Genomic DNA, 230,686 nt, shown 5'->3' on the forward strand with positions numbered 1-230,686 from the left:
AGCAATTCCAATCGCTGCTATCAAACGCGTATCATAGGTTGTCATACAAGCAATCGATACCAAAACAAAGAAAATTAATTTGCTGGCACCTGACAATTGATAAAGGAAACCACGACCACTCTGATAACCAATAAGATGACTAGCCATGAATACCTCCCTCTTTTTCAATGTAATAATGCGTCAGGGCAATTGGGTCAACTGCTAATTTTTCTGCTAATTCAAACAAGCTAGTCTTTTTCAAGTTAGCTTTTTCTAGGATAGCATTTTGATTGAATAATGCCACTGGCGAACAATCCGCAATGATTTCACCGTTGCTCACTACAATACTGCGATCAGAATACTCCAACATCAACTGCATATCATGCGTTATCATGATAATAGTGTGCCCTGCCTTATTGAGCTGATTAAGGAAATTCATGATTTCAGTATAATTTCGCTTATCTTGACCTGCTGTCGGTTCATCTAAAAGAATGATTTCAGGATTCATTACCAGAACCGAAGCAATTGTCACTCGTTTTTTCTGACCAAAAGACAGCGCAGAAATAGGCCATTTTCGGAATTCATACAAACCACAAACTTTTAACGTTTCCAACACGCGTTTTTCAACGTCTTGCTCATCTACTTCACGCAAACGAAGCCCAAGCGCCACCTCATCAAAAATCATCGTCTGACTAATCATCTGATTTGGATTTTGAAGAACATAACCGATTTTTTCAGCACGCTCTTTGATAGAATCCGTCATAATCGATTGTCCTCGATAACGAATATCGCCTTCTGGCGTGATAAATTGGCAGATAGCTTTTGCCAAAGTTGACTTGCCAGCACCATTTTTTCCAACAATGGCAATCCGTTCGCCTTGATTAATCTCAAAATTGATATTTTTCAAAATAGGACGATTCTCTTGATAAGCAAAATGCAGTTGTTCAACCGTTAAGAGCTTATCTTGCGGCGCTTCTTCTTGAAATGAGCTAGGCGCCGTCACGGCAATATTTGTCAAATCAACTTGACTTAGGTCTGATAGATGTTCCATTGATGTCACATCAACACCCAAATCTTTCAAAGCCGTTACGTAAAGTGGCTCGCGAATGCCATTTTGAATCAAAAGCTCTGTCCGTAATAGCTCATCTGGATGACCATCAAATAAAATCTGACCATCATTCACCAAAACGACTTTATCCACATGACGATAGAGCACATCTTCCAAACGATGTTCAATGATAATCGTCGTCGCCTTTTCTTCATGATGAATACGGTCAATCAAATCAATCGTTTCTTGACCTGATTTTGGGTCTAGATTGGCAAGCGGCTCATCAAAAAGTAAAATCGGACTCTCATCAATCAGAACCCCTGCTAAACTAACACGTTGTTTTTGTCCACCTGATAAATCTTGTGGACGATTGTCTAAAAACTCTGTTAAATCAAGCCTTTTTGCCCAATGAGCAACTTTTTCTTGCATTTCTTCCAAAGAAACACAGTCATTTTCAAGCGCAAAAGCCAAGTCCTCTGCCACGGTTAACCCAATAAATTGACCATCTGGGTCTTGTAAAACCGTAGAAACCAAATGAGACTTGTCGTAAATAGACAAGCCAAATGCTTCTTTACCATCAATCGTAAACTGCCCAGATTTCTCCCCATGGTAAATATTAGGGATAATCCCATTAAGACAGTGACCAATTGTTGATTTTCCAGAACCTGATGGACCTATGATGAGTACCTTTTGTCCTTTTTCAATCGTTAAATTGAGAGATTTTAAGGTTGGTTCTGCTTGAATATCATATTTAAAAGTGAAATCCTTAAATTGAATAAAGGGCTTCATGACTATTCTCCTAAAAAATGATTAAGAGCAGGGAATCCCTGCTTCTACTTCTGTATTAATCTTTGGTTAGGCTGCCTGATTGCGTGCGTGTTTTAGAATACACGGCAAGCAAAAGCGAGCCACCAATAGCGATTGTCAAACTGTTGATAACTGCTGATAAAATACCTTGAGCGAAAACTTTGCTTGCTGGTTCGCTGTAAATCAAAATGTCACCGTAAGGGGCAATCAAAGCCCAGCCAACAACATTAGCAATAATCTGTACGGCATTAAACCAAACATAATCTTTTGCAGTTAAAGGACTTTTTTCAATATTGATTTTCTTAGCTAATAAGCCAATAGCCAAGCCAATCAAGCCACTAACAAGCACCCATGTCCACCAAGGTGAACCATATTGAAGGGCATCTTTTAGAGCATGTCCAATAAAACCAGAAAAGAAACCAACCGTCGGACCATAAATCACAGCAAAAAGAGCAATTACGGCATATTGTAATTGAATATTGGTATTTGGGATGGGCGTTGGAATGTTAATCAAAGTTCCAATGATAATGAACAAGGCTGCGCCAATCCCTGTCGCAACAACGGTTTTTATCGAATTATTTTTCATAATGATACTCCTAATTTTTTAATCTCAATGCGCCAGTTAGACCCAACTCCAACATTATAAGCCTTGGCAAACGACCCTTGGTTGATAGCAAGCCCAACACGATAAAGTGAATTAATATAGATAATTGGCTGACCAATCCGCACATCAGCAAACGATTTTCCGTAAGTCACTTGATTTTGGTAAACCAACATATCGTTATTAAAAATGGTCACTTCAAAACGGTCACCAAATTCAGGCGATAACGTATAAAACTCCTCACGTTTAATTGACGTCCACAATGACCCAAAACGAACATCTAAAATATCAACTGCCCCACGCACAGCATTCTCCAGAATTTCTGTCTCAACGACAGGCAATTCCAAAACGGCTTCAACAGGTAATTCTGGTCCCACTTCTTCAAATGAAATATGACCGCTAGCTAGTTTTGCTCCTGTATAAGCATAAACATCACGTCCGTGGAATGTATAAGAATACTCTGTATTCTTGCGTCTATTTTTAACCTCTGAAATTTCTCGAACTGCCTTGATACCAACATGTGTTTTGATATAGGTTAAAGTGCCATTATCAGGTGTCACGATAAACTGGTTATTCTCTGTTAAAGCAACAACACTTTTTCGCTTTGAACCAACTCCTGGATCAACCACTGAAACAAAAGTGGTTCCTTCTGGCCAATATTCCACCGTTTGAAAAAGGCGATAAGAGGCCTCAAAGATATTATAAGGAGTAATATCATGAGTTAAATTGTGAATTTTTAAAGTTGGCTCTTCCTGCAAGGCAACTCCAACCATGGCAGCAACTGCCCCGTCAACCAAACCAAAATCCGATTGTAAAACAAGTAAATGATTGCTCAAAATGATATTTCCTCCTTTTTGATGTTGTTTTATTTTATCATAAATAAGGTTCAATTTAAAGAAGCTTATTTCTTGAACTAGTTATAAATACAGGTTATAGCAAGGGGTTTAATATAAAAAATAGCTGAGCAATTTGCCCAGCTACGGTGATTAGCTATGTTTTGCTTTTTTGTTTTTACCCCAGACAGATTTTTCAGCTACCGCTGTAAAAAGAACGTCCGTTGATGAGTTAAGCGCTGTTTCACAAGAATCTTGGACAACACCAACAATAAACCCAACACCAACAACTTGCATAGCAATATCATTTGAAATGCCAAATAAACTACATGCAACTGGAATCAATAGGAGAGACCCCCCTGCCACACCAGAAGCACCACAAGCAGATACCGCTGAAATCACACTCAATAAGAAAGCTGTTGGAAAATCAACACTAATTCCAAGAGTGTTAACCGCAGCAAGTGTTAGGACGTTAATCGTAATCGCTGCGCCAGCCATATTGATTGTCGCTCCGAGAGGAATAGATACCGAATAAGTGTCTTTATTCAAACCTAAATCTTCACAGAGTTTCATATTGACAGGGATATTTGCCGCTGAACTACGCGTAAAGAAGGCTGTCAAACCAGATTCTTTCAAGCAACGAAGAACAAGTGGATAAGGATTTTGACGAATCATCACAAATGCAATTAATGGATTGACCACCAGAGCCACAAAAAGCATTGTTCCAACTAGAGTTACAATCAAGAAACCATAATTAGCCAGAATTCCAATACCATTATCAGAAATGGTGTTAAAGACCAAACCTAAAATACCAAATGGTGCTAAATTAATAATCCAACGCACAACCTGCGACGTTACTTCTGCCATGGTTTGTAGTAAGTCTTTCGTTTGTTGGCTAGCATTACGCATTGCAAGCCCAAAGACAACCGCCCACGCTAGCACTCCGATATAGTTAGCAGATGCGATGGCATTAACAGGGTTATCCACAACTTTGAGCAAGAGGTCTTTGAAAACTTCTGCTACCCCTTCTGGTGCTGATAAATCCGATTCTGCTACATTGTCTAATGTCAATTTCAACGGGAAAATGTAGTTAACTAATACTGCCACTAACGCCGCAGCCAATGTCCCAACAAGGTAAAGACCGACAACTGTTGACATATTGGTCTTTTGCCCTTTTTCATGTTGTGATAAAGCATTGGCAACCAAAACAAAAACCAATAATGGTGCAACAGCTTTAAGGCCACCTACAAATAAATCTCCCAAAATGCCGATTCCTGATAATTTTGGAAAGGCTACTCCCAGAATTAAACCAAGGATAACTCCGATAATGATGCGTTTGATTAGGCTAGTTCTATTCCAAACGCCAATAAAATGTCTCATAGTAACTCCTCATATAGTAATAACTTTTTTATAATAATACAAAACTGCCACTTCGTCAAACATCCTCTCACAAGATTTGTTAAATGACAGCGCTTAAATACACTATTTTCCAAATTTTTTCACAATTTAAATTTTTTGATGATACTTTTTATGACATTATTTAGCGCATTTTATAGCTTTAGGACACGGCTTGTCAGTTTTTTATGAGAATTTGTTTATAATTTTTGAACTTTTCTTCTATTGACGACAGCTTCTCTGTTCGCTATAATAATTGTCATACAATTTTACTCAATTGAAAAGTAATTGTAAGCATTTTTCATTATTAGGAGGACATATGAAACCATTTAAAAATATTTATGTCATTATCGGTTTCATGTTATTTGCTCTATTTTTTGGAGCGGGTAACCTTATTTACCCTGCCTTTTTAGGCATATATTCTGGAAGTAACTTAGCCTTGGCTATTCTTGGCTTCTGCTTGACAGGCGTCACCCTGCCATTGCTTGGAGTCGTTGCTGTTGCTTATTCTGGTGCTAGCGACGTCGAGGATTTTGCACGCCCTGTTTCACGCCATTATGCCTTGTTATTTTCAATTGCCCTCTATTTGTCAATTGGACCTTTCTTTGCGATTCCAAGGACAGGTGCTACGTCATTTTCGATTGGGATCCAACCAATTTTAGGTGATAGCATTGGCGTAAAAATTGCTTACGGTTTGCTCTTTTTTGGTCTTTCTTACATTTTAGCCATTAAACCAAGCAAGATTGCTGACCGTATTGGGAAATATTTGACACCTGCGCTTCTTATCATTCTTGCGATCTTGGTGATTGCTTCCTTTATCAAACCAGCTGGTAACATTGGTACTGCTTATAACGCCGCTAATGATATTAGTAATGCCTTTAAAGATGTGCCTTTTGTTGCGGGGCTCATTCAAGGATATGGTACAATGGACGCTCTTGCTTCCCTTGCTTTTGCCATTATCGTTATCGATGCTAGTAAACAACACGGTGCCAAAAATCAGTCAGAAGTCGCTCTTTTGACCTTCAAATCTGGTATCATTGCAACCGTATTGCTTGCGCTTATTTACATTTTTGTGGCTCGTATCGGCGCAACATCACAAAGCTTATTTACATTTACTAACGGACAATTTACATTTAATGGCGCTGCTATCGATGGCGGAAATGTTCTGGGACAAGCAGCTTATTTCTATCTTGGAAGCATTGGACGAGCAGTTCTTGCGGCAGCGATTTTCCTTGCTTGTTTAACAACAGCAACAGGGCTAATCACAGCCTGCGCGGAATATTTCCACAAACTACAACCAAAACTATCTCACGTTGCTTGGGCAAGTATCTTTACCTTGATTGCCTTATTCTTCTACTTTGGTGGTCTTTCTGAGTTGATTAAATGGTCATTGCCAGTTCTTTACCTTCTTTATCCACTTACAGTCGTGATTGTACTTTTGGTACTCCTTGCTAAATTCTTCAATAATAGTCCAATTGTTTATCGCTTAACCATTGGTTTCACCGCCATTCCAGCACTTTATGATGCCTTTTCAACATTATCTACAATGACTGGCTTATTCACACTTCCAACAAGCCTCGTTGAATTCTTCACAACAATTGTTCCATTTGGACAATTCTCAATGGGTTGGATTAGCTTTGCCCTCGTCGGCTTCATTCTTAGCATATTTATCACAAAAGTCAAAAAAGCATAGATTAGTCATATGCCTAATATCTAATGGGCCGCAGACTGAATGAAAGTGAAGCGACCGAAATTTAAAAATAACAAAACAAGGTTAGAAATACTTATTATAAGAATTTTCTAACCTTGTTTTTAATTATTACAGTTCTTTAACAGATTTAAGAAATTAATGAAAACACTTTCAAAAAAATGATATAATAAGACCTATTAGGAGGTGGTCAACTTATGAGAAGAAAGCTTTACTATGGTTTTATCTGTTTACTTGCGTTAATTTGCTTAACAGCCTGCGGGACAAGTGATAGACAGACAAAACAAACGAAAGAATCCAGTTCCCAGCAGGAGCTGACAGTCAAGCAGCTATTAAAAAAGGCCAAGAAAGCAAATAATAAGGTAACTTCGGTAGCAGTTGGTATGTAGATGGATCTCAAATCGGGCTCTAAAAACACTCATCAGGATTTTCTGGCGCAGGTGCAGTATGATAATGGTGAATTAACCAAAGTGAATTCACAACTTGAAGAAACATCTGGTAGCCAGACTTCATATGATGAAGTGATTGCCATTCAAACCGATAATAATTCCTTTACCTATTATCAGCGGTCAGATAAGAACGGTCAGTGGCGAAATGGGGAATGGGAAACGATTGATTTGGATCCTGACTATTTTTCTTTCTTAGATATTATCTATAAAATGTCAGACGATCTGACGATTGAAGAGGATGATGATGACTATGTTCTGAGCCTGCGTAGTCAGAATATTGACTTGATCTCGCTTTTCAGCGATGAATTAAATCTGAGTTTGACAGGTGTAGATCAAACGGAAATGGAGAAAGATTTCGAAATCCGATTTGTAAAAAAAACATTTTACCTAAAAGGATTTGACATGGATTTGAATTATAGTAGTGATAAAGGTAGTTTAAGCATAAATATTGGCGGGACTTACTCAGATTGGAATAAGGTCAAAGATTCTGTTTTTGATATACCGTCAACTGGCAATGCTTGATAACAGCACTGTTCACAATAGTTTTTACAAATTTTAACGGACAAACGAGGCTGAGGTGCGTTCTTGCCTTATCTCGTAAAAAAACAAAAATGCTCGGTCTTCATCTTGAGAATAACTAGCACCACGAGTGTAGATAATATGATTACTAACAAAACCCACCAAGCTCAAATGAGTTTGGTGGGTTTATTCTATCTTATTTTCCAAGTAAACTGATGCGTTCTTTGATGTGTTTGCTATTTTCAATTTCATCAACAAAGCCAATAGCATCATAGTCTGCATAGCTGATAATACTTTCACCCTTATCGTTTGTGGTTAATTCTTCACCAGCAAGAATATATTGCCCTGTACGCTTACCGTCAGCTTGGAAATCTGCTGCTGGGCTAACAAATGTCCATTTGACATCATTGCGTTCACGAATTTCTGCCAATGATTGACGTTGCGCATTAGCCAATGGTTTGAAAACAGCAGGAAATTCTGGTGTGTCAACCAATTGCATGGTATGTTCAGGATTGACATAAAGACTTCCTGCACCACCAACAATCATCAAGCGTGTATCTGTTCCTGACAACAAATCTGCTAAATGCTTTTGTGAATCGCTGTGAAGATGAAGTTGGTCTTCTGTCCAAGCCCCAAAAGCATCCACAACCACATCAAAGCCAGCCAAATCTTTTTTTGTTAAGTCAAATAAGTCTTTTTCAATAACTTTCTGAGCTTTTGATTTATTAGAACTACGAACAACTGCTGTGACATCATGTCCGCGATTAAGCGCTTCTTCAACGATTAATTGACCTGCTTTACCATTTGCGGCAACTACTGCAATTTTCATAATGATTCCTCCAAAATATAAATAATTTCTTTTCGTTGTAATATATTTTGTTACAACTACATCTATAGTATATTCCTCTTTAGATGTAATGTCAACAGTTACAACTGAAAAAGTTGTAAGTTTTTTAATTACAACAAAAATATGCTATAATACTCTTAACAAATTAGATTAGTACAAGGAGAAAAAATGCCTTACTCTGCACGATTATCGACTTCTGTCCATATCCTATTAGCTATTTATCATTTTGAAAATAAAGAAAAAGTGACATCTACCTTTCTCGCTAACAGTATCCAGACCAATCCTGTGATTGTCCGAAATTTATTGGGTAAATTACAAAAAGCTGAACTCGTAAAGGTAGAAGCTGGTGTTGGCGGAGCGCATTTGACAAAATCACCTCAAGAACTCACTTTTTGGGATATTTTTCAAGCAGTCGAAGATAAAAACAAGCCTATTTTTAAAGCTAATGATGATACCAACCCAAATTGCCCAGTTGGTCGCGTGGTGAACTCCGTTTTACAACCACGTATTGATGAGGTTCAAGAAAATTTTAAAGCTTCTCTCGAGAATATCACTCTTGCTAGTCTCATTACAGACATGGACAATAAAATAGCACAAAACAATCATTAAGCACTTCTGTTTTCACAGAAGTGCTTTTTTCTATTTATGACTTAGTTTTTTAGTGAGGAAGTCTCCGATAAATTGGATAATAAAGACTAGGATAAGGATACAGATTGTTGCAACGATAGTGACATCTGTTGCTGAGCGGTTATAACCGTAGTAAATGGCAATATAACCAAGACCACCTGCTCCAATCGCACCCGCCATAGCTGTTTCACCGATAAGTGAGATGAGCGTTACTGTTGAGACGCGGATAAGTTCTGGCAAACCTTCGCTAAGGTAAATTTTGATAATATCCCAAAGGGTAGCTCCTGAAGCTTGTGCGGCTTCAATAACACCTCTATCCATTTCCGAAAAGACAACTTGAACCTGACGAGCATAGAAGGCAAATGTTGCTGCTGATAGCGGAATTAGCGCCGCTGTTCGACCTAGGTTGGTTCCAACGATAGCATAGGTGAAACCTTTCAAAATAGCCAACAAAATGATGAAAGGAATGGCACGAACAATTGACGTGAAAATATCTAAAATTTTAAACCCAATACGATTGCTAAGCACACCATTTGGTCCAGTTAGAACTAAAAATAATCCCATTAAAAGCCCTAAAATACCACCAATCACAAATGACCAGCCAGTCATATAAAGCGTTGCTGAAAAGGCATCTGACCAAGAATTCGTTCCTTCCCAACCAATGCGGTAAACATTTGGTAAATTTGTCTCAATCCATTCAATCATTTAAGCACCTCGTTTCAATACAGTTAATTCAATTCCAGCTTCAAGAATAGCTGTTTGGGCAGCAGCAAGCGCATCGGCTTCACCAGATAGGACAACAATCATTTCACCAACTGGTGTATCGTCTAGAATTTCAATATTTCCATAAAGGATATTCGCTGTTACTTCAAATTGTTTGTAAATCTGATTTAAAATAGGCTCGTCTGTTGATGTTCCTGCGTATTTCAATTGAACAAGCAAATCGTCTTTTGGCAAATGTTGCACAAGAGCTTGCTTTTCAATTTTAACCAAGGCTTCATCAATACCAGTAGCTGTTTTGATAAATTCTTGCGTCAATGGTTCTTTTGGATTTGAGAAAATGTCCAATACAGAACCTTCTTCAATCAAGTGCCCATTTTGCATAACAGCAACACGGTGACAGATATCTTTGACAATTTGCATTTCGTGCGTAATCATAACCACAGTCAAACCAAGTTTTTGATTCAAATCTTGCAATAAAGCCAAAATTTGTTTTGTCGTTTTAGGATCGAGGGCAGATGTTGATTCATCAGAAATCAAGATTTCTGGGTCATTGGCAAGAGCACGCGCAATCGCAACACGTTGTTTTTGCCCACCTGATAATTGAGCAGGATAATTTTCAGCACGATCTGACAAGCCTACTAATTCAAGCAAATCAGCGACTTTTTTGTCTTTTTCTTCTTTTGATAATTTTGAATGGCGAAGCGCAAAAGCCACATTTTGGCGCGCTGTTTTTTGTGCCATTAAATTAAAATGTTGGAAAATCATCCCAATTTTTTGACGTTTTTGACGTAAAGCTGCACCTTTTAACTGCACTTTACCATTGTCAAATGTCACATCATCACCAATCGTAATTTTTCCAGAAGTTGGTGCCTGTAATAGGTTAATCGTACGAACTAAGGTTGATTTTCCTGCTCCAGAATAACCAACGATTCCATAAATTTCACCTTTGTCAATCGTAATAGAAACGTCTTTTACCGCTTCTATCTCACGTTTTTTCTGATAAAACGTAATGTCAATATGTTCTAAATTAATAATCGGTTTTGTCATAACTCTTAATCAACTCCTCAATCATTTCAATGTGGGTGTAATAATCCGCCAAATTAACATTTTCATCTCCAGCATGGTCACGGCTGTCTGGATTGCCAATACCAAAAGAAGCAATCGGAACTTCTAATGCTTCAAAGAATTGGTGCATTGGTCCAGTACCAGCAGTCGTCGGCAAAACTGAAACACCATTTGGTGAAAATGCCTTTGCAATCTCAATCACATTGAGAATAGCCGGGGCAGACATATCACTACGATAAGCCTTTTCACCCAATGTGTAAACCAACTCCACCTGTTCAAAGCCATGTTGTTGCAAATGTTGTTCAATCTTCTGAAGAACATCTTTTGGTTCAAGCCCAGGAACCAAACGAACTTCCATTTTAGCCTGAGCTTTAGCTGGTAGAATCGTTTTGACACCTTGACCTTGATATCCTGTTGAAATTCCCTCAATCGTGATAGCTGGTTCAAAGAAAAGCGTTCGAACTAACTTTTCCTTATCCCTTGTCAACATTGGCAAATTCAAACCATATAGTGTTTTTAGGTTATCGGCATCAAGATTGGCATGCTCTAGGATAAGTGACAACTCACGCTCACTTGGCTCAATGACTTGGTCATAAATCCCGTCAACCAAAATGCGACCAGTTTCATCACGAAGGCTAGCAATCGCATTAAGCAAATACCATGATGCTGACTCAATGACCGCACCAAATTTCGAATGAATATCAACCTTAGCAGAATCAACAATCATATCAAAGGTGACAATACCTTTTGTTCCACCAGAAATTTCAATCTGACCTTTGGCATTTGAAATACCTTGCTCCCACACCAATAAATCCGCGCCACGGAGCTCATCAGCGTATTTTTCAAGATAGGTTTCAAGACCCACAGAAGCTGATTCTTCCGAACCTTCCATAATAAATATAATGTTAACTGGAAAATCTCCAAACTCACGGCGATACTTCTGAACGGCTGTCAATCGTGCTGTGATATGCCCTTTATCGTCATCAACACCACGTCCATACATGTAGCCATCACGGACGGTTAATTCAAAAGGATTTGACGACCAAGGCTGGTCATCATCAGCTGGCACAGTATCATAATGGTTGTAAAAAATAATCGTCTGAGCATCAGGTCTATTGCTCTTAAAACGTGCCAAAACAAACGGCGCCGTACAAGTATCATCAATCGTCACTTCAGCACCAGCTTCAGTAAAAATATCGCCTAGATAATTTGCTACTTCTGCTAACCCAATCTGCTGTGCAAAAATCGATTTTTTAGCAATTAACTGACGTAAAATCTCAAAATAATATTGAGCAACGTCATCATTTTCAAACTTCTGCAACTGATTATTATCACTTACTACCATTTTCTACCTCTCAAAATTCAAAACACATCGGTAGCACAGTTTTGAAAACTCTCCAAGTTACTATTCTACCATATTGCTAATTATTTTAAAATCCACTCCCAACAAAGAAGCAATTTAGAAGTTATTAACTCTCCATAAAATACGAAATAATGATTTAGAGACTGGGAAGTTATCCCAGCCTCTAATTTTTCATTTTCAATAGGCTATATTAATCGTCATCAGAAGATGATGAAGATGTTGTTGCGCCATCCCATGCAGGAATATCAGCACCGTCTGAAGCTTCTTCGATGATTTTTCCGACTTCGTCTGTTTGGTAAACAGAAACTAAAGTTTTGATAGCATCAGCTTTGTCTGATTTTTTCCAACCTTTTTGGGCTGCAATAACGTTAATCCATTGATTTGAGTTTTCATCAACAGCTTCTTTGTAAAGTGTTGTGTCATAGTCAACATCAGCAGATTGAGCATAAGAGTTGTTAATAACTGCAGCATCAACTGATGTCAATGTAGAAGCAGTTTGAGCAGCATCAACTTCTTTAATATCTAAGTTTTTCGGATTTGATGAAATGTTTTTAATTGTAGCCAATTCATCACCAGAAACGTCTAATTCAATCAAACCTGCAGATTGAAGAAGGTAGAGGGCACGGCTTTCATTTGAAGCGTCATTAGGAATTGAAATAGTTCCTTTATCTGGAATATCACTAACGTCAGTGTATTTTGCATCACCGTCGCTGTCAGTTCCTGAGAAGAGACGAATTGGACTAAGAAGCGTATCAGCAACTTCTACCAAAGTTCCATCATTTTCAGAATTCCAGTTGCTCAAGAAATATTTGTGTTGGAAAGCATTGACATCAATTTCGCCATTTTGAAGAGCTTCGTTTGGTTGATTGTAATCTGTAAATTCAACAAGTTCAATCTTAACGCCTTTGTCTTCTGCCAATTCTTTAACTTTGTCCCAAAGTGGTTCTGTTGCATCATCCAAAGTCATGATACCAACTTTAAGTGTTGTGTCATCAGAAGATGATGAACTTGAAGAACTTCCACATGCTGCCAACAAGACTGTTGACGCAAAAGCTACGCTAGCTAATCCAAATAATTTTTTCAATTTCATAGATATGTCCTCTTTCGTTTTAATCAGTGTTTTTATTTTATCCTATTTGATTCTAGGTTTCAAATTGTTATTAATAAGGTTTTCTTATAGTTTAAAACTATAACCCACACTTTTTAATCTGATGTTGGAACTTTCAAATCATCAGCAGAAGGCGTGTAATCTCCACCAAGGTATTTTCCAGCAAGTTCTGTCAATGTACCGTCTTCTTGCAATTCTTTCAAACGTTTATTAACAAATTCTTGTAAATCTTCTTGGTCTTGTCCAAAGATGAAATAGATGTATGGCTGCTCTTCGGATTCCAAATCAATGGTTTTCAAATTATCCAAACTTTGATTCTTAATGACAGAATTAACAGTTGGGGCATCAAAAATCTTGAAATCATATTTGCCATCATTTAGATTTGTCAAGATTTGAGTGATGTTTTCATTTGTATAATTGATGTCAACAGTATTGTCTGCATTTTCTTCATTGTATTCTTCCAATTGAGCAGCGGTTGTCGTTCCTTGAACAACTTGTGTTGAATGACCACCGATATCATCGTAAGATGTTATATCGCTGTCATTTGGCACGACAAGTACTGACGGTGTTGAACCGATAGGGTATGAGAAGAGGTATTTTGCTGAGCGTTCTTCAGTATAGCTGATGTTATTACCACCCATTTGATATTTTCCTGAATCAAGTCCAGTAAAGATTGAAGACCATTCTGTTTTTTTGAATGTTACTTCGTATTTATCTGAATCTTTAAAGACTGCTTTTGCGACTTCAATATCATAACCTGTCAATTCACCGTCTTCTTCATATGAAAATGGAGCCGTTGTTCCAACTGTTGCAAAGACAACTTCTTCCTTTCCTGAAGAACTAGATGATGAAGATGAGCTTGATGAACAAGCTGCTAAAAAGGTTGTAGAGGCTAGTGCAACACCTGTTACACCAAGGATTTTTTTCATTAATGTCATAATTGTCTCCTATTTTTGAAACTCCCTTTCAAAGGTATGCTTACATCTTAACATCACCAAGCTCACTTAACAAATACTTAAAATCTATCACAGTGATAAATAAAACTTATCACACACGGCTAATCCTTTTTAGAACGGTAATAGTCTAGTAGATACAGAGCATTTTGCACATAATAATTAACAGCTGTTGGTAGGGCTTCATCTTTTACGGTAAAGGTATCATGGTGCAAATCTGCTGCATTGTCATCACCGTTGCTGCCAATCAAGGCAAAAACGCCTGGAATATGTTCTTGGTAGGTCGCAAAGTCTTCTCCTCCTGTTAATGGAGCAACTTCTAAAACTTCCGCAAACTGTTTTGAATGCTCAAAAATAAGCGGTGTCAACGTCTCGTCGTTATAAGTCACCGTTGGTGTTTTTCCCCACTCGATAGTAACTTGTGCGCCAAATTGCTCGGCCGTATTTTTCACAATTTTGGTAAATCGCTCGCGCAAATGCTGACGATTTTCTGGTGTAAATGATCGAATCGTTCCTTCAAAATAGCCTGAGTCCGGCAAAACATTCCATGTCGTTCCAGCATCAATATGTGTCACCGATAGCACCGCCGCTTCAAATGGCGAAACCGTTCGGCTGATAATCGCCTGCAAATTATTTACAATGGTCGTAATAGTCAAAATCGTATCAATGCCAAAATCTGGACGCGCAGCATGACCGCTAACGCCAGTTACCGTAACCTTAAATTTTTCAACCGCAGCCATAATCGCTTTAGAGCGCAAGCCAATTTGCCCTGGTTTAAGATGAGGGTTATTATGATAGCCGATAATTGCAGATACTCCTTCGATACCACCTGCTTCAATCACCGCATCAGCACCAGTCGCCACTTCTTCAGCTGGCTGGAAAATCAATCGAATGGTTCCCTTGATGTCGGCTTCTTTTGCCTTTAATAATTCGGCTGCTCCCAGTAAACTCGTTTGGTGAAAATCGTGTCCACACGCATGCATTGCACCGTTTTTACTCGCATAATCAAACGTATTGGCTTCTCGAATCGGCAGAGCATCAATATCAGCTCGAAGCGCAATAATCGGCTCACCTTGTCCAATTTCGGCAATAAATCCTGTTTTTAAACCTGTTTCGACAATGCGAATCCCAAGATTTGAAATATGATTTTTCAGGAACTCTGTCGTATTAAATTCACGTTCAGACACTTCTGGGTGTTGATGAATATCACGACGAATTTTAGTTAATTTTTCATAAAGTTCTGCTGTCATTTGCTCACCTCTAATGCTGATGCTTCTGGTAAATAGCTACCACCTAAATATTTTTGGCTCAATTTTTCCAAAGTACCATTGTTATACAATTTCTTCACGGCTTTATTAAAAGCTGTTTGTAGCTGCTTGCTATCACTTGAAAAGATAATGTAGTTATTCGGATTATCATCTGTATTCAGCTCAATAACCGTCAAATCCAGATTCTTTTGTTTAATAATCGTTTCAACTGAGATTTTATCAAAAATCAAATAATCAAATTCCCCATCATCCAAATCCAACAAACGCTTGGTCACATCTTCTCCAGAATAGTCAATCGTTGACGGGTTATCACTATGCTGACTATTCCAATCATCAACAAATTTAGCAGTTGATGTGCCTGTATCATCTTGAGTCGTCTTACCGCCAATATCATCCAAAGAAGTGATTTTAGAACCCTTTTTCACGACTAGAACCAACGGATTTTTAGCAATCGGCACCGAATAGAGGTATTTATTGGCACGTTCTTCCGTGTAGGATAGATTATTAGCCGCCACTTGGTAAATATCGCTATCCAAACCAACAAATATCGAATCCCAAGCCGTCTTTTTAAAACTAATCTTATAACCGTTGATATGTTTGCTAGCTGCTTTTATCACCTGAATGTCATAGCCTGTTAGCTGCCCTTTCTTATTCTGATAAGAAAAAGGCTTGATGTCACCAGTCGTTGCGACAACTGCTTTTTTATCAGCCGCTTCCACACGGACACTCAAGCTAGCACTCAATAAAACTGCCAATCCCAATAAAACTTTTTTCATTTTCATTCCCCCTAAATATCTGGATACCAAAAAAGCTGACTGACATCAGCTTTATCTATCTTATAGTGTTTTTACCAAATAATTGAACAACAAACGACTTTCACTTTTTTCTAAAAGAAGTTCTGGGTGCCATTGAATTCCCAAAATCGGCGCACCGTGTTTGCTTTCATAGGCTTCGATTGTCCCGTCACGAACATCACGCGCTGTCGCAATCAAATTAGGTGCCAAATCTTTGACACTTTGATGATGAAATGAATTAATCCATGAACCTGATTTTACCAAATGGCTGACACGACTATTCGGCAAAATTTCCACTTCATGAGATGTTCCTGAAATATCATCTTGCCAATGATTATCAACCTTTTGATTGAGAGTGCCACCCAAAGCAACATTAAGCAATTGCATACCACGGCAGACTGCAAAAATCGGTTTATTTTGACGAATGGCTTCTTTCACCAAAGCAAATTCAAATTCATCACGTTCTAAGCTGTAATCGTCACTATCAACTTCTTTTTCTTCACCGTAAAATTCTGGCGTAACATTTTGCCCACCTGATAAAACTAATTTATCAATCATACTGATATAGGTTTTAGCAAGGTCTGGTGTTCCCACAGGAATGATGATTGGAACCCCTCCAGCTACCTTAACACCATCTGATAAATGACGAGAAACCGCATCAAAATGCATTCCTGACATAGCTGGCATTTCTTTGATATTTCCTGTAATCCCAACAATGACTTGTTTCATTTGGTGTCCTCACTTTCATTAGTTTTAAGGTTATCTTACTGTGATAAGATTATTCTATCCTAAATTCGCACCAATTGCCAATAGATTTTTTTTATCACCAAGATAGCCTTAGCTTATCACCAAAAATAAAAAGGATATTCAGCCTTTTTGAACTGAATATCCTATCATTTTATCAATGATGTCTGATATTAGAAATCTGATACATTATGGTAAACTTTTTGAACGTCTTCGTCATCTTCAAGAACGTCAACAAGTTTTTCAAAGACTTCAAGATCTTCACCTTCAAGTGTCACTTCTGATTGAGGAATCATTTCAAGTTCAGTTACTTTGAATTCTTCAATACCGTTAGCACGCAAAGCTTCGATACCTTTGTGAAGATCAGTTGGCGCTGTGTAAACAGTAACAACACCATCTTCTGCTTCAACGTCTTCAACATCAACATCAGCTTCTAGCAATTGTTCAAAAACACTATCTGCGTCATCACCATCAAAGACAATAACACCTTTTTTATCGAACATGTAAGATACAGAACCAGATGCTCCCATGTTACCACCGTTTTTACCAAATGCAGTACGCAAGTTAGCGGCAGTACGATTAACATTACTTGTCAAAGTATCAACGATAATCATTGAACCGTTTGGTCCAAATCCTTCGTAACGACCTTCAACGAAAGTTTCGTCTGTATTACCTTTTGCTTTATCGATTGCGCGGTCGATAACGTGTTTTGGTACTTGCGCTTGTTTTGCACGTTCAAGTACAAATTTCAAAGCTGAGTTTGATTCTGGATCTGGTTCACCTTTTTTAGCAGCAACATAGATTTCAACACCAAATTTCGCATAAACTTTAGAGTTAGCACCATCTTTGGCAGTTTTTTTGGCAACAATATTAGCCCACTTACGTCCCATGGGTAGTCTCCTTTGTAAAGATTATTTTTATTTTAGCATGATTAATTGATTTGGACACCCTAAAGCCCCAAATCATTGAACTACTGAACTAGCAAAGCTAAATTCGTAATCCTTAATATTATAGCACTTTGACGGGGCTGTGTAAAATGGGGGACGGTGTTTAAATCCCTTACAATCGACTAAACGACCATTTTTTAGAAAAAGAAGCCCTTTTACAGTACATAAATGATTAAAAATCAGCTCAAATCTCGTAAATACTCTGCCAATGACGTCGGTGCCTTTCCTAGCACACACTCAATATCATCTGATAAACCTGCTTGTTCCCCTTTAGCGATTGCGGTATAAGTTGACACCCAAGAATCGTATTCCCATTGCTCGGCTTGCCAAATTTTGCGAGAGTCGTAAGCTTCCTCAACAGTTTCTTCAACGTACGTCACCGTTTTTCCAAGAGAATGACTGATTTGCTCTGCCATTTCCGATAATGTCAATTCTTCTGGTCCTGTCATATTTAAGGTTTGATTTGCCCACTTTTCAGGATTTTTAAGAATTTCTACTGCCACATCGGCAACATCCGAACGCACAACAGCAGAAACTTTTCCATTACCTGCTGGACCTTTGATTTCACCGTATTGGCGTGCCATATCAACAAAAAAATCAACATAAAAATTATCACGCAAAAAAGTGTAAGTCAATCCTTTTTCCTTAATATATTGCTCCGTTGCCGCATGGTCACGTGCCAAAGTAAAGGTTGAACTTGGACTAGCATTGTAAAACGAAGTGTAAACAATATGCTTAACACCAGCCGCTTTAGCAGCATCAATAAAAGCTATGTGTTGTTGCAAACGTTCAGGATTCTCCTTGGCTGAAATCATAAAAAGCACATCAATTCCTGAAAGAGCCGCGATAGCTTCATCAGAATACTCATAACTGCATTTTTTCACAGTTGCCCCTGCCAGTTTGGGAGCACGTTCTGGCGAACGCGCCAAGTGACGTGCCGCAACACCTGCTTCTGATAATTCCTTGGCGACAAAACCACCCAAATGACCCGTCACACCAGTAATCGCTAATGTCGTCATGTTTTTTCCTCCGTTAGCTTTAATCACCTTCATTTTAGCATGAGCTCACAAAAACTGCTGACATTTGGTTTGAAAATGAAAAGCCAAGCTTTTTAAAAGCTTGGGCTACTTATAAATTATCCGTTATTTTTAACATATTCTGCAATGGCAGAACTGACAAAACTAGCTGTCCCTTGACCTGCCGCTTTATCGATAAAAGCTGTGAAACGATTATCCGCAATATACATTTGCCCCAGACCTGACAAAATCTCCATATCACATGGGTAAAAATGCTCACTAATATAGCTTTGTAAAGTTTCAACTTGTTTTTGAACCTTGCCATCAGAAAAAGAAAACTCTTTTAGCTTTGCAAAGTCTCTCATTATCGCTGCCATTTCTTCCGTAATGACCGAAAAATCAGTCTGTGGATTTTTTTCAAATGCTTGATAAGCTTCCGTCGTTCCCCAACGTTCTTTAGCTTCTCTTTGAAAAGCTTCCAATTCTGACTTGTCGTAAGCCGTAAATGTCATCATGTTTCCTCCATTTTCCTGCAAGGACTTGGCATGACAAATAACTTTTTCCAAATGCTCTTTTTTCAATTCGAGCCATTTTATCTGCTCACATAAAGCTTCTTCTTTGTCATAGCTTGGGTCCGACAGGATTTCCTTTATTTTTTTAAGAGGAAATTCTAGCTCACGAAACAGAAGAATTTCTTGCAAGCGTTCAAATGCGTCCATATCATAAAAGCGATAACCATTTTCCCCAATAAAAGAGGGAGTTAAAAGACCAATCTGGTCATAATAATGCAACGTTCGCACGCTAATGCCTGATATCTGGCTCATCTCTTTTACTGTTTTCATGTACTAGCTCCTCTCGATGATAAGTATAGGCTATAACGTTACGTTAGGGTCAAGAGAAAAAATGAAGTTTTTTACTCGTAACCGCTTACTTCTTTATTATCACTGGAACTTTTCCCCAGTTTTGCTCTTGAATGTGTGGATTTCCTAGCGCATAAACTTGGTCGGCTTGTTGCGTTACCACATCCCACGGTTTTGCACCGATTCGAGCCACGATATCCACAGATTTTTTCACCGTTTTGAGGTGTTCCTGCCCTTTTGGCGTAAATCCCAGCACATGAACAGCTTCTGGCAAGGGCTTTTCCACAGCTCCCACCAAAATATAAGCCAAAATACGGCGCACACGCGCCTTTGTGTAGCGTTTCGTGGCAACTTTATCCACTAACTCGTCCACAGTCGCTACACTCCTAATAGCAGAGCGAATACGGCTGGCTAGTTCTTCATTAACTTGGAAAATCCCCGTCAAATCAGCATTTGTCAGGATTTGATATTTGAGCAAAGGGAAATAATCATCCCAAGTCACCTGAGGGGCGTTGAGGAAAAGGTCCGCATTTGGCATGAATTTATCCACAAAAGCTTTGTCTTTTCTGTGGACACGCAAATTTGTCGCGGACGCAAACGGTGTTTCTGTCTTAAGCGAGTGATAACCTGCTCCTTGACGCATGATTGGAGTCAGCTGAATAGCTTTTCCAGCGCAAGCTTTGGCATAAGAAAGCCCTAAAATATGATTTGGCGTATTTCCAGTAAACTTCACACCAGCAAAAGTCTCCCACATTTTCTGCGTTTTCTGTGGATAAGACAAATTATCTGGCAAACTTTGCAAGTAATCCACCATTTTCTGTTGATTATCCCCATAAATCTGTGAAAAGTGTTGATAATCCAGATTTTCTTCAGTGCCAAATGCCAACTTATCCACACCTAAACGCTCTAAAATGTCCACCGCACCTTGTGCAAAGTAATCCGCTGACTGAACAGCCACCAAAAATGGCAATTCAACCACCAAATCAGCGCCATTTCGCAGCGCCATTTCCGCGCGTGTCCACTTATCCACAATCGCAGGCTCACCACGTTGGACAAAGTTTCCCGACATGGCAACAATCTTGACCCCCTCAGCCTGCGACAGCAAATACTTATGCCCATTATGAAAAGGATTAAATTCAGCAATAATACCAGTAACAGTCATGGAGTGCTCCTAAATTTATACTAATAATCTATTCTTCTATATTCACTTAACATTTTTTGAAGTATACATATGTCCTCACATTCCTGCTTAAATGCACCATAAGTATAGCCATTTCCTAATTTTGGAACTGTAGGAACAATACTTTGAATTTCACTAGAGTAATATTTTCTGCTTTCTTCCCAATTCCTTTTAATAAATCGCTTAAAATTTAATCTTTCTTCTTTTGAGTTAAATACCAAAATACTTTCAAAAAAATTATTTCTAGAGATTCTTGCATCATCAGTATATTCTTTACAATACAAGAATTCATTAAGCTTAAAAATTAATGAATCTTTTTCCATGTATTTAAACGTAATATCCCATCTTCTATTAGCATTGAAAGTTATACCATCAGTTTCTGGACATGGAGTAGCATATCTTCCACCATCTAAAGATAAACCTACAAAATCTGCTAGTAAAGTTTGATGATAATATAATTGTATTTTTAAATAACTAGGAGTAGAATCTGATTGAAAAAAGTGATAATATTCATAACCATGTCGACTTTCATCAAAATCATAAATTAATCTATATTCTGGGAAAAATTTATAATACATTTCCATAATATAATCTGAAGTATTTATCCAATTCTTTGTATCTTTTAAATAAATTTCAAATTTTTCAATTGGTGTTTGAAGAAGACCTAATCTTTTTTTCCATAAATATTCAACCTTATCTATGTCTGCAGACTTATCTTTTGGAGTATTACTATCTTGGATTCTTGTATAAATGTGATTTGCTTTTAAATTTTTGAAGTTTTCTTTCAGATAGAATGGTGTTTGTCCACTATTATGAATTATTATTACATCTAGAGTAGACGATTCTATAAAAACCTGTTTTACAGTTACAACTGGTCGAATATCTCCTGCAAATTTTTTATCCTTCAAAAAATCAACAATTTTTTGAGTGTTTCTCCGATTTTGATCTGCAACCACATCATATAAAGAAAAATTAGCATCATCCACGCCGATAATAATATAAGCATCATGGTTAGCTAAATTATTTGCCATACATATAATATCATGTAAAAGATCAGCACTTTTACTAGAATCATACCATTGACGTTTAAAATCCCAATATTCTCCTTCTTGATGAAGTTCAATCAAATAACTAATTTCATCTTCTAAATCACTATTTATATTACTATTTTGAGAACATTCCATTTTATACCACTTCTCTTTAAAAATCAGCCATCCCCCTACTTCTGGCACACAAAGAACCAGCGGTTTGATTTTTTGCGTGGCTTTTTGTCCTCAAAGTCGGCGTAGAGTTTAAATGATTTGAAGCCTGCTTGTTCCAAGAGGATATCGTAAGTTAGGACTTCATAAGTGCGTTCTTCATGAACTTCGTCATAGCGTGTGAAGCGTCCATCCTCGTCTTGCAGGAAGAAAGTCAATTCATGCACAACAGAATGTGGTGCCTCATCAGCATAGGTATCCCAAACCATGGCAAATTCTTCTGCATTTTCATGGTAAGAATAACCAGGAAAAACGGTGTCAGTTTGGTAAGTTGAGTGCACGTCAAAGATGAATACTCCGTCCTCATTCAAACAGTCGTAAACTTGTTTAAAGACATCACCAACCTCAACTTCATCAGCCATATAACAGATAGAATCTGAATAACAGGTCACCAAATCGTAATTTCCTGCTTGCGACAAATCGAGCATATTACCTTGTTTGAACTCGATAGCTTCGCTAGCTGCTTTTGCACGTTTTCTTGCGATTTCAAGCATATCCTCACTCAAATCAAGCCCTGTTACGTCAAAGCCAGCTTTGGCAAAACGTACTGACTGAATCCCAGTTCCACAGGCTAATTCCAAGAGTTTTTTCTTATTTTTTGGAAAATGGCGGAGCGAAAAGTCAGTCCATTTATCATAAAGGGAGTCATCCATGATAGCATCATAAACCGATGCAAATTTTTCGTAGTTTTTGTTCATTGTTTTGTCCTATCAAACTTCTATCATTCTTAGAATGAAATAATCTGAGACAAGTGCCCCAGATTATAAGAATAATGCTGCAAAATTAAGCAAGGTATTCTGATACGTCAACCATTGGTGCTTCGTGCCAAAGTTTTTCAATGTTGTAGTGTTCACGTTCGTCTTCTGAGAAGATATGGACAACAACATCATTAAGGTCAAGAAGTACCCAACCTGTACGACTATCACCTTCAGCATGACTGGCATCACCACCAGCTTCTTTAACTTTTTCACGAATATTTTCTGCAATAGCGTCCAGTTGACGTGTGTTCATAGCGCTAACCACTACAAAATAATCTGTCACACTAGTCAATCCATAAAGGTCTAAGACAACCATGTCTTCTGCACGTTTTTCATCAGCTGCCTTGACAACCAATTCTAGTAATTCTTTTTTATCCATTTAATCCTCTTTTAAAATTTCTTCTAAATCAGCCACTTGGGCAAAACGTCCATTCCAAGTGCTTTCATAATACTGTATTAATTGTTCTGCTGTAATTTCTCTTTCAGCAAAGGTAGTCGTGCCATTTTTAATAACTGCCAAATTATAGCCAAACTCAAACGCCACCTTAACAGTCGTATCAATGCAATAATTCGTTGCCATGCCAATGATAATCAGCCGCTCAATAGCTTGGCGATCCAGATAAGTCTGTAAATGAGTTTCTTTAAAAGCACTATTATAATGCTTATCAAAGATTTTCTCGTCAACTTCTGGAGCAATAGCTTCGTAAATTTCCCAGCCATGACTTCCTGTTAGTAGTTCGTCGTCATTGTGGCGAACGTAAATCACCTCAATGTTTTTCTCACGACAAGTGGCGATTGCTTTTTGCCAGACAGACAAGCAGTTATCAACAGCATACGGTTTAGCCTCTATCAAGGCTGTTTGAATATCAACCACTAACAGAGCTGTTTTCATTTGTCATCTTTCATAAACCCAACATACGCATTATAAGTCTCAATGGTTTGTGGGAAGATAGGAAAGGCTTGGTGCGCTAGATGTTCTACGGTATGAACAGTTTCGTAGGCAACCGCCTTATCTAACGATTCTTTAGCAATCACGCGCGCTTCTTCCACCAAGGGAAAACGGCGATTTGGCTCGATATAGTCTGCCACATAAACAATCTTATCTAGCAAAGACATATCACTTGAACCAACGGTATGAGTCTCAATACTACGCAAGATTTCCTTGTCCGTCACGCCCAAATCTTCTTGAATCTTATAAATACCGACCATGCCATGCCAAACATTATTGCCCCATTTTTTTAGTTCTGGGTCAAGCTGATACTTATCAATCAAATCTAAAAATTCTTGGTCTGAAATCTCTTTGGCATAATCGTGGATTAATCCAGCCAGTCCAGCTTTTTCCGTATCATAACCATAACGCTCTGCCAATTCAATGGCAGTTTTTTCCACGCCAAGGACATGGTTAAAACGTTTTTCACTCATAACTGATGCAACTTTGCCTAAAAGCTCAGCACGTTCAATCCCTGCGGTATAAGCCTCATAAGTCATGATAAAGTCCTTCTTTCTCAATGTAGTCAATAACTGCCTGTGGCATTAGGAAATTAGGACGGCAACCATTTTCAAAATGATGACGAATCATACTAGATGAAATATCCATCAGCGGCACATCAACCCAAATCACTGGATAAGACGTTCCAGCTTTGTATTTAGGACGTTGAACACCGACAAATTGCACCATTTTAATCAATTCATCAATTTTATACCATTTTGGCAAATAATCCACCATGTCTGCGCCAATGATGAAATAGTAATCAACATCAGGATTTTTTTCAATCAAAAGCTTCATTGTATCGTAAGTATAGCTAATGCCTTTACGTTCCAATTCAATGGTTTCAATCCCCAAACCATCAACACCTTCAATGGCTAATTCAAGCATTTTCAAGCGATGTTTTTCATCGATTGTATTTTTCTTATCAACGTGTGGTGGCTCGTATTCGGGCATAAGAAAAACCTTATCCAAACACAATTGTTGGCGAACTTGGTCTGCAACGACGAGATGTGCATTATGAACAGGATTGAAATTACCTCCTAGAATTCCAATCTGCTTACGATTTTTATCTTTTTCTTTCTTCTCCAATTCAACTTTGGTGAATGGAGTTAACAATTCTAATGCCATATTGACTACCTCCAAGCCAGGCGACTTCTTAAACGACTAACTCTTTAAACGACATTGTCAATTCGTAAACTTGACTTTATTGATTCAATTCTTTTACTTTTGGTGAGATTTTACGGTTTTGTTTTTTAGACGATTCTTTATAAAGAATAAGGATACGTCCGATTTTCAAAACAGTATCGCAACCAATTTCATCTTCTAAGATTTCAGCAACTTCGTGAATATCTTCATCGGTATTTTGAAGAAGCGTTACCTTAATCAATTCGCGCGCATCCAAAGCATTTCGGACACTTGTTTTAATTTGGTCATTAAGACCATTTTTCCCAACTTGCACAATTGGTTTCATTGAGTGTGCTTGTGATTTCAAAAAAGCACGTTGTTTTGATGTTAACATAATTATCATATCAGGCATGAAAATCCGCTGAAAACACACTCAACAAAAAATCTTAATTTGTTCAGTTGGCTTTTCAGTAAATTTTCCGCCTCTGTTCAAGTCACTCAAAAACTGACCTGAACTTCCTTTCTTTTTATTCTTTTAAATCAATGCCTTGCGAAGCAATACTGCCACACCTTCTGGCGCCCAAGCAGCAATTTTAACAGGGCTATCTTGCGAAGCTTTAATGCGAATCCAACCCAGCCCAGAATAAACCACATCCATTTTAGCTTTAATGGTAAATTCATGACGGACTAATTTTGGAAAATCAGCTAATTCCTTGTCTGTCGGTGGTGTCAAAAGACTGCCGACATGTTTGTCATAGAAAGCATCAGCACCAGCTAACTTGGTACGGTGCAATTTCAAATTATTGTCAAAATAAGCTGTAAAACCTTGCTTATCTCCTGAGATAAAATCAAAACGTCCCAAACCAGCCAAAAACAGCGTTTGTTCAGGGTTGAGCTGATAAGTTTTCGGTTTAATTTCTTTCTTAGGACTGATGTATTTCAAATTTTTATCCCCAAGATAATGTGCCATTTGGTGACGGTGAATAATCCCTGGTGTATCAAAAATATAACTACCGTCGTCCAATGGAATTTCGATTTTATCAAGGGTTGTTCCAGGGAAGCGAGATGTCGTAATAATATCTTTTTCCCCTGTTATTTCTTTGATAATAGCATTGATAAGGGTTGATTTACCAACGTTTGTAACACCCACGACGTAAACATCACGCCCACGACGTAATTTTTCAATCTTTTCAATCAAGTCCTTGATAGCTTGATGATTTTGGGCGCTCGTCAAAATGACATCAACTGGACGAAGTCCTTCTTCGTGCGCACGTTCTGTCAGCCATTGTGTCACTTTGCTATCCTTAACTGATTTTGGCAAAATATCCTTTTTATTTCCGACAAGTAGGACGTCATTGCCAGAAACAAAACGTGGCAAGCCAGGGATAACTGAACCATTGAAATCAAAGATATCCACAACATTAACCACAAGGGCGTCACTATCACCAACTTCGTGCAGAAGTTTCAAAAATTCATCATCAGTAATGTGCACATCGGTGATTTCATTGTAATGACGTAATCTAAAACATCTTTGGCAATACAATTCGCCACTCTCTAAACCTTTTTCAAGAGCAGCTTTTGGGGTATATCCTGCCTTTTCCTTATCTTCTGTTTGAATTTTGGCTCCACAGCCAATACATAATAATTCTTCCATTAAATTCCTTTTTGATATTGAATTTTTCCGTATTTTTCTTCAAGTTTAGCCCAAACACGGCGTTCGCGCCAACGATTAATCTTTGTATTCCAAGCATCAGAAGTCACTAATGGCTTGACCAAAACGGACTGAATATCAGCACGGTGTGCCGCACGAATGTCCGTCATCAACTGGTCACCAACCATGATAACCTCATCACGATCAAAACCATAACGTTTGATTGCCATATTGATACCGCGTGTGAAAGGTTTCATGGCACGGCTAACAAAGTCCACACCAAATCGCGAAACCGCACGATTCACACGAAAATGCTTGTTATTTGATACGACAACAACTGAAATATCCGCCATAGTCATCTCATCTAACCATGCACGCACTTCAGGCGTTCCATCAGGATTATTCCATGCGATTAAGGTATTATCTAAATCCACTAACACGGCATGAATCCCACGTCGTAATAAATCATCTGCTCTTAAATCATAAACTGCCTCAACCACGAAGGTCGGCCTATAATCGTCTATACTCAAATTCTTCTCCAAAAAATATATTTTACTATTCATTTTAACATATTTGCCAAAATATGGCGAATTGAAAACCATTCCCACATAAGGAAATTTAATGAAAAAAGAGTGGCAAGCCACTCTCTCTATAATTTATTTTTCTTTTCCGTCAACAACTCGTAGTAAGATGACAAGTTCGATAGCTGCTAGAATTAGCAAGACGATAAAGGCATTTCGTGAGCCTTGGGCTGTTGCTGCAGAGTAACTAAGGCTGCTGTTTGTTTGGCTTAGGGCTACAATCAATGAAGCGATTGTTGTTCCAACAGCGCCAGCAAATTGTTGTAGTGTATTAAAAATTGCGTTAGCATCTGCACGCTCCTTAAATGCTACTTGTTTTTGACCACTTGTCATGACATTGCCAAAAGCAATTCCAGTTCCACCCATTGATAAGATGTAGAAAATTGTCAACCAAGCATTTGATAAATGCAAGCCAAAAATACTATAAAGACAAAGAGCAAAGACAAGCATGCTTACCCCAAAGATAATTGGCTTTTTAGCTCCCAAACGGTCCAAGATGCTTCCACTAAATGGAGCAAAGCAAGCACCAATAAACGCTCCTGGAAAAACCAAAAGACCTGCTACCGTTGATGTTGAATGATTAACCAATTGAACATAGTTTGGAATCAAGAATGATAATCCCAAGTTAACAATTTGGAAAAGGAAAAATGCCACAACGTGTCCTGCAAATTTTCCATTTTTCAAAACGGATAACTCAACGATCGGCACAGCTAATTGAGCTGAACGTTTCACAAGTACGATAAGCCCTGCAATACCAACAAATAGGCTACCTAAAACAGGCAAGCTAAGAAAATCGTAATCAGCAAGGTTATTAATTCCTAAAATCAGACCAATAAAGGCACAAAGAATCACAATCACGCTAAGAATATCCAATTTTTCACGCACCACTTCATCTTTTTGTTCAATAGATGTCACACCTAATACCAAAGAAACTAATAACAACGGAATCAACAGAACAAAAATAAAACGCCAACCTAAGTTTGAAGCGACCAAACCACCAAATGTTGGTCCAACCGCTGGAGCGACCGCTGTAATCAACGTTCCCACTCCCATCATTGCACCGATTTTACTCATTGGCACTTGGTCCAAAATGATATTAAACATCAAAGGAAGGGCAATTCCGACACCAATCCCTTGGACCACACGACCAAATAAAAGAATGGCAAAACTTGGTGCAATAGCATCGATTAGAACACCCAAAATAAACAACAAGTTGGCTGCTAAAAAGACAGATTTTGTCTTAAATGAACGTTTTAAGTAAGCTGACAAAGGCACAACTGACGCAACAACCAAAAGATAAATCGTTGTCATCCATTGAACCGTTGAGGTATTAATTCCAAATTCTGTCATCAAGGTTGGAAATGTGATATTCATAGCTGTTTCGACAACCACACCACAAAATGATAACATTCCCGCACCAACAATGGCTCTAATGACTTTAGGTGAAATTTTTTCTTCTGACATGAGTCCTCCTATTTTTCTTTCATGTAATACTGTAAAATTTTCTCAAAAATGGCAATATCCTCTTCTGAAAAGTTTTTTTCCAACTCTTTTTCTTGGTTTCTGAAGTAAGAGCGACATTCTTCCACTAAACCTTGAGCTTTCTCCGTTAAATGAACAGATTTTTGTCTGGCATCCTGTTGTGATACTTGACGATAAATCAGTGCCTTTTTCTCCATTCGTTGCAAAAGTACCGTCGTCGTTGAACGCTGAATGTTAAATTCTTTTTCAATGTCTTGTTGGAAATATTCTTCCTTTACACCTTGACTTAAAAAATCAATGATAGACATCTGCATACCAGTCAAATCAAAAGGTTTTGCGAATTGGTCAAACTCTCGTCCCAATTGATTACTTGCCTTTTTGACCAAACGTCCGATATTTTTTTCCATAACGTTTCCTCATTTTTGTTAGTTAGCTAATTGTTAGAAAGCTAACAAAATATAGTTTAAGCTTCTTTTACAAGAATGTCAAGGGGCAAAACAAAAAAAGTTATAGCAAGCAAATCTGCTCAACTATAACCCTTTAATATTATGATTAATGCAATTGTTTACGCACAGCGATTAAGTCACGAAGAGAAACCGTTAAAACGGCTACGATAATGAAAATCATTCCCACAAAATCCATTGGGTAGAAAATTTCATGCATAATGGTTACCGAGAAAAAAACTGATGAGACTGGTTCTATCGCTGCAAGCAAGCTCCCTTTCACAGCCCCAATAATCGTAGTCCCTTTTAAGAAGAAAGTGTAAGCAAAGACAGTTCCGATAATGATAATCCCAAATAAAGCTAACCAATTCCCTGATGTTAACACTAGAGGATACTGCCATGAGCGTGTCACGATTGGAAAAACAACGCCCCCCATAAGCATGCCAAGTCCAATCACCGTAAAACTGCCAAATTCACGAATTAATTTAGCAGGCAAAACAATGTAAAAAGAATAAGTTACTGCTGAAAATAGCCCCCAGAAAAAGCCTTTCGGAGTCATTGCCAAACCATCAAAATGACCATGCGTTGCAATGATAAAGGTACCTAAAATCGCAAAGAGAATCGCAAAGAATTCTGACAATGTCGGGAGTTGCTTATTTTTCAACGACACATAAGCCAAAATAATAATCGGTGCCACATACTGTAAAACCGTTGCCGTACCAGCATTCGTGTAGTGAATTGCCATCAAATACGCATATTGATTCATCAAAAGCCCAATAATGGCAAACACAGCGATACCACCAAGAACTTTCGGCTGTTTTATCGCACGAAAAAAATGCTGTGGTTGCGAAATCATCGCCATTGCAGTCAACAAAAGCCCTGAGACAATCAATCTCACGCTTGTCAACAAGTTAATGTTCATCCCATGTGCCATAAGATATTGCCCTGAGATGCCAGAAATCCCCCAAGCAATACCTGCCATAAGCACCATAATTGTTCCCTTTAAATTCTTATTCATCTTAACTCCATTCAACACATCAAAAATAAATTCAGCTATCAGTATAACATATTTGAATCAAAGAAAACACACCACTTCTGACACTTTTTGTAAAATAATCTTTCTAAAAATTCTGTCATGCTGGTACAAAAAAATCACCCCGAAGGATGATTTTAATTTATTAGTCTTCTTTTAATTTTGCCAACTCTTGTGCCAACAATTTAAGGGCAACTTGTGGGTTTGCTTTACCTTTTGTGGCTTTCATCAAGAATCCAGTGAAGGCTTTATCGGCATTACGTTTACCAGACTTAAAGTCAGCAACAGCAGCTTCATTGTCCTCAAAGACTTGGTGGATAATCGGAATAAGCACAGCAGGGTCAGAAATTTGAACCAAACCAGCTTTTTCAACGTATTCACGCGCAGAACCACCATTTTTAGCCAAATGAACAAAGACTTTCTTAGCAATTTTTGATGAAATAGTGCCGTCAGCAATGATAGCAAGCATTTCAACAAGATTTTCAGGTGTTAACAAGATTTCTGGAAGTGTCTTATTTTCGCTGTTCAAGAATTGAGCAACTTCACCCTGCAACCAGTTAGAAACTTGTTTAGCATCACCACCAAGCGCAACTGCACTTTCAAAGAAATCAGATGTTGCTTTCGTTGCTGTCAATTGCGCAGCATCGTAAGCTGTCAAACCAAATTCATTGACGTATTTGGCACGACGGTCTTTTGGAAATTCTGGCAATGTTTTGCGAACTGATTCAATCCATTCGTCTGACACTTCGTAAAGTGGCAGGTCTGGTTCTGGGAAATAACGATAATCTGATGACCCTTCCTTAACACGCATCAAGATTGTTTCACCAGTTGATTCATCATAACGACGTGTTTCTTGTTGAATTTGACCACCTGAACGAAGAACTTGTGCTTGGCGTTTTTGCTCATAGATAAGCCCCTTACGCACGTTGTTAAATGAGTTCAAGTTTTTCAATTCAGCTTTCACACCAAATTCTTCTTGACCATATGGACGAAGAGAGATGTTGGCATCCACACGCATAGAACCTTCTTCCATTTTAACGTCAGAAATACCAGTGTATTGAATAACTTCTTTAAGGGCTGTTAAGTAAGCATAAGCTTCTTCTGGTGAACGCATATCAGCTTCTGATACGATTTCAATCAATGGCACACCTTGACGGTTAAGGTCAACATAAGAATAACCATCAGTACCGTGAGTATTTTTACCAGCATCTTCTTCCAAGTGAGCACGTTCGATACGAATTTTCTTAGTTGACCCATCTTCAAGCTCAATTTCAATCCAACCATTGTAGCCAATTGGCTCATCAAATTGTGAAATTTGGTAAGCTTTTGGATTATCAGGATAGAAATAGTTTTTACGGTCAAAGTGCATATTTTGGTGAATATCCATGTTAAGTGCCAAGGCTGCTTTAATACCAGCGTCAATAACACCTTTATTCATCACAGGAAGAACACCTGGAAATGACCAGTCGATAACATTTGTATTGGCATTTTGTTCATTACCAAAATGTGCTGATGTCGGTGAAAAAATCTTTGAATTTGTATTTAACTCAACGTGGACTTCAAGCCCGATGACTGTTTCAAAGTTCATTATTTGTCACCTCCAAAAATAATCGGTTGTTGTTTATGATAATCAGTTGTTGCTTCAAAGGCTGCTGCAGCTTGGTAGATAGTTTCTTCGCTGTATTTTGGACCAATCAATTGCATACCAACTGGAAGCCCTTGAGCAAATCCAGCAGGAATTGAAATCCCTGGAAGCCCAGCCAAGTTGACAGGAATTGTCAAAATATCTGCCAAATACATAGCAACAGGGTCATGATTAAGCGAATCCAAATCATAAGCGACACTTGGAGCAGTTGGACCTAAAATCAAATCATAATCCGCAAAGATTTTTTCAAAATCACGAATAATCAATGTACGAACTTGACCAGCTTTTTTGAAGTAAGCATCGTAATAACCTGATGACAAGCTAAATGTACCAAGCATGATACGACGTTTCACTTCATCACCGAAACCTTCGCTACGTGTATTAACGTAAATATCTTCAAGATTGTTGTAGTTTTCAGTGCGGTAACCGTAACGAATACCGTCAAAACGTTGCAAGTTTGAAGAAGCTTCTGATGAGGCAATGATATAGTAAACCGCTACGCCATATTTACTGTGTGGAAGGCTAACTTCTTCAACCGTTGCACCAAGTTTTTCAAAGTGTTTAGCCGCTTTAAGAATTGTTTCTTTCACTTCTGGGTCGATACCTTCACCAAGATATTCTTTTGGCAAAGCAATTTTCATGCCTTTAATATCTTGACCAATTTTAGCTGTGAAATCAGCCACTTCGCGGTCAGAAGATGTCGCATCTTTAGCATCATGACCAGCAATCACATTCAACAATTGCGCATTTTCTTTAACTGTTTGAGAAAATGGACCGATTTGGTCAAGTGAGCTACCAAATGCAATCAAACCAAAACGTGATACACGTCCGTAAGTTGGTTTCAAACCAACAACACCATTAAAGGCTGCCGGTTGGCGGATTGAACCACCAGTATCAGAACCTAATGCCAAACGAACTTGACCTGAAGCAACAGCTGCCGCAGAACCACCAGATGATCCACCAGGAACTTTGCTATGATCCCAAGCATTTTTTGTTTTCTTAAAGTATGATGTTTCAGTTGAACCACCCATGGCAAATTCGTCCATGTTTGTTTTACCAACAACAATCATATCCTTACCGTAAAGTTTTTCAACCGCAGTTGCATCAAAAATGGGTTCATAGTTGTAAAGCATTTTAGACGCTGCCGTTGTTAAAATACCACGTGTTGAAATATTATCTTTGACAGCCAAAGGAATCCCTGACATCACATTATCAGCATCAATTCCTTTTTCATCAACGGCTGCCGCTTGTGCAAGAGCTGCTTCTTCAGAAACAGTGATGAAAGAATCAACAACTGCTTCACGTTCTTTAATATCTTCAAGTGTTGCTTTGGTTAATTCAACCGCTGAGATTTCTTTATTGACAAGAAGATTATGCAACTCATCAATTGATTTTGTATTAAATGACATTAGGCATCTCCTCCGTCCTCTAAGATAGCAGGAACTTTAATATAGTAATTTTCAGATTGAGGCACATTTTTAAAGAGCTCATCACGGTCATCACCAGCTACTGCCACATCTTCACGCATAACAGTCTTACGATCTGCCATTGTTGTCGTTACAGGGACGCCCTCTGTATCAACTTCATTCAAGAGTTCTACCATATCTACAATTTTAGACAAAGTTGTCGCAAATTCTGCTGTTTCTTCTTCAGAAAAGGACAATTTTGACAAATCAGCCACATGACGAACTTCTTCTTCAGAAATTTTCATCTCTATCTCTCCTTGATTAAATTAAATCGTAACCTAAATTACAATACAGTCCTTAAAATTATACCATATTTTAAGCCTCTTTAACATGAAAAAAAGAAGTGGTCTACCACTTCTTCCAAACTTTTAAACAATCTTTGCACCTAAGACATTTTTAAAATGATTTAGTGCAAACTGATGATTTTCCTCTGTTAAGCTCGCAACTGCTTCCGCAGGAATCTCAATGTCATATCCTAAATTGTAAGCATCGATAGCTGTATGAAGGACACAAATATCCGTCAAAACGCCTGTCAATACAACAGTTGTCACACGACGTTCACGCAATCGAATATCCAAATCCGTCCCTGAAAAGGCTGAATAATGACGTTTATCCAACCAAAATACTTTGCTATCTTCCTTGATTTCTGCATATAAATCAGCTAACTGACCATATAAATCACGACCACTTGTTCCCTTGATATTATGAGGTGGGAACAATTTTGTCTCTGGATGAAAATCATCCCCCTCATCGTGACCGTCAATAGCAAAGAAGATATAATTCCCCGCTTCATAGGCTTCTTTGGTGACACGCGTAATAGCTTCTTCAATAGCTTGTGCTGGCTTTCCAGCCGTTAACTTGCCATCATCTGCTACAAAATCATAGGTATAGTCAATTGAAATAAGAGCTTTTTTCATTAATTATATTCCTTTAATTTATCGAAAATACCTTCATTGATGACTTTAAGGTAAGTTCCTTTCATACCCAATGAACGACTTTCGATAATCCCCGCAGATTCCAATTTACGTAGGGCATTAACAATAACTGAACGTGTGATACCAATGCGGTCAGCAATAACTGATGCAGTTAAGCGACCTTCTGTACCGTCTAATTCACCCAAAATAGCTGATACAGCTTTCATTTCTGAGTAAGATAGCGTGTTAATAGCCATATTAACAGCTGTTTGTTTACGAATGGTTTCTTCAAGATTTTCAGTTTGAAGATTAAGTAATTGGATACCAACTACTGTTGAGGCAATTTCAACAAGAATCAAATCATCTTCTAAAAACTCTTTATCATTACGCCAAATGATAAGAGAACCTAGACGCATACCACCACCATAAATTGGTGCAATAGTTGTCAAGCCATCAGGATAGATGTCTTTTGATTCTACTGGGAAAATAGTCAATTCATTATCCACAGACAAGTTTGCCTCTGTGTCGTAAACACGACTAGCCGCTTTAACATAGCTTTCTGGGAATTGTTTGGCATCAAAGAATTCCTCTACGCGGTCAGTATTTGTTTTATACTTCATTGCATAACCAAGAAGGTTACCTCCTCCGTTGATGATGCAAGCGTTACAATCAATGATATCAGCTAATTGAGCAGCCATTGTATTATATGGCAATTCAGTGTCTAAGCTGTCAACAGAGCGTTGCAAAATTGATGTAATCTTTCGTGTTTTTTCTAATAAATTCGGCATTTTCTACTTCCTTTGCGTTATTTGCGTTACAATTATATCAAAGGAATCCTTATTTTGCAAACAATTATCTGAAAATTCCTTTATCTTCTGACATTTTTGTAAACGCATTCTTTTTAAGCGAATTTTAATCAAAAAAAGCATCAAAATGTTCGGATTTTAAAGTTGATTTTTCAATCAAACTGTAAATTTCCAACATTTTAATAGCTTTCTCTTTAGCGTCGGTATTGATTTAATACTCGTGTTAATTTTTCTTGAACTTCTGCCAATTCTTCCACGCGTGGTAGATAAACGATACGGAAGTGGTCTGGCTCATTCCAGTTGAATCCTTTACCCGGAACCAACATGACTTTTTCTTGTTTCAATAATTCCAAACAGAATTGTTCGTCATCATCAATCTGATACATTTCACGGTCGATTTTAGGGAAAATGTAAAGTCCTGCGTCTGGTTTCACAGCTGAAAGCCCTGGAACTTCATTAACAGCTTTGTAGATGAAGTTACGTTGTTCATAGATTCGACCACCAGGAATCAACAATTCATCAACTGATTGGTAGCCACCAAGTGATGTTTGAACAACATGTTGACCTAAAACATTGGCGCAAAGACGCATATTTGCCAACATATTAAGTCCTTCAATGTAGCCTTTAACATTATTTTTAGGACCTGATAAGACCATCCAACCAACACGGAAACCGCAGATTCGGTGAGATTTTGATAAACCATTCATTGACACACAGAAAACATCTGGTGCTAAGCTAGCAATTGCTGTGTGTTTTTTGCCGTCCATTACCAAGCGATCATAGATTTCATCAGCAAAGATAATCAAATCATTTTGACGAGCAATTTCAACAATTTCTTTAAGAAGCTCATCAGGGTATAAAGCGCCTGTTGGGTTATTAGGGTTAATCACAACAATCGCTTTTGTGTTAGAAGTGATTTTTGATTTGATATCATCAATATCAGGATACCAGTTAGCTTTTTCATCACAAAGATAATGAACAGCATTACCGCCCGCCAAGCTAACACAAGCTGTCCACAATGGATAATCAGGCATTGGCACCAAGACTTCATCGCCATCATCAAGAAGCGCCTGAAGAGACATTGAAATCAATTCAGACACACCATTTCCTAGATAAATATCATCAATATCCACATGTGGGAATCCCTTTAGCTGACAATATTGCATAATTGCCTTACGCGCAGAAAAAATCCCTTTACTATCTGAATAGGCTTCACTATTACGAGCATTGGCAATCAAATCTCGGATAACTTCATCTGGTGCTGTAAAGCCAAATTCGGCTGGGTTACCAGTATTAAGGCGCAAGATTTTTTCACCATTAGCAATCATACGAGTGGCTTCGTCAAGAATTGGTCCACGGATGTCGTAAGAAACGTGTTCTAGCTTTGAAGATTTATCAAATATTTTCATAGATTTTACCTCGTTTTAGATATTATAAACTTTCCCTTACAAATTTTCAATCCAAGAAAGGTTAGTTAGACGCAAAAAATAGTCAAGATAGCTATTATCGTTTGCTAAATATACTTCAATATCACTCACCAAGTCTGGATAATCGGTAATAATCCCATCTGTACTGGTTTCGATGTATTTTTCAATATCATCAGTTGAATTAATCGTCCAGACGTAAATCTTCTTGCCATTTTTATGCGCTGTACGTGCTAAGAGCTCATTATATGAGAAGTCCTCAATCGCATAAAAATCCACTTTCTGGCTGGTGAAATTTCCAATTTGCAAAGAAATGGTATAACCTGTTTTGATTGTTGGGTCAAGTTTTTCAACCGTTTCAATTGTCTTTAGGTCCGCAGACATGGTCATATAAGATTTTTCAACACCCAGCTCTTTCATTTTATCAACAAACAATTGTTCATAATTTGCAGGTTCATTGCCTGTTGGTTTTAACTCGACTAACAATTTAATACCGAGTTGCTTTGCCTTAGCGACGTAATCCTCGAAAGAAACAATTTGCGATTGGTATCCATTTTGACTTGTTTTCAAACCAATAACGTCTTTGGCATTAGATTGTGAAATCGTGATATCCTTGCCCGTTAAGCGTTTGAGATTATCATCATGGCTAACGATAAATTGCTGGTCTTTTGATAAAATAATATCCATTTCAGCATAGTCAGCGCCAGCATTCGCCGCACCTTCCAAAGCTTCCAGAGAATTTTCAACCCCTTGCGAAACCATTCCCCTATGTGCAATCACTTCTAAGTGCTCCACAGGTTCGCCAGACACTTTCAAAACATTGTATATATAATTAATACCACCAATGACCAAAATAAGTCCAGTCAAAGCTAACAAACGATGTCGTCTTTTTCCTTGATTAGCAGATGCTAAAGTGCTACTGCTATTTTCTGTCACTTGTAATAAGTAGGAAATCGATGCTAATTTGAACAGCAGTCGCCCTGCAAACAATACTCCCCAAACAAAGGATAAGAATAAAGTTTCAACCCAAAACGATTTATCTGCGCCATCAACCAAAGCCGCTAAACTGATGCCAAGAAAACTAAACACAGCAACAACAGCTATAACACTAATCAGAACAATAGCAAGCCCAAATAATTTAAAAATTTTCTTACCACGTGTTAGTTGCCAAGATGTTGCCATATTACGCCCAAAACGTTCACCTTTTCCAGTCACCGTCAAGGGCAAGGTGTATAAAAATCGAAGATTTAGGTAGCCTAAAACAAGGTAAAGCCCATAATAGAGTAGTTTTCCATTCGTCGTTTTCAAAAGCTCACCTGAGATAAATTTCGGAATATAGAGATTTTCTAACAAAGCTGATGAAAACATCACATTCAAAAACGGAATCGTTAAAACAAGATAAGCCAAAAAGGCCAAGAAATGCCAACCTGAAATGGCTTTAAAAAAGTAAATTGCATCTTCTTTTAACCGCGTCCAAGTCAACCGTAGTTTTGCTTCCTTATGCCGAATAATTTCAACGAGAAGCGAAAATTCTAGGTAAACTAAAAAAGCTAGCAAAAAAAGATAAATCACCAAAACACTTAATGTTAACGGATTGGTTAAAAAAGAAAAGATATTATCAGTTGTCATTCCTGGAATATCAGAACCAACCAAAACAACCCTAATTAACAGTGACAAGACATAAGCCCCAACTGTCGTGATTAGGAGTTGTAAAATCGTTGCTCGTAAAATGTATGTGTATTTATGACGATACAAATCTTTTAAAACAGCTACCATATCTTTTCTCATTACTTTTTCCCTCGCTTTTTCTATTATAGCAAAAAATATTCAGAAAAATACTTCAAACGCTTTCATTTTTTATATAAAAAGAGTATAATAAGTTTAGGGATGTTTTAACAATAATTGTAAGCGTTTAACGCTACTTATTCATCCCGCAATTAGCTTATTAAACTTATTGATATGGGCTGAAAGTTTGGAATGCGGGATGCTTTTACCTGATGTAATAGCACACGGATAACTAACCTTAGGTCACTAAAACCAAGATTTCTTATTAATCCTACATTTTCGGTCACTTTTACGCTCTTGCTAGCATAATTAAGGAGGAGGCAGTTATGTCACATCATTATGAACGAATCCTAATTGCGATTGATGGTTCTTATGAATCAGAGTTGGCTTTTGAAAAAGGGGTAAATATTGCACTACGCAATAATGCTGAGTTGCTACTAACACACGTTATTGATACACGCGCACTTCAAAGTGTTGCTACTTTCGACACTTACATTTATGAAAAGCTCGAACAGGAAGCAAAAGATGTATTGAACGATTATGAGCAACAAGCACGCGAAAAAGGATTAACGAAAGTCAAACAAGTTATCGAATTTGGTAATCCTAAAACTCTCCTAGCACGAGATATTCCTGACAAAGAAAAAGTTGACTTGATTATGGTTGGGGCAACTGGTCTCAACACATTTGAACGACTTCTTATCGGTTCTTCATCAGAATACATCATGCGTCATGCAAAAGTCGATTTGCTAGTTGTTCGTGATAGCGAAAAGACTTTCTAAGTCTTGCGCCATATCGATACTCTTTAATAATAATTTTTAATCAATCTTCTATAATTACAAAAAAAACCAAGTTAGTTTAATGACTAGCTTGGTTTCTTTTTTTACGATTTAATGATTTTTGAATTTGACGGTCAAGTTCACGTTTGATAGCAGGTTCAGGCGCAAACCGTTCTTCCCAGTCATCCGGTTTCAAAATTTTATGTGTTACAGGATCAAAATGCGCTTTTCCGTCAGGAAAGATTTTTCCCATATTGGCTTCATGAACCGTATCAAAAAATGGTTTTGGGTCAACTCCCATCAAAACAAATGAACCATAGGTCAAATATAACAAGTCCGTCAAAGCATCTACCTGACCAACCAGCGGTGTTTCTGGATGTTCTTTACTTCGTACTTTATTTACTGCTTTATCAATGGCAGCATGCAAATCTGATATCGATTTTTCAAACGCTTCTGGATTCCCCTTACTTGCCGCATGTAAAAATTCGACAATTTCTTCCACTTTAAAATCAGAACGATGTGTTGCCTCTTCACTGCCGTACAATCGTGGTGTTTCGCAAGTCTCACCGTCCATAAGATGATGAAAATCCTTAACTTTATTGAAATTCTCGTCTTGACTTTCAAAACTTTCTTCAACTTCAAAATGAATTAAGCCGTAATGAGCCAAAGCCTTTGAAATGCCATCATTGTTATTGCTGTCAGTTGTATAGTGAGCGAGTTCTTTGACCGAGCTTTTGGCATTTCCCATAGCCACACCAATACCGACACCTGATAACATCTCAATATCATTATCAGAATCACCAAATGCCATGACTTCAGCTAATTCAAAGCCAAACATCTCACCCACACGCTCAATCCCTTTTATCTTTGATTGTTCTTTTGAGATTAAGTCCGCAGAATAAGGGCTACTACGTGTGATTTTGATATAAGGAAAAGCTTCCTGAATCTTATCAGTCTCACCTTCAGTTGCAACAAGAACGATTTGGTAAATTGGCTGACGCATAATGGTTAACAGATTGTTCAAATTTTGCGGTTTGAAACGACGAATCAAATGCTTAAAACTGCGCTCCACTGCTTTTGCCCAACGTTTTGGGACAATCGTGCTAACCACTTGTCCAAAACGACTAGTTCCCATATCAATAATACGTGAACCAACTAAACCAGATGCTGTTCCCAGAGAAATTTCACGGCGCCTATCACTCGCATAACGAATAATACGATAAATGGTTGAAACAGGCAATTGATTATGATAAAGCACTTGGTCACGTGTAAAAATATATTGCCCGTTATAGGTTACCGCAAAATCCAAGCCAAGATTTTCAAGATACGGTTGTACAAAACTCGGTCCGCGCCCTGTCGCCAGACCAACAAAAATTCCTTGTTTTTTCAAACTTTTAATGGCTTTTTGTGTTGATTGTTGCACATTTTTTCGGTCATTTAAAAGAGTTCCATCAATATCAAAAAAGACTGCTTTTATCGCCAAATCGGTTCCTTGCCCTCCATCTTTATGTTAAAATAGATTATAACACATTTTTAAAGGAAGTTTTATAATAATGAAAAAAATCCTTGTTCTGCATACTGGTGGTACCATTTCTATGCACGCTGATGAAGCAGGTAATGTCCGCCCAGATACTGATAATCCAATGAATCATGTTGGGGTTAATCTTGAAAACATTCAAGTGACGGCACTTGATTTTTTTAATGTTCCAAGCCCGCACATTACACCTAAACATATGCTAAAACTCTACCAAGAGATTAAGAAAAACGCTGATAATTATGACGGCATTGTCATCACTCATGGCACAGATACCCTAGAGGAAACGGCTTATTTTCTTGATACAATGGAAATTCCCAATATTCCTATTGTCCTAACGGGTGCTATGCGCTCATCAAACGAGCTTGGTAGTGACGGTGTTTATAATTATCTTAGTGCCCTTCGTGTGGCTAGTCATGACCAAGCTATCGGAAAAGGTGTTCTCGTTGTCATGAACGATGAGATTCACGCAGCCAAATACGTCACAAAAACGCATACTACTAACGTTTCAACCTTTCAAACACCAATCCACGGTCCACTTGGTCTGATTACAAAACATGACATTCTTTTCTTTAGAACGACCGACCCACGTGTCCGTTTTGATTTGCAGGATATTTCAGGAACGGTTCCTATTGTAAAAGCTTACGCTGGTATGGGAGGAGACGGCATTATCAGTTTCCTAAATCCTAGCAATGTCTGTGGCGTTGTTGTCGAAGCCCTTGGCGCTGGAAATGTGCCACCACGCGCAGCTCAAGAAATCGTTGATTTAATCAAACAAGGTGTACCTGTTGTTCTCGTTTCACGTTGTTTCAACGGAATCGCCGAGCCAGTTTATGCTTATGAAGGTGGCGGTGTCCAACTCGCCAAAGCTGGTGTCATGTTTGTCAAAGAACTCAACGCCCAAAAAGCACGCTTGAAATTGCTCATTGCCTTAAACGCTGGCTTAAAAGGACAAGCCCTCAAAGAATACATTGAAGGTTAATTAATACAAAAAAATCTGAAACATTGATTCTGCCAAACTGACAGACAGTGTCTCAGATTTTTTATTAATCAGGAATATATTCTAAAATGTCCCCAGGCTGGCAACCCAATTCACGGCAAATGGCATTTAAAGTCGTTAACCGAACAGCTTTAGCCTTTCCTGTTTTAAGAATAGAGAGATTAGCATTCGTAATCCCAATACGTTCCGCCAATTCCCCAGATTTCATTTTCCGCTTTGCCAGCTCAACATCAAGATTAATTCGAATCATATGCTTCCTCCTAATCATCATCCTTAATTACTGTTTTAGAAAATGGTGTCTGATGTACTTGAATAAAATTCTCTAAAGATTGTTCGTCACTATCACTATTATCAGATATTACATCATTAATTTTTTCATTTTCATCTTCAAAGTTAACATATCCATAGGTCGTAATAAATTCATTATTTCCCACATACTGAACCATTGTAAAAATTCCTAAAGTTGCAAGAACTGCTAAAATAATATTTTTAACTTTCTTACTCATGAGTATTCCTTTCTTAAATCGTAAATTCATTTTCTTCAGCAATCACAACAGCTTTTTCAAGAAGTTTAGCAAAAACCCAAATCAAAAGTGCCGCAAAAACAAATGTTAAATTGATAAATCCCGAACCATTAACCGCTAATACTGCCTCAGCTCCACCATCAAAAGAAGCTAATAGCAAGAATAGACTCGCACGTTTAGCTAATGTAACATTTTCTTTAATAAAGATTTGCTCATTAATCAAATTCTTTAAAAATTTTCGAATTGTTCCTAAGATTAAAATCATCATAATCATACTGTAAGCCATAGTTAAGAAACTACTTATTGCAACTGAGCCACTTATAAATGTAAAGCTCCAGCCATTACCAAATTCATGCACTTTAAATGGAGAGTTATCTTTTAACACAAAAACTACAAGCCCACCAAGAACAAGTGCTATCATTCCCAAGATATTCACTCCATATAAGAAATTTACAAAGTTCAAAATCCATTTAAATTTTTTTGTATCGTTTTTCATGATATTCTCCTTAAATCGTATCCTTTTTTATTGTGCTAAGTGGCGTGTGCGGAAGTATTTAACTGCCAAAGTAGCTAGTAGAATGTAGCCACAGATTGAAAAGTCAAAGATAATGTTTGCTTGGTTGAGAGATGTTGACAAGATATTTTGAAGCAATGATACAACAAATGTGTAGATAGTAGCACGTTTCAAGAAAAGATATGTTTTGTCAGTTAAAACTTCTTTGATTGTGAATTCTGAAATAAATGCTTTTAATTTTGCAAGACCATAGATGATAGCGCTGTTTGTTAGAATGGTTAAAGCAGTCACCAACCATGTGTTCGTTTCCTTACCGATTGACCAATCAATGACACCATAATGACCAACGTGGACAGTATCATAACCGTAAATATGTGAAACCAAATCAGCAATAATAGTTAAAGCTAGAACAATAGTTGTAAGATTGATAGCGACTTTAGCGACTGTTTTTGTAATGTTTTCGATAGTTTTTGTGTTCATGATAAATCTCCTAAAAATGGTTTTCTTGGATTTGTTGTGAGCTCAGTTTTTAAATCCGTTTTACAATATGTAATTATTCTTTTTCGAAAATCTTTTATTGTTTTTCGATATATTTAGTATATCACAATTTTTATGTTTTGCAACACTTTTTTATTGATTTTCGATATTTTTTTGCAAGATTCCACCTTTTTTGAGCTAAAAATTAACTCTAAAAACACCCAAAAAGCTCAGCCACCGTCAGCTGAGCTCGATATTTTCTATGGTCTTATGTGTCTTATCATGGGATTTTACCCTACTGCCATAGCGTTTTATCAAAAAAGAGTACTCTTTTTTCAGCTTACTTTCCGTAAGCTGGTTTCACATGAATTTTTTTAGCAAAATACTTTTTGTAGGTTACTTTTACTGTCATAAGCTTTACCTCTCGTTTCATTTGATAGGGTCATTATAAGAAGCAAAGCTTAACCTATCCTTGCAGAAAACTTTCATAAACCTTAATCAAAAGTTCCTTTGTCTTTGAGATTTTGGCTAACAATTTGCCATTGTGGATTGTTTTGCCAATCTTTTTCGGAAACAATCTGACTTGCAACGCGTCTAGCTTCCTCGAGAATATTGTAATCTTCGACAATATCTGCCACTTGGAATTCTGGAATTCCTGATTGGCGTGTGCCGAAAATCTCACCTGAACCACGCATCTTAAGGTCGGCTTCTGCTAAAACAAAACCATCCGTTGTTTCTGTCATGATTTTCATGCGCTCTTTTCCTGTTTGTGTTTTGGGATTGGCAACTAAAATAGCATAAGATTGTTTATCTCCACGCCCAACTCGTCCACGAAGCTGATGCAACTGGCTAAGCCCAAATCGGTCAGCATCCATAATAATCATAATGGTCGCATTTGGGACATTAACACCAACTTCAATGACAGTTGTCGATACCAAAACCTGACTTTTTTGTGCCTTGAAATCTTGCATGATAGCTTCTTTTTCGTCATTTTTCATGCGACCATGCATGAGCGCTACGGTTGCACTATCCGCAAAATAGGCTGACAATTCCTCGTGCAAGGCAACAGCATTTTTCAAATCAAGTGATTCAGATTCTTCAATTAAAGGTGAAATCACATAGGCTTGTGCCCCTTTTTGCAATTCTTTTTTGACCCAATCAAGCACAACTTCCAACTGTTCATGTTTAACCCAACGCGTGATAATCGGTTTGCGTCCTGCAGGCAATTCATCAATAATCGAAACGTCCATTTCACCAAATGCCGTAATAGCAAGTGTCCGTGGAATTGGTGTCGCGGTCATCATGAGCACATCTGGATTTTCGCCCTTTTCACGGAAAACACGACGTTGATTGACACCAAAACGGTGTTGTTCATCAGTAATGACAAGCCCCAAGCGGTGGTAAGTTACCGCATCTTGAATCAGCGCATGCGTACCAACAATCATATCTACCGAACCATCCGCAATCGCCGAAAGTGCCGCTTGTTTGGCTGCTGTTTTCATCCCTGATGTTAAAATTGCAATGGACAAAGCTGGAAAAAGCTGGGTCAAACTTTCAAAATGCTGCTCCGCCAAAATTTCCGTTGGCACCATCAAAGCTGATTGAAAACCTGCCGTATAAGTAGCATACATGGCAAGACTAGCCACAACCGTCTTACCAGATCCGACATCTCCTTGCAAGAGACGATTCATATGACCACCAGAACGCATATCCACCAAAATATCATCAAGACTCCGCCTTTGACCACCCGTTAAGGTAAATGGCAGAGCTGCAATCTTATCAGCAACTTTTTGCTCATCATAAGCAATCGCCAAACCATTAGCTTCTGATTTATTGTCTGCCTTTAAAGCTTGCAAATTCATTTGGAAATAGAACAGTTCTTCAAATTTTATCCGACGAAGTGCTTGTTTATACTCTGCTAAATCTTTCGGAAAGTGCATAGCAGCCGTTGCTTGAGCACGCCCTAACAAACGATACTTGTCCAAAAGTAGCTGCGGTAAATTTTCAGGCAACCAATTCTGAGCACCAATTTCAAAAGCTGATTTGATAGCTTTGACCAGTGCATTTTGTGAAATACCTTGAGCAACACGGTAAACTGGCTGCATATCATCTTCAACTTGCGCTAAAATTTTCATACCAGTCACCGCTGATTTCAGGGCATCCCATTTTCCAAAAATCGCGATATCGCTGCCAAGCTCGACTTTATCAGCTAAATAAGGCTGGTTAAAAAAAGAAATCGCAATAACCGCTTCGCCCTGCTTGATTTTAAACGACAGACGATTACGCTTATAACCATAATATTGCACATTTGCAGGTGTCACAACCGTTCCCGTAATGACAGCTTTTTCTCCATCAGCAAGCTCTGAAACACGCTTGCTCTTAAAATCTTCATATCGAAAAGGATAGTACAGCAGTAAATCTTCAATGGTATAAATATCTAACTTATAAAATTTTTCCGCCGACTTAGCCCCTATTCCTTTTAATTCCACAATTGATGATTGTAAATTCATATGACCTCACTTTGCTACTATTATAACAAAAAATAGATTCTAAATCGCCGCAAGTTTCTTACAGCAAGATAGAATCTTTTTATCATTTATTTTGAATAAACACGTGGAATACGGTCACTCAATAGACAAAGAACTTCGTAATTGATTGTGCCACGTTTTTGAGCCAAATCTGTCGCTGAAATAACCTTATCGCCCTCTTGACCAATCAAAGTAACTTTCGTTCCGATTGGAAGTTTTTCTGGCAAGCGAATGGTAATTTGATCCATTGACACACGTCCAACGATTTCACAAAATTCACCATTCACAAGCACTGAAAAACCTTGTAAATCACGTGTCCAACCGTCTGCGTAACCAATTGGAACAGTCGCGATATATTCCTCTTTTTGAGCAGTATAGGTCGCACCGTAGCCAACCGTTGCACCAGCAGGAATCGTCTTAACATGAACCAATGACGATTCCAAACTAAGCGCTGGTTTAAGCGGATAAGGCAAATCAAGCTCTGTTCCACTTGGATTCAATCCATACATGACAATCCCAAGTCGAACAAGGTTAAAAATGGTTTCACTATGCCAAATACTTGTTGCTGAATTACTAGCATGGACAATGGCAGGCTTGTCACTCAAATTGTTAACCAAATTCGTAAAGAATTCCAACTGTTCATTGAATTTCGTATCGTCAGCTTCGTCTGCTGTTGCAAAATGCGTAAAGATACCTGCAACGTTAGCGCCAGCTTTTTTCAAATTCGCAATCACATTTTCTGCTTCATCAAGACTGCGCACACCGATTCGCCCCATACCAGAATCCACTTTCAAGTGAACGTCCAAACCAGCTAAGCTAATACCTTGTTCATTTGCCAAATCAAGCCATTCTTGACTAGCAACTGTCAAAGTAACATGGTAATCACGCGCCAAAGCCACCTCATCAGGCATAATAACACCTAAAATAAGGATTGTTTCCTCAATACCCTCTTCACGTAATTCCAAAGCTTCATCAATATTTGACACACAGAATCCATCCACAAGATGATGAATAGCTTGCGCTACGTTTGTGGCACCATGTCCATAAGCATTAGCTTTAACAACTGCAAAAGCTTTTTTATCTTGTGGTATATTGGCTTTAACCGCATCAATATTTTGACAAATGGCATCTAAATCAATGACTGCCTTTGTTGGTCTGTGTAAACTTGAAATCATTTTATCTCCTCCAAAGCTAGAAAATTTTTTGAATGTTTTTGTTTCAGTTTCATTGTTCAGCTATTATCTTCTAAAATAACACTAGCTTGAACAAGGTTTCCTGTATGAGAAAGTGAAATAAAGCACTTCCCTGAGAAAGGTGACCGGGTAATCACAGGCGCACCTAATTGGTTGTTTAAAATTTCAATATCCTTAAAACCAAGTGTTCCAATTCCAGTCCCCATTGCCTTTGCAAAGGCTTCTTTTGCCGCCCAGCGTCCCGCCAAAAACTCCATCTGTCGTTTCGTGCTTTTTTGCTCCGAAAAGCATTGGAATTCTTTGTCCGTCAACACTCGCTTAGCAAATCTGTTATTTTTCTCATAGGCTCGCTTGATTGCATCAATTTCCTGCAAATCAATGCCGTGACCAATAATCATACGTCTCCTTTATGAAAAACGATTTTTTACCAATTCAAACGTTTTATCAGCTTAACCGCTTAATGATTTCCAAAACTAAGGAGCTGAGAAAATTCCCCAGCCCCATAGGTTATTCAATTATTAGAATAGCAATTCTTCAAAAGAATCATGACTTAGTGTGGCATGAATTTCACGAATAAGTTGTTCTGTTTTTTCCCAGCCAAGACATGGGTCTGTAATAGATTTACCAAATACTTCTGGTGCGTCTTGACGACCATCTTCTAAGTAAGATTCAATCATGAAACCACGAACGTACTTATTAATCTTATCATTCCAATCACGATTAATCAATGTTTGACGAACGATACGAATTTGTTCAAGGTAATTTTTCCCTGAATTATCATGATTTGTATCAACAACGATAAATGGATTTTCTAAGCCCATTTTCTCATAAAGCTCAATAGCTTTCAACAAATCATCATAGTAATAATTCGGTTCATTTTCGCCATGTTCATTCGTTGCTCCACGAAGAATCGCGTGTGCCAATGGATTTCCGTCAGTATCAACCTCAGCGTTATGATAAATAAAGTTTTGTTTATTTTGTGCGGCATAAATACCGTTAAACATAACGTTCAAGTTACCTGATGTCGGATTTTTCATACCTGTCGGAACATCAATACCTGATGCCACAAAACGATGTTCTTGATCCTCAACAGAACGTGCACCAATAGCATGATAAGAAACCAAGTCATCTACCAATGGAAGATTTGCTGGATAAAGCATCTCATCTGCTGTTGTTAAGCCAGTTTCTGTGATAACACGATAGTGAAGATGACGAACCGCAGCAATACCATTGATAAGGTCAGGCAATTTTGAGGTATCAGGTTGATGCATCAATCCTTTGTAACCATCACCATTTGTACGTGGTTTCGCTGTATAAACACGCATAACGATAAAGATTTTGTCTTTAACTTCCTCTTGAAGTTTCGCTAAGCGGTTAGCGTATTCAAGAACAGCCTCTTCATTATCAGATGAACAAGGACCGATAACCAAAAGGATACGATTGTCCTCACCTGTGATGATTTTTGCCAATTCTGCATCACGCGCAGCTTTCTTAGCAAGAAAATCACCTTCTAATTTTGAAAGTTCTTTTACTTGTGCAATATCAATTTTTGCACTTTTTTGATGTATTCCCATAGATTATTTACCTAATGTGTCATAAATTTCGTGAACAAGTTGTGCTGTATTTTCCCAACCAAGACATGGGTCTGTAATAGATTTACCAAATACTTCTGGTGCGTCTTGACGACCATCTTCTAAGTAAGATTCAATCATGAAACCACGAACATATTTGTTAATTTTTTCATTCCAATCGCGGTTAATCAATGTTTGACGGACGATACGAACTTGTTCTAAATACTGTTTACCTGAATTATCATGGTTTGTATCAATAACGATAAATGGATTTTCTAAGCCCATTTTTTCATATTGCTCAATCGTATCAATAACATTGTCATAATAATAATTTGGTACATTTTTACCATACTCATTAGTTGCACCACGAAGGATTGCGTGTGCTAATGGGTTACCTGACGTTTCAACTTCTTCGCCGTTAAATAGGAAAGATTGCTTGTTTTGCGCAGCATAAATACCATTAAACATAACATTTAAGTTACCTGATGTTGGGTTTTTCATTCCCGTTGGAACGCTGATACCTGATGCCACAAAACGGTGCTGTTGGTCCTCAACAGAACGCGCACCAATAGCAATATAAGAAACTAAGTCATCTACCAATGGAAGATTTTCAGGATAAAGCATTTCATCTGCTGTTGTCAATCCTGTCTCTGAAATAACGCGATAATGAAGGTTACGTACAGCCTTGATACCATTAATCAAGCTTGGTGCTTCTGACGTATCAGGTTGGTGCATCAAGCCTTTGTAGCCATCACCATTTGTACGTGGTTTTGCTGTATAGACACGCATAACCATAAAGACACGATCTTTAACTTCTTCTTGAAGTTTTGCCAAACGGTGTGCATATTCAAGAACTGCCTCTTCATTATCAGATGAGCAAGGACCGATGACCAAAAGAACACGGTCATCTTCACCCTTAATAATAGCTTCTAGTTCACGATCACGTGCTTCTTTTTTAGCTAAAACGTCACCTGTTAAGGCAGATTCTTCCTTGAGAGCATCGAAATTAATCTTTTTACTTGTTGCTTTAAATGACATGAATTTTCCTCTCCTGAATAGAAACTTTAGATTTTTTCTATTATACCATTTTCAGGCGGGTTTTCAATTGATTTTTCAGAATTTTCTATCGACTTTTTAAAATTGTTTACGACCGTGGCAATTTTTGAATTTTTTACCAGAGCCACAAGGACACAAGTCATTGCGTTTAACTTTAGAAAAATCAATATCGCTGTCAGCTTGAGCACGAACAGTTTGCGCAGCAATATTCTTTTCTGCCATTGTTGTTGCACGTTGTGATGAATGTTCACGTTCTTTTTGGTGAATTTGAGCTTTCATCATTGTACGTGTGACATCAAATTCAATCGCTCCAATCATTGCTTGGAACATACGGAAACCTTCAGCTTGGTATTCAACAACAGGGTTATTTTGGGCATAACCACGCAAACCAACTGATTGACGCAATTGATCAAGAGCATCGATATGGTCAGTCCATTTGTTGTCAACAACCATCAAAATCAAAACTTTTTGGAATTCGATAACAGCTTCTTGGTTTTGTAATTTAGCAATTTGTGCATCGTAAACTTTCAAAGCACGTTCGTACAAGTTTTCTTTGATTGCTTCAAAGTCTAAATCTTCTAAATCAGACAAGCTGATTGAATCTTCAGCAACCAAATTTGCTTTGGCAAAGTTCAAGATTGCTTGGATACCTTCTTCGCGGTCTGCACGACTGTGAGCATCAACGGCACGATTGATTGTGCGTTTAATCATAGCTTTGATTTCAGGAGCCAAGTCACGGTCTGCTGTGATAACATCACGACGTTCTTCGTAAATAATTTCACGTTGTTCACGCATTACGTCATCATATTGCAAGACTTGTTTACGAGTATCGTAGTTATTACCTTCAACACGTTTTTGAGCTGATTCAACTTGACGTGTCAACATTTTAGATTTAATGACAGCTTCTTCTTCCTCAAGGTTCATGCGGTCAAGAAATGCCTTGATACGGTCTGAACCAAAACGACGCATCAAATCGTCTTCAAGTGAAAGGTAAAATTGTGATTCACCTGGGTCACCTTGACGACCTGAACGACCACGAAGCTGATTATCAATACGACGGCTTTCGTGACGTTCTGTACCAATGACACAAAGCCCACCAAGTTCACGAACACCTTCACCAAGTTTAATATCGGTACCACGACCAGCCATGTTTGTCGCAATCGTAACAGCGCCACGTTGACCAGCATTCATGATAATTTGTGCTTCTTTGAAGTGATTTTTCGCATTCAAAACTTCGTGTGGCACGCCAGCTTCAACCAATTTCTTAGAAATAAGGTCTGATGTTTCCACCGCAACAGTACCAACCAAGACTGGTTGACCTTTTTCATGACGAGCCTTAACATCTGCAACAACAGCTCTAAATTTAGAGTCAAGTGTTGGATATAGAAGGTCTGAATGGTCAATACGTGCCACAGGTTTGTTTGTTGGGATTGGAATGACGCGCATATTGTAAACTTCGCGGAATTCGTCCTCTTCTGTTTTTGCAGTACCTGTCATACCAGCCAATTTTTTGTACATACGGAACATATTTTGGTAAGTAATTGAGGCACTTGTTTTAGATTCTTCTTGGATAGGCACGCCCTCTTTGGCTTCGATAGCTTGGTGCAAACCATCAGAGAAACGACGTCCTTCCATTGTACGACCTGTAAATTGGTCAACAATCAAGATTTCTCCCATTTGACTAACCACATAATCAATATCTAAAAGCATGATGTAGTTAGCACGAAGGGCATTATCAATGTAGTGCGTTAGAGCAACATTTTCCAAGTCATAAAGATTTTCCAAGTGGAAGTATTCTTCTGCTTTATCAATACCATAATCAGTCAAACCGATTGTTTTTGTAGGTACATCAATAGCGTAATCAACACTTGTCAATGTTTTTACAAAGCGATCCGCACGAATGTAAAGTTGGCTTGTTTCTGAACTTACTTGACCTGAAACAATCAATGGCGTTCTTGCTTCATCAATCAAGACAGAGTCAACTTCATCGACCAATGCAAAGTTTAATGGACGTTGTACCATGTCTTCTTGACGAACAACCATGTTGTCACGAAGATAGTCAAAACCAACTTCTGAGTTTGTTGAATAGGTTACGTCACAATTGTATGCTTCGCGCTTTTCATATGGTGATTTAGCTGCCAAGTTGATACCAACAGACAATCCAAGCCAGCTGTAAACTTCACCCATTTCAGTAGCGTCACGTGTTGCGAGGTATTCATTAACTGTGATAACGTGCACCCCTTCGCCAGCAAGGGCGTTAAGGTAAACAGGCATTGTCGCTGTCAATGTTTTACCTTCACCAGTACGCATTTCAGGAACGTCACCATTGTGCATAACAATACCACCCATGATTTGAACACGGTATGGATAAAGTCCTAACACACGTTTTGCTGCTTCGCGGACAACCGCAAAGGCTTCTGGTAACAATTGATCTAATGTTTCACCATTTTGATATCTTTGTTTAAATTCTGGTGTTTTTGCTTGCAAGTCTTCGTCAGACAAAGCTGCCATAGCGTCAGCATATGACTCAACTTTCTTTGCAATCTTTTCTAATTTTCTTAATTCACCTTTATCGTTTTCGATAACAGTCCGTAGAATATTTGCCATCCCAATTCCTTTCGATAAACTTATCATCACATTTTAACACAAAAAGCGCTCTAATTCAAGAATTCACCGTTGAAGCGATGAGCTCGCAAGATTAAAATGAGTAATTCTTATCTAAATTTAATGATTCCTATTTTCAGAGTTTTAACCCGCTACGATTATACCCTTTTTTTGCCCTAACAACAAGAAAACACCTTAAATCAACGTCGCAAGATTTCAGATGAAAAAAGATTGAAGAAAGCCCTACTGGATTTCCCCAATCTAAATGGTTTATTATGACATTAATAATTAGCGTTCTGATACTTTTTTAGCTAAAGCAAAGTTACCAAGAGTAGCAGAACCATTTTCGGCAACACCAGGTGTTACAATATATTCTGTTACATCTGGAACTGGTACATAACCGTTCAACAAAGCAGTAAATTTATCACGAACGCGTTTCAACATGTGTTCTTGAGCCATAACACCACCACCAAAGACAATAACTTGTGGGCGGTAAAGAAGAGTGGCTTGAACAGCAACTTGTGCGATATAGTAAGCTTGAACGTCCCAAACTTCTGAGTTCAACTCAATCAATTCACCACGAATGCCTGTACGACCTTCTAGTGATGGTCCTGCTGCCATACCTTCTAGACAACCTTTGTGGAAAGGACAGAAACCAGTGTAGTTGTTTGCAACGTCTTGTGGATGTGGAGCCACATAAACGTGACCAGCTTCTGTATGACCGATACCACCGATAAATTCACCGTTTTGAATTGCACCAGCACCGATACCTGTACCGATTGTGTAATAAACAAGGCTCTTAACACCTTTACGAACAATTGTTTCACCATAAGCAGAGCTGTTAACATCTGTTGTGAAATAAATTGGCACTTTAAAGTGTTTTGAAATCAATCCAACCAAGTCAACGTTAGCCCAATGTGGTTTTGGAGTTGTTGTGATATATCCATAAGTTTCTGAATTTTCATCAATATCGATTGGACCAAAAGAACCAATAGCAATCCCTGCCAAATCAGCTTCGAAACGTTTAAAGAATGCTACTGTTTTGTCAATTGTTTCATAAGGTGTTGTTGTTGGAAATTGCACTTTTTCAACAACTTGGAAATTTTCATCTCCAACTGCACAAACAAATTTTGTACCACCTGCTTCTACACTACCGTATAATTTAGTCATTTTTTCTCCCTCAATTGCTAATTTTATACTAAATATTATACACAAAAGAAAGCGATAACGCAAGAACAAAAATAGCTCAAACCCTTGTAAAATCAACCTTTGCCCCATATAAAAAGAGGTGAATATTCACCTCTTAAAATATACATATATACTTATTTAAGTTCAAGTAAATCTGCACCTTCTGCAACCGTACCTTCAGCTACTGGAGTTACTTCTGAATAGTCGGCAGTATTTGTCACAATAATCATTGTTGTATCATCAAGACCTGCCGCTGCAATAGCTGCAGTATCAAATGTTCCAAGAACATCGCCTTTTTTAACTTTTTGATTAGCAGTAACTTTTTGTGCAAATCCTTCACCATTCATTGATACTGTGTCGATACCAATATGGATAAGAACTTCAGCACCATTGTCAGATTTAAGACCATAAGCATGACCAGTTTCAAAAGCGATTTGAACTGTACCGTCAACTGGAGAGTAAACTGTATTTCCGCTTGGTTTTACAGCGATACCCTTACCCATAGCTTCTGATGAGAATACTGGGTCATTTACTGATGTAAGAGCAACTGTTTCACCAGCAAGTGGGCTAACAATTGTTTCAGCAGAAACACCAGTTTGAGCTGGTTCAGCAACAACTTCTGCTTCTTTAGCAGCTGGAGCAGCTTCTTCAGTAACTTCTTCTTCGTCTTCATAACCAAACATGTAAGTCAAGACAAATGCAAGAGCAGTTGTAGCAAGAACCATAATGATGTATTTAAGCACTTGACCATTGAGGTAAAGAAGTGTACCTGGAATAATTGTGATACCGAAACCTGTACCAGCAAGGTTAAAGATTGAAGCTAACCAACCACCAGCAGCACCAGCGACAAGACCTAAGATAAATGGTTTACCAAAACGAAGGTTTACCCCGAAGATAGCAGGTTCAGTAATACCAAGTCCTGCAGAAAGAGCAGCTGGGAATGCCAAAGCTTTAAGTTTAGCAGATTTTGTTTTAACACCAACAGCAAGAGTTGCACCAGCTTGGGCAGTCATAGCGGCAGTGATAATTGCGTTGAATGGATCTTTACCGTCAGCAGCAATCAATTGTGATTCAAGCAAGTTAAAGATGTGGTGAACACCTGTAACCACGACAACTTGGTGAAGTCCACCAATGATAAGACCAGAAAGTCCAAATGGTAAGTTAAGCAAGAATTTAGTACCAGCAAGAACGTAATTTTCAACGCTGTGGAATACTGGACCAATGACAAAGAGTGCCAAGACTGACATTACTAAGAAAGTCAAGAACGGAACAACCAAAAGGTCAAGAACATCTGGAACTTTTTTGTGCAACCATTTTTCTAACTTAGCACCAATCAAACCAACAAAGAATGCTGGAAGCACTGAGTTTTGGTAACCAACAACTGGAATGAAACCAAAGAAGTAAAGAGGTGAATCAGTTCCAGAAGCAACATTCCAAGCATTTGGAAGTGACGTATTAACCATCATAAGACCAAGAACAAGACCTACGATTGGACTTCCACCAAATACATTAAAGGCTGACCAACAAATCAACGCTGGGAAGAAAGCGAATGCTGTATCTGTCAATACAACAGTGTAAGTGTAAAAGTTTGAAGATGAGAAAGCTTCTGATGTTGTTCCAAAGAGTCCTAGAATTGTATCATTATTGATTGCTCCACGGATACCCATGAACAAACCAGTTGCTACGATAGCTGGAAGCAACGGTACAAAAACGTCACCGAATGAACGAATAGCACGTTGGAACCAGTTTCCTTGTTTAGCTGCTTCTGCTTTTTGTTCATCTTTTGATGCAGTTGGCAAGCCAAGAGCAACAACTTCGTCATACATCTTATTAACAAGACCTGTACCAAAAATAATTTGGTATTGACCTGAGTTGAAGAAAGCTCCTTGAACTTTATCTAGATTTTCAATTTTGTTTTTGTCGATTTTTTCTTCATCAACAACCATAACACGTAAACGCGTTGCACAGTGCGCGACACTACGCACGTTTTCGCGCCCACCTAAAGCAGCGACAACTTCTTTTGCAATCTGTGCGTTATCCATTACAAAAACTCCTTTTATAATTTTCTTTAGTGAATCTTTTGTGAAAGCGTTTCACTTGACTACATTTACATTCTAACACATTTTAGAAATATGTCAAGCGTTTATCATATTTTTTTGTTTTTTGCGGAAAATAATTGATTTTTAGGCAGAAAACGTTTACTATATTAGTTGTAGATAGATTAACAAAAGGAGAAAAATATGAATTTACCTCAAGAAGTGCGATACCGTGCTTATGCTGATTGGAGCACAGACGAGATTGCAAAAATCAACGACAATGTCAAACAATCCCCTTGGCATGCCAGCTATCATATTGAGCCCAAAACTGGGTTGTTGAACGACCCTAATGGTTTTTCTTTTTTTAATGGAAAATACACACTCTTCTATCAAAACTGGCCATTTGGAGCTGCTCATGGTTTGAAAGAATGGGTTCATACCGAATCAGATGACTTGGTTCATTTCCATGAAACTGGGGCTGAGCTTCGTCCTGATACAAAACACGATAGTCACGGGGCTTATTCTGGTTCTGCCTATGAAATTGATGGCAAACTTTTCTTATTCTATACAGGAAATGTTCGTGATGAAAACTGGGTACGTGACCCGCTTCAAATTGGGGCTTGGATGGATAAAGATTATAACATTACAAAATGTGAAGATGTTCTTATTCACCAACCTAGCGATGTTACTGAACACTTCCGTGACCCACAAATTTTTAATTACAAAGGTCAATTCTACGCAATCGTCGGTGCTCAAAGCCTTGATAAATCAGGCTTCGTTAAGCTTTATAAAGCCGTTGATAACAATGTTGAAAACTGGGAAGAAGTTGGCAATCTTGACTTTGGCGGTACCGGTTCAGAGTACATGATTGAGTGTCCAAACCTTGTTTTTGTAGATGAAAAACCTGTGCTACTTTACTGCCCACAAGGTCTTGATAAATCAGAACTTAATTACGGCAACATTTACCCAAATACTTATAAAGTATGTCAAGCGTTTGACACAGCAAATGCAAAATTGGTTGGAGCTTCAGAAATTCAAAACCTTGATTATGGATTTGAAGCCTATGCCACTCAAGGATTTAACGCTCCTGATGGACGTACTTTGATTGTCAGTTGGATTGGACTCCCTGACGTTGACTACCCAACGGATAAATACGATTATCAAGGCGCAATGAGCCTTGTCAAAGAACTTTCTATCAAAGATGGAAAACTCTATCAATACCCAGTTGAAGCTATCACGTCACTTCGTGCTGAATCTGAAAATTTTGCAGCAAAAGCTGAAACAAACAATACTTACGAGCTTGAATTACAATTCCCAGCTAACCAAAAATCTGAAATTCTTCTTTTCGCTGACGGCAAAGGCAACGGACTCAGCTTGACTGTCGATACTAAAGACGGTAAAATTATCCTTGACCGCAGTAAAGCCGGTGTTCAATACGCTACGGAATTTGGCACAACTCGCGAATGTTCGATTGACCCTAAAGAAACAAGTGCCAATATTTTTGTAGATAATTCGATCATTGAAATCTTTATTAATAAAGGAGAAAAAGTATTTACCAGCCGTGTGTTCCCTGAAGAAGGACAAAATGGTATTCAAATCAAATCAGGTGAGCCAACTGGAACATACTTTGAATTAAAATACTAATATGGTAGCAAAACTAACAGATGTCGCTGAATTAGCTGGTGTTAGCCCAACAACCGTTTCACGCGTTATTAATAATAAAGGCTATTTGTCAGAAAAGACAAAACAAAAAGTCCAAGAGGCTATGAAAACGCTAGGTTATAAACCTAACAATCTGGCTCGTGGACTTCAAGGAAAATCTGCTCAGCTTATCGGACTTATTTTCCCAAATATTAGCAATATCTTCTATTCTGAACTTATCGAATATCTTGAAATCGAATTGTTCAAGCATGGTTATAAAACTATCATTTGCAACAGTCAAAACGACCCTGCCAAGGAACGTGAATACCTTGAAATGCTCGAAGCTAACCAAGTTGACGGTATCATCTCTTCTAGCCATAACCTCGGTATTGACGATTATGAACGCGTTGGCGCACCTATTATCGCTTTTGATAGAAATTTAGCTCCTAATGTCCCAATTATTTCTTCTGATAACTTCGAAGGTGGAAAATTAGCTGCTAGAACACTCCAGAAAAATGGCTGTGAAAACATCATCATGATTACAGGGAATGACAACACCGATTCGCCGACGGGCTTACGTGCACTTGGTTTTTCTTTCCAAATTCCAGACGGCAAGATTTTCAAAGTTCCTAATAACTTATCGACGATTCGCCGTGAAATGGAAATCAAGTCAATCATCGCAAGCAATAAACCTGACGGCATCTTTGTTTCAGATGACTTAACAGCTATTCTTACGATGAAAATCGCGCACCAGCTTGAGTTAAATATTCCTGAAGATTTGAAGATTATCGGTTATGATGGGACATCATTTATTGAGAATTTTTTCCCACAATTGACAACTATTCGACAACCGATTGATGAAATTGCAAGCCTAATCGTGGATGTTCTGTTAAAGAAAATCAAAGGCGAAAAGACAAGCAAAGATTACATTTTACCAATATCACTTCTACCTGGCGGAAGTATTTAGACATGAAAACACCAACTATCACAAAAATAGTTGGTGTTTTTCTATTTAGATAACCGACTGTTGCTACTTAAAAAGAGCGAAAGCTTCTAACTTTCGCTCTTTTTATTATTCTACGACAAATTGGCTCAACAAGCCATTGACAAATTTTGCTGAAGTGTCATCTGAATACTTTTTAGCAATTTCTATGATTTCATTTACCGCTACACGTCCTGGAGTTTCTTCGAAATATTTGATTTCGTAAAGCCCCAAGCGAAGCAAGGTTCTGTCAGTTAATGTCAAACGTTCTAATGACCAGCCTGACTTCAAATGTGTTTCAATTTGTTGGTCGATTTCAGATTGGAAATCTTGTACGCCTTTAACAAGATTTAAAAGAAAGACAGGAACATCAATTGTATCGTCTTCCTCGATTGTCTTGTCATAAGTGTAAGCAAATTGTACGGCTGCTAAATATTCTCCACCAAATTCTAGGCTAAAGAGCGCTTGGAAAGCACGTTCACGAAGGTCTCGTCTCGAATTTGTAAAATTATTAGTCATCCAAGAAATCCTCATCAAACAATGCTTTCAAATCTGGTTTTGGTGTTTTTTCAGGAACGATACCTTCAACGTGAATATTAACAGATGAAATCGTTACTTCTGCCATATCGTAAACAGCTGCTTTAACAGCTTGTTGGATTGCGATTGAGACAGCAGGAACATTAACACCGTATTGAAGATAAACGTAAATATCTGCATTAACTGTGCCGTCTTCTTCTGTTTGAAGGTAAACACCTTTACCTAAAACTGTTTTGCTGAAACTGTCTGTCATAGCTTTATTACGAAGTGAATGAACGCCATCGACTTTTGTTGCAGCAATACCTGTGATAACTTCTAGTACTCGTGGTGAAATAACAATATCACCGATATTTTCAGTTGTCATAAGCATTCCTTTCTAATTAAAATATAAGGATAAAAGCAAAGAGAGCGGTGCCCTCTCTACCCGCTCTACTAGCAAGCTTAGGCACGTGATACGTAAGTACCTTCTTGCGTATTAATCACCAATTTTTGACCGATTTCGATGAAGTCTGGTACGTTGACAACAAGACCTGTTTCAAGAGTTGCAGGTTTACCTGAACCAGTAACAGTAGCCCCTTTGATTGATGGTTGAGTGTCAGTAACTGTCAATTCAACTGTTGTAGGAACAGTCACACCGATAACTTCTGTACCGTAGAATTGGATTTTAACTTCAGAGTTTTCAAGGATGTAAAGCAATTCTTGTTCTACGTTAACAACTGGAATTTCATATTGTTCGTAGCTTTCAGTATCCATGAAGTATGCTGTGTCATCCATTTTGTAAAGGTATTGTGCAGCACGTGTTTCGATGATTGCTTGTTCAAATTTTTCTTCTGGACGATAAGTAGTATCAAAAGTTGAACCAGTACGTACATCACGAAGTTTCATACGCATAACAGTGTTACCTTTACCTGGTTTGTGGTGACTTGCTTCGAGAACTTTGATGAGTTTTCCATCAGATGTTACGAAAGTCATACCTGCTCTAAGCTTACTTGCTTCAATCATTTATTAATTACCTCTTATAAATTATTTATCACTTCATTCTACCATAAAATACGCTATGGCTCAAATGTTTTTAATCTTTGAAAAGGCATTACTACATCTTTCTTGTTAAAGAAAATTAATTCTGCTAAAATGAATTATCAACTATTTATTTTAAGGGAGATTTATGGATGACAGCAAGACTTGAAAATACAAGCGGTCAAATCAAGGAAGTCAAAGTTGGCTTTAGCTGGACAACACTTTTCTTTTTCTTCTTTGTGCCACTGTTTCGCAAGGATTGGAAATGGCTGGGAATTATGATTGGCTCAATCATTGCAGGTTTGATGTTAACAACGATTCTCAATATTGATGCTAACGTCAGTCTTGGTCTTAACATTGCCTTTGCCGTCTTATATAATAATTGTTATATCAATGATTTGCTAGCAAAAGGTTGGATGCCTGCTTCAGAAGTTGATGAAAAAATTTTAAATGATAAATTAAAATGAAAAATTTATTTTTTGTATTTTAAAGCGCACCCAGATGAGTGCGCTTTTAGTTATCCTTTGCTAAAAAATTTCGTTTTTTTCAAATAAAATTCATCTTCGTCCACTACTTCATAGGTGTTTAATTTCCAATGTTGGTAAGGATTTGAATCAGAAACATCATCTTCTTCATAAATGAATTCCATATTGTAAACAGTATAGAGGTGTTCTGTTGGGTCACCTTGAATTAATTCGCCCGTGTCATCGTTTCTGATGTAATCACACATGTACGATGACAAAATCACTTTAACCACATCATGGTCATCTGACATCTTAAACGATTTGATGATAGCTCGGTCAACACAAACTCTATCCAAATGATTGGTTGTGTGATTATCAATGTACTCTTGCAACTGCATATTATGCTGACGGAAAAGGCTCTCTGTTTCTAAATGCCGAACGCGTTCCCAATCTTTGTCCATCCACGCATTTTGCAATTCTAAATATAATTCTTTCGTGTATGAAATAAAATCGTATTCGTCAAAATCTGGATGAACCAATTTGATAGCTTCAATGGCTTTTTCGTCATTTTCAGGCTCTACTTTCCCATCATTGCCTGTTTTCTTAAACGCGTAGAGCATGACAAGCAAAAATACAGCACCGAATAAATCACCGTCTCCACTAGATGTTGACGTGCTACTGCTCGAACTTGAACCACTGGAGAAACCACTCGAAAATCCGCCTGAAGAACCATCAAAAGAGCCAGAACCTCCGTCACCGCCAGTCGTGACACTACCACCACTTTCAGTATTGCCAACCCCTGCATAAACTGGTTGAGAGAGATTAAAGAATAAAACTAGAATCCCTAATATTGCAAGAATGATTCCCTTATTTTTCATAAATCATTTTCCCTAAACTTCACTAATCTTCCGATTCATCCATTCCCAATTTAACTTCTGGAACGTCATGTTGAACATATTCAACGCCTTTTTGTTCCATTAATTCGATAGCAAATGGATGCATGCGATAAGCAGTCTTATAAGTAATTTTTTTAATTCCCGCTTGAAGCAGCGCCTTGGTACAGTTGATACAAGGAAAATGTGTGACGTAAATTTCTGTACCTTTGGTTGAAATGCCTTCCTTAGCACACTGAATGAGCGCATTCATTTCAGCATGAACGGTGCGGATACAATGTCCGTCCTCCATTTTATGCCCAACTTCATTACAATTGTCAGTTTCTGACACACCACCGTTGTAACCAGTTGCGATGATGCGATTATCTTTCACCAAAACAGCACCAACAAAAGCACGATCACAAGTCGAACGCTTGGAAATCAGCTCCGCGTTTGCCATAAAATAATCTTGCCAAGAAAGTCTATCAGTCATCGTTTTCCTCCTTATCTAACTCTACAACACAATCAATTCTTTTGGTGCTAAGGTTAAGACTTCGCAGCCATTTTCTGTCACAACCAAATCATCTTCGATACGGACACCATATTTGTTATCAAGGTAAATTCCTGGTTCATCCGTAATAGTCATACCAACTTCAACCAACTCATCTGAGTTGCCAAAGAACGGAATTTCATGAATATCAAGCCCAATGCCGTGTCCAATGCCGTGCGTGAATTGCTCAGCATATCCCGCTTTTGCAATCACATCACGCGCCAATTTATCGTAATCACGGCGTGTCATTCCTGCTTTGACCGAATCAATCACCGCTTGATTAGCACGTAAAACCACGTCATAAATTTCACGCTCTTCATCAGTCGTCTCACCGATATGAATGGTACGTGTCATATCGCTGACATAATGGTCGTAGTAGCAACCAAAATCAAGCGTCAACGTTTCACCAGATTGGATGACTTTCTCACTGGCTACGCCGTGAGGCATGGCAGAGCGGTAACCAGAAGCTGCAATGGTTTCAAAAGACACACCAGAGGCGCCATATTCTCGCATACGAAAATCAAGAAAATTAGCCACTTGCAGTTCAGTCGTCTGACCAGCTTTGATAAAATCAAGCACATCCGTAAATGCGCGGTCAGAAATCGAACAAGCCTTACGAATCGTCGCAATTTCAGAAGCATCTTTAATCATGCGCAATTCTTCCATAAAATTCGTCATAGCTACCAAATCATAACCTGCAAACACACCCTGCAAAGTCTGATAATAAGCAAAAGATACTTGGCTGTCAAAACCAATTTTTTTTAGATTATCCGCCTGAATTACCTTAACAATTTCTTGGAGAGCATCTCTACTTTCAATGATGTCAAATCCTTGAACAGACTGTTTAGCAATCAAGGTATAACGAGCATCCGTCACAAACAACCGACGACTTTTAGAAATAAAAACAGTCGCTGACGTTCCCCAGAACCCTGTCAAATAATAAATATTATTTTGACCAGTCACCAAAAACGCATCAACCTCTGATTGATTCAACTTAGCCTCAAATCGCTCAACTCTCGCTAGCATACAACTCTCCTTAGTAGGTATTTTAAATTTATTATACCAAAAAAACACCAACACAATCGTATTCTACCGACTTTTTCCAAAAAAGCTTAAGTGGTGAAAAAAAGTTGATAAAAAACACCCCGAAAACCAGATTTCAATCAGCTTTCAGAGTGTATTTTTTATTATCGAAAGTGAATAATTTAATAGCGATCTCTTAAAATATCAAGTAATTCTTCCTCATGTTCACGCCGACGTTGACTGTTATTAGACGATACTGCCCAAACCATGAGTAATATCCAACCTAGTCCTGTAAAACTAGTAAAGAAACATAAAATAAAGATAATAATCTTCACACTCGTTTTACAAATAAGCGCTGGCAAAATATACAATGCTGTCATCGCAGAGGTCGCCAGAATGTATAGTACAATATAAATTGGTTCAATGTAACCAAATGTTGGTAACGAGCCCGTCCCCAAGATAAAATATAGTCCTATAAGTCCCTGTTCACATAACCACATAAATAAAAACATAAAAACATTAAGCATACTGTTCTCTCCTGTATATCAAATAATGACACGTTTTTTTTAGGTTTATCAGTCACTAATTCCATTTTATTATCACAATTTGGTGACTTTAAACCATGAATTTCTTTTCTAAATTCATTTCATCAACTGAACAACCCTTACACTAGTTTTCTTCTTGTTCTTCATCAGCTGCTAGGTAAAGTACCACGTTATCACTTAGTGTATTACCATAATATGGTGTCTGAGCAGTGACAGTTGCTGTTGAAGACGTGAGCTTACTTGTACATAACCCGTAGAAGAATTTGGGTCGGCTTGATAAACCGTAATATGTGAACTTGACACACCTAGAGCCGTCAAGGCAGCAATAGCTTCTGAATAAGTATAGCCTGTCAGATTTGGCATTGCTACTGTGCTTTCTACGGCTACTTTAAAAACAATTTTGTCATCACCACCTACTTTAAAGGTCTCACCTTGGCTTGGTGATTGACTGATAATCAAACCTTCTTTATAATCTGATGTTGAAATCTCTTCAATTTTAATTTGCGATTCTGAAATACTGTAATTATTGACTAAATCTTTAACAGCTATTTTATAATCTTGCCCTGTATAATCTTTTATCTTAAATCCTGATGAATCTTTGGAGGCACGACTTCCAATCGATGACGATGACGTTACTTTTTTCGAAGAACTTGCTGAAACAGAATTTTTTATTTTACTAGATGACTTAGATGATACTTTCTGAGAAGAACTAGCTTGCTTACTTCTAGTATTCGATTGTTTTTTGGTATCACTAGTTGTTGAAGTTACCGAACCTTTGTGAACGGTAGTCGTACTGGTAGATGATGTTGATTCGGTAGCATATTTTTGTTTATAACTTTTATAAACCGTTACTAAAATAATAACAGCTACTAATGTCAATATTCCTAGAACTATCGTCGCTAGGGTATTGGTACTACTCTTTTTCTTCTTATTAGACTTTTTTCCCTTACCTTTGTCTGGTTTCTTAGCTAACTCTTGTTCTTTAACCACCTTTTCTTGCTCAGCTAGCTCAGCAGCTTTTCTACGTGCTTCCTTTTCGGCATAATAGCGATCACGTTTAGCTTCTTCTTCGTTTAAGAGAGCTTGAAGAGCATTGCGGCTAAGAGTATCTGAAGTTTGCGCTAAAGTCATACGCAGTTGAAAAATACGGTCATCCATTTCTTTCTCAAACTGAAGTGTGTTCTGTTCGCGAAGTAACTCTTCTTGATAACGTAATTTTTCGTTATTTAAACGTTCTTGTTCCAAAATATTTTGATTCTGGAGTTGCTCAACTTGATTAATCCTCTGATTACGATCATTTTCAAGCAATTTCTCCATTTCCTGTTGTTTTTCATAATCTTCTTGATTCATAATTGCTCCTATTCAATACACTATACAGATGATATTTTTAATAATTTTGCCAATATTTTTATTTCCATATTAATCACAATTAGAAAGGCTTGGCGCCTAAGTCAAGCCTTGTTATAGTTAGTATAACAAGCGTTTTGTCAAGTGTTTCAAGTGAGATTATTCAATATTTTTATTAATAAATTTACTTTTTACTAATTAAACTTGCTCTAAATCTAATTTAACAAAAAATCCCAGATAACTTTCGTTATCTGGGTATCTTTTTATTTCAATTTGTCTTTTAAATATTGTCCTGTGAAGGATTCTTTAACTTTGGCGACCTCTTCTGGTGTGCCTGTGGCAACGATTTGTCCGCCACCGACACCGCCTTCTGGTCCAAGGTCGATAATGTGGTCAGCTGTCTTAATTACATCAAGATTGTGTTCAATGACAAGCACGGTGTTTCCATCATCCACGAAGCGTTGAAGGACTTTAAGCAGACGAGCAATGTCATCTGTGTGAAGTCCTGTCGTTGGTTCATCAAGGATATAAAGGCTCTTACCAGTTGAGCGTTTGTGAAGTTCACTCGCCAATTTCATACGCTGTGCTTCACCACCAGACAACGTTGTGGCTGGTTGTCCAAGAGTAACATAACCAAGTCCAACGTCTTTGATAGTTTGCAATTTGCGTGCGATTTTAGGGATTGGTGCAAAGAATTCAACCGCATCATTGACTGTCATATCAAGAATTTCAGCGATATTTTTGTCTTTGTAATGAACTTCAAGCGTTTCACTATTATAACGTGTGCCATGACAAACCTCGCAAGGTACGTAAACATCTGGCAAGAAGTGCATTTCAATCTTGATAATTCCGTCACCAGAGCAAGCCTCGCAACGTCCACCTTTGACGTTAAATGAGAAACGTCCTTTTTTGTAACCACGAATCTTAGCTTCATTGGTCTTAGCAAAAAGGTCACGAATATCATCAAAAACACCTGTGTAAGTTGCAGGATTTGAACGCGGAGTACGGCCGATTGGGCTTTGGTCAATGTCAATCAAGCGTTCAATGTTCTCAATACCTTCAAGTGCCTTGTGTTTACCAGGTTTGGCAGAATTGCGATTTAATTTTTGAGCAACAGCTTTCTTCAAAATACTGTTAACCAAGGTTGATTTTCCAGAACCCGAAACACCTGTCACCGCAATGAATTTACCAAGTGGGAAAGTCACATCAATATTTTGCAGGTTATTTTCAGAAGCACCTTTGACACGAAGCACGCGCCCATTTCCTTTACGACGTTCTAGTGGCACAGGAATTTCTTTCGCTCCAGACAAATACTGCCCTGTAATTGATTTTTTATTTTTTGCAACATCTTCTGGCGTTCCAGAGGCAACGATTTGCCCACCAAAATCACCTGCACCTGGTCCGACATCAATGAGCCAATCAGCTTGGCGCATGGTATCTTCATCGTGTTCAACGACAATCAAGGTGTTACCCAAATCACGCATTTTTTTCAAGCTTGAAATCAAACGGTCATTGTCACGTTGATGAAGCCCAATCGACGGTTCATCCAAAATATAAAGGACACCTGATAGGTTTGAACCAATTTGCGTTGCCAAGCGAATACGCTGACTTTCACCACCAGATAAAGTCCCCGCAGAACGCGACAAGGTCAAATAATTCAAGCCAACATTATTTAAGAAGGTCAGACGGTCTTTGATTTCCTTAACAATCGGCGTTGCAATCGTCTTTTCATTTTCAGAGAGTTCGAGGTGAGTTAAAAGTTCCAAGTGGTCAGCAACTGACAAATCAGACACTTGCCCAATATTTAAGCCATTTTCGCCACCAACACGAACACAAAGTGCTTGATTATTTAAACGATAACCATGACAAGTTGCACATGGCAATTCATTCATGTAACCACGCATAACATTACGTGTAAAGTCACTATTTGTTTCATGATAACGGCGGTCAATATTATTGACGACTCCCTCAAACGGAAGGTCGATATTACGTTCACCACCAAAGTCATTGATATAGTGGAAATGGAATTCACGCTCACCTGAGCCATACAAGACCAAGTTTTGTTCTTCTTCTGTCAAATTTTCAAATGGTGTATCCATATCAATACCAAAAGAAGTCATGGCTTGTTCTAGCATGGCTGGGTAATAGTTAGATGAGATTGGATTCCACGGTGCTAAAGCCCCTTCACGAAGCGTTTTACTACGGTCAGGAATCACCAAATCCAAATCGACTTCCAATTTGCTTCCCAAGCCATCACAGGTTGGGCATGAACCAAACGGTGCGTTAAATGAAAAAAGACGTGGTTCCAATTCGGGAACGGTAAAACCACAAACAGGACATGAATAATGCTCTGAAAAGAGCAATTCATTACCATCCATAGTATCAATAATCACATAACCATCAGCCAATCGAAGCGCAGCTTCCACCGAATCAAACAAGCGCGAACGGATACCGTCTTTATTAATCAAACGGTCAACAACGATTTCGATATTGTGCATTTTGCTCTTAGATAACTCAGGAACTTCTGAAATATCGAAAATCTCGCCATCCACGCGCACACGCACATAACCATCTTTTTGAATACGGTCAAAAATCGTCTTGTGTTGTCCCTTTTTACGACGCACAACTGGCGCTAAAATCTGCATTCGCGTCCGTTCTGGCAATTCCAAAACTTGGTCAACAATTTGCTCAACAGATGATGCCGTAATGGCACCATGCCCATTGATACAATACGGTGTCCCCACGCGAGCATACAAAAGACGCAGATAATCGTTGATTTCTGTCGTTGTCCCTACCGTAGAACGAGGATTTTTACTAGTTGTTTTTTGGTCAATGGAAATAGCAGGGCTGAGACCCTCAATCGAATCAACATCTGGTTTTTCCATATTACCAAGAAACATACGCGCATAAGCTGACAAACTTTCTACATAACGACGTTGCCCTTCTGCGTAAATCGTATCAAATGCCAAACTTGACTTTCCTGAACCAGACAAACCAGTCACAACAACCAACTTATCCCGCGGAATTTCAACATTGACATTTTTTAAATTGTGGGCACGTGCCCCACGAATAATTAATTTATCTTGCATAATCTATTCATCAGCAAAATGAATAACCTATCTTGATGATCCTTCATCCGATAGGTTCACTTTTTACCAATGTCCTAGTCCTTTCTTCATAGCTACTTCTAAGATTCTTACCTTATTATAACAAATTTTCTACTATTCTTTGTCCCAAAAAACTGCTAATTGTAGTATAATAGATTAGTATGTAAAATTTTCTCCTCTTGAAAATATCAAGCTAAGGATTTTAATATGACATACAGCAAAAATGAATTGAACAAAATCCAATGTTATACGCTAAACTAACTAGATTTTGTATCTTAGAGTAAAAGGAGGGGTTGTTTTTATGGAACAAATGTTTCTATCAACAGCGTTAGAATTTAAAGAAATCAATACATTCGAGCCCGGCGCTTGGATTAATTTGGTCAACCCCTCCCAGGAAGAATCTGTCAAATTATCTGAGCAATTCAATATTGATATTACAGACCTTCGTGCGCCACTCGACCTTGAAGAAACATCACGTATTGCCGTTGAAGATGATTATACATTGATTATCGTCGATGTGCCAACCTACGAAGAACGTAATAACAAAAGTTACTATGTCACTATTCCGCTCGGTATTATCGTGACAGATAACGCTGTTATCACAACGTGTTTGCAAGAATTGACGCTTTTTGATAATTTTTTCAATCGTCGTGTGAAAAACTTTTACACATTCATGAAAACACGTTTTGTATTCCAATTGCTTTATCGTAATGCAGAGCTATTCCTAACAGCCCTTCGTTCTATCGACCGTCAAAGCGACCGAATCGAAGCTGAATTGGAAAACGCCACACGTAATGAGCAATTAATTGACATGATGGAGTTGGAAAAATCTATTGTCTATTTGAAAGCCTCATTGAAATTCAACGAACGTATCGTTAAAAAACTTTCGAGTAGTACCAGCTCTTTGAAAAAATATATCGAAGATGAAGATTTGCTTGAAGATACTCTGATTGAAACGCAACAGGCGATTGAGATGGCTGGCATTTATGAAAATGTCTTGAACGCCATGACAGAAACAACTGCTTCAATCATTAACAACAATCAGAATACCATCATGAAAACCTTGGCATTGATGACCATGGCTTTGGATATTCCAACCGTTATCTTCTCAGCTTATGGCATGAACTTCCAAAATAACTGGTTACCACTAAATGGTCTGCCACACGCCTTTTGGTACATTGTCTTTATCGCCGCTGCTATGAGCGCCTTCGTTGTTATCTATTTCTTTAGGAAGAAATGGTTTTAACCTGCCAAATTCTGTTGCGACTAAGGTCGCTAACAGAATTACGGAAGAAGCTATTAGGATTCTTCCTAGGCAGCTTACTAGTTCGAAAAGTGATTAATATCGAATCACTTTTCTCTCGTCGTAACTTTGCGGAGACAACCTAAACCACTCACTAATTCGAGAATTGATTATTATCGAATCAATTCTCTCATGTCGTAACATTTGTCAACGTTGAAGGTATAAATTGGAAGTCTTATATGACTTCCCTAACTCTCTTACCAGTTCGAAAAGTGATTATTATCGAATCAAATCTCTCATGTCGTAACATTAATGCCGACAGCTAAAACTCTTACTAGCTTGAAGTTTGGTTATTATCGAACCAAACTTTTCACGTCATAATCTTTCAATCGTTGTTGCGACTAAGGTCGTTAACAGCATTACGGAAGAAGCTGTTAGGATTCTTCCTAGGCAGCTTACTAGTTCGAAAAGTGATTATTATCAAGCCAATGTTTTTGCGTTAATTTGATATGTTGGGCTATGTTGAGTAACGAAAGTTTGATATTTTATCGGCAGCGTATTTATGGTGGTTATTAATTAGAGGAAGTAACTGTTTTATTTTCTCTCACTAGTAATTCATCTTAATCATGGGCTTTACTGGATGTTCTTAGCAACACTTCTATTTCACAAAAACAGGAGACTATATATTATGGATTTAACTAATCTTACTAAAAAGAATCAAGAATTTATTCACATTGCTACTAATCAATTGATTCAAGATGGCAAATCTGATGATGAAATCAAAGCGATTTTAGAAGAAGTTTTACCAACAATCGTTGAAAATCAGAAAAAAGGTTTGACTGCGCGCGCTCTTTTCGGCGCACCTACCGTTTGGGCTGCTTCATTTACTGAAAAAGCTTCAGACAAGAAAGCTGAGCAAACTGCCAAAAATGATAATCCTTGGTTAATGTGGCTTGATACATCACTTCTTTTCATTGGTGTTGTTGCCCTTCTTAATGCTGTCATTGGTTTCTTCAATTCAACGACAACAAGTTCTGGCTTGCTTTCATTGCTTGCCCTTGGTTTTGGTGGTGGTGCTGCTATGTATGCCACTTATCACTTCATCTATCGCCATTCTGGTAAACCAAAAAGCGAACGTCCAGGTTGGGCTAAAACTATCCTGGTGCTCGTTTTAGCAATGCTTGGTTGGGTTCTCCTTTACACTGCAACAGCATTCTTGCCAGCAGCTATCAACCCACAATTACCAGCTATCGTTATGCTAATCATTGGTGCAGCTGCGCTTCTTGGACGTTATTTCCTTCAAAAGAAATATAATATCCTTAATGCCATGACACCGCAACAATAATTTCAAACATTAAAAGTCCTGCTAGGTAACCTAGCGGGACTTTTTTAGGTATTACGCAATGCCACGATAATTTTCTTTGACCAATCTGATGTAATTTTCACCTTATCAATATCTGTCACATCAATTTTCTTAACCGAAAAATACGTCTTATTGTTATACCTAAGGTTAAAATCATCGTCACTATTTTCTTTAACAGCCGTAAATGAAACGTTATTTAAAGCAAAATCGACATCAGAAGATAACTTCTGCAAGTCCTCTTTGGTAGCCATGATATAAAGAGTACCCGAAAACTGTGCTGATAATTGTTGTTCCTCATCGCTCTCAACTGAAATAATATCCATAATCTTCATTTCTGACAACTCTGCTGAATAATCTTTGTTAATCTCCGTTTGAATGTCTTGCGACACGTCAGTTAATTCTGAATCAGCACCACATCCTGCCAAAATAGTTAGCAACAGCACTGACAGTCCTAGCAAAAATTTTCTCTTTTTCATCTTAGTCTCTCCTATATTTTAAAATATCTCCTGGTTGACAGTCTAATTCGCGGCAAATATTCATCAACGTATTAAACCTAACACCTTTTGCCTTTCCAGTCTTTAAAATCGATAAATTCGCCTCAGTTATCCCAATTTTTTCAGCCAATTCTTTGGAGGTTATATTTCTCAACTTAAGCATTTTATCTAAATGTACTTGTATTTCTTCCATAGCTAAATAATCTCATCGTAATCTTTTTGAAGTTGAACGCCGTGTTTTATCACAAGGATACCAATATAATTGGCAACAAGTAATACAATGTTGAACCAATAATCTTTCAATGATAGCTCAAATAAATCACTAACATGTTCAAGATTCAAAAAATTAAAAATAAGGTTAACAGCCAACTGAATACCTGTCGCAATCAGCAAGCAACGCAAGGTTTTAGAAAGATAAGTGATATTTTCAGAATTGAAATAGGACTCTTTCTGAAAATTCATTAGTAGTTTGTCTAACGCTCGCATAATCATAACGACCATATAAAAAATAGCAGCCGCTAATAGCAATATAAGCATCGGAAACCAAATCGGCACTTGAGCAATTTGAGAGCTATAATCTAGTGTCAACATTCCATTTTGATTCCAGCCGTCAAGAACAACACCTAGAATGCCTAAAAACATGACAATAATTCCAATAATTGCTAAATAGCGTATGATTGTGACAACTTCCCTACTAACCTTAAAAACAATCTGTTTCATTTCACACCTCGATTATTGTTTTACGATAATTACCTTTTCGAAATTATTATAAAACAATAATTTTGCTCTGTAAAGTATTTGCATACACAAAAAGACCCCTTGCGGAGTCATTTTTTCTTATTTTAAGTAACGAATTAGTCTTCGTTTACGAATGGCATAAGAGCCATAACGCGAGCGCGTTTGATAGCTGTTGTTACTTTACGTTGGTTTTTAGCTGAAGTTCCAGTTACGCGACGTGGAAGAATTTTACCACGTTCTGAAACGAAACGGCTAAGAAGCTCAGTATCTTTGTAATCAACATATTCAATTTTGTTAGCTGCGATGTAATCAACTTTTTTACGGCGTTTGAATCCGCCACGACGTTGTTGAGCCATGTTTTATTCTCCTTTATATTATTGTTGTTTCAAGTTTTTCACTTGAGTTGTCCATATCCATTAGAATGGAAGATCGTCATCTGAAATGTCCATTGGATTTGAATTGCCAAATGGGCTTTCATCACGACCAAAGTTAGGTGTTTGTGATTGTGAAGATTGCGATGAGAAACCACCATCGTTTGATGAGCCACCAAATGATGAATTGTTATTGTTGAATCCACCGTTATATGAACCACCTGATTGACCTTCACGTGTAGCACGGCTTTCCAAGATTTGGAAATTATCTGCAACAATCTCTGTTACGTAAACACGTTGACCTTGTTGATTTTCATAATTACGAGTCTGGATACGACCTGTAACACCAATCAATGTGCCTTTTTTAGCCCAGTTAGACAGATTTTCTGCCTGTTGGCGCCAAATCACACAGTTAATAAAATCAGCTTCACGTTCACCATTTTGATTTTTAAAGTTGCGATTTACAGCAAGTGTAAATGTGGCAACAGCTTGATTAGATGGTGTGTAACGGAGTTCTGCATCGCGAGTCATACGACCGACAAGTACTACATTATTAATCATAAAATACCTTCTTACGCGTCAAGTTTAACGATCATGTGACGAAGAATGTCACCGTTGATTTTTGAAAGACGATCAAACTCGTTAAGAGCTGTTGCATCTTCTGTTTCAACGTTGATAACGTGGTAAAGTCCTTCACGGAAATCTTGGATTTCGTATGCAAGACGACGTTTTTCCCAATCTTTTGATTCAACAACAGTTGCACCGTTGTCTGTCAAGATAGAGTCAAAGCGTGCTACCAAAGCGTTTTTAGCTTCTTCTTCAATGTTTGGACGAATGATATAAAGAATTTCGTATTTAGCCATTGATATTTTTCCTCCTTTTGGTCTAATGACCCGTGACCCTCGTCACGAGTAAGTGAGGGATACTCACAATAAATTATTATACTATATGTAGAGCGAATACGCAAGAGATTTATGTATTACAGAAAGATTTCATTTGTCCATTGTGGGCATTGTTAAAATGATATTATCTACTATTAAACAAGACAATAAAAAAGCACAGGCGTGCTTTCTATATAAATATTAAATTAAAATTCACCTTTATTAGAGACAGGGAGATTCGTTTCATAAAGCTCCGTTGCAAACTCTAAGCCTTTTCTAAAATTATCCGCTTCTTCGCGGGTTTCAAACATTTTCTGTGCTTGTACATATTGTTGACCACTACGCCAATACATTTTCCGAACAACCCACATATCCCTACCTCGCTTTTCGCTAGTTTGAGATACATTATAGCATAAATTGTAACAAAATTTTGTCTTGTCTTGAATTTTTAATATAATATTCAAATTGTTTTAACATATTTTTTTGAGTGTTATAACACGAAAATCAGGTAATTTCCTGCTAAACTAATATTTTCTATCAAATACATCTTTTTACTCTAGAATGACTATATTGAAAGTCGTCTTAAACTAAAAGAGTCAATTATTAAAATGATAGTTTCTTAGTTTTATCATCATTAAAGTTATAATAACAGTCAGACCTGAATCTACTAAAAAATCAACAAGTGAACTAAAAAATAGTATATCGTGAAAGACTTCAAATTTTCCATAAAATACTAAAAGGATAACTGTTTTGTATGTTAAGCCGAATAAGTAAATAAATAGCAAACATATCAAATTCTGTATAAACATATTAGTAAAGGTTACTACTTTCTTTCCTAATAGTTTCTCTACCTCATCTTGAATAAATGGTAATATCAAAAAGGCAAGTAAATATCCAAAACTTGGTCTCAAAATATATAATATACCACCACCCGATGCAAAAACAGGTAAGCCGAATATTCCTAACAAAAGATAAATAAAAAGAGTTAAGAAACTATGGTATTTTCCCAAAATAGGATATAGCATATACACAATAATTATCTGTATTGAAATAAAATCTAACAACGGCAATGGAATAATTAGCTTTGAACTAATTATTAGTAAAGCAAGCATAATTGACATCAAAACAACTTTTTTTGTTTTCATCACACTCTCCAATTTTTTATGAGTCTATTCTTGTCATTTTCTGACTTCATTCTTTGTTTATAATCATTCAAATATGGTATGTATCCTAATATCGGCAACTCAGTTAAATTTTTTATATATTCATTGCTATCTGTGATTATCCCTTCTACTGTCCTCACTTGATTAAATATTATTCCAAAAATATCAATCCCTTCAGATTGTAAAACTTTTAATGTTAGTAAAGTATGATTCAGTGACCCAAGGTATGAAGATACTACTAAAATAACAGGAAGATTGACAGCTTTAACAATGTCTAACATTGATTGTTTTTGATTAATTGGAGACATTATCCCACCTGCCATTTCTATAATAACAGGTGATAAACTATGAGATTCTACTTGTTTTATAATCTGTTGAACAATGTGTTCTAATTGAATATTTTTTTGCTCAAGCAATGCAGCTAGATGAAGTGAAGTTTCTGATCTATAGGTTTCAAAATTAATAATATTTTCCTGTGGAATCCCGCAAGAAGTATAAAAATCAGTATCTAAATTTTTACCAGTTTGAAGAGGTTTAATGATGATAGAATTCTTATTCAATTTCTCTTTGAAATATTGATGTAGTAATACTGACGCTGTGGATTTCCCACAATCAGTATCTATTCCGCAAATTATAAATTGATTATCCATTACATTCACCTTCTACTGTTAATCCTAAACCCTGAATTAGTTTTTGATCTTCAGAAATTTTTGCTCCTTTTTCTGTCAAATAATTTCCCAGAAAAATAGAATCCACAATTAATATTGCTAATTGCTGCATCTCCCCTAAGTGATATTCACGACCAGCGCTAATACGCAATTCGGTATCCGGAAAAAGCAAACGCAACATCACTAGAATCTTTAAACACCTCATAGGAGTTAATTCATTTCTTCCTTCTAATTTCGTTCCTTTAATAGGCAACAAGAAATTTACTGGAACCGAGTAAGGTTCTCGACTTTTCAAATCAAAAGCCAACTCTATTAACTGTTCATCCGTTTCTCCCATTCCACAAATAAATCCCGAACAAGTATTGATATTATTTCTTCTTAAAACTTCTAGCGTATCTAAACGATCTTGATAAGTATGTGTCGTCGTAATTTTAGGATAATTATCTCGTGGCGTATTCAAATTATGATTAATTCTATCAACACCAGCTGCTTTTAATTTTACTAGTTGGTCATCACGAACTAAACCAATAGATAGACAAATTTCAATAGTCATAATACGCTTTATTTCCGATATAACATCACATAATATAGAAATTTCCTTATCTGTTGGTCTTGTACCACTTAATGCAATACAAAAAACGCTGGAATTATTTCGTTTGGCAATAATAGCTTGTCTAATAATTTGATTTTTAGGTAATAATCCATAACGCTCAATGTTTGACTTACTACCTTTAGCCTGAGAGCAATAGCCACAATCCTCAGCGCACAAACCACTTTTGGCATTCAGTAGAGTATTTAGTCTAATACGATTCCCTGATCTATTTTTTTTCACTAAAATAGCTTGCGCATAATATTCCCACCAATTTCCGTCACTTTGTAAAATATTTAAACAGTCTCTTTTTGAAATCATAGAAAACCTCCTAAAAAACAGTTAACCAATTATAACATTTGAGTTAACTGTTTTCAAGCAAAATTTTCTTTTCGTCTTGTAGCGACATTATTAATCTTTTATAACATTAAACTATGATAAAATAAAAACCTTTAAAACTAGTAGACATTAGTTACCAATAACAAAATTCTTATAATCCTTACAACAGAAATATTGCCAAATTTTATATTTTTTGATTAGAAAATAAAAAAGATTGAAGAAAATTATCCAAAATAGGATTTTTCTTCAACCTAAAAATTAATCATTCATTCTGATAAGGTAGTCAAATGCACCTAAGGCTGCAGTGGCTCCGCTTCCCATAGAAATAATAATTTGCTTGTATGCTTGATCCGTACAGTCGCCAGCTGCAAAAATACCTGCAACAGTTGTACTTCCTTGATTATCCACAATAATTTCACCACGATTATTAAGGTCAATGCCAGAATCTTTTAGCCAGTCGGTATTTGGAACGAGACCAATTTGAACAAAGACTCCCTCTAAGTCAAGTGTTTTGTCCTCGCCAGTTTCTCTATCCGTATAAATTAGTCCCGTAACCTGCTCATCACCCAAAATTTCTTTTGTGGCAACATTTTTCAAAATAGTAATATTATCATGTGCTTCTGCACGATCTTGTAAGACTTTATCAGCTTTTAATTCTGGTAAAAATTCAAGAATATAGACATGGCTAGCAAGTCCTGCTAAATCAATGGCAGCTTCAAGCCCTGAATTACCACCACCAATGACAGCTACTTTTTTATCTGTAAAGAGTGGTCCATCACAGTGAGGACAGTAAGTGACTCCTTTATTTCTAAATTCAACTTCTCCCGGAACATTAATATTACGCCATTTGGCACCAAGAGATAGAATGGCTGTTTTAGATTTTAGAATAGCACCGTTAGCTAGCGTAACTTCGATAACATCCTTTTTATGAATAGCTATCGCTTTTTGAGCTTTCATGATATCGACATCGTATGATTTGGTGTGCTCTTCTACTTGGGACATAAGCGCTGGTCCCTCTATATAAGATGTTCCAATCATATTTTCAATTCCGACGGTTTCCATCACTTGTCCACCAAACGTTTCGGCTAATAAGCCTGTTTTGATTCCTTTTCGTGCAGCATAAATAGCTGCGCTATTTCCAGCCGGTCCGCCACCAATAACCAAGACATCAAAAATTCCCTTATCTGCAAATGTCGTTTCTGACACTGGTCCTGCAATCAAATCAAGTAATTGCTCAATGTTGGTACGTCCTGAAGTCAGTATTTCATCATTGTGAAAAACGGTTGGAACGGACATAATCCCCTTAGCCTTGACCTCATCTTGGAACATACCTCCCTCAATCATGGTATGGCTAATATTCGGATTAATCACAGCCATAATATTGAAAGCTTGTACAACATCCGGACAATTATGACAACTAAGGCTGACATAAGTTTCAAAATGAAGAGGAGTATCAATAGCTTTAATTCGGTCGATGACTTCCTCATCTACTTTTGGTGGTCGTCCAGAAACCTGTAAAAGTGCCAAAATCAATGAAGTCAACTCATGTCCCAGTGGTAAGCCGGCAAATTCAACACCAGATTCTTGTCCTTTTTTAGCAATTCGAAAAGCAGGCGTACGACTAAGCTTCTTCTCTTCAAAACCAATCTTATCACTCATTGAGACGATTTCATCAATGAAATCTCTGACTTTTTTAGAATTTTCATCTGTTCCAAGATTAGCCTGAAAAACAATATCAGATTCAATTAATGCAAGATATTGCGACAATTGTGTTTTGATTTCTGCATCTAATGCCATATAAAACCTCCTTAGATTTTACCTACTAAATCCAAACTTGGTTTTAATGTGTCTTCTCCTTCTTTCCATTTTGCAGGACAAACTTCTCCTGGATGTTTTCGGATATATTGTGCAGCACGCACTTTATCTAAAAGAGTACTTGCATCACGTCCAATGCCATCGGCATTAATTTCAACGGCTTGAACAATACCATCAGGATCCACGATAAATGTGCCACGCTGTGCCAAACCATCTTCACCAAGAACTTCAAAGCCTTCTGATAAAACATGAGCTGGATCACCAATCATAGCGTAAGTGATTGTTCCGACAACATCAGAATCATCGTGCCAAGCTTTATGAACGAAATGCGTATCTGTTGAAACGGAATACACTTCAACACCAAGTTTTTGAAGCTCTGCATATTGTTCTTGTAAATCACCAAGTTCCGTTGGACAAACAAACGAGAAATCAGCGGGATAGAAACAAAAAATCGCCCATTTTCCCTGTAAATCATCATTTGATACCTTGATAAATTCTCCATTATGATAAGCATCTGCTGAAAATTCAACGATAGGTTTTCCAATAAGTGACATGTGCTAGTCCTCCTATTATTTTATTCACTATAGTTGATTAAAAATGTCTAAAATAATTAAACACTCTCAATCCCCTACATTATATGTAAACCTTTGCACAATGTCCAACAATATGTTCTATAGTTGTATAGACAATTTTATAAGTGATACCAAACATCTATTAATTTCAATTCCAAACAAAAAAACTGAGAAAATCTTCTCAAGTTCTTCTGTTTATTCAGCATAAATCGTGGCTAAAATGTTGTCAACAATTTCTGCTCGTTTAGCTTTTCCTTCATAGCTATCGTCTTTGCGATAAGGATTATCGACAATATCAACAATAGTCGAATGTTTGACGACAACGATTTTATTTGCCATACGTGCAGCTTCGTCAATATCATGCGTGACAAGCATCGTCGTAAAATCGCGTGATTGACAAATATCAAGAATCAAGTCCTGCATTTTTCGACGTGTTAAAGCATCAAGAGCCCCTAATGGTTCATCAAGCAGCAACAATTCAGGGTGATACATAAGCGCACGCGCCAAAGCCACACGCTGTTTTTGCCCTCCTGACAAATGAGCTGGGTAATAATCCGCAAAATCCGACAAACCAACAAGCTTTAAAAGCTCGTCAGCTTCTTTTGTCATTTTATCTGACTTATTTCCAAATGAAAGATTTTCTCGCACAGTCATCCATGGCAATAAGCGGTCATCTTGAAACATGACACGCGCTTTCTCATTCAAAGACCTTATCAGAACACCATTTTGGCTGATGGTTCCTTGGCTTGGTTGTTCGAGCCCTGCGACCATTCGTAGTAAGGTAGTCTTTCCGCTACCGCTCATGCCGACAAGGGCTACAAAGTCACCTTTTTCAATAGCTAAATTAGCATTTGCTAGCGCTGTTTTATCACCGTATTTCTTTGTGACATTATCAATGGTAATCAAATCTGTCATAGTTTCCTCCTAATTGCGCCAGTCTAGTAAAATATCTTCCAGATTTTTAGCAATGAAATCTGACAATTTCCCTAGCAAGGCATAGATGAGAATGCATAGGAAAATCGTTTTCATGTTCATAAATTGTTGGGCGTTGGTTGACATGTAACCAATCCCAGAATCCGCTGATACTGTTTCGGCAACAATCAACGTTGTCCACATGACACCCAAAGCATAGCGGACACCCATTAGAATCGTTGGCATGGCACCAGGGAAAATAATTTTACGGAACATTTGCAGACGTGATAATCCGTAGGATTTTCCCATTTCTACCAAGTGCGAATCAACAGACGTAATTCCGTGGTAAGTGTTGATGTACATTGGAAATAGGCAACCGATAGCAACCAAACTGATTTTGGCTGTTTCACCGATTCCCAACACTAGGATAACCACAGGAATCAAAGCCAAATGTGGAATATTTCGCAACATTTGAATGGTTGAATCAAAGGTCATTCGCGCCACACGTGAAACGCCGTTGATGACACCGAGAAGAAAGCCGATTCCTCCTCCGATGACAAAGCCAACGCTAGCGCGGTATAAACTGATACTGATATTTTCTTGTAGCGTTCCTTTTTTAAATAAGCTTACGCCTTGTTTTAAAACGCTCCAAGGTGAAGGGATAAAAGAACTGGTAATCCAACCTGCCATGACACCGATTTGCCAAAAGATAATGAGCAAAGCTGGGATTAACCACGGTAGGATATTTAAAACAACATCTGATTTTTTTACTGTTAATCTTTTCATGATAAGACTGCCTTTCTAATCAATCCTCTGCGTATTGCACATGGTCACTAACGGTTACTTTATTTTCAATTAACCCCTCAGTGTAAAATAAGTCGGCAATATCTTGTAGTTCTGAAACAGATTCAGATGTCATTGCTGTCATAGAATACGTGCGGCGAGATACCATTTTTTCAACGACAGCTTGGTCAACACCGAGGCTATCTGTTAAAAGGTCAACCAATTCATCAGTGTTTTCATTAGCCCATTCCATGTCCTCGTTGGTGTATTCAATCAACAAAGCTGTGGCTTCTTCATTTTCTTCAGCGAAATCACTAGCAGCTACAATGTAAGAACAGTTGTTATCACCAATATCAGAGCCGCTGACAACTAATTTTGAATTATCAGTTACTTCTGCTTGTGATGTTGCTGGGTCCCAGTTTGCCCAAGCGTCAACAGTTCCGTCCGCGTAGGCAACACTTGCGGCGCTTTGGTCAAGGCTCACAAGATTAACATCATCTGTTGTTAAGCCAGCTGCGGCTAGAGCTTTCATGACAAGGTATTGTGAACTTGTCCCTTGCGTGTAGGCAATCGTTTTTCCAGCCAAATCTTCGGCACTATCAATTCCAGAATCATTATGCACCAAAATACCAGAACCTTGGTCTTTCTTACCACCAACAGCAACGTAGGTTAAATCTGTTCCTGCAGCAAGCGCTGATACCCCTGGCGTGTCACCGATACGAGCATAATCAATGCTACCAGATGCCAAGGCTTGCATTTCAGCAGAACCATTTTGGAATTCTTTGAAAACAACTTTATAGCCTTGCGCTTCCATTTTTTCAACTAATTCACCACGCGCTTGCGAAATATCAAATTCATCACCTGCTTGGTAACCAATAACAATCGTCTGCAAATTGCTTGAATCGTCAGCTTGCGTTTGTTTCCAGCCGTAAAATGCCACGCCAATCCAGCAGACTAACAGAGCAAAAATAAAACTTTTTCGTGCGATTTTCTTATTTTTCAATCTATTTTCCTTTCTCAAGGGATAATTGGTGAACTTCCTCAATCAACTGGCGACGTAATAATTTTCCAGTTGGATTTCTCGGAAAGTCAGCCATAAAATAAAGCTGTGTTGGTTGACAATATTTTGCCAGATGTTCTGCGGCAAATGCCATAATATCAGCTTCCAAGGCTGCTGAAGGTTTGACAGCATTTTGCAGGATAATGGCAGCCGCCACAACCTCGCCGTAAACCTCATCAGCTACTGGTATGACAGCAACATCTTTGATGAAATCGAGCTGCGCCAACACATCCTCGACAATAACAGGACTAATTTTCTCGCCACCTCGGTTGATAAAATCTTTTTTCCGTCCTTCAAGGTAAAGGTAGCCATCTTCGTCCAAATGCCCAATGTCTCCAGTCAGTAACCAGCCATCTTTAAACGATGACGGACTTGGTTGCAAATAATCAGTAATCACTTGCGGTCCACGAAGGGCAAGCTCGCCAGTTTGCATGGCTTGCTTAGTCAGCTGATTATCTTTGACAATTGCCAAATCAATCTTAAAAGGTTTCCCAACTGACCCTTGCTTGATTGCTGTCGGCGGATTTAAGGTAATCTGACCACTTGCTTCGGTCATTCCCATTCCCTCTAAAATGGGGACACCAAACGTTTCTTGAAAGGCAATTTCTTTACTTTTTGCTAAAATAGCCGAGCCGCACCGAACAAATCGCAGATGAGAAATTGGCTTGAAGGTATTGCGTGATGTTTCATTTTTCAATAAAATCGTTACAATCGTTGGCACGACAGATGTCCACGTGATGCGATAGTCTTGAATCCATGTCCAAAAACGGCTAGCGCTGAATTTGGGTGCAATGATTAGCTGTCCAGATGACAAAAGCGTTGCATTGACAATGATATTCTGAGCATTGATGTGAAACATGGGCATCACAACCAACACACGGTCATTTTCAGTAAGAGGGTGGCTAGCAATGCTGTTTTTAGCACCAATTAGCAACTGTTGATGCGTTAAGCCGACTTGTTTTGGTTTTCCTGTCGTTCCTGAAGTGTTAAGAATGAGCGCCAGACTGGTCTCCATAGGCAACTTTGAAGGGGCTAGATGACCTGACTTCGTTAAAATAATCAAATTTGGGCAAGTTTTCAGCGGAAGATAATGCGCTGTCAGCTCTGCATATTTTTCAAAAGCCTCAATCTTGTCAGATTCTACGATGATAGCTGGGTAATCAGCTGCTTCATAATACTTTTGCAATTCTTTAGCTGGTGTCGTTTCAGATACGGGATGCGCAATCATTCCCAGTTGCCAAAGGGCTTGATTGAGAGGAACGTAGAGCGCCGAATTTCCAAACGCCAAAAACAAGGTATCTTGATAACCCATTCCCTGCCTTTGAAAAAAATCTTGAAGCTGCTTGATGTCATCAAGAATATCCTGCCCTGTAAACCAAGTGTCTAGCTGAATGTCCTTGATAATCGGTTTTTGAGCATTTTCAGATAGTTTTTCAGTTAATGTCTTGGTTAGTTCGGTCATACAGTTTCAGCCTTTCGTTGTTTGGCAAGCATTTGTGACAGCTGTGGACGCATGATTTTATTGGTTGGATTGAGTGGGAAAGCTTCCACAAAATAAATTTCTGTCGGACACTCGTGTTTAACCAAATGTTTGGCACAATATTCTCTGACTTCTTCTTTTAATTCAGCACTTGCCACAACATCGGGTTGCAAAATGATAGCCGCCGCAACGATTTCACCATAAATATCATCTGGTAATGGCACCGCCGCAATTCCTCTGACAAAATCTAAATTTCCGATAACATTCTCAATGACGGTCGGATTGATTTTTTCGCCGCCGCGATTGATGACATTTTTACTGCGACCATTTAACCAAAGATAACCATCCTCGTCATAATAACCAAGGTCTCCTGTTAACAACCAGCCATCTCTGAATGATTTTGGACTTGGTGATAAATAGTCTGTAATAACGTGTGGTCCGCGAATGGCAATCTCACCTTCAATGCCAGCTTTCATGGTCAAGTCATCACCGTCAACGATTTTGACTTCACTACCATAAGGTTTACCAACAGAACCAACCTTTATAGCATCAATTGGGTTGAGAGTACATTGACTACAAGATTCTGTCATACCATAGCCTTCAAGAATTGGCACACCAAATGTTTCTGAAAATTCACGATTACGATTGATTGGCAACATGGCTGATGCACAACGAATAAAACGCAATTGATGATTAGGGTCAAAATTATCTAACGACTGTTGATTTTTCAGCAAAATCGTTACAATCGTTGGCACCACAGAACTCCATGTACAATGATGTGCAGTAATCCATTGCCAGAAGTGACTAGCGCTAAATTTCGGTGCAATCACAATCCGACCATTTGATAACAAGGTCGAAACGACAATCAATTCTTGCGCATTGATGTGAAACATAGGCATCACAATCAAAACAGTATCGTCTTTTGTCATGCGGTGCGACACCAAGTCGTCCTCACCAGCCAAGCGCATAAAACGGTGCGAAAGTCCAACTTGCTTAGGCTTTCCTGTCGTCCCAGACGTATTCAAAATCCAGCCCAAGGTATCTTCAGTCGGTGCCATTTCTTTGTGCGTATTATCATTGTCCTTACGACTTAGCAAGACCAAATCTGGAAATGTTTTAAGATGTAACACTTCGTAGCGCAATTCAGCATTTTCTTTGAAAGCAGCCGCTTTTTCCTGATTGAAAATCATTGCAGGATACTGATTCTCATCATAATCTGCTACCAATTCTGCAATCGGTGTTGTACTTGCCACAGGATGCGCGGTAATCCCATAACGCCACATCGCCTGATTCATCGGAATATAAACCGCTGAATTTTCCAGAGCCATAAAAACGACATCATCTTTTCCAAGACCATTCCGCCTAAAAGCCTCTTGAAAAATAGCAATATCATCTTCCACATCTTGCCCCGTAAACCAGCGATTAAGAGAGATATCTTTTAAAAATTCACGCTCCGCATTTTCCAACAAACGTGCCTTTAAATCATCAACTAACTGTGTCATGAATATCTTAATTTCCTTTCTTTATATGATTTGGACGACCAATTAAAATGCCAAATGGCGATACTTTGTAGCAAAAATAAGAAATTAGCCACGCACCACCCAATACCAAAAGATAACCCAATGGGAAAAGCAAAGCCAAGGCTACATCACTCAAATACGGATTAATCCAATCAATCACTAAGCCAAAAATGGCAAGAGAGGCTGTTTGCGTCAGATAAATCCCAAATGATAATTTCGACGACAAATCAACCGAGCGACGTAACCATTGGAGACTTGATTTTTCACGATTTCTAGCGTAATGCAAACTAAGCGCAAATATCGTTGCAATCATGAAAATCGCATAAATCATCATGTAAGGCTGATGAACCAAATGCGCATAATGACGACTTAACCCAAGAATCTTTGTATTGTAATAATAAAGCCCTATCGTCCCCAGACTTAGACAAGCGGTTATCGCATAAATTCGCTTTTGATAAGTCATCAAAAGTGTCGTGACTTTATCATAATGAATAGACACATAAGCACCAGCCATAAAGTAAAATTGATAAGTCAAGACAAACATTCCGTAGGACCGGAAAAGATATGGCCAATTCGTATGGTCTTGATGTGGAAAAATGTATTTGATATAGAAAAGAAAAAGCAACTGAATAAGCGCTGAAATGGAAATAATAAGGTTATGTCGATTCACAAATCGCTTATACAACCAAAGCATGATTGGAAAAATCAAGTAAAGTTGCATGGTTACCAAAATATAGTAAAGGTAAAAGCGATTCCCATGTAAAAGGGCATCTCCCCATTCTCCAAGCCATTCAGGAAAAGTAAAACTTCCCATAACCAATAACGTGATTAGAATATAAAATCCATTCCAAAAAACGTACGGAATTCCTGAACCTTTAAAACGTTTAATCCAAAAAGGTACAATATCCAAATGGTCCTTTTTATAATTTCCTAAAAATAGCACAAGTCCCGTGACAAACATAAACCCCATACGTGTAAAATGGGGCATTAAGTGAGTTGCCGTGAAAAATTCATAAGCTCCTGAACTTTTAGATACGGCGTTGGTAAATAGAGAACTAACATGATTAATCAGCACTCCAAAAATAAAAATACAGCGCATGAGGTCAACCTCATAAAGGTACCTCTTCTTTTTTTTCGCTTCTGTTGGCAAAATGGCTGCTCCTTCTGTTAAATTTACTTGGCAACCATTATCCACCTTAAAACTTAATGCTATCTTAAGCACGGCAAAAGAAAAGAAGCGCTTAAACTATTAATTACCACAAATTTTCCGTTAAAAATAAGCTAGAAAAAAACAAAAAATCTGGAACACCTAAGTGTTCCAGACCCTTTTAAAAATATTGCGTATGTTGTACCAACATACCAATCTCATAAGGAGTTAGGCTGTTGGATTATTATCTCCATTTTTATAGCGACTTAAATTCATTTTCAGCATTGTACATACCTCCACGACTTTTTTTATCACTACTTTTTACATTGGTTTCACTCCTTTAGCTATTTTCTGCAATTAGCTAAAGTATCACCATTTTTATATCTTGCTACGTTCATAAGATACCTCCATTAATCTGAAAATACTCACATAACAACGATAATAATCACCTAATTTTTAATTTGTTTTTCTGTTTTTTGATTGATACAGCGATTGACTCGTCGCCATATCTGTTTAGAGTCTCCATTTTTGTAACGGCCTACATTGATTGCTTTCATATCTATCACAACTTTCTTTAAAAGCTTTTTCAAACATGGAAGCAATATGATTAGAAGCCCTTTCGATTACTACTGTTACTAGCAACAAGATCAACCGGTAATATTTCTTGCACTAGCCATTTCTAACCGTTTACTTCCAATAATATTTTCTCACCTAAAATGTGACATCACTCCTTTATCGCTATTTTCTGCAACAAGTCGTTAGTCTCCATTTTTGTAACGACCTACATTAAACATCAACATAAGGCGTTCCTCCGATGTACTTTGTTACAAGTTTTGGTTTTCAAGGCTAAACAAGATGCTTAATCACCATCTTTATAGCGTCCTAAGTTAAAAGCTAACATAAGCGCCACCTCCGTAAAGTCAACTGTGCCTACTCACTCCGACTAGGAGACTAATCACCATTTTTGTACCGGGCGACATGTGGTTTCATCATAAGAACTGTTACCTCCTTACTTCGTTACTTTTGTCATCCTTCTTTACACTTTTATTATAGTGTAACCGCTTACTTTTGTCAATACCTAAATACTCATTTTTCTAAAAAATAGTCAAAAATCTCATTTTTGATGAAATAAAATAATAAGCGTTTTTGTTATTCAAAGAAATCATTCTTTGCTAAAATAGAGATATGATTAATTTTACTGATTATGGCATTGAGATGTGGGATGATGAGAAAATTGCTTCTTTTCGTCGCACGCTGCTTGCTTGGTATGACAATGAAAAGCGAGATTTGCCTTGGCGCAGAACCAAAAATCCTTATCACATTTGGGTGTCTGAAATCATGTTGCAACAAACACAAGTTGTTACTGTTATTCCCTACTATGAACGCTTTTTAGCTTGGTTTCCAACCATTGACGCTCTCGCCAAAGCTCCTGAAGAAAAATTACTTAAAGCGTGGGAAGGCTTAGGTTATTATTCACGCGTGCGCAATATGCAAAAAGCTGCGCAAGAAATCATGGACGATTTTAATGGCGAATTTCCTAGCACTTATGATGATATTCTCTCCCTAAAAGGAATTGGACCTTATACGGCTGGTGCGATTGCAAGCATTGCTTTTGACCTTCCCGAGCCAGCTGTGGACGGCAATGTCATGCGTGTTATGGCAAGGCTTTTTGAGGTCAATTATGATATTGGTGACCCTAAAAATCGCAAAATCTTTCAGGCTATTATGGAAGTGCTCATTGACCCTGAACGTCCTGGGGATTTCAATCAAGCACTTATGGATTTGGGCACAGATATTGAGTCTGCTAAAAATCCTCGCCCAGATGAATCACCAATTCGCTTTTTCAGCGCAGCTTATTTACACGGCACTTATGACAAATACCCTATCAAATTGCCAAAGAAAAAGCCAAAACCGTTGCAAATTCAAGCTTTTGTCATTCGCAACAGCAAAGGTGATTTCCTATTAGAAAAGAATACTGACGGACGCTTGCTCGGAGGTTTCTGGTCATTTCCAATCATGGAAACTGATTTTATCGGACAACAGCTTGATTTATTTGAAACAGATAATGCCAAAAACACTCTCAAAACAACGTCGCAAAAAACGTTATTTAAGGAAGATTATCAACTAACCCCAACTTGGACAAATCAAACCTTCAATCACGTCAAGCATACCTTTAGCCACCAAAAATGGACAATCGAACTCATCGAAGGCTCAGTCAACTCAAATGAGTTTACCAAAGATAGGGAACTCCGCTGGGTCGCACAAGACCAACTTTCCACCTACCCCATGGCAACCCCACAAAAGAAAATGTTAAAAGAGTATCTGAGAATGGAGAAATAAAATGATTACGGGTTCATGTCTCTGTCACTTACCAAGCCCAAAAACTGTTAGGACCTATCGTGTTTTGCCACTGTTCGTAGCGTCGTAGCTGATTGGATTCTCTTCGTCCTTTGGACTATGACAATCCTAATCATCCTGACGGGGGTGCGTCAACGAAATCATAGATTTCTGACTTACCGCCTGCCAAAAGGCTTCAGCATCGGCTTTTTCGGTTAATTCTCTGGTCAACGTTGAAGATTTTCAAATCTTATCTGGTGCAGATGAGCTTGTGACTTATGAATCCTCTAAAGGAAAATACCGCTATTATTGCAAGAATTGTCACAGCCAAATTTACCACATCAAAGATGATATGCCAGATAAAGTTACTTTAAAACTGGGAACAATTGACCGTTGCGAACAAGACTTAACCTTACTCGAACGCAAACACATTCACAACAGCCAGAAATTCCCATGGCTTGAATAATTGAAATAAAATGGGAGTGAGACAAATAAAGTCTCCAGTGGAGACTTTATTCATGAGCCTAAAAATTAAAAAGCGAATCAGTAGTTTCACAGAAACTTGATTTCTCAGCAAGTCTTAATTTCTTGTTGCTGACCTAAAACAGTTCACTGAACTGTTTTTGACACTTACTTCGTAAGTTTTATTTCCCGATTATAAAGGTTCCCCGAACCTTTATAACCCACCCCCGCATGGCTCGAAAGATTTGGGGAATCTTTCGAGGTGGGAAATAGAGTCAAGTGAAGCTTGACATCAAAAAGGTTTGGGGAACCTTTTGAGGTTGGAAATGAAGTCAAGCGCAGCTTGATGTCAAAAGGGTTGTAAAAGCTGATTTATCAGCGCATTAGAATCCACTCAGCAGTGATTGATTGCTCAAACAATTGAGAATTGTTTGAGGTTGGAAATCTAGCTTGCAAAGCAAGCGTCAAAAAGTGCCTAATCAATTGTGCATGGGAAACTCTAAGTTGACTAAAGTCAACAGAGTTTCTCCAAACTACTGCGTCTTGTAAATAATAACTATATAACCAAAGAAGCTGAGCACTTTTTGTCTCAGCCTTATTTTTATTTAAGCTTTTTGGCTAATTTTCCCGTATAGGAAATTGAGCAAGAGCCCTGCAAGTGCTAATATGATAGCAATGTAGAATGCAATTGAGAAGCTGCCATTATTTGCTACTGCTATATTTGAAGCGATACTTGGTGCAAAATAAGCTGCTACTGAATATCCTGTAAACACGATACCGTAGTTTACACCTTGATTGGCAGGACCATAATTTTCCATAACAATTGACGGAAAAACTCCCATGACACCACCAAAACAAATGCCAAGCCCAATAATACCAACAGCAAAACCAGCTTGTCCTGGAACAAATGCCAGAACCGCGAGCGCTAAGGCAATAACGGTGAAAATAATATAGAGGGTATTTGAACGCCCAATCCTATCTGAAACAGTTCCCCAGATAAAACGTCCACTCGAATTAGCAATTGAATAGAGTGATACGTAAAGAGCGGCGACCGTTGCCGAAAGCCCAAACATTGACGTGCCAATCGTCCGAGCATTTGAAGCAATCATAAGTCCTGAAAAAGCTCCGACAAAAAACATCGCAATAACAACGTAAAAAACTGGTGTCTTTAGCATGTCAATCCATGTTTTGTTGACCACATTTTGCGCTGACGAAGTCGGTGGATTCCAACCGTCAGGCTTATATCCTGCAGGTGCTTTTTGGACAAAGACACTTGCCACAATAACAATGACAATATATGCTAGACCAATTGTCCGAAAGGCGTACTGAGCATCATGAGATAAAATCAAGCTATTAGCAATCGGTGAAGCAAAAACAGCCGCTAAACCCATACCGCCTGTTATTATCCCAGAAGCTAGGCCACGCTTATCTGGGAACAGTCGTAAGGTATTGGACAGGTAACCAGAGTAAGCAAAACCTTGACCAAGCCCTGCAATCAAACCGTAGTAAATATACAACTGCGCTAAACTAGTTGCCGTACCCGTGAGATAAAAACCACTAGCAAAAAGAATCGCACCAATCGCAATTGACCACTTCACCCAGCCTTTATCCGCAAAATATCCGCCTAAAATCATCGGAATCGGACCAATGGCTGAATTAATGGAAAAAGCTAACATGATTTGGGGCATTGTCCAGCCTGTCTGTTCACTCAAAGGCTGCGCAAAAGTTGAAAAAGCATAAACTGCACCTGTGCATAGTAAGATAGCAGTCGAGGCTGCCAGCACTAGCCAGCGATTTATTTTTTTATCCATAAGAGACCTCCTTTTGGATTACATTTGCCTTATTTTGACAAAGATAATAACAAAATCGCCTTAAAATGTCAACGCTTACATTGTAAAAAATTAATACTAAAATACTAAAAAAATCAGAAAATTGTATTATAGCATTAAAAACTGATACTATCGTAGGTTGTCTATAAAAACGTTTACATTTTATTTAAAAAAGGAGTATGATATAGGTAATTATTTGTGTAAAAGAGGTAAACTATATGAAATTAGTTGCTATCGTTGGAACGAATTCAGACCGTTCTACCAACCGAAAATTATTAAAATTTATGGCGAAGCATTTTTCTGATTCAGCTGATATTGAAATCCTTGAAATCAAAGACTTGCCAGCTTTCAACGAACCAGAAGATAAGTTAGCTCCTGATCCTGTCGCTGATTTTTCTCAAAAAATTGCTAGCGCGGATGGTGTCATTATCGCAACTCCAGAATATGACCATACGATTCCTGCACCACTTGCCTCTGCTCTTGAATGGATTGCCTACACTAGCCGTGTGCTTATCAATAAACCAACCATGATTGTTGGGGCTTCTCTTGGTGCTCTCGGTACTTCACGCGCACAAGCTCATCTCCGTCAAATCCTTGATGCTCCTGAATTAAAAGCACGCATCATGCCAGGAACAGAATTTTTCCTCGGACATTCTGAACAAGTTTTAGATGATGATTTTAATCTCAATAACCCTGAAAAAGTCGCCGAACTTGAAGATAATTTCAAAGAATTCCAATCATTTGTTGAGATTAGTAATCAAATCGTTAGCCAAGCAGACACAGACCGCAAAAGAGCATTTGCTTGGGAAGCCAAATAGGAGGTGACAAGTTATGAAATTAGTCGCTATTGTCGGAACTAACGCCAAAAAATCATATAATCGACTGCTATTACAATACATGGCAAGACATTTTGCCAAAAAGGCAGACATCGAGATTTTAGAAATCACAGATGTACCAATGTTCAATGAAACAGATGACCAGACAGAGTCAGCTATTATTCAAGAATTTAATAGCAAAATCACAGAAGCGGACGGTGTTATCATTGCCACACCTGAACACAACCACACGATTCCTTCAAGCTTAAACAGCCTTCTTGAGTGGCTTTCTTTCAACATTCATCCTTTAGCTGGCAAGCCAACCATGATTGTTGGAGCTTCTTATGACATTCAAGGCTCATCTCGTGCGCAATTGCATCTCCGCCAAATTTTGGATGCACCAGGTGTTAATGCTACTGTCATGCCAGGAAGTGAATTTTTACTAGGACGTGTCCAAACTGCTTTTGATGAAAATGGTGACCTTAAAGACCAAGGAACTATTGATTTTCTAGAATCATGTTTCTTCAGATTCCTTCGCTTTGCAACCATTGCCAATCAACTCAATGAACCAGAAGAAGTTCGTTTTGAACCTGGTACTTATCAAGTCACGACAGTTGGGCACAACGGAGATTTGCCAATGTCCGTAACCCTTTCAGAAGAACGTATTGAAGCTATTGACATTGATTCTTCTGGTGAAACAGGCGGAATTGCTGACGTTGTCTTTACTCGTATCCCAAGTGAAATTATTGAAGGACAAACTTTAAATGTTGATGCGGTATCAGGTGCTTCGGTAACATCAAATGGTGTTCTTGACGGAGTTGCTCGTGCTGTTCGACAAGCAGGTGCCAATCCAGATGCGCTCCGCTCACGTCCAAAAGCACCATCAGCGCTTGATAAAGAAGATAGAACTTACGATACCGAACTCGTCGTTGTCGGTGGCGGCGGAGCAGGGCTTGCTGCTGCAGCTCGTGCCCTTCAAGCTGGTAAAAAAGTGGTTGTCGTTGAAAAATTCCCATCTGTTGGTGGAAACACTGTTCGTGCCGGTGGACCAATGAATGCTCCTGACCCTGCTTGGCAAAATACATTTGCTGCTAACCCTGGTGAAGCTAATACGCTTCAAGAATTGCACGACATTGACGAAGCAACAATCGCCCCTGAATTTATCGATGATTTCCGTGCTTTAAAAGTTGAAATCGAAGAATACCTCAAAGACTCCACTTATCTCTTTGATTCAAAATTACTCTACCGTATCCAAACTTATCTTGGCGGTAAACGAAAAGACCTTAAAGGTAATGAAATTCATGGAAATTATCAATTAATCAGCGTTTTAACCGAGCGCGCCCTCGAATCTGTCCGCTGGCTGGAAAATATCGGTGTTGAATTTGTCCGTGACGAAGTCACCATGCCAGTTGGAGCTCTCTGGCGCCGCGGTCATAAACCAAAAGTTCCAATGGGTGTTGCCTTTATTTCTGTTTTGAAAGACTTTGTTTTAAAAAATGGTGGCATTATTTTAACAGATACACAAGTCAAAGAATTGCTTATTACAGACGGTATTGTCACAGGTGTTAAGGGAATAGGACGCAATGGTCAAACCATTACCGTAAATGGGAAAGCTGTCATTCTGACAACAGGTGGCTTTGGAGCAAATACTAAAATGCTCCAACAGTACAATACTTACTGGTCAGAAATTGATGACGACATTGCCACGTCTAATACCCCAGCAGCCACTGGTGACGGCATTTTACTTGGTCAATCCGTCGGTGCTGACTTGGTTGGAATGGGATTCAGCCAAATGATGCCCGTATCAGACCCAGTTACTGGTGCTCTCTTCTCAGGTCTCCAAGTCCCACCAGCTAACTTTATCATGGTCAATACCAAAGGAAAACGATTCGTTGACGAATACGGCAGCCGTGACCAATTGTCCCAAGCTGCAATTGATAACGGTGGACTTTTCTACTTGATTGCTGATGAAAATATCAAAGAAACAGCTTATAATACAAGCCAAGAAAAAATTGATGCTCAAGTAGAAGCTGGAACGCTTTTCCGCGCTGATACTTTGGAAGAATTAGCAGAGCAAATCAATATTGACCCAGCCGTTCTGGTAGAAACAATCACCAATTACAATTCATACGTCGATGCTGGTCACGACCCTGAATTTGACAAAGGTGCCTTCGACCTCAAAGTCGAAAAAGCACCATTTTACGCGACACCACGCAAACCAGCCGTTCACCACACCATGGGTGGCTTGAAAATTGATACCAAAGCCCATGTTATTAACGAAAACGGGCAAACGATTAAAGGGCTCTTTGCAGCTGGCGAAGTAGCTGGCGGACTCCACGCTGGTAACCGCCTCGGTGGAAATTCGCTAACAGACATTTTCACATTCGGTCGCATCGCAACCGACACCGCTATCGCAGAATATCTGGGTTAAGTTAAAAACAAGGTGAGAATTTCTCATCTTGTTTTTTATTTTCAGATAACAAAAGAAAACCCCAGCTTCTTCAAGCTAGGGCTCTCTAGGAGATTTACGATAGCCATCAGAATTTTATAACTTTTACAAAAAAAGATTCCAGCTTTTTAAAACTGGAACCTCTAGGAGATTATGAAAAAGAAAGTTTATTAGGATTGTTTATAGTATAGAGCCGCTTGCTTAACTAAACCTAAATTTTTTCTTACAGAAAACTTAAACTTTTTTCTTTTCAATGTCCCCGCTTTTTCTGATGACGCTTTTCTTGCCTAAGCAGGTATTTTCGTTCCTTTTCTAGCTCACGCTTCACCTTTTGCTTAGACTTTTGAGCTTTCTTGACTTCCTCACGCATTTCCTGCATAGCAAGCTGAGCTTTCGTTGACACCACAGGCTTACACTTTGCCTTATTGATATCACGTTGCACTCGTTTTGGATTTCGTTTTTTCTGTGAAATAGCTGGCGCTGAAAACTCAGAGCTTACTTTGACCTTATCATACCTGCGCAGCCATTTTCCCAAAGAAACATCAATAAAGTTTAGAATATCATCATCCTTTGGTTCTTTGCCAAACACGTAACGAAAAGCCTTGTAACGTTTCTTCGAATCCGTAAATTCAATCAAAGCCGACCAAAATGCCCCATCAAAATATACTGTCATTTTCATAACAGCCCCTCCTTAAAAAAATTGACAATGGACGACCTCGGAAGGGGAAGGTTACTGATACATGTTGTACTCACAGACTACCAACTGCGATGTGTTTTTATGTCAGCTTTAGTATAACAGATTTTGCTAATTTTGAAAGAGAATACCTTGATAACCTAGAAAACTTGGCAAATCTACCGTAAAGACATTAGCCACCGCAAATTGATATTTCCCTTTAAAATGTCCCAAATGTGTCATGGTTCTGATATTGTATTTCTTGGTAAATTTCTTATAAGCAACATAATCAATTTCCTTAGTATCAAGAAAATAAATCGTTTGTTCCACAGCTTCAAGCCGCTTCAAACCTCTCTGCGTATCCACATTATCCAAACGACCAACAAAAAGGAAAAATTCCTCTTTAGCCGCCATTTTTTCTTTCACCGCATCAAGCGTAACAAAACAAATATTATCAGCCGTTTCAGCCTTAACATCACCACAATAAAATAAAAAAGATAGGAGTAACAACCCCAACACACTCACTACTCTCATTTTTCCCTCCTACCTATTTATTCGAAAAAAGAAAGAAAACCCTCCCGAAAAATTTCGGGAGGTTATGTTAACAGCTTAAGCGTTAGGTTAGTCCATGACAATCATTGATTTGATTGCTTTGCGGTCTTGCATGTCTTTGTAGGCTTGGTTGATGTCATCCAAGCGATAAGTGTTTGTAAAGACGCGACCTGGGTTGATGTCACCGTCAAGGACTGCTTTAAGAAGGAGTTGTTTGTCGTAGGTAGTGACAGAAGCTGAACCGCCTCCGACAGTAATGTTTTGTGCAAATGTTGAACCTAGCGGACGATTATTGTAATGAGGGACACCAACAAATCCAACACGTCCGCCATTGTGGATAACACCGAGAGCTTGCTCGATAGCGGCTTCTGTACCGACACATTCAAGAGCAGCGTCAGCTCCTCCGCCAAGAATTTGACGAACCTTAGCAATGCCTTCTTCACCGCGTTCAGCAACGACAGCGGTAGCTCCTGAAGCAAGCGCCATTTGTTGACGGTCTTCGTGTCGGCTCATCAAGACAATCTGAGAAGCTCCGCGCATTTTCGCCGCAATAACGGCACATTGTCCAACCGCTCCATCACCAATAACAACGACTTTATCGCCACGTTTTACGTCGGCAACACGCGCAGCATGGTAACCTGTTGGCATAACATCAGCCAAAGTAAGGAGTGATTTCATCATACCTTCTGAATAATCAGACGGTTGCCCAGGGATTTTAATCAAAGCCCAGTTAGCATAGTGGAAGCGGACATATTCTGATTGGAAACCAGAAGACCAGTTTGTATAGCCAGGGTGGTTATCACACGTTCCGTCAAAACCAGCACGGCAAGCATCACATTCCCCACAACCGTGAGTAAATGGCACGATGACAAAATCACCAGGTTGTACGGTCGTAATGGCAGAACCAACTTCTTCAACAATACCGAGAGCTTCATGACCTGAGTTTTCAGAATGTGCAGCTTTTTCATCACCATTAGCATAAGACCAAAGGTCAGAACCGCAGACACAAGCACGAACAACCTTGATAATAACATCATCGTCAGCTTGCAAAGTTGGCTTAGCCACTTCTTCAACAGTCATCAGACCAGCTTTTTCAAAAATAGCAGATTTCATAAATAAGATACCGAGCCCGTATACGACAAAGTAAAAATAGGAAATCGACCGACGAAGCTTGCATCTAGGAAGATTTATCTTTTTTACACAGTCGGTAGGGCGGGTTCAATTATCATATCAAACATGACAATCGAACCTTTCCTTTCTAAAATTTGGGATAACAACTCTCACTTACAAGTTTCCCACGCTTCTAAATGAGTTTACAAAATCATTAGGCAAGTTCAATTATCACCAAACATGACAACCAAACCTTTCTATTTTCTAGTTCACAACATCTAGGGAGTAAACCTTGTCAGAGTTTCATCCTCTTGACACAGTCATTATATACCTTTGAGTTAACTCTAAGTCAAGCCGAAAACTTCATTAATTGATAAAAAAGAGGTCAGAGCTTCCCCTGACCTTGTCGTTAGATTAATTCAGCAACGATTTCTTTGATTTGTTCTTTTGTGTGCACACCAGCTACTTGTTTCACAACTTCGCCGTCTTTTTTAAACAGCAATGTTGGAATTGACATGATCCCAAATTTTTGTGCGGTATCTGGATTTTCATCAACATCAATTTTGACGATTTTAAGTTCATCTTCATCGATTTCTTCTGACAATTGTTCCAAAATTGGCGCTTGCATCAAACATGGACCACACCAAGTTGCCCAAAAGTCAACAAGGACAAGCCCTTCACTTGTTTCTGCTTCGAATGTCGCATCTGTAATATTATGTGCCATAATAAATTACCTAGAACTCTAGAAGCTACTGGAAAATACCTTATTAAAAGGCAAACTATTTCTAAATAGTAAACTACAACCAGCTAAACAATCCTAAAGTTCATTTCCTTTTCTATTAGTTTATGAGCCTATTTTACGAGAAAATTGTTGATTTGACAACTAATTGCTACGGAAAACGATTTTTTTGAAAAAATTCTCATTTTCCATATTTGTCTGACTTATATGCTATAATGAAGCTATTATTACACAAAGGACTGCTATGAAAAATTACGCTACATTTTATAACAAGCTAACACGAGGTTTTCAGAATAAGCCAACTGCCACTCGTTGCCTGCAAGTTGTCAACAGTTTATTAACAAAAATCATGTATTTGATTTATCCACTAATGCTAATTTACCTGTTTTGCGCACGGTCAAATAGACTGCTTGCTTTCGTTCTTATCCCAGCTCTTTCGTTTATGCTAGTATCAGTTGTACGCAAGCTGCTCAATGCCCCTCGTCCTTACGAGACTTGGAACATCACACCACTTATTTTAAAAAATACCAGGGGACAATCTATGCCAAGTCGTCATGTCTTTTCGGCAACCATTATCAGCATGGCTATTTTACGGTTGAACCTTATTTTGGGCATTTTCTTTCTGATATTATCCCTAGTGATTGCACTTTGCCGCGTTTTAGGCGGTGTACATTATCCTCGCGATGTCATGGCAGGTTTTCTCGTTGGAATCGTCTGTGGATTACTGCTTTTCCTTTTTTAGTTATCAACATATAATCCCCAACTTTTAAAGAGCTGGGGATTTTTCAAACCATAATTTTTGCTTTTGGAAATTTATCAACTCAGTTATCAACAGGATGTAGATTCTTAAGGGATAAATCCAAAATTTTAGCAGAATGAGTAATCGCTCCGCTTGAGACATATTGGACATTCAAATCAACATAAGAAGCCAGATTTTCCTTAGTCACATTTCCAGAAATTTCGATTTCTGCCTTGCCGTTAACCACAGTAACTGCTTCTTTCATTGTGTCATGATCCATGTTATCAAGCATGATAATGTCAGCACCAGCTTCCACAGCTTCTTTGACCATTTCAAGCGTTTCAACTTCAATTTCAATTTTACGAACAGACGGAGCATAATTTTTAGCAGCAAGAACAGCCTCCTTGACGCCACCTGCTGCGCCAATGTGATTATCTTTCAACAGGACACCGTCTGATAAATTGTAACGGTGATTTTTACCGCCGCCAACTTTAACAGCGTATTTTTCAAAAATACGATTATTTGGCGTGGTCTTACGTGAATCAAGAAGTGTAATCGGACTCTCTTTTAACAGCTCTGCCATTTCATGCGTGTAAGTCGCAATGCCACTCATGCGTTGCAAATAGTTAAGAGCCGTACGTTCGCCTGACAGTAAGACACGAATATCACCACGAACGGTTCCCAAATGTTGTCCTGCCTTGACAGATTCACCGTCTTTCACCCAAACGTCAAAGGTTGTCGTTGGGTCAAGCAAGTAAAAAACGCGTTCAAAAACAGGTAAGCCACAGATAATCCCATCTTCTTTACAAATCAAATCAACTTGACCAGCCACATTTTCAGGCATAACACTATTCGTTGAGACATCTTCATTGTTAATATCTTCAGACAAAGCACTCAAAATGAGCGGGTCAACGTTTAATTTTAGGGTAATTGGGTCTAACATCATTATCCTTTCTTTTCTCAATTCTGACTATACAATATAACTAGCCAGTTGATTTTGCTCGGTTAACTTTTCAAGCACCATTTTCTTGTAGTCCTCTTCGAGACTTTCTTGGTCTTGATAATCTTCCAAATCTAGCTCTGACAAGCTTTCTGGCAATTTAGCAACGGTTTCATAATGAGCCACCAAATCTTTAGCCGCACGTTTCGCAAAAACGAGACTTTCAAGCAGCGAATTACTTGCCAGACGGTTTTGCCCATGCACACCATTACAAGCTGTTTCACCAACCGCATACAGAGCATCCATGGTTGTTTTGCTGTGGTGATTAACCTTAATTCCACCCATGAAATAATGCTGCGCTGGCACGACAGGAATACATTCTGTGAATGGGTCGTAGCCAGCCTCACGACAATGTGCCAAGATATTTGGAAAATGCTCTTCCAATTCTTTTTTGGGAATGGTGCGTAAATCTTCCCAAACATGGTCTGTGCCGTCTTTTTCCATTTGTTTTAAAATAGCTTGTGCTACAACGTCACGAGGCTGCAATTCATCCACAAAACGATTCATATTTTTATCGTAAAGCAGTGCCCCTTCCCCACGAACGGATTCAGAAATCAAAAATGAGCGTTCTTTTGGATTTTCTTGATAAAGAGTGGTTGGGTGAATTTGCACATAAGACATATCCTTGAGTTCAATGTCATGTTTTAGAGAAATAGCTAGCGCATCACCTGTCAAATGTTTGAAATTGGTGCTATTTTTATACAAACCACCAACACCACCGCTGGCAAGAACAGTCACGTCAGCTGTGATTTTTTCCAAATCACCATTTTCAAGACGCACCACGCCACCATAACAACGATTATCTTCTTCTAAAATATCAAGCAAACAAGTATGTTCCATCAACGTAATGTTTGGACGCTTTTTAACCGCAGCAAGCAATCTGCTTGTGATTTCTTTTCCTGTTGTGTCTTGATAAAAGAGAATACGTTTATCCGAATGCGCACCCTCACGTGTAAAAGCTAGATTGCCATTTTCGTCACGTTGGAAATCCACACCAAAATCAAGCAAATCTTTGATAACATCAGGTGATGACTTAATCATCAAATCAACAGAAACCTTGTCATTCTTATAATGACCAGCTCGCAAAGTGTCCTCAAAAAACGATTCATAATCCGAATCATCTTTTAACATACAAATCCCACCTTGAGCTAAAAAGGAATCGCTATTTTCTAATGTATCTTTAGTAATAATAGTAATTTGCAGTTCTTGTGGCAAATTCAGCGCCGTATAAAGCCCTGAACAACCACTACCTACAATAAGTACATTTGTTTTCATACAAACCTTCTTTTTTGACAATTACAAGTGAACTAAAACTGTAACCGTCACTTTTATTAACACTATTTAAAATAGGTTAGTTATTAAATCATACGACTTAGGAAACATTTTACCACTAAACCTTACACCTGACAAGACACCAAGCTAATTTTATTTACAGGTGTCTTGACACCTGGCGTTTACAGGACTATAATATATAACTAAGACAATTCAAGGAAGGATACCACAATCTACAATGAATACAAGAGAGATGCAAGATGAGATTTTACGTCTCAAAAAGGAAAAGGGGGTCTGCATTTTAGCCCATGCCTACCAAAGTCAGGATATTTGGGAAGTGGCTGATTTTGTCGGTGACTCTTTTGCCTTGAGTAAATACGCTGCCAAAGCACCACAAGACACAATTATCATGTGTGGCGTTCGTTTCATGGCAGAAACTGTCAAGGTTCTATCTCCTGAAAAAACATCTATCCTAGCAAATCCAATGGCTGGCTGTCCAATGGCTGCGCAAATTGATAAAAAGTTAGTCAGCTGGTTAAAAGAAGCTCACCCAGATTACACCGTTGTTGCTTATATCAACACAACATCAGAAGTAAAAACACTTGTTGACGTTTGTGTGACATCTTCTTCTGCTGTCAAAATCATCAGTAACATTGACAATGATAAAATCCTTTTTGTTCCAGACCGCAATCTTGGACAATGGGTCGCTGAACAATGTCCTGATAAGCAATTTGAGTTTTTCAAAGGTGGCTGTCCAACGCATATGCGCATGCGTAAACGTGATGTCATTCGTGCGCGTGAAGAACATCCAAATGCCAAGGTTCTTGTCCACCCAGAATGTCTAGCAGAAGTTACCGAATTAGCTGATTTTGCAGGAAGTACCACAGAAATCATGGCTTACGCCAAAAACAGTTCTGAAAAAGAATTTATCATCGGTACCGAAAGCAGTATTGTCCAACACTTGCAATTCGAATGTCCAGACAAACGTTTCTATCTGCTATCAACCGAGTGCGTTTGCCACAATATGAAAATGACAACACTAGCTGACATTTATAATTGCCTACTCGGTCAAGCAGGCGAAGAAATCACCCTAGATGAAGAAACAATCAACGGTGCACGCCGCTCTATTGACCAAATGATTCTACTCGGACAAAAATAAATTGATTAGTATATAAAAATAAACGAACAATTTTAATGGTTCTGTAAAACAGAGTTTTAAAATTATTCGTTTTTATTTTGGACATTACCTATACAATTTATTTTATTGAATGATTCTTGACCAAAAATAAATTGAAAATAGGATTTTAATTCAGTATAATTTATAAGTATATACAAATATAACTATGGGTTTATTTATGAAAAAGACCGATTCTTATAAAAAGATTCAGTCAATCACAATTCTTTGATAAATTAAAATACTAACCAACTACTATAATTAAAATTCCTTCTATAACAAGGCAAGCTATAGTACTTAATCTTAGAAGTTTCATAAAATCACCTCAATTCAGTTACTATTATTATAGTATAGACTTTAAAAGAATATAAAAATTCCCCTTTTTACAACTTGGAGGTTTGGGATGGCGTATTTAGGAAAAATTTTTAAAACATTTCGTGAATCTAGAGGCATGAAATTAACAGAAGTAGCAAAAACTGGATTATCGAAATCTCAGTTATCTAGATTTGAACATGGTGAAACTGATTTAACCATTACAAAATTTATGATTGCTCTTGATGAAATCAATGTCCCAATTGAGGAATTCATGTATGCTGCACATGATTTTCAACAAAATGAATTCAACACTCTCTTAGAGAAAATTCGACTATATGTGACTGATAAAAATATAGCAGGGCTTAAAAAATTATTGATAAAGCAAGAAGAAAAATGCTACAGTAGAGAAAACTTTTATAAATTAAATATTATTTTAATAAAAATTAAACTTCAAGATTTATCTGGAGAAGAATACTTCTCTGAACAAGACATTGATTATTTAACTGACTACTTATTTAGCGTAGAAAACTGGGGAAATTATGAGTTGCTACTTTTTGCAAACTGCCTAAATACTTTAAAACATCAGTCATTTATAGTGTTATCAAAAGAAATGATTAAACGCTCATATTTTTACAAAGAAATTCCTAATAATCGTCGCATTATTTCTACAATGCTTCTAAACTCTTATATTACTTGTATTGAACGTAACAAATTAATGGATGCTCTTTATTTTGAAAAACAGCTAAATAATTGTTTTTTCATAGAAACGGAACTTTATGAGAGATTAGTTTTCCGCTACGCAAGACACTTTTATCAATTTAAAAAAAGCAAAAATAAACTTTCTATTATTGAAATGAAAAAATGTATCGCAACCATGAAATTAGCTGATAGTTATCGACTAGCAGAAACTTTTGAAAATCATCTAAAAAAATTATTGACAACAAATTAACAAAACGCAGATATGGGAATAAATTTTAGACTACTTCATTTAAGAGTAGAATAGAGTTATCAAATAAAGGAGGCATTCTCTAATGGAAGATGTAAAAATTATCGACTTAGAAAGTATGTTAGATTTTAAGCAGGAGATGTTGAGGGATGGGCACTGTGGTCCAAGTCACTCTTGCGGTGGAGGTCGTTAGTTTATTTGAGATGAGATAAATACCTATCTCATCTTTTTATTTTACAAGGGGAAAATGTATGTTAAAGAAATTTCAAACTACTTCAGATACTTATTATTTTAATTCAGACAATTTCACTCTATCTACATCTAAAAAAAGCATAAAAAATGATAAGACTGCTTATACAGATAAAAGTGTATTACAAAAAGTGGTAATTAATATATCAAATAGTTGCAATTTATCATGTGCATATTGTTATGCAGATGGGGGAAATTATGGTGTAGATTCTAAAATTATGGATAAAACAACAGCGGATGCAATTATTGGCGATATTATTTCTGATGACATAAAACAAATTAATAGATTAATACTTTTTGGTGGCGAACCTTTTTTAAATATTAATATATTTACTTATTTTATTGATAAGCTATCAAAATTTTTAAATATCAAAAAAGTCGAAACAGTTACCAATGGTACAATTCTTAATTCAAGAGTAAAATCAATGATTGAAAAGTATCAACCTTTTTTAACAGTTAGCTTAGATGGTCCGCAATTGATTCATGATAAATTAAGGGGGAAAGGAAAACACCAAAAAACTTTAAAATTTATTAATTATCTAAAGTCCATAAACTATGACAAATTTGAAATAGCTGCTACTTACACAAATGTACATCAAAAAAATAATATTGCTAAAAGTGATATTTTTAATTATCTTGTTGAAATGAAGGTGAAATTTAATATAAATAATGTATTTAGCAAAAATAAAGTTTTAACAGTAAAAGAGGCTGAGATGCCAATGAAAAAAAGGAAATCATTCATTGACCAATCAATTAATGACATTATTAATGATAATGTTAATTCATTTATCAGTCCTATTTTATATGATGTTTTAATTTCAATGATTTATAAAAGTAAAAGTCTTTCTTTCTGTGATGACATCAATACAATGAATACAAGAACATATGATGTCGATGGAAGCAAAGAGGCTTGTTTTAGATTTTGGGGAAAGCATCACAGTAAGAGAGTAGAAAAATTTAATAATAAAGATAACTTTTCTAGATGCAAAAATTGTTGGTGTAAAAACATGTGTATGGAATGTGTAGCAAATATGATTGATGGCTACTCTTCCATCATATCTGAAACTGGAGTTTTTCTAGGTTGTCAAAAACAAGAGTTAATGGAATACTGTATTTATAAAATCATTGCTATTGCTAAGGACGAAAACAAACTATTCAAACTGGTCAATAACTTTGAGAGGTTCATAAGGTATGCTTAAAGAATTCATTTCTAAGAAAATTTTATTAATTTATTTAGTCTGTATTTCCATTACATGGCTGGAAGCAATCATTAATCCAAGTATCGTTAGCATGGTTATTAGGGGTTTTGAGCATCAAAAATTAGAAACGCTTTGGTATGCTCTTGCTCTTGGAATTATTGGAAATATTATCCTTTTGATTGGTTTATCAGGAAAAAGGTATTTCTATGCTAAACTAATCGCTTTTTTTAACTTCAAACTTAAGAAAAAGATTTTTTACCAGTTCCTATATAGTGATTCAATAGCAACTAATGATATCTTGTCTGATTTAGAAAATGATATCAAACAGCTTGAAGATAACTGTATTGAACCATCAGTTATTATTCTATCATCTCTTGGTTTTACCATTGTATCAGCGATTTATGCTTTATGTACCAATTTTTTATTAGGTCTTATTTTTATCCTATTTTATTCAATACCTGCTCTTTGTAGTGGTATTGGATCAACAAAACTCGACCTTATTTCCATGCAAAAATCAAAAATTAATCAATCTTATCTTTCAAAACTAACAAATATCATTGGTGGCGCAAGAGTTATAAAAAATTACCATGGTGAAGAATTCTTTTATGAGAAATATTCACAAGAATTGCATAACAATATCAAGCAAAACATCAACTATGAAAAACAACGTACCATCAATATTAGCATTGTTAATGGAATTGATGCTTTTTGCTCCGTTTTTCCAATCATTATTGGTGGCTTTATGACCTTCTATGGTAAATTATCAGGCGCAAATTTCGTTGCTATTTATTTAGTATCATACAACATTAGTTATCAATTCCAAGATCTTTCGTATTACATTAATACTTTTAAATCTAGTAAAAATTTACGTCAAAAATATCAACAAATTTTCGATATTCCTACCATTGATATCATGAGAAGTCACAACGATTTGTTTCCTATTCAGCTAAAAAATATTAATCTTACATTTGATAACAAGGTCATCTTTTCTAATTTTTCTTATCAGATAACTTCAGGTCAAAAAATTGCCGTTATCGGTCCAAGTGGCTGTGGAAAATCAACCCTACTTAATATCATTTATGGCGAAATGCTGCCAGATTCTGGTCAAGTTTTATTTAACGGAAAATCTTTACAAAAACAACAAATAATGCAATCTACTGCTTACATTCTTCAAGATAGTTATTGTTTCGACGAATTAACACTAGAAGAAAATATTGCTTTAAGCAAAACTTTCGATGTCGATAAAATGAATAAAATACTGAATCTAGTCAACATTGCCTATTTGAAAGGGAAAAGCATTAACCCCAATAAAATATCAGGTGGAGAAAAACAACGCATAGAAATTGCACGAAGTTTGTATCATGATAGCAACTTAATTTTAGCCGATGAGGTAAAATCAAATTTGGATAAGGCTAATGCCAAACAAATTGAAGAAATTTTATTAGCAATTCCACAAACAGTCATCGAGGTTATTCATCATTATACAGATGAAACTTTAAATCATTATGACCAAGTTATTGATTTATCACGTAAAAACTCTTAATAAATATATTTAAAAAGTCTAGGAACTGTCCTAGACTTTTCTATCTTCACCCTAGGTTTGCAATGGTGCAGCCTCTGCCACCTGCGTTTTGTGGGGCGTAACCAAATGATTTGACGTGTTTGTTGCGGCGAAGGTATTTTGTGACACCTTCACGGATAACACCTGTTCCGATACCGTGAATAATATCGACTTGTGCCATGTTATTTAGCAAGGCTTGGTCGATAAATTCATCCAATTCTTGCATGGCTTCTTCATAGCGTTTACCACGAAGATCAAGGCGGGCACGTGGACCAGCTGATTTTTTGCTTTTCTTGACCACATTGACTTGTTTTTTCTTCGGCTTTTGGGCTTCCTCTTGAACTTTAACAAGAGTAAATTCGTCCTCTTTAAGTGTCATTTTAATAAGACCAACTTGCACTTCCCATTTCCCGTTTTTCCCTTGGTTAACCAATGTTCCGCGTTGTCCGTAAGCTGTGACGACAATGTCATCACCCACGCGCGGTGCGCGCAATTTTTTAGCTTTCTTGAGGACTTTATTTTTCGACAAATCAACTTCAGGCGCCAATTTTTTCAGCTGACTTTTGGCTTCAATAACTTCATGCGGTTTAAGGCTTGCTCTATCATGAAGATTTTTGAGAATTTCTTCACTCTCTGCCATGGCTTTATCCACAATTTCTTGCGCTTTGGCGCTAGCTTTTTCAAGTTCTTTGTCCTTGGCATGTGAAAATTCGTTATAAAGTTTCTTGACCGCACGATTGAATTTGAGGTTATCTTGTTCCACTTCTTTGATATGGTCAAGTCGTTTACGACTTTCATGGGTTTGTTCTTCCAAACGCTCGATGATGCGGTTAACATCCGTATCAGAGTCCGTCAAACGCTCTGCTTCATTGACAATAATCTCTGCTAAACCAAGACGACGAGCAATTTCAAAGGCATTTGAGCGCCCTGGTACACCTTGCATAAAATGATAAGTCGGACTTAACGTCTCTGTATCAAATTCCATGCTGGCATTTTCCACAAATTCTGTCTCAATACCGTAAGCTTTCAATTCTGGATAATGTGTCGTTGCCATGGTTTTAATTTCCATGAGGCGAAGGTGTTCAAGAATGGCAATCGCAAGACTGGCACCTTCTTGTGGGTCAGTTCCTGCTCCCAATTCATCAACCAAGACAAGACTATCTTTATCTGCTGCTGCCAAAATCTCAACAATATTTGTCATATGACTTGAAAATGTTGACAAACTTTGTTCGATAGATTGCTCATCGCCAATATCTGCAAAAATCTCATTAAATACGGCAACTTTACTACCTTTGTCAGCCAAGATTGGCAAACCTGATTGTGCCATAAGCTGCGCTAAGCCCAATGTTTTCAACATGACTGTCTTACCACCAGTATTTGGTCCTGTAATAACAATAACGGTCAATTCGTTAAGAAAATGAAGGTCATTGGCAACTGGATTGGTCAAAAGCGGGTGGCGAGCTTGCAATAGTTGCACGGTTTTATCTGCTGATAATTGTGGCACGATTGCGTTGTTTTCCTGCATGAAGAGGAACTTAGCACGAACAAAATCCAAATGCCCTAAAACCCACGCATTGTTACGAATAATATTAGTATGTGGGCGAAGCATATTTGACAATTCACGTAAAATACGTGCCATTTCGTGACGTTCATCTGCTCGCAATTGCGTGATTTCTTCATTAAGTTGCACTACTGCGCGCGGTTCAATGTAAACCGTACTTCCTGATGCCGAAATATCATGCACAACCCCTGAAATACGGTTGCGGTAGCTATTTTTCACAGGCAAAACCGCACGACCATTACGACTAGCAATCAGAGTCTCTGTCAAATGATCAGCTTGTTTTTTCAAAATATCCTGCAAAATTTGACGAACTCTACCTTCGTCATGATTGATTTGGCGACGAATACGGTCCAATTCTGAACTTGCAAAATTTTCAATGAAACCACCGTCATTAATCGCTTGTAAGCTACCTTGCAGACTTGGCAACAATTCAATCTTCTCAAAAAGAGTATTTAATGCAGACAACTCTACATTTTCCAAATCATTATAAAAATGTTTGATTTCAGCTGAGACTTGCAAGACTTTCTTGATGTCGATAATTTCTGAGATATTAACGTCAGCATCCAATTCCAAGCGACGCATACTTTCAGAAATGTCACGCAAACTGCCCATTCCAAAAGAATGGTGTTCAATGAAAATCTGTTCCATGTCCGACATTTCATCAAAAGAACGTGAAATGCGGTCAGGCTCAGTCATTGGCTCAAGTTTACGTAACTCGTCTTGGCCTTGCTCAGTCTGTAAATAGCCAGCAAAAAGTTGCTTGACTTTATCAAATTCTAACTGTTCTAAAATTCTGTTGTTCATATCTTTATTATACCAAAAACCTAACTTTTCTCGTGCTTCCTAGGCACGCTGATGCTTTTATTATATATTGAACAAGTCTGAGGTGATTTACCCCAGACTCCTTTATTATCCCAGAATTGCTGTTACCCATAACGCTTTTATAATATTCGATAAAGGTGGAAAATCATTGACAATCACGCGCACAAGAAAGCTGCCTGATAGAATATTTTGCACCGTCGTCATAGGAACAGTCGCTAATATTGTAAATACAAGATTGAAAAATATCAGTGTGACTAAAATCGCTAAAACACCACTGACACAATTCATTTTAACATTATCAAAGTGATTGATTGGCGCCAAATGCACCAAAATACCGATGAAGCGAAAAAGCAAATAAACCACCACATAAATGGCTGTAAAAGCTACTCCCGCATAATAAACTTGGTCTAAATCAAAAATATTAACGTCCGTGAAAAAATTCACCGTTGCTCCCTGACTAGCATTAGAATAGGGAATCCACAGCGTTATTTTTTCAGCTAATGTTTGATAAAACTGGCTAGCAATCACAAGTGAGACAATACTTGCTATAAAATAGTAGGTTTGCAAAATAATCCCACGTGAATAACCGATATAAAAATGCCAGATTAAAATCAATACAAGAAGAATTGATAACATAATTAATCCTCATCGGAATCAGACTTGCTGGCTTTCTCCTTAATATCTACAATCGCTTCAGAACGAAGAGCCGTCAATTCTTTTTCCATCTTTTCAACTTCAATCTCACGACTAAGCTGAGTAGAAAGCGAATTGATAGCCATCAAAATAGCAATCGTTTCATTATCAGCTTGCGGTAATTTTTCCTTGATAGTATTATATTTTTCTTTGGCTACACGCTCAACCTCTTCCATGAAGAGATTATCCTTATCCGTTGTCAATGTGAGTGGTTTGTCACCAAAGACGAATTTATAACGATTTTTACTTTTCATATAGTCACCTCCTTGACATTATACCTTAAAATAAGCATTTCGTAAAATGTAAGCACGGAAAAATCTCACTTTCTACCAGCTGTTTTGCCCTCTTAGAGCGTTTTTATGATAAAATAAAATCATGAATACCATTGTTATGAAAATGGGTAAAGATGATTTGCAAAATCTGATAAAGGCGCTGACTAGCCAGCAAGTCAACAATAACAATCCCTATGTCACTTTTGCGGCAAAAGTAAAGGGTGTTACGGTTCTTGTTTACACGTCTGGCAAAGTCGTCTTTCAGGGCGCAAATGCGGAAACTATCGCTGAACAATTTGGCTATCAATCAGCTAACCAGTCAACAAGCGACACCGTTAGTGGTCAGAATATGCCCCTTATCGGCTCAGATGAGGTTGGTAATGGGTCTTATTTTGGTGGACTGGCTGTTGTTGCTAGTTTTGTGACCCCTGATGACCATGCCCTGCTTAAAAAGCTTGGAGTAGATGATTCCAAGAACTTAACAGACAGCAAAATCCGTCAAATCGCCCCAGTCTTAGAAAACAATATCAAGCATAAAGCTCTGCTATTGTCCCCACAAAAATACAACCAAGTCGTCGGTAAAGGAAAAATGCACAACGCCGTCTCTGTCAAGGTAGCTCTTCACAATCAAGCGATTTATCTACTTCTCCAAGACGGTGTCAAGCCTGAAAAAATTGTTATCGATGCTTTTACCAGTCGGCAAAATTATCAAAAATACCTTAAAAATGAAGCCAATCAATTTGCTAATCCGCTGACACTCGAAGAAAAAGCCGAAGGAAAATATTTGGCAGTTGCCGTCAGTTCAATCATCGCTCGCAACCTTTTCTTAGAAAATCTCGACAAACTTAGCCAAGAGGTGCAATACAAACTCCCAAGCGGTGCTGGTAGCCAGTCAGATAAAGTCGCAAGTCAAATTTTAGCAGCCTATGGCATGTCTGGCTTAGAACATACTGCCAAGCTTCATTTTGCAAATACCCAAAAAGCGCAAGCATTATTAAAAAAATAAAAGTAGAGGAAGATTTATGAAACACTTTATTAAAGAATGGGGACCACTAATCCTTTTCTTTCTTATTCTTATACTTAGTCGTGCCTTTATTTGGCAACCTGTAAAAGTTGACGGTCATTCAATGGATCCAACGTTAGCTGACGGTGAGCGTCTTATTGTCCTATCAACCACATCTATTGACCGTTTTGACATTGTTGTTGCTAAAGAAACCGAGGACGGTAAGACAAAAGAAATTGTTAAACGCGTGATTGGTATGCCAGGCGATACCATTACTTATAAAAATGATGTCCTCTACGTTAATGGCAAAAAAGTTGATGAGGACTACTTAGACGAATATAAAAAAGCCTTTGAGAACGACCAACTGCAAGATACTTATTCGTACAATACCTTATTCCAAGAGTTAGCTGAAAGCTCAGATGCTTTCACAACTGATAGTGATGGCAATACCGAGTTTACAGTCAAAGTTCCAAAAGGACAATATTATCTCCTCGGAGACGACCGTATCGTTTCAAAAGATAGTCGTGAAGTGGGAACTTTCTCTAAATCAGACATCGTCGGTGAAGTCAAATTCCGCTTCTGGCCACTCTCAAAAATCGGCTTTATTAATTAATAAATAAAAAAACTGAGGCAATGTTTTTAATTTGAGAAACATTTGCCTTAATTTTTAATATTAATTTATGTTAAATTCTGAAAATTTCAGTTTTTTATGCTATAATGATGACAAAATTTAGGGAGGAAATTTATGTTATATTTAGGACAAGTAATAGCTAGTCCTCTCCTTTTGCTGGAAGTTCAACTAAAGGGAGGGGATTTTTATGGGCTTTCATGTTTCGTTAGCTGAGTTGACCAAAGCAGCTACTAAGTTAAGCCAAGAAGCGGAGCGCTTAGAAGAACAGCTTGAAACAGCCAAAAAGAGTGTTAACAAGATTATCACCTCTGAAGCTTTGACTGGTCAAACAGGACAAGCGATTTACCACCAACTGAACAACGTTGATGCGGCGATTCTCGTTGGGTTAGCGGATACGACCAAGCTCCTTGCTAGCGATATGTATCAGTTAATCGCAGAATTTCAAGCAAGTGTTGGTGAAAGCTCTACAACTGCGGTTTTAGATGAGGATTACCTTAATCAGCTCAAAGACCAGCTAAGCAACTTTAAAAATCAACATGGGGAGCAAGAAGAAACCATTGCCGGCATCTATGCCAGTGTTAGTGATTTGATTTCGCTCTCTAGCCCACAAAGTAACTACGACACGGATAGTGATGCCGCTAGCCAATACCTAAGCAATACCATTGATAAGGTGACGAGCTTTAATAGTGCTGGAAGTGAGCTTAGTTCTGAAAGCCTGTTGACCGCCATTGACAGCAAGGTCAACCAAGTCAGTCAGACAACAAGCCTAAGTTATAGTGATAGTCAGTACCTAAGTTTTGTCAATGACGCTAGCTTTGCTAAGGGGATTAAGTCTGTCAATAAACAGCTAAAAGAGCAAGAAAAGCTGGCTAAAGAGGAAGCTGCTAAAGAAGCTCAGGCAGTTTGGGCCAAAACAACACCCTGTTGAGGCTTGGTTACAAAGCCAAGCCGCCAAAGATGCTCAATTCTTTGAGGGAGCACGACAAACCTTAGAGCAGACCCATTGGGATTACTTTGGTGGGGCACTTGATAAATCCCTAGCTTTGTCCGTTCTTGGCTTTATCTCTAAAGCCTCGGAAACGGTAGACCAATTAGCTATTGGAATTGGCGAATTGAGTCACTTAACGGTTGAAGGGCTTGAAATGGGAGTTGATTATGTTACTGGTCATCAAACGCCTCAATGGATTAAAGACGACGTAACAGGTGCCACCAATAATCTGCTTGCAGCTAGTGAGTTTACTGATAGTTTGCTGGCTCTGGACGCCGAGGCTTGGGGTGCTGTTGGTAAGGAGCTTGGGAAGATTGGAACGGATTTTGTTACTGCTGTTAAAACAGGTGACGACTATGCTTTAGGTGGCTATGTCTTTGATGTGGCTACACTAGTTGGTCCCGCTTCAATTAGCAAACTCAAGTACGTTGATGAAGCCAGCGCCCTCACTAAACTCGCAGAAACCAGCGAAGTTGCTTCGACTGTTGGTAAGGTTGAAGATGGGGTGAGTTTATCATTCGAAAAATTAATGTCTGCCGAAGATGCTCAAAAGTATATCCAGTGGAACAAGTATGCTGAGGCGGGAATAGAGCCTGAAGGTCGAATAAAATTAACCGACTGGCTATACGCACCTGAAGATAATTTTTACCTATCGCATAAAAATATTTATGATAATCCAGATTTTGTTAATCAATTAACAGGTGAGTTTATATACCCTGGAACACCTGAAAGTGCGCTAGGAAGAATAGATGGTAGCGTTCATGTAGATGGTTTTCTTAATGGAAAATTTGATAATATAACATTACAGCCAGGGACAATTATTGATAGATATGGTAGTAATTCTAATGGACGGTATTTTTCACCTATTGGCACTAATTTTGAGAATCGAGCACTTCCTCCATTTATGATAAATGAACCGTACCGGAAGTATATTATTTTGAAGCCTATAAATTCAAAAGCTGGTATAATTGCACCTTGGTTTAATCAACCTGGAATGGGAATACAGTATTTTACTGAATTATCTGTAAAAGATTTAATTGATAGAAACTATATAAGAATTTTAAAATAGAGGGAATATTGATGACTCATTTAAAAGAAATAATTCAAAAAAAATTATTAGATAATCTTAAAAAAATTGACGTTTACCAATTAGAAGATGACGATATTATTCTTGACGAAAAACCAGAACTATTTTTTTCAGATAAACGAACAATCTTTATGGACGAAAATAGATATCATATAATATCAAAGGAACGAGGAAAAACTACTTTTGATAAAATTTTTGATAGTTTAGATGATTTGATATATGAGCTTTTAGATTACTATGTTATCCAAAAAGCAAGTGATATTGCATGGGAAGCAATTAATGGTGATTTTTCTCTTTATGAAAAAAAATGTAATGAGGAAAAAATTAGGTTATTTACTTTAATTAGTCCTGAGTATGGGAAACGCAAAAAAGAGGAAATCCAAAAATGGCAATAAAATGAACGAAAATTACTTACCAATCAAAGAAAGTTTAGGTTATAAAAATGTAAAAACGGCGTTATGGAATGTATTTCAGATTGATTTAGACAAGATTACTATTCGTGAAGGTGGCTATGAAAACTTTAGGTTTGATCTCACTTATAACAGAATCCCTATAATAATTATAGTTGCAGCAACAGGAAAACATCAACAATTTGAAATTGGGGAAGGGGGAACCGTGACTATTTCTCTTCCCGACCCTGATTATCCAACATCTTCCTTTTCAGAAACACAATTTTTAGATTGTGTCATTAAAGATCCAACAATTGAAAAACGTATCAGACACATTTCCGGCAAAAAAGAAGAAGAAGTAGAGTTTGCATTTAAAGTATTAAAAGATTATCTTGAGTCTGATGAAGCAAAGCTTTTACTAAAAAATAGAGATATTATTTTGGATACAGTTTCTATAGACACCATAGGTGTTGTTGAAGATCATCTGGAATTATTATTGATTGATGACAATCTCTGGCTTTCATATACCGAACACGACCACCTTCTCAAACTTCAAGAAAAAATCAATAATTACATTTACTATCTTGAAACTAAACAATACGTTGAAAAACATGGCGATAATTTTAAAGAAAAGGTCATCCATATCACCTTTCAGTATGTTCCATCAGACAATGGTCTTGCTTTTTTAGGGCAAGTTCAAAAGATTTTACAACCAACTGATATGAGCTTGAAAGTTACTTTACCAGATTGATTTTAAGTTACTTTTGTATCTCTTTCTGTAATTGTCTTTTTAGGATTTGATGATGGCTATCTTGGAAATCAACCGCTCTATCGTTTAGATGCTTCATCAGAAACTGTGGCCCAAAAGGGAATATCTATACCAAGCGAAAATGAAGCTGGAGCAAATAGCTGGTGGCGTCCAGAAGGGTTAACTTACCCTGGTGGAGTACCAGAATCTGTCATCGATCCTGTAACAATTGATAAAGTAGAAATTATTGAACTATGGAAATAAGGAGACTGTTATGGAACATATTTATACTAGTAAAGAAGATATTTTAGAAATTTATAAAGATGGTGATAAATATTTTTTGAAATACCCAACCTTTAATATAACTATGCCTGAAATAGTAAAAGAAATTCCAAAAACAGCTGTTGATGGCTATTTATCAGGTGAACATACTGGAAAAGAGTTAATATCCTATGCTAGTAATGGTATATGGAAATTGAAACACCATCTAACCCAAGAAGAGTCTGATCGCAAATTTTTAAGAGAACACCCTAAGTTTATCTTGAATAACATTGAAGAAAATAGAAAACTCTTTTCGGAGGAAGAATTTCAAAATCTATTAAGTCAGGCTCATAAAATCTCTAAATTTAAAGGTGACTAAACACAACTTTCATTTTTTTCGAAGGTACCGAAGTGAGTATTAATATTGTATTAGTTAAAAATATGATAGAGGAACTTTATAGTAAGTGAAGATAATACTAAATTACAACAATTTTGGGTACTCCTATAGAATTGATACAATGATTAAACAACAATTAATCGATTTTATAAATAAAGAAAACTTACCTGTTAATTTATACTTTGAACATCCAGTTCAAGAATATGGGGTTGTTTTAAACAGGAAACATAACAAATCATAGTCTATGCAACAAATGAACGTGCAGGACAACAAGGAATAGCTAGTTTTTTTGATAATGAGCTTGATGCGCTAAATGATGATATTATAAAATCTCGTATTTTAAAGAAGAAATATCATAAGCCTAAGGTTCAAGAGCAACCCACTAAAATTGGAATAAACTTCTTGAATAAAGTTATGGGTATTATTTTTGATGTGATTTTATCAGACTAACCTTGAGACGCATTTTGCGTCTCTTTCTATACATTTCCCCTCACAATGACGCAAGGGGATTAAGTCTGTCAATAAACAGCTAAAAGAGCAAGAAAAGCTGGCTAAAGAGGAAGCTGCCAAAGAAGCCCAAGCAGCTTGGGCCAAACAACACCCTGTTGAGGCTTGGTTACAAAGCCAAGCCGCCAAAGATGCTCAATTCTTTGAGGGAGCACGACAAACCTTAGAGCAGACCCATTGGGATTACTTTGGTGGGGCACTTGATAAATCCCTAGCTTTGTCCGTTCTTGGCTTTATCTCTAAAGCCTCGGAAACGGTAGACCAATTAGCTATTGGAATTGGCGAATTGAGTCACTTAACGGTTGAAGGGCTTGAAATGGGAGTTGATTATGTTACTGGTCATCAAACGCCCCAATGGATTAAAGACGACATAACAGGCGCCACCAATAATCTGCTTGCAGCTAGTGAGTTTACTGACAGCTTGCTGGCTCTGGACGCTGAGGCTTGGGGTGCTGTTGGTAAGGAGCTTGGAAAGATTGGAACGGACTTTGTTACTGCTGTTAAAACAGGTGACGACTATGCTTTAGGTGGCTATGCCTTTGATGTGGCTACACTAGTTGGTCCCGCTTCAATTAGCAAACTCAAGTACGTTGATGAAGCCAGCGCCCTCACTAAACTCACAGAAACCAGCGAAGTTGCTTCGACTGTTGGAAAAGTTGATAGCGAGGTGACTCTGTCTGGTAGTCAGTGGATTGTGAAAAAAAGCTATGATTCATCTTATGCTAATAGATGGTGGTCTGAGCAAGGTTACACTGAACCTCCATATGCTCTAAATAGCTCAGTTAGTGAAATTACGTTAGTTGAGCCGACAAAATTTGTTAGAGTTTATGATGGGGAAAATTCAAATTTGTATGGTGGTTGGGTCATGAAAGCAGAAGATATTGTTGGCTTATCTCCCACTCAGATACAAGAAAAATTTGCACTTCCGAATCTTCCTAAATATGTTGGAGAAGTTAATTTACCACAAGGTGTGACGCTAAGAGTTGGAGAGGTTAATCCTTTATTTGGAAAACAAGGTGGTGGAACACAATTTGATTTGATGGGACAATATGTTGGAGACTTTAAAGAATTAGGAAAACTACCACTTAATGGAGATTAATAAATGAAATTTGATATAAAAATTATAAATAACAAATTAATGATGAATTCTAAAGAATGTATTTTTAAAAATACTATCTCTAAATTTCTTGAAATAAATGATGAAGTTTTCGTTTTATTAAAAATTCCTTTTGGAAAACCGCTAACAGAAGATGATTATTTTAATTTATTTAAGTTGAATTCTGAAAGCGAAATTGCTTGGAAAGCAAATTTTAAAAAGCCAACTTCTCAATTTCAATGCTCGCCGCTTGTTAATATAACTTCAATTAATGGGAAACTAATTGCTACTGATTTCATGGGGCGACAATTTGAAGTCAATATTACGACTGGTGAATTAAAAATCATAGGTTTTACCAAATAATAAAATTGATTATCGTAATAACTGGATGACGTACAGCGTTATAAACAATAGAACAAGTATACTGAGGCGGGGATCAGTCCATCAGACTGTGTTCGAGTGTTGGAGAAATTATAGGATGATAGAGAACGGAAACTGCCTTGTTGTAGCTGGGAAAAAAATAGTTTTTAATTTTGATATTAGAACTATTATTAACTTTAAAGATTGTGTATTAGTATTGCTTTCTATCCCATTTAATAGCAACAGTCTAGATAATATTTATGCTATTTCACTAAAGACTGGGGAAGTCATCTGGAGGGTCGCATCATGTGATAAATGGAAAAATCCTTTACCTTATGAAAATATGAGTCAAATTAGTGATGACCAATTAGTAGCAACAGATTTTTACGCTAGAAAAGTAATAATTGATGTAAAAACAGGGGAAATTATTAAAACTGGCATATCAAAATGATTTTTAAGTGAGTATAATACATACCGTAAAATGAGTATTATCAACCCTGAATCTGATACAATAACCCTTGGAAAGTACCGTCCAACAGTATATTCTGATGGTAGTCTTGATTGGTTCGTTCCAGGTCCAGATTCTTATACTGTTATGGCTGGAGATACTACCTTCTTTAGTTTGGGAGGCGAATGGGATAAGATAATTTCTAATTATCATCTAGATACTGAGGGACATGATATGTTTAGGTATTTTAATCAACCTGCCTTAGATGATGCTGTTGCTGCAGGTAAAGAGATACGTTTTTCTCACGACCCTCGTTTAAAACAATACGAAGGCTCTGCACTTGATTGGGAATGGAATTATTTAAAAGATGAATATAAATTTAAACGTTTAAAAAAGATAGGAGAATATTGGTATGCAATTAAATGAAATGGACAAAAAGGCTATGTCGCTCTGCGATAAAATTGAAGAAATTTTTGAGGAACGAGTAGAGAATCTCTCAATTTATGATGTTGTTGATGTCCCGAATCATCATATGTTTAAACTTAATTTTGCAGCTTATGATTATTTCTGGATTCAATTTAACTATGAAAACGGACTTTGTGGTTTTTCACTAGTTTTTAATGACCAATTTGGAACATCTTTGGGGAAAAGACTAGCTTACAGCGAGATTACAGATTGGGACAGTTACCTTAAAGATATCATGGAAGAAATTGAACTCCGTATACCAGATAAATTTTTAAAAGCTAAAGGATGGCTATAAAATTATGGCACATAGCCAATTAAGATGGGAAGATGTTAGTCAATTTGAGGAAATTGAAGGATATGGTCAAATTGTTTGGCGTCATAACGGACAGTATTATTTTGTTACAGAAGAGGGAGGCATTGCTCCTCAACTTGTCGTCTATGAGTTATCAGATGAACTCTTTCAACTGCTTGATAGTGGTCAAAAGACCTCTTCTGAAATTCACTTTAAGTTGCAAAACGATGCTTGGCCACCAACTGAGGAGGAAAAAATTGCTAGTGAGAGACAATTTATTGAAGAGGGACCTACTGCTTTGATTGCAAATCCAGAAAGTAGAAAACTATTTACTCGCGAAGAACTGGAAAGATTAATGCCAATTGCTGAACAACAATGGATTGATTGGCAGGGTAAATTACCAGATGATTATGTATCGCCTTTAAAATAAACTAAATTTCTTATTTTTATTAAATTTTGAGACGCATTTTGCGTCTCTTTCTAATGAGTTTTTATTTGCTGAGTGATTACAACCAAACGAATTTTGGTACGTAGATAAACCGACTTTTATAGTCCCTTTGGCTAGAGTTACACTTGACTTTAATTTCTTAACTCCCACTACCTAAACAGATTAAAAGTTTGTTTATCTGATTAGCAATGATATAATAAAACCATTATAGTAATCAAGTAAGGACACGTTATGGAATACTTCTTTTCTGGCACAATTGACCGTATTATTTTTGAAAATGCCAGTAATTTCTTTAAAATTTTATTGCTCGAAATTGAGGATACTGATTCAGACTTTGATGATTTTGAAATCATTGTTACTGGAACAATTGCCGATATTATCGAGGGAGAAAATTATACGTTTTGGGGTGAATTAACGCAACACCCAAAATATGGCGAACAGCTCAGAGTCACACGTTACGAGCGCAGCAAACCAACTTCTTCTGGTCTTATTAAATATTTTTCAAGCGACCATTTCAAAGGAATTGGTAAAAAAACTGCTGAAAAAATTGTGCAGCTTTACGGCGACAATACCATTGATAAAATCCTAGAAGACCCTAGTAAATTAGACAGTATTTCTGGGCTCTCTAAGGAAAATAAAGACAACTTTTTAACCAAACTCAAACTTAATTATGGTACAGAGCTCATTTTATCCAAGTTAGCAGAGTATGGCTTGACTAACCGCGTTGCCTTTGAAATTTTTAATCAATACAAGGAAGACAGTCTTGATATTATCCAAGAAAATCCTTATCGATTGGTCGAAGACATTCAAGGGATTGGTTTTAAAATCGCTGACCAACTCGCTGAACAATTAGGAATCGAAGCAGATGCCCCTCAACGTTTTCGTGCTGCTCTCGTGCACAGTCTTTTTGAAACTTCTATTGAACGAGGAGATACTTACGTCGAAGCGCGTGATTTGCTTGAAAATGCCATTACCACCCTTGAAGAAGCTAGACAAATTGAGTTAGACCCCGCAGCCGTTGCCAAAGAATTATCAACGCTTATCGCTGAAGATAAGGTGCAAAATGTCGGTACCAAAATTTTTGACAATACTCTTTTCTATGCTGAATCAGGTATCAAAAAACACCTGACACGTATCCTTGATACGCCACTCGACCAAAACTTTTCAGATGGTGACTTGCAAGAAGAAATCGCTGACGTTGAGGAAGCTTTCGGCATTTCTTACGATGATGTGCAAAAAAATGCTATCAAAGAAGCGCTCAAGAGCAAGGTGTTTATTTTGACTGGTGGTCCTGGGACGGGAAAAACGACTGTTATCAACGGTTTGATTGCTGCCTACGCAGACCTTCATCACATTGACCTTGAGAAAAAAGATATTCCTATCATCTTAGCAGCGCCAACAGGACGTGCTGCCCGCCGTATGAATGAATTAACAGGCTTGCCAAGTGCGACTATTCACCGCCATTTGGGGTTAAATGGCGATAACGACTACCAAGCTATTGATGACTATCTCGACTGTGACTTGATTATCATTGATGAATTTTCAATGGTTGATACTTGGCTTGCCAATCAACTCTTTAGTTCCATTTCGTCCAATACTCAAGTCATCATCGTTGGAGATAGTGACCAATTGCCGTCTGTCGGTCCTGGGCAAGTATTAGCTGATTTATTAAAAATTGAAGCTCTTCCTCAACTAGCATTGACTAAAATCTTTAGACAATCGGAAGATTCAACCATTGTTACACTTGCTAATCAGATGAGACTTGGAAAATTACCAGCTGACTTCACACAAAAGAAAGCTGACCGTTCTTATTTTGAAGCAAGTGCACAATATATCCCAGAAATGATTCCTAAAATTGTCAGCGCAGCTGTTAAGAGTGGCATTGACCCACAAGAAATACAAATTCTTGCCCCAATGTACCGTGGCGCAGCTGGGATTAATCGACTTAATATCATTATTCAGGATTTACTTAACCCGCTTAAAGATCAACTCTCGTTTGCCTTTGGTGAGATGAATTTCCGTAAGGGTGACAAAGTTCTCCACCTCATCAACGATGCTGAACTCAATGTTTTCAATGGTGATATCGGCTATATTACAGACCTTATTCCTGCTAAATATACCGAATCCAAACAAGACGAGCTTTACATGTCTTTTGACGGCAACGAAGTTATCTACCCTCGTAATGAATGGCATAAAATCACCCTTGCTTACGCCATGTCAATCCACAAATCACAAGGTAGCGAATTTCAGGTTGTCATTTTGCCGATCACTCGCCAAAGTCACCGACTCTTACAACGTAACCTCATTTACACAGCTATCACCCGCTCTAAGAGTAAATTAGTGATGTTAGGGGAAATTGCCGCCTTTGATTACGCCATAAAAAACGAAGGCGCTAAGCGCAACACCTATCTTGTTCAACGCTTTACAAGCTCCGCACAAGAAGAAGAAAGTATTGATTTACAAACTGAAATTTCTCAACAAACATCACCTAAAACAGATAATGAAGCTGAGAAAATCACCTCTCCAACTTCTCCCCAAACAAATATTTTTAAAGAAGAAAACATTCAACTGACACTAGATATTGCCGAAAATGAGCAAACACAAACAGAGCAAGAACCAAAAATCTATCGCTTGACAGAAGAAAACTTGGCATTTATCAACCCAATGATTGGCATTACCCAAGCCGACATTGAACAATTTTTTAAGAAATAACAGCCACCCCATGATGCTCAAAATCATGGGGTTATTTATAACTCAGAATGTGATACAAGTGTTTCAAAGCTTCTATACTTAAAATATTTTGATATTTAAAACAGTCCAATCCCTTGAAACGACAAGCTTTATCAAAATACTAAGTATTGATAAAAAGCTATTTACAGAGAGAAATTTTGTGTTATAATATTTGTACTATCACATTAGTATAACCATTGTTTTAGGAGGTTTGATATGGTTTCTTATGAAAAAATTCGTCAATCATTGCGTTCTTGGACGCTCTTTATTGCATGGGTAAATGTTCTTGCAGTCCTTGCAAAAATCTTTACTATTATCAGCTATTTCACGTTACTGAATAATCTTGACACCATTAAAAGTACTTATGATGCCGATACTTACCAAACAATCGTGGCAGCTACAAATATCTGGAACGTTATTATCATGATTGTTGCTTTGATTGCAAATATTGCCATTGCCTTCTTAGCGTTCAAAAATTTACCTAAAATCAAAGAAGATGCTCCAAGCTTGACACCTTACCGCCTTGGTTTGGTTTACACAGTTGTCTATAATGTAGCGGGCATTATTCTTGCAGTCGTTTTAGGTAGCACATTATCAGTTACAACTTTCCTTCTCCCAGTTATTTTCCTAGCTCTTTATGGCTATGTCTATGCAAAAGCAGGGCAATTATTAGATAAAGACGAAGAGGAAAATGACGAGGCTGTCACTGAAGCTGAATAAGTATTATAATCTATAAAAATCAATACCGTCTCAGCAACTTACTAAGGCGGTATTTTAATTGTCAAATAAATTCAAGGGTTGGATATTATCCTCTAAACCTGTGACAGTCACCCCCAACAAGCGAACACCTAATTTTGACTCGTCTAAGCTATCGTAAATCGTTTTAGCAACTTGGTCAATCACTTCAAAATCATTGGTGACATCATCAAGGGTTATTCGTTTGGTTAAGGTTGAAAAATCCGAATAACGCACTTTTAAGACAATTGTCCGACCAACTTTATGATTACGTTGAAGCGTGTCAACCACTCGCTGGGCATTCTTTGAAATTTCCGATTTGACATCATCTTCTTCATATAATAATTTACCATAAGTTCGCTCACTTCCAATTGATTTGCGAATGCGGTTAGACTTGACTGGCGAATTTGAAATGCCACGCGCCTTACGGTACAAATCATAGCCAAAGCGACCAAAAAGATCGATCAAGGTCATTTCAGGAATTTCCAACAAATCTGCTCCCGTAAAAACACCCAGTTGATGCAATTTTTCAACAGACCGTTTTCCGACACCGTAAAATTTCTCAATAGGAAGTTTTTTTAGAAAATCTTGGGCATCTTCTGGTAAAATTAAAGTTAATCCTTTCGGTTTTTCAAAATCCGAAGCGAGTTTAGCTAAAAATTTGTTATAAGAGACACCTGCCGAGCAGGTTAAGTGAACTTCTTGCCAAATATCATATTGAATCATTTTGGCAATTTTAATAGCTGATTTGATGCCGAGTTTATTTTCAGTGACATCTAAATAAGCTTCATCAATGGACATGGGTTCAACCAAATCCGTATAACGCTTGAAAATCTCACGAATCTGCATACCGACTTTTCGGTATTTTTGATAATTACCTGAGATAAAAACGGCTTGCGGACAACGCTCATAAGCTTCTTTTGAGGACATGGCTGAATGAACACCAAATTTTCTGGCTTCATAATTACAAGTTGAAACAACACCACGTCCACCTGTTTTTCGTGGATCAGAACCGATAATGACAGGCTTACCTTTCAAGTCTGGATTATCCCGCTCTTCTACCGACGCAAAAAAGGCATCCATATCAATATGAATAATTTTTCGAGAAGTGTCATTAATTAAAGGAAAAATCAACATAAGCCTGTCCTTTCTGATTGTTTCTGAATCTATTATAACAATTTTCATGGTTTTCAACCAAACTTACAAATTTCTAGTACAGTTAAGTATTTTTTATGAAACTGTACTAGAAAAGATTATCGTTTTTTGCGAGTTTTCTGCTTTGGAAAACGCTTCCTTTGTGATAAACTATACTTGTAAATGTAACAGATGGTCTGTTACTAGAATTTAAGGAGAAATCTCATTATGGCGACTGTTAAAACTAATACAGATGTTTTTGAAAAAGCCTGGGAAGGCTTTAAAGGTACTGACTGGAAAGAAAAAGCCAGCGTTTCTCGTTTCGTACAAGCTAACTACACACCTTATGATGGTGATGAAAGCTTCTTAGCTCCTGCTACAGAACGTTCACTTAAAGTGAAAAAAATCATTGAAGAAACTAAAGCTCACTACGAAGAAACTCATTTCCCAATGGATACTCGTCCAACATCAATCGCAGATATTCCTGCCGGCTATATTTCAAAAGACGACGAACTAATCTACGGTATTCAAAATGATGAGTTATTCAAACTGAATTTCATGCCAAAAGGCGGAATTCGTATGGCAGAAACAGCTCTCAAGGAACATGGCTATGAACCTGACCCAGCTGTTCACGAAATTTTTACAAAACACGTAACTACAGTAAATGACGGTATCTTCCGTGCTTATACATCAAATATCCGTCGTGCACGTCACGCACACACTGTAACTGGACTTCCAGATGCTTACTCTCGTGGGCGTATCATCGGTGTTTATGCTCGTCTTGCTCTTTACGGTGCTGACTACTTGATGAAAGAAAAAGCCAACGACTGGAATGCAATTACTGAAATTGATGAAGAATCAATTCGTCTTCGTGAAGAAGTTAACTTGCAATACCAAGCACTTGGTGAAGTTGTCAAACTTGGTGACCTTTACGGTGTTGATGTCCGCAAACCAGCGATGAACGTTAAAGAAGCTATCCAATGGGTAAATATCGCATTTATGGCTGTTTGTCGTGTTATCAACGGTGCTGCAACTTCTCTTGGACGTGTGCCAATTGTTCTTGATATCTTTGCAGAACGTGACCTTGCTCGTGGTACATTTACAGAATCAGAAATCCAAGAATTCGTTGATGATTTTGTCTTGAAACTTCGTACTGTAAAATTCGCACGTACAAAAGCTTACGACGAACTTTACTCAGGTGACCCAACATTCATCACAACTTCTATGGCTGGTATGGGTGCTGACGGACGTCACCGTGTTACTAAAATGGACTACCGTTTCTTGAACACACTTGATAATATTGGTAATGCTCCAGAACCAAACTTGACAGTTCTCTGGACTGACAAATTGCCATATTCATTCCGTCGCTACTGTATGAAAATGTCACACAAACACTCTTCAATCCAATACGAAGGTGTGACAACAATGGCTAAAGACGGTTATGGTGAAATGTCATGTATCTCATGTTGTGTATCACCACTTGACCCAGAAAATGAAGAACAACGTCACAACATCCAATACTTTGGTGCTCGTGTAAACGTCCTTAAAGCTCTTCTTACTGGTTTGAACGGTGGTTACGACGATGTTCACAAAGACTACAAAGTCTTTGATATTGACCCTGTCCGTGACGAAGTTCTTGACTTTGAAACTGTCAAAGCTAACTTTGAAAAATCACTTGATTGGTTGACTTCAACTTACGTAGATGCCCTTAACATCATTCACTACATGACTGATAAGTACAACTACGAAGCTGTCCAAATGGCATTCTTACCAACAAAACAACGTGCTAACATGGGATTCGGTATCTGTGGTTTTGCAAATACTGTTGATACCTTGTCAGCAATCAAATACGCTACTGTTAAACCAATCCGTGATGAAAATGGTTACATCTACGATTACGAAACAACTGGTGATTACCCTCGTTGGGGTGAAGATGACCCTCGTTCAAACGAATTGGCAGAATGGTTGGTAGAAGCATACACTACTCGTCTTCGTAGCCACAAACTCTACAAGGATGCAGAAGCTACTGTATCACTTCTTACAATCACTTCAAACGTTGCTTATTCTAAACAAACTGGTAACTCTCCAGTCCACAAAGGTGTTTACCTTAACGAAGATGGCACTGTGAACCTTTCTAAACTTGAATTCTTCTCTCCAGGTGCTAATCCATCTAACAAAGCTCGTGGTGGTTGGTTGCAAAATCTTAACTCGCTTGCAAGCCTTGACTTCTCATACGCTGCAGATGGTATCTCACTTACAACTCAAGTTTCTCCACGTGCCCTTGGTAAGACATTCGATGAACAAGTTGATAACTTGGTAACTATCCTTGATGGTTACTTCGAAAACGGTGGACAACACGTTAACTTGAACGTTATGGACCTTAAAGATGTCTATGACAAGATTATGAGTGGTGAAGATGTTATCGTTCGTATCTCTGGTTACTGTGTCAACACTAAATATCTTACAAAAGAGCAAAAAACTGAATTGACACAACGTGTCTTCCACGAAGTCCTTTCAATGGACGACGCTGCTGAAGCCGTTGCTGGAAAATAAGAATAGAAGAAAAGACTTTGTCAGTTGACAAGGTCTTTTTTTGCTTTTAAAATATAGCTATGAAAATCAAACAGACACGAAATACATTATCAGATACATATCTAGACGCTGTCAGAATCCGCCAATTAGTCTTTGTTAAGGGACAAGGTGTGCCAATGTCGCTTGAAATCGACGAGAACGAGGCTTATTGCCTTCATTTTGTCCTTTATGATGAGAAAGGTCAAGCTGCCGCTACCTGCCGTATTTTGCCAAATAAAGACCATAGTGAAGCGACACTACAACGTATGGCGGTACTACCAGCCTATCAAGGACAAAATCTTGGAAAACTTCTCTTAGAGGATGTGATTCAATTCTGTCAAAAACAAGGCTTTAAACGCATGGTATTACACGCGCAATTAACAGCAAAAGGTTTCTACGACAAGCTTGGCTTTACTTACTTCGGCGAAGAATTTGAAGAAGCTGGTATCATGCACATCAGTATGGAAAAATCATTATAAAACTTTTTAACCGCTTACTGGCTTAGATTCATTATATCGGGGTGATTTGCAATTTGACATAACAAAAGCGAGGCTGAGAGACAAAAGTGCTCAGCCTCGCTATTATATAGCTGTAATAAGCAAAATACAGTGGTTTGGACTTCGAGAATCTGGAAATCAATTGTTGAAGGTCGCTGTCAAGAAATCTAAAAACATAAATTGCCAACTTTTCAACTTAGAGTTTCCCATGCGCAATTGATTAAGCACTTTTTAACACTTGCTTTGCAAGCTAGATTTCCAAACCTCAAACAATATTTTCAACTATTTAAGTAATCACCACTGAATAGGTTCTAATACGCTGATAGACCACCTTTTAAAGTTATTCTTTTCCTCTTAGGCGTCGGAAAGTTGCTTTAATAGCATCTGCGATGTCATTTCCTTGTTCTTTGAGATGATTTAGACGACGTTCGTTCAAATCTTCTTGAACTTTATCGTACAATTCATCTTGGACTTGTCCTGCAAGCTCAACTTCACGTGCGAGAGCAAGGGCATCCCAACGCATAATATTCGTTTTATAAGGAGCAAAGACATGGTTTAAAATACTTTCATCTTCTTCGTGAACTAGAGCAATAACGGCAACATCACCATCAAGCAATTTTGTTGTCACTTCTTCAATCAAGCTATTGTCACTCGCATCAGTCATGCTTCCACTTGCTGCACCAGCAAGACTACCGATACCATAACCAATAATAACACCGATAGGACCGCTCAAAATGCCCAACAGACCGCCGATAATACCGCCAACAGTTGCATAATCACGACTAGCATCATCAAAGTCAATAGAATCTTTGATAGTGATTTTACCATCTTCATTTTTCACCAATGCAATCTGTGCAATTTGTGTATCATTATCCTGCTTGAATGATTTTAGTTCTGAAAAAGCTTGGTAGGCTTCGCTTTCAACATCAAAAACAACAGTTAGTACATTTGCCATAATCTTGTTCCTCCTTTTCCTTTATCACCCTCATTATAACACTTTAGGGCTAAAAAGGCTGATAAAAACAAAACGTTTTCAAAGAAATATCTGTTTTTTTAATAATTCTGCTGAATCCATTGTGAAATTCTCTGACGTTCCTCAATCCACAGAGGTCTATCATCATAAGCATATGTACGATTAGTCAGAAAAATAGCAGCTTTTTGCTCCTTACGATTGATTGTCACATAAGTGCCTGTGTAACCAGTATGGTCAAGCCAATCGCCCTCTTTATTCCATGCCAGCGAACGTTCTTTATTCGCTTGACTGAAATTTTGCCAAATATCACTCGCAAAATCATCTGTTAGATAATGCTGACAAAACTTTTCTAAATCCTGCAGGTTTGAAAATAACCCTGCTGAACCAGAATGAACACCAAGAACCTTGGCTTTTGGGTCATGAACAAGCCCGTCACCGATGCCAGCAACCGTAGGCACCGCATTTTTTACTGGACCAAAACCAGTATTTGTCATGCCAAAAGGCTGAAAGACTTCATCTTTAAAAATCACATCAAGTGACTTGCCATAAATCTCTTCTAGCATAAAGCCAAGCAAAAGAAAATTGATATCTGTGTAAAGAAACTCTTTCTTGCTCTCCACAGTAATGTGATTAATGGCTTCTTTCAACTCAGCTGCATTCAGATTATCACGATTAGGGATAAAAGGATTTATCCCACTACTATGTGTCAAAAGTTGTCGTAAGGTTACAGATGACTCGTGAAAATCAGGATAATACCGCACTAAAGGCGCATCCAACTCTAATTTTCCTTGATATAAAAGAGAAATAATAACTGTTCCAACGCCAACTACTTTGGAAACAGACGCTAAATCATAAATCAAGCCAGATTTTACAGGAGTGACACCGTCAATCGTACCAATATAATGTTCTGACCATTGACCGTCTTTAAAAAGAGCTAAACTAGCTCCATGGTAAATATTGCGATTGATCTGGTTATTAATAATTTCTAACAAGTTTGTCATTTGATAAACCAAATTTCAATATTGCTAGGGTCAGAAAGTACTAAGACACTCGCTTTTTTATCCAAATAAACAGTTTGCCCTTTATTTTCTAAAAAGCTAGCCAAAGCTTTCAAATCATAATTGTCAGGAACTTGACATTCTAAAATTTCCACATCCCAAGTTTCAAGCGGGTCAACGGCTAAATCTGCACCTTGCGCTTGCACAAATTGGATATCAAGCGGAAATTGTCCTTCAAAGACATCATTGTAAAAAGCACGCGCAGCTGCTTCATCAGCCACGTTAAGTGTCATACTTTCGAAGCTAAAGTCAGAAACTTCTTTTAACTCATCATTTTTAGGGAAATTGACACTATCGATTTCAGTTAATTGTTGAATATCATCTTCAGAATGTAAAAGAAAAAGGTCACCTTCTGGTGATAACGTTTCAAAGGCATACCCATTTTTACCTTTAAAGAGACGCTCAACAGCAATACCATTTCCTAAGATAGCTGTCACTTCATCGGCATTCGGAATTTTAACAACAATCTTATTAACTTTTTTTGTTCCCTCAACAGCATGTGTATCGGGCGCTGGTGATTCTTCAATAACAAAACGAGCATTTTTTTGTTTGGTCGAAAACTCAGCAATTGCATTTTCTTCGTTAACTAGTTTAAAACCTAATTTTTTATAAAACTCAATGTTGTGGTCACGATTATTGATTCGCAAAACGGGATGCCTAAACGTGACTTCGTCAAATAAAGTCATAACTGTCTCCTCACAATGTTTCTTTTATTAAATTTTCAATACAGTTCCTACAAAATAAGGACTAGGTCTTTTCTATTTTAGAAAAAATTATTTAGTTTGACAAGAAATTATGCGTTTTTAAGGAATTTTTGTATAAAAAGTACCCAACTTCTTTATTTATACAGTGATAATTCACAAAGTTCAAGAGATTTAGGGATAAAATTGGTGAAGAGCACATCAAAAACATAAGAATAGTGATGAAAAACTTTAGCTAACAGAGTTTCTCATGCACAAATTGATTAGATATTTTATTAGCGCCAATCAAAAATAAAAAAAGGAAACCCGAAGGTCTCCTATATGTCTCATTCTTATAGGTACAAGAGTTTGAATAAGGCTACTGCTGCGATACCTGCAAGAATTGGAGCGATAACTGGTACCCATGAATACCACCATTTAGAATCGCCTTTGTGTTCACCAAGAACTGATTTAGGAAGCAAAGCATGGACGATACGTGGACCAAGGTCACGTGCAGGGTTAAGACCAGGACCAGTAGGACCACCAAGTGATGCAACAAGTGTCATTACAAGGAAACCAAGTCCTAAGTGAGCAACAGCAAGTGAACCTGTTGTGTAAGGTGCAACTTGGCTTGCTGCTGTAGTAGCGTCATAACCGTAGTCAGTCAATTTTGCAACTAATTCTGCACCGAAGTAGTTTTTAGTAAGTGCCATAGCACCGAAGAAAAGTACGAATGAACCTAAGAACTCATTCAAGAAACCGTTAATCCAAGCAGCTTTGTGGCTTTCTTTTGTACCATCGTCAACAGCTGAGATAGTTGAGAATGAACCAAGGATAGCATTTGGATTTTCAGTCTTAAGGTAGTATGGTTTGTGTGTCATAACGACAAGCAATTGACCAAACATTGCACCAAGTAATTGAGCAATGATGTATTGTGGAACGTGTGACCAATCAAACAAACCTGAAACTGCAAGTGCAAGTGTGAAGGCTGGATTGATGTGGTTACCTGAAACGTTACCAAACATAAGCGCAGGAATCATAACACCGAAACCATAACCAAGTGCGATGATAACCCAACCAGAGTTATTTCCTTTTGTACCTTTAAGGTCAACATTGGCAACAGCACCATTACCAAGAATGATAAGTAAGGCTGTTCCGATAAATTCTGTGATGTATTTCACAGTCCATGTAACATCCATGTTTTTTTGTTTCCTCCGAAAAAAAATATAGTTTAGACAACTAACATTTTATCAAGTATAATAGATAATGTAAAGGTTATCTGTAAAATTAAAACGTTTACTTTTTAGAAGGGAAAGTTTCATGAAATATAATCAATTCTCTTTCATTCCAAGACCTATCGCTATTGCAGAGCAAGAGTTGCAAGCCTTGGGATTTGATATTACCCACCAACAAGCTGATAAAAAAGCTCTTGAAAATTTCTGCCGTAAGATTTTCTTTAATTACAAAGATACGGACTACCCACTTCGTCAATTAATCGCTGATTTTGAGACAGATTTATTAACATTTTTTAATTCTGAACGTCCATTGACAGCGGATATTTTTTACACTATTTCACTACAACTTCTCGGATTTATTCCGCATGTTGACTTTACAAATACAACTGACTTTTTAGAAAAAATTGCCTTTCCGATTAATTATCAAAAAGGACACATCCTTGAGGCGCTTTATCATTTGCTAGTTAGTCGCCAAAAATCCGGTATGACCTTGCTTGATGATTTAATTAGTAAGGGGCTTATTCCAGTAGATAATGATTATCATTTTTTCAATGGCAAATCACTAGCAACGTTTGATACAACTGATTTGATTCGTGAAGTTGTTTATGTGCAATCACCGCTTGATACTGACCAAGACGGACAACTCGATTTGATTAAGGTCAATATTATTCGCCCTAAAACAAGCCACCAATTGCCAACCATGATGACAGCTAGTCCTTATCACCAAGGAACAAATGTCGTTGCTAACGATAAAAAACTTTACAAAATGGAAGGTGATTTAGCTGTAAAACCAGCACGAACAATCAACGTTGAAACACGTGACTTTGAACCGTTAGCTGTTCCTGATGTTGACCTTCCTGTCGGAGAAAGTGAAGAACGTTTCAATTTTATTGACCCCTACACGCTCAATGATTATTTCCTTGCACGTGGTTTCGCAAATATCTACGTTTCTGGGGTTGGAACTGCAGGCTCTGACGGTTTTATGACCAGCGGAGATTATGCGCAAGTGGAAAGTTTTAAAGCAGTCATTGATTGGTTAAATGGAAAAGCAATCGCCTTTTCTAGCCACCGTCGTGACCAAAAAGTTGTTGCTGATTGGGCAAGTGGACTGGTTTGTACCACTGGAAAATCTTATCTTGGAACCATGTCAACCGCTCTAGCAACGACAGGTGTTGAGGGGCTGAAAGTTATCATCGCTGAATCAGCTATTTCATCTTGGTATGATTATTATCGTGAAAATGGGTTGGTTTGCAGCCCTGGCGGCTATCCTGGTGAGGACCTTGATGTGCTGACCGAATTGACTTATTCACGTAATCTGCTGACTGGCGATTATCTTCGTAATAATGCACATTACCAAGAACTCCTTGACGAGCAATCTGCGCAACTCGACCGTGCTTCTGGTGATTACAATCAATTTTGGCATGACCGTAATTATCTGCCACACGCTGACAAGGTTAAAGCAACCTGCGTATTCACTCATGGGCTCCAAGACTGGAATGTCAAACCACGTCACATCTTCAATATTTTCAATGCCCTTCCAGATACTGTCGAAAAACACGCTTTTCTTCACCACGGTGAGCATGTCTACATGCACAACTGGCAATCCATTGATTTCCGTGAAAGCATGAACACTTTACTTTCTGAAAAAATGCTTGGACAAGATAATCATTTCGTTTTGCCAACACTTATCTGGCAAGATAATAGCCAAGAACAAGCTTGGACAAGCTTAGCTGAATTTGGCAGTAACAATCAAGCAACTTTAGCTCTTGGTACAGACCAAAAAATCATTGACAATCATTACGCCAAAGCTGAATTTGAACGTTATAGCAAGAATTTCAGAACTTTCAAGAGTGAGTTATTTACTGGAAAAGCAAATGCCATTTGCCTCGATTTACCGATTGAACACGATTACCATATCAATGGGCAAATCACTCTACACCTAACCGTCAAATCTAGTGAAAATAAAGGAATTCTGTCTGCCCAAGTCCTAGACTATGGCGAAAAGAAACGTTTTAAAGATGTTCCTTCTGTACTTGATTTATACGCTATTGATAATGGACGCAATTTCTCACGTGAAGCTCTCAAAGAATTGCCATTTACCAAAGCCAAAGAACGTGTCATCACAAAAGGTGTTCTAAATCTTCAAAATCGTACAGACTTGTTAACAATCGAAGATATTCCTGCAAATGAGTGGATGACCATTGATTTCACCCTTCAACCAAGTATCTACAAATTGGAAAAAGGCGACACTCTCCGTGTGCTTCTCTACACAACAGACTTTGAGCACACTATCCGTGACAATAGCAATTACATTTTGACAGTTGATTTAGACCAATCAAGCATCGAACTGCCAGTCGAACAATAAATAAATCAAAGAGAGTGAAAAAGAGGCTGAGACAAAAAGTTCTCAACCTCTTCTTTTATCTAGTTACAATTGCAAACCACCACTACATCTTACAGTCATAACTAAGTATCAAAGGAAGCCTGGCACTTTGAACTGCACCTCTATCGTTAGATTTTTGTCTAACGTTTGGAGGTGCAGTTTATTTTGCTTCAGCCTCTTTTGACTATTTTTTAAAAGTAAGCAACATCCTTGTTCCATGATTCAATTGACTTTGAATATGGATCGAAGCATCGTGTAATTTCAGCGCGTGTTTAACAATAGATAAGCCCAAACCCGTTCCACCAAGCTTTCGTGAACGACTCTTATCAATACGATAGAAACGTTCAAAAATACGTTCTTGCTCTTCTTTAGAGATGCCAATACCAGTATCTTTAACCTCTAAAAAAACATTATCCTCATTAGACGATATTGTTACATCAACAGCGCCTTTATCCCGATTATAAGTAATCGCATTATCGCAAAGATTGTACAAAACGGAATGGATAAGCGCCGAATTACCAGTAATAGTCGTTGGCTGCCCTTTCAAATGCAAACCAATCTGACGTTGGCTTGCTTTCGTTGATAAACTTTCCAATACATTTTGTGCAATAGCATAAATATCCAGCTTTTCCATTGGTACTTGGTCTGTTTCATCCAAATGAGACAAATTGATAATATCTTCAACCAGCTGCACCATTCTCTGTGATTCGTTATAAATCTTTCCAGCAAAATGCGGAATGTCATTAGCCGATACCAAACCATTCACTAACATCTCTGAATAACCTGAAATCACGTGTAATGGTGTTTTAAGTTCATGCGAAACATTTGCTGTAAACTCATGACGCAGTTTTTCAATTTGTAACTGTTCCGTCACATCAACCAAGAGAACAACTAGACCTGTCACAACACCATTAGACAAAATTGGGCGAATAAGCACTTTATAACTTTCTTGGTCAAACTGTAAAACACCTTCTTGCTTATTACCTTGAAGACCAGATTCTAACCAATGATTAAACGATAAATCTCTTGTAATTTTTAAAATATCATTTCCTAGACAACTTTGATCTGTTTGAAAAAGCTCTTGTGCTGCCGAGTTAATGCTAATGACACGACATTGAGCATCCAATAGGATAATTCCTTCCTTAATTTTAGAAATAATCGTATCAAATTCGTCTCTTTTCTGGTTAAGTAAAGCTTCCTGCTTAGCTAATTCCTTTTGGTGATAATCAATTCGTCTCAACAACGGCGAAATTTCATCATAAGTATCATTTTTTAATGGCTGATCCAAATTCAAATCATTTAAAGGTGCAACAACACGTTTTGCTGTATAACGTGCCACCCATACAGATAGAAAGATTGCTAAAATAATAATCAATGCCAAAGGTTGAAACATTCTGATAAATAATAGCAAAATGCTATGCTGCGTTATCGATAAACGAATGACTGTGCCATCATCCAATCGTTGTGCAATATACAAAGATTTTGTAGTCAATGTAGCAGAATAACGAGTGCTTTCACCATAACCATCTTTCAACGCCTCTTTGATCTCTTTACGATTAGCATGATTATCCATCTTTGTAGCATCTGACTGATTATCATAAAGAATATTCCCCTCGTTATCTACCCATGTGATACGAAGACCAGATACATTTAATGTGTTAAAATAACTATCACCTTCTAGTGCCACACCTTGAGCAACTAAAACAGTTTCTGTTTGTAACTGTTCTTTTTGAACTTGCGTAAAATAACTATAAAGTACACCCATTATCAAAAGAGTTGCTGACAATAGGATACCTAAAGTGACGAAGAGTGTTGAGCGAAAGATTTTTTTAACCATTTTCTTCCTCCAATCGGTAGCCCACGCCACGAATGGTTTTGATCAAGTGACTAGCATCGCCAAGCTTTGTACGCAAAGTTCCAATATGAACATCTACAGTTCTAGTCTCACCAACGAAATATTCTCCCCAGACTTGATTTAATAATTCTTGACGTGTAAAGACGCGGTTTGGATATTTCATAAGAAGTCCAAGTAGTTCAAACTCTTTAAGCGTTAAGCTAATGTCTTTACCATCTTTTTTTACTGTATAATTTTGAATGTCTAAAGAAAGGTTTCCAACCTGTAATATCTGTTTTCTTTGCGATTTTTGGCTTCTACGTAAAACAGCTTTAATACGCGAAATCATTTCCATCATGCCAAAAGGTTTAACCAAATAATCATCGGACCCCATATCCAATCCTTTAACTTTATCAAATTCTGTCCCCTTAGCAGTCGCCATAATCACTGGAATGTCCGCAGTAGACATTTTTCCTTTTAATTCTTCTAAAATGCTTAAGCCATCACTTCCAGGCAACATAATATCCAATAAAATTAAGTCAGGTTTCTGACTTTCTATAGCTTGCCAAAATAGCTCAGCATTTGAAAATCCTTGCGCAACAAAACCAGTCGTCTTTAACGTGTACAGCATTAATTCACGGATATCATCATCATCTTCAACACAATAAATCATCAGTCGTCTCCCTCTAATTGCCCTGTAATCGAAAAAATTATCCACTTAGCAATATTAACTGTGTGGTCTCCAATGCGTTCGATGTATTTAGCAACCATCAGAACATCAATAGCATGCTCACCATCTACATCACTGCCTGAAAAGTAAGTCATCAAATCCATCTTTATTGTATCAAATTCTTGGTCAACTGTATTGTCATTTTGGATAACTTGGTTAGCTAAGGATTCATCATCATGAACAAAAGCATCTATGCTGATCGTAACCATTTCAACCACATGACTAACCATACTTTGCAAATGATCTAATTCACGACCAGGCTGAATATGTCCTTGATTGATAATTTCACCAATCTCAGCCGCCTGTGCGCCAATGCGCTTCATATCATATACCATTTTCAAAACTGCCGAAACACGTCTCAAATCTTTAGCGACAGGTTGCTGCCGTAAAAGTAATTTCAAACATTGCTCTTCAATATCACGTTCTAATTGCTCAATTTTCTGATATGTTTTAATAACATTATTAACCAAGTAAGAATCGTCAGTTTTTAAAAACTGGACAGATTTAGAAATAACATCCTCACACAAAGCCCCCATGAAGATAACATTTTTAGTCAACTCTTGCAATTGATTTTCAAATTTTGAACGAATCATCCAAATCTCCCTGTAATATAATTTTCTGTTCTCTCATCCTGAGGAAGTGAAAATAACTGACTAGTTTTATTAAACTCAACAACTTCCCCCATTAAAAAGAATGCTGTTTTATCTGAAATTCTAACAGCTTGTTGCATATTGTGAGTAACCATAACAATGCTATATTTCTTTTTCAACTCAATAACCAAATCTTCAATTTTTGACGTTGATATAGGGTCTAAGGCACTTGTTGGTTCATCCATTAGAAGAACATCAGGCTCAATAGCCAATGCACGCGCAATACAAAGTCGCTGCTGTTGTCCCCCCGATAACCCCATTGCAGATTTGCTTAACCTATCCTTCACCTCATCCCAAATAGCCGCTTGTTTCAGAGAACGTTCAACAATCTCATCTAACTCCGTTTTAGCATGGATTCCATGCGTTCTTGGTCCAAAGGCAATATTATCATAAATGCTCATCGGAAACGGATTCGGTTTTTGGAAGACCATTCCAACTTTTTTACGAAGCTTATTAATATCTAAATCACAGTAAATATCTTCACCATCCAAAAGCACTTTTCCTGTAATACGACAATCTTTGACCAAGTCATTCATTCGATTAAGGCTCTTTAAAAGTGTGGATTTACCACATCCCGAAGGACCTATAAAAGCTGTAATCTCATTTGCTGGAATTTCTAAATGAATCGATTTCAAAGCATGAAATTCCCCATAATATAAATCCAAGTTATCAATAATTAGTTTACTCATCATCCATCTCGCTTCCTAAACGTTTTGCTACCAAACCAGATAAAAAATTAATGCCAATGACCAAAAGCAATAAAACAACCGCTGTCGCGTAAGTTTGATTGATATAAAGACCTTCACCCGAAATAGCGTACATATGAACCGCTAACGTTCGAGACGAACTAAATACATTCTTTGCAACCTCAGCTACTGTACCTGCTGTAAAAATAAGAGCAGCCGACTCTCCAATGATACGACCAACTGCCAAAATAATTCCCGAAAAAATTCCTGGTATAGCACTCGGCAGGACAATTTTAAAAATAGTTCTTAATTTTCCAGCGCCAAGCGCAAATGCTCCTTCACGGTAACTAGTTGGAACCGAAAGTAAGGCCTCCTCGGTCGTTCTCATAACTAAAGGAAGAATCATAATACTCAACGTCATCGAACCCGATAACAAAGAAAGTCCAAAATGTACATATTTTACAAAGAAAAGTGCTCCAAATAATCCATAAATAATTGATGGAATACCTGATAATGTTTCCGTAGCAATTCTAATGATATTTACTATCGGATTACCTTTCTTAGCATATTCTGTTAAATAAATGGAACCACCTATACCTATTGGAATTGCAATAAGTAACGTCAACCCTGTGATAAATAAAGTATTGATAAGAGCTGGCAGTAACGAAACATTTTCCGTTGTATAAGTAAAAGAAAATAAAGCTTTATTGAGATGTGGAACACCTTTGACTAAAATATAACCAACAATAAAAATAATCACTAAAAAACTTAAGAAAGCCGCGAAATAGACCAAACCAAAAAGGATGAATGACACAAAATCTTGTCTACGAGATGCTGCCCTCTGCTTTAACGTTCTTTGATTAATATTTTCCATACACCTTATTCCTCTTTATGCAGTAGGGAGAAACAGATATTGATAATGAGTACAAAAATAAATAGAACAACAGCTGTACCAATAAGTGCCTCTCTATGAAGCCCCGTTGAATAACCCATTTCCATAACAATATTAGTCGTTAAAGTTCTCACCCCTGATGTTAATGCCTTCGGCAATATAGCTTGATTACCTGCTACCATAATAACTGCCATGGTTTCTCCAACAGCACGCCCAAGTCCAAGAATTATTGCTGCTAAAAGGCCTCTCTTAGCAGCAGGTAAAACAACAAAAAAGATACTTCTCTCATGTGAAGCCCCTAAAGCCAAACCTCCCTCATAGTAGTGATGAGGGACAGCACGAATAGCCGTCTCAGAAACACTAACGATTGTCGGTAAAATCATAATTCCTAGAAGAATGGCTGCTGTTAGAACTCCCATACCATAACCACCGATATAATCACGAACAAAGGGAACCAAAACTACTAGACCAAAGAAGCCATACACAACTGAAGGAATACCTGCCATTAAATTAATACCTGCCTTCAATGGCTTATATAGCTTATTGGGACAAAAATATGCCATAAACACCGCAGTCAAAATTCCAATTGGAACACCAATGACTAGAGCGCCCAACGTCACATAAAGTGAGCCTACTATCATTGGCAATATCCCAAACTCATTACTAGATGGACGCCAAACCTCCCCAAATAGAAACTTTATAATACCTATTTCCTTAATCGCAGGCAGTCCATTTGAAAATAGAAAAATACAAATAAGTAAAACTGAAACAATGGAAATACAGGCGGTAAGGAAAAATACCGCTTGCATTACTTTTTCGCTTTTATGATTCATGAAATCCTCTTAATCAGATAGTTCTTTCCAAGTTGTGATCTCACCAGAGAAAATACTCTTGACTTGTTCACTCGTAAGATTATCTATCGTATTATTTTTATTGACAATAACTGCAATACCATCCATAGCAATAACCGTTGAGTTAACACCTTGTGCTATCTCGCTATCTTCTAGTTCTCGTGAAGCCATTCCGATATCTGATGTTCCATCAATCGTGTCCGTAATTCCCGTTGAAGAATCGCTTTGTTGAATTTCAATAGTAACACCAGAGTTCACCTTCGTATAGGCTTCTTTTAATTTTTCCATAACAGGTGTCACCGAACTTGAACCCGAAATAACAACTTTTCCAGAAGTAACACTCGCTTGATACGTATCCACATTGTCTAAGGGAATGTAACCATTTTCTTCAACAATGGCTTGCCCATCACTACTTAAAATGAAATTGATAAAATCTTTCGCAGCCTTACTAATATCTTCTTTGGTCACAATATTAAACGGACGTGAGATTTTATAAGAACCATCCTTTATGGTTTCTACACTAGCTTTTGTGCCATCAATTTTTAAAACTTTAACACTATCATTTAAAGAACCTAAAGAGGCATAACCGATTGCTAAATCGTCTCCTGCAACAGTTGTTAGAGTTACTGATGTTGAGTTAGTCACGATGGCATTCGCAGTTGTTAAATCAACAGTATCACCACTACTATTCTTTTCCTCTAACCCAAATAAATCTATAAAAGCACCACGTGTTCCTGAACCTTCCTCACGAGAAACAACACTGATTTGTTTGGATTCTGATGAATTTGACTTACTACAAGCTGTCAAAACAACTCCCACTCCAACAAATGCAAGTAACATTAGCATTTTCCATTTTTTCATGATATTCTCCTTTAACATCTTTATGCTACTTATTATAATGAGCAAGTATCAAATCTATTACCAAGTTTTTGTAAAATTTTTGTAAAATCATTCCAAAACTTGCTAAGAATTTCACGCCAAGCTTTTTCCAAACTTTAAGTTCTATCCGAAAGATGCTATAATGTTAATATCTTTTTTCAAGATATATCTCCAAATAAACAAGGTCTAACCCCTTGCTACGAAAGGAATCACAAAAACATTATGATGAATATGCAAAATATGATGCGTCAAGCTCAAAAACTCCAAAAACAAATGGAGAAAAAACAATCTGAACTTGCTAGTACAACTTTCACTGGAAAATCAGCTCAAGATTTAGTTGTTGTTGAGTTTACAGGTGATAAAAAATTAGTGAACATCACTTTTAAAGATGCCATTGTTGACCCAGATGATGTTGAAACACTTCAAGACATGACAACACAAGCTATCAACGATGCACTTTCTCAAATCGATGATGCCACACAAAAAACACTAGGCGCATTTGCAGGAAAATTACCATTTTAATGACATAATCAAAAAAGCTCGAACCTTTTAAGGTTCGAGCTTTTTAAGCTTCTTTTGCTGTTTCTAAACAATAAGATTTTTCATGACAATGTGGGCAAGTTAATTTTCGCGTTTTAGGAGTATGACGAGCAAATGCGAATTCCCTGTACGTTGGTTGGAAAAGTTGGTGGCAATTGGGACAGATATAAGCTATTTTACGTGAAAAATGATAAGACAATGTTAATAATGTGCCAACATACACCAAAACAATACCGATACCAACACCTTGCCAAACAACAGATTGTGGACGACTTGCAAGCCAAGCAACACAAAGAACAAAAATAAGAATCGTTGCTAGATTACTAATCCACATCCGTTTTTGCAAACGACGCCAAGCTAATTGATTTTTCATGGTAAGAGAAATGTCTGATAAAAATTCTAGCGACTGACCTGTTTGATTTTTTACCCTGTCAAGCAAGTTGACAGTAGTGTCAAGTTTGTCTTTCTTCTCAGCAAGCTCACGCTTTGTTTCCTTGATATGCTCAACAAGCAATAACTCTAAAACTTGTCTTGCATTTTCCTCAGCAAACAGCCGTTTTATCTGTTCAATTGAAAAATCAAGTTCCCGTAAAAAACAAATCATGCGCAACTGTTCTAAATCACTATCCACATAGATTCGCCGTCCACCTTCTGTCAAATCAGATGGCGACAAAATACCACGTTTATCATAATATTGGACCGTGCGAACTGAAACACCTGCCAACTTCGCCAAATCGCCAGTTGTATAAGAGCGAGACATTCCTTTCACCTCCTTTCTGCCCTTATTATAGGACATGCCCCAACGTCACAAGCAAGGGGTTACCCTAGATGATTTTTTATTTTTTGAAAAAATAGCAGAGCTTTTAGCTAAAAAAGCCACCTAAAGCTGCAAAAGGATTGTCACCATGCTCTTCTTCTTGCTGATTCAAATAAGATTTATTCTCATCAAATTCCATGAACTTTTCATAAACAAGCGCAGTCATGCGAGCATCTTCAAGTGAATTATGACCATGTCCTGAAATACCTAAAAATTCAGCAACACTTGTCAACTTGAGATTGGCAATTCCATTCAAGTCTGTGCTACGACGTTCAAAAGCTTCGTCATACAAATCAACCTTGTAAAGCTCTGTCAAGTCTAATTCATTTTCAGCAAGTAAAGGCAGGTCTGATTTTAGCGCATTATAACCAACCAAAGCAGTCTCTCCAACGAATGTTTTAAAGTCAGCAAGCACTTCATCAAGCTTTGGAGCGTTAGCAATTTTTTCTGATGTAATACCCGTCAATCCATTAATAAATGACTGCAATGGCACATCTGTGTAAACATAAGTGTCAAAGCTGTCAACTTCGTGACCTTCTTTGAATTTTACTGCTGAAACCTGAATAATATGACTTTTCTCAGCAACCGTATTAAATTCCAAATCAAATGCAATGTACTCCGCTAATTTTTCCATGATACCTCCTAAAAATGAGTTTATAAAATAAAGCTGGAACTTTTGTCCCAGCTTCCGATAAATTTCGAGTTCTTATTTTCCACCAAAAAGACGCGCTAGGAATCCCTTCGGAGCTGCTTCTTCTTGAATTTTTTCTTCTGACTTCGTTTGAATTTCTTCGACTTCAGCCTTAGCTTCATTAAGTTCAAGCTGAAGGCGCTTTGTGTCTTCCATGGCAGCAAGCGTCAATTGTTGTTGCTGATCAAGCTGCTTGTCTTTTTCGCTAATTTGCACATCTTTAACACGAAGCTGTTCATCTTTTGAAGCAAGCTGTTTATCCTTAGCTTTGAGCTGCTCATACAAACGTGTAATTTCAGTGTTTTTTTCGTCCACTAAAATTTCTAAAAGTTCGCGTTGTTTTGTTTCTTCATCAATTGGCTCATCTTCAAAAATGGTTTTTTTGTAGATTTCTTCCAATTTAATCAAGCCACTTCGGTTGACAACGGTAACTCCCTTTTCATTTTTATCGACATCTTCTTCTGGCAGACTCTTGACACGATTGTTAACCGCTTGGCGGCTAACTCCTAGAATCTCAGCCAGCTCGCTAACTGTTTTCTCAATTGCCATAATATCCTCTTTTACGTTGAAATTTCTTATGAAAAGGATAACATAACAGTCTATAATTGTCAATTTTTACCAAGTTTCTGGTGCGCTTTTTACTTGATATTAACTTGTTTTTTAGAACTACTGTCAAGTTTTTGTCATTTTCTGTAAACGTCCTGACTTTCTTTTCACAAATCCCATTACTTGCTTATCAAGATAGCAATATTTTATGCTACAATAGCTATATGAATACATACGATACAATTATCATTGGCGGCGGTCCCGCTGGTATGATGGCTGCCATTTCAAGCAGTTATTATGGCAACCAAACATTACTTATCGAAAAAAATAAACGACTCGGCAAAAAACTAGCTGGAACGGGTGGTGGACGTTGTAACGTCACTAATAATGGTACCATTGATGACCTCATGGAAGGCATTCCTGGAAATGGACGCTTTCTTTACAGTGTCTTTTCACAATTTGACAACCACGACATTATCCGATTTTTTGAAGAAAATGGCGTTGCTTTAAAAGTTGAGGACCATGGGCGTGTGTTCCCAAAAACTGATAAATCAAAAACGATTATTGATGCTCTTGCCCATAAAATCAATGAACTCGGTGGCACCGTTTTAACCAATACTGAAGTTGTTTCTGTCAAGAAAATCGACAACCTTTTCCACGTCAAATCTGCGACAGATGAGTTCATCTGTGGAAAACTCATTGTCACAACAGGTGGTAAAGCCTATCCTTCCACAGGGTCAACAGGTTTTGGTTATGAGATTGCCAGGCATTTTAAACTCAATCTTACAGAACTTGAAGCGGCTGAAAGTCCATTATTAACAGATTTTCCACATAAGGAACTTCAAGGAATCTCTCTTGATGATGTTTGTTTGAGCTATCAAAAACACCATATTACACATGATTTGCTCTTTACGCATTTTGGTTTGTCTGGACCTGCCGCACTACGCCTATCAAGTTTTATCAAGGGTGGCGAAATCATTACACTTGACCTTATCCCCAAACTATCCACAGAAGAGCTACACACATTTTTAGCGGAGCAGCGTGAGAAATCCCTCAAAAATGCTCTTAAAGTGATTCTTCCAGAACGATTAGCAAGCTTTTTAGCACAGTCATTTCCCGAAAAAGTCAAACAACTAACGCCACAACAAGAAAAAGAACTTGTGGATAACATCAAAGAGCTGCCGATTAAAGTAACTGGAAAAATGTCACTGGCAAAATCTTTTGTGACTAAAGGTGGCGTTAATTTGAAAGAAATTAATCCCAAAACCCTTGAAAGTAAGCAAGTCCCAGGACTTTATTTTGCTGGTGAAGTGCTTGATATTAATGCCCACACAGGTGGTTTTAACATCACTGTGGCGTTATGCACAGGCTGGGTCGCTGGAAGTTTACATTATTAACAATTGTTGAGAAATCCTTTTGTGGGTTTCTTTTTTAAAAAATATTTAACTAGTTAAGTTTTTTCTCTTGATTATTTCCTCAAAGGTGTTATAATAAATATCGTTAACCAGTTAAGCAAAAGGAGACATTATGGCTAAAAAATCAAAAATTGCTAGATACAACCGACAACTAAAACTCATTGAGCAATATGCCGACTTACGTCGTGAATTGAAGGCAAAAGGCGATTACGAAGCGCTTCGTAAATTGCCACGCGACTCAAATCCAAATCGTTTGAAAAATCGTGACCGCATTGACGGACGCCCACACGCATACATGCGTAAATTCGGCGTTAGCCGAATCAACTTCCGTGACCTTGCTCACAAAGGACAACTTCCTGGCGTCAAAAAAGCCAGCTGGTAATCCTCAAAAAATAGAAAGACAAAAGTTTTTATCACACAAAAAGCTGGGATGTCCCCAGCTTTTTTAGTTAATAATATAAGTATAGAAACGATTATCCACAGCTAAACGTGGAAAATCAGCAGGTAAATTTGACGATTCAATTGCTTGAAAACCAAATTTTCGGTAAAAGTGCTGAGCAGCCTCAAAATCTGTTGTTGTTCCAAGAAAAATAGCCTTCTTCTGCTCTTTTTGGCAATAAGCTACAAAAGCCTTCAATAATTCTTTTCCTAAACCTGCTTTTCTGTAATTTTTACTTACAAACATTTTCTTTAAAGCGACATTGTCTTGTTCAAGAGCCACTAAGCCAATACACCCTAGCACTTCTTTCCTCTCATTGATAGCTACCCAGAATTGACCACCTTGTTTTTGATAAGAATTTTCAATGTCCAATAAATCAGGTTGTTCCGTTAAGGAAATAGGAAGCGAAAATTCTTCTTGCTGGATAGTTAGTATCAAGTCTATCACCGCCTGATTAAACTTTGGTTCAAAAATAGATATCCGCATACCTTACCTCTATAAAACCTCTCGTAATTTATCAATATCTTCTTGCGTTGTTGACCAGCTTGTTGCCAAACGAATAACCGTATGAGTATCGTCATATTTTTCCCAGAAGCTATAAGCAAGGACTTCACCTAAAGTGGCTAATTTAGCATTTTCAATAATGATAAATTGTTGATTTGTTGGTGATTCCAGATAGAAACGATAGCCTTTTTCACGTAAAATGTCTTTTAACTGCTCTGCCATTTTAATAGCGTGCTCACCAATTTCAAAATAAAGATTATCCGTAAAGAAACGGTCAAATTGCACACCAATCAGCCAACCTTTTGCCAAAAGTGCTCCATGCTGCTTGACTGTTGTCACAAAATGTTTTGGTGTATTTTGTTTTGTAAACACGACGGCTTCACCAATAAAGGCTCCCATTTTAGTACCACCAATATAAAAGACGTCTGACAATGCAGCAATAGTTGGCAAATCGACCTCTGTCTCCTTAGCTGCCAAACCATATCCTAAACGTGCGCCATCAATAAAGAGTGGCAATTGATATTGACGACAAACATCTGAAATGGCGGTCAATTCTTCCTTGGTGTAGAGCGTGCCATATTCAGTTGGGTGAGAAATGTAAACCATCCCTGGAAAAACCATATGGTCATGGTTGCCATCATGATAAAAGTTATCCACATAAGCAGCAAGCTCAGCCGCCTGAATTTTTCCTTGATGAGAAGGAAGTGTTAGCACCTTGTGTCCTGTAAATTCAATAGCACCAGCTTCATGAGTGCTAACATGCCCCGTTTCAGCAGCGATGACACCTTCGTAAGAGGTTAACAAGCTATCGATAACCACTTGATTAGTCTGTGTGCCACCTGATAAAAAGAAGATTTCAGCTTCAGGGCAATGGCAAGCTTCTTTTATCTTTTCTACAGCCTGTGCACAATAACTATCCATGCCATAACCAGCAAGACTTTCTTGATTACTATCCACAAGCGCTTGGAGTAGCTGTGGATGAATTCCTTTATTATAATCATTTTCAAAATGTAACATATTAGCACCTCTTTTGATTGCATTTACAATAATATTGAGATTATTATATCACTTTTTATTGTAAATGCAATATTTTTTTGTTAAAATTTTTAGCAAGGAGAAACTATTATGTTTGATATTATTCGTACTATTGGTGCTGTCACGCGCACCATTCAAATTGACTCTAATAATCATTTTAAAGAACTTGGACTAAATAACAATCTATTCATCTATATTATTCGTGTCTGTGAAAAACCTGGAATGTTTTTGGGCGAGTTGGCAGACAATGTCCAAATTGACCGTACAACTGCCTTTAGAACGATAAAAAAATTAGCTACGCTCGGCTATTTTGAATTAAAGAAAGATGCTGTTAACCAGAAAATCAAACGTGTTTATCCAACAGAAAAAGCCAAGGACATTTATCCACAGCTTCACGAATATGAACAAAAGCAATCTGATTTTCTTTTATCAAACTTATCCACAGAAGAAATTGCTCAACTCAAACAATTAATGGCAAAATTAAAATATTAACCGTAAAATCGCCATGCTAACAATTCCTGTAATGACGGCATATAATAAATTTTTAGATTTTAAGGCGACATAAAAAGTGGGAAGACTGGCTAGAACTTCCAAGTCCTTTACTTGTGGCAAATGCCCAATTTCAACGTCAAAAAGGCTTGAAAACGTCAAAGCAAATAAAATGGAAACGGGCAAATATTTCAAAAAACGAATGACAATTTCGGGCAAGCCTTTATATTTTACCAAGATAAAAGGGGCAACTCGCGGAACCCACGACACAACAAATCCTAAAAGAATGGCTACCAAAACATAACTACTAACGCTCATCCAACATTACCCCCACACTACAACCAATTAACGTTGACACTAAAACCGCTAAAGCACTTGATAGAAAAACAGCGCAGACTAAAAAACTAATAGCCACAGCTGCTAGTACAAGCAATAGTTTTTTAATGCCTTCACTCAACATCGCATCAAATTGAAAGACAAGTAAACCAATAAACATACCAATCAGAGCAAAATCAAGCCCAAAACTTTCTGGATTGGGGATAATACCTCCTAGGAGTGTCCCTACAATTGTGGATAAAACCCATGCTGCATAACTCAGTAAATTATTACCATGCATCCAGCTAGCTGCAATTGATTTATTGTGAACATTTTCTCCCAACAAAACACCATAACTTTCATCTGTAATTAGGCTAGCTATCCCAATGTTATTGAGGAAGCTTGTTTTGGTAAAAATAGTTGTTGCATGCAAACTCATCAACATATTACGCAAATTAACTAAAAAAACGGTCAACGTTACTGAAGCCAAATCAGCATGAGCAAGCAACATGGCACACATGGCAAATTGAGCTGAACCACCATAGACCAAAAGACTCATCAAGCCAACTTCTAAAGCTGATAATCCTGAAGCAGACGCCACAATTCCAAAAGCTAATCCAATCGAAATATAACCCAAAGCCGTTGGAAGCGCATCTTGAAGCCCCGCTTTAAACCCTTTTTCCTGCATACAAACTCCCTAAATATAGTAACATCAATCAGAAAACATCTAAGTTCTCTACCATTTGGACAATTAAATATTAGTTACCATTATAAAACACCCTTGCATAGCTTGCAAGGGTATTTTGGGATTTAGAACGGAGATTATTATTCTAAATTTGCATGACGTTTTACCATGCTTTCATTAGATTCGTTTAAAATCTTCATTAATTTTAAAATAAGAATATCATATAAAACCAGACTAGATTGTTCAAATACTGAACCCATAGGTTGTTTTCCAACTTGCTCACTAGCTTTATTTTGAGCAGGAATCACCAAAACTAAATTTGATAATCTCCCAATTGTAGATGATAAATTTGTTGTAATAAGAGCTGAATCTAACGATAACGTGTTAGCTTTTTTTATCAATGAAACTAAACTATCTGTTTCTCCAGAACCAGAGCCAATAATCACTAAATCATTTGGCTGTGTGTGGGGGGAATTAATGTCTCCAACAACGCTTACTGATAATCCTAAATGCATTAACCGATTAGCAAATGCACGAATCATCAAACCTGACCTTCCCATACCTGCTAAAAAAATATGATGTGAATTTACAATTTTATTCGCCAAATCATCCAATTTCTCATCGTCAATCTGATTTACCGCTTTTTCAATATCAGATAGAATAATTTGAGATTCTTCCATTTTGTCTACCTCAACTTTTAAGAATCTAGTTTTGCTTTAATGTCACTAGCTACTTCTTCAACACTATTTTTTTGGCATTTCTTAATAAACACGTCATCTTGAAAAAGAGCAATCACTTTACGTAAAACTGCAATATGCTGTTTTCCTGATGACAAAGCTAGATTAAAAACTAATGTAACGTCAACTTTTTGATTCTTATCTTCCATTAATCCAAAAGCAACTGGTTTTGATAAACGTACAACACTTACGCTATCTTCAGTCACAAAATCAGAATTACCGTGCGGCATTGCTACGCCTTGTCCACTTGCCAACGATAAACCTGTGGGAAAATCAACCTCACGGTCAATACACGCTTGAATATAGTCACTTTTAATATTATTTACTTCAAGAAGTGCTTTTCCCGCAAAACGAATTGCCGATTGATAATCGTTTACAGTTTCATCTGCATCATTCACTACAACATAAACCATAATAAACTCCTATTTAATCATTTCACCTTTAACAGCATCAAAGATTTCATCCTCACCAATACCAGTAAGTAAACCTGCTCCAACTATAACTGGAACTGTTAAACCTTCATTTTCAAGTTTTGTAGATGAAACAACTAAATCATAGCTATTGAACTTTTCAGTTGAACAATCCATGAGAGAAGCTTTATCAACTTGAACATCAGCAATTTTTTCATCTTTTAAGAAATCTTGTAAAACTGACACCATAATTGATGATGAAGCAATACCATTTCCACAAACGACAAGAATTTTTTTAGCCATAATAATTACCTCTATTTCTATTTATTAAGCATTTTCAATTTGAGCATGTTCTTTTTTCTTAAGTAGATAGCCTACTGCAACAAGAATTGCTCCAACTAAAATATAACCAATTAATCCAATATGTGATACTGCCGCAAAGAGACCTGTAAAAGGATTAGCGGATGGGTTTAAAGAAGAATACATAACACCTTCTTTAGCACCTGCACCAAATTTTTGGAAGACCTCGTTAGTTGCTGGTGTCATCCATGATGCAATATAGAGACCACCACCAAATAGAATCACTGAAGTCAACCAAGTACGAATAATATTTCCATTAAAAACAGGAACCATACACGCAATGAAGAAGACAAACTGTGATAAATCACCTAACGGCATGACTTTATTCCCAGGTAAAATGACTGCTAGAATCACCATTACAGGAATAAGAAGTAAGGCTGGAGCGATAACTGATGGATTACCAACAATAAGTGCCGTATCCATACCAACTGTAATTTCTCGGTCTGGGAATTTTTTAACCAATTTCTTACGCGCAGCATTTGAAAGCGGAACAAGTCCTTCCATCATGATTGAAGTCATCTTAGGAAGAAGAAGCATAACAGCTGCCAAATACATACCAAGCTGTAAACTTGAGATAATTGTTGTATAAGGGTTACTCCAATCATAACCAAATAATCCTAAAAGCACACCAAGAATAAAACCTACAACTGTTGGATCACCCAAGACTCCAAAACGTTTTTGGATAGACTCTGCGGTAACATTCCAATGACGCAAACCAGGAATATGATCATAAATCCAATTAAACGGGTAAGCAAATAAAAGATAAGTATTAGCAACAGGATGTGAAATGGAAACTCCTTTTGGTAACCCAAAAAATTCATTATTACGTTTTGCACCTAAATCAGCTGCAATAAGTGCCCAGACATGGAAAAGTCCTGCTGTTAAAACTCCATAAAGGAAATTACCAGAATAAACAGCCACAATTGCACCCATTGATGCATTTTGATGAAGATTAAAAACATCAACATTAACACAGTCAGTTAATTTCAAAACAAGAAGAAGAATATTAATACCAACACATAGTGGAATAATAATTGCTCCCATATTTGAACCAAATCCCATAACCGCAGTCGCAGCACCACCAACATCAATAGCACTTAAAGAAGATCCTGTCTTTTCTGCTAGTCCAGTAATGGCTGGCTCCATTTTATCTAACATGAAATTAATGACAAGAGATAAAGCAATAAAACCAATCCCAACCTTCATTGCTGATTGAATTGCTTCGGAAAGCGGTCGACGTAAAATCAGCATGAAAATCAAGAAAATTAGTGGAATAAAAATAAAATTTCCTAAATCATTAATAAAATTTGTAACAACTTCCATTTTTCTACTAGCCAGCTTATAACTAGCCTCCTCCTTTACTATTCAGGTCTAAAGCCCATGTTCCACGCGACATAATCAGGCTTTTTCAATAAACGATTATCATCAGCTTCTGCTTCCAATAAATTTTTCTTTGAATTTTCACGAGCTGTACTAAAATCAAATGGTTCATCATACCAAGCATCTACAATCTGTTTAAGATATTCAAGACCATTGACACGGCAACCAAGACCAATAACCTGTGTATTATTACTAAGTCTTGCACGCTTTGCTGAGTAAGGATTCGTTACAGCTGTCGCTCTAATTCCCCAATGTTTATTGATTTGACAAGTAAAACCAATTCCAGTACCGCAGATGTAAATTCCTAATCGACATTTGTCACGTTGAATAACCTCAGCCATTTCATCCGCCAGAACTGCAAAAGTATTGACACCATCTTCTGGGATTTTTACAGGATCATAAACTATCTCAGCATTTTTTTCTTCGATAAGATAGTTTTTGAGAGCTTCTTTTGTTTCAAATCCCAAATCATCACAGGCAATTGCGATTTTTGTTTTCATTTGTTACCTCCTCGTAATCGCTTTCTTTTTTATATCTGTATTTTAGCATTGGTTTTAGTTGGTGTCAATAGTTTTTTATTGGTTTTTATTATTTTTTGTTGGCTTTTAAAGTAAAATACTTGTTTTTTATTGGTTTTACTATATAATTATCTTTAGAAACAAGCGAGGTTAAACTATGTTATTAGAAAAAAGACGTCAACTCATTCTTGATGAATTAAAAAATAATGGAACTGTCTATGTCAGCAAATTATCTGAACAATTTGAAGTTAGCTATGAAACAATTCGCAAAGATTTATCCTATCTGGAAAAAAAGGGACTGCTTATAAAAAGCCATGGTGGGGCTATTTTAAAACAAAATGCTATCGAATTATCTTACAACACACGTGAAAAAGAAAATACTTCTGATAAAAAAAGAATCGCCCAAAAAGCCCTTGAACTCATTCCAGACAATGCTTCAATTATCATTGGTACAGGTAGTACAACTGTTGAATTAGCTTATTTATTAGCTCAAAAATCTGGCTATAAAATTTTTACAGATTCTTTACCTGTTACAAATGCTTTGGTTAATTCAGATAATCAGCTATTCTTTTTTGGTGGAGAATTTCGTCCTAAAAGCTCATCAGTCTTCGGAGGATGGACCATTTCACAAATCAAACAAGTCTTCGTTGATATCTGTTTCCTTGGTTCAGATGGTTTTTCAAATATTGATGGTCCTTCAAGCCCATCTTCTTCAGATGTGTCTATTGACCAAGAAATAATAAAACAAGCCGATAAAGCTTTCATTTTAGCTGATTCTAGTAAATTTGAAAGAAAAAGTCTCTATAAAATTTGTGACTGGTCAGATATTACCGCTCTAATTACAGATTCAGATGCTGACGAAGCCAAACGTTCAATTATTGAAAAAGAGACAACCGTTATTCTGGCATAACAAATAAAAGTCCCTAGAAATTCTAGGGACTTTTATTCCAATCAGAAATTATTATACCCAAAAAAAGACTAAACATTGATTACTCGATTAATGTAATCATCTACTGCCATGATAAAGACAAATTCACCTTGAAGTGATGCAACTTCTCTGGTTCCAATAATTCACCAGATAAATTAGGGAATGAAAAGGTTACTGTAGTATCCAACCATCAAATAACGTCAAATTCCAAATTTCCTGCCATGCGAGTCATTGTTGAAACACAATGTGACAAAGTAAAACCAACTATAACCAATTATGAATTTCTTTTTCTGTTAAGTATGCTTCTAAAGATGCTCCTATAAAAGCACTATTAACTTGCTTTTCAAATACCGGCTCATCACCTTTCGGCTCAAAGTCAACCATTATCTCACAGTCAGTATATTACAACGTGGTTAACAGGTTGTTTATTTTGTCTAAAATAGTTTACTATTTCTGAAATTCTTTTCTCAGCGTAAGGGTCATAACGTTTCCCAAACGTTTCAGATAAAAAGCCGTTTTGAATATCAATCAAAATAAAGCCGTTTTCATTCCTTTTTACCTTCTATTTAGACATTAGTTTACAGGAAAATAATCCCCTAATCCAAACTATCAAAAGCTAAACTTGGTTTAGCGTTTAAGTCTAAGTCAGCAAAGTGTCCTTTATCGTATTCAATCGCTGCTGCTAGCGAAATCATGCCAGCATTATCGCCACAAAGGCGTAATGGTGGAATAACAACTTCTGCTTCTGTAATTTCATCTGCCAAACGTTCACGCAAGCCTTGATTAGCAGCCACACCACCAGCTACAACGAGTGTTTTGACAGGATATTTTTCCAAAGCTTTTTTTGTTTTCGCCATCAAAACATCCAAAACGGCAGCTTGAAATGATGCTGATAAATCTTCTTTTGAAAGTGTTTCACCTTTTTGCGCAGCATTATGGTGTAAATTAATAAAAGCTGATTTCAAACCTGAAAATGAAAATTCGAGGTTATCTTCTTTAATCATGGCACGCGGAAAATCATAAATATCCTTTCCTTGATGTGCCAATTGGTCAATTTCACGTCCAGCAGGATAAGTCAACCCCATGACACGACCAACCTTGTCATATGCTTCACCAACAGCGTCATCACGCGTTTCACCGACAATTTTATAATCGCCAGGTTCAGACACATAAACCAATTCTGTGTGTCCACCAGAAACCAATAATGCCATTAATGGATAAGCTAATTCTTTGACTTGACGAGCTGCCATCAAGTGCCCAGACATATGATTAACAGGAATCAATGGCAAATGGTTCGCCCAAGCAAAAGCTTTAGCAGCAGCCATCCCCACTAAAATCGCTCCAACCAAGCCAGGACCGTAAGTTACAGCAACCGCATCAAGGTCACTCACTTCAATTCCTGCCGTATCCAAAGCATCTTTGAAACACGTTGTAATCACTTCGACATGGTGACGACTAGCAACCTCTGGCACCACGCCACCAAAACGCTTGTGACTTTCAATTTGACTAGCAATAATATTGCTCAAAATCTCGCTTTCATTTTTTAAAACGGCAACACTTGTTTCATCACAAGAGCTCTCCACAGCTAAAATATATCTATCTTTCATTTATCTTTTTTACCTCTCATTACCTTCACGCTTCATAATAATCGCATCCTCAATTGGATTATGGTAATATCGCTTACGCTCACCAATCACCTTAAATCCAAATTTTTGGTACAAAGCTTGCGCAGAAGTATTTGATGCTCTCACTTCCAAGAAAATTGGAAAGTCAATCTGGTCTAAATTGGTCAATAACTGACTACCTAAACCACAACCTTGATAAGCTTTCTTAACCGCAATATTTGTGATTTCTAATTCGCCAACAAGTTGCTGAATTGCAAGAAAACCAACCATTTCCTTGTCTTTTTCCACAAAAAAATAATCCACACTATCCTGCTGCATATCTGCTAAAATTTGCTTTTTTGTCCATGGTGACACTTCATAGACATCAGACAAGATAGCATAAACAGCAGTCACTTTTTCTGATAAATCTTTCATGTTAGATACGTTTGACATAATCTGCAGTTGAATCTTCTTTATGCGTTTTAAGCCAGTTTTCCTCTGCTTCCACACGTTTGAGATAATTTGGTACAAAACTGTCAACATCAGCTGGTTCAAGACTTTGACCATATTTTCCAATAGCATAAGCTGATGGCAAAACAGGTAAAATAACAGCTTGTGGTAGAGCTTCTTCAATCTGGTCGCGGAAATTATCCACTTCACCAACAAACATAACCTTAGCTTCAGCCTTAACGGCTTCTAAAACAGCTGTAAAACTCATGTGTTGGTCTGCTTTAACAAGCTGACCATTTTTATAAAAACCAGCATAAACATTATTACGACGGGCATCCATGATAGGAACAACCAAGCCATCAAAATCAGCTGCCGCAGCAAGTGCATACAGACTTGACACCCCTACTAACTCAATATTTAACGTATATGCCAACGTTTTAGCTGTCGCAACCGCCACGCGCAAACCAGTATAAGACCCTGGGCCTTGCGCTACAACAATTCTACCTAAATCACTTGGTTGCAAATCCACAGATGCCATCAAAAAATCAATCGCAGGCATTAATGTTATACTGTGATTTTTTTTAATATTGACCGTTACATCAGCTAACAAATTCTTGCCATCTAAAATGGCAACAGACAAAGCCTTACTTGAAGTATCAAAGGCTAAAACTTTCATCATTTAAATTCCCTCACTTGATTCTACCTCTTATTTTATGATATAATTTTAATAATTGCAACGAATCAAGGTTAAATCAATTACTCGTAAAAATTTCATAGATGTTTGTCAAGTAGATGTAAAGCTATTTGGCAGGTTTTTTGTAGTTTGATTAGCCACAGGTATAAAGAAAGGAAAACTATGATTTATAAAGTTTTTTACCAAGAAACAAAAGAACGTAACCCACGCCGTGAGCAAACTAAAGTGCTCTACTTAGACATTGATGCCACAACTGAACTCGAAGGACGCATCAAAACACGCAAACTCGTTGAAGAAAAAACACCTTACAACGTTGAATTTATTGAACTTCTATCAGATAAACACCTAGCTTACGAAAAAGAAACAGGTGTCTTTAAATTAACGGAGTTATAACATGTCACAAATCAATTTAAAACCCGAAGAAGTTGGGGTTTACGCAATTGGTGGTCTTGGAGAAATCGGAAAAAATACTTACGGTATTGAGTACAAAGATGAAATTATCATCGTTGATGCTGGTATCAAATTCCCTGAAGATGACCTTCTCGGAATTGATTATGTCATTCCAGATTATTCTTATATCGTTGAAAATATTGACCGTATCAAAGGGCTCGTTATTACCCACGGTCATGAGGACCACATTGGTGGAATCCCATTTCTCTTAAAACAAGCTAATATCCCAATCTACGCTGGACCATTAGCCCTTGCACTTATTAAAGGAAAATTGGAAGAACACGGACTTCTCCGTGATGCTAAACTCTATGAAATTAATGCTAACACAGAATTAACATTTAAAAACCTTAGTGTTACTTTCTTCCGCACAACCCACTCAATTCCAGAACCTCTTGGAATCGTTATCCACACACCACAAGGTAAAATTGTCTGCACAGGGGACTTCAAATTTGACTGGACACCAGTTGGTGAGCCAGCAGATATCCACCGCATGGCTGCCCTTGGTGAAGATGGCGTTCTCTGTTTATTATCAGACTCAACCAACGCTGAAATTCCAACCTTTACAAATTCAGAAAAAGTCGTTGGACAATCTATCATGAAGATTATTGAAGGCATTCATGGACGTATTATTTTCGCGTCATTTGCTTCAAATATCTTCCGTCTCCAACAAGCTGCCGAAGCTGCCGTTAAAACAGGACGTAAAATCGTTGTTTTTGGACGTTCTATGGAAAAAGCCATTGTCAACGGTATCGAACTTGGTTATATCAAAGTTCCAAAAGGAACATTTATCGAACCAAGTGAACTCAAAGACTATCACGCTAGTGAAATCTTAATCATGTGTACAGGTAGTCAAGGAGAATCAATGGCTGCACTAGCACGTATTGCCAATGGTACACACCGCCAAGTCACACTACAACCTGGCGACACCGTTATCTTCTCATCTAGCCCAATTCCTGGTAACACAACAAGTGTTAATAAACTTATCAACACTATCCAAGAAGCTGGTGTCGAAGTTATCCACGGTAAAGTCAATAATATCCACACATCTGGTCACGGTGGTCAACAAGAGCAAAAACTCATGCTCCGCTTGATGAAACCAAAATACTTCATGCCAGTTCATGGTGAATACCGTATGCTGAAGATTCATGCTGGTTTAGCAATGGACACAGGTGTGCCAAAAGATAATATCTTTATCATGGAAAACGGTGATGTCCTAGCTCTTACAGCTAATTCAGCTCGCCGTGCTGGACACTTCAATGCTCAAGACATTTATGTTGATGGTAATGGTATTGGAGATATTGGTGCTGCCGTACTGCGCGACCGTCACGATTTATCAGAAGACGGTGTCGTTCTTGCTGTCGCAACTGTCGATTTTGACACACAAATGATTTTAGCAGGTCCTGACATTCTCAGCCGTGGATTTATCTACATGCGCGAATCAGGCGACCTCATCCGTGAAAGTCAACGTGTTCTTTTCAACGCGATTCGCATTGCCTTGAAAAACAAGGACGCAAGCATTCAATCTGTTAACGGTGCTATCGTTAACGCACTTCGTCCATTCTTGTACGAAAAAACAGAACGTGAACCAATCATTATCCCAATGATTCTCACACCAGATGAAAAATAGAATTAACGAAGCTGAGACAAAAGTGCTCAGCTTCTTTGTTTACGAAATGATAAATGACAAAACGCAGAAATCGGGAACAAATCAGTTTAGGTCAGCAGCTGAAAACTAAGACTAGCTAAAAAATCAAATCTCTTTGAAGTTAGCGATTTGCTTTTGAATTTTTAAGTTCATGAATAAAATCACATTTTCCCTTTTTCCACAACTTATCCACAAAAATAAAGCAGCTTGATTTTTCAAACTGCTTTTTCTATGTTTTAAATTGATATCAATAAGTCGTTGGATAAATGTAACTAACTGTGCCTGCTGTTTGGCTATTTGTTGGGTCAAACCAGCCACGGTAATTATCAATCCATTGTTTATCACCGTAGTTTGATTCGAGCACTTGAATTTCACCGCTGGCACTAACAGCTGTTACATACGCTACGTGTCCGTAACTGTCAGGGTCAGTCCAACAAATAATCGCTCCAACCTCCGCTTGTGTTCCGACAGTATATCCTTGCAAGGCAGCATTAGCAGCCCAATCACCAGCATTTCCCCACCAGTTACTTGCCCATGTCGCTAACTCTTTAACTCCCCATGTGCATTGACCAACTGGATAGGTATTATCGCTATTTGTGCTAGTCTCTGTTGCTACTTCTTCAGTTGACGTTGTTTCTACCGAAACTTGGTCTGGTACTTGAAGTGTCTGACCAGGGACAATCGTATCATAAATTGACATGCCATTCAAAGCAGCCAAATCATAAACATCCATACCGTACAATTGTGATACACTATAAAAAGAATCTCCACTTTGTAGTGTATAAGTGTCAGCATCTGCATTTACTTGTGAAAATAGCAGAGCTCCTGAAACTGTTGCTGTTGCTAAAGCTAATTGTGTTTTTCGATTCATAAACATCCGTCTCCCAATTTTTGATTACCATTAGTATATCAAGGAATTGTTACAAATTGTATAAAATCATGTAAGCGTTATATTTCAATTTACCACATCTAAAATATGACCATAAAGACGCCATTGTCCATAAACCTAAAGACCATCTTGAATCCAAGCAAAAAACTCGCCATAAAAGCGAGCTTTCTTAGTTTTATTGTGCAACCATGATACGAAGACCTTGGTCGATTTTTTCTGCAGCTTTGCGTCCTTCGCGGATTCCCCAAATCACAAGACTTGGACCACGACGTGCATCACCAGCAACAAAGACACGGTCATTATTTGTTGAATAGTCATCATAGACACTTTGAACTCCAAATTGTTCAAATAATGATTTTTCAGCACCTGTGAATCCCATTGCTAGTAAAACAAGGTCTGCTTTGATGATTTCTTCAGTTCCTTCAATTGGTTTGAAACCAGGACCAACTTTGATAGTCTTAGCAGCAATGACTTGACCACGGTCAGCACCGATAAATTCAGTTGTTGATGTGGCATAAGTTGTCAATTCTGTATCTTGCACGAAATTGGCTTCCTCTTGCCCATAACCGACGCGTTTAATCATTGGATACTGTGGCCATGGATTTGTTGGTAAGCGTTTTTCTGGCGGTTCTGGAGTGATTTCAAGCTGTTTAACACTTGCTGCACCCAAACGAACAGCCGTACCGATACAGTCATTACCTGTATCACCGCCACCAATGACAAGAACATGTTTGCCTTCAAGCGTTGGACCAAGTTTTTTATTATCAGAAGCAAGGACATTTTTAGTCGTTTCAGTTAAGAAATCAACCGCAAAACGCACACCAGATAGATGACGACCTGGGACATCCAAATCACGCGGAACACTTGCACCAGTTGCAAGAACAACACGGTCATATTGTTTCAACAATTCATCCGCTGTTACATCACGTCCCACTTCCGTATTGGCAACAAAATTGATACCAAGTTTTTCCATCAAATCAATACGACGTTGAACAATTTCCTTATCCAATTTCATATTTGGAATACCGTACATCAATAGTCCACCAAAGCGGTCACTACGTTCATAAACAGTTACTGTATGACCTAGTTTATTAAGGCGCCAAGCAGTTGAAAGCCCTGCAGGTCCAGAACCAATAACAGCAACTTTAAATCCTGTACGGTAGGCTGGACGACCTGACTCCTCTACCCAACCATTTTCAAAGGCTGTATCGATGATAAAGCGTTCATTATCATGGATAGTGACACCAGATCCATTGAGACCTTCTGTACAACCTTTTTCACACGGCGCTGGACAAACACGTCCAGTCATTTCTGGGAAAGGATTTGTACGTGAAAGACGCTCAAAAGCACGTTTGTAATCGCCTTTATAAAGCAAATCATTCCATTCAGGAATCAAGTTGTCATTTGGACAACCTGAAACCGCACGTCCACCACCGTAGAATTGTCCAGAATGACAGAAAGGAATCCCACAAGCCATACAACGTGCGGCTTGTTTTTGACGATCCTCTTCTGACAATGGAACTTGTAATTCTTCGAAGTCCAAGATGCGTTCAGCAACAGGACGAAACGGATTATCTTTACGTTCATATTTCAAAAATCCAAATGGATTAGCCATTTTACTTACCTCCTGTTACTTGTGCGAGAAGTTCTTCTTTCTTAGCAGCAGTTTCTGCACCACCTGTGGCAATTTCGAAGGTACGCAATTCAAGTTCATCACCTTCTAAGCCAGTATTAGCAAGTGCGTATTCAATATTGTTAATTTCATGGAATTCAGTTGGATAAACTTTAATGAATTTATCAACTTCTTGTGCCCAGTTGTCAAGCAAGCGTTTTGCTTTAGCGCTACCTGTGTATTCATAGTGTTTTTGAATCATATCAACCAAGACATCATCCCCACGAGTTTCACCGACTTTGTAAAGGTCAACCATTTCTTGGTTAACTTTTTCGGCAAAATCACCGTCCACATCATAAACATAGGCAACACCACCACTCATACCAGCAGCGAAGTTACGTCCTGTTGTTCCAAGGATAACAGCAACACCGCCTGTCATATATTCACAACCGTGTGCTCCGACACCTTCAACAACAACTTTAGCACCAGAATTACGAACACAGAAACGTTCACCTGCGCGACCAGCGAAATAAGCTTCACCCTTAACCGCACCAAAGAGAGCAACGTTACCAACGATTGGTGAATTTTCAACATCATAAGCAGCATCATGCGGCGGCTTAACAATCAAACGTCCACCTGACATTGATTTGGCAATGTAGTCATTCGCTTCACCAACTAGTGTTAATTCCATACCTTGTGTGATAAAGCTTGCAAATGATTGACCAGCAATACCAGTATATTCATATTTAATCAAACCTGGTTCAACGGTATCATTTCCATAACGTTCAGCCATCCAGCCTGCCATTCGAGCACCGACTGCACGTTGAACATTGTTAATTGATTCTTTAACCGTCACGCTTGCGCCATTATCAACAGCAGCTTTGGCAAATCCGTCTAATTCTTTCCATTGACGTGCTTCAGCAAATGGATCTTCTGTCTTGCGGTCAATTGGATAGGCTGTACCAAGCATACGTGAAAAATCAAGCGATTTTGCTTTACCTTTTGGAATGAATTTCGCTTTCAAGATTTCTGAATGACCAACCATTTCGTCAACAGAACGGAAACCAAGTTCAGCCATATATTCACGCAATTCTTCTGCCATAAACATCATCATGTTAATCACATGTTCAGGTTTACCTGCAAAATGTTTACGAAGTTCTGGATTTTGAGTTGCTACACCAACAGGACAAGTATTCAATGAGCAAACACGCATCATCACACAACCAATAGAAATCAATGCTAGACTTGCAAATGAATATTCTTCCGCTCCAAGAAGAGTGGCAATGGCAACATCGCGACCAGTCATTAATTTACCATCAGTTTCAAGAGTCATACGTTGACGGAGACGGTTAAGTGACAATGTTTGGTGTGCTTCAGCCAAGCCCATTTCCCATGGAAGCCCAGCATCACGGACAGAGTTACGTGGAGAAGCTCCTGTACCACCGTCGTAACCAGAAATAACAACCTTATCAGCACCAGCTTTTACACAACCCGTAGCGATTGTACCAACACCAGTACTTGAAACCAATTTAACATTGATTTTAGCATAAGGATTAATGGCTTTAAGGTCATAAATCAATTGCGCCAAATCTTCAATTGAGTAGATGTCATGGTGAGGTGGTGGTGAAATCAAGCGTACACCAGGCGTTGCACCACGAATTTCTGCAACCCAAGGGAAGACTTTTTGACCAGGCAATTGACCACCTTCACCAGGTTTCGCACCTTGTGCTAATTTAATTTGAAGTTCTTCAGCAGACATGAGGTATTCTGCATTAACACCAAAACGTCCAGAAGCAACTTGTTTGATTTTAGAGTTCAAATTACGTCCGTCTGGTTGCACTTTGAAACGATTACGATTTTCGCCACCTTCACCAGAGTTTGATTTCGCTCCGATTGAGTTCATGGCTTCAGCAATTGTTTCATGTGCTTCTTTAGAAAGTGAACCAAAACTCATGGCACCAACTTTGAAACGTTTAACAATAGTTTCTGCTGGTTCTACCTCAGAGAGGTCAACTTTTGGACGGTCAGATTTAAATTCCCAAATAGAACGAAGTGTTGTCGGCGTTGATAATGCTTCTTTGTCCAATTCAGCTGTGTATTCTTTAAAGAGTTTGTAGTCCCCTTTACGAACAGCTTGTTGGAAATTATAAATAGTATGTGGATTGAAAAGATGATACTCGCCATCTGCTTTAAATTGATAAATACCACCACTTTGGAGATAATCTCCACGACGAGGACCAAAAGCATCTTCCATACGTTGAAGGTATTCTTTTTCAATTTGGTCAAGTGACAAACCACCGATACGAGTTACTGTACCTGTAAAGTATTTGTTAACAACAGAGTCAGATAAACCAACGGCTTCAAATAATTGAGCCCCTTTGTAACCAAGGATTGTTGAAATCCCCATACGACTCATAACTTTAACAATACCTTTTTCAGCAGCTTTACGATATTTTTCAAAAGCAAGCTCGTCTTTGCCATATTCTTTCAATGTCGCATAAGCGCCATAAGGGTGAACCGCAGCCGCACCATAACCAACCAAGGTTGCAAAATGATGAACTTCAATAGCTTCCGCTGTATCGACAACAATTGAGAATTGGCTTGCTTTTCCTTTGACAACCATGTAGTTATTTAAACCAGAAACAGCTAACAACATTGGGATAGTTGTTTGATTTTCTTTAACGTTACGGTCTGAAAGAATAATAATCTTACTACCATTATCAACGGCTTTTTCAGCAGCTTTGAAAAGATTTTCTAGCGCACGTTGCAAACGATTATGTGACGGCTCAACCACGTCATAAACCGTAGATAGGGTTGTTGCACAATAACGGTCATCTTTCAAGTTAGCAATTTTCGCAAAATCTTGACTTGAAAGAACTGGGCTGTCAATTTTTACTTTGACACAGTTATCAGCACCATCAGCTTTGAAATTACCATCACCACCGAGGTAAACACTAGTTGACACAACGATTTGTTCACGAATGGCATCAATTGGCGGATTAGTAACCTGCGCAAATTGTTGCTTGAAGAAAGTGAAAAGCGATTGGCTCTTATTAGAGAGAACTGCTAGTGGGCTATCAAATCCCATTGAAATAACAGGTTCTTCACCTTTTTCAGACATTGGTAGAATGACCGTACGAATAACTTCTTCATTGTAGCCGTAAGCCTTCCACATTGTTTCAATGTCATTTGTTTCTTGAGTCAATTCAGCAGCCTCAAAGTCGTTAAGATGAGCAATGTTTTCATCAACCCACTCTTTGTATGGATGTTGTGCAGCATAGTATGCTTTCACTTCTTCATTGCGCATTAATTTTCCTGAAGTCGTGTCAATCAACATCATATTACCAGGTCCAAGCACACCTTTTTCAATAACACGACTTGGTTCAAGATCGACAACACCAGATTCACTTGAGCAAATAAGGAAATTATCTTTTGTCAATGAATAACGGCTAGGACGCAATCCATTACGGTCCAAACGCGCACCAACCATATCACCGTCAGTGAAAACAAGCGCTGCTGGACCATCCCATGGAGCTACGAAACTTGACGCATATTCATAAAATGCCTTCAAATCATCTGAAAGCCCTGATTCATCACCCCAAGCTTCAGGTACCATCATTAAAAGACTTTGTGGAATATCACGACCATTACGGTAAAGATATTCTAGACAGTTTTCCAACTTGGCAGAGTCCGAATTTTCTTCGTTATAAACTTCAATCTGGTGACTGTGCATCCAATTTTCAGCACCACGGAGAGTATTAATTTCACCATTGTGTGCCAAAAAGCGGAATGGCTGTGCACGATCCCAAGATGGGAAAGTATTTGTAGAAAAGCGTGAGTGTGTCAACGCAATATGAGATTTGAAATGTTCATCTTGCAAATCAGGATAAAAAAGCCCAACTTGGAAAGCATGGAGCATTCCTTTGTACACAATTGTCTTACTTGAAAGTGAGCAAATGAAAAATTCATCAGCTGAAAAACTCTTTTCAAGTTGGCGACGTAAGCGGAACAATTTATCCTCAAAATCACGGCCAGCTTTTGTGTCATCAGGTTTCTTAACAAAAACTTGTACAAAACTTGGCATAATTTCTTGGGCTGCTGGACCACAATTATCGTAATTAAATGGCACATCACGTGTCATCAAGACATGAAAACCTGCTAATTTAATTTCAGCTTTAACAGCTTCCAAAAGACTTACCTTAGCTTCAGTATCCTGAGGTAAAAATAATTGCGCAACGGCGTAATCGCCTTTTTTAGGCAAAACATAGCCTGCTTCTTTAGCCTTTAATTGGAAAAATTCATCAGGCAAAGCAAGCAGCATTCCTGCACCGTCTCCTGTATCAGGTTCTGCACCTGTACCTCCACGGTGATTCATACGAGTTAACATGGTTAAGGCATAATCAATCAAAGTATGGCTAGCTTTACCATCAAGCTGTGCAACAAACCCCATACCACAAGCATCCGATTCAAAAGATGGATCCCAAAGCGTTGTCTGTTGCGCTCTCAAAGCACTTTCATTCATAGCTTCTACTCCTATCATTAGTACAAATAGTCCAAAATAGTCTAATTATTCAGAATATTTATTTTAAATTATACCACATTATGCTAGATTAGAATAGTTCTTATTTGAACTTTTCTAACTGCTAATGTGGTTAATTGGTAAAAAAAAGACAGCCAGAAGCTGTCTCTTTACTACTTCTTAGTATAAATCTAGATAGTTATCAATTTCCCATTGTGAAACAAAGGCCGCATAGCTTGACCATTCAATTTTCTTAGCTTCCACAAAGTTTACAAAGATATGTTCACCAAGTGCTGCTTTGACAACTTCATCTTCTTGTAAAGCTTTAACAGCATTGTGCAAAGTAGAAGGAAGGTCACGGATACCTGCTTCTTTACGTTCTTCTTCAGTCATGACATAGATATTTGATTCAACTGGAGCTGGAGCTTCAATTTTGTTTTCAATACCGTCAAGACCTGCTTCAAGAAGGACAGCAAGTGCAAGATATGGATTAGCAGTTGGATCAACAGAACGAAGTTCCAAACGAGTACCCATACCACGTGATGCAGGAACGCGGATAAGTGGTGAACGGTTACGTCCAGCCCATGCAATGTAAACTGGTGCTTCATAACCAGGAACCAAACGTTTGTATGAGTTTACAGTTGGGTTCATGATTGCAGTGTAGTTATAAGCGTGTTTCATCAAACCGCCAAGGAAGTAATATGCTGTTTCTGACAATTGCATACCTTTTGGATCTTCAGTATCGTAGAAGGCATTGTTTCCATCGTAATCGAACAATGACATGTTACAGTGCATACCTGAACCGTTGATACCGAATTTAGGTTTAGCCATAAATGTAGCATAAAGACCATGTTTACGAGCAATTGTTTTAACAACAAGTTTGAAAATTTGAATGTTATCACAAGCTTTCAAAACATCAGCGTATTTAAAGTCAATTTCATGTTGACCAACAGCCACTTCGTGGTGACTTGCTTCAACTTCAAATCCCATTTCAGTCAAAACATTAACGATTTCACGACGAGTGTTATCTGCAAGGTCAGTTGGTGCAAGGTCGAAGTAACCACCGCGGTCGTTTACTTCAAGAGTTGCTTCACCTTTTTCATCCAATTTGAACAAGAAGAATTCTGGTTCTGGACCAAGGTTAAATGATTTGAAACCAACTTTTTCCATATGACGAAGAGCACGTTTCAAGTTTCCACGTGGGTCACCTGCAAATGGTTCACCTTCAGCAGTATAGATGTCACAGATCAAACCTGCAACAGCACCATTTTCACCACCCCAAGGGAATACTGTCCAAGTATCAAGGTCTGGATGCAAGAACATATCAGATTCGTTGATACGAACAAAACCTTCGATTGAAGAACCGTCAAACATTGCTTTGTTTGCCAATACTTTGTCAAGTTGTTCATCAGTTGCTGGAATTTCCACGTTTTTCAATGTCCCAGCGATATCTGAGAACATTAAACGCAAGAAAGTTACATTTTTTTCTTTGACTTCGCGACGAATGTCAGCTGCTGTAATAGTCATGAATTAAGGTCTCCTTTTTAAAACCGAAATAACCGAGCGACGCGTATTTTTAGATGCGCCAGTTGCTAATGTACTGTGATGGGGCCGAAAAACGACCTTGGTTACGGAGTTCATCTTGTAAGATACGACGAACATCAGCATCAGTTAAAGATTTTTGTTTCTGATGTGCTTTATCTTGTCGCTCCGCATATTCACGCTTAATAGCCGCAATATTAAGCCCCTCATCAAGAAAATCTTTAATTTCGAGCAATCGATCCATATCGTTTAACGAATACATACGACGATTTCCCGACGTCCTCTCTGGGGTAATTAAACCCTGATCTTCATAATAACGAATCTGGCGTGCTGTTAAATCCGTCAATTTCATTACTGTTCCAATAGGAAATACCGCCATTGAACGTCTGAGTTCTTTTTCTTTCATGATGACCTCCTTCCGACACTTATTATAGTCTGAAAATTCTAAACTGTCAACCCTTTATGTAAGAAAATATGACATAAACGAAAAATTTTTAGCTTTTTTTGCGTAACCCCCCCCTAATCTTATCAACATCAGAATTGACAAGAATAGCTACAAAGACTCCGCAAAATGTTTCAAATACCCTAGCAAATACATATAAAATAGTATCTCCAGCAGGAATTGATAAGGTAATAATCAAAAGCGCCGATGTTCCACCAATGATTCCTGCTTTGTTATTAATTGAAACATTAATCATAATTCCTAACATGGTAAAAATTGGGACAAAAATCAACGTTACCCAAAACTGATTATGGAAAAATTGATTGATAAAAAAGAAGAGCAAAGATAGCAAACCACCAACACTATTTCCAACCACACGTGAGAAGCCAAAATGAACACTTTTGTCCAAACTTTCACGTAAACTGAAAACAGCTGTCAGCGTTCCTATCTGCAGCCCTTCCCATCCAAATAAATGGAAAATTAATAAAACCAAAAAAACAGCTAAACCAGTCTTAAAGGTGCGCATGCCCAATTTAAATTTACTCGGGTCAAACTTATAATTCGATAAAAGATTTTTTAAATAATTCATAACTCACAACCAATTTGCATTTTCTTTATTTTAACATATTTTCAAATTGATTTGTGAGCGTTCCACCAATATGAATGCGTTTACCACAAAATATCTCTCACTTGAATTCCACAAAACAAAATAATAGTACCACTTTTAAGCAATAAAATGTTTTCTTTTCATTTATGGATTTTACACACAAAAAAGGACGGCAAGACCGTCCTTTTGAATCTTCTTAACGAAGAAATTATTATTTATCAGTAAGTGCTGCAAGACCTGGAAGTACTTTACCTTCAAGAAGTTCCATAGAAGCTCCACCACCAGTAGAAATCCATGAGAATTTGTCAGCACGACCAAGGTTGATAGCTGCGGCAGCTGAGTCACCACCACCGATAATTGATTTAACGCCTGGTTGTTTAACGATAGCGTCCATTACACCGATTGTACCAGCTTGGAAATCAGGGTTTTCGAACACACCCATAGGTCCGTTCCAAACAACTGTTTTAGCACCAGTCAATTCTTCGTCAAATTTAGCGATAGATTTTGGACCGATATCAAGACCAAGGAATCCAGCATCTACTGCTGCACCTTCAGTATCTTTAACTTCAGTGTAATCAGCAAAAGCGTTAGCTTCTTTTGAGTCAACTGGCAAGATTAATTTACCGTCAGCTTTAGCCAAAAGTTCTTTAGCAACATCAAGTTTGTCTTCTTCAACAAGTGAGTTACCGATTTCGATACCTTGTGCTTTAAGGAATGTGTATGTCATACCACCACCGATAAGGACTTTATCAGCTTTCTTCAACAAGTTTTCGATAACACCGATTTTATCTGAAACTTTTGAACCACCAAGGATTGCGATAAATGGACGAACTGGTTTTTCAACAGCTTCTTGGATGTATGCAATTTCGTTTTCAAGAAGGAAACCTGCAACAGCTTTTTCAACGTTTGCAGAGATACCTACGTTAGATGCGTGTGCACGGTGTGCAGTACCAAATGCATCGTTAACGAAGATTCCGTCACCAAGTGAAGCCCAGTATTTACCAAGTTCTGGATCGTTTTTAGATTCTTTTTTACCGTCAACATCTTCAAAACGAGTGTTTTCAACAAGAAGAACTTCACCGTCTTTAAGGTTGTTGATAGCTTCTTCAAGTTCAGCACCACGTGTAACACCTGGGAAGACAACTTCTTGACCAAGTTTAGCTGCCAAATCAGCTGCTACTGGAGCAAGAGATTTACCTTCTTTATCAGCTTCTTCTTTAACACGTCCAAGGTGAGAGAAAAGAATTGCACGACCACCTTGTTCGATGATGTACTTGATTGTTGGAAGAGCCGCAGAAATACGGTTGTCGTTAGTGATAACGCCATCTTTCAAAGGCACGTTAAAGTCAACACGGACAAGAACTTTTTTGCCTTTCAAATCAACGTCTTTAACAGTCAATTTAGCCATTTGATAGGACTCCTTATTATTTTTTATACATGCTAATTATATCACAAAACCTGTAAAAGAGGTAGCAAAATCAGTACATTTTGTACGCCAGCCACTACTAAACGAGGAAACCTGTGAATTTCTGTATCATTTTACAATATACAAAAAAGAGAGGAACGAATCCTCTCTTCTTCAGCTAACTCATTGATTATTTAGCAATTTTTGCGAAGTATTCAAGAGTACGAACAAGTTGTGAAGTGTAAGACATTTCGTTGTCGTACCATGAAACAGTTTTAACCAATTGAGTACCGTCAGCTGCTTCAGTTACTTCTGTTTGAGTTGCGTCAAACAATGAACCGAATGAGATACCTACGATATCGCGTGAAACGATTGGGTCAGTGTTGTAACCGAATGATTCAGTTGCAGCAGCTTGCATAGCAGCGTTAACTTCTTCAGCAGTTACTTTTTTGTCAAGAACTGAAACAAGTTCAGTAAGTGATCCAGTTGGAACTGGTACACGTTGAGCATGACCTTGAAGTTTACCGTTCAATTCTGGGATAACAAGACCGATAGCTTTAGCAGCACCAGTTGAGTTAGGAACGATGTTTTCAGCAGCAGCACGTGCGCGACGGAAGTCACCTTTACGGTGTGGTGCGTCAAGAGTCATTTGGTCACCAGTGTAACCGTGAACTGTAGTCATTGTACCAACTTTAAGACCAAATGATTTGTTCAAAGCATCAGCCATTGGTGCAAGACAGTTTGTTGTACATGAACCAGCTGAGATAACTGTTTCAGTACCATCAAGAATTTCGTGGTTAGTGTTAAATACGATTGTTTTAACATCTGATCCACCAGGAGCTGTGATAACAACTTTTTTAGCTCCACCTTCGTGCAAGTGTTTTTCAGCAGCAGCTTTAGTTGCAAAGAAACCAGTTGCTTCAAGAACGATTTCTACACCATCGTTAGCCCAGTCGATTTGTTCTGGGTCACGTTCTGCAGAAACTTTAACGAATTGACCGTTAACTTCAAAACCACCATCTTTAACAACAACATCACCGTCGAAACGACCTTGAGTTGTATCGTATTTCAACAAGTGTGCAAGCATAGCTGGGTCAGTAAGGTCGTTAATACGAGCTACTTCAACACCTTCAACGTTTTGGATACGACGGAATGCAAGACGACCGATACGACCGAAACCGTTAATACCAACTTTAACTACCATTAGTGATTTCCTCCTTATGAAAATCAAAAAAAATTTTTATTTTAAAAGGTTTCCCTTTTAGACAATTGTGAAAAGATTAACTTACGTAGGCACAAATCAACCTTTCAACGTTAGTATTATATAACTATTTCGCCAAAATTGCAAATATTATTACCGTTTTCATAATAAAAAAGGACGCTCTTTTGAGCATCCTTTCTATCAAAAATTATTCACCAGAATTTTTCTTGATGATTTCTTCTTGTACTGATTTAGGAACGTCTTCATAGTGGTCAAATACCATCATGAATGTACCACGTCCTTGAGTTGCAGAACGAAGAACTGTTGCGTAACCAAACATTTCAGCAAGTGGAACGAAGGCACGAACGATTTGGCTGTTACCATGAGCTTCCATACCATCAACACGTCCACGACGAGCTGTAACGTGACCCATAACGTCACCAAGGTTTTCTTCTGGAGCTGTGATTGTAACAAGCATCATTGGTTCAAGAATAACTGGGTGTGCAGTTTTAGCAGCTTCTTTAAGTGCAAGTGATGCAGCGATCTTGAAGGCTGTTTCAGATGAATCGACATCGTGGTATGAACCATCGTAAAGTTTAGCTTTAACGTCAACCATTGGGTAACCAGCAAGAACACCGTTAGCCATAGATTCTTGAAGACCTTTTTCTACTGCAGGGATGAATTCACGAGGAACGACACCACCGACGATAGCATTTTCGAATTCGAATCCTTTACCTTCTTCATTTGGAGTAAATTCAATCCAAACATCACCGAATTGACCTTTACCACCAGATTGGCGTTTGAAGAATCCACGTGCTTGAGTAGCTTGACGGAATGTTTCACGGTATGATACTTGTGGAGCACCTACGTTTGCTTCAACTTTGAATTCACGTTTCATACGGTCAACAAGGACGTCAAGGTGAAGTTCACCCATACCAGAGATAACTGTTTCACCAGTTTCAACGTTAGTTTCAACACGGAATGTTGGGTCTTCTTCAGCAAGTTTTTGAAGAGCGATACCCATTTTATCTTGGTCAGCTTTAGATTTAGGTTCAACCATCAATTGGATAACTGGTTCTGGAACTTCGATTGATTCAAGGATGACTTTAGCTTTTTCATCTGTCAATGAGTCACCAGTTGTAGTATCTTTCAAACCAACGGCAGCAGCGATATCACCAGCGTAAACTGTTTCGATTTCGTTACGGTGGTTAGCGTGCATTTGAAGGATACGTCCGATACGTTCACGTTTACCTTTAGATGTGTTAAGAACGTAAGAACCGCTGTTCAATACACCTGAGTAAACACGGAAGAATGTCAAACGACCTACGAATGGGTCAGTCATGATTTTGAATGCAAGGGCTGCAAATGGTTCTTCATCTGACGCTGGACGTTCTTCTTCTTCGTCTGTATCTGGGTTAACACCTTTGATTGCAGGGATGTCAAGTGGGCTTGGAAGGTAGTCAATAACTGCATCAAGCATCATTTGAACACCTTTGTTTTTGAAGGCAGAACCACAAAGAACTGGGAAGAATTCAACGTTGATAGTTGCTTTACGGATAGCAGCTTTCAATTCAGCTTCAGTGATTTCTTCACCTTCAAGGTATTTCATCATCAATTCTTCATCAGTTTCAGCAACTGCTTCGATCAATTTTTCACGATATTCGTTAGCTTGATCTACGTATTCAGCTGGAATATCTTCTTCAAGAATATCTGTACCAAGGTCGTTAGTATAGATTTCAGCTTTCATTTTAACCAAGTCAATGATACCGTTGAAGCTATCTTCAGAACCGATTGGCAATTGAATTGGGTGAGCGTTAGCTTGAAGACGATCGTGAAGTGTGCTTACTGAGTAAAGGAAGTCAGCACCGATTTTGTCCATTTTGTTTGAGAATACGATACGAGGAACACCGTATTCAGTAGCTTGACGCCAAACTGTTTCAGTTTGAGGTTCTACACCTGATTGTGAGTCAAGAACTGTTACCGCACCATCAAGAACACGAAGAGAACGTTGTACTTCGATTGTGAAGTCCACGTGTCCTGGTGTGTCGATAATGTTTACACGGTAGTCTTTCCATTGTGCAGTTGTAGCGGCAGATGTGATTGTGATACCACGTTCTTGCTCTTGTTCCATCCAGTCCATTTGTGAAGCACCTTCGTGTGTTTCACCGATTTTATGGATTTTACCAGTATAGTAAAGAATACGCTCAGTTGTTGTTGTTTTACCAGCATCGACGTGAGCCATGATACCAATGTTACGAGTTTTTTCAAGTGAAAATTCGCGAGCCATTTTTTTCTCCTATGTATAAATTTAATTTACTACTCTATTATAGCATACTTTTAGAACGGATAGGCAGGACCTACCCGTTCTAAACATGCTTTATTAAATTTGATACAGATTAGCAAACAAAACACTTGCTAAACACAGCCTGAATACCAGTAGTAAAAAGGTTTAATTGTATTCGAAGCTTTGTATCTGTATATCGCAGATTACCAGCGGAAGTGTGCGAATGCACGGTTTGCTTCTGCCATACGGTGTGTATCTTCGCGTTTTTTAACTGAAGCACCAGTGTTGTTAGCAGCATCCAAGATTTCTTTTGCAAGACGATCTTTCATAGTGTGTTCACCACGAGCACGTGATGCAGTTACCAACCAACGAAGTCCAAGAGTTGTACGACGTTCTGGACGAACTTCAACTGGGACTTGGTAGTTAGAACCACCAACACGACGAGCACGTACTTCAAGAACAGGCATGATGTTTTCCATAGCTGTTTCGAATACTTCAAGTGCATCGTTTCCAGTAGCTTCTTTGATTTGTTCAAATGCATCATAAACGATTGATGCAGCTGTACCACGTTTACCATCAAGCATAACACGGTTGATAAGACGTGTTACAAGTTGTGAATTGTATAATGGATCTGGCAATACTTCGCGTTTAGGCGCTCTATTTTTACGACTCATTTTTTCTTATCCCCCTTCTATTATCCTTTAGGACGTTTAGCACCGTATTTAGAACGGCCTTGTTTACGATCAGCAACACCTGCAGTATCAAGTGCACCACGAACGATGTGGTAACGTACCCCTGGAAGGTCTTTTACACGTCCACCACGGATAAGAACAACACTGTGTTCTTGAAGGTTGTGTCCGATACCTGGGATGTATGCAGTAACTTCGATAAGGTTGCTCAAACGTACACGAGCGAATTTACGAAGGGCTGAGTTAGGTTTTTTAGGTGTCATTGTTCCAACACGAGTTGCAACACCACGTTTTTGTGGTGAAGATACGTTAGTTTGAACTTTTTTGTGGCTGTTGTAACCAACGTTAAGTGCTGGTGATTTAGATTTTTCAACTTTAGATTTACGTGGTTTACGTACCAACTGGTTGATTGTAGGCATCTACTTTTCTCCTGTAAGATTTTTTATTTTGGTTGATAAGGTACTTGGTGACAGTCCTTATCTAAAATGTGTACTTTGCAACATTTGTCAGCACGTCTCTGTACACTCTGGAGAGACCAAAAGTAAAAAGTACCGTTCATTATGATAACACAACTTGCACCGTCTGTCAAATGATTTCACCGTATTTTATAGCTTTTATAAAACTTTTTGGCAGCTATTAAATTATTATAGTCAAGATTAAACACTCTTGGGCAATATAACATTCAAAGAAAAAAAGAGGGAACCCCCTCTTTTAATCGAAAATATTACCAATTTCTACTTTGACATGGTTGTTTTTAACATCAATTTCTGAAACTTTTAGAAGTGATTTGTAAGTCATTCGGTCACGTTTTTCTTGGGCATTTTCAGCAAAGACTGCGACACCCACAAGAGTACTATCGAATTCTTTCAAAAGACTGACCATACCAGAAATCGTTCCCCCACCTTTGAGGAAGTCGTCAACAATCAAGACACGGCTATTTGGTTTCAAGCTACGTTTAGACAAGAACATCTTTTCAATACGGTCACTTGAACCACTTGCATAATTGACAGAAACGGTTGAACCTTCCGTAATTTTAAGGTCACGTCGAACGATGACAAATGGAACATTCAAGATATTTGCAACGGCATTTGCCAAAGGCACACCTTTGGTTGCTACTGTCATAACCGCATCAATTTTATTTCCCTTGAAAGCATTAGCAATGATACGTCCAACACTTTGTAAAATTTTAGGGGTACTTAATAAATCTGATAAGTAAATATAACCTCCAGGAAGAATACGATTGCTTTCTGAAAGGCGGTCACGTAATTCTTCGATGACTGCTTTAGCTTCTTCATCAGAGATTCCTGGTGTAAAAATGACACCTCCGCTCGCCCCTGTAACTGTTTCAATTTCGCCGATTCCTGATTCCTCAAAAGCTTTTTTGATAATGGCGATATCTTCAGAAATTGAAGATTTTGCTGCTTCATATTTTTCAGCAAATGTGTTTAAACTTGTCAATTTATAGGGGTTGTTAATCAAATAGTTGGAGATGACAACCATGCGTTCACTACGTCGTAATTTCATAATTTCTCCATTTTCATATCTGTTTTTTGTCATTATATCATAAGAAGGCGAAAAAAACGAACATTTTAATAAAAAATGTCCATTTTTTGTGTTTTTCCCTAATGTAAAGGGATTTTTAAGTGAGTAATGTTAAAATGTTCTGCTTTTTATTGCTTTTTATTGCTTTTTATAATTTTGGTTTGTAGAATGAGCGATTGTCCATTGCAAAAATACGATTTGTCATTTCACCCTCGTCAATACGACTCAATGCTGTTGTCATCATCATCATTTCGGCGTCGATATTATCGATAATATGAATAATCTCTGCTTCCATAACACGTGGACGAACGGGGCTGCCGTATTCAAGCAAACCGTGATGACTTAAGATAACATGGCGTAAAATGATAACATCTTCTTTGGTGTCATCAATGTTTAATTCTGTGAGAACTTTTGTGATTTCTTCATCAATCAAAGCAATGTGACCGATTAAATTGCCACGTACAGTGTATTCGGTATTGTCTGGACCAGTTAACTCAATGACTTTCGCCAAGTCATGAAGCATGATACCAGCGTAAAGCAAACTTTTGTTGAGTTGTGGATAGATATCACCAATTGCATCCGCTAAACGCACCATGGTTGCTGTATGGTAGGCTAATCCAGATTCAAAAGCATGGTGATTTGTCTTAGCTGCAGGATAAGTGAAAAATTCCTTGTCGTATTTGCGATAAAGCGCACGAACAACACGTTGCCAAACAGCATTTTCAATTTTGAACATCATTTGCTCAAGATAATCTTTGACATCAACAACGTCAACTGGTGATTTTTCTCGGAAGTCACTTGGGTCATTTGGCTCACCCTCACGTGGATTACGAAGGGTAATTTGATTGACTTGGGGCGTTCCATTATAGACCTCACGGCGACCTTTCATGTATACTACTTTACCAGCGACAAATTCTTCAACATTATAGGGCTGAGCGTCCCAAAGATTACCAGAAATTTCACCAGTATCATCTTGGAAAGTAAAGGCAATATAATCCTTGCCAGCTCTCGTCTTACGAAGCTCTGCGGATTTTATTAAGTAGAACCCTTCAAAGAGTTCATCTTTTTTCATTTGATTAATTTTCATGATTTTCCTCGTCTTCTAATGGTGGGAGGTTAAGTAAACTTGCCGTTGCTTGGTCTTGATAAGATTCGACAGTATTTAAAGCTCGAATAATCGCATTTGTCCTTGTGGAAATAAGGCTATCCAAAGTGTTATTGGCAGTATTGATTTGTTTTTGAGCTTTGACCAACATATTACCAAATTTTTCAAATTCCACCTTAACATTTCCTAAAATTTTGCTAATATCGTTTGCATTTTTCTGAATATTGAGAGTTTTGAAACCGACAGCAAGCGAATTTAATAGAGCTGATAAGGTTGACGGTCCTGCTACGACAATATTTTCATCACGTCGCAAACTATCAAAGAAACTAGCATTACGAACCACTTCTGAATACAAACCTTCTGTTGGTAAAAACATAATTCCAAAATTAGTTGTCTCAGGTGGATTGAGGTATTTTTTATTAATATCTTTAGCAAAGCGTTTGATGCTGTTAAGAAGCGACTTGCGGTAAAGCTCAACTTGTTCTTTGTCACCACTTTCGTAAGCATCTTCCAAGCGATAGTAATCTTCCAATGGGAATTTCGAATCAATTGGCAAATAAACATAGCCGTCATCATCTGTTCCTGGAAGTTTTATGGCGTATTCAACACGCTCACTAGAGCCTGAAACGGTCGGAAATTCTCGTTCATATTGGTTAGGCGTCATAATATCTTCGATAATTTGCCCCAGTTGTAACTCACCAAGAATACCACGTGTCTTAGTATTGGAAAGCACTTTGTTTAAGGTGCCAACATCTTGTGCGACATTTTTCATCTCACCCAAACCTTGATTGACAGACTCCAGTTGCTTAGAAACTGTCTCAAATGAGGCTTTCAAGCGATTTTGCAAGGTTTGTTCGAGTTTTTCTTCAACCGTTTGACGCATTTCTTCCAAACGTTTTTCGTTTGATTCTTGCATTTCTTTGACAGAATTTGTCAAATTGCGGTTGATGATTTCTAAACGCTGGTCAGAACGGTCACGATTTTCATTCAAACTTTGATGAAGAACATCGCGAATATCATTTAATTGTGTGTATAAATCATTTTGCAGACGATTTATCTGATTATTCAACGCTAAAACTTGGTCTTTTTGCGCTAAATCAAGCTGATATGAGACTTGATCAGATAAATTATCAGCGTTGTCGTCCAATTTTTGTGAAACATCTTCTGTCAGCTTTGCCATTTTCAGCAAAAGATAAATTAGCAAAACGACACTAAGAAGTCCTAATAATAATGTAATAATTAACATTTTACCTATCCTTACTTTGAATAACGATAAGATAGCCTGATTTTAAGGTAACTGTAATTGGTTGGTCAAGAAATTCATTACTTGAATAGATTTTTTTCTTGAAAAAATTACTGGCGTCAAGCTCGTATTTAGCACCTTTAATGGTCAAATCAGCGTCACCATCAGCCATAAAAGAAACGTAAATCATTTCTTTTTCTGGCAAAACTTGATTAGAACCTGCAGGATAAAACTGCACGGTATTTTGCTCATCGCGTAGGGTTATCTGACGCATGAAGGGTGCTAATTCTGGGTCGCTTGGTAGAAAAAGATTGGACATCATGTGGTCAATTCGACCGCCAAAAGCGCCGAAAATCGTCACTTGTGCTTGTGGGTATTTTGAGAAAATCGCCTTTAGGGCTAACTCTGTATCCGTGTCGTCTTTTTCTGGAGCAGCCTTGATGAAATCGCCAGCTTCTTCTTGAATCATTTGTAATTCTTCTTTGCTGACAGAATCAAAATCTCCCACTGCTAAATCTAAAGGTAATTGATTTTTTAATAGGAAAAGACTACCACGGTCAACACCGACAAAAAGCTCAAAATCAGTCGAGAAATCTGACAAACGACCGCCAGCAAAGACAGCTATCTTAGTCATTTAACGCCACACGCAATGTTTCTACTTGTGCAGCTAAATCACTTGCTTTGAAGAGATATGAACCAGCAACAAAGACATTAGCTCCAGCGTCATAACAAGCTTTGATAGTCTTATTATCAACGCCACCGTCAACTTCGATGTCAAAATCATAGCCTTTTTCATCGCGGAGTTGAGCAACTTTTGCCACTTTTTCAAGCATTTCAGGAATGAAGGCTTGTCCGCCAAATCCTGGATTGACTGTCATGATAAGCACTTGGTCAACCAAACTCAAGACAGATTCAATAGCTGAAACTGGTGTTCCTGGGTTGATAACAACACCTGCTTTCATTCCTGCAGCTTTAATTTTTTGCAAAGCACCATGAATATGAAGAGTTGACTCCGCATGAATTGTCATAATATCTGCACCAGCTTGCGCAAATGCGTCAACATAACGTTCTGGATTAACCACCATAAGGTGACAATCAAAAACGAGTTTGCTGTGTTTACGCATGCTAGCCACGACATCTGCACCAAAACTGATATTTGGTACAAATTGCCCATCCATAATGTCGATATGAACATATTCTGCACTTGTTTCTTCGATACGTTTTAATTCTGAAGCGAAATTTGCATAATCAGCTGCTAAAATTGATGGTGCGATTTTATTGTTTGACATAAGTACCTACTTTCTTTTTATAACTTTCTTATACGTTTCACGACGGTTTTCAATTTCACTGAGAAATTGGAGATAATTATCATACCGTGACTGCCAAAGGTCGCCTGATTCTAAGCCTTCCTTAACCGCACATGATGGCTCATGCGTATGCGTACAGGAACGGAATTTACAGTAATGACTAAGGTGCCTTAGCTCTGGAAAAGCTTCGTTGAGATCTTCGGCATTCGTAATTTCATAATCAAGCGATGAAAATCCTGGCGTATCTGCTATTTTCCCACCATTAACATTGTAAAAACTAACTGCACGAGTGGTATGGCGACCACGTCCAAGACTGTCCGAAATTTCACCTGTTTCTAACTTGAGTTCTGGAGCAATTTTATTTAACAATGTTGATTTACCAACACCTGTTTGCCCCATGAAAACAGTCACTTTGTCGGTCAATAGCGGAAGCAATTCTTCCAAAGACGTGCAAAATTGATAACCGATTTCTTGATATTGTCTTTGAATTGCCCTTATCTCATCAGGAGTTATCACTAAATCCATTTTTGAAATATAAACAATCGGTTCTATCGCCTTGTGCTCTAATAAGACCAAAAAACGATCCAACAAATTGGCATTAAAGTCAGGCTCTTTGGCTGACATGATGACAACCGCTTGGTCAATGTTGACAATCGGTGGTCGAACCAAACTATTCTTTCGGTCATGAATCGCTAAAATGTAGCCCTCTGAATAGTCATCTGCTGAAAATTCAACAAAATCGCCAACATAAGGTGTTTGACCTTTTTTTCTAAAATTACCACGCGCACGTGTCTGATAAATGACTCCGTCAGATTCAACATAGTAAAAACCTGCTAGAGACTTGATAATTCTACCTTGCAAATGTACTTCCTTTTTATAATTGATAGTCTCATTATAGCAAAAAATGCCCTTTTATTCAGTACCTAGCTCAAAAGATTTCTCATGTTTGTCTTTTTTGATTAAAAGTCGTATAATGACTTTGTCTTTTGCGGAAGTGGTGGAACGGCAGACACGCATGCTTCAGGCGCATGTGCCCAGTATGGGCGTGAGGGTTCAAATCCCTTTTTCCGCATGGTATTTTGAGCAACATTATCATTTGAAATCAAACAACGCTTAAATACGACATTTGGAAAGGTGGCCCAGCTTGGTACGGCACCAGACTCGAAATCTGGCAAGTGGATGTTATTCACACGCGGGTTCAAATCCCGTCCTTTCCTTATAACAAATAAAGCCAACTTCAAAAGAAGTTGACTTTCTAATTTTAAAGAGTTGTTAAACGTGATGGAAAAATTTGATTGAGAAGCTATTAGCTACCTCTCTATCTATATTATTCGTAAAAGGTTTAAAAAAAATGCCCTATTGGGCATTGAATAACACAATTTTTTAAAAAATATTAACAATAAGACCAGTACCTACTGATAGTAGGATAATACCTATAAGAGTTCCACTCCACAAACTATTCAAAAGAAATGGTGACGTATTTTTGTTACCATGTTTTTTTGTGTTGTCAAACAATTTGTAAGCTGTAAATAATTGATAAACAGCTAACAATAAACAAGCAATACCAGCTAAAACTTCTAACATAGAATTTACCTCTTTTCATTTGAAGTTTTGTTAATTGTGCATTCGAACAAAGTATATACCTTTGCTAAAATAATGCAAGTTTTTTTGTTGAATTTATCAGAAAAAACGTAACATTTCTAATGCACCATATTGCTAGGATTCATAGATTCTCAAAATTTGTCTAAAGAAGTGATTTGAGCTGCTTGTTTCAATGGAGAGATTGTCATATTCTTGCTGAAATTCACTAACTGTTGCTAAGCCAATACCACGATTGTCTCCTTTGCTTGAATAGCCTTTTTGATAAATGTTATCAATCGGAATACTATCTTCTTTGGTTGAATTTTCAATCATAAAAACAAAGTTATCATCTTGATAAAAATTCGCTACGGATATTTTAGGAACATCTGATAACACCGCAGCTTCAATCGCATTATCAAACAAGATAGCAAGGATGCGAATGTAGGTAATAAGTGGAATTTTGGGACACTCCACGACTTCAGGAACTTCCAAAGTAATGGTGATTCCGAGATTTTCAGCCTCTAGAAATTTAGCAGACATCAAACTTTTGATGGCACTATTTGAAATATGAGACAAGCGTGTCAAATCGAATTTGCTATTTTTGACGAACTTCTCAGAATCATTAGTAATGTCATTGTAGATTTTTTTGATAGTTTCCAAGTCATTTCGCTCGATACTTTCTCCTATACTCAACAAAATATTGGCATAGTCATGTCTGAAACTTCTGACCTCTTGGTACAAACTTTCCACATGTTTGCTGTAATTTTCCAGCGAAATTAATTCTAGCTCCTGCTGCCTTTGTAACTCTATCTCTTGTTCACGGACGTATTTGTAATTCAGATAGAACAAAAATAGAAAAAGAAGAATAATGTAAACAAAAGTAACTCTTTCTCTAAACGATTCGCTACCTACGCTACCAAATGGACTTTTCAAAGCGACATAATCTATTCCAAAAAAATAGAAAGCCATTAGCAAATTAATCAAGATAAGACTTGTCGAGCTAAGGTAATTTTGCAAGGTCTTTTTGACATTTGAAATATCAATTTCCAGTAATTTTGAAGCCATAAAATAAATCGGAACGGGTGTCCAGATGTCAACATGAGCAATCCATGACTGTCCGATAGCATTGATTCTTGTGGAAAATAGCGCCGCTAATGAGTAAGACACCGTCCTAAGCAGAATATCCTCTACCGCAACTGGGAAAAGCCCATAAAAAATATGATACCTTGGTAGCAAGGACCTATCATGACGGTAAGATAAGGTGGTAAACCACAACAACACCACAATATTTTTAATCATGACAGTTTTGAAACCGTCCATATCCGCAAAGCACAAAAGCATGACAACCGCAAAGCCTGATGCAAGAATTGGCAACACTAAAACAGATACTAGCCATTCCCAAACGGCAAGTCGGTACTTGGTAATACTTTTAAATAGGATAGCATACCCCAAAAACGTGACAAAGGTTTCTAAAAACGCAATTAAACTCCTTAAATCCAAAACTTCTCCACTCTAACTTTCTAGTTTAGTTTTTAATTCTTTCATGTGTTTTTTGGAAACGTAGCAAGATTTTCCACCTACAAAATAAACAAGCCCTTCTTTTTTATCCAAACTGACGACATTATCAGGATTAATCAGATAGGATTTATGGCATTGAAATAGCTTATGATTTGCCTTTTTAACTTCTCTAATTGTTCCGTAAAAATTACGCTGTCCTGTCCGTGTCACCAACATCAAACGGTGCGCTTCCGCCGTTTCAAAATAAAGAATATCTTCAAACGGTATTCTGATTTTAGTTTTATTGTTTTCAAAAATAAAGGTATCCAAGCTTAGGCGAGGCACTTGTCCTTCAACGACTTTCTTTAAACAAGCCTGCAAATTTTCCTTGATTGCCAAGTCACTGTCAGTTTTATCAATGAAATCAAGGGCACTGACTTGCGCACGATAGGTCAGGAGCATAAATTCAGAATGCGTTGTAACAAAGACAAGTGTTGCTGTTTTCGAAACGTCTCTAATCGCCTTGGCAACTTCAATTCCTTTCGTTTTATCGCCATTGATATCCAAATCCAAGAAAAAGATTTGAGGAACCGTTTCATCAATAAGAGTGATAAGACGACTGGGCTCACCAAACAATTCAAAACAACGATGTTGCCACTGATTGTCCACAAGCACCTCGTCAATCATTTTTTCCAAGCGAAACTGCTGATTTACGTCATCTTCCAAAACATAAATATCAATCATTTTCTTCTCTCCTAAACAGTAACTTTGCTTTCTAAACATGAAATGATCTCCCTCTTATTGTAACATATCAAAAATTCCCTATCACATTGATAGAGAATTTACAGTATTCTGATGTTTTGAAGTGCTCTTAACTCTTTTAGTTTCGCCGATTGTTCCCTTGTTGGGTGAATAGCATTTTCCACCAAAACAGTTGATAAATCAACATTTAAACGACTTAAAATATAGGGCGTTGACGTCCCACTATTTTTCAATTCTTCATGATAAGATTGCAATAATTGTCGTAACGGGTTGATTTTCACATTGTTATCAAGAGTTGCTAGCAAATCATCAATGATGATTAATGCTTCGTCTCTTCTTTCTTTTCCCCCAGAAAACCACTTTAAATTCGGCATAAATCTCCCTCCAAATACCTGCTTATTAGCTCGCTGTTAGGTAATATTAGTTAGTCAAAAGAAACTCTACGAATAAAGGTGACAATGAGTAAAGCGACTACGTAATATGGCAGAAAGCGAGTACCGAGCAAAGCTGCTACAACACCAGCTCCCATTCCTATTATCAAGCTATTTAATATTGGATTTTTAACTATTTTTTTCATCTTTTCTCCCTGAAATCTAAATCATCAAGAACACTTGGCAAACGGCTCAAGAAAAAATTTTTCACATCTCTCCACGATTCCCTCACATCAGAAAGTTATTTAATAACCACTAATTACTATAATCCTTTTTGAGTGATAATTTCATTTAATGTCATGAAATGACCAAAAATAGTCGTGAAAGGTCAAAAATGTCAATTAAGACGTTTTATGACTTAACTGTCTTTTTAGCACAGCAGTAACAATTTTGAAAATAAATGCTTCAATCATCGTTTGATAATTGCTGTATTGACAAGCTTTCCCAAGTGTCGTGATGATGTTTTCTATTATTTTTATACTAAAGTTATCAATGACCGCCGCCCACGACACCCATAGCCATAAGACCACGTCCGAGATTTTTTTCAAATTCTCCATATGTCGCGATTTTTTGATAAAAAGTGTTCACCGATGCGCTCATTTTTGTTTTCTTGGCAATATTTGCAACACCGATTCGACGTAAATCAGATGCCAAAGACATCACAGCTCTATCAAAATCCTGACCAGCTTCTACCGCATTTTTGAAAGTTAGTAGTGCTTGACGTTCTTCGTCTTTGATGTCAACAGACAAGACAAGGTCATAAACCTCATTTAGCAACTCTTCTTTTACTAATTTTGTCATAATGTCTCCTTCTAAGGCAATAAAGCATTGACAAGACTACGACCAAAGTCGCGTCCAGACATGTAAATTATTTTAAAAATCTGCGGATAAACGGTTAGTAACAAAATGATGCCAATAACCAAAACCGCTGTTTTATGCTTTGAAAATAATGTTTTTATCATAAATACTCCCTATAACCCCAATATTTCAGAAAATGGCAGGTAATCTGTCGTAAATTCTAGCTTTTGAGCTTCGTCAGCAGAGACTTGAGCTTGTTGAATGAATTTTTTTGAAAGTCATCCAAAGTCAGCTCAGAATGACAAAGCCAATGATTTCCCGTTGTGATGTACCATTTCCCCAAAGGTTTCAACGTCGTCGAAAACTGCAACTTTTTTGTCAGATTTGTCTGGTCGATAACATAGATTTTTTCATGCGTATAGGTTGGAAAAACAATCTTTTTAATCAATTGTTTTACTGATGCCACTGACATGACAATCACCTGCTTTCACTTATATTTCCTATAACACGCCTACATTATACTCCTTTTCAACTCATAACGAACACCCAAGTCGCAAAACGTTGTTTTTTAGTCGCGAATGGTAATTTTTTAATACTTGCCGTTTACGGCTGTCTTTGACATCTTGTGATTTTAAAATGGCATAAAAATGATGGCTTGGACTTTTTCAATATTCTTTGTTGCCGTTTACGACCGAAAAATGACTTTTTATGACTTAGAAAAAGCTTTTAAGAACTTTTCTGCTACAATTAATCACTAAGGAGGTTTATAAAAATGATGACAGAAAAAATGTTTAAAGAATTAAATCAATCTGAATTAGAGAAAACGATTGGTGGAAAGAATAAGGATTTCTTAATTGTTGGACCTTTCGATTGGTTTAAAAAACATCAAGGGAAATCACAAAAACACATGTAAAAAATCATTCGACTTATTAGTCGAATGATTTTTTTATACATATTGTTTGTCTGAAATGATAATTTTTACTTGATGTTTGTACCGACATATTTGGATACTTTTTCAACATCTGGTTAACCGTTTTAAGACCAACACCTCGTCCAAAGCCCTTACTTGAATAATTCTTCTGATAAATCAATTCCACAGGAACTCGTTCTTCTTTTGTAGTGTTATCGATAACTAGTAAATAGTCATCCCCTTGATAGAAACAAGCAATAATCATGGCAGGATTTTCAGCTTCCATAGCTGCTTCAATCGCATTATCACACAAAATCGACAAAAGTCGCACATAGTCTAGTAATGGTATCTCAGGAAGTCCGATCTTATCTTTAACCTCTAATTGAACGGCAATGTGATAAGACTCAGCCTCTAAAAACTTTGCTGATAATACACTTTTTATTGCATCATTGTCAATATTAATCAATCGTCCAATATCAAATTTTTTATTCTGAACAAGGTGCCCTGACTCTTCTAATACAGAATTGTAAATATTTCTGACCATATCCATATCATTTTGGTCGATTCCTTCTTTTAAACTCACTAAAATATTGGCATAATCATGACGAAAAGCTCTTAGTTCTTCATATAAGCCTTCGATTTGCTTGCTATATACCGACAAAGAATGCAGTTCTTGTTCTCGCGCTAATGATACTTCTTTCTCAAGCCAATTTTGATAAGAGCGATTCATATAAAACAGCATTAAAATGAAGAAAGTGAAATAGAGAGCCACCAACCATTGGCGATAAACCAAGTTTGGGACACCACCATAAACTTCCATACCTGTTAGAAATTCAATAGCCACATAAAAAGCAATCATCGTTACATCAGTAACAATAAGAAAAAATCTTAATATGCTGACACTAACCATTTCTATAAATCTTTGAAAATCAAATTTAGAAATTTTCACTAGCAAAATATAAAGCATTAGGGATGTTAGCTCGACACACATAAAAATTATATTATTTTCACCTACATTCAGATAATTTAAACCAATGATTGGAAGCATAAAGAAACCTATCAAACGCCTAAAAACACTCTCAACAATCCAAGGAAAAACACCATAAAAGACATGAAGTGTTAGTGGTAAAGACCTATTTTTTAGATAAGATAACAATATCAGAATAATAAAATTACATATAATAAAATAAAACCAAGCATGATCAACCCATACAAAAACAGCAACTGCTATTAATATCTCAAAAAAGTTTAACTTCTCACCTCTGACTTGAGAATAAATGTATAGAATAAACGAATTTACTATTAAGCAAAGAAATAAGTAATCCAACATATCCTCACCTCATCTCATTTAATAGAGGTTTTATTTTATCTCTAGAAACTAGGCAAGTGTCCCCAGTTTCGAAATAAACACTTCGTGTCGCTTTATCAAATCTGACCACATTATCCACATTAATGATAAAAGAACGATGACACTTAAAAAGACGTTTGTCTGATTTAGCAATCTCTGCAATCGTTGCATAAAATTCCATTCTGTCATTTTTCGTATGCATAATCACGCGGTGCACAGCAGGAGAGGTTTCAAAATAGAGAATGTCACTATATGGCATGCGCACACGTGCTTTAGGAGTTTCAAATAAAAAGGAGTTTTCGCCGAAATTATCATTTTGATGTTTCATGGCTTCCTTTAGGCACAACTCTATGCGTTCACTAAATGCTTGGTCATTCAGGTTCTTATCAATAAAATCAATTGCCCCTACTAACGCTTGGTAGGTCAGCAGCATAAATTCTGAATGAGTTGTTACAAAAACAATGATAGCTGTTGCATCTTTTTCACGAATAGCTTTAGCGACATCAATTCCTTGTTTTTCGTCGTCTCTGATTTCTAAATCAAGAAAGAAAATTTGATGCTCTCCTTTTTCAGTTGCCTTAGCTATAATCTCATTTGCAGAGCCAAACATTTCTAACTTTCGATAGTCCCAATTATTTTTTGCCATAATGGTCGCAATCTCGCGTTCCATACGAAATTGCTGTATGATATTATCCTCTAGTACATAAATATCTAACATAAATCTCCTCTAAAAATCAGTCATTTGAGATGATTTCTTTTAGTTGACTTCCTTTACTTCGTGCATAATGTACAGGTCGCTTTTCATCTCCAACATATAAAAGTCGCTGCTCTCTATCCATTATCCGTATTTTATCCCTATTTACCAAAGTATCACGGTGACACCTAAAGAACTGATGATATTCTCTTTCAATATCTTTTAATTGATGATAAATGTGATATTCCTCATCAGCGGTTACGACCTTGACCATATGAATTTTTTCCTTAGAGACTTGAATAAAAAGGATATCGTCAATAGCCAATTTATAATCTCGCCTGTTAATTGTAAATTTAAAATATTTCATAAATCATTATTCCCTCCAATAACATTATAAAGGAAATATTGATAAAAAAATCTCCAAGTCATAAACAGACAAAATAAGGTCACGAACGGTCACTTTTTATTGTAACATAGTAAAATGATATATGACTAGTTCTCATAAAATAGAAAAATTGTCCGTACAATAACAGACAATTTTTATTATAATTCATTTAGCTCTAAGTAAGAACTCCCTCATAGAATTAGTTAAAAAACAAGGAAAATCACTATTCCTATTAAATAATTCTTCTAGTATACTCTTACTTTTTTGGGGCTCTCCCTCTAATAATAAATAAGTTGCTAAGACAGAATATAAATAGTCGACAGGAAAAATGCTATTCTCAGTCTTTAATTTTTGACAAACATTTAACATTTCTTCTAACTCATCGCCTATTATTTCCTGAATTTTCAACAATTTAAAAGCATATTTCAAAAAAATATAATCTGAATGTTCACATGCAACATCTTTTATCGTGTATTGATATTTTTCAAAGTCAGATATTCTCTTATTTTGAAGTGCCTTAAACATAAGCAAGAGGGTTATTCTTACACTATAATAACTTCCTTTAAGATTTCTACTCAAAGAATCATTATAAAGAGAGTCGTAACATAATGTTTTCATTTCTGTATACTCAATGCTATTAAAATTATCTCTCAAATAAAAATATAACCACCTTAGATTCATAGGATTTTCATCAATAGTTAACAAAAGCAATTTATTATAATAATCAGCTTTTTTCAAAGTCATCCTATTCTGACTAATAATATCTATATTAATATTAGTATAATGAACATCACCTACAGAAGAAAAATATGTTTCATGGACCCTCCCACGGTATGAAAAACAAGATAGGTTTTGGATAACCTTACCAGTTTTGTAAACGTTATCACCTCGAATTATATTTAAGTTGAATACTGTTTTAGGATAATCACCAAAATTTTTCAAATAGGTCAACAATAATTTTAATAATTTAAAATTGGTAATTCTTTCATCAGCATCAAGAGAAACAATCCAGTCGCAACTCGCCTTGCTATTTGCAAAATTTCTAGCTCTAGAAAAATCATCACACCATTCAAAAGAATACAAACTAATTGAAGTATCATTCATCGAATAATTAGTTAAAATTTCAATAGTCTCATCAGTTGATCCTGTATCTACAACGATAATCTCATCAGCTAGTTTTTTTAAACTCTTTATGCTTTTTAATATCGTATTTTGCTCATTTTTTACAATGTAAACTACTGAGATTGTTGATTGGTTATTAAAATCAACTTTATTAACATAATCTATAACTTGTCTACACGATAATGATTTAGAATTTTTAGTATAAAGTATATTCCAATCATCAGATTCAATTAATTCAATAAGATGTAAGATTAATTCAAAATCTACTTTTGATTGTTTAATATACGCTTGATTTTCTCTAAGCCATTCTTTCTTTAATATTGGATTTATTTTCATTCTATAATCCCAATATTTCACAAAATGGCAAATAATCAATCGTAAACTCAACAGCTTGTGCATCATTGTCACTTAGTTTAGACATGTTTAAAAAATTAGCTTGAAAATCTTCAAATGATAATTCTGAATGGCAAATCCAGTGTTTACCATTTGTGATATACCATTTTCCCAATGATTTCAACTCTTTTGAAAACAGAACTTCTTTTTGAACATTGTCCAAATTGATAACAAAAACCTGTTCATGAGTATTTTCAGGAAAAATAATCTTCTTTACAAAATTTTTAGCTCCAGATATAGTCATAACTTTTCCAACCTTCATCTAAAAATTAATTTTTACAAACTCTTCTCATATAAGCACAGGCACTGCCCGGATCAGATGTTCCATAGCCTCCAAGTGCAATATCATGTGCACAAGTTACCATTGCCCATTTACACGCTGTACTAGCTCCGCCTTCATAAGCCGCTAATAACTCTTTTGACAATTCCTTAAACTCAGTTACTTTTTGCATAATAGATACCTCCATTTTGTTTTAACAATTATATTGTAAGCCCTTACTAAAAATCAGTAAAGCAACTTTAAATAGCAAATATTATTGGTAGACTAAAATATCTAAACTAACTTCAAATAATTGTGCTAAACTAATTAAACTCATAAAATCTGGATAATTTTCACCAGTCTCCCATTTTGAAATAGCTTGATGACTTACGCCAATTCTTTTAGAAAGATCACTTTGTGACATTTTTTTCATTAAGCGATATTTCTTTATATTTTTAGATAATTGAATCTTATTATTCTTCATTTACTTTTCCTCTGCCAAGTTTCATTAAAATCAGTCCCAATAGAGAAATTAACAGTCCATATGCTGAAAAGTTGTTTGCTTTAATGCCTAATTTAGGTAGGGCGTTGCTGTTATTAGTTTTTATTTCATTTTTAGAGAAAGCTTGTGGGCTTTCTGGAACAATTAAGGCTTTTTCAGCGGTTTTAACATCATTTTGCGGTGAAAAAATCACATTCTGAATATTAGAATCAGTTTTTATTTCTTTAGCGTCAAATGCTATCGTTTCTGTATTATCTTCATTTGATTGTTCAGCCATTGCTGCTGCCATAGCCGCTGGGATTTTCCCATAAAAGAGATAGTCATAAAGTTCTTGTCCAGAAATACCACCACCAATCCACGCACTCACAATTTGACCATTTTGCAAACGGATAATGGTAGGTGTTCCTGGAATACCAATCGTTCCAAAAAGAAAGTTCGCTGCTTCTTCATCAAAATCCTGACTGTCAGTATTGTAATACTCTAGACGATTATCCATTAAAGTGTTGAACTCTTTTAAAGCTGGGGAAAACTGACGACAATAGTAACAAGTCGGACGTCCAACATAAATCACATGCTCTTTTCCGTCCTCTGTAAACATAGCATAAACATCTGTCATTGGAACGTGATTAAAGTCTGCGACATTTTCTTCATATTGGGGAATGGTGACTTCAGCTTCTTCTGGCTCATCTGATGTGTCTGATGCTATCGTTTCCGTTGCTTCGGTTGATTCCATTATAACTGATGAATTATCAGCCGTTTCAATTGATAATACCTCCTCAGTTTTTTCGGATTGACTTTCTGAAATATCATTTGATGGCTCAATAATATCTGTTGCTAGATTTTCTGTAACATTATCTCCATTATCCACAACTTCTGTCGTTTCAGTTGTAGGCACAAGCTCATCATCAGCAAAGACAGAAACGGTTGCCATTGATAAAACAGTTGCAGATAATAAAATTATTGATTTTAAAACGTTCTTTTTCATAAAATCTCCTTTTAATTAAGATTGTCACCGCGATTGACCATTTCAGTTTAACAAATTCTCTTGGAAATAAACGTCCAAGTCGTAATTTGTCGTTTTTAGGTCGTAAATGGTAAAATTTGATTAAAACAAAAGCTGATAGGCAATCTATCAGCTTGAAAATGTGTGACTATCACAATAGTAATACATTATAAATTATTCTTTCAGGCAATATTATTGCCGTAAAAATATGAATCTGATTATCAATAATAGTTATTATTTTTTATCTCTATTTTCATAATATATCAATAGCAAAATAAGCAAACAGACTATCGTCAGAAAGCTAGTGTTATCTTCCTTTTGACTTAAAACATAACAAGTCAAAAAAATGATATAAGATGAGGCTTTATTATTTTTCTTAATAAAGAAACCGTCAATAAAAATTATAGCTAAGATAATGCAGAATAAAATAACAAAAATAGAATAGTACATAGAAATTAATTTGCTTTATTTATACTATACAATATAAACATTGTGAAGAAAACGAGAACTCCTTTTACTAACATACCGTCTGTCGATAATACTGCCTTCGCTCCTATTGCCAAAAACAGTATATTTTTTAGAATAGCTCTCCAATTTTTCATCTACAAAAACTTCCGTCATCTGTCATTACATCAAGTCGTTCAAAAGTTTTTGTATTCATTTGAATACCTCCCAATAATATTTTGTCATCGCGATTGACAAAATTTATTTTATCAGAATATTTCATCTTTTTTTGCCCAAGTCGTAATTTGTCATTTTTAGGTCGTCAACGGTAAAATTTGATTAAAACAAAAGCTGATAGGAATCTATCAGCTTGAAAATGTGTGACTATCACAATAGTAATACATTATAAAATTTTTAAATAGCTATTTAGACGCATTGAACAGGATATCTACTACAATATAAACAATTGATAAAATCAATAAAACTTTACCAGTTGTCTCTCGCTCGTCATTCGAAGCTTTAAATACCTTGTTAATTAATAAATAACATACTAAATTAACAAAAATAATAATACTATATTTTATAATCATAAATTCTATAAGTATGCTGAAATACCTGAAGCCACACAGATCATTGCAGCCCCACCACCAGTAATTGGTCCAGTAGCTGCAGCTAATAATACTCCACCGATACACCCGCCAATAGCAGAACCCATATTCCCTTTACCACCACTAATTGTTTGCAAATGATTTTTATCTAACTCTTGAAAATTAGTAAACTTATTTAAGCTCATTACTCTCTCCTTATAAAATTAATTAAACAACATACCACCTACACAAGTAGCCCCACCACCTATAGCTCCAATATGTGCACCAACAAATGCACCAGGTAGTCCTGCCACTCCCAACGTTACTAGACCTGCTCCAGTACCACCAGCTACAATTCCACCAGCAATACCTGTAATCATTGCATTGAGACAATCTGTCTTGCTGTAACCACCTTCAACTTTAGAAAGTGCTTCATCTGTCATTACATCAAATTGTTCAAAAGTTTTTGTATTCATTTGAATACCTCCCAATAATATTTTGTCGTTGCAACTGACAGATTTTAGTCTAACAGATTGTGAGGTTAATGCACGCCCAAGTCGTAATTTGTTGTTTTTAGGTCGTAAATGGTAAATTTTTTTGTATTTTCATGATTTTTTGACCGTTTACGACTTAAATTTGACTTTTTATGACTTGGGCATTTTTAATGTTATTTTTATGGCATAATGAACAATTGTTACTGAGAAAAAAGGGAGATTGGGACCATGCTAACACGATTTTTTACTATTTCATCACGCACCTTGGCGTTTTTAGAAAAGCTGAAAACTGTCTTTGATTCTTGGCTTGCACCACTTGCATTGCTTCTGCTAGGGATTACTTATTTTTTCATCGAAATCAATCGACAAGTGGCAATCGTATTATCTATCATTTCATTATTTTTAATATTTACCTATCTCATCTTAGGAGCATATCTTTTTATCCGAATCAGATTTTTTCTTTGGAAGAATGGTAAAGAAAAATAATTTTTTGACCGTTTGCGACCTATTTTTGACTTTTTACGACTTGGGCGTTTTTTAATCTTGTTTTATGGCACAATAGTTCTAGTTTCATTTTTAAAAGGGAAAGGTTATGAGAAGATATAAATATGTTAGTCAGATTGATTTGCGAGACTGTGGTGTGGCAGCTTTGGCATCAGTTGCCAAGCATTATGGATCAGATTTCTCGCTGGCTCATTTGAGAGAATTAGCCAAAACAACTAAGGAAGGGACAACAGCATTAGGGATAGTTGAGGCAGCTAAAGCAATCGGCTTTGAAACACGCGCCATTCAGGCTAATATGGAACTGTTTGATATGGCTGATATTCCCTATCCTTTTATTGTTCATGTTAATAAAGAAGGCAAAATCCCGCATTACTATGTTATCTACAAAGCCAAAAAAGATTATCTTATTATCGGTGACCCTGATTCGAGCGTTGGGGTCACTAAAATGTCCAAAGCACATTTTGCCAAAGAATGGACTGGAGTTGCTATCTTTTTAGCGCCTGCTCCGCATTATCAACCGCATAAAGATAAGAAAAATGGCTTAACAAGCTTTTTACCAATTATTTTCAAACAAAAGGCACTGCTAACTTATATCATTCTGGCAAGTTTGCTCGTGACCTTGATTAATATTGTTGGGTCTTACTATTTGCAAGGAATCTTAGACGATTATATTCCTAATCATTTGCAATCCACTCTTGGCATTGTCTCGGTTGGATTGATTGTAACCTACATAATGCAACAAATCATGAGCTTTTCACAAAATTATTTACTTGTTGTGCTGAGCCAACGGTTAACAATTGACGTGATTTTGTCTTATATTCGTCATATTTTTGAATTGCCCATGTCCTTTTTTGCCACAAGGCGGACAGGTGAAGTTATCTCACGTTTCACCGATGCTAACTCGATTATTGATGCACTGGCATCAACGATTCTCTCTTTATTTTTAGATGTGAGTATTTTGTTTATTGTCGGAAGTGTCTTAATTCTGCAAAATGCCAATCTTTTTTTCATCACCTTAATAGCATTGCCTATCTATGCTATTATTATTTTGGCTTTTATGAAGCCTTTTGAGCGAATGAATCACGATGTCATGCAAGCCAATTCTATGGTTAGCTCTGCGATTATCGAAGATATCAATGGTATTGAAACGATTAAATCTTTGACTAGTGAGGAAGTCCGTTATCAAAATATTGACCGTGAATTTGTGGATTATTTGGATAAAAGTTTTACGCTTAGTAAGTATGAAGCTGTGCAAACGTCGTTAAAACAGGGAGCACAGCTGATTTTAAACGTCGTCATTCTCTGGTATGGTTCACGTTTAGTCATGTCTGGGAACATTTCAGTAGGTCAATTGATTACTTACAATACGCTTCTGTCGTACTTTACAACACCAATGGAAAATATTATTAATCTGCAAACCAAACTACAATCTGCCAAAGTAGCTAACAATCGTCTCAACGAAGTTTACTTAGTGTCATCTGAATTTGATGGCAGACAACTCTTAAATGACAGCCATTTTCTACAAGGAGATATTGTCTTTGATAATGTTTCTTATAAATATGGTTTTGGTCGTGACACACTGAGTCATGTGAATTTACACATTAAGAAGGGTGAAAAAATTAGCCTAGTTGGTATCAGCGGTTCTGGTAAGACAACCTTAGCTAAAATGATTGTCAATTTTTACACACCTAACCATGGACAGATTACCCTTGGTGGCTACGATTTAAAAACCATTGATAAAAAAGCCATTCGCCAATACATTAATTACCTACCACAACAGTCTTACGTCTTTTCAGGGACGATTTTAGAAAATTTAACTTTGGGAGCACCTGACAATATCACGCAAGAAGAAATTCTGAAAGCTTGTGAAATCGCTGAAATCCGTGCTGATATTGAATCGATGCCACTAGCATACCATACCGAACTTTCAGATGGTGCTGGTTTATCTGGTGGGCAAAAGCAACGTTTAGCTTTAGCACGCGCTTTACTGACACAAGCTCCCGTCTTGATTTTAGATGAAGCCACAAGTGGTCTTGATGTTCTAACGGAAAAACGTGTGATTAAAAATTTACTATCTCTCACAGACAAGACTATTATTTTTGTTGCCCACCGTTTGAGCATTGCTGAACAATCTGACCGTGTCATTGTTCTAGATAAAGGACAAGTTATCGAAGAAGGGCATCATAAACAACTCATCCAAAATCAAGGTTTCTATGCACAGTTATTTCATGAATAAAAGGAGACCATATGAATCCTAAATTATTTCAATCTGCTGAATTTTATCATAGGCGTTATCATAATTTTGCGACTGTCTTAGTGATTCCAATGACACTCTTGGTCTTTTTTCTCCTTGCCTTTTCTCTCATTGGTAAAAAGGAAATTACCGTTACGACACTTGGTAGTATCCGACCAACAAAAGTCATCGCTGTTGTCCAATCAAGTAGCAATAACACCGTTTTAACCAATAATCTTAGTGAAAATAAGGCAGTCAAAAAGGGGGATTTACTCATCCAATACTCCGACAAATTGGAAGATAGTCAACTTAATGCCATTCAAACACAAATCGAAAGATATGAACGTCAACAAGAGGCACTCAATCAATTGAAAGAAAGTCTAAAACAAGGACAAAACCTTTTTACAGGTGATGATGAATTTGGTTATTCAGCAACCGTTGAGCGCTTTTTAAATCAATCTCAAACAATTACTGCTCAAGTTTCTCAATCAAACCAATCAGTTGCTAAACAAGAAGCTGGTGTCAACCAAGCAAATGCAGCTATCGCCAATCAGATTGCTAACCTACAAACCCAAGCCAGTCAATATCAAGAAGTTAAAGATGCTATTCAAACTGATAAAACAAACGTATCTGGCAATAATCCATATGCAACTACTCTTAATAGCTATCTTAGCCAAATTCAAACAATCGATACACAAAGCAGTTCAACTGACAACAATTCTGCTAGCAAAGAAAGCGTTAAAAATCAATTTTTAACAGACCTACAAGGGCAGATTGATAGCATTAATGCCTCTATCTCTAGTTTGCAAACACAAGCTGCTTCCAATTATTCAACGGGAAGTTATGACACTAGTGCCACTAATCAAATTGAAAGCTTGCGTCAGCAGGAATTGACACAAGCTGAAACACAACTTACGCAAATTACTCAAGAAAAAGAAAATTTGCAAGCACAGCTTGACCAGACAAATCTCTCCAAAGCTGACACCGTTTTAAAAGCTAGTCAAAGTGGCATTTTACATGTTTCTGATGAATTTGAAGGGCAAACGCTCTTGCCGCAAGGCAGTCAGATTGCAGAGATTTACCCAGATATTGCCAAAACACAGCAAGTCGCTATCCGCTATTACGTTGACTCCACTCATGTTAGTCAATTGAAAAAAGGACAGACTGTTCGCCTAACCCTTGAAAAAATTAGCAATCATGCCATTGTTATCACTGGCAAAATCAGTAAAATTGCAAGTTCTGCCACACAAACCAAAGAAGGAAATGTCTTTGAGGTGACAGCACTAGCCACCGTTGATAAACAAGATAGCTCCAAATTAAAATATGGTTTACAAGGCAAAACAATCAGCACTATCGGCAAAAAAACTTTCTTTAATTATTACAAAGACAAGCTGTTAAAAGATTTTTGATAAGTCCAGCCATAATAAATGGCTGGCTTTAATTTTTCTAAGTCATCACACAGCAAAAATCAGTCGTGAATGGTCATTATTCTTTAAAATTTGACTGTTTACGACTAAAAAACAACATTTTATGACTTGGATAAAAAAAGATGATACATTCTGATAAAATAACCTGTAACTATCTTATTAAAGGAGTACTTATGATAGAAAAACTCAAGAACTTACTAGTTCCAAAACTATTGGCAATATTTTTTATCTATTATCATCTATTTGGATTGAAGTTTGTAATGTTTACTATTTTAGAGCGGCTTGATTTACCACTAACAGATTATCATTACCCTGTTCTTAATATTTTTACCATCATATTTACTATCGTACTGGTGATATACCTAAGACGAAGAAGACCAGAAATATTTCAAATAACATCGCTAAAACCTTTAGACTATTTATTAATTTTGCTTGCTTTTGGGGTGATATACACCTACTTCAATAAACTTTTATTTGTTGGTGGAGATATAAATAATGATTTACTATTTTTCCGTCACTCACCGCAGGCGTTTTTGGTAGCATTACAACCCTTTATCGTCGGACCAATCCTAGAAGAATTAGTTTATCGTGGTGTTTTGATGACTAGCTTTTTTGAGAAATCAAAGTTTTACTTAGATTGCTTACTATCTGCTGTGATGTTCTCAGTAGCTCATCTATTTTCTTATGGTGTTAGTTTAGAGGTATTTAAAAACTATGCTTTTCTTGGTTTAATTTTAGCGATTCTTTTTAGAAAAACACGTTCGATTTACCCATCAATTCTTGTTCATATGGCATGGAATATTTATCTGAGCTGGCATCTGATTGCATTTGTTTTCTTTGCTCAATAAATACAAAAGGAGATATTATGGAAAAATTCATAAAACGATATGGTTACCTGTTAACATTATTGGCAGTTACTTATATCTGGGTACGCTTTATATTACTAAACGTTCTCAATTATCAACAAAAATTAATCTATACAGGCATTTATTTCATCTACATCGTGTTGGTGCTTTTAAAAGTTTATAAACAGTAAGATAGGAGAAATATCAGGTGTCAAATCAGTATCAACAAAAACTTCTACTTGCCTATCCTCTTCTTTTTTATGTCATCTTTTTTCGTTCATTCCCATGTTTGTTAGGAAAAATCGTTACCAAATACGCTATTAATGATTTCGGTGGAACCATTCTACTATGTGCTTATTACACCCTTGTGAGTTTATTATTAGTGGGATATTTATTGAAACAAAATGGCAGAGCTTTTTTCAAAGTGAAGTTTCATAGCCACTATGTTGGAGTCGTTGTATTACTAGCTCTAGCAAATCTTGCCCTTTCAGCTGCGCTTCTCTGTTATCTCCCCATATCTTTAAACCAAGAATTATTAAATGAGAGTCGGATAATTTCAGCAGAAAATGTATTGCTAGTGAGATTTTATTGGGGTGGCATTGTTGCGCTAATTAATGAAGAATTATTTTATCGTGGTGTTCTCATGTCAACTTATTTTAAACATTCACGTTACCACCTAGATATTTTAGTGTCTGCTATCTGTTTTGCCTCTGTTCATGTTATTTGGTCATCTTGGTCATGGTTTGATTTCATTCAGTATATCCCAGCGGGGCTTTCTTTGGGATTGATTTTTAAATGGACAAAATCCATTTATTATCCGATTTTATTACATTTTTTAGTCAACTATGGTCCTAAAACCATTTTTATGATATTAACCTAAAGAAGCTGAGGCAAAAATCCCCAGCTTCTCTGTTTATATAGTTATTATTTACAAGACGCAGTAGTTGAGTGGATTCTAATGCGCTGATAAATCAGCTTTTACAACCCTACTTGACATCAAGCTTCGCTTGACTTTATTTCCCACCTTGAAAGATTCCCCAAATCTTTCAAGCCTTGCGGGGGTGGGAGTAAAACAGTTCAGTGAACTGTTTTAGGTCAGCAACAAGAAATTGAGACTTGCTGAGAAATCGAATTTCTTCGAAATTACCGATTTCTGTCCCACTCCCTCATTTTTATAATCCGACTTCTTTTAGGGCGTCTGCTAGTTTTGCAAATTCGGCAATTGAGAGGGCTTCTCCGCGAATGGATGGTTTGATTTCTGCGATTTCAAGCGCTTGTTCAAGTTTGGCTTTGGTTTCGTCTGCTTTTCCAAAATGGCTTGTTAGGTTGTTCCAAAGGGTTTTGCGGCGGTGAACAAAGCTAATTTTTGAAACACGGAAGAAGAAATCTTCGTCTTTGACTTGAACGAGCGGTTGTTCACGGCGAGTCATTTTTAAAATCGCTGAATCCACATTTGGTGCTGGTACAAAGACTGTACGCGGTACAACAAAAGCAACTTTAGCGGTCATATAATATTGCACCGCAATTGATAACGAGCCGTAAGCTTTGGTGTTTGGCTCTGCCGAAATACGATCTGCCACTTCTTTTTGCATCATCACGACAAATTCCGCAAATGGGATTTTTGATTCAATCAAGTGCATCAAGATTGGTGTTGTGATGTAGTAAGGAAGATTTGCCACGACCTTAATTGGAAGGTCTGGGTTAGCAAATTCTTTGATACGACTTTGTAGGTCTGATTTCAAAATATCCTCGTTGATAACTTTTACATTATCAAAATCGCGGAGCGTATCAGCTAAAATCGGAATTAAACGGTCGTCAATTTCAAATGCCATGACTTCGGCAGCATTTTCAGCCAAAAATTCAGTCAAAGCACCGATACCAGGACCGATTTCAATAACATTGACGTTCTTGTCAATTTCAGCAGTATCCACAATCTTTTGAAGAATGTTTGTATCTGTCAAAAAGTTCTGTCCAAATGATTTTTTAAACGTAAATCCATGACGCTCAAGGACAGCACGCGTCACGCTGTAATCTGCAATTCTCATAATTAATAATCCCTCATTAGTTAGGGAATGTCTTTCCTTTCATTTCTATCAATGCAAGTTACTATTGTATCACATCTGGCTCAATCGCAAAATGCTGCGACGCTTTCTCATGGTTGCTGTGATATGTAACTGTTTTTCAAGGTAATTGGTATTCAGTCGCTTTTTCTTTGCTTCTCTTGGTAAATAGAGGTACAGGCACTCACTACCAGCTTTCAAGATTTCATCACCAAAATCCATCTCTAGTAGTTCATTTAATATCTCTTGGTTAAGCTGGTCATTGGTAAATACCAAGTGAACACGTGAGTCATCGTAGCTTTCATCAAAGGGACTTTCAGCAAGAGCCGTCGTAAACTGGGCTTGCGTTTTGAGGATAACCGATAAATCAGCACCGATTTTTGCCTGAATCGTGTCATGAATCAATGCACAAACGTCATCGTCAGACAAGGTTGTCTCAAAAACGATATTGCCACTTTGAATATATGTCTTAACATTTTCAAGACCTGCTTCTGTTAAAATCTCTGCCAGATAAGCCATTTTAGGAATACGATTCTGCCCAACTGGCGTAACTCCCCGTAAAAGCGCAACTTTTTTCATTCCTCATATCTCTCCATAGCTTCTTCTACTTCGGCTAAAGTGATGCCAAAGAGCTCTAGGCGTTTGAGAAGTTGTTTGCCGTTGCTGTAACCAATGCGGAGCTTTTCGCCCAAATATTCACGGCGCCTGCGGCTATCATTTCCCATTAAAAGCCCCATACGCATTAGGTCAGCTCTTGTGATGTCGAATTGATTATCATCATCAAAATTTCCTAATACGCCAGAAAGAGCTTTTTGCAAATCTTCGAAACTTGCGTGCTCAACGCCGAGTGAACGACCTTTACTTTTTGATTTTGGCGCAGCTTCATCACGATTTAAAAAAGCGTGTTTAACGTTTGGAATAGCATTCATGATGATTTTGCGAATGCGTTCTCCGTTATAATCTGGGTCCGTAAAGACAATGACCCCACGAAGGTCATTTAATTTTTCGATACGTTCAAGGTCGTCATCATTGATAGCTGACCCGCGGGTTTCATAGGTATCTACATCATAAAAACGGCGCAAATTTGCGGTATCGTCTTTCCCCTCAACAACAAGCACTTCTTGAATTTTGATTTTTTCAGTCACAGTTAAACAACCTCTTTGCATTATCTGATGTCGCTTTTGCCACTTCTTCACTGGTAAAACCGCGGAGCTCTGCAATTTTATCTACAACATAGCGAGTATAAGCGGTGCGGTTTTCACGACCACGTTTTGGAACGGGAGCAAGGTAAGGCGCATCCGTTTCAACTAAAATCTTATCAAGCGGCAATTTCTGCGCAGCTTCTTGAACATCAAGTGCTTTTTTAAAGGTAACAACCCCTGAAAATGAAATCATCATGCCAAGCTCGATAAAACGCTCTGCCATTTCCAAAGAGCCTGAAAATGAATGAATAATCCCGCCGCGAGGTCCAACGCCTGCTTCTTTGATGACAGCGTAAGTATCTTCAAGCGCATCACGAGTGTGGACAATAAAAGGGAGGTTGTGGTCTTTTGAAAGCTGAATCTGACGTTTAAAAACCTCAATTTGGACGTCTTTTGGGTCTTCCATCCAATGATAATCTAGCCCAATCTCACCAAGACCAATCACTTTGGGGTGTGATAGATTGGCAACAATCATCTCCTCAATTTCTTGATTATATGAACCTGCTTCCGTTGGGTGCCAACCGATTGTGGCATAGATTTCAGGGTATTTTTCAGCTAACTCAAGAGCACGTTTAATAGTTGGTGCGTCAAACCCAACAACATTGTGTCGAGTGACGCCCATTTCTTTAGCAAGTGCCAATTCTTCTGCTTCACGTCCAGCAAAATCATCGGCGTTTAAATGCGTATGTGTGTCAAATATTTCCATGATTTTATTATAACACAGACCACAAGAGAGACCAAAGCCAAGTACAAGTAAAGCGGTAAAATATCAAAGATAAACACAAAAAGAGAACCAAATTGGCTCTCTTTTTTAAAAGGTTGGATTCAATTACTAACTAATACTATGCTTTAGCTCTTTTGGCTTTATAAACAAAACCAAAGATAACTGATAATACAAGTGCTAGACCAAGCATCATCAATCCTAGACCGCTGCTATCTCCTGTTGACGGAAGGAGTGATTTCTTTTCTTGTTTCTTCTCTGATTGTTTATCAGAATTACTTGACGGAGTTGTTGGATCATCAACTGTTGGGGTATTTGACTGTGGTTTTTCTGGAATTACTGGTGTTTTAGCATCTTCCATTTTGATTGTGGCATCGGCTTGGACTGTCCATGAACCATCTGTTCCTTTTACCTCGACTTGACCGTCTGCTGTGACACGGAAAGTGATTGACTCTGCTAATTCATAACCTGCTGGGGCTTGACTTTCCACCATAGTGTAGGTACCTTCTGACAAGCTGAACACTTTGGCTGTATCACCTGAAGTCCACGCTAAGTTTTCACCCGTTTTTGCATCTGTGGCGATTTGACCGTCTGCGGTTTCACCTGAAACAACTTTGAGCGATGCGCCTGGGAGTTCGGCGCTACCGTTAACTTCAACTTTGCTAAATGTCACATCTGTTGTCTTAGGGTCCTCTGGTTCTTCTGGAATTACTGGCACATGCGTATTGGTAATGGTTACATTTCCGTTCTCTACTTTTCCTTCAGTAGTTGTATAGCCATCAACTTCAGTCACTTCTTTGACAGAGTAAACAATATCTTTTTTATTTGCTTTTTCAGCAAGATTTGTCCATGTATATGTCCAGTTATCCGCTGCTGTTAACGTCACAACGTCACCAGATTTTTTGCCATTAGCATATAATTGGACATCAATAGAATTAGGACGAAGCCCATCTTGATCATCGCTATCATCCCAAACTTTTGTGACTGTCAAACTTGTTTTACCTGGAGTGTAGCTATTTGTAATGTCATATCCATTAATTGTTGTTGTGTAATTGTCAACACTATCTTCAGTTACTGTGTAAGTAATAGCACTACCATTTGCATATTTGGCAAGATTTGAAAACGTATATGTCCAATTCGTATCAGCTGTTACTTCTTGTGAAGTTACCTTAGTTCCATTGGCTAAAAGGTTAACTGTAATCGAATCTGGACGTTTACCATCTTGGTCATCATTGTCATTCCATGTCTTTGTTCCAGACACTTCTGTCGTTTCTGGGGTGTGACTGTTTGTAATGTTAAATCCAGAAATGATAGTTTCATAACCACCAACACTGTCTTCTGAAACAGTATAAACAATTTCTTGACCATTTTGATATTTCGGTAAATTTTCAAATTGGTAAGTCCAGTTATCAGTTTGTGAAACTTCTTTAGTTTGACCAGTATCTACACCATTTGCAAGTAGATGAACAACAATTGATTCTGGACGGATACCATCTTGGTTATTATTGTCATCCCATGTCTTTGTTCCTGATAAATTAATTACCTCTGGAACATGAGTATTTGTAATAGTGTAGTTATTGTCACTTCCTGAAATTACAGATTGATAACCAGATAAATCTGTAACTTCTTTTACAGTGTAATCAATAAGAACATTGTCAGAGTCATATTTATCAAGATTTTCAAAAGTACCATTCCAACCATTGGCATCACTTAGCACTAATTGCTGACCAGAGACTTCCACTCCATTTGCTAACAATTGAACAGTAACTTCACTTGAACGTTGTCCATCTTGATTGTTTGCATCATCCCAAACTTTATTGACAGATACACTTGTGTATTCTTTAACAACAGTATTTTCAGTTAATACTTCTGCTGCCATTAGATTCTGTCTAGTTGAATCTTGGCTAATATACAAGTTAAGTTTGAAATCCGCTGGATAAGTAAGGTTTGCAACATCAGTTAGTTCTGAATAAGCACCTTGACGCTGTGCATTTTGGAAATAAGAATCAGAAATATAGGTATTATCTGTAAAATGCCAAATAGCATATTGTGTGATAGCCCTAAACTCATCATCTGTTAAGCCATACTTTTCTTTTATACCACTGTTATTATTTGGATAACCGTTATATAAAACTTTCATAATAGCATCATACAATTCAGAATCCACCATATTGCTGCTACTATTAGCTTTCATTTGTTCTGAAGTTACATTAGCATATTTTTCATAAGGCGTTCCACTACTAAGTGGGTAATTTTTATGGAAATTAAAGCAGTAAGTGACAACTGCTTTACCATCATCATCTACGTATAAGTGGTTAATACTCATACGAGAATCACTACTCTTTCCTGCATTATTAATGTAACCTTTATAAGTAGCAGAACTATCCGTTTCAGCAGCTACATTAATAGCAGATAGACTTACTAAAAACGTTATGACCAACGCAAAAGCAATTCTAATAAACTTTCTCATCAACAAAAACTCCATTAATTTATTTTTCGTTTTACCTAATAATTGCCGCTTACATTGCTTTTTTATTAATAAAAATAAGTAAATGTACGGATTTTATAAGGTAAATATTGTGTTGTTATAAATAAATTTTATTATTATTATAAGGTTTATTTATAACACACTGGCAAGATTTTATCTCATTTTTTTAATTAGCACAAATAATATGCTCTTAAAATAGCAAAATAAATAATATCGCATTAACCTATGTTAATGTTATGAGAAAAACTTAACATGGATTTATCATATTGAGATATTTATTAACATAAAAAACGAACTCAATTGAGTCCGTTCGTTATATAGCTTTCCTAATTCATTTAACTATCTTCAAAGAATTTTTTTAGTTGCTCAATAATACCTTTATAAACATTTCTATCAACTTGTGGACGATAATTAATTTCTTTTTGAGCTAAGTAATTCGCAACGCGGTTGGCGTGTTTTTTACGGTAGTGCTTACTTGTTATGATAAAGATATACATTAGTAAAACGACACAAATAGGAGTCGCAAGAAATGGTGCAATATAAATCGGCTTAATCTGCACAGCATCTGATATGACATTTGCATCACCATCAGAATTGGCAATACGATGCCCACGAACCAAGAGGCGGTGAGTATTGATTCCATATGGGGTACAGGTAACTAAAGTCACGTAATCTTGGTCAGGATCAATGGTTAAATTAGATAAATCTGTTGGTTCTACCACACGAATCTGATCCACTTCATACGTCAAAGTTTCGTTGAGAACATGAATAGTAAAGGTATCCCCTTCACGTAACTGATCCAAATCTGAGAACAACTTAGCCGATGGCAAACCACGATGCCCTGATAGAACGCTATGTGTTCCTTTTCCACCGACAGGCAAGGAAGTTCCCTCCAAATGCCCAATAGACGTTTGCAAAACAGATTCATCTGTGCCGTGGAAAATGGTCAGCTTAACGTTAATTTTGGGAATATCAATGTAGCCCATAGAACCATCATTATTAAAATTAAGTTCTTTTTCATAGGCTGCCTTATCCTCATCTGAAAAATTCCAATCCATACCATGCGTTGCATTATACTGCTTGGCACTTGCCAAAATGCGTTTATAGTCTTCTGTTGACATCTTGGACACACTTTTAGTGTATGACATAATAGCTTCAGACTGATGAAAAGAATTCCAGTAGTCACTGATAGTCGGATAGGTCAGTAACCCTAAGCCCATGATAAAAATAAATGGCAAAGCGAATTTAGAAAGTTTTTGCTTTAGCCAGATCATCAGCTGACCACCTCCCTTCTCTGTGCTCTGTATGTTCCTCTCTTTAAACTTAGTCCCAATAAGTATGAGAACTAGATTTAAAGAGAAAATCTTCGGAAAAAGTGATTAAGCCAAACCTTCCGAAGATAACTCTATTTGATAAAATTACATATTATTCATGCGACGTTTTGAAATCATGAAAATTAAGGCACCAATGAGTAATATTGAACCAACAAGATAGAATACCTTAGTACCAAATGACCCTGTTGAAGGCAATTCTGCACCAGCTTTATTGATAACATTTGAAGTATTTGTTTCTGTTGATGAGATTGTTACTTCTTTACGTTCTGTCAGAATGTTGTAACCGTTAGGCGCTTTAGTTTCTTCAAGATAATATTTCGTATCATCCCCTTTAAGACCTTTGATAATAGCTGAACCAGCTTCAATTTCAGTACCTTCTTCACTTGCTTCTGCAACACGATAAACTCCATCAGATACTTTCACGACTTTAATTTCGTTACCATCTGTTGCAGCGTCATAAAGTTTGAATGTTGCACCAGTCAATTGATTACTTGACGTATCAACTTTGTTTAAAGTAAACTGGTAAGTTTTAACCTCAGTCGTATCGGTTGGTTTGTCAGGATTGACTGGTGTAGGATCTTCATTAGGGTTATCAGCTGTATTATAGCCAATAGTTGCTGAGTTGGTTGCAGCAGCGTCAGCAGCACCTTTTGTAACAGTAGCATTGTAGGTAATCACAACCGTTGAAGGTGAGTTGTAGATGGTTTTCCCAGCAGTATCTGCCCATGTGAGAACGATTGTCATTTTGCCAGAATCATCGACTTGTGTATCAACATTAGTCGTAACTGTTTGGTCACCAACTTTTACAACTACTGTTGATTTATCAATGCTTAAATTTGTTGGTGTATCAATAATAGTATACTTCGTGATTTGTTTTGAATCTGTTTCAGTTGTAACATAGTTAGTTGCTTCAAATTTGATTTGATAGTTTACTGTGTCACCAACTTTGGCAGTTGTGCTATCAACAGTTTCACCATTCACAAGGATGTGTTTACCACCGCCATTATTGTCATCTGGGATATTTGGTGCAGTGGTATTTTTATCTTTGATTGTCGCATCTGGATTTGTGCTATCAACTGTGATCGTCGCACCGAGTGATGATTGCACATAGTAGTAACCATAGGCAAGGTTGGTAAATGTGACAGTGTTGTCAGCAGCGACAGCTGTAGCTGCTTGGGTACCAAAGCTAGCTGCCCATGTTTTGAAGGCATCAGATGACACATCTGCATTTTCCTTAGCAGTGACATTGCCCTTGGCATCTACTTCAAACCAAGTTGAACCGTCTCCAAGGGAAGTTTTACCACTTGGTAATTTGTAAGAGATGGCACCATTGCCATCAACAGTTGCATCAAAGAGTTTATAAACCGTGTAGGTTTGCCCTTGAGAAGCATTATTGATAGTGATTGTTGCTGATCCACCAGCACCTGAGTCAACTGTTTGTGCACTTACTGCACCACACACAAAGACCAACGCGAGGAGGGTCAAAAAGGGAGTTAAAATCTTTTTAAGGTTATTCATGAGAATCCTCTTTCTTTTCATAATGATAATTTTAGAAAAAAACTGTAAAAGTTAGGCTAGAATCAAGCCCTTAACGTATTTTAGGAGTTCTTAAGGCAAATCACTCCTTTCACGATGTTTCTGATATTGACGATAAGCCAGAGTAACCAACATCAGAGCTAGTCCGGCTAACACGTAAAACATACGACCGCTACCACCCGTATGAGGTAGTGCCTTTCCAGTCTCATTAGCAATTTGAATACGTGTACTATAACTACTATTTCCCTCCAAGACTTTCACATTCTCTAAGTTAGAAATAGTATTCCCATTTTCATCTGTTAGGGAAATGGCAAAGCTAGACTGACCATTCTCTGCTTGGCTTTCTGTTACAGCAAAATAAACTGAGTTATCAAGGATAACATAGCCATCGGGCGCCGCTGTCTCTGTGATACGGTAACGACCAGTATTTAGACCAACGGGAATAGTCACACCATCAGTTGAAGTGATAGTCAAATCCGATACGCCATCAATAGATGTCCAAGTATTGCCGTTCCACTTGCTAATCTCAAACTTACCACCTGTCAAGGCTGTCCAATCCGTCTTGGTCTTTTGAATATTGACCGTTGGTGTCACAGTCAAGCGACCATAGACTGTGGCAATGTTATAGTTAGACAGTTTGGTAGCAGCATTCATAGCTGTATAAGTGAAAGTATTGTCAGACGAGCCAGTAGCTGTTTGACTACCTGTTACATCATAGAGCAGACCCTCACCCGTCACAAAACCTGTGTCAGCTGTTGGCTCACTAGCAGTTACTGTTTGGGCTGTTAAAGCCATACCATCATAACCTTTTTCAGCAGTCGCCGAGGTCAAGATAACAGGACGTGGCTTAATCAGCAGGCGACCGTCACTTACTTGGAAAGTTACCTCAAAGTTAGCATTGCTATTGGTAAATTTACCTTGTAGAGTCAGATTATAGGTGCCAGCATCCGTTGCCGACAAGGTCTTGTCACCTGTAAATCTGATGTCGCTTTCTTTGTAAAGACCACTACTATCGTTAATGACCAAGTCGTCATAACTGATACTTTCTGCTACACCGTCGTAGGTCTTTTCCTTATCTTGACCATTGACGATAACGGTGACAGGTTGTTTATTAACCGTTAAAGTACCCGCGACATAGATGATATTATAGTAATAATTCCGCGCCTTGCCAGTTGAACTGCTAACCAAGGCGATGCTTGGTGTCACCGCACTAGATCCCGCGTCTATCTGACTACCTGTGAAGGAAATCCCTGTCAAACTATCATCTGTTTCCAGTAATTCTTTGTAGCTATCTTTGAGGTCAGTCAAGCCACTATTTTCCAAAGCGATGCCGTCATAATTTTTTTCCTTGCTGACAGCTTCGATGTAAAGATCTTTTTGATAATAGAGATTAATGGTGATGTTATCGCCCTTGTCAATCTTGTAATTAACTTTGTTCTTATCACCATTGCTATCTTCAGACTGAGCATAAGTGTAGCCACTAATAGTCTTGTGAGTGACAGTATATTGACTTGGTTTCTTGCGTGTTGTGTTCAAAGGTGCTTGCCCCACAATCGGATTGCCATCCATATCTAGATAATTAACCGTGATATGAGCCGTGTCGTAAGGTACGTAGTAGAAAGTGATAACGTTGTTATCTGAACTTGAGGTCAAGGTCAGGCTTTCAACATCTGTCAGAGCATAGTAGTCATCCAGTTGTTCAGGCATCGTGCCGAGTTGACTAGCCAGATAGCCTTTATCAACTGTAACCGCACTTTCTTTAACTGAAATCGTGCTACCGTCCACTGTCACCGACTTGCTTTCAGCGACTTTCACTGTCGGATTGTCCTGCAAAACATAGTCGACACGATAAGACACTTGAGCAGACTTCTTGGTGTAGTAGAAAGTGATGATATTGTTGTCGGCATCATAATCAAGCACAACGCTCTTGCTATTAGCATCTGGGCGGTAACCCGTAATAGCTAAAGCACTCTCACTAACCACTTGTTGGTAATTTAGCGCAGGACTGGTAACTGTTTTATCCGCTGCTAGTTGATTGTTATTATTGTCCGCGTCAAGATAACGCACTGTGTAGGTCAATGGTTTCAAGGACCAATGAGCGTAAAGTGTGGTATCTGAGGTTACTGGTTGTGACCAATCGTAGCGTTCACCACCTTCTTTTGCTGTGTACCAGCCATCAAAATTATAATATTGACGACTTGGATCTGCTACCGAAGTTGCTGTTTTGTATTTTTCAACTTCTTGTGTCGTAGGCGCTACTCCATCGCCACCATTCAAATCAAAAGTCACATTAAAAGTTGGCGCAACCCACTTGGCATAAAGGACTAGGTTATGGGAAGGCATAGTATCAAAGGTATAAGGCACCGTCAAACCAGCATCCGTATACCAACCTCCCCAAGTGTAATCAGCATCAATACCTGACGGACGTTCAGGCGTATAGTTATAGGTTGAAGAGTTAATATTTTGCTCAAATGGAATGCTAGAAATGGTATTTATATTACTACCATTATAGTAATAATCAATACTGTAAGTATTTCTATCATAATAGAAACGGTAGTAGTAATTATTTGTGTTATAGCCATTATCATTCCAATAACCAGAACTATAATAACCCGCTGGTGTTGTCGTTCTCAATGTAAAACCGTCAATGTCCTTACCGCTTAAACTATCATTAGATCGATATAATGACTGACTGTACGAAGAATTAGTATAAACACTAGTATTATCAGCATCTTGTAAATAATAATTCACATAGTACAAACTCAACCCACTTTGCCAATAAGCGACAAAAGTTTTTTCATTGTTAGTGTTCATTCCTTTTTCAATCATATCTTTTGTTACTTCATAGCGTTTGGTAACATAAAATATTCTATCAGAGGAATTATACCAACCTTTAAATTGATATGTTGTTCTCCCGCTGGTTACACTATTGACAGATGTGGGCCATTGTGATGAAATATCCTGACCTAAAACAACATTTGAAATTCTATATTGACTACTTGTATATGACGTTCCATTGACAGTCATACTTCCAGAAGTTGAGCCAACTTGATAACTATTGACATTTAAAAGTGTACCATTCAAATTAAATACAAAGGTATATCTTACTAAACTATAATACACTTTCAGCACCGATGTACCGTCAGCTGCAATCGTAACATTAGAGTTAGCATTCATACCATAGGCGCTTTCACGTTCGTATCCTGTTGGAACTGTTGTCAAGTCAGGAGCTTCATCAGCTTGAACGGTAGCACCAACCTTTCCACTAGCTGATACAGCACTATCATAAACATAACTCGTTGTTCCCGTAGCATTATTATAAACTTCTTTATAGTAGTTTATGGTGTAATTAACAGTATTAGCTTTCCATTCTGCATAGAGTGTCTTATCGCTATCCAGCGTAATCGTTCCACTGGTTTTAGCAGTGTCTGATAAATCTTCCTTTTCATGCCAACCAACAAAGGTGTAGCCCGTTTTTGTCGGCACATTATCGGTCAGACTAACTTTACTTTCGTATAGACCTGTCTGATAAGGGATATAAGAGCCACCGTTGGTATTATAGGAAAGCGTGTAGCTGTTGCGTGTGTAATAAACATAGAGATTTTGTCCCTGTGAGTGTGTCAATTTTGTCGCTTCTGTTTTTTCAAAAATAGCATAATCATAAGACAAGACTTGAGGGCTTACTGTAGAACCTAGAACACCGTGATTGGTAACACTCTGAATCTCAGTATAGTCATCACCTGTTAAATTTTTCAACATATAATATACTGTATACTCGGCGGTATAAGGCACGTACTGTAAATTGATGGTCACCTTACCATCAATATTTCCATCTAACTCATCCTTAATTGCCAAATCACCTGACTTGAGTTCAATAACTGCTTCTTGTGGGTAATAAATTGCATCAGCGGTTAAAGTACTATCTTCTTCTCTTTTAACTTCAGTTGAGGTAGGTGGAGTAATTTGATAGGGAGTATCCCGTTCTTCCAATTGGAAGATTTCCTTATCAAAGGTGACGTCCTGATTGGCACTATTATTGTGATAATAGTAATTTACGGTAACCGTATAAATTGAAATCTCCGTAAAAACTGCCTTAACCGTCAAATCACTGGTCACAATCGTATCTGCTGTGACAGTTTCATGCGTCTCTGCATTTTCCCAATGATCAAAACGATACCCTGATTTGAAAGGAGTTTCTGGCAGAATTGTTAATGCTGTCCCAGCCTCAATTTGCGTTGAAGTGATTTCGCTATCGTCATTGTAGAAGGTCACGGTGTAACTCTGTGACGTCGTCTCTGTTTCTGTTGTGCTCTCCACGGAAGCGTCAACATCCGTTCCTGTTGATGAACTATTTAATATTGAATCATCAGATGTACTAGTATCAACTAAAGCAAAATCAGAAAAACTATCACTATTAAATGTAACTGTTGTTACCTGATTACCATCACCTGCCACTTCAGCATCCAATACTTCTGTTGAACCATCCGTTTTGATATGAACAACTTTTAGATTATCTTTATTAGCCTCAAAACTATCCTTTTGAGTAATGGTCACCTTCACAGAAGCAGACGGCTCCACTTCAGCATCACCTTGCATGAAAGCAATATCATAAAGCCTAATATTTGCCACAGTATTTAAAGACAAAGTGTCTTGTATTTTTTGTAGTTTACTCTGGTAAGTATCATCCTCTGGCTTAACTTGGTTAACTTCAAGTGCCACACTTTCTGGTAATTTAGCCTCAGCTGTTATATCAGCTGTTACTTGATAATTTTTATCATCTGCAATCAAAGTCGTATCTGTAGTAACTAGCTGTTCATCTTGGCTAGACACATTCGTCTCAGAAACAGCCTGCGAGTCTGAATTTTCTGTGCTTGTTGTATTGTCATCTACACTGCCAGACTGTTCCGTATTAATACCAGGCGTTTGATTGGCAGCATTACTATCTAAAGTCAATGCTGGCAATATCAAAGCATAGGTCGTCACAAAGACGACAATTACAGCAATAGCACCAATTACTTTCTTATACTTAGCCTTGAACTGAGCTAAATATTCTCTCCTAAAAAATTTCTTCATAAATTCTCATCCTCCTTTCTCATATTAACTAATAAAGCCACTATTCAATGATTCCCATTTCTGAAAGAGGCCAAACTTTAAAAACTAAACGTCCAACAATTTGCTCATCTGAAACCGCTCCGATAGAAGTATTTCGTGAATCAATCGACACTTCACGGTTATCCCCCATAACAAAAATACGATCTTCTGGTACTTGATAAGGAAAGGTAATATTGGTTTTACCATAGGCTTTCTTACTCAAGTAGGGCTCATTCAGTTTTTTTCCATTAACATAAACATTTCCTTTTTCATCCATATCAACCCAATCACCAGACTCTGCAATTACGCGCTTCACTAAAATATTATTATTATAATAAAAGGCAACAACATCACCAGTCTCAAAATTACCACTCTTGACAGAGACAACTATATCTCCGCTATTCAAAGTTCCCTTCATAGACTTGCCGTAAATACGTAAAATTGGTAAAAATAGTATTGCAACCAGTACAGCAAAGGCAGCAACCACAATTAACATAAAAGTAGTGCTTCTAAACATTTCCAAAAAGTTTTTACGGTATTGTGCTGATTTATAAGCTTGTTCAATAACAGTCGTCTCAGGGAGAGGATGTGGTTTAGTGGATTTATTTTTCTTCATCATCATTCTCCGTAATATTTTTAAGATAAATATCAGCAGCTTTCTGCGCCTCCTCAAAAATTTTAGTTAATTTGAGAGCGGCATCTGCCAATGATCCTGCTTCTTGGATGATAATTTGCTTATTTTCTAACTTTTGTTGAGTTTCTATTAACTCTTGTTTTAATCTGTCAATTTCTTTACTTTGTGCTAATAAAATCTCATAGAGTTCTATCTTTTTTAATTGTTTCAGTGTACGTTCATTCATAGAGTTCTTTACCTTTTCATATAAAATCATTGCTATTTAAGAGACACAAAAAGTCACTTTTTCGTATAACTATTATATAGATACACGAAAAAGTGACTTTTAAAATAAATAACTGTACGCCAAAAAAAGCCTTTTTAGACTCTGCTCTGCTCTGCTCTGCTCTGCTCTGCTCTGCTCTGCTCTGCTCTGCTCTGCTCTGCTCTGCTCTGCTCTGCTCTGCTCTGCTCTGCTCTGCTCATGGTAGCAAGCCCCCTTTCCTCTGTCAATAGTTTTTCTACTTTTTATCAAATATTTATATATTTATAACTTGTTCACATTTTTTCACATTAACAATAAACAAGTTTAAACTAGCAGAAATTAATTGTCAATAATTATGACTTATGTTTTTTAAGTAAACGACATCACATTAACATATGTTATTTATATGAGAAAAACTTAACACAGGTTTATTATAAAGAGGTACTTTTTGCATCATTTTATTGCAACACAAAAAAATTGAGTCAAACAACGATAACGGCAAAGCAACCATCAGTGTTTGACTCACTCTTTTTAGAATATAACACCTATTTTTTACTTAGAAATAATTTCCAAATATTATTCATTTCTATTTTACTAAAATTATCTATCTGTAACGTAAAGCAACCAAGGAAATTTTCCTTGGTTATCCTCACTTATTTGATACATTCAAAATAAACCATTGACCCTTCTGTATGGAGATTTATTTTTGAATATAAATTTTCTAACAAATCTTTTAGCTGTTTTTCTGTTTGAAATGGTGGGGTAAACCAACCTTCCTTGGAAAGAATATTTTTTACTAGCCAATCTGTAATTTTTGATTTCCCTTTGATATAGAAACAAGCAATAAATTTACCACCAGGCTTCACCACGCGCCATATCTCTTGAAAAGCTTGGTTTTTATCTGGAAAGGCATGAAAGCCATTCATACTCAAAACAATATCACAAGAGCTATTTTCTAAGCGTTTTTTGGCTTGTAAAATCATATCCTCACTGTAATCAAGGCAGATAATATTAGCATTTAACAGTCTCTTCCATTTTTCCTGCGTAAAAACCGCAGTTCCTACAGGAACATCTAGCAAAACACCACTAAAATCCTCTGGAATATAGTCAAGAATCACTCTGGCAATTTTATTATCGTCCACTCCGCTCCAAAACAACTTGATATAAAGCTTGCTAAAAAGACTTCTTTGTGTCAAAACATCATCATAAATCCCTTTTGAAGCACGGTATGCTTTTTTTATTTTATCTGCCATATGGTAACCCCCTTTAAGACTTGTTGTTTCTGCGATATTCTTAAGGTCTCATACTAGGAATTTGAAAGAAAACTTTTTATTTATATCTTCTCTTTATTATAACATATTGAACATAGGCAATGATTTCTTAGCTAGTTTCAATTCTCTCGAAGAATTCAGAAAAATTTGCGCAAGCGTTTGCCTCTTCGCATTTATTTTGTATAATAAATATAAACGAAACATTAAAAAAGAAGAGCTGGATGCCTATGTTGACATATCTATGGAAATTTAAAAAAGAAAATCTACTTTTGCTTGCTATCATCATTTTCTGGGTTATTTCTAATGTCATGAGTTCGCTATCCTTAACATGGATGTTGAATTCATTGATAAAAAGTAAATGGGATAGCTTTGTTTTTTGGAGCGTGATTGATATTCTTTGTTGGGGAGGATACAGTATTTTTCAGATTTGGAAAGATTCCTTGAAAGAAAAGCTGTGTCAGGAAGAAGTCAATCTTATTCGTAATGATTTATTAGATTCTTTAATTAGTCATTCATATGCAGGTAACTCTCATCATAGCAAGGACGAATACAATTCATGGTTAATTAATGACATGAATTTATTAAAAGATAACGGTTTTAATCAGTTATACAGCGCCATTGAAAGTATTATAACTGTGCTATTTAACGCTTTTGCTATCATTTATTTTCATTGGCTACTACTTGCGGTTAGTATTTTAATGACTGCTTTAGTTTACTTTCTTCCTAAAATTTTTGAAAATAATATTGCGCAAGAAACGGAGGCTGTCTCATCTGATTTGACCGTTGCTTTAAATCGTACAAGTGATTATTTAAGTGGTTTTGACATTTTTTTCCACAATAATCAAACTGCTTACTTTAAAAATCGCATTTTAGCAGACTTTTCCACAGTGGTAAAATCCAAGGTTAAGTTGGCAAGAAGCTCTAGTACGGCTAATTCTCTTTCATTGATGTCAAGTGTTGTGGCACAAGTAATTATTTTTATGGTTACTGGTTATCTAGTCATTAAGGGGGAAATCACTACGGGGGTTATTTTCTCAATTGCCAATCTAACCAGTTGCCTATTCAACTACACCAGAGGAGCTGCTTATAACATTGTTACCTTTAAAGCGACCTTTAAATTGCTAGAGAAATATCCTAAAAAAGTAAGTATTGAGAATCTCGATACTGTAACTAACTTTAATCAAGAATTGGTTACTCACGATTTGTGTGTCACTTTTGAAAATGGCAATAGCATCACCTATCCTAATATTACGATTAAGAAAGGAGAAAAAGTTGCTATTGTTGGCGGATCGGGCGCTGGAAAATCAACGTTAATCCGAGTATTAACAGGAGAATTGACCCGCTATGACGGTGATATTGTGATTGATAATCATCATTACAAAGATACGCTGCTAGAAAGTTTGCAAACTATTTTTGCCTTGATTCCTCAAAAACCACATATTTTTAAAGAATCTTTACTTGATAATCTGACCCTTGGTCGTTCTGTGGATAAAGAGCAGTTTGAAAAAGCTTTATCACTGTCACATGTGGACAACTTTATCGAGGGACGTTTGAATCAAATCTACAACGATGACTTGTCTGGTGGACAAAGAGCAAGAATCTCTATTGCCCGTGAATTAATTGGTAACAAACCAATACTCATCATAGACGAGGGTGTTTCAAACCTAGACAAAACGACCGCTATTAATATTGAACGACGTCTGCTTCAAACCAAAGAACTAACAATTATCATGATTACACATCATCTCTATGACGAAAATAGAGCACTATTTGACCAAATTATCGAGATATAGGATATATTTACGAGGAAAGCTAGTAGAAAATACAGCCTTTATACCGTACAAAACAGGTACTTATTAGTACCTGTCAGATTGAAGAAAAGTCCATTTTGGATATTTTTCTTCAATCTTTTTTCTTTTTGTTAAAAAATAAAAACTCTTAGAAACGCCGTTATATCAGCATTTTTAAGAGTTTGTTCAAATCGGTAGACACACTCTAAATTTACAATATTTATACTGCTGAGAGGGGTTGTCTGCGCTCTACACTACAACTATGGTTATCAACTAGCTGACAGTACTTGGTAATTTTAAAAATAAAGTATTTCTGAACTGATAGTATTAATATCTTTATTACTATTAGCACATGCAAACGTATTTCTTCATATTCCAGATACTTAAGCGTTTAGACTTTTACAATAAAATAGGTTTTAATTTCTATTAGGATACATTGTTTACCTAATGTCACTTCATAAAAGATTGTTTTGGAGATATGAAAAAGCTAACTAAGAAGATAAAGGATGAGGTTAAAACGATACTAGAGCCTACTGCTATATTAAACGTGTAGCCTAAAAATAACCCTACAATCGAAGTAATCGCTCCAATTCCTGATGATAGGAGTACCATCACCTTAAGACTATTCACATAAAGATAGGCTGTTGCTGCGGGGGTAATCAGCATTGCTACAATTAAAATAGTCCCTACGCTCTGCATCGCTGTTACAGAAACTAAAGTTAATAGTACCATCAAAAGATAGTGAAAAAATTTGACATTCATCCCCATTGATTCCGCTAAAATTGGATCAAAAGAGGTTACTAACAATTCTTTGAAAAAAATAATAAGAAACCCTATTACAATTCCTGAAATAACTATAGTAACCCATTTATCACTATCTTGTACGGCTAAAAGATTTCCAAATAGAATATGAAAGAGGTCTGTTGAACTGTTGGCTACTCCTATCAGAATAACACCCAACGCTAGAAAAGAAGAAAACGTAATACCAATAGCTGTATCCCCCTTAATAACACTATTTTCTTTAATAAAAGTTATGATGAAAGAAGCTAATATACCGAAGATAACTGCTCCAATAAAAAAGTTAATTCCTAAAATAAAAGATATAGCTACTCCGGGTAATACTGCATGTGAGATTGCATCTCCCATCAGTGACATTGAACGTAAAATAATAAAGCAGCCAATAGCTCCTGAAACAATTCCAATAACAACAGCCGTTATCAAAGCATTTTGTAAAAAATGATAGGTCATTAAATCGTTAATAAATTCCATAAATCCCCTCTTATAATACAACAATCGAATCCCCATAAGCTTTTTTTAAAGCATCAGGAGTAAAAGTAGTAGCTACGTTCCCATAGCCTACCAACTTTTTATTCAAAATGACTACTTTATCAAAGTAATCCACTACCTTACTTAAATCATGATGAACAATCACAATCGTTTTTCCCTCTCTTCTTAGTGATTGCAATAAATTCATAATAATTTGTTCACTCACTAGGTCTATCCCAACAAATGGTTCATCTAGAAAAAGAATATCTTGCTCTTGAATCAAACATCGAGCAATTAACATTCGTTGAAATTGTCCCCCGGATAAAGTGGAAATAGGGTGATTACTAAATTCTTCTAACTTTACTTGCCTTAAAACATTCTCAACCTTTCCCCACTCTTTTTTGCTTAAATGTCGAAAAAGTCCAACTCGTTGATAAGTACCAAGGGATACGCACTCCTTAACAGTAATAGGAAAATGATAGTCAACATGACTTTTTTGCTCAACATAAGCCACTTTCCCACGTAAACTATTAACTCTTTCGTGTGAAATAGTAATCATTCCTGTACAAGAAACCAACCCTAATAGTGCCTTCATAAAAGTTGATTTCCCTGCACCATTTGGTCCAATAACACCAATAATATTTCCTTCTTCTAAAGTAATTGACACATTAGCTAAGGCTTCATAATCATTATTATAAATAACATTTAATCCTTGTATCTCTATCATTTGTCTCCTTTCATAGTTTCATCAACTTTATCATACATATCATCACTGAGATAATCCTTCGGCTATCTTATCTAAATTCCACTTCATCATACTATAATAGCTGTCCCCTTCTTCACCTTTATTAGCAATAGAATCCGTAAAAATTTTTGAATAGATACTAATTCCTGTTTCTTTAGAAATTGTTTTCATTGGACGGTCATCAACACTTGACTCCACAAATAATGCTGACGGCGTTGGTCCTTCTTTTAATTTCCTAACTAAGCTAGTAGTCTGCTCAGGTGTTCCTTCTTCCTCAGTATTAATTTCCCAAATATAGGCTGATGGCACGCCATACGCTTTAGAAAAATATTTAAAACATCCTTCACTTGTAACAATTAATTTTTTATTTTCTGGGATTTTTGAAAATTTTTGCTTAGCTTCCTGATCTAATTTATCAAGTTTATTAATATAGCTAGTAAGATTTTTGGTATAAAATTCTTTATTTTTAGGATCTTTAGCTATCAATTGTTTCGCAATATTTTTTGCATAAATAATACCGTTTTCTAAGTTTAACCATGCATGTGGATCTTCTTTTCCTAAGTCATTCTTTCCCTCAAGATATATGACATCAATACCATCGCTTACCGCAAAATAGTCTTTATTAGCCTCTTTATGAGCATTTTTAACTAATTTGGTGAACCATGCATTTCCACCAGTCTCTAAATTGATACCGTTATAAAAAATAATATCTGAATTTGTTGTTTTTTTAACATCTTCAGGAAGTGGCTCATATTCATGTGGATCCTGACCAATAGGAACAATACTGTGTAAGTTTATTTTATCCTTACCAATGTTTTGAGTAATATCAGATAATATAGAATTAGTCACAACAACATTTAACTTATTCTTTTCTGATGTCCTTGTAGTAGCACATGCTCCCAAAATACATATTATTAGTAATAAACATATAAGTGATGTTATCTTTTTCATTATAGAACTCCCCGTAAAATATTTATTTTTAAAAATTAAGCACGCTTAATTTTATATTTAATATAACTTAATTACGTTGCAGTGTCAAATATTATTTAAAAATAAGTTGATCAAAATTTAGAACTTAAAAAAATGACTAGAACTTTCTAGTCATTTTTCAACTCACTACAGATAGCTTACATGGTTATTATATCATCTAAAAAATATTCAATCTTGCCAAAGAACAAGAATGAATATTTTTCCAGAAGTTGTTGAATTAATGTAAAAATTGGATAAGGATTCCTCCTAGGATGAGGACAATTGCGCCGCCTAGGCGGTTTGCCATTTGGGCAAAGGCAATCATTTCCATGCGGTCCGCCGCAGAAAGCACAGCGATATTTCCTGTGCCACCCATGGAATTGTTAATCATCCCAGCACCGATAGCTGTTTCGACTGGATACATACCGAGAACCTGTCCCAAAATCCAGCTAGCAAGTCCCATTGACACAACAGATGTTAAACTGATAAGGACAAATTGCCATGTCATGGCTTGCGCTAATGAACTCAAATCAATCATTGAAAGCCCAATACCTGCCAAAACAGCGTGTGTCAAGTTAGTCATAATCACACGATTAAACATAACCACTGCTTCTTCTAATGGTTTTGGTACAATATCAAGCGCTTTGAGAACAAAGACAATAATAATCATAAAGGCATAGCTGTGCACTTTTGGAATAAAGGCATTTAAGATAACGCCGATAAGGAAAAGGGCAAAGGCAAGCATCATTCCGACACCGATTTTTGTAGGGTCAAGCGGAGCTTCAGATTTTTTCAAATCGTCTTTGTCAACAGGGATGAGCACACCGTGCCCATTGAATTTGGTGTTAGCAAATCCACGCGCCAACACAATGGCACCGATAATGGCAAAAATATTTCCTAGCGTAGTTGCTGGGGCTAATTGTGACAAGATTGATGAGGCATCTGTGTGCAATCCAGCCGCATAGATTTTGGATAATGGCACAATTCCTGCACCCATTCCTCCTGCCATTTGGGCAAATGAAATGTACATGACAGAATGTCCAAAGCCTTGACCGAGCAAAGCCCCAACAGCACCAGTGGCAAAGAAACCGATAACCATTGATAAAAGAGCGACAGGAATGAATTTAGCAGAGGCTTTCACCAAAAGTTTGCGGTTCATTCCTAGAATTGAGCCACAAATAAGCGCTGCAATATAAAAATCTAGAAAGCCCCAATCACTCATAAAACTAGAAGTGGCTGAAACAACTGATTTTGGAATCAATCCTGTTGAAGCTAAGATTGCGGCTAACAGCAGAGTAAAGACTGACCCACCACCAAGGTAAGTATTCCAAAATGGTAATCGTTCACCAAGGAAGTAGAAAAGATGTCCTAAAACGACCAACATGAAAGTAATTCCAACCATGTTGAGCGGTAGTTTTCCCATTGCAATAACAACAGCTAAAATGATAACCAGAGCCGTATAAAGCGGAAGAGAAAGCCCCGCAATTTTGATATTAGATAACTTTTTCATACGAATGGTTATCCTCCTAAACTAATATTTTGGATACCATTTAAGGTCGCGAACAGCTTTAGCCATGTCTTTTTCTTCAGCTTGAGCTAAGCCTTGTTCTTGAGCTTTTTTAGCAACAGCTTCCGCAACTTTGATTGACACTTCAGCAACGTATTGGAATGGAGGAAGAACAGGTGCTCCTGGTTGACCTGGATCTACAAGACCACTAAGTGAGTGAGCTGCAGCACCAATCATTTCATCTGTAAGAAGTGATGCTTCAGAAGCCAACATACCAAGACCAAGACCTGGATAGATTAGGGCATTGTTTGCTTGACCGATTTGGTAATCAACACCTTTGTAGCTTACTGTACCTGAAGGCACACCAGTCGCAACGAAGGCTTTACCGTCTGACCATTCAATAACTTGTTGGGCTGTTGCTTCTAATTTCTTAGTTGGGTTAGAAATTGGGAAGATAACTGGGCGTTCAGTGTTTTCGCACATTGCTTCAACGACTTCTTTAGTGAAAGCACCAGCGTCTGTTGATGTTCCGACCAAGATTGTTGGTTTAACAGCTTTGATAACGTCAAGAAGTTTAGTCATGTCACCGCAATTTGCAAAATCTTCACGTTTTTTAGCAAATGGTTTTTGGGCAGGTGTCAAATCTTCCATATCGTCGAAAAGGAGACCTTGTTTGTCAATCATGAAGAAATGTTTGTAAGCTTCTTCTGATGAAAGTCCTTCTGAAACCATTTCAGCATGAACACGGTCAGCAATACCAGCACCAGCAGAACCACCACCGTAGCAAAGGTAAACTTGGTCAGTTAATTTTTCACCTGTGATGTCCATGGCACCAAAGATACCACCAAGAACAACGATACCAGTTCCTTGAATGTCATCGTTAAATGTTGGAATTTCTTTTTTGTATTTGTTAAGAATGTTGGCAGCATTTGAACGACCGAAATCTTCCCAGTGAAGGTACAATTTAGGGAACATATTTTCAGCAGTTTGAACGAATTTGTCGATAAATTCATAGTATTTATCACCAGTAACACGTTCGTGACGGTTACCAAGATACATTGGATTTTCCAAAAGTTCTTTACGGTTTGTACCAGCATCGATAACAAGTGGCATAACTGAAGCAGGGTCAATACCAGCAGCAGCTGTGTAAATCATCAATTTACCAACAGAAATATCCACACCTTGGACACCCCAGTCACCAATACCAAGAATTCCTTCGGCATCTGTCACAACGATTAAACGAATGTCGCGGTCACCAGCAGCATTTTTTAGTGTTTCTTCGATGTTTTCTGGGTGATTAATATCAAGGTAAGCAGCGTATTGTGGGTCAACATACAATTCACTATATTCTTCAATCGTTTCAGCGATAACTGGGTCATACACGATTGGGTTAAATTCAACGATGTGTTGGTTGAATAGGTAGTAGAAAAGCGTACGGTTTGTGTTGAAAATTTCCATTAAGAAATGGCGTTTTTCAAGATTTGATGGTTTACGCAAGAAATGTTGATAAGCTTGTTCAGCTTGTTCTTCGATTGTTTGAACGTAAGGTGGTAGAATACCAAGCAATCCTAGTTCTTTACGTTCTTCCATGGTAAAAGCAGTACCCTTATTTAAGAATGGGTTATTTAAAATATCATGTCCACGCATGACGTGTCCTCCTAAAAATGTATTAAATAAGAAGAAATTTCTTATGCGGGTCATTATAAACTGTTCCAGTTCTTATAGTCAAACGCCATAGTTTTGATAAATAATATTTATAATAAGTTTTAAAAGATTATGGTAAAATAAAGCAAGGAGGTCTGAATGAATTTACGAGATTTAGAATATTTTTACCAATTAGCAAAGCTAAAATCTTATACCGCTGCTGCACAATATTTTCAAGTTAGTCAACCGACAATTACTTATGCTATTAAACGACTTGAAAAAGAATTGGGCTGTGATTTGGTCATCAAAGACCCGTCACATCGCTCAGCAGCACTTACTTTGCAAGGTGATATTTTTCAAAGCCATGTTGAAGATGTTCTACTTCAAATAAAGACAGCGGTCAACGAGGTGCATCAGTCACTCAATCCTATAATGGCTGTTGGATTGCCACCGATTATCTGCAATTATTTGCTGACGGAACTCCTTCACAAAAATGAAAGTATCGCCCCATTTTCACAAGTTAAAGCTGTGCGTGGTGGCTCTAATAGTTTAATGATGAAATTGCTAGATGGACAATTGGATTTCAGTCTGTTGGGTTCGCTAGCGCCGCTCAAAAACGACCAGTTGATTATTCATCCGCTGTTTAAAAAAGATTTTTATGTCGTTCTCTCTCCAAAACACCCTTTGGCAAACCAGAAAGAACTGTCTTTTCAGGATATTCTTTACGAAAAATTTATCTTGTTAGATGAGCATAATATCCACCTAACCGCATTTAATCAGCTCAATCATCGTTACCATGACCAAGCTTCAATTTTGTTTAAAATCGATGATGTTTCAGTAATTAAGCAAATGGTTGCGGAAAACATGGGCATTTCATTGCTGTCTGATATTGCGCTAACGTCAGGTTCTGACCAATTGGTCAAAGTGCCTCTGGCTGAGCAAGACCGTATCTCTTTCTACGTCAGCTATGCTCATTCACGACATGCTATCCTCTCAAAAGAAGCCAAAGATTTGGTCCGCCTAATCGAAAAAATTTCTTAGTGGACTTTCCTTAGCAAAATGATAATAGCTTTATAAACACTAACCCCTCCTTATGAATCCTATAAGGAGGGGGTTTTTAGATTAATTGGTTGCGTATTGGGCGTTTAGCCAGTCGAAAATATTGTTATAAGAAACGCCGTTGACTTGGGCTTGGGCGTCACCACCATTGGTTGGGTTTGTCGCAACCATGCCCGTTAAACCTGACCATGTAACGACATTCGTTGTATTTTGGACGCCTGTGGCTTGGTCATGAAAGAGGTAAATCCAAGACCAGTGACCGTTGTATTCTTGGGCTAATTCTGTACCAACGACACTTTCGTAGTAGGTTAACCATTTGTTAGTAGCTCCGCCATTGAGCAAAGCTTTATAATACGGCAAAGTATTGGTATCCACAGGAACGCTGGCGTCTGAACGCGCGGTGATGAACCACATTGGCTGGTCTTTTAAAGCTGTTAATGTGCTCTCATCTAGGCTATAAATTTCCTCACCGCTGTCAGCTATTGTCATTTGGTAAGAAAGCGGTGCAGCAATTGGTACCAAGGCAGCAAAGGTATTTGGATAAGTGAGCCCCATTTGAACGGACATGGCAGCTCCGTTTGAGCCTCCGATTAAATACACACGACTGCTATCAATATCTGGATGAGCAGCGATATACTGATTAATCGTATCCATTAGTTCTGCTTGATTTTGCCCCCACGCTGTCGGTGATTGTGGAACTAAAACATAAGCGCCACGTTGAGAACCTGTTCCTGTCGAGGTGAAATGATTTTGAATAGTGTCCTCGGTTAATAGATTGACTTCATTAGCTAAAAGTGGGAAATTAATATCCGTTCCTGCTTCACCAATGCCATGTAGCCATACAATCAATGGATTCTTTTCACCACCTGCTGCTGACTCAGGTTGGTAGGCAACGTAGGATAAGCTATAACTGCCACGTTCCGTGAAACGATTAGCAGAAGGCGTGATTTTATTATTAATAGCCTCTTGTTCAGCATTCAATTGAGTGCTATTGTAACCATAAAGTGGGGTCACATTAAGCCCTTCGACTTTGACCACATAACTACTCACCCACGTATTGCGATAAGTGCTTAAATCAAAACTAAACGGTGACGCACTTTGTGCTGGGTCATCATTATTATAGCTCACACTCAATTCTAGTGTAATGTATTGGCTGGTGTTTCTACCGCCCCGTGACTGCACCGCATTGCCATTTGCATCAGACAAGTAGGCATTTGTGACTTGACGTGTTATACCTGCTGTTGTCACCGTTGCCGAACTAGCATCAACATTTCGCAAAGACGCATTCGTTTGCAATACGATTTTATCAACACCAGGACCAAACTCGTAGTTATTAATCACAATGCTAGTATTCGTCACAGCGACATTGCTCTGCCGATTAGCATCGACAGCTTCAACTTTCTGGGCTGACAATAACAGTCCAAGTCCGAGAAAAGTTACTAAAATGGATTGTAAAACCTTTCGCATCATTAAAAACCTCCTATTGTGATAGTCGGGAGATATTCTCCAAATATTAAGTGTTAAATGGCTATTTGAGCGTTTTAAATTCAAAATATCACAATGTTTCAGAAGGTAAAATGATTTTAGAAATTAAAAATAACAATCCAGAAAGCGAAATGATAATTTAGTTATAGTTGTTTGCTATTTTTAAACGTTTGTAAGATAACATAATCTGCACGATAACAGAACTGATAAAAACGACTATTGCGATGACTAGAGTGCTTTTGACACCCCTATCTAAAATTAATAGCACAGCAAGTAACAAGTCGGCAATCCTAACATACGTCCCAATTTCTTTTAACATGATTTCCTTTCTTTGCGTTTCAATGTAATTGATTTTTGGTCTATAAAACGCTTACAAGTATATTGTACTCCCAAAAGATACTATTTTCAGAAATTTGCAAATATGAAAATTTAACAACAGAAATATTAAAATTCCTTGCCGATTATGACAAGGAATTCTTTTAAGATTTCGCATTAAACTGCTGAACAGAGCCGTCGTAGCTTGCCCAAGCTTTCGTTAAAAATTGGTCATTTAAGTGATAACTTGGTGTGGCTTGTTTCTGACTTAGAAACGGATTAACAGCTTTGTCCATGGCTAACCAGCCAGTCCACCCCATGTGAATAGTATCTTGCATAAAGAAAGGTTTGTCGCCATCTTTTGAAAAATCAGCAATATTGGTAAAGCCTTGACTTTGCAATTGATACTTTATCTTAGCAACTGTTTTTTGGTACATAGCTTGATTAAGACCAGTATAATTTGCCCATTTACTGTTGACTGGTGGGATAACAAAGAGAACATTGGTATTGTCCTGTGCAAATTGACTGAGCACTAGTTGTAAATCATTGTATTCTGGAGAGTTTAAGTAATTAAATTTTGTTTGAGACTGTTTTAATCGTTTGAGTTGCGCTTTAAGACGTGTGTCAAAAAAAGTGTTGTCGATATCAAAGGTATTATTACTACTTCGTTTTTTTCCGTCAGCAATAGCTATGCCACCGAGTTTGCTGTAAGAAAAACAAGCTGGCAATTTCTTAGCTTGCGGTTTAATCTTGCTGTCGTAATTGTCAAACATAGGGATTTGGCTAAAAAGAGCATCTTCTTTCTGGAAAATCATCTGTTGCGTGTTGAGATTTTCATTGTCAGAGGCAGTCAATGATTTTCCTGCCGCAACATTTTCCATCATATCCTTAAAAGAAGAGTCAGGGTACATTTTCAAAAAGCGTTTAGCAGCGTAGCGGTCATAAACACTGCCTTTTTGATGTTTTAGGAAATCAATCGCTTGTCCGCTGCTAAAATATTCTTGAAAAGCGCTAGCGCTCGCTCCCTTAGATGTAAACCATTGTGGTGATATTACATAAACAGCTTGTTTATTTTTGAGTTCTTTATTAATCTGCTGAATACCAAAATAATGCGTTAGCGAAGCCGAGCCACGTTGTCCGAGTAAATAAGGCGTATAGTTGCGATGATATTTTTCTGCCAAGACAGACGGATGCATTTTATCAAAGCGCAACCATTCGCTAGAACCAAAAAAGGGAACAAAGCGGTGCTTAGCATCTGTTAAGGCACGTACCTTTTTATATTTACTCTTAAAACTCGTTTTGCTTAATGACACCGCATCTTTTTTCTCAGCTTTTAAATCATGCTTTTGATTAGCTGTTGGAACACAGATAAAAACCAAAAGAACAATCAGTACAGCACAGACAACTGGTCCTAAAATCTGCCAGAGGCGCTTAAGCATGGCAAAGTTCCTCTATTCCTGCAATGATTTTATTGGCTGTGTTCCAGTCATTACGCCCAAATTCTGAAATCGGAATATCAATGTCAAAATGACTTTCCAATTCCACAATGAGTTCCACCGTTCCCATGCTATCTAGCACACCCGCATCAAATAAATCTTCATCCATCATGTCAGAAACATCTTCCATGAAAAGGTCATCAATAATCGCTAATACATCTGTTTTAATATCCATGTGATAAACTCCTTTTAAATCTGAAACGGTTTATTTCCCAGCTGTTTTTGGAAACCACAACTGGTCTAAGAAACCTGAAAATAGTAAAAATGACAACATCACAACGTTAAATGTGATAAAAATACCAAGTGCCTGCGTCCATTTGTTATCTGGCAAAGGTGGCAAATCTTGCGCCTTACGCTCTCGATTAATCTTTTTCTTCTTTCGCACCCAAGCATCGTTAATCACAAGCCCAATACCATGAAAAAGACCGTAAGTGATATAATACCAAGTCAATCCATGCCAGAAGCCCATGATTAGCATATTGACAATGTAGGCAACACTTGAGGTGACATTTCGATTTTTAAAAACTTTGTGTTTAACTAAAACCTTGACCAAACGCATAAAAACAAAATCACGGAACCAAAATGACAAACTCATGTGCCAACGATTCCAGAATTCCTTTAAATCACGTGATTTAAAAGGTTGATTGAAGTTGACAGGGCTCTTAATGCCCATAAGATTAGAAATAGCAAGGGCAAACATGCTATAACCTGCAAAGTCAAAGAACAAATCAAACCCATAAGCATACATGACGCCAAGCGTTGCAATGTTAAACACACCACCCATTTGCAGGGCACACTCTTTTAGCTGTGGCAATAGCAAGCTACCAAAAACATAAGCCAAAATGAATTTGTAAAGAAAACCAAGCATCAAGTAATGCACGCTTTCTTCTAACATATTCAGAAGCTCAGCTTTTTCAGGAATATTCTCGTAATCTTCATTAAACCGTTTGAAACGGTCAATCGGACCACTTGAAAATGTCGGCATAAAAAGCAAGAAACGCAAGAATTCCCACATGGTAAATTCACTCAGCACGCCGTCTCGCATTTCCATAATCATACCAACCGCACGAAAAGTCAGGTAAGAAATTCCTAAAAAACCAAAAAGTGATTGGTGATTGTCAATGGTCATCAAGGGTGTCAGCTTGGTCCAAGCTAATGGCAAAATAGACAAAAACACCCAAAGATAGAAAATCCATTTATGATTATGACGTTTTCGGTAAATCTTGTAAGAAAAGACGAGAATTACTTGCCAAACGACATAAGCTAACAACGACACAAGCTGATTAGCCGTTTTTCCTGTTAACATCAACATAATGAAAGCTAGGCTAACCAAGGCTTCATACAGCGGAAAGCGTTTTTTGAAAAATAATCCGATGAAAATGGGAAGCACAGCCACAATCAAATACAGAAAATACTGCGGATTGCCATAAGCTTCCAAATGCGGTAATTGCTGAAGAAACTCACTCATCGGCGATTTACCTCGTTCATCAAGCCTTTAATATCGATTTTCCCATTCGGTGTGAGTGGTAAACTGTCACGATAGAGGAATTTAGACGGCATCATGTAATCCATCATGATGTCTTTGAGTTCTTCTTTGATTACCTTAGTAATGTCCAGTTGACGCTCAAATTGCTCTGCAACACCGTCTTTTAAAACAACGTAAGCCAGCAGATTTTGTACTTTGTGGTCTTTGTTGTAACGCGGGACAGCCACAGCCGACTTGATATAAGTTGATTTATTCAGGTTTTGTGAGACTTCCTCAAGCTCGATGCGGTAACCGTTGAATTTTATTTGAAAATCCATGCGCCCACCGTAAAGAAGCATACCGTGGTCAGTCATGATACCTAAGTCACCCGTGTGATAGGCTGGCAAACCATTGAATTCGAAGAAAGCAGCTTGCGTGCGTTCTGGATTATTGAGGTAACCTTTAGAAACAGCTGGACCTGACACGATGATTTCACCTTGTTCTCCATTTGGCAAAGGATTGCCATTTTCATCGATGACAAAAGTGGGAGAATCGGCTTTGGTGTAACCAATTGGCAGACGCTTGCAAGTCGCTAACATCTCATCTGTGATAGCTACCGCAGAAAGAGCCACGGTCGCTTCCGTTGGACCATAAGCATTCACAATGCGAGCTTTTGGGAAACGACTGCGCAATTTTTGAGCGGTTTTCACCGTTAATTCTTCGCCGTCAAAATAAAAATGCGTCAAGTTAGGTAAGGTTTCATGATTAAAATCATTTGATAACATTGCCATATCGACAAAAGAAGGTGTTGATGTCCAAACACCAATTGGCAATTGATTAATCGTCGTAAAAAGACGTTGAAAGTCTGTTGTCAACTCTTTTGGAAGCGCAAAAAGCGTGCCACCCAAGGCTAAAGTCGGCGCCCAGTACATGACCGACAAATCAAATGAATACGGTGGCTGCGCCAGCATTTGTGGGCGTTGCGGAACGGAAAAAGTCTCTGCTTCAATCATCCAATTGGTAAAACTAAGCAAATTATCATGCGAAATTTGCACGCCCTTTGGCTGACCCGTTGTGCCAGACGTGAAAATAATATAATAATTATCATCACCTTTGACAGAATGTGTGAGGTGATAATCTGATTGTTGAGCAAAAATAGTCTTGAGCTCTGCGGATTTAATGATAGGAATGTGTGTGATTTCCAAAGGAAAGTCACCAACGGCAATAATCAAACTTGGCTCTGCTATTGCCAAAATAGCTTCAATTCTCTCAAGGGCGGAGTGTTGGTCAACTGGAATATAAGCATGACCTGACTTTGTCAGCCCAACAAAACTGGCTAACATTTCATATTCTTGACCGCCAAAAACCAAAACTGGCGACTTTTCCTCGATTTTCAAAAAATCAATGTAGGTTGCCAAGGCATCTGAATCAGCCTTTAAATCACCATAAGTGTGAACATCTCCTAGAATATTATAGACAGGAAAATCAGCTTGCACCTGTGCAAAATGCTCAATTCTTTCAATCATATCGTGTAACATGAAAACTTACCTTTCTAAAATTCGTTGTAGATGAAGTTACCCTGACCACGCCCAAGATAACTGAAAAAATAGATTAATGCTAAAAAAATCAACACATAAAGTAATGTCTTTAGGACAAATTGACTTATTTCTTTCATGACTTGCTCCTCATACTAAATCAGTATAATCAAATTCACTGGAGAAATCTTGGGCAAATTGTTGCAAAACTAGGGCAAATTTGTGGCAATTCCTCTAAAGTTCAGTTTAACCAAATTTTCACCGCAAGCTCTTACAGAATTGTAAGAAAGAATTTTCAGCACTATGGATGATTTTTCGCAAAAACAAAAAAGCCTCGGACACACGTCTAAGACTTAATCTATGTTTTTTACTCTACCTCTACAATAAATGTTACGGATGCGCTGTGAATTTTAAGCGTTTATAAGACATCATAAACTGCACAGCAGCAGAAATAATAAAAATAGCTATCGCAAGCACTAAAATGCTTTTAACACCTCTATCCAGTACCAACAAAATAGCAAGTAACAAATCAACTATCCTAATATATGTCCCAATTTCTTTAAACATCGCAACCTCCCAATTATGATGATTAATCGTTTGATTTAAAACGCTTACAAACATTATTATATCACTTTTTCTCATAATTACTAGCCATTTTCAAATATGAAAATAAAAAACTAGGGAAGAATTAATTTTAATAAATCTCTCCAAACCTTCAACCTTTTCTCAACTTTAGCAACAGTTCAAGTAAAGTCATTTCTTTATTGAGTTTTGCTAGCTTGTTTATAAAATAAGAAATTTAGTTTATTTTAAAGGTGACACATAATCGTCTGGTAATTTACCCTGCCAATCAATCCATTGTTGTTCAGCAATTGGTATTAATCTTTCCAGTTCTTCGCGAGTAAATAGTTTTCTACTTTCTGGATTTGCAATCAAAGCAGCAGGTCCCTCTTCAATAAATTGTCCCTCACTAGCAATTTTTTTCTCCTCAGTTGGTGGCCAAGCATCGTTTTGAGCTTTATAGCGAAGTTCTTTTCCTGAGCATTTACCAGCTAGATAAACTTCAAAATCTTTGGCATTTATTTCAAAAATTCGACGAACAGAAGCAATGCCTAGTTCAAAGAAAGTATAGAAGTGTCCGTTATTCTCTCGAATGTAAAGTTCATCTGGTGTCTCTACTTCAGTAAAAGTTTCATATTCTTCCCATGTTATATTTGTAATTCCCATATTAATTTTCTCCTAACTGTCTGAATGTATAATCACCCCAAGGAATTTCATCTACAACCGCTTCTGGCATATCACCTGGATATGTTCAAGCTCCTGGACGCCACCAGCTATTTGCTCCAGCTTCATTTCCGCTTGGTATAGATATTCCCTTTTGGGCCACAGTTTCTGATGAAGCTTCTAAACGATAGAGCGGTTGATTTCCAAGATAGCCATCATCAAAGCCTAAAAAGACAATTACAGAAAGAGATACAAAAGTAACTTAAAATCAATCTGGTAAAGTAACTTTCAAGCTCATATCAGTTGGTTGTAAAATCTTTTGAACTTGCCCTAAAAAAGCAAGACCATTGTCTGATGGAACATACTGAAAGGTGATATGGATGACCTTTTCTTTAAAATTATCGCCATGTTTTTCAACGTATTGTTTAGTTTCAAGATAGTAAATGTAATTATTGATTGTTTCTTGAAGTTTGAGAAGGTGGTCGTGTTCAGTATCTGAATTCCAGAGATTATCATCAATTAATAATAGTTCTAAACTACCATCAACAACGCCCACAGTATCAATTGTGGTTGTATCAAAATATATATGATTTTCTCTAGGTCTGAACGTAATTTGAGCATCCATCCCACGGGGATCAACTTCAGCAATAATTTGAAATTCTTTAAAATTATAAATTACACCCCACTGTTTTTCTTCTGTTGGCTTTCCAAAATTATCAAGAAGCCATTTTTTATCTTCCTCATGCACTTCGTAGAAGTTAGGATTTCCTAGTCTACCATCTAGAGTTATGCTAGTTAATTTATCATTCTTAAACCACATCCAAACTGTAAATAATCTATTTTTATATAAAATAGGTTGATTTGGCTCTAAGAGAATCATATTATCTGACTCAAAGTGTGTAATTTTGAAAAGGCTTCTTTTGTTTATAGGTATTTCTTCGTATGACATTCCTAAATTTACAATGATACCTTCAATCACTAAATCCATAGCTGTTTCCTTTCAGTTTTATTTTGACAATCCTTCTATCATTTTCTTGTAATCCTCTGCACTAATTTCAAAATTAGTTATTGGTAGAGATGTTCCTCGACTAAGCTTTCCAGCAGCTATCTGCTCTTGGAAATCTTTAATGAAATATTGAGAAGCTCCTCCATCTCCAAAGTGCGGATTAGCTAAGGTCTGTTCTCCAAATGCAGCATATAAATCATCTGATGTTACTGTATATTCTGTTACTAGTGGACGATATTCTGCAATATAAGGATTTCCTCTTTTATCATAATAAGGTTTAATTTGCAAACTTTCAGATAACTTTCTTGAGTCATAGCCGGATTGCTCGACTGTTTCTAAAGTTGTCGCATAGCCAGATTGCATTTTATTTGCGACCTCAAAATCTGACTCTAGGATATAAATTTTATCTCCCTTATTAAAACGAATATCTACATATTCATCAATTCCAGGATATAATCCATTCCCCTGCCAGGATTGGGCTTTTAACGTTGGGGATAGCTCTCGATTATTGAATGTTACGATTTCCTGTCCTAAAGTATTAAATTTTCCAGTATTTTGAACCTTGCCTGTAATATCTATCGTCTTTTGAGGCAATACATCAATCAATGTTCTTTGTTTGATTTCAGTACCACTTGTAAAAGCACTTTTAACTTTATCAATAATCTCAACTCTCTTTTCAACTTCGCTGGTTTCTGCGAGTTTAGTGAGGGCGCTGGCTTCATCAACGTACTTGAGTTTACTAACTGAAGCGGGACCAACTAGTGTAGCCACATCAAAGACATAGCCACCTAAAGCATAGTCGTCACCTGTTTTAACAGCAGTAACAAAGTCCGTTCCAATCTTCCCAAGCTCCTTACCAACAGCACCCCAAGCCTCGGCGTCCAGAGCCAGCAAACTATCAGTAAACTCACTAGCTGCAAGCAGATTATTGGTGGCGCCTGTTACGTCGTCTTTAATCCATTGGGGCGTTGTTTGGTTAAATAAAGTATTACCACCCCATTCGATCCCTTCGACAGCCAAGTGACTCAATTCGCCAATTCCAATAGCTAATTGGTCTACCGTTTCCGAGGCTTTAGAGATAAAGCCAAGGACGGACAAAGCTAGGGATTTATCAACTGCCCCACCAAAGTAATCCCAATGGGTCTGCTCTAAGGTTTGTCGTGCTCCCTCAAAGAATTGAGCATCTTTGGCGGCTTGACTTTGTAACCAAGCCTCAACAGGGTGTTGTTTGGCCCAAGCTGCCTGGGCTTCTTTGGCAGCTTCCTCTTTAGTCAGCTTTTCTTGCTCTTTTAGCTGTTTATTGACAGACTTAATCCCTTTAGCAAAGCTAGCGTCATTGACAAAACTTAGGTACTGACTATCACTATAACTTAGGCTTGTTGTCTGACTGACTTGGTTGACCTTGCTGTCAATGGCGGTCAACAGGCTTTCAGAACTAAGCTCACTTCCAGCACTATTAAAGCTCGTCACCTTATCAATGGTATTGCTTAGGTATTGGCTAGCGGCATCACTATCCGTGTCGTAGTTACTTTGTGGGCTAGGGAGCGAAATCAAATCACTAACACTGGCATAGATGTCGGCAATGGTTTCTTCTTGCTCCCCATGTTGATTTTTAAAGTTGCTTAGCTGGTCTTTGAGCTGATTAAGGTAATCCTCATCTAAAACCGCAGTTGTGGAGGTTTCACCAACACTTGCTTGAAATGCTGCGATTAACTGGTACATATCGCTAGCAAGGAGCTTGGTCGTATCCGCTAACCCAACGAGAATCGCCGCATCAACGTTGTTCAGTTGGTGGTAAATCGCTTGTCCTGTTTGACCAGTCAAAGCTTCAGAGGTGATAATCTTGTTAACACTCTTTTTGGCTGTTTCAAGCTGTTCTTCTAAGCGCTCCGCTTCTTGGCTTAACTTAGTAGCTGCTTTGGTCAACTCAGCTAACGAAACATGAAAGCCCATTAATGACCTCCTTTGTTTTGCTCAAGAAAAAGAGTAGCCGCTTTTTGACTCATAAATGCTGTTGATAGTCGTTTTTCCTGAATCTGAGATTGTTTTAAGTGCTTGCTGAAAGAAGTTTCATAGCTATCTTGATAGCCACGAGCAATGATATTTTTTATCATCATGTTAGAGATAGTCATTGGTCTAACTGGCGGAAAAGAGCCAAGTGGCCACAATTGTGCTTGATAATCAACAACATAGTGTCCAATATTATCTGCGACGGGAAGTTTACGACCAGTAATGATAACTTTAGCACCAGGAGTATGTGAGAACATTTCTTTTAACTGTTCTGGAAAACGTCTTGTATCTAGTTCGACGACACTACCCAAGGGCAAAACTTCACTATACACTAGGTCTATTAATCCAAGCAAAATCCGAAAATAATCTAATGTTAATCGGACTTCAAATTGATTTTCACGTGAAATTGTGACACTTTGTTTTATATAATCAAATTTTAGTTCTATTGGAGCTCCCAAAAAAGCTTGATAGGTATAACTTTCCCTATGCTGGCATAAAGCTAAATAACATTCTTTAAGAATTTCTAGACGTCCGCCGACATAAGTCCCAAATTGTATCAAATCATCCGTTACGACATCAGCAAGAACGTCATTTTCCGATAATAGTTCACAAAAAAGAGTATTCAAATCTTCATTCATCATTTAAACCTAACCGTATTCTTCTTAATCTGATCAGCAGCTTTATTGTCCTCTTTGACAATCTTATCCGCTACTTTGTTCATTTTTTCAGCATTTTCAGCTGAATATTTTTTGAAATTTGCTAAGGTAGTATTGAGTTTATGTTCTAATTCCTCAATATGTTGAAAACGTGATAATGTTGTTTTTTCAATAGAAATGATTTTTATCTTTTGAATACTGTCAATGCTACTGGCAGCAGAAGAAACAACTTTTTTCCATTTTTTTTCATTAAGACTGATTTTTGACATAAACCACCTCAATAAATAGCCGCTAAACAATTACTAGCCGCTTGATTGAGGCTCGTAATTTGAGAACCTAGTAAATCTAATGACATCTGACGATTGGTTATTTCTTGCCCCAAAGTAGCTAAATTACTACTGTGGGTTTGAATGTCAGAAGTTGTATCGGAAATAATAGTTGTAATATTATTATCGAATCCCGTTTTAATAGTCCCTTTAAAATTGCTGGTGTCAAGATTATCTTGAAATGTCGATTTTAGGTTGGTCTTAACATCTTTATAGGAACTAATTGTTGTTTTTAGTGATGATCTAGCAGATTTTAATCGATCCAATTCTTCTTGTCGACTATTAAATGTTGATTGAAGTTGATTAGCTTGATTTTGATATTGAGTTGCTAATCTACGGTTTTTAGCATTACTCTCTTGGCGCTTTTTTTCTTGCGCAGATGATTTACTCATAAATCTCCTCCCCATCCCGTAATTTAACACCAATTATACCATAATTTCTCTTTTTCTTTTAATTTTTAGACAACTCTATCAAGAAAAATGCACAAAAAATCTCTCTAGGATGACTCCCTAGAGAGATAGTCTTATTTAGTTATCTTTATGAAGAGCTTTTTTGACACCTTCAACAGCACCTTCCGCGCTTTCTTTGACATCACTGGCTAATTCTTTTCCTTTGGCGATAGTCTTTTCGGCAAGACCTTCTGTTTCTAGTTTCTTATCACCTGTTACTTTTCCAAAACCTTCTTTAAGATTTCCTTTGATTTGGTCCAATTTTGCATCATATTTCTTTTCAGACATGTTTATTTCCTCCTGCCCTTAAATTACCTATAGTTTAGCACCTTACAGCTTATAAGTAAAAGAATTCGCTTACAAATTTAACCTAACAAAAAAGCGTCTAAAAGACACTTTTTGTTTTATTTTACTTTCATAATGCGAACTAGGTTGGCGCGCTCTGTTTCTTCGAGTTTTAGTTCGATATAGTGAATGGTTTCTTCTAATTGTGGAATGGTTGAGTATTCCAAACCATTGACGCGACGGCGTGTTTTTTCAATTTCGTCAGCCATTAGTTGACAAGATTTTTCGATTTCAGCCAGACGAAGCAATTTCTCTGTCAAGCCCTCAATGGCAACCAAGGTGTCGTCCATTTCACTATTAGAAGCTAGATAACTGTACACAACGTCACCGTTATCATCACCATACGGATTTTCAATATGGCTGTGCATTTTGGGAACAGTAACGCTCATAACATTTTCTGTTTCAATAAACAGTTGAACCTCTTTTGTCGGAACTGAAAACATTTCTTCTACCATAAGTGTGTTTTCAAGAGATTTCGCCATGACAAAATCTTGCATATGACCGACCAGAGCCGCTTCTACTTCTTTGCGCAATTCATTATTTTCACGAATGAGGTCAACAAAACGTCGCATTAATTCATCTCGTTTATCTTTGAGTAATTTGTGCCCACGAGTTGCGGTTTTTAAACGTTCCTTGAGGTTACTCAATTCCATTCGAGTGGGTTTTACATTTAAACGTGCCATAGAACCTACCTCCTTTACTAAATGTTTTAATGATTACTTGTCATCTG

The 230,686-nt window shown here is 37.4% G+C and carries 237 protein-coding genes, 2 tRNA genes and 2 pseudogenes (2 of these 241 cut by a window edge); 59 read left to right on the forward strand and 182 right to left on the reverse strand.

Annotated elements, in window-relative coordinates; genetic code table 11:
• The 5 genes from BTR42_RS10105 to sstT form a co-directional block, all read right to left on the reverse strand.
• A protein-coding gene (locus tag BTR42_RS10105; RefSeq protein ID WP_077497558.1) for an energy-coupling factor transporter transmembrane component T family protein crosses the window boundary here: on the reverse strand, window positions 1-147 show its 5' end (the start). It extends 684 nt beyond the left edge of the window; the window shows 147 of its 831 coding nt (coding positions 1-147); it begins with the start codon at window positions 145-147; its stop codon lies beyond the left edge, outside the window.
• Entirely contained in the window at window positions 140-1,816 is a 1,677-nt protein-coding gene (locus BTR42_RS10110) for an ABC transporter ATP-binding protein (RefSeq protein ID WP_077497560.1), read from the reverse strand. Before BTR42_RS10110 ends, BTR42_RS10105 begins: the two co-directional genes overlap by 8 nt.
• A 55-nt stretch (window positions 1,817-1,871) precedes the next feature.
• A complete protein-coding gene (locus BTR42_RS10115; protein ID WP_012962423.1) occupies window positions 1,872-2,420 on the reverse strand; it encodes an ECF-type riboflavin transporter substrate-binding protein in 549 nt (182 codons plus the stop codon).
• Entirely contained in the window at window positions 2,417-3,271 is an 855-nt protein-coding gene (locus BTR42_RS10120; protein ID WP_013643373.1) for an SAM hydrolase/SAM-dependent halogenase family protein, read from the reverse strand. Before BTR42_RS10120 ends, BTR42_RS10115 begins: the two co-directional genes overlap by 4 nt.
• Before the next feature lie 150 nt (window positions 3,272-3,421).
• Window positions 3,422-4,648, reverse strand: coding sequence for a serine/threonine transporter SstT (gene sstT / locus BTR42_RS10125; protein WP_013643374.1), 1,227 nt, complete (start codon window positions 4,646-4,648; stop codon window positions 3,422-3,424).
• Between the two features lie 334 nt (window positions 4,649-4,982).
• Between sstT and brnQ the strand changes: the two genes are divergently transcribed.
• From brnQ to BTR42_RS10140, 3 genes are all read left to right on the forward strand, one after another.
• Window positions 4,983-6,356, forward strand: a complete 1,374-nt coding sequence (gene brnQ, locus BTR42_RS10130) for a branched-chain amino acid transport system II carrier protein (protein WP_012962426.1) — start codon at window positions 4,983-4,985, stop codon at window positions 6,354-6,356.
• A 212-nt stretch (window positions 6,357-6,568) separates the two neighbouring features.
• Complete coding sequence (locus BTR42_RS10135; protein ID WP_077497562.1) at window positions 6,569-6,760, forward strand: hypothetical protein; 192 nt, start codon at window positions 6,569-6,571, stop codon at window positions 6,758-6,760.
• On the forward strand, window positions 6,761-7,342 hold the full coding sequence (locus tag BTR42_RS10140) for a DUF6612 family protein (protein ID WP_077497564.1): 582 nt from the start codon (window positions 6,761-6,763) through the stop codon (window positions 7,340-7,342).
• 193 nt (window positions 7,343-7,535) lie between these two features.
• Here BTR42_RS10140 and BTR42_RS10145 read toward each other — a convergent pair whose 3' ends face one another.
• Window positions 7,536-8,168: an NAD(P)-dependent oxidoreductase gene (locus tag BTR42_RS10145; RefSeq protein WP_077497566.1), complete on the reverse strand. Its 633-nt coding sequence runs from the start codon at window positions 8,166-8,168 to the stop codon at window positions 7,536-7,538.
• 186 nt (window positions 8,169-8,354) lie between these two features.
• On the opposite strand from BTR42_RS10145, the gene BTR42_RS10150 reads away from it, so the two are divergent.
• On the forward strand, window positions 8,355-8,795 hold the full coding sequence (locus BTR42_RS10150; protein ID WP_077497569.1) for an Rrf2 family transcriptional regulator: 441 nt from the start codon (window positions 8,355-8,357) through the stop codon (window positions 8,793-8,795).
• Window positions 8,796-8,825: 30 nt separating this feature from the next.
• Here the strand turns inward: BTR42_RS10150 and BTR42_RS10155 are convergent, their stop codons facing one another.
• From BTR42_RS10155 to BTR42_RS10305, 31 genes are all read right to left on the reverse strand, one after another.
• Window positions 8,826-9,518: a methionine ABC transporter permease gene (locus tag BTR42_RS10155; protein ID WP_003066216.1), complete on the reverse strand. Its 693-nt coding sequence runs from the start codon at window positions 9,516-9,518 to the stop codon at window positions 8,826-8,828.
• Entirely contained in the window at window positions 9,519-10,583 is a 1,065-nt protein-coding gene (locus tag BTR42_RS10160; protein WP_012962428.1) for a methionine ABC transporter ATP-binding protein, read from the reverse strand.
• Window positions 10,564-11,946, reverse strand: coding sequence for a M20/M25/M40 family metallo-hydrolase (locus BTR42_RS10165; protein WP_077497572.1), 1,383 nt, complete (start codon window positions 11,944-11,946; stop codon window positions 10,564-10,566). Before BTR42_RS10165 ends, BTR42_RS10160 begins: the two co-directional genes overlap by 20 nt.
• 208 nt (window positions 11,947-12,154) lie before the next feature.
• Complete coding sequence (locus BTR42_RS10170; RefSeq protein ID WP_012962430.1) at window positions 12,155-13,054, reverse strand: MetQ/NlpA family ABC transporter substrate-binding protein; 900 nt, start codon at window positions 13,052-13,054, stop codon at window positions 12,155-12,157.
• Window positions 13,055-13,167: 113 nt separating this feature from the next.
• Entirely contained in the window at window positions 13,168-14,010 is an 843-nt protein-coding gene (locus BTR42_RS10175; RefSeq protein ID WP_077497575.1) for an amino acid ABC transporter substrate-binding protein, read from the reverse strand.
• Window positions 14,011-14,129: 119 nt separating this feature from the next.
• The gene (locus BTR42_RS10180) at window positions 14,130-15,275 is read right to left on the reverse strand and encodes an amidohydrolase (RefSeq protein WP_077497578.1); all 1,146 of its coding nucleotides are present in this window, start codon (window positions 15,273-15,275) and stop codon (window positions 14,130-14,132) included.
• A complete protein-coding gene (locus BTR42_RS10185; RefSeq protein WP_077497580.1) occupies window positions 15,272-16,069 on the reverse strand; it encodes an amino acid ABC transporter substrate-binding protein in 798 nt (265 codons plus the stop codon). Before BTR42_RS10185 ends, BTR42_RS10180 begins: the two co-directional genes overlap by 4 nt.
• A 60-nt stretch (window positions 16,070-16,129) precedes the next feature.
• The gene (locus tag BTR42_RS10190) at window positions 16,130-16,816 is read right to left on the reverse strand and encodes a gamma-glutamyl-gamma-aminobutyrate hydrolase family protein (RefSeq protein WP_009854845.1); all 687 of its coding nucleotides are present in this window, start codon (window positions 16,814-16,816) and stop codon (window positions 16,130-16,132) included.
• A gap of 188 nt (window positions 16,817-17,004) precedes the next feature.
• Complete coding sequence (locus BTR42_RS10195) at window positions 17,005-17,721, reverse strand: YebC/PmpR family DNA-binding transcriptional regulator (protein WP_009854846.1); 717 nt, start codon at window positions 17,719-17,721, stop codon at window positions 17,005-17,007.
• A 236-nt stretch (window positions 17,722-17,957) separates the two neighbouring features.
• Complete coding sequence (locus BTR42_RS10200; RefSeq protein ID WP_077497583.1) at window positions 17,958-18,797, reverse strand: SDR family oxidoreductase; 840 nt, start codon at window positions 18,795-18,797, stop codon at window positions 17,958-17,960.
• A gap of 116 nt (window positions 18,798-18,913) precedes the next feature.
• Window positions 18,914-19,636 carry a MerR family transcriptional regulator gene (locus tag BTR42_RS10205; RefSeq protein WP_077497586.1) on the reverse strand — a complete coding sequence of 241 codons (723 nt, stop codon included), beginning with the start codon at window positions 19,634-19,636 and terminating at the stop codon, window positions 18,914-18,916.
• Window positions 19,637-19,721: 85 nt separating this feature from the next.
• A complete protein-coding gene (locus tag BTR42_RS10210) occupies window positions 19,722-20,816 on the reverse strand; it encodes a nucleotidyltransferase (RefSeq protein ID WP_077497589.1) in 1,095 nt (364 codons plus the stop codon).
• A 20-nt stretch (window positions 20,817-20,836) separates the two neighbouring features.
• The gene (locus BTR42_RS10215) at window positions 20,837-22,066 is read right to left on the reverse strand and encodes an ATP-binding protein (protein ID WP_231873053.1); all 1,230 of its coding nucleotides are present in this window, start codon (window positions 22,064-22,066) and stop codon (window positions 20,837-20,839) included.
• A complete protein-coding gene (locus BTR42_RS10220; protein WP_012962440.1) occupies window positions 22,054-22,791 on the reverse strand; it encodes a class I SAM-dependent DNA methyltransferase in 738 nt (245 codons plus the stop codon). The genes BTR42_RS10215 and BTR42_RS10220 overlap by 13 nt, the downstream gene beginning before the upstream one ends.
• A gap of 85 nt (window positions 22,792-22,876) precedes the next feature.
• Window positions 22,877-23,230 carry a ribosome silencing factor gene (gene rsfS, locus BTR42_RS10225; protein WP_003066240.1) on the reverse strand — a complete coding sequence of 118 codons (354 nt, stop codon included), beginning with the start codon at window positions 23,228-23,230 and terminating at the stop codon, window positions 22,877-22,879.
• Window positions 23,231-23,743, reverse strand: a complete 513-nt coding sequence (locus BTR42_RS10230) for a cysteine hydrolase family protein (protein WP_077497594.1) — start codon at window positions 23,741-23,743, stop codon at window positions 23,231-23,233. It abuts the gene before it with no gap.
• Window positions 23,740-24,339: a bis(5'-nucleosyl)-tetraphosphatase (symmetrical) YqeK gene (gene yqeK / locus BTR42_RS10235; RefSeq protein ID WP_009854856.1), complete on the reverse strand. Its 600-nt coding sequence runs from the start codon at window positions 24,337-24,339 to the stop codon at window positions 23,740-23,742. The genes BTR42_RS10230 and yqeK overlap by 4 nt, the downstream gene beginning before the upstream one ends.
• Window positions 24,329-24,967 carry a nicotinate-nucleotide adenylyltransferase gene (locus BTR42_RS10240; protein ID WP_009854857.1) on the reverse strand — a complete coding sequence of 213 codons (639 nt, stop codon included), beginning with the start codon at window positions 24,965-24,967 and terminating at the stop codon, window positions 24,329-24,331. The genes yqeK and BTR42_RS10240 overlap by 11 nt, the downstream gene beginning before the upstream one ends.
• Window positions 24,968-25,043: 76 nt before the next feature.
• On the reverse strand, window positions 25,044-25,358 hold the full coding sequence (gene yhbY, locus BTR42_RS10245; RefSeq protein ID WP_061460053.1) for a ribosome assembly RNA-binding protein YhbY: 315 nt from the start codon (window positions 25,356-25,358) through the stop codon (window positions 25,044-25,046).
• A gap of 141 nt (window positions 25,359-25,499) precedes the next feature.
• Window positions 25,500-26,618: a ribosome biogenesis GTPase YqeH gene (gene yqeH, locus BTR42_RS10250; protein WP_009854859.1), complete on the reverse strand. Its 1,119-nt coding sequence runs from the start codon at window positions 26,616-26,618 to the stop codon at window positions 25,500-25,502.
• Entirely contained in the window at window positions 26,618-27,145 is a 528-nt protein-coding gene (locus BTR42_RS10255; protein ID WP_331852235.1) for a YqeG family HAD IIIA-type phosphatase, read from the reverse strand. The genes yqeH and BTR42_RS10255 overlap by 1 nt, the downstream gene beginning before the upstream one ends.
• A gap of 126 nt (window positions 27,146-27,271) precedes the next feature.
• On the reverse strand, window positions 27,272-28,660 hold the full coding sequence (locus BTR42_RS10260; RefSeq protein WP_077497596.1) for an MFS transporter: 1,389 nt from the start codon (window positions 28,658-28,660) through the stop codon (window positions 27,272-27,274).
• A gap of 8 nt (window positions 28,661-28,668) precedes the next feature.
• The gene (locus BTR42_RS10265; RefSeq protein WP_009854862.1) at window positions 28,669-29,085 is read right to left on the reverse strand and encodes a MarR family winged helix-turn-helix transcriptional regulator; all 417 of its coding nucleotides are present in this window, start codon (window positions 29,083-29,085) and stop codon (window positions 28,669-28,671) included.
• A 145-nt stretch (window positions 29,086-29,230) separates the two neighbouring features.
• A complete protein-coding gene (locus BTR42_RS10270) occupies window positions 29,231-30,139 on the reverse strand; it encodes a DMT family transporter (protein ID WP_061460033.1) in 909 nt (302 codons plus the stop codon).
• 160 nt (window positions 30,140-30,299) lie between these two features.
• Window positions 30,300-31,742 carry an Asp-tRNA(Asn)/Glu-tRNA(Gln) amidotransferase subunit GatB gene (gene gatB / locus BTR42_RS10275; RefSeq protein WP_009854864.1) on the reverse strand — a complete coding sequence of 481 codons (1,443 nt, stop codon included), beginning with the start codon at window positions 31,740-31,742 and terminating at the stop codon, window positions 30,300-30,302.
• Window positions 31,742-33,208, reverse strand: a complete 1,467-nt coding sequence (gene gatA / locus BTR42_RS10280; protein WP_077497598.1) for an Asp-tRNA(Asn)/Glu-tRNA(Gln) amidotransferase subunit GatA — start codon at window positions 33,206-33,208, stop codon at window positions 31,742-31,744. Before gatA ends, gatB begins: the two co-directional genes overlap by 1 nt.
• Window positions 33,208-33,510, reverse strand: a complete 303-nt coding sequence (gatC, locus tag BTR42_RS10285; RefSeq protein WP_009854866.1) for an Asp-tRNA(Asn)/Glu-tRNA(Gln) amidotransferase subunit GatC — start codon at window positions 33,508-33,510, stop codon at window positions 33,208-33,210. The genes gatA and gatC overlap by 1 nt, the downstream gene beginning before the upstream one ends.
• A gap of 123 nt (window positions 33,511-33,633) precedes the next feature.
• Complete coding sequence (locus BTR42_RS10290; RefSeq protein ID WP_061458394.1) at window positions 33,634-34,182, reverse strand: cysteine hydrolase family protein; 549 nt, start codon at window positions 34,180-34,182, stop codon at window positions 33,634-33,636.
• Window positions 34,182-34,967, reverse strand: coding sequence for a GTP-sensing pleiotropic transcriptional regulator CodY (gene codY, locus BTR42_RS10295; RefSeq protein WP_003066268.1), 786 nt, complete (start codon window positions 34,965-34,967; stop codon window positions 34,182-34,184). Before codY ends, BTR42_RS10290 begins: the two co-directional genes overlap by 1 nt.
• Before the next feature lie 212 nt (window positions 34,968-35,179).
• Complete coding sequence (locus BTR42_RS10300; protein WP_009854868.1) at window positions 35,180-36,394, reverse strand: pyridoxal phosphate-dependent aminotransferase; 1,215 nt, start codon at window positions 36,392-36,394, stop codon at window positions 35,180-35,182.
• A gap of 36 nt (window positions 36,395-36,430) precedes the next feature.
• Entirely contained in the window at window positions 36,431-38,197 is a 1,767-nt protein-coding gene (locus tag BTR42_RS10305; protein WP_077497600.1) for a glycerophosphoryl diester phosphodiesterase membrane domain-containing protein, read from the reverse strand.
• Between the two features lie 323 nt (window positions 38,198-38,520).
• Here BTR42_RS10305 and BTR42_RS10310 point away from each other — a divergent pair, with 323 nt between their 5' ends.
• The gene (locus BTR42_RS10310) at window positions 38,521-38,973 is read left to right on the forward strand and encodes a universal stress protein (protein WP_009854870.1); all 453 of its coding nucleotides are present in this window, start codon (window positions 38,521-38,523) and stop codon (window positions 38,971-38,973) included.
• A gap of 76 nt (window positions 38,974-39,049) precedes the next feature.
• On the opposite strand, the gene BTR42_RS10315 is transcribed toward BTR42_RS10310, so the two are convergent.
• Window positions 39,050-40,453 (reverse strand): HAD-IIB family hydrolase, encoded by a 1,404-nt coding sequence (locus tag BTR42_RS10315; RefSeq protein WP_012962446.1) that lies wholly within the window; start codon window positions 40,451-40,453, stop codon window positions 39,050-39,052.
• Window positions 40,454-40,523: 70 nt separating this feature from the next.
• Between BTR42_RS10315 and BTR42_RS10320 the strand changes: the two genes are divergently transcribed.
• Window positions 40,524-41,486 carry an asparaginase gene (locus tag BTR42_RS10320; protein ID WP_013643397.1) on the forward strand — a complete coding sequence of 321 codons (963 nt, stop codon included), beginning with the start codon at window positions 40,524-40,526 and terminating at the stop codon, window positions 41,484-41,486.
• A gap of 64 nt (window positions 41,487-41,550) precedes the next feature.
• Here BTR42_RS10320 and BTR42_RS10325 read toward each other — a convergent pair whose 3' ends face one another.
• From BTR42_RS10325 to BTR42_RS10380, 12 genes are all read right to left on the reverse strand, one after another.
• On the reverse strand, window positions 41,551-41,754 hold the full coding sequence (locus tag BTR42_RS10325; RefSeq protein WP_012962447.1) for a helix-turn-helix domain-containing protein: 204 nt from the start codon (window positions 41,752-41,754) through the stop codon (window positions 41,551-41,553).
• Window positions 41,755-41,764: 10 nt separating this feature from the next.
• Window positions 41,765-42,010, reverse strand: coding sequence for a hypothetical protein (locus BTR42_RS10330; RefSeq protein ID WP_061460037.1), 246 nt, complete (start codon window positions 42,008-42,010; stop codon window positions 41,765-41,767).
• A gap of 13 nt (window positions 42,011-42,023) precedes the next feature.
• Entirely contained in the window at window positions 42,024-42,524 is a 501-nt protein-coding gene (locus tag BTR42_RS10335; protein WP_077497603.1) for a DUF2975 domain-containing protein, read from the reverse strand.
• 27 nt (window positions 42,525-42,551) lie between these two features.
• Window positions 42,552-43,022 carry a hypothetical protein gene (locus BTR42_RS10340; protein ID WP_077497606.1) on the reverse strand — a complete coding sequence of 157 codons (471 nt, stop codon included), beginning with the start codon at window positions 43,020-43,022 and terminating at the stop codon, window positions 42,552-42,554.
• A gap of 491 nt (window positions 43,023-43,513) precedes the next feature.
• Window positions 43,514-45,529: an ATP-dependent DNA helicase RecG gene (recG, locus tag BTR42_RS10345; protein WP_077497609.1), complete on the reverse strand. Its 2,016-nt coding sequence runs from the start codon at window positions 45,527-45,529 to the stop codon at window positions 43,514-43,516.
• Window positions 45,530-45,615: 86 nt separating this feature from the next.
• Entirely contained in the window at window positions 45,616-46,722 is a 1,107-nt protein-coding gene (gene alr, locus BTR42_RS10350) for an alanine racemase (RefSeq protein ID WP_077497611.1), read from the reverse strand.
• Window positions 46,723-46,778: 56 nt separating this feature from the next.
• Complete coding sequence (gene acpS, locus BTR42_RS10355) at window positions 46,779-47,138, reverse strand: holo-ACP synthase (protein WP_009854878.1); 360 nt, start codon at window positions 47,136-47,138, stop codon at window positions 46,779-46,781.
• 120 nt (window positions 47,139-47,258) lie between these two features.
• The gene (locus BTR42_RS10360) at window positions 47,259-48,314 is read right to left on the reverse strand and encodes a 3-deoxy-7-phosphoheptulonate synthase (RefSeq protein WP_009854879.1); all 1,056 of its coding nucleotides are present in this window, start codon (window positions 48,312-48,314) and stop codon (window positions 47,259-47,261) included.
• A gap of 3 nt (window positions 48,315-48,317) precedes the next feature.
• Entirely contained in the window at window positions 48,318-49,349 is a 1,032-nt protein-coding gene (locus BTR42_RS10365; protein WP_009854880.1) for a 3-deoxy-7-phosphoheptulonate synthase, read from the reverse strand.
• A 96-nt stretch (window positions 49,350-49,445) separates the two neighbouring features.
• Window positions 49,446-51,974 (reverse strand): preprotein translocase subunit SecA, encoded by a 2,529-nt coding sequence (gene secA, locus BTR42_RS10370; RefSeq protein WP_012962449.1) that lies wholly within the window; start codon window positions 51,972-51,974, stop codon window positions 49,446-49,448.
• Between the two features lie 285 nt (window positions 51,975-52,259).
• Entirely contained in the window at window positions 52,260-53,141 is an 882-nt protein-coding gene (gene scrK, locus BTR42_RS10375; RefSeq protein WP_077497614.1) for a fructokinase ScrK, read from the reverse strand.
• A 152-nt stretch (window positions 53,142-53,293) separates the two neighbouring features.
• The gene (locus BTR42_RS10380) at window positions 53,294-55,201 is read right to left on the reverse strand and encodes a sucrose-specific PTS transporter subunit IIBC (RefSeq protein WP_077497616.1); all 1,908 of its coding nucleotides are present in this window, start codon (window positions 55,199-55,201) and stop codon (window positions 53,294-53,296) included.
• 198 nt (window positions 55,202-55,399) lie between these two features.
• On the opposite strand from BTR42_RS10380, the gene BTR42_RS10385 reads away from it, so the two are divergent.
• Together BTR42_RS10385 and BTR42_RS10390 are read left to right on the forward strand one after the other, a co-directional pair.
• On the forward strand, window positions 55,400-56,839 hold the full coding sequence (locus BTR42_RS10385; protein ID WP_077497619.1) for a sucrose-6-phosphate hydrolase: 1,440 nt from the start codon (window positions 55,400-55,402) through the stop codon (window positions 56,837-56,839).
• 1 nt (window position 56,840) lies between these two features.
• A complete protein-coding gene (locus BTR42_RS10390) occupies window positions 56,841-57,803 on the forward strand; it encodes a LacI family DNA-binding transcriptional regulator (protein WP_009854885.1) in 963 nt (320 codons plus the stop codon).
• Between the two features lie 105 nt (window positions 57,804-57,908).
• Here BTR42_RS10390 and nusB read toward each other — a convergent pair whose 3' ends face one another.
• The 3 genes from nusB to efp all read right to left on the reverse strand — a co-directional run bounded on the left by nusB (window position 57,909) and on the right by efp (window position 59,357).
• A complete protein-coding gene (gene nusB / locus BTR42_RS10395; protein WP_077497622.1) occupies window positions 57,909-58,337 on the reverse strand; it encodes a transcription antitermination factor NusB in 429 nt (142 codons plus the stop codon).
• Window positions 58,330-58,719 carry an Asp23/Gls24 family envelope stress response protein gene (locus BTR42_RS10400; RefSeq protein WP_012962452.1) on the reverse strand — a complete coding sequence of 130 codons (390 nt, stop codon included), beginning with the start codon at window positions 58,717-58,719 and terminating at the stop codon, window positions 58,330-58,332. The genes nusB and BTR42_RS10400 overlap by 8 nt, the downstream gene beginning before the upstream one ends.
• 77 nt (window positions 58,720-58,796) lie before the next feature.
• Window positions 58,797-59,357 carry an elongation factor P gene (efp, locus tag BTR42_RS10405; protein WP_009854887.1) on the reverse strand — a complete coding sequence of 187 codons (561 nt, stop codon included), beginning with the start codon at window positions 59,355-59,357 and terminating at the stop codon, window positions 58,797-58,799.
• Between the two features lie 167 nt (window positions 59,358-59,524).
• Between efp and BTR42_RS10410 the strand changes: the two genes are divergently transcribed.
• Window positions 59,525-59,839, forward strand: a complete 315-nt coding sequence (locus tag BTR42_RS10410) for a DUF2628 domain-containing protein (RefSeq protein ID WP_061458054.1) — start codon at window positions 59,525-59,527, stop codon at window positions 59,837-59,839.
• A 50-nt stretch (window positions 59,840-59,889) separates the two neighbouring features.
• On the opposite strand, the gene BTR42_RS10415 is transcribed toward BTR42_RS10410, so the two are convergent.
• The 6 genes from BTR42_RS10415 to uvrA all read right to left on the reverse strand — a co-directional run bounded on the left by BTR42_RS10415 (window position 59,890) and on the right by uvrA (window position 67,262).
• On the reverse strand, window positions 59,890-60,714 hold the full coding sequence (locus BTR42_RS10415; protein ID WP_009854889.1) for a TIM44-like domain-containing protein: 825 nt from the start codon (window positions 60,712-60,714) through the stop codon (window positions 59,890-59,892).
• A gap of 22 nt (window positions 60,715-60,736) precedes the next feature.
• On the reverse strand, window positions 60,737-61,201 hold the full coding sequence (locus BTR42_RS10420; protein WP_009854890.1) for a deoxycytidylate deaminase: 465 nt from the start codon (window positions 61,199-61,201) through the stop codon (window positions 60,737-60,739).
• Window positions 61,202-61,222: 21 nt separating this feature from the next.
• Window positions 61,223-62,284 carry a M24 family metallopeptidase gene (locus BTR42_RS10425; RefSeq protein ID WP_039693459.1) on the reverse strand — a complete coding sequence of 354 codons (1,062 nt, stop codon included), beginning with the start codon at window positions 62,282-62,284 and terminating at the stop codon, window positions 61,223-61,225.
• Window positions 62,285-62,463: 179 nt separating this feature from the next.
• A complete protein-coding gene (locus BTR42_RS10430; protein WP_009854892.1) occupies window positions 62,464-62,808 on the reverse strand; it encodes a superinfection immunity protein in 345 nt (114 codons plus the stop codon).
• 195 nt (window positions 62,809-63,003) lie between these two features.
• The gene (locus tag BTR42_RS10435; protein WP_231873054.1) at window positions 63,004-64,176 is read right to left on the reverse strand and encodes a PASTA domain-containing protein; all 1,173 of its coding nucleotides are present in this window, start codon (window positions 64,174-64,176) and stop codon (window positions 63,004-63,006) included.
• 260 nt (window positions 64,177-64,436) lie between these two features.
• Window positions 64,437-67,262, reverse strand: coding sequence for an excinuclease ABC subunit UvrA (uvrA, locus tag BTR42_RS10440; protein ID WP_014620251.1), 2,826 nt, complete (start codon window positions 67,260-67,262; stop codon window positions 64,437-64,439).
• 319 nt (window positions 67,263-67,581) lie between these two features.
• On the opposite strand from uvrA, the gene BTR42_RS10445 reads away from it, so the two are divergent.
• The 3 genes from BTR42_RS10445 (at window position 67,582) to BTR42_RS10450 (ending at window position 69,868) form a co-directional block, all read left to right on the forward strand.
• Complete coding sequence (locus BTR42_RS10445; protein WP_003066347.1) at window positions 67,582-68,526, forward strand: magnesium transporter CorA family protein; 945 nt, start codon at window positions 67,582-67,584, stop codon at window positions 68,524-68,526.
• A 343-nt stretch (window positions 68,527-68,869) separates the two neighbouring features.
• Entirely contained in the window at window positions 68,870-69,031 is a 162-nt protein-coding gene (locus tag BTR42_RS12615; protein ID WP_157769868.1) for a hypothetical protein, read from the forward strand.
• Between the two features lie 180 nt (window positions 69,032-69,211).
• Window positions 69,212-69,868: a DUF1129 domain-containing protein gene (locus BTR42_RS10450; RefSeq protein ID WP_013643410.1), complete on the forward strand. Its 657-nt coding sequence runs from the start codon at window positions 69,212-69,214 to the stop codon at window positions 69,866-69,868.
• 44 nt (window positions 69,869-69,912) lie between these two features.
• Here BTR42_RS10450 and BTR42_RS10455 read toward each other — a convergent pair whose 3' ends face one another.
• The 18 genes from BTR42_RS10455 to BTR42_RS10540 form a co-directional block, all read right to left on the reverse strand.
• Window positions 69,913-70,362, reverse strand: coding sequence for a hypothetical protein (locus tag BTR42_RS10455; protein WP_077497624.1), 450 nt, complete (start codon window positions 70,360-70,362; stop codon window positions 69,913-69,915).
• Between the two features lies 1 nt (window position 70,363).
• The gene (locus BTR42_RS10460; protein WP_009854897.1) at window positions 70,364-70,573 is read right to left on the reverse strand and encodes a helix-turn-helix domain-containing protein; all 210 of its coding nucleotides are present in this window, start codon (window positions 70,571-70,573) and stop codon (window positions 70,364-70,366) included.
• 2 nt (window positions 70,574-70,575) lie between these two features.
• Complete coding sequence (locus BTR42_RS10465; protein WP_077497626.1) at window positions 70,576-71,100, reverse strand: hypothetical protein; 525 nt, start codon at window positions 71,098-71,100, stop codon at window positions 70,576-70,578.
• A gap of 134 nt (window positions 71,101-71,234) precedes the next feature.
• A complete protein-coding gene (gene rpsR / locus BTR42_RS10470; protein ID WP_000068664.1) occupies window positions 71,235-71,474 on the reverse strand; it encodes a 30S ribosomal protein S18 in 240 nt (79 codons plus the stop codon).
• 60 nt (window positions 71,475-71,534) lie between these two features.
• Window positions 71,535-72,050, reverse strand: coding sequence for a single-stranded DNA-binding protein (locus BTR42_RS10475; protein WP_003066357.1), 516 nt, complete (start codon window positions 72,048-72,050; stop codon window positions 71,535-71,537).
• Window positions 72,051-72,061: 11 nt separating this feature from the next.
• Window positions 72,062-72,352 carry a 30S ribosomal protein S6 gene (gene rpsF, locus BTR42_RS10480; protein WP_003066359.1) on the reverse strand — a complete coding sequence of 97 codons (291 nt, stop codon included), beginning with the start codon at window positions 72,350-72,352 and terminating at the stop codon, window positions 72,062-72,064.
• A gap of 224 nt (window positions 72,353-72,576) precedes the next feature.
• Window positions 72,577-72,723: an ATP-dependent protease gene (locus BTR42_RS10485; protein WP_231087899.1), complete on the reverse strand. Its 147-nt coding sequence runs from the start codon at window positions 72,721-72,723 to the stop codon at window positions 72,577-72,579.
• Window positions 72,724-72,966: 243 nt separating this feature from the next.
• On the reverse strand, window positions 72,967-73,515 hold the full coding sequence (locus BTR42_RS10490; RefSeq protein ID WP_043913772.1) for a biotin transporter BioY: 549 nt from the start codon (window positions 73,513-73,515) through the stop codon (window positions 72,967-72,969).
• Entirely contained in the window at window positions 73,515-74,183 is a 669-nt protein-coding gene (gene bioD / locus BTR42_RS10495) for a dethiobiotin synthase (RefSeq protein ID WP_061458065.1), read from the reverse strand. The genes BTR42_RS10490 and bioD overlap by 1 nt, the downstream gene beginning before the upstream one ends.
• The gene (gene bioB / locus BTR42_RS10500; RefSeq protein WP_013643418.1) at window positions 74,176-75,111 is read right to left on the reverse strand and encodes a biotin synthase BioB; all 936 of its coding nucleotides are present in this window, start codon (window positions 75,109-75,111) and stop codon (window positions 74,176-74,178) included. The genes bioD and bioB overlap by 8 nt, the downstream gene beginning before the upstream one ends.
• 276 nt (window positions 75,112-75,387) lie before the next feature.
• Entirely contained in the window at window positions 75,388-76,926 is a 1,539-nt protein-coding gene (ahpF, locus tag BTR42_RS10505) for an alkyl hydroperoxide reductase subunit F (RefSeq protein ID WP_077497629.1), read from the reverse strand.
• 11 nt (window positions 76,927-76,937) lie between these two features.
• Window positions 76,938-77,498 carry an alkyl hydroperoxide reductase subunit C gene (gene ahpC, locus BTR42_RS10510; RefSeq protein ID WP_009854906.1) on the reverse strand — a complete coding sequence of 187 codons (561 nt, stop codon included), beginning with the start codon at window positions 77,496-77,498 and terminating at the stop codon, window positions 76,938-76,940.
• A gap of 213 nt (window positions 77,499-77,711) precedes the next feature.
• Window positions 77,712-78,431: an ABC transporter ATP-binding protein gene (locus BTR42_RS10515; RefSeq protein ID WP_012962461.1), complete on the reverse strand. Its 720-nt coding sequence runs from the start codon at window positions 78,429-78,431 to the stop codon at window positions 77,712-77,714.
• A 9-nt stretch (window positions 78,432-78,440) separates the two neighbouring features.
• The gene (locus tag BTR42_RS10520; RefSeq protein ID WP_009854908.1) at window positions 78,441-79,214 is read right to left on the reverse strand and encodes an ABC transporter permease subunit; all 774 of its coding nucleotides are present in this window, start codon (window positions 79,212-79,214) and stop codon (window positions 78,441-78,443) included.
• A gap of 19 nt (window positions 79,215-79,233) precedes the next feature.
• On the reverse strand, window positions 79,234-80,214 hold the full coding sequence (locus BTR42_RS10525) for a sulfonate ABC transporter substrate-binding protein (protein WP_077497631.1): 981 nt from the start codon (window positions 80,212-80,214) through the stop codon (window positions 79,234-79,236).
• 1 nt (window position 80,215) lies between these two features.
• Entirely contained in the window at window positions 80,216-81,733 is a 1,518-nt protein-coding gene (locus BTR42_RS10530; RefSeq protein ID WP_077497633.1) for an AMP-binding protein, read from the reverse strand.
• Window positions 81,730-83,253, reverse strand: a complete 1,524-nt coding sequence (locus BTR42_RS10535) for an AMP-binding protein (protein ID WP_077497636.1) — start codon at window positions 83,251-83,253, stop codon at window positions 81,730-81,732. Before BTR42_RS10535 ends, BTR42_RS10530 begins: the two co-directional genes overlap by 4 nt.
• Before the next feature lie 7 nt (window positions 83,254-83,260).
• A complete protein-coding gene (locus BTR42_RS10540) occupies window positions 83,261-84,493 on the reverse strand; it encodes an acyltransferase (RefSeq protein ID WP_077497638.1) in 1,233 nt (410 codons plus the stop codon).
• Between the two features lie 1,110 nt (window positions 84,494-85,603).
• Here BTR42_RS10540 and mutY point away from each other — a divergent pair.
• Window positions 85,604-86,758, forward strand: coding sequence for an A/G-specific adenine glycosylase (mutY, locus tag BTR42_RS10545; RefSeq protein ID WP_077497640.1), 1,155 nt, complete (start codon window positions 85,604-85,606; stop codon window positions 86,756-86,758).
• A 190-nt stretch (window positions 86,759-86,948) separates the two neighbouring features.
• Window positions 86,949-87,221, forward strand: a pseudogene (locus tag BTR42_RS10550) (GFA family protein); the annotation flags it as partial.
• A gap of 601 nt (window positions 87,222-87,822) precedes the next feature.
• On the opposite strand, the gene BTR42_RS10555 reads toward BTR42_RS10550, so the two are convergent.
• A complete protein-coding gene (locus tag BTR42_RS10555) occupies window positions 87,823-89,028 on the reverse strand; it encodes an L-lactate MFS transporter (RefSeq protein WP_077497643.1) in 1,206 nt (401 codons plus the stop codon).
• A gap of 236 nt (window positions 89,029-89,264) precedes the next feature.
• On the opposite strand from BTR42_RS10555, the gene BTR42_RS10560 reads away from it, so the two are divergent.
• Window positions 89,265-89,864: an NADPH-dependent FMN reductase gene (locus BTR42_RS10560; RefSeq protein WP_077497646.1), complete on the forward strand. Its 600-nt coding sequence runs from the start codon at window positions 89,265-89,267 to the stop codon at window positions 89,862-89,864.
• Window positions 89,865-89,877: 13 nt separating this feature from the next.
• Window positions 89,878-92,292 (forward strand): flavocytochrome c, encoded by a 2,415-nt coding sequence (locus BTR42_RS10565; RefSeq protein WP_077497649.1) that lies wholly within the window; start codon window positions 89,878-89,880, stop codon window positions 92,290-92,292.
• Window positions 92,293-92,560: 268 nt separating this feature from the next.
• Here the strand turns inward: BTR42_RS10565 and BTR42_RS10570 are convergent, their stop codons facing one another.
• The 4 genes from BTR42_RS10570 to trxA all read right to left on the reverse strand — a co-directional run bounded on the left by BTR42_RS10570 (window position 92,561) and on the right by trxA (window position 95,369).
• Window positions 92,561-92,989, reverse strand: coding sequence for a YjdF family protein (locus tag BTR42_RS10570; protein WP_009854919.1), 429 nt, complete (start codon window positions 92,987-92,989; stop codon window positions 92,561-92,563).
• Between the two features lie 126 nt (window positions 92,990-93,115).
• Window positions 93,116-93,517 (reverse strand): hypothetical protein, encoded by a 402-nt coding sequence (locus BTR42_RS10575; RefSeq protein ID WP_012962471.1) that lies wholly within the window; start codon window positions 93,515-93,517, stop codon window positions 93,116-93,118.
• Between the two features lie 87 nt (window positions 93,518-93,604).
• Entirely contained in the window at window positions 93,605-94,648 is a 1,044-nt protein-coding gene (locus tag BTR42_RS10580) for an alcohol dehydrogenase catalytic domain-containing protein (protein WP_012962472.1), read from the reverse strand.
• A gap of 406 nt (window positions 94,649-95,054) precedes the next feature.
• The gene (trxA, locus tag BTR42_RS10585) at window positions 95,055-95,369 is read right to left on the reverse strand and encodes a thioredoxin (RefSeq protein WP_012962473.1); all 315 of its coding nucleotides are present in this window, start codon (window positions 95,367-95,369) and stop codon (window positions 95,055-95,057) included.
• A gap of 259 nt (window positions 95,370-95,628) precedes the next feature.
• On the opposite strand from trxA, the gene BTR42_RS10590 reads away from it, so the two are divergent.
• Window positions 95,629-96,126: a phosphatase PAP2 family protein gene (locus BTR42_RS10590; RefSeq protein WP_012962474.1), complete on the forward strand. Its 498-nt coding sequence runs from the start codon at window positions 95,629-95,631 to the stop codon at window positions 96,124-96,126.
• Window positions 96,127-96,205: 79 nt separating this feature from the next.
• Here BTR42_RS10590 and nadC read toward each other — a convergent pair whose 3' ends face one another.
• Both nadC and BTR42_RS10600 read right to left on the reverse strand, forming a co-directional pair.
• Complete coding sequence (nadC, locus tag BTR42_RS10595) at window positions 96,206-97,066, reverse strand: carboxylating nicotinate-nucleotide diphosphorylase (protein ID WP_077497651.1); 861 nt, start codon at window positions 97,064-97,066, stop codon at window positions 96,206-96,208.
• 27 nt (window positions 97,067-97,093) lie between these two features.
• Complete coding sequence (locus tag BTR42_RS10600) at window positions 97,094-98,398, reverse strand: L-aspartate oxidase (protein WP_013643431.1); 1,305 nt, start codon at window positions 98,396-98,398, stop codon at window positions 97,094-97,096.
• 235 nt (window positions 98,399-98,633) lie between these two features.
• On the opposite strand from BTR42_RS10600, the gene nadA reads away from it, so the two are divergent.
• The 5 genes from nadA (at window position 98,634) to gggC (ending at window position 103,821) form a co-directional block, all read left to right on the forward strand.
• A complete protein-coding gene (nadA, locus tag BTR42_RS10605; RefSeq protein ID WP_009854932.1) occupies window positions 98,634-99,554 on the forward strand; it encodes a quinolinate synthase NadA in 921 nt (306 codons plus the stop codon).
• A 418-nt stretch (window positions 99,555-99,972) separates the two neighbouring features.
• Window positions 99,973-100,833 carry an Rgg/GadR/MutR family transcriptional regulator gene (locus tag BTR42_RS10610; protein WP_077497654.1) on the forward strand — a complete coding sequence of 287 codons (861 nt, stop codon included), beginning with the start codon at window positions 99,973-99,975 and terminating at the stop codon, window positions 100,831-100,833.
• 82 nt (window positions 100,834-100,915) lie between these two features.
• Complete coding sequence (gene gggA, locus BTR42_RS13045; protein WP_423191652.1) at window positions 100,916-101,023, forward strand: streptosactin; 108 nt, start codon at window positions 100,916-100,918, stop codon at window positions 101,021-101,023.
• Window positions 101,024-101,081: 58 nt separating this feature from the next.
• Window positions 101,082-102,278 carry a streptosactin maturase GggB gene (gene gggB / locus BTR42_RS10615; RefSeq protein ID WP_174564809.1) on the forward strand — a complete coding sequence of 399 codons (1,197 nt, stop codon included), beginning with the start codon at window positions 101,082-101,084 and terminating at the stop codon, window positions 102,276-102,278.
• Window positions 102,271-103,821: a streptosactin export ABC transporter GggC gene (gene gggC, locus BTR42_RS10620; protein ID WP_077497657.1), complete on the forward strand. Its 1,551-nt coding sequence runs from the start codon at window positions 102,271-102,273 to the stop codon at window positions 103,819-103,821. Before gggB ends, gggC begins: the two co-directional genes overlap by 8 nt.
• A gap of 46 nt (window positions 103,822-103,867) precedes the next feature.
• On the opposite strand, the gene BTR42_RS10625 is transcribed toward gggC, so the two are convergent.
• The 3 genes from BTR42_RS10625 to zapA all read right to left on the reverse strand — a co-directional run bounded on the left by BTR42_RS10625 (window position 103,868) and on the right by zapA (window position 107,169).
• Complete coding sequence (locus BTR42_RS10625; protein ID WP_009854936.1) at window positions 103,868-106,204, reverse strand: endonuclease MutS2; 2,337 nt, start codon at window positions 106,202-106,204, stop codon at window positions 103,868-103,870.
• A gap of 105 nt (window positions 106,205-106,309) precedes the next feature.
• Entirely contained in the window at window positions 106,310-106,858 is a 549-nt protein-coding gene (locus tag BTR42_RS10630) for a CvpA family protein (RefSeq protein ID WP_013643433.1), read from the reverse strand.
• A gap of 2 nt (window positions 106,859-106,860) precedes the next feature.
• Window positions 106,861-107,169, reverse strand: coding sequence for a cell division protein ZapA (zapA, locus tag BTR42_RS10635; RefSeq protein ID WP_009854938.1), 309 nt, complete (start codon window positions 107,167-107,169; stop codon window positions 106,861-106,863).
• Window positions 107,170-107,290: 121 nt separating this feature from the next.
• On the opposite strand from zapA, the gene rnhC reads away from it, so the two are divergent.
• The 16 genes and pseudogenes from rnhC to BTR42_RS10710 all read left to right on the forward strand — a co-directional run bounded on the left by rnhC (window position 107,291) and on the right by BTR42_RS10710 (window position 119,757).
• Window positions 107,291-108,193 (forward strand): ribonuclease HIII, encoded by a 903-nt coding sequence (rnhC, locus tag BTR42_RS10640; RefSeq protein WP_039693720.1) that lies wholly within the window; start codon window positions 107,291-107,293, stop codon window positions 108,191-108,193.
• Between the two features lie 16 nt (window positions 108,194-108,209).
• The gene (lepB, locus tag BTR42_RS10645; protein WP_009854940.1) at window positions 108,210-108,803 is read left to right on the forward strand and encodes a signal peptidase I; all 594 of its coding nucleotides are present in this window, start codon (window positions 108,210-108,212) and stop codon (window positions 108,801-108,803) included.
• Between the two features lie 205 nt (window positions 108,804-109,008).
• Window positions 109,009-109,749: a T7SS effector LXG polymorphic toxin gene (locus BTR42_RS10650; RefSeq protein ID WP_077497659.1), complete on the forward strand. Its 741-nt coding sequence runs from the start codon at window positions 109,009-109,011 to the stop codon at window positions 109,747-109,749.
• A 115-nt stretch (window positions 109,750-109,864) separates the two neighbouring features.
• On the forward strand, window positions 109,865-110,878 hold the full coding sequence (locus BTR42_RS10655; protein WP_077497660.1) for a TNT domain-containing protein: 1,014 nt from the start codon (window positions 109,865-109,867) through the stop codon (window positions 110,876-110,878).
• Between the two features lie 11 nt (window positions 110,879-110,889).
• Entirely contained in the window at window positions 110,890-111,291 is a 402-nt protein-coding gene (locus BTR42_RS10660) for an Imm63 family immunity protein (RefSeq protein WP_077497664.1), read from the forward strand.
• A complete protein-coding gene (locus tag BTR42_RS12920) occupies window positions 111,251-112,036 on the forward strand; it encodes a DUF6572 domain-containing protein (RefSeq protein WP_237394384.1) in 786 nt (261 codons plus the stop codon). Before BTR42_RS10660 ends, BTR42_RS12920 begins: the two co-directional genes overlap by 41 nt.
• A 105-nt stretch (window positions 112,037-112,141) precedes the next feature.
• Window positions 112,142-112,297 carry a hypothetical protein gene (locus tag BTR42_RS12620; protein WP_157769869.1) on the forward strand — a complete coding sequence of 52 codons (156 nt, stop codon included), beginning with the start codon at window positions 112,142-112,144 and terminating at the stop codon, window positions 112,295-112,297.
• A gap of 10 nt (window positions 112,298-112,307) precedes the next feature.
• Complete coding sequence (locus tag BTR42_RS10670) at window positions 112,308-112,673, forward strand: hypothetical protein (protein WP_077497669.1); 366 nt, start codon at window positions 112,308-112,310, stop codon at window positions 112,671-112,673.
• A gap of 742 nt (window positions 112,674-113,415) precedes the next feature.
• On the forward strand, window positions 113,416-114,297 hold the full coding sequence (locus tag BTR42_RS10675) for a hypothetical protein (protein WP_077497671.1): 882 nt from the start codon (window positions 113,416-113,418) through the stop codon (window positions 114,295-114,297).
• Between the two features lie 3 nt (window positions 114,298-114,300).
• Window positions 114,301-114,657 carry a DUF7957 family protein gene (locus BTR42_RS10680; RefSeq protein ID WP_077497673.1) on the forward strand — a complete coding sequence of 119 codons (357 nt, stop codon included), beginning with the start codon at window positions 114,301-114,303 and terminating at the stop codon, window positions 114,655-114,657.
• A 115-nt stretch (window positions 114,658-114,772) separates the two neighbouring features.
• Window positions 114,773-115,105 (forward strand): DUF7957 family protein, encoded by a 333-nt coding sequence (locus BTR42_RS10685; RefSeq protein ID WP_077497676.1) that lies wholly within the window; start codon window positions 114,773-114,775, stop codon window positions 115,103-115,105.
• Window positions 115,106-115,135: 30 nt separating this feature from the next.
• A complete protein-coding gene (locus tag BTR42_RS10690; protein WP_077497678.1) occupies window positions 115,136-115,528 on the forward strand; it encodes a hypothetical protein in 393 nt (130 codons plus the stop codon).
• A complete protein-coding gene (locus BTR42_RS10695) occupies window positions 115,515-115,862 on the forward strand; it encodes a hypothetical protein (protein ID WP_077497681.1) in 348 nt (115 codons plus the stop codon). Before BTR42_RS10690 ends, BTR42_RS10695 begins: the two co-directional genes overlap by 14 nt.
• Window positions 115,863-115,866: 4 nt before the next feature.
• Window positions 115,867-116,289, forward strand: a complete 423-nt coding sequence (locus BTR42_RS10700; protein ID WP_077497683.1) for a hypothetical protein — start codon at window positions 115,867-115,869, stop codon at window positions 116,287-116,289.
• Window positions 116,290-116,538: 249 nt separating this feature from the next.
• Window positions 116,539-118,732: pseudogene (gene recD2 / locus BTR42_RS10705) on the forward strand (SF1B family DNA helicase RecD2); the annotation flags it as partial.
• Window positions 118,733-119,253: 521 nt separating this feature from the next.
• Window positions 119,254-119,757, forward strand: coding sequence for a hypothetical protein (locus BTR42_RS10710; protein WP_013643442.1), 504 nt, complete (start codon window positions 119,254-119,256; stop codon window positions 119,755-119,757).
• A 54-nt stretch (window positions 119,758-119,811) separates the two neighbouring features.
• On the opposite strand, the gene dinB is transcribed toward BTR42_RS10710, so the two are convergent.
• On the reverse strand, window positions 119,812-120,909 hold the full coding sequence (dinB, locus tag BTR42_RS10715; RefSeq protein ID WP_061458080.1) for a DNA polymerase IV: 1,098 nt from the start codon (window positions 120,907-120,909) through the stop codon (window positions 119,812-119,814).
• Between the two features lie 225 nt (window positions 120,910-121,134).
• On the opposite strand from dinB, the gene pflB reads away from it, so the two are divergent.
• Window positions 121,135-123,459, forward strand: a complete 2,325-nt coding sequence (gene pflB / locus BTR42_RS10720) for a formate C-acetyltransferase (protein ID WP_077497688.1) — start codon at window positions 121,135-121,137, stop codon at window positions 123,457-123,459.
• Between the two features lie 59 nt (window positions 123,460-123,518).
• Window positions 123,519-123,956: a GNAT family N-acetyltransferase gene (locus BTR42_RS10725; RefSeq protein ID WP_077497691.1), complete on the forward strand. Its 438-nt coding sequence runs from the start codon at window positions 123,519-123,521 to the stop codon at window positions 123,954-123,956.
• Window positions 123,957-124,314: 358 nt separating this feature from the next.
• Here the strand turns inward: BTR42_RS10725 and BTR42_RS10730 are convergent, their stop codons facing one another.
• The 4 genes from BTR42_RS10730 to gla form a co-directional block, all read right to left on the reverse strand.
• A complete protein-coding gene (locus BTR42_RS10730; RefSeq protein WP_039693729.1) occupies window positions 124,315-124,929 on the reverse strand; it encodes a DUF1269 domain-containing protein in 615 nt (204 codons plus the stop codon).
• Between the two features lie 98 nt (window positions 124,930-125,027).
• Window positions 125,028-125,948 carry a serine hydrolase domain-containing protein gene (locus tag BTR42_RS10735; RefSeq protein WP_039693757.1) on the reverse strand — a complete coding sequence of 307 codons (921 nt, stop codon included), beginning with the start codon at window positions 125,946-125,948 and terminating at the stop codon, window positions 125,028-125,030.
• Entirely contained in the window at window positions 125,945-126,691 is a 747-nt protein-coding gene (locus tag BTR42_RS10740; protein WP_013643447.1) for a CppA family protein, read from the reverse strand. The genes BTR42_RS10735 and BTR42_RS10740 overlap by 4 nt, the downstream gene beginning before the upstream one ends.
• 347 nt (window positions 126,692-127,038) lie before the next feature.
• Window positions 127,039-127,884 (reverse strand): aquaglyceroporin Gla, encoded by an 846-nt coding sequence (gla, locus tag BTR42_RS10745; protein WP_009854949.1) that lies wholly within the window; start codon window positions 127,882-127,884, stop codon window positions 127,039-127,041.
• Window positions 127,885-128,005: 121 nt separating this feature from the next.
• On the opposite strand from gla, the gene BTR42_RS10750 reads away from it, so the two are divergent.
• The gene (locus BTR42_RS10750; RefSeq protein ID WP_077497694.1) at window positions 128,006-130,285 is read left to right on the forward strand and encodes a Xaa-Pro dipeptidyl-peptidase; all 2,280 of its coding nucleotides are present in this window, start codon (window positions 128,006-128,008) and stop codon (window positions 130,283-130,285) included.
• Window positions 130,286-130,487: 202 nt separating this feature from the next.
• On the opposite strand, the gene BTR42_RS10755 is transcribed toward BTR42_RS10750, so the two are convergent.
• The 7 genes from BTR42_RS10755 to BTR42_RS10785 are packed head-to-tail and all read right to left on the reverse strand — an operon-like array spanning window position 130,488 to window position 136,807.
• Complete coding sequence (locus BTR42_RS10755; protein WP_077497696.1) at window positions 130,488-132,140, reverse strand: sensor histidine kinase; 1,653 nt, start codon at window positions 132,138-132,140, stop codon at window positions 130,488-130,490.
• Complete coding sequence (locus tag BTR42_RS10760) at window positions 132,133-132,810, reverse strand: winged helix-turn-helix domain-containing protein (protein WP_013643451.1); 678 nt, start codon at window positions 132,808-132,810, stop codon at window positions 132,133-132,135. The genes BTR42_RS10755 and BTR42_RS10760 overlap by 8 nt, the downstream gene beginning before the upstream one ends.
• Entirely contained in the window at window positions 132,810-133,460 is a 651-nt protein-coding gene (phoU, locus tag BTR42_RS10765) for a phosphate signaling complex protein PhoU (protein ID WP_009854953.1), read from the reverse strand. Before phoU ends, BTR42_RS10760 begins: the two co-directional genes overlap by 1 nt.
• Window positions 133,457-134,206, reverse strand: coding sequence for a phosphate ABC transporter ATP-binding protein PstB (gene pstB / locus BTR42_RS10770; protein ID WP_012962486.1), 750 nt, complete (start codon window positions 134,204-134,206; stop codon window positions 133,457-133,459). The genes phoU and pstB overlap by 4 nt, the downstream gene beginning before the upstream one ends.
• Window positions 134,199-135,077: a phosphate ABC transporter permease PstA gene (pstA, locus tag BTR42_RS10775; RefSeq protein ID WP_077497698.1), complete on the reverse strand. Its 879-nt coding sequence runs from the start codon at window positions 135,075-135,077 to the stop codon at window positions 134,199-134,201. The genes pstB and pstA overlap by 8 nt, the downstream gene beginning before the upstream one ends.
• A gap of 5 nt (window positions 135,078-135,082) precedes the next feature.
• Window positions 135,083-135,928: a phosphate ABC transporter permease subunit PstC gene (pstC, locus tag BTR42_RS10780; protein ID WP_009854956.1), complete on the reverse strand. Its 846-nt coding sequence runs from the start codon at window positions 135,926-135,928 to the stop codon at window positions 135,083-135,085.
• Window positions 135,929-135,937: 9 nt separating this feature from the next.
• On the reverse strand, window positions 135,938-136,807 hold the full coding sequence (locus tag BTR42_RS10785) for a substrate-binding domain-containing protein (protein WP_013643454.1): 870 nt from the start codon (window positions 136,805-136,807) through the stop codon (window positions 135,938-135,940).
• 240 nt (window positions 136,808-137,047) lie between these two features.
• On the opposite strand from BTR42_RS10785, the gene BTR42_RS10790 reads away from it, so the two are divergent.
• Window positions 137,048-137,347: a YbaB/EbfC family nucleoid-associated protein gene (locus BTR42_RS10790; RefSeq protein WP_014295271.1), complete on the forward strand. Its 300-nt coding sequence runs from the start codon at window positions 137,048-137,050 to the stop codon at window positions 137,345-137,347.
• A 43-nt stretch (window positions 137,348-137,390) separates the two neighbouring features.
• Here BTR42_RS10790 and BTR42_RS10795 read toward each other — a convergent pair whose 3' ends face one another.
• The 3 genes from BTR42_RS10795 to BTR42_RS10805 form a co-directional block, all read right to left on the reverse strand.
• On the reverse strand, window positions 137,391-138,125 hold the full coding sequence (locus tag BTR42_RS10795; RefSeq protein WP_077497701.1) for a MerR family transcriptional regulator: 735 nt from the start codon (window positions 138,123-138,125) through the stop codon (window positions 137,391-137,393).
• 103 nt (window positions 138,126-138,228) lie between these two features.
• Window positions 138,229-138,816 (reverse strand): 3'-5' exonuclease, encoded by a 588-nt coding sequence (locus tag BTR42_RS10800; protein ID WP_009854962.1) that lies wholly within the window; start codon window positions 138,814-138,816, stop codon window positions 138,229-138,231.
• A 72-nt stretch (window positions 138,817-138,888) separates the two neighbouring features.
• Window positions 138,889-139,422, reverse strand: a complete 534-nt coding sequence (locus BTR42_RS10805; RefSeq protein ID WP_009854963.1) for a DUF536 domain-containing protein — start codon at window positions 139,420-139,422, stop codon at window positions 138,889-138,891.
• 221 nt (window positions 139,423-139,643) lie between these two features.
• Between BTR42_RS10805 and aao the strand changes: the two genes are divergently transcribed.
• Together aao and rpsN are read left to right on the forward strand one after the other, a co-directional pair.
• Window positions 139,644-140,816, forward strand: a complete 1,173-nt coding sequence (gene aao / locus BTR42_RS10810; RefSeq protein ID WP_077498016.1) for an aminoacetone oxidase — start codon at window positions 139,644-139,646, stop codon at window positions 140,814-140,816.
• 130 nt (window positions 140,817-140,946) lie between these two features.
• Entirely contained in the window at window positions 140,947-141,216 is a 270-nt protein-coding gene (gene rpsN, locus BTR42_RS10815) for a 30S ribosomal protein S14 (protein WP_003066499.1), read from the forward strand.
• Between the two features lie 63 nt (window positions 141,217-141,279).
• On the opposite strand, the gene BTR42_RS10820 is transcribed toward rpsN, so the two are convergent.
• Window positions 141,280-141,759 carry a GNAT family N-acetyltransferase gene (locus tag BTR42_RS10820; RefSeq protein ID WP_077497703.1) on the reverse strand — a complete coding sequence of 160 codons (480 nt, stop codon included), beginning with the start codon at window positions 141,757-141,759 and terminating at the stop codon, window positions 141,280-141,282.
• Between the two features lie 9 nt (window positions 141,760-141,768).
• A complete protein-coding gene (locus BTR42_RS10825) occupies window positions 141,769-142,794 on the reverse strand; it encodes a threonine aldolase family protein (RefSeq protein ID WP_077497705.1) in 1,026 nt (341 codons plus the stop codon).
• A gap of 108 nt (window positions 142,795-142,902) precedes the next feature.
• Here BTR42_RS10825 and BTR42_RS10830 point away from each other — a divergent pair, with 108 nt between their 5' ends.
• Entirely contained in the window at window positions 142,903-143,304 is a 402-nt protein-coding gene (locus BTR42_RS10830; RefSeq protein WP_077497708.1) for a MarR family winged helix-turn-helix transcriptional regulator, read from the forward strand.
• Here the strand turns inward: BTR42_RS10830 and BTR42_RS10835 are convergent.
• From BTR42_RS10835 to BTR42_RS10865, 7 genes are all read right to left on the reverse strand, one after another.
• On the reverse strand, window positions 143,293-143,619 hold the full coding sequence (locus tag BTR42_RS10835) for an AzlD domain-containing protein (protein WP_009854968.1): 327 nt from the start codon (window positions 143,617-143,619) through the stop codon (window positions 143,293-143,295). The two genes, BTR42_RS10830 and BTR42_RS10835, sit on opposite strands and share 12 nt — an antisense overlap.
• The gene (locus BTR42_RS10840) at window positions 143,609-144,304 is read right to left on the reverse strand and encodes an AzlC family ABC transporter permease (RefSeq protein WP_061459834.1); all 696 of its coding nucleotides are present in this window, start codon (window positions 144,302-144,304) and stop codon (window positions 143,609-143,611) included. Before BTR42_RS10840 ends, BTR42_RS10835 begins: the two co-directional genes overlap by 11 nt.
• Window positions 144,305-144,441: 137 nt before the next feature.
• Window positions 144,442-144,981, reverse strand: a complete 540-nt coding sequence (hxlB, locus tag BTR42_RS10845) for a 6-phospho-3-hexuloisomerase (RefSeq protein WP_012962496.1) — start codon at window positions 144,979-144,981, stop codon at window positions 144,442-144,444.
• 17 nt (window positions 144,982-144,998) lie between these two features.
• A complete protein-coding gene (locus BTR42_RS10850) occupies window positions 144,999-145,451 on the reverse strand; it encodes a PTS sugar transporter subunit IIA (protein ID WP_077497710.1) in 453 nt (150 codons plus the stop codon).
• Window positions 145,452-145,460: 9 nt separating this feature from the next.
• On the reverse strand, window positions 145,461-145,751 hold the full coding sequence (locus tag BTR42_RS10855) for a PTS sugar transporter subunit IIB (RefSeq protein ID WP_012962498.1): 291 nt from the start codon (window positions 145,749-145,751) through the stop codon (window positions 145,461-145,463).
• Window positions 145,752-145,775: 24 nt separating this feature from the next.
• Window positions 145,776-147,131, reverse strand: coding sequence for a PTS galactitol transporter subunit IIC (locus BTR42_RS10860; RefSeq protein WP_012962499.1), 1,356 nt, complete (start codon window positions 147,129-147,131; stop codon window positions 145,776-145,778).
• Between the two features lie 38 nt (window positions 147,132-147,169).
• A complete protein-coding gene (locus tag BTR42_RS10865; RefSeq protein WP_013643463.1) occupies window positions 147,170-147,688 on the reverse strand; it encodes an RpiB/LacA/LacB family sugar-phosphate isomerase in 519 nt (172 codons plus the stop codon).
• Window positions 147,689-147,863: 175 nt separating this feature from the next.
• Between BTR42_RS10865 and BTR42_RS10870 the strand changes: the two genes are divergently transcribed.
• Window positions 147,864-148,616: a DeoR/GlpR family DNA-binding transcription regulator gene (locus BTR42_RS10870; protein ID WP_074658195.1), complete on the forward strand. Its 753-nt coding sequence runs from the start codon at window positions 147,864-147,866 to the stop codon at window positions 148,614-148,616.
• A 614-nt stretch (window positions 148,617-149,230) separates the two neighbouring features.
• Here BTR42_RS10870 and tsaD read toward each other — a convergent pair.
• The 3 genes from tsaD to tsaB are packed head-to-tail and all read right to left on the reverse strand — an operon-like array spanning window position 149,231 to window position 151,364.
• Window positions 149,231-150,241 carry a tRNA (adenosine(37)-N6)-threonylcarbamoyltransferase complex transferase subunit TsaD gene (gene tsaD, locus BTR42_RS10875; protein WP_074658198.1) on the reverse strand — a complete coding sequence of 337 codons (1,011 nt, stop codon included), beginning with the start codon at window positions 150,239-150,241 and terminating at the stop codon, window positions 149,231-149,233.
• 9 nt (window positions 150,242-150,250) lie between these two features.
• Entirely contained in the window at window positions 150,251-150,673 is a 423-nt protein-coding gene (gene rimI / locus BTR42_RS10880; RefSeq protein WP_012962503.1) for a ribosomal protein S18-alanine N-acetyltransferase, read from the reverse strand.
• A 1-nt stretch (window position 150,674) separates the two neighbouring features.
• Entirely contained in the window at window positions 150,675-151,364 is a 690-nt protein-coding gene (gene tsaB / locus BTR42_RS10885; RefSeq protein ID WP_074658342.1) for a tRNA (adenosine(37)-N6)-threonylcarbamoyltransferase complex dimerization subunit type 1 TsaB, read from the reverse strand.
• A 180-nt stretch (window positions 151,365-151,544) separates the two neighbouring features.
• Here tsaB and BTR42_RS10890 point away from each other — a divergent pair, with 180 nt between their 5' ends.
• Both BTR42_RS10890 and rnjA read left to right on the forward strand, forming a co-directional pair.
• Window positions 151,545-151,775, forward strand: a complete 231-nt coding sequence (locus tag BTR42_RS10890; RefSeq protein ID WP_009854973.1) for a DNA-dependent RNA polymerase subunit epsilon — start codon at window positions 151,545-151,547, stop codon at window positions 151,773-151,775.
• A gap of 1 nt (window position 151,776) precedes the next feature.
• Window positions 151,777-153,459: a ribonuclease J1 gene (rnjA, locus tag BTR42_RS10895; RefSeq protein ID WP_009854974.1), complete on the forward strand. Its 1,683-nt coding sequence runs from the start codon at window positions 151,777-151,779 to the stop codon at window positions 153,457-153,459.
• A gap of 265 nt (window positions 153,460-153,724) precedes the next feature.
• Here the strand turns inward: rnjA and BTR42_RS10900 are convergent, their stop codons facing one another.
• The 17 genes from BTR42_RS10900 to rsgA all read right to left on the reverse strand — a co-directional run bounded on the left by BTR42_RS10900 (window position 153,725) and on the right by rsgA (window position 174,725).
• Window positions 153,725-154,354, reverse strand: a complete 630-nt coding sequence (locus BTR42_RS10900) for a COG3942 and LysM peptidoglycan-binding domain-containing protein (protein ID WP_013643469.1) — start codon at window positions 154,352-154,354, stop codon at window positions 153,725-153,727.
• 187 nt (window positions 154,355-154,541) lie between these two features.
• Window positions 154,542-155,981 carry a glutamate synthase subunit beta gene (locus BTR42_RS10905; RefSeq protein WP_061458093.1) on the reverse strand — a complete coding sequence of 480 codons (1,440 nt, stop codon included), beginning with the start codon at window positions 155,979-155,981 and terminating at the stop codon, window positions 154,542-154,544.
• 1 nt (window position 155,982) lies between these two features.
• Window positions 155,983-160,500, reverse strand: coding sequence for a glutamate synthase large subunit (gltB, locus tag BTR42_RS10910; RefSeq protein WP_012962507.1), 4,518 nt, complete (start codon window positions 160,498-160,500; stop codon window positions 155,983-155,985).
• Between the two features lie 177 nt (window positions 160,501-160,677).
• Entirely contained in the window at window positions 160,678-162,024 is a 1,347-nt protein-coding gene (gene glnA / locus BTR42_RS10915) for a type I glutamate--ammonia ligase (RefSeq protein WP_013643472.1), read from the reverse strand.
• Between the two features lie 49 nt (window positions 162,025-162,073).
• Window positions 162,074-162,445 carry a MerR family transcriptional regulator gene (locus BTR42_RS10920; RefSeq protein ID WP_009854980.1) on the reverse strand — a complete coding sequence of 124 codons (372 nt, stop codon included), beginning with the start codon at window positions 162,443-162,445 and terminating at the stop codon, window positions 162,074-162,076.
• Window positions 162,446-162,533: 88 nt separating this feature from the next.
• Entirely contained in the window at window positions 162,534-163,070 is a 537-nt protein-coding gene (locus BTR42_RS10925; RefSeq protein WP_077497718.1) for an FUSC family protein, read from the reverse strand.
• Between the two features lie 229 nt (window positions 163,071-163,299).
• On the reverse strand, window positions 163,300-164,496 hold the full coding sequence (locus BTR42_RS10930; RefSeq protein ID WP_009854982.1) for a phosphoglycerate kinase: 1,197 nt from the start codon (window positions 164,494-164,496) through the stop codon (window positions 163,300-163,302).
• Between the two features lie 187 nt (window positions 164,497-164,683).
• Entirely contained in the window at window positions 164,684-165,697 is a 1,014-nt protein-coding gene (gap, locus tag BTR42_RS10935; protein ID WP_004233286.1) for a type I glyceraldehyde-3-phosphate dehydrogenase, read from the reverse strand.
• Window positions 165,698-165,902: 205 nt separating this feature from the next.
• On the reverse strand, window positions 165,903-167,981 hold the full coding sequence (gene fusA, locus BTR42_RS10940; RefSeq protein ID WP_009854983.1) for an elongation factor G: 2,079 nt from the start codon (window positions 167,979-167,981) through the stop codon (window positions 165,903-165,905).
• 200 nt (window positions 167,982-168,181) lie between these two features.
• On the reverse strand, window positions 168,182-168,652 hold the full coding sequence (gene rpsG, locus BTR42_RS10945) for a 30S ribosomal protein S7 (RefSeq protein ID WP_003066535.1): 471 nt from the start codon (window positions 168,650-168,652) through the stop codon (window positions 168,182-168,184).
• Between the two features lie 20 nt (window positions 168,653-168,672).
• On the reverse strand, window positions 168,673-169,086 hold the full coding sequence (rpsL, locus tag BTR42_RS10950) for a 30S ribosomal protein S12 (RefSeq protein ID WP_009854984.1): 414 nt from the start codon (window positions 169,084-169,086) through the stop codon (window positions 168,673-168,675).
• A gap of 292 nt (window positions 169,087-169,378) precedes the next feature.
• The gene (gene purR / locus BTR42_RS10960) at window positions 169,379-170,191 is read right to left on the reverse strand and encodes a pur operon repressor (protein WP_012962508.1); all 813 of its coding nucleotides are present in this window, start codon (window positions 170,189-170,191) and stop codon (window positions 169,379-169,381) included.
• Between the two features lie 166 nt (window positions 170,192-170,357).
• A complete protein-coding gene (locus BTR42_RS10965) occupies window positions 170,358-171,296 on the reverse strand; it encodes a 3'-5' exoribonuclease YhaM family protein (protein ID WP_061458094.1) in 939 nt (312 codons plus the stop codon).
• A complete protein-coding gene (locus tag BTR42_RS10970; RefSeq protein WP_012962509.1) occupies window positions 171,286-172,560 on the reverse strand; it encodes a DNA recombination protein RmuC in 1,275 nt (424 codons plus the stop codon). Before BTR42_RS10970 ends, BTR42_RS10965 begins: the two co-directional genes overlap by 11 nt.
• A 1-nt stretch (window position 172,561) precedes the next feature.
• Complete coding sequence (locus BTR42_RS10975; protein ID WP_013643475.1) at window positions 172,562-173,191, reverse strand: thiamine diphosphokinase; 630 nt, start codon at window positions 173,189-173,191, stop codon at window positions 172,562-172,564.
• Window positions 173,184-173,846: a ribulose-phosphate 3-epimerase gene (rpe, locus tag BTR42_RS10980; protein WP_013643476.1), complete on the reverse strand. Its 663-nt coding sequence runs from the start codon at window positions 173,844-173,846 to the stop codon at window positions 173,184-173,186. The genes BTR42_RS10975 and rpe overlap by 8 nt, the downstream gene beginning before the upstream one ends.
• A 6-nt stretch (window positions 173,847-173,852) precedes the next feature.
• Window positions 173,853-174,725, reverse strand: coding sequence for a ribosome small subunit-dependent GTPase A (gene rsgA, locus BTR42_RS10985; protein ID WP_077497721.1), 873 nt, complete (start codon window positions 174,723-174,725; stop codon window positions 173,853-173,855).
• 127 nt (window positions 174,726-174,852) lie between these two features.
• Here rsgA and BTR42_RS10990 point away from each other — a divergent pair.
• Both BTR42_RS10990 and BTR42_RS10995 read left to right on the forward strand, forming a co-directional pair.
• Window positions 174,853-174,936, forward strand: a tRNA-Leu gene (locus BTR42_RS10990).
• Window positions 174,937-174,992: 56 nt separating this feature from the next.
• Window positions 174,993-175,081: transfer RNA gene (locus tag BTR42_RS10995), tRNA-Ser, on the forward strand.
• A gap of 166 nt (window positions 175,082-175,247) precedes the next feature.
• Here the strand turns inward: BTR42_RS10995 and BTR42_RS11000 are convergent.
• From BTR42_RS11000 to BTR42_RS11035, 8 genes are all read right to left on the reverse strand, one after another.
• Window positions 175,248-175,448, reverse strand: coding sequence for a bacteriocin (locus tag BTR42_RS11000; protein WP_077497723.1), 201 nt, complete (start codon window positions 175,446-175,448; stop codon window positions 175,248-175,250).
• A 132-nt stretch (window positions 175,449-175,580) separates the two neighbouring features.
• Window positions 175,581-176,945, reverse strand: coding sequence for a sensor histidine kinase (locus tag BTR42_RS11005; protein ID WP_077497726.1), 1,365 nt, complete (start codon window positions 176,943-176,945; stop codon window positions 175,581-175,583).
• Window positions 176,946-176,957: 12 nt separating this feature from the next.
• Window positions 176,958-177,686, reverse strand: coding sequence for a LytR/AlgR family response regulator transcription factor (locus BTR42_RS11010; protein ID WP_012962512.1), 729 nt, complete (start codon window positions 177,684-177,686; stop codon window positions 176,958-176,960).
• Window positions 177,687-177,784: 98 nt separating this feature from the next.
• On the reverse strand, window positions 177,785-178,078 hold the full coding sequence (locus tag BTR42_RS11015; protein WP_009854994.1) for a bacteriocin immunity protein: 294 nt from the start codon (window positions 178,076-178,078) through the stop codon (window positions 177,785-177,787).
• Between the two features lie 50 nt (window positions 178,079-178,128).
• Window positions 178,129-178,281 (reverse strand): hypothetical protein, encoded by a 153-nt coding sequence (locus BTR42_RS11020; RefSeq protein WP_231873055.1) that lies wholly within the window; start codon window positions 178,279-178,281, stop codon window positions 178,129-178,131.
• Between the two features lie 343 nt (window positions 178,282-178,624).
• Entirely contained in the window at window positions 178,625-178,936 is a 312-nt protein-coding gene (locus BTR42_RS11025) for a bacteriocin immunity family protein (protein WP_003066564.1), read from the reverse strand.
• A gap of 11 nt (window positions 178,937-178,947) precedes the next feature.
• Window positions 178,948-179,097: a hypothetical protein gene (locus BTR42_RS11030; protein WP_013643483.1), complete on the reverse strand. Its 150-nt coding sequence runs from the start codon at window positions 179,095-179,097 to the stop codon at window positions 178,948-178,950.
• Between the two features lie 56 nt (window positions 179,098-179,153).
• Complete coding sequence (locus BTR42_RS11035; protein WP_231844599.1) at window positions 179,154-179,405, reverse strand: DUF3884 family protein; 252 nt, start codon at window positions 179,403-179,405, stop codon at window positions 179,154-179,156.
• Between the two features lie 300 nt (window positions 179,406-179,705).
• On the opposite strand from BTR42_RS11035, the gene BTR42_RS12705 reads away from it, so the two are divergent.
• Complete coding sequence (locus BTR42_RS12705; protein WP_014295304.1) at window positions 179,706-179,846, forward strand: hypothetical protein; 141 nt, start codon at window positions 179,706-179,708, stop codon at window positions 179,844-179,846.
• 16 nt (window positions 179,847-179,862) lie between these two features.
• Here the strand turns inward: BTR42_RS12705 and BTR42_RS11040 are convergent, their stop codons facing one another.
• From BTR42_RS11040 to gllA2, 11 genes are all read right to left on the reverse strand, one after another.
• Window positions 179,863-181,173: a sensor histidine kinase gene (locus tag BTR42_RS11040; protein WP_058621373.1), complete on the reverse strand. Its 1,311-nt coding sequence runs from the start codon at window positions 181,171-181,173 to the stop codon at window positions 179,863-179,865.
• 4 nt (window positions 181,174-181,177) lie between these two features.
• A complete protein-coding gene (locus tag BTR42_RS11045; RefSeq protein ID WP_077497729.1) occupies window positions 181,178-181,909 on the reverse strand; it encodes a response regulator transcription factor in 732 nt (243 codons plus the stop codon).
• A 16-nt stretch (window positions 181,910-181,925) separates the two neighbouring features.
• Window positions 181,926-182,252 carry a LytTR family DNA-binding domain-containing protein gene (locus tag BTR42_RS11050; RefSeq protein ID WP_009855002.1) on the reverse strand — a complete coding sequence of 109 codons (327 nt, stop codon included), beginning with the start codon at window positions 182,250-182,252 and terminating at the stop codon, window positions 181,926-181,928.
• A 183-nt stretch (window positions 182,253-182,435) separates the two neighbouring features.
• The gene (locus BTR42_RS11055; RefSeq protein ID WP_013643489.1) at window positions 182,436-183,728 is read right to left on the reverse strand and encodes a glycosyltransferase family 2 protein; all 1,293 of its coding nucleotides are present in this window, start codon (window positions 183,726-183,728) and stop codon (window positions 182,436-182,438) included.
• A 1-nt stretch (window position 183,729) separates the two neighbouring features.
• A complete protein-coding gene (locus BTR42_RS11060) occupies window positions 183,730-184,029 on the reverse strand; it encodes a DUF3884 family protein (RefSeq protein ID WP_013643490.1) in 300 nt (99 codons plus the stop codon).
• A gap of 25 nt (window positions 184,030-184,054) precedes the next feature.
• Window positions 184,055-184,237, reverse strand: a complete 183-nt coding sequence (locus tag BTR42_RS11065; protein WP_013643491.1) for a hypothetical protein — start codon at window positions 184,235-184,237, stop codon at window positions 184,055-184,057.
• 81 nt (window positions 184,238-184,318) lie between these two features.
• Window positions 184,319-184,528 (reverse strand): helix-turn-helix domain-containing protein, encoded by a 210-nt coding sequence (locus BTR42_RS11070; RefSeq protein ID WP_013643492.1) that lies wholly within the window; start codon window positions 184,526-184,528, stop codon window positions 184,319-184,321.
• Window positions 184,518-185,531: a DUF6568 family protein gene (locus BTR42_RS11075; RefSeq protein ID WP_077497732.1), complete on the reverse strand. Its 1,014-nt coding sequence runs from the start codon at window positions 185,529-185,531 to the stop codon at window positions 184,518-184,520. Before BTR42_RS11075 ends, BTR42_RS11070 begins: the two co-directional genes overlap by 11 nt.
• Window positions 185,532-186,415: 884 nt before the next feature.
• Window positions 186,416-186,583 carry a Gip family bacteriocin immunity protein gene (locus BTR42_RS13050; protein ID WP_012962515.1) on the reverse strand — a complete coding sequence of 56 codons (168 nt, stop codon included), beginning with the start codon at window positions 186,581-186,583 and terminating at the stop codon, window positions 186,416-186,418.
• 5 nt (window positions 186,584-186,588) lie between these two features.
• Window positions 186,589-186,786: a two-peptide bacteriocin gallocin A subunit GllA1 gene (gene gllA1 / locus BTR42_RS11095; protein WP_009855009.1), complete on the reverse strand. Its 198-nt coding sequence runs from the start codon at window positions 186,784-186,786 to the stop codon at window positions 186,589-186,591.
• An 18-nt stretch (window positions 186,787-186,804) separates the two neighbouring features.
• Entirely contained in the window at window positions 186,805-187,056 is a 252-nt protein-coding gene (gene gllA2 / locus BTR42_RS11100; protein ID WP_009855010.1) for a two-peptide bacteriocin gallocin A subunit GllA2, read from the reverse strand.
• A gap of 246 nt (window positions 187,057-187,302) precedes the next feature.
• Between gllA2 and BTR42_RS11105 the strand changes: the two genes are divergently transcribed.
• From BTR42_RS11105 to BTR42_RS11125, 6 genes are all read left to right on the forward strand, one after another.
• Window positions 187,303-187,560 (forward strand): hypothetical protein, encoded by a 258-nt coding sequence (locus BTR42_RS11105; RefSeq protein WP_009855011.1) that lies wholly within the window; start codon window positions 187,303-187,305, stop codon window positions 187,558-187,560.
• Between the two features lie 106 nt (window positions 187,561-187,666).
• Window positions 187,667-189,814 (forward strand): peptide cleavage/export ABC transporter, encoded by a 2,148-nt coding sequence (locus tag BTR42_RS11110; protein ID WP_077497737.1) that lies wholly within the window; start codon window positions 187,667-187,669, stop codon window positions 189,812-189,814.
• A gap of 11 nt (window positions 189,815-189,825) precedes the next feature.
• On the forward strand, window positions 189,826-191,220 hold the full coding sequence (locus tag BTR42_RS11115) for a bacteriocin secretion accessory protein (RefSeq protein WP_074658230.1): 1,395 nt from the start codon (window positions 189,826-189,828) through the stop codon (window positions 191,218-191,220).
• A 191-nt stretch (window positions 191,221-191,411) separates the two neighbouring features.
• Window positions 191,412-192,086: a CPBP family intramembrane glutamic endopeptidase gene (locus BTR42_RS11120; protein ID WP_077497739.1), complete on the forward strand. Its 675-nt coding sequence runs from the start codon at window positions 191,412-191,414 to the stop codon at window positions 192,084-192,086.
• 17 nt (window positions 192,087-192,103) lie between these two features.
• On the forward strand, window positions 192,104-192,274 hold the full coding sequence (locus BTR42_RS12625; RefSeq protein ID WP_157769870.1) for a hypothetical protein: 171 nt from the start codon (window positions 192,104-192,106) through the stop codon (window positions 192,272-192,274).
• 17 nt (window positions 192,275-192,291) lie between these two features.
• Window positions 192,292-192,963, forward strand: a complete 672-nt coding sequence (locus BTR42_RS11125; RefSeq protein ID WP_061458109.1) for a CPBP family intramembrane glutamic endopeptidase — start codon at window positions 192,292-192,294, stop codon at window positions 192,961-192,963.
• A 292-nt stretch (window positions 192,964-193,255) separates the two neighbouring features.
• Here the strand turns inward: BTR42_RS11125 and rsmA are convergent, their stop codons facing one another.
• The 11 genes from rsmA to BTR42_RS11180 all read right to left on the reverse strand — a co-directional run bounded on the left by rsmA (window position 193,256) and on the right by BTR42_RS11180 (window position 208,646).
• On the reverse strand, window positions 193,256-194,128 hold the full coding sequence (gene rsmA, locus BTR42_RS11130; protein ID WP_009855016.1) for a 16S rRNA (adenine(1518)-N(6)/adenine(1519)-N(6))-dimethyltransferase RsmA: 873 nt from the start codon (window positions 194,126-194,128) through the stop codon (window positions 193,256-193,258).
• Window positions 194,129-194,197: 69 nt separating this feature from the next.
• On the reverse strand, window positions 194,198-194,722 hold the full coding sequence (locus BTR42_RS11135) for a DUF1697 domain-containing protein (protein WP_077497742.1): 525 nt from the start codon (window positions 194,720-194,722) through the stop codon (window positions 194,198-194,200).
• A complete protein-coding gene (gene rnmV, locus BTR42_RS11140; RefSeq protein ID WP_043878604.1) occupies window positions 194,719-195,288 on the reverse strand; it encodes a ribonuclease M5 in 570 nt (189 codons plus the stop codon). The genes BTR42_RS11135 and rnmV overlap by 4 nt, the downstream gene beginning before the upstream one ends.
• The gene (locus BTR42_RS11145) at window positions 195,281-196,051 is read right to left on the reverse strand and encodes a TatD family hydrolase (protein ID WP_077497745.1); all 771 of its coding nucleotides are present in this window, start codon (window positions 196,049-196,051) and stop codon (window positions 195,281-195,283) included. The genes rnmV and BTR42_RS11145 overlap by 8 nt, the downstream gene beginning before the upstream one ends.
• A 136-nt stretch (window positions 196,052-196,187) precedes the next feature.
• Entirely contained in the window at window positions 196,188-198,536 is a 2,349-nt protein-coding gene (locus BTR42_RS11150) for a Cna B-type domain-containing protein (protein WP_077497747.1), read from the reverse strand.
• Between the two features lie 353 nt (window positions 198,537-198,889).
• Complete coding sequence (locus BTR42_RS11155) at window positions 198,890-199,828, reverse strand: class C sortase (RefSeq protein WP_009855024.1); 939 nt, start codon at window positions 199,826-199,828, stop codon at window positions 198,890-198,892.
• Between the two features lie 144 nt (window positions 199,829-199,972).
• Complete coding sequence (locus tag BTR42_RS11160; RefSeq protein ID WP_077497750.1) at window positions 199,973-201,406, reverse strand: SpaH/EbpB family LPXTG-anchored major pilin; 1,434 nt, start codon at window positions 201,404-201,406, stop codon at window positions 199,973-199,975.
• A gap of 90 nt (window positions 201,407-201,496) precedes the next feature.
• Window positions 201,497-206,497: an InlB B-repeat-containing protein gene (locus BTR42_RS11165; protein WP_077497753.1), complete on the reverse strand. Its 5,001-nt coding sequence runs from the start codon at window positions 206,495-206,497 to the stop codon at window positions 201,497-201,499.
• Window positions 206,498-206,537: 40 nt separating this feature from the next.
• On the reverse strand, window positions 206,538-207,131 hold the full coding sequence (gene lepB, locus BTR42_RS11170) for a signal peptidase I (protein WP_012962534.1): 594 nt from the start codon (window positions 207,129-207,131) through the stop codon (window positions 206,538-206,540).
• Window positions 207,118-207,375, reverse strand: coding sequence for a hypothetical protein (locus BTR42_RS11175; protein ID WP_012962535.1), 258 nt, complete (start codon window positions 207,373-207,375; stop codon window positions 207,118-207,120). The genes lepB (BTR42_RS11170) and BTR42_RS11175 overlap by 14 nt, the downstream gene beginning before the upstream one ends.
• 671 nt (window positions 207,376-208,046) lie before the next feature.
• The gene (locus BTR42_RS11180; RefSeq protein WP_077497755.1) at window positions 208,047-208,646 is read right to left on the reverse strand and encodes a class I SAM-dependent methyltransferase; all 600 of its coding nucleotides are present in this window, start codon (window positions 208,644-208,646) and stop codon (window positions 208,047-208,049) included.
• 245 nt (window positions 208,647-208,891) lie between these two features.
• On the opposite strand from BTR42_RS11180, the gene BTR42_RS11185 reads away from it, so the two are divergent.
• Window positions 208,892-210,457: an ATP-binding cassette domain-containing protein gene (locus tag BTR42_RS11185; protein ID WP_237394385.1), complete on the forward strand. Its 1,566-nt coding sequence runs from the start codon at window positions 208,892-208,894 to the stop codon at window positions 210,455-210,457.
• 447 nt (window positions 210,458-210,904) lie between these two features.
• Here BTR42_RS11185 and BTR42_RS11190 read toward each other — a convergent pair whose 3' ends face one another.
• From BTR42_RS11190 to BTR42_RS11210, 5 genes are all read right to left on the reverse strand, one after another.
• The gene (locus tag BTR42_RS11190) at window positions 210,905-211,723 is read right to left on the reverse strand and encodes a metal ABC transporter permease (protein ID WP_099046302.1); all 819 of its coding nucleotides are present in this window, start codon (window positions 211,721-211,723) and stop codon (window positions 210,905-210,907) included.
• A 10-nt stretch (window positions 211,724-211,733) separates the two neighbouring features.
• Window positions 211,734-212,447, reverse strand: a complete 714-nt coding sequence (locus tag BTR42_RS11195; protein ID WP_077497761.1) for a metal ABC transporter ATP-binding protein — start codon at window positions 212,445-212,447, stop codon at window positions 211,734-211,736.
• A 42-nt stretch (window positions 212,448-212,489) separates the two neighbouring features.
• Window positions 212,490-213,416 (reverse strand): metal ABC transporter substrate-binding protein, encoded by a 927-nt coding sequence (locus tag BTR42_RS11200; RefSeq protein ID WP_009855033.1) that lies wholly within the window; start codon window positions 213,414-213,416, stop codon window positions 212,490-212,492.
• A 256-nt stretch (window positions 213,417-213,672) separates the two neighbouring features.
• The gene (locus BTR42_RS11205; protein WP_012962539.1) at window positions 213,673-214,944 is read right to left on the reverse strand and encodes a 2-hydroxycarboxylate transporter family protein; all 1,272 of its coding nucleotides are present in this window, start codon (window positions 214,942-214,944) and stop codon (window positions 213,673-213,675) included.
• A gap of 21 nt (window positions 214,945-214,965) precedes the next feature.
• The gene (locus BTR42_RS11210; RefSeq protein ID WP_009855036.1) at window positions 214,966-216,588 is read right to left on the reverse strand and encodes a malolactic enzyme; all 1,623 of its coding nucleotides are present in this window, start codon (window positions 216,586-216,588) and stop codon (window positions 214,966-214,968) included.
• A 156-nt stretch (window positions 216,589-216,744) separates the two neighbouring features.
• On the opposite strand from BTR42_RS11210, the gene BTR42_RS11215 reads away from it, so the two are divergent.
• A complete protein-coding gene (locus tag BTR42_RS11215) occupies window positions 216,745-217,626 on the forward strand; it encodes a LysR family transcriptional regulator (RefSeq protein ID WP_077497763.1) in 882 nt (293 codons plus the stop codon).
• Between the two features lie 81 nt (window positions 217,627-217,707).
• Here the strand turns inward: BTR42_RS11215 and BTR42_RS11220 are convergent, their stop codons facing one another.
• From BTR42_RS11220 to BTR42_RS11300, 16 genes are all read right to left on the reverse strand, one after another.
• Complete coding sequence (locus BTR42_RS11220) at window positions 217,708-219,114, reverse strand: PHB depolymerase family esterase (RefSeq protein ID WP_077497765.1); 1,407 nt, start codon at window positions 219,112-219,114, stop codon at window positions 217,708-217,710.
• Between the two features lie 494 nt (window positions 219,115-219,608).
• On the reverse strand, window positions 219,609-220,883 hold the full coding sequence (gene dltD, locus BTR42_RS11230; RefSeq protein ID WP_009855039.1) for a D-alanyl-lipoteichoic acid biosynthesis protein DltD: 1,275 nt from the start codon (window positions 220,881-220,883) through the stop codon (window positions 219,609-219,611).
• Window positions 220,876-221,115: a D-alanine--poly(phosphoribitol) ligase subunit DltC gene (dltC, locus tag BTR42_RS11235; RefSeq protein WP_012962543.1), complete on the reverse strand. Its 240-nt coding sequence runs from the start codon at window positions 221,113-221,115 to the stop codon at window positions 220,876-220,878. The genes dltD and dltC overlap by 8 nt, the downstream gene beginning before the upstream one ends.
• Window positions 221,116-221,145: 30 nt before the next feature.
• A complete protein-coding gene (dltB, locus tag BTR42_RS11240; RefSeq protein WP_061458119.1) occupies window positions 221,146-222,408 on the reverse strand; it encodes a D-alanyl-lipoteichoic acid biosynthesis protein DltB in 1,263 nt (420 codons plus the stop codon).
• Window positions 222,405-223,943, reverse strand: coding sequence for a D-alanine--poly(phosphoribitol) ligase subunit DltA (gene dltA / locus BTR42_RS11245; protein ID WP_077497767.1), 1,539 nt, complete (start codon window positions 223,941-223,943; stop codon window positions 222,405-222,407). Before dltA ends, dltB begins: the two co-directional genes overlap by 4 nt.
• A gap of 14 nt (window positions 223,944-223,957) precedes the next feature.
• The gene (locus tag BTR42_RS11250; protein WP_039692668.1) at window positions 223,958-224,080 is read right to left on the reverse strand and encodes a teichoic acid D-Ala incorporation-associated protein DltX; all 123 of its coding nucleotides are present in this window, start codon (window positions 224,078-224,080) and stop codon (window positions 223,958-223,960) included.
• Between the two features lie 250 nt (window positions 224,081-224,330).
• A complete protein-coding gene (locus BTR42_RS11255) occupies window positions 224,331-224,507 on the reverse strand; it encodes a hypothetical protein (RefSeq protein WP_223246328.1) in 177 nt (58 codons plus the stop codon).
• A 237-nt stretch (window positions 224,508-224,744) separates the two neighbouring features.
• A complete protein-coding gene (locus BTR42_RS11260; protein WP_077497771.1) occupies window positions 224,745-225,167 on the reverse strand; it encodes a hypothetical protein in 423 nt (140 codons plus the stop codon).
• A gap of 265 nt (window positions 225,168-225,432) precedes the next feature.
• Window positions 225,433-226,152, reverse strand: a complete 720-nt coding sequence (locus BTR42_RS12925) for a DUF6572 domain-containing protein (protein WP_231873056.1) — start codon at window positions 226,150-226,152, stop codon at window positions 225,433-225,435.
• Between the two features lie 18 nt (window positions 226,153-226,170).
• Window positions 226,171-228,123, reverse strand: a complete 1,953-nt coding sequence (locus BTR42_RS11270) for a T7SS effector LXG polymorphic toxin (RefSeq protein ID WP_077497773.1) — start codon at window positions 228,121-228,123, stop codon at window positions 226,171-226,173.
• On the reverse strand, window positions 228,123-228,821 hold the full coding sequence (locus BTR42_RS11275; RefSeq protein ID WP_077497775.1) for a DUF4176 domain-containing protein: 699 nt from the start codon (window positions 228,819-228,821) through the stop codon (window positions 228,123-228,125). The genes BTR42_RS11270 and BTR42_RS11275 overlap by 1 nt, the downstream gene beginning before the upstream one ends.
• On the reverse strand, window positions 228,818-229,105 hold the full coding sequence (locus tag BTR42_RS11280; RefSeq protein ID WP_077497777.1) for a hypothetical protein: 288 nt from the start codon (window positions 229,103-229,105) through the stop codon (window positions 228,818-228,820). Before BTR42_RS11280 ends, BTR42_RS11275 begins: the two co-directional genes overlap by 4 nt.
• Window positions 229,106-229,113: 8 nt before the next feature.
• On the reverse strand, window positions 229,114-229,554 hold the full coding sequence (locus BTR42_RS11285; protein ID WP_077497779.1) for a hypothetical protein: 441 nt from the start codon (window positions 229,552-229,554) through the stop codon (window positions 229,114-229,116).
• Window positions 229,555-229,689: 135 nt separating this feature from the next.
• Entirely contained in the window at window positions 229,690-229,899 is a 210-nt protein-coding gene (locus BTR42_RS11290) for a CsbD family protein (protein WP_012962548.1), read from the reverse strand.
• Window positions 229,900-230,015: 116 nt separating this feature from the next.
• Window positions 230,016-230,639 (reverse strand): V-type ATP synthase subunit D, encoded by a 624-nt coding sequence (locus tag BTR42_RS11295; RefSeq protein ID WP_009855045.1) that lies wholly within the window; start codon window positions 230,637-230,639, stop codon window positions 230,016-230,018.
• Window positions 230,640-230,672: 33 nt separating this feature from the next.
• A protein-coding gene (locus tag BTR42_RS11300) for a V-type ATP synthase subunit B (protein WP_009855046.1) crosses the window boundary here: on the reverse strand, window positions 230,673-230,686 show its end. The gene runs 1,381 nt beyond the window's last position; 14 of the gene's 1,395 nt are visible here — the last part of the coding sequence; the start codon falls outside the window, past its right edge; the stop codon is at window positions 230,673-230,675.

Source organism: Streptococcus gallolyticus subsp. gallolyticus DSM 16831 (assembly GCF_002000985.1).
Classification (GTDB): Bacteria; Bacillota; Bacilli; order Lactobacillales; family Streptococcaceae; genus Streptococcus; species Streptococcus gallolyticus.

Coding starts and splice junctions, on each gene's coding strand:
- BTR42_RS11250 (WP_039692668.1), bottom strand. CDS start 224,080: ATGAAAGAAATAAGTCAATTTGTCCTAAAGACATTACTTTATGTGTTG.
- BTR42_RS10210 (WP_077497589.1), bottom strand. CDS start 20,816: ATGACTGTTACTGGTATTATTGCTGAATTTAATCCTTTTCATAATGGG.
- BTR42_RS10825 (WP_077497705.1), bottom strand. CDS start 142,794: ATGTTACATTTTGAAAATGATTATAATAAAGGAATTCATCCACAGCTA.
- ahpF (WP_077497629.1), bottom strand. CDS start 76,926: ATGGCATTAGATGCAGAAATCAAAACACAATTGTCGCAATATCTTGCA.
- BTR42_RS10490 (WP_043913772.1), bottom strand. CDS start 73,515: ATGAAAACAAAAAAAGTTGTTTTGATGTCAATTATGCTTGCTTTACTA.
- mutY (WP_077497640.1), top strand. CDS start 85,604: ATGATTAATTTTACTGATTATGGCATTGAGATGTGGGATGATGAGAAA.
- gllA1 (WP_009855009.1), bottom strand. CDS start 186,786: ATGAGCTTAAATAAGTTTACTAATTTTCAAGAGTTAGATAAAAATCAT.
- gatC (WP_009854866.1), bottom strand. CDS start 33,510: ATGAAAATTTCTGAAGAAGAAGTTCGTCATGTGGCTGATTTGTCAAAA.
- rpsN (WP_003066499.1), top strand. CDS start 140,947: ATGGCTAAAAAATCAAAAATTGCTAGATACAACCGACAACTAAAACTC.
- BTR42_RS11180 (WP_077497755.1), bottom strand. CDS start 208,646: ATGGCAGATAAAATAAAAAAAGCATACCGTGCTTCAAAAGGGATTTAT.
- BTR42_RS11150 (WP_077497747.1), bottom strand. CDS start 198,536: ATGAGAAAGTTTATTAGAATTGCTTTTGCGTTGGTCATAACGTTTTTA.
- BTR42_RS10565 (WP_077497649.1), top strand. CDS start 89,878: ATGAAATTAGTCGCTATTGTCGGAACTAACGCCAAAAAATCATATAAT.
- uvrA (WP_014620251.1), bottom strand. CDS start 67,262: ATGCAAGATAAATTAATTATTCGTGGGGCACGTGCCCACAATTTAAAA.
- BTR42_RS11015 (WP_009854994.1), bottom strand. CDS start 178,078: ATGCCGAATTTAAAGTGGTTTTCTGGGGGAAAAGAAAGAAGAGACGAA.
- dinB (WP_061458080.1), bottom strand. CDS start 120,909: ATGTTGATTTTTCCTTTAATTAATGACACTTCTCGAAAAATTATTCAT.
- BTR42_RS10365 (WP_009854880.1), bottom strand. CDS start 49,349: ATGTCATTTAAAGCAACAAGTAAAAAGATTAATTTCGATGCTCTCAAG.
- BTR42_RS10410 (WP_061458054.1), top strand. CDS start 59,525: ATGACAGCAAGACTTGAAAATACAAGCGGTCAAATCAAGGAAGTCAAA.
- alr (WP_077497611.1), bottom strand. CDS start 46,722: ATGATTTCAAGTTTACACAGACCAACAAAGGCAGTCATTGATTTAGAT.
- lepB (WP_012962534.1), bottom strand. CDS start 207,131: ATGAAGAAAAATAAATCCACTAAACCACATCCTCTCCCTGAGACGACT.
- BTR42_RS10610 (WP_077497654.1), top strand. CDS start 99,973: ATGGCGTATTTAGGAAAAATTTTTAAAACATTTCGTGAATCTAGAGGC.
- BTR42_RS10965 (WP_061458094.1), bottom strand. CDS start 171,296: ATGAAAATTAATCAAATGAAAAAAGATGAACTCTTTGAAGGGTTCTAC.
- BTR42_RS10850 (WP_077497710.1), bottom strand. CDS start 145,451: ATGGTTTATGTTGTAGTGAATGATGCAGATGAAACTGTAAACGATTAT.
- BTR42_RS10165 (WP_077497572.1), bottom strand. CDS start 11,946: ATGGTAGTAAGTGATAATAATCAGTTGCAGAAGTTTGAAAATGATGAC.
- BTR42_RS12925 (WP_231873056.1), bottom strand. CDS start 226,152: ATGGATTTAGTGATTGAAGGTATCATTGTAAATTTAGGAATGTCATAC.
- pstA (WP_077497698.1), bottom strand. CDS start 135,077: ATGGAAAATATTAATCAAAGAACGTTAAAGCAGAGGGCAGCATCTCGT.
- BTR42_RS10515 (WP_012962461.1), bottom strand. CDS start 78,431: ATGACAGATTTGATTACCATTGATAATGTCACAAAGAAATACGGTGAT.
- gltB (WP_012962507.1), bottom strand. CDS start 160,500: ATGAATGAAAGTGCTTTGAGAGCGCAACAGACAACGCTTTGGGATCCA.
- bioB (WP_013643418.1), bottom strand. CDS start 75,111: ATGATTTCAAAAAGAGACTGTTTAAATATTTTACAAAGTGACGGAAAT.
- BTR42_RS10455 (WP_077497624.1), bottom strand. CDS start 70,362: ATGAAAAAGAGAAAATTTTTGCTAGGACTGTCAGTGCTGTTGCTAACT.
- BTR42_RS10890 (WP_009854973.1), top strand. CDS start 151,545: ATGATTTATAAAGTTTTTTACCAAGAAACAAAAGAACGTAACCCACGC.
- BTR42_RS10930 (WP_009854982.1), bottom strand. CDS start 164,496: ATGGCTAAATTGACTGTTAAAGACGTTGATTTGAAAGGCAAAAAAGTT.
- BTR42_RS10465 (WP_077497626.1), bottom strand. CDS start 71,100: ATGAAACAGATTGTTTTTAAGGTTAGTAGGGAAGTTGTCACAATCATA.
- BTR42_RS10660 (WP_077497664.1), top strand. CDS start 110,890: ATGACTCATTTAAAAGAAATAATTCAAAAAAAATTATTAGATAATCTT.
- BTR42_RS13050 (WP_012962515.1), bottom strand. CDS start 186,583: ATGATTATAAAATATAGTATTATTATTTTTGTTAATTTAGTATGTTAT.
- BTR42_RS12920 (WP_237394384.1), top strand. CDS start 111,251: ATGGGAAACGCAAAAAAGAGGAAATCCAAAAATGGCAATAAAATGAAC.
- BTR42_RS10175 (WP_077497575.1), bottom strand. CDS start 14,010: ATGACATTAATGAAAAAAATCCTTGGTGTAACAGGTGTTGCACTAGCC.
- BTR42_RS10325 (WP_012962447.1), bottom strand. CDS start 41,754: ATGATTCGAATTAATCTTGATGTTGAGCTGGCAAAGCGGAAAATGAAA.
- BTR42_RS12705 (WP_014295304.1), top strand. CDS start 179,706: ATGATGACAGAAAAAATGTTTAAAGAATTAAATCAATCTGAATTAGAG.
- BTR42_RS10725 (WP_077497691.1), top strand. CDS start 123,519: ATGAAAATCAAACAGACACGAAATACATTATCAGATACATATCTAGAC.
- BTR42_RS11195 (WP_077497761.1), bottom strand. CDS start 212,447: ATGATAGAGATACAAGGATTAAATGTTATTTATAATAATGATTATGAA.
- BTR42_RS10200 (WP_077497583.1), bottom strand. CDS start 18,797: ATGACGACATTAGCGATTACTGGTGTGACGGGTCATTTGGGTGGTTTT.
- BTR42_RS10400 (WP_012962452.1), bottom strand. CDS start 58,719: ATGACAACTGAAAATATCGGTGATATTGTTATTTCACCACGAGTACTA.
- BTR42_RS10970 (WP_012962509.1), bottom strand. CDS start 172,560: ATGTTAATTATTACATTATTATTAGGACTTCTTAGTGTCGTTTTGCTA.
- BTR42_RS10335 (WP_077497603.1), bottom strand. CDS start 42,524: ATGAAAAACGATACAAAAAAATTTAAATGGATTTTGAACTTTGTAAAT.
- BTR42_RS10430 (WP_009854892.1), bottom strand. CDS start 62,808: ATGCTTAATGTTTTTATGTTTTTATTTATGTGGTTATGTGAACAGGGA.
- bioD (WP_061458065.1), bottom strand. CDS start 74,183: ATGGATAATCAATTTATAATTTGCGGAATAGATACTGATTGTGGGAAA.
- BTR42_RS10180 (WP_077497578.1), bottom strand. CDS start 15,275: ATGACAGCAGAACTTTATGAAAAATTAACTAAAATTCGTCGTGATATT.
- yqeH (WP_009854859.1), bottom strand. CDS start 26,618: ATGGAAGAATTATTATGTATTGGCTGTGGAGCCAAAATTCAAACAGAA.
- rpsG (WP_003066535.1), bottom strand. CDS start 168,652: ATGAGTCGTAAAAATAGAGCGCCTAAACGCGAAGTATTGCCAGATCCA.
- BTR42_RS10730 (WP_039693729.1), bottom strand. CDS start 124,929: ATGGCAAATGTACTAACTGTTGTTTTTGATGTTGAAAGCGAAGCCTAC.
- BTR42_RS10740 (WP_013643447.1), bottom strand. CDS start 126,691: ATGACTTTATTTGACGAAGTCACGTTTAGGCATCCCGTTTTGCGAATC.
- BTR42_RS10290 (WP_061458394.1), bottom strand. CDS start 34,182: ATGAAAAAAGCTCTTATTTCAATTGACTATACCTATGATTTTGTAGCA.
- tsaB (WP_074658342.1), bottom strand. CDS start 151,364: ATGAAAGTTTTAGCCTTTGATACTTCAAGTAAGGCTTTGTCTGTTGCC.
- BTR42_RS11145 (WP_077497745.1), bottom strand. CDS start 196,051: ATGGAAATATTTGACACACATACGCATTTAAACGCCGATGATTTTGCT.
- dltD (WP_009855039.1), bottom strand. CDS start 220,883: ATGCTTAAGCGCCTCTGGCAGATTTTAGGACCAGTTGTCTGTGCTGTA.
- BTR42_RS10855 (WP_012962498.1), bottom strand. CDS start 145,751: ATGGCTAAAAAAATTCTTGTCGTTTGTGGAAATGGTATTGCTTCATCA.
- BTR42_RS10190 (WP_009854845.1), bottom strand. CDS start 16,816: ATGAAACAAGTCATTGTTGGGATTACAGGAAATATCAAAGAAATGCCA.
- nadC (WP_077497651.1), bottom strand. CDS start 97,066: ATGTTAGACCCAATTACCCTAAAATTAAACGTTGACCCGCTCATTTTG.
- BTR42_RS10820 (WP_077497703.1), bottom strand. CDS start 141,759: ATGCGGATATCTATTTTTGAACCAAAGTTTAATCAGGCGGTGATAGAC.
- BTR42_RS10300 (WP_009854868.1), bottom strand. CDS start 36,394: ATGAAAATATTTGATAAATCTTCAAAGCTAGAACACGTTTCTTACGAC.
- BTR42_RS10750 (WP_077497694.1), top strand. CDS start 128,006: ATGAAATATAATCAATTCTCTTTCATTCCAAGACCTATCGCTATTGCA.
- BTR42_RS10390 (WP_009854885.1), top strand. CDS start 56,841: ATGGTAGCAAAACTAACAGATGTCGCTGAATTAGCTGGTGTTAGCCCA.
- glnA (WP_013643472.1), bottom strand. CDS start 162,024: ATGACTATTACAGCAGCTGACATTCGTCGCGAAGTCAAAGAAAAAAAT.
- pstB (WP_012962486.1), bottom strand. CDS start 134,206: ATGAGTAAACTAATTATTGATAACTTGGATTTATATTATGGGGAATTT.
- rimI (WP_012962503.1), bottom strand. CDS start 150,673: ATGAAAGATTTATCAGAAAAAGTGACTGCTGTTTATGCTATCTTGTCT.
- nusB (WP_077497622.1), bottom strand. CDS start 58,337: ATGACTAATAATTTTACAAATTCGAGACGAGACCTTCGTGAACGTGCT.
- rpsF (WP_003066359.1), bottom strand. CDS start 72,352: ATGGCTAAATACGAAATTCTTTATATCATTCGTCCAAACATTGAAGAA.
- BTR42_RS10220 (WP_012962440.1), bottom strand. CDS start 22,791: ATGAACAAAAACTACGAAAAATTTGCATCGGTTTATGATGCTATCATG.
- trxA (WP_012962473.1), bottom strand. CDS start 95,369: ATGGCACATAATATTACAGATGCGACATTCGAAGCAGAAACAAGTGAA.
- BTR42_RS11205 (WP_012962539.1), bottom strand. CDS start 214,944: ATGAAAAAGTTATCTAATATCAAAATTGCGGGGCTTTCTCTTCCGCTT.
- BTR42_RS11165 (WP_077497753.1), bottom strand. CDS start 206,497: ATGAAGAAATTTTTTAGGAGAGAATATTTAGCTCAGTTCAAGGCTAAG.
- BTR42_RS10305 (WP_077497600.1), bottom strand. CDS start 38,197: ATGAGAAAAGATATGGTAGCTGTTTTAAAAGATTTGTATCGTCATAAA.
- yqeK (WP_009854856.1), bottom strand. CDS start 24,339: ATGACTTATGAGGCTTATACCGCAGGGATTGAACGTGCTGAGCTTTTA.
- BTR42_RS10735 (WP_039693757.1), bottom strand. CDS start 125,948: ATGACAAACTTGTTAGAAATTATTAATAACCAGATCAATCGCAATATT.
- BTR42_RS10905 (WP_061458093.1), bottom strand. CDS start 155,981: ATGGCTAATCCATTTGGATTTTTGAAATATGAACGTAAAGATAATCCG.
- BTR42_RS11295 (WP_009855045.1), bottom strand. CDS start 230,639: ATGGCACGTTTAAATGTAAAACCCACTCGAATGGAATTGAGTAACCTC.
- BTR42_RS10380 (WP_077497616.1), bottom strand. CDS start 55,201: ATGGATAACGCACAGATTGCAAAAGAAGTTGTCGCTGCTTTAGGTGGG.
- BTR42_RS10530 (WP_077497633.1), bottom strand. CDS start 81,733: ATGACCGAACTAACCAAGACATTAACTGAAAAACTATCTGAAAATGCT.
- aao (WP_077498016.1), top strand. CDS start 139,644: ATGAATACATACGATACAATTATCATTGGCGGCGGTCCCGCTGGTATG.
- BTR42_RS11220 (WP_077497765.1), bottom strand. CDS start 219,114: ATGATGCGAAAGGTTTTACAATCCATTTTAGTAACTTTTCTCGGACTT.
- BTR42_RS11020 (WP_231873055.1), bottom strand. CDS start 178,281: ATGAAAAAAATAGTTAAAAATCCAATATTAAATAGCTTGATAATAGGA.
- BTR42_RS10360 (WP_009854879.1), bottom strand. CDS start 48,314: ATGGGAATACATCAAAAAAGTGCAAAAATTGATATTGCACAAGTAAAA.
- BTR42_RS10795 (WP_077497701.1), bottom strand. CDS start 138,125: ATGTCTCGCTCTTATACAACTGGCGATTTGGCGAAGTTGGCAGGTGTT.
- BTR42_RS11270 (WP_077497773.1), bottom strand. CDS start 228,123: ATGGGCTTTCATGTTTCGTTAGCTGAGTTGACCAAAGCAGCTACTAAG.
- BTR42_RS11105 (WP_009855011.1), top strand. CDS start 187,303: ATGCTAACACGATTTTTTACTATTTCATCACGCACCTTGGCGTTTTTA.
- BTR42_RS10260 (WP_077497596.1), bottom strand. CDS start 28,660: ATGTCAGAAGAAAAAATTTCACCTAAAGTCATTAGAGCCATTGTTGGT.
- BTR42_RS10205 (WP_077497586.1), bottom strand. CDS start 19,636: ATGAAAACAGTAAAAGAGATGAGCCAGATATCAGGCATTAGCGTGCGA.
- BTR42_RS10690 (WP_077497678.1), top strand. CDS start 115,136: ATGAGTATTATCAACCCTGAATCTGATACAATAACCCTTGGAAAGTAC.
- BTR42_RS11135 (WP_077497742.1), bottom strand. CDS start 194,722: ATGAAAAAAGTTGCGCTTTTACGGGGAGTTACGCCAGTTGGGCAGAAT.
- rnhC (WP_039693720.1), top strand. CDS start 107,291: ATGAATACCATTGTTATGAAAATGGGTAAAGATGATTTGCAAAATCTG.
- dltB (WP_061458119.1), bottom strand. CDS start 222,408: ATGAGTGAGTTTCTTCAGCAATTACCGCATTTGGAAGCTTATGGCAAT.
- BTR42_RS11010 (WP_012962512.1), bottom strand. CDS start 177,686: ATGATTGATATTTATGTTTTGGAAGATGACGTAAATCAGCAGTTTCGC.
- BTR42_RS11190 (WP_099046302.1), bottom strand. CDS start 211,723: ATGGAATTTATTAACGATTTAATGACCTATCATTTTTTACAAAATGCT.
- BTR42_RS10310 (WP_009854870.1), top strand. CDS start 38,521: ATGTCACATCATTATGAACGAATCCTAATTGCGATTGATGGTTCTTAT.
- BTR42_RS11040 (WP_058621373.1), bottom strand. CDS start 181,173: ATGTTGGATTACTTATTTCTTTGCTTAATAGTAAATTCGTTTATTCTA.
- BTR42_RS10485 (WP_231087899.1), bottom strand. CDS start 72,723: ATGTATTGGCGTAGTGGTCAACAATATGTACAAGCACAGAAAATGTTT.
- BTR42_RS10575 (WP_012962471.1), bottom strand. CDS start 93,517: ATGAGAGTAGTGAGTGTGTTGGGGTTGTTACTCCTATCTTTTTTATTT.
- BTR42_RS10270 (WP_061460033.1), bottom strand. CDS start 30,139: ATGAATAAGAATTTAAAGGGAACAATTATGGTGCTTATGGCAGGTATT.
- BTR42_RS10755 (WP_077497696.1), bottom strand. CDS start 132,140: ATGGTTAAAAAAATCTTTCGCTCAACACTCTTCGTCACTTTAGGTATC.
- BTR42_RS11070 (WP_013643492.1), bottom strand. CDS start 184,528: ATGAAGAATAATAAGATTCAATTATCTAAAAATATAAAGAAATATCGC.
- BTR42_RS10445 (WP_003066347.1), top strand. CDS start 67,582: ATGGAACAAATGTTTCTATCAACAGCGTTAGAATTTAAAGAAATCAAT.
- rpsR (WP_000068664.1), bottom strand. CDS start 71,474: ATGGCTCAACAACGTCGTGGCGGATTCAAACGCCGTAAAAAAGTTGAT.
- BTR42_RS11255 (WP_223246328.1), bottom strand. CDS start 224,507: ATGTTTAAAGAAATTGGGACATATATTAGGATAGTTGATTTGTTACTT.
- BTR42_RS11045 (WP_077497729.1), bottom strand. CDS start 181,909: ATGTTAGATATTTATGTACTAGAGGATAATATCATACAGCAATTTCGT.
- zapA (WP_009854938.1), bottom strand. CDS start 107,169: ATGAAAAGTAAAAATCGTTATAAATTCGTCTTTGGTGACAAACCACTC.
- gatB (WP_009854864.1), bottom strand. CDS start 31,742: ATGAACTTTGAAACAGTCATCGGGCTTGAAGTCCACGTTGAGTTAAAT.
- ahpC (WP_009854906.1), bottom strand. CDS start 77,498: ATGTCACTTATTGGAAAACCTATCGTTGAATTTTCAGCAGATGCTTAT.
- yhbY (WP_061460053.1), bottom strand. CDS start 25,358: ATGTTAACATCAAAACAACGTGCTTTTTTGAAATCACAAGCACACTCA.
- purR (WP_012962508.1), bottom strand. CDS start 170,191: ATGAAATTACGACGTAGTGAACGCATGGTTGTCATCTCCAACTATTTG.
- BTR42_RS10685 (WP_077497676.1), top strand. CDS start 114,773: ATGATAGAGAACGGAAACTGCCTTGTTGTAGCTGGGAAAAAAATAGTT.
- BTR42_RS11075 (WP_077497732.1), bottom strand. CDS start 185,531: ATGAAAAAGAACGTTTTAAAATCAATAATTTTATTATCTGCAACTGTT.
- gap (WP_004233286.1), bottom strand. CDS start 165,697: ATGGTAGTTAAAGTTGGTATTAACGGTTTCGGTCGTATCGGTCGTCTT.
- BTR42_RS12625 (WP_157769870.1), top strand. CDS start 192,104: ATGGAAAAATTCATAAAACGATATGGTTACCTGTTAACATTATTGGCA.
- gatA (WP_077497598.1), bottom strand. CDS start 33,208: ATGTCATTTAATACAAAATCAATTGATGAGTTGCATAATCTTCTTGTC.
- gggA (WP_423191652.1), top strand. CDS start 100,916: ATGGAAGATGTAAAAATTATCGACTTAGAAAGTATGTTAGATTTTAAG.
- gggB (WP_174564809.1), top strand. CDS start 101,082: ATGTTAAAGAAATTTCAAACTACTTCAGATACTTATTATTTTAATTCA.
- lepB (WP_009854940.1), top strand. CDS start 108,210: ATGAAACACTTTATTAAAGAATGGGGACCACTAATCCTTTTCTTTCTT.
- BTR42_RS11050 (WP_009855002.1), bottom strand. CDS start 182,252: ATGAAATATTTTAAATTTACAATTAACAGGCGAGATTATAAATTGGCT.
- BTR42_RS11175 (WP_012962535.1), bottom strand. CDS start 207,375: ATGAATGAACGTACACTGAAACAATTAAAAAAGATAGAACTCTATGAG.
- rpsL (WP_009854984.1), bottom strand. CDS start 169,086: ATGCCTACAATCAACCAGTTGGTACGTAAACCACGTAAATCTAAAGTT.
- BTR42_RS11290 (WP_012962548.1), bottom strand. CDS start 229,899: ATGTCTGAAAAGAAATATGATGCAAAATTGGACCAAATCAAAGGAAAT.
- BTR42_RS11155 (WP_009855024.1), bottom strand. CDS start 199,828: ATGATCTGGCTAAAGCAAAAACTTTCTAAATTCGCTTTGCCATTTATT.
- BTR42_RS10650 (WP_077497659.1), top strand. CDS start 109,009: ATGGGCTTTCATGTTTCGTTAGCTGAGTTGACCAAAGCAGCTACTAAG.
- BTR42_RS11185 (WP_237394385.1), top strand. CDS start 208,892: ATGTTGACATATCTATGGAAATTTAAAAAAGAAAATCTACTTTTGCTT.
- BTR42_RS10790 (WP_014295271.1), top strand. CDS start 137,048: ATGATGAATATGCAAAATATGATGCGTCAAGCTCAAAAACTCCAAAAA.
- BTR42_RS11260 (WP_077497771.1), bottom strand. CDS start 225,167: ATGGGAATTACAAATATAACATGGGAAGAATATGAAACTTTTACTGAA.
- BTR42_RS11060 (WP_013643490.1), bottom strand. CDS start 184,029: ATGACTATATCTGGAGCTAAAAATTTTGTAAAGAAGATTATTTTTCCT.
- BTR42_RS10630 (WP_013643433.1), bottom strand. CDS start 106,858: ATGTTATCAATTCTTCTTGTATTGATTTTAATCTGGCATTTTTATATC.
- dltA (WP_077497767.1), bottom strand. CDS start 223,943: ATGTTACACGATATGATTGAAAGAATTGAGCATTTTGCACAGGTGCAA.
- BTR42_RS10230 (WP_077497594.1), bottom strand. CDS start 23,743: ATGAAAACAGCTCTGTTAGTGGTTGATATTCAAACAGCCTTGATAGAG.
- BTR42_RS10600 (WP_013643431.1), bottom strand. CDS start 98,398: ATGAAAACAAATGTACTTATTGTAGGTAGTGGTTGTTCAGGGCTTTAT.
- BTR42_RS10925 (WP_077497718.1), bottom strand. CDS start 163,070: ATGAATTATTTAAAAAATCTTTTATCGAATTATAAGTTTGACCCGAGT.
- rsmA (WP_009855016.1), bottom strand. CDS start 194,128: ATGAGAATTGCAGATTACAGCGTGACGCGTGCTGTCCTTGAGCGTCAT.
- BTR42_RS10590 (WP_012962474.1), top strand. CDS start 95,629: ATGAAAAATTACGCTACATTTTATAACAAGCTAACACGAGGTTTTCAG.
- BTR42_RS10570 (WP_009854919.1), bottom strand. CDS start 92,989: ATGAAAATGACAGTATATTTTGATGGGGCATTTTGGTCGGCTTTGATT.
- BTR42_RS10330 (WP_061460037.1), bottom strand. CDS start 42,010: ATGAGTAAGAAAGTTAAAAATATTATTTTAGCAGTTCTTGCAACTTTA.
- BTR42_RS11200 (WP_009855033.1), bottom strand. CDS start 213,416: ATGAAAAAGATAACATCACTTATATGTTTATTACTAATAATATGTATT.
- BTR42_RS10240 (WP_009854857.1), bottom strand. CDS start 24,967: ATGGCATTAGAATTGTTAACTCCATTCACCAAAGTTGAATTGGAGAAG.
- BTR42_RS10840 (WP_061459834.1), bottom strand. CDS start 144,304: ATGCAGGAAAAAGGGTTTAAAGCGGGGCTTCAAGATGCGCTTCCAACG.
- BTR42_RS11285 (WP_077497779.1), bottom strand. CDS start 229,554: ATGAGTAAATCATCTGCGCAAGAAAAAAAGCGCCAAGAGAGTAATGCT.
- nadA (WP_009854932.1), top strand. CDS start 98,634: ATGAATACAAGAGAGATGCAAGATGAGATTTTACGTCTCAAAAAGGAA.
- BTR42_RS10695 (WP_077497681.1), top strand. CDS start 115,515: ATGCAATTAAATGAAATGGACAAAAAGGCTATGTCGCTCTGCGATAAA.
- pstC (WP_009854956.1), bottom strand. CDS start 135,928: ATGAATCATAAAAGCGAAAAAGTAATGCAAGCGGTATTTTTCCTTACC.
- BTR42_RS10785 (WP_013643454.1), bottom strand. CDS start 136,807: ATGAAAAAATGGAAAATGCTAATGTTACTTGCATTTGTTGGAGTGGGA.
- BTR42_RS10830 (WP_077497708.1), top strand. CDS start 142,903: ATGTTTGATATTATTCGTACTATTGGTGCTGTCACGCGCACCATTCAA.
- BTR42_RS10670 (WP_077497669.1), top strand. CDS start 112,308: ATGGAACATATTTATACTAGTAAAGAAGATATTTTAGAAATTTATAAA.
- BTR42_RS11000 (WP_077497723.1), bottom strand. CDS start 175,448: ATGTTAGAAGTTTTAGCTGGTATTGCTTGTTTATTGTTAGCTGTTTAT.
- BTR42_RS10145 (WP_077497566.1), bottom strand. CDS start 8,168: ATGAAAATTGCAGTAGTTGCCGCAAATGGTAAAGCAGGTCAATTAATC.
- BTR42_RS10555 (WP_077497643.1), bottom strand. CDS start 89,028: ATGGATAAAAAAATAAATCGCTGGCTAGTGCTGGCAGCCTCGACTGCT.
- BTR42_RS10415 (WP_009854889.1), bottom strand. CDS start 60,714: ATGAAAAATAAGGGAATCATTCTTGCAATATTAGGGATTCTAGTTTTA.
- BTR42_RS10475 (WP_003066357.1), bottom strand. CDS start 72,050: ATGATTAATAATGTAGTACTTGTCGGTCGTATGACTCGCGATGCAGAA.
- BTR42_RS10860 (WP_012962499.1), bottom strand. CDS start 147,131: ATGGAAGTTGTTACAAATTTTATTAATGATTTAGGAAATTTTATTTTT.
- BTR42_RS11110 (WP_077497737.1), top strand. CDS start 187,667: ATGAGAAGATATAAATATGTTAGTCAGATTGATTTGCGAGACTGTGGT.
- BTR42_RS11115 (WP_074658230.1), top strand. CDS start 189,826: ATGAATCCTAAATTATTTCAATCTGCTGAATTTTATCATAGGCGTTAT.
- gla (WP_009854949.1), bottom strand. CDS start 127,884: ATGGATGTTACATGGACTGTGAAATACATCACAGAATTTATCGGAACA.
- BTR42_RS10435 (WP_231873054.1), bottom strand. CDS start 64,176: ATGAATCAAGAAGATTATGAAAAACAACAGGAAATGGAGAAATTGCTT.
- BTR42_RS11275 (WP_077497775.1), bottom strand. CDS start 228,821: ATGATGAATGAAGATTTGAATACTCTTTTTTGTGAACTATTATCGGAA.
- BTR42_RS10170 (WP_012962430.1), bottom strand. CDS start 13,054: ATGAAATTGAAAAAATTATTTGGATTAGCTAGCGTAGCTTTTGCGTCA.
- BTR42_RS10680 (WP_077497673.1), top strand. CDS start 114,301: ATGAAATTTGATATAAAAATTATAAATAACAAATTAATGATGAATTCT.
- rpe (WP_013643476.1), bottom strand. CDS start 173,846: ATGTCAAACAATAAAATCGCACCATCAATTTTAGCAGCTGATTATGCA.
- BTR42_RS10340 (WP_077497606.1), bottom strand. CDS start 43,022: ATGAACACAAAAACTATCGAAAACATTACAAAAACAGTCGCTAAAGTC.
- BTR42_RS10450 (WP_013643410.1), top strand. CDS start 69,212: ATGGATTTAACTAATCTTACTAAAAAGAATCAAGAATTTATTCACATT.
- BTR42_RS10865 (WP_013643463.1), bottom strand. CDS start 147,688: ATGAAAACAAAAATCGCAATTGCCTGTGATGATTTGGGATTTGAAACA.
- BTR42_RS10320 (WP_013643397.1), top strand. CDS start 40,524: ATGAAAAAAATCCTTGTTCTGCATACTGGTGGTACCATTTCTATGCAC.
- BTR42_RS10425 (WP_039693459.1), bottom strand. CDS start 62,284: ATGCTAGCGAGAGTTGAGCGATTTGAGGCTAAGTTGAATCAATCAGAG.
- BTR42_RS10160 (WP_012962428.1), bottom strand. CDS start 10,583: ATGACAAAACCGATTATTAATTTAGAACATATTGACATTACGTTTTAT.
- BTR42_RS10150 (WP_077497569.1), top strand. CDS start 8,355: ATGCCTTACTCTGCACGATTATCGACTTCTGTCCATATCCTATTAGCT.
- BTR42_RS11035 (WP_231844599.1), bottom strand. CDS start 179,405: ATGTCAGTGGCATCAGTAAAACAATTGATTAAAAAGATTGTTTTTCCA.
- recG (WP_077497609.1), bottom strand. CDS start 45,529: ATGAATTTACAATCATCAATTGTGGAATTAAAAGGAATAGGGGCTAAG.
- rnjA (WP_009854974.1), top strand. CDS start 151,777: ATGTCACAAATCAATTTAAAACCCGAAGAAGTTGGGGTTTACGCAATT.
- hxlB (WP_012962496.1), bottom strand. CDS start 144,981: ATGGAAGAATCTCAAATTATTCTATCTGATATTGAAAAAGCGGTAAAT.
- BTR42_RS10760 (WP_013643451.1), bottom strand. CDS start 132,810: ATGATTTATTGTGTTGAAGATGATGATGATATCCGTGAATTAATGCTG.
- BTR42_RS10155 (WP_003066216.1), bottom strand. CDS start 9,518: ATGATTGAATGGATTGAGACAAATTTACCAAATGTTTACCGCATTGGT.
- BTR42_RS10800 (WP_009854962.1), bottom strand. CDS start 138,816: ATGGAAAAATTAGCGGAGTACATTGCATTTGATTTGGAATTTAATACG.
- rsfS (WP_003066240.1), bottom strand. CDS start 23,230: ATGGATAAAAAAGAATTACTAGAATTGGTTGTCAAGGCAGCTGATGAA.
- BTR42_RS11025 (WP_003066564.1), bottom strand. CDS start 178,936: ATGACAAAATTAGTAAAAGAAGAGTTGCTAAATGAGGTTTATGACCTT.
- BTR42_RS11215 (WP_077497763.1), top strand. CDS start 216,745: ATGAATTTACGAGATTTAGAATATTTTTACCAATTAGCAAAGCTAAAA.
- pflB (WP_077497688.1), top strand. CDS start 121,135: ATGGCGACTGTTAAAACTAATACAGATGTTTTTGAAAAAGCCTGGGAA.
- sstT (WP_013643374.1), bottom strand. CDS start 4,648: ATGAGACATTTTATTGGCGTTTGGAATAGAACTAGCCTAATCAAACGC.
- BTR42_RS10140 (WP_077497564.1), top strand. CDS start 6,761: ATGGATCTCAAATCGGGCTCTAAAAACACTCATCAGGATTTTCTGGCG.
- BTR42_RS10420 (WP_009854890.1), bottom strand. CDS start 61,201: ATGACTGATAGACTTTCTTGGCAAGATTATTTTATGGCAAACGCGGAG.
- BTR42_RS10700 (WP_077497683.1), top strand. CDS start 115,867: ATGGCACATAGCCAATTAAGATGGGAAGATGTTAGTCAATTTGAGGAA.
- BTR42_RS10975 (WP_013643475.1), bottom strand. CDS start 173,191: ATGACTAAGATAGCTGTCTTTGCTGGCGGTCGTTTGTCAGATTTCTCG.
- BTR42_RS10520 (WP_009854908.1), bottom strand. CDS start 79,214: ATGAAAAGATTAACAGTAAAAAAATCAGATGTTGTTTTAAATATCCTA.
- BTR42_RS10385 (WP_077497619.1), top strand. CDS start 55,400: ATGAATTTACCTCAAGAAGTGCGATACCGTGCTTATGCTGATTGGAGC.
- gllA2 (WP_009855010.1), bottom strand. CDS start 187,056: ATGAATACAAAAACTTTTGAACAATTTGATGTAATGACAGATGAAGCA.
- brnQ (WP_012962426.1), top strand. CDS start 4,983: ATGAAACCATTTAAAAATATTTATGTCATTATCGGTTTCATGTTATTT.
- BTR42_RS10900 (WP_013643469.1), bottom strand. CDS start 154,354: ATGTTTATGAATCGAAAAACACAATTAGCTTTAGCAACAGCAACAGTT.
- BTR42_RS11030 (WP_013643483.1), bottom strand. CDS start 179,097: ATGATAAAAACATTATTTTCAAAGCATAAAACAGCGGTTTTGGTTATT.
- BTR42_RS10265 (WP_009854862.1), bottom strand. CDS start 29,085: ATGGAAAAAAATATCGGACGTTTGGTCAAAAAGGCAAGTAATCAATTG.
- BTR42_RS11065 (WP_013643491.1), bottom strand. CDS start 184,237: ATGCAAAAAGTAACTGAGTTTAAGGAATTGTCAAAAGAGTTATTAGCG.
- BTR42_RS11210 (WP_009855036.1), bottom strand. CDS start 216,588: ATGCGTGGACATGATATTTTAAATAACCCATTCTTAAATAAGGGTACT.
- BTR42_RS10920 (WP_009854980.1), bottom strand. CDS start 162,445: ATGAAAGAAAAAGAACTCAGACGTTCAATGGCGGTATTTCCTATTGGA.
- BTR42_RS10870 (WP_074658195.1), top strand. CDS start 147,864: ATGTTATTAGAAAAAAGACGTCAACTCATTCTTGATGAATTAAAAAAT.
- BTR42_RS10710 (WP_013643442.1), top strand. CDS start 119,254: ATGGTTTCTTATGAAAAAATTCGTCAATCATTGCGTTCTTGGACGCTC.
- secA (WP_012962449.1), bottom strand. CDS start 51,974: ATGGCAAATATTCTACGGACTGTTATCGAAAACGATAAAGGTGAATTA.
- BTR42_RS10185 (WP_077497580.1), bottom strand. CDS start 16,069: ATGAAAAAAGTTTTATTGGGATTGGCAGTTTTATTGAGTGCTAGCTTG.
- phoU (WP_009854953.1), bottom strand. CDS start 133,460: ATGATTCGTTCAAAATTTGAAAATCAATTGCAAGAGTTGACTAAAAAT.
- BTR42_RS10115 (WP_012962423.1), bottom strand. CDS start 2,420: ATGAAAAATAATTCGATAAAAACCGTTGTTGCGACAGGGATTGGCGCA.
- efp (WP_009854887.1), bottom strand. CDS start 59,357: ATGATTGAAGCAAGTAAGCTTAGAGCAGGTATGACTTTCGTAACATCT.
- BTR42_RS10835 (WP_009854968.1), bottom strand. CDS start 143,619: ATGAGCGTTAGTAGTTATGTTTTGGTAGCCATTCTTTTAGGATTTGTT.
- BTR42_RS10135 (WP_077497562.1), top strand. CDS start 6,569: ATGAGAAGAAAGCTTTACTATGGTTTTATCTGTTTACTTGCGTTAATT.
- dltC (WP_012962543.1), bottom strand. CDS start 221,115: ATGGATATTAAAACAGATGTATTAGCGATTATTGATGACCTTTTCATG.
- acpS (WP_009854878.1), bottom strand. CDS start 47,138: ATGATTATTGGTCACGGCATTGATTTGCAGGAAATTGATGCAATCAAG.
- scrK (WP_077497614.1), bottom strand. CDS start 53,141: ATGACTAAATTATACGGTAGTGTAGAAGCAGGTGGTACAAAATTTGTT.
- BTR42_RS11055 (WP_013643489.1), bottom strand. CDS start 183,728: ATGAAAATAAATCCAATATTAAAGAAAGAATGGCTTAGAGAAAATCAA.
- BTR42_RS10560 (WP_077497646.1), top strand. CDS start 89,265: ATGAAATTAGTTGCTATCGTTGGAACGAATTCAGACCGTTCTACCAAC.
- BTR42_RS10110 (WP_077497560.1), bottom strand. CDS start 1,816: ATGAAGCCCTTTATTCAATTTAAGGATTTCACTTTTAAATATGATATT.
- BTR42_RS11120 (WP_077497739.1), top strand. CDS start 191,412: ATGATAGAAAAACTCAAGAACTTACTAGTTCCAAAACTATTGGCAATA.
- BTR42_RS10195 (WP_009854846.1), bottom strand. CDS start 17,721: ATGGGACGTAAGTGGGCTAATATTGTTGCCAAAAAAACTGCCAAAGAT.
- BTR42_RS10625 (WP_009854936.1), bottom strand. CDS start 106,204: ATGAACAACAGAATTTTAGAACAGTTAGAATTTGATAAAGTCAAGCAA.
- BTR42_RS10580 (WP_012962472.1), bottom strand. CDS start 94,648: ATGAAATCTGCTATTTTTGAAAAAGCTGGTCTGATGACTGTTGAAGAA.
- tsaD (WP_074658198.1), bottom strand. CDS start 150,241: ATGAAAGATAGATATATTTTAGCTGTGGAGAGCTCTTGTGATGAAACA.
- fusA (WP_009854983.1), bottom strand. CDS start 167,981: ATGGCTCGCGAATTTTCACTTGAAAAAACTCGTAACATTGGTATCATG.
- codY (WP_003066268.1), bottom strand. CDS start 34,967: ATGCCGAATTTATTAGAAAAAACACGAAAGATTACATCAATTTTGCAA.
- BTR42_RS10535 (WP_077497636.1), bottom strand. CDS start 83,253: ATGACACAGTTAGTTGATGATTTAAAGGCACGTTTGTTGGAAAATGCG.
- BTR42_RS10460 (WP_009854897.1), bottom strand. CDS start 70,573: ATGGAAGAAATACAAGTACATTTAGATAAAATGCTTAAGTTGAGAAAT.
- BTR42_RS10805 (WP_009854963.1), bottom strand. CDS start 139,422: ATGGCAATTGAGAAAACAGTTAGCGAGCTGGCTGAGATTCTAGGAGTT.
- gggC (WP_077497657.1), top strand. CDS start 102,271: ATGCTTAAAGAATTCATTTCTAAGAAAATTTTATTAATTTATTTAGTC.
- BTR42_RS11160 (WP_077497750.1), bottom strand. CDS start 201,406: ATGAATAACCTTAAAAAGATTTTAACTCCCTTTTTGACCCTCCTCGCG.
- BTR42_RS11280 (WP_077497777.1), bottom strand. CDS start 229,105: ATGTCAAAAATCAGTCTTAATGAAAAAAAATGGAAAAAAGTTGTTTCT.